This is a genomic window from Marinomonas sp. TI.3.20 (genome assembly GCF_038155025.1).
In the GTDB taxonomy this organism is placed as follows: Bacteria; Pseudomonadota; Gammaproteobacteria; order Pseudomonadales; family Marinomonadaceae; genus Marinomonas; species Marinomonas flavescens.
In genome coordinates this window covers 57672-288357 of the sequence record NZ_JBAKAS010000002.1, presented here as the reverse complement: position 1 = coordinate 288357, position 230686 = coordinate 57672, and the positions used below count along the sequence as shown (strand labels likewise).

Below are 230686 nucleotides of genomic sequence, written 5' to 3'. Positions count from 1 at the left end.
GAGCAGTATGAAATTCGCAAGTCACCTAATGATAAAGCGTTATCAACGTTAGAAGCGTGCTGCTATGCGGTGGAACAATTAACAACAGATACAATGCAACCAATTAGAGATTTTATGGTCGCATCAATTGAGTGGCAATGGCGTTGTCAGCCAAAGAGCCATAAACATTCGTCAATAATCGATCGCTAACACTAAGGTAAGTTCATGGATAAACAAACTGAAATTGAAGCTGCCGTATTTCGCCGTTTCCTTAAACATTTAGATGACAACAAATCGGTGCAAAATATTGATCTTATGAATTTGGCTGATTTTTGCCGTAATTGTCTAAGTAAATGGTACATGGCAGAGGCTCAAGAAAAGGGCGTTGAGATTGATTACGATGGCGCTCGTGAGTATGTTTATGGTGAACCTTACAGTGACTGGAAGAAAAAGTATCAACCGGAGGCAACTGTTGAGCAGCTTGCTGCTTTTGCCGCAAAAGTGACTAAGTAAGGCTTAACGTGCCAAACGGCCTTATTGCTTTTATACGATCATTAACGAGAAGCGTTTCAATTCGTAAGCGGGTTGTTTGTTTGTCTTTAATATTGTGTATTATCCCTCAGCTTTGGCTTTATGCTGATATATCGGATAAGTATTTTGCGATTGCTCAAAAAGTGGGTAGACAGTACGGACCGAATGCTGAGAAACGGGTGTTAGCATGGCGAAGGTTGGTCGCTGATTCTCAGAATCTTTCCATTGTTAATAAGCTGGCAACGGTGAATAATTTTTTTAATTCATTGGACTTTGTGGATGATCTTGACCATTGGGGGAAAGAAGATTACTGGGCAACGCCGATTGAATTTTTGGCGACTAGAGGTGGTGATTGTGAAGACTTTACGATAGCCAAATATTTCACTTTGCGAGAATTGGGTGTGCCTGATGAGAAGCTTCGCCTAGTATATGTTAAAGCACTCACTCTCAATCAGCATCACATGGTATTGGCTTATTATAACAAACCAACGTCTATTCCCGTCATTTTAGATAATTTAGACAAAGAGTTGAAGCCTGCCTCACAGCGCCATGATTTATTACCCATTTATTCTTTTAATGCAAAAAACCTGTGGCTTTCAAAAGAAAAAGGGCGTGGTCAATTAGTGGGAGGTTCATCGAGATTGAGTCTCTGGACCGATTTAAATAACCGACTTGCCACGTACAATAACTAGGAGAATCCAAGTGACGCTATTTCGCCAGTTGATGATGACGATTATAGTCATTTTTTCAGTAATACTCGTTGTTGTAATGGGGATTAATTTCAATACAACCAAAGGCTATTTGATCAATCAGCTAGAGTCGACAACACAAGATTCAGCCACGTCACTTAGTATGACAGTGTCTGATTTTATGGCTGCGCAAGATTATGCGTCAGTAGACAGTGCCATTAACGCTGTTTTTGACAGTGGCTATTTTTCTGAAATTAGAATGCACGTTTACGCCACAGACAAAGATATTGTTCGTAAAAATGAAACAAAAATTGATGGTGTTCCTCAGTGGTTTATTAAACTCATTAGTTTTGATGTCCCTCAAGCTAATGCGGTTATCTCTAATGGCTGGAATGAATTAGGGCAAGTCTACATTACTGGTAGCGCTGGTTATGGTTATAACCAGTTATGGTTAGCAAGCAGAAACTTGTTGGTGTCCTTTTTTATTATAGGCGTGGTTACAATCTTGTTCGGTAGTATCGCGCTTCGTTTCCTCTTTAGGCCATTAGGAGAAGTGGTAAAGCAAGCAGAAGCGATACAACATCGCCAATTTATTAAAATGAAAAACTTGCCAAAAACACGTGAGTTAAAACTGGTTGTGCAAGCAATGAATCGACTCACAGAAAAGCTTGAAAAAGACTTTGATGCAGAGGCTGAAACGGTTCAATGGCTCCAGGCGAAAGCCTTTAAAGATCCAGTAAGTGGGTTAGGTAACCGTAATTTTTTTGAAAGTCAGGCTAAGGCTTATTTTTCCAGTAGTGATCGCACCATGGATGGCCTAGTGCTTGTTAGTTTATCTGATTTAGGAAAGCTCAATAATGAGCGTGGTTATGAAGCGGCTGATCTGTTTATTCAGGCTTCAGCTAATATCATGACGGATAAAATGAAAACAGTGGCTTCCTCTTCTTCAGTCGCTCGCTTGTCTGGTGCAGATTTTATTATTTTAATACCTAATATCGACCAAGATAGATTGAAGCATGTTGTTGAGGATATTTTGGAAGGTTTAATGGTGCTTATTCCTAATCAAATAGCCTACGCAGACGCGGTTGCAAATATTGGTGCAGTTTCATTAAATGGTAGAGTAAGTCGTTCTAATGCCATGGCTCAAGCAGATGCTGCGTTGAGAGAGGCTAAAACCGCTGGCTCAAATACTCTTCGTGTTTTTGATGCGATTACTGGTCAAGATATGGCCATTGGACGGCTTGTTTGGAAAGATATGTTGGAGTATGCGATTAAAAATCGAGCGTTTCTTTTAAGGAAGCAGAAAATTATATGTTTTGAAGAAGCGGGCACCGTCATGCATGAAGAAGTGTTTGCGAGTCTTGATTATGAAGGCAAGCAGTATCATGCGGGTTACTTCATTGGTTTGGCTGAGCAGTTTGATCTAGGAGATCAATTAGATAAAGTCATTATTCTTCGTGTGATTGAATTTATTACGCAGCGACACGGTGATCAACGACAGACTCCTTTAGCCATTAACCTTTCTGCCTCTGCGTATTCAAAGCCTACATTTACTGATTGGTTGGATAAAACCTTGCAAGGCTTAGATCTTGCGATCCGTAAGCAACTTGTTTTTGAGGTATCAGAGCAAAGTGTGTTGGCTGTCGAAGATCAGGCGATAGTATTGTCAGAGGTATTAAAAAGACACGATGTGGTGTTTGGGATTGATAATGTAGGTAAGCAATTTACTACCTTTCATTATTTACAGCAGTTGCTTCCGGACTATGTGAAGGTAGATCCCTCCTATACGAAGCTGGCGACAGGCAAAGAGTCGGAAGCCTTTTTCATGCATATACTGTGTAAAATGTTTAATAGCTTAAATATTCAAATAATTGCAACAGGTATTGAAAGTCAGCAGCAATTGAGTCGTCTAGAGAAATTCGATATCACTGCAGGTCAAGGTTATGCTATAGATCAAGCTCAAGAGATGTAGCCCAATTTAAATGACAATGACGTGCTAAATTAAAGCGTCATTGTCATCAGAAGAGAGAGTATCATCAATGATAAGGCCATCATCACTGCCATTGTGTACGCCACGAACCCATTTTCGACTGAGCAATTTTTTCTGTGCTGCCATCGGAAGTTCAGTGAACTGAATGATGCGCTTTGCACTCAATAGATCGATCAAATCTTCTATTACACGCATCATGTCAACGTCAGAATTATCAAGAATTTCTTGGGTGTCTGTTTCAATGTTTTTGAATTTAGATTCTAACAACTCTGCAACAGTAGGGTCATTAGGGGCAACTAGCAGCTTGTATTCGCTTGATTGAGAGGTGGCAACATCAATGATTTCACCTTCTTCGTTCACTTTTGCGTAGAGCACAGCGCTTCTCCATGTTATTTAATCTAGTATAGATTCATTGGTAGTCTTTCTATCTTACTCAATAAGCACTATTCTAGACTAGAGTTATTTGAAGTAGGTTATTAAACCTATGTTTTTCGTACAAATTAAGGAGCTAAATGAAGTATGTCTGACTCCGCTCGTCCAGGGCAAGCCCCGACTTCAGTATCTGACGAATCACCAATCGATGATAAGGTGAAAAACGAGGAAAATGCTGGCACAGCTAATAACCCTGAGCAGCCAGATTCCACTTCAGATAACAAAACTTCCAGTGATGAAGCTGCTTCTAGTCAGTGGAATATTTTGGGCGCAGACCTAGAGTATCCAAACCCACTTCTCGATTGTTTAGTCTTATTAAGTAAATATTTCCACAACCCTTATTCAGCAGATTCCATTGCTGCCGGTTTACCTTTAACCGACAATGATATGACGCCAGCACTTTTCAAACGTGCGGCGAAGCGCATTGGCATCAGCTCTCGGTTTATCAAGCGACCATTGTTAAAAATTCCAGATATGGTTTTGCCTACGGTTTTGTTGCTTAAAGATCAACACGCTTGTGTTTTATTAGAAGTTAACCAGCAGGAAGGCTTTGCGAAAGTGATGCGTCCTGAAGCTGGAGAAGGGGAAATTACACTTCCTCTTGATGAGCTATTAGAGTCATACAGTGGCTATTGTTTTTTTGTTAAGCCGATTTATCAATTTGATAAACGTTCAGAAAAAGAGAGTGAAAAAGCCAGTAAAAAACACTGGTTTTGGGGGACGATTACGCAATCTTGGCGCATTTATCGAGATGTGTTTATTGCCTCTTTATTGATTAATGTTTTTGCTGTTGCCAGTCCGCTTTTTGTGATGAATGTCTATGATAGGGTGGTTCCTAATAATGCATTTGACACCTTATGGGTGTTGGCTATTGGTGCTGCTGTAGTGTATTTGTTTGATTTTTTATTACGCACGTTGCGCTCTTACTTTATCGATATTGCAGGGAAAAAATCAGACATTCTGATTTCTGCCGCCATCTTTTCTAAAGTAAATAACATCACTATGGCATCTCGCCCTCAATCGGTGGGAGCGTTTGCAAAAAATCTTCAGGAATTTGAGAGTATTCGAGACTTTATTACGTCTGCCTCAATTACTACCTTGGTTGATATCCCTTTTATGTTTTTGATTGTGGGGGTTATTTGGCTCATCGGTGGACCTGTTGGCTATATTCCTATTGTTACCATATTTCTAATTTTAGCTTACAGCATCATTATTCAAATACCGCTTCGACGTTCGATTGAGGAAAGCCAAAAAACAGCCTCTCAGAAAAATGCGGTATTAATTGAAAGCCTGTATAACGCCGAGAGTGTTAAATTAAATAATGCGGAAGGCGTTCTCCAAAAGCAGTGGGAAAATGCGGTCGGTAACATTGCAGATTGGGGGATTAAAACACGTCAATTGTCTCAGTCTTGTTCTTCTTTCGCTATGGTTGTTCAACAGCTCACAACGGTTGTTATTGTTATTGTTGGTGTTTATCAGATTTCTGAAGGCAACATGAGTATGGGCGCGTTGGTCGCATCTGTTATGTTAACGGGTCGAGCACTTGGGCCAATGGCTCAAATAGCAGGGCTTGCAACCCGTTACAACCAAGCCAAGTCTGCTTTTAGTTCGCTCAATGCAATTATGAGTTCACCGGTAGAAAATCCTGATGATGTGAAATTTGTCCATCGTGCTAAATTTGAAGGTGACTTCCAGTTTGATGAAGTAAGTTTTGCTTATCCAGAGCAAGAACAAGCGGCGATTAGCTCAATTAATATCAAGATTAAGCCTGGTGAAAAAGTAGGTATCATCGGTCGTATTGGTTCTGGAAAATCCACATTGGGTAAATTAATGACGGGGCTTTATACACCTATTGACGGTGCGGTTCGTGTAGATGGTGTCGATGTACGTCAAATCAATCCGACAGACCTGCGTCGTAATATTGGCTCCGTTTCCCAAGACGTAACGCTCTTTTACGGCTCTATTCGGGACAATATTGTGATGGGTGTTCCATATATGGAGGATGAGGCGATTATTCGCGCAGCGGAATTATCAGGTGTGTCTGAATTTGCCAATCGTAAACCTAGTGGTTTAGATAGTATTGTGGGTGAGCGAGGAATGCTCTTATCGGGTGGTCAGCGTCAAAGTATTGCAATAGCACGAGCTTTGCTCTTCAACCCACCGATTCTTATTCTAGATGAGCCTACCGCATCGATGGACAACACAACCGAGACAAGAATGAAGCGCCGTCTTATTAATGTTGTTAAAGATAAAACATTGATATTAATCACACATAAAGCGTCGATGTTAGATATGGTAGATAGAATCATTGTGATGGATAACGGTCGACTAATTGCAGATGGACCAAAAGCGCAAGTACATGAAGCGCTAAGACAAGGCAAGCTTAAGGTTAGTTAACATGGCTAAAAAATTGAATAAAATATCACAAAGTGATTTGAGTTTTCTGAATGATAAAAACTCAGCTTTAATGCTAAAAACACCCCGTGGTGGACGTATTATTTTATGGGTGATTTTTGTCTTTGTTATTTTGGGTTTGGTTTGGGCTGATAATACAAGCTTCGATGAAATTACTGTGGGTGTGGGGAAAGTTATCCCATCAAGCCAAGTGCAGCAGATACAGAATTTGGAAGGCGGTATTTTAAAAGAAATTAACACTCGAGTGGGTCAAACCGTTGAGCGTGGTCAGATATTGATGACTATCGAAAACACAGAGGCGCTTTCTTCTCTTAGAGAGCAGGAAGTCGAATCGGTTAACTTGCGAGCTCGTGCGACTCGATTGAAAGCAGAGGCGTTAGGTAAGGAACCAGCATTTGCTTCAGATATGAGGGCGTTGCATCCCAATGTTGTTAGCCGCGAGATGGAATTGTATAAAAACAGATTGGCTTCACTACGAAGTAATCAGCGTGTTTTTGATCAGCAGGTTGCTCAAAAGCAACAAGAAATTGTTGAGCAAGAAGCGAAATTAGGCAACCTTAGAAGAAGCTTTGAGTTATCAACGGAAGAGCTTAACTTGACACGACCTGCGTTTGAGCAAGGTGCCGTTTCACGGGTTGAGTTGTTGCAGCTTGAGCGACAAGTGAATCAGCTCAAGGGAGACTTGGATGCGACTCAATTGGCCATTCCTAGGGCTGAGTCAGCGTTGAAAGAAGCCGAGAGCAAGCTGAAAGAAAGTTCGGCTAAGTTTAGGGCTGATGCACAAGAGGATTTAACCAAGGTTCAAAGTAAACTGGATCAATTGAAAGAGACGAATGTTTCTCTGCAAGATAAAGTGTCTCGAACTCAGGTAAGGTCTCCTGTTAAAGGAATTGTTAAGCAGTTACAAATAAATACAGTTGGAGGTGTTATTACTCCGGGTATGAATCTATTAGAAATTGTTCCTATCGAAGACTCTTTGCTGATAGAGGCGAAAGTAAGTCCTAAAGATATCGGTTTTATCAAGCCAGGACTTCATGCTGTTGTTAAATTAACCGCCTATGATTTTGCGATTTATGGTGGCTTAAAGGCGACTGTTGAGAATATTAGTGCGGATACTATTTTAGATGAAGAGGGAAAGAGCTTTTATCTAGTAAGGGTAAGGACTGACCGTAATTATTTGGAACATAATTCACAGCGTTTGCCCATTATTCCGGGTATGCAAGCGACAGTGGATGTGATTACTGGTAAGAAGACATTATTAAAATATTTGTTGAAACCAATTATTAAGGCAAAGCAAAATGCCTTGCACGAGCGATGATCATAAAGGCGAATCTTTGTGACTATGATTAAGTAACAAATAAACACAGTCTGGTGTTTGGTCGTGAGTATAATTGATTTCAATAAAAGTAGTAGATGAGGGATGCTTTGAAAATTTTGTGCTGGAACACGGATGATTCTGTTTGGGATCATTGGAATAAAATTGTTGATCAGGAAGTGACCTTGATCAGAGCCCTTGATGGCGATAGTGCAAAGCTTCAGCTAGAGTCTGATGCGGCATTTGATTATTTTTTTGTATTTCTAGAAGATAAAGAATTTTCTAAGAGAGTAGAAGATGTGGTCTATTTATGTGGCGCTTTTCCAAATACAAAGGTGATAGTATTTCCAAATCAACCAAGCCAAGCTGCTGCTTTGAGATTACTTTCAAGTGGTGTTCGAGGTCAATGTTCACCTTATATTGGTAAGGAGCAATTAGCATTGGCTTTATCAGTGGTTGGGTCTGGTGAGATTTGGGGTGGGAAGTCATTTATTCTAAATCTGATAGCTCAATCTGCACCTAAGCAAAAAACCACTACGGATCAAGTTTTATTGAGCTCTTTATCTGAGCGAGAAGTTAGTGTTGCTAATTATATTTCTCATGGTTTGTCGAACAAGCAGATTGCTATTGAGATGGATATTACTGAGAGAACGGTGAAATCGCACCTTACATCAATATTTAAGAAAACCAATACTAAGGATCGTTTGTCTTTAGCTCTTCTTGTGCAAGGAGCATTTTCAGCGCCATAATATACGAGATGCTATTCGCTATTTTCAAAGTACGGCTAACCTGTTTTATGTCGTATAAACAGCAGATGTTTGATTGCCTATAATCTCTGCTGCCTTTATCTCGTCGTTCCATTCTTTTATATTTCTATTGATGCTTCGTTTACCTTTTTATAAGATGCCGCGTTATTAATGAGATTATGCCTTGTCAGAGGCTATAGATAACTTATTATTAAATAATCTCATGGATTTTAATAACGTATCATTCAGGCGGGCTCTCGCAGCGAGAGCTCGTGTCTCTTATAATTAGAATTAATCCCTATTAGAGCACAGCAACACTATTGGAAGGTGTTTTATTTGTCGTAGGCGAAAGTTGGCCATCGTTTAGGTGAGGTTGTTGTGTACACACTTTCAGGTGTTGTGATTGCGGGCGGTAAAGCTCAGCGAATGTCAGGTGTAGAAAAAGGTCTGGTGCTTTATAAGGGGCAGTCTATGGCTTTTTGGGTTGCTCAAGCTATGGAAGGGTTAGTAAAGCATGTTTGTTTAAATGTGAATCGGCGCTTCTCAGACTATCAGTTATTAGGCTATAAGCTCATACAGGATGAGGAGGCTTACGCAGAGCGAGGGCCGCTCTCTGGTTTGTGGAGTGCCTTAAACCAAGCGTCGACAACTCATATTTTGGTGGCGCCCTGCGATACGCCAAATATCTCTAGTGCCGCTTTTGCTGCATTAAAGGTTGCGAGTCAGGCGCAATCAGAGAGAATACATTGTTTAGAAAGTGGTAGTGGTTTACATCCTCTGCATGCCATTATTCCAGTTCAATCAGGCCTGCAATCTTTAGCGACGTTTTTAGACGGGGGAGATAGAAATAGTGTGATGGCTTATTATCGAGAACATGGCTACGACTCTGTACTCTGGGGTGTAGAAGGCGAGCTTTTGAATGTGAATTATCAAGAGCAAATAGATTCTAGTGTTTAGCTAGCACTTTTAAGGATTCTATGTCCAAAGTGTAAGAATCGCCGCCTTTTTCTTTGTGTGTGAGTTTAACCAGTAGGTAATCGTATTTAGGAGCAAACCAAAAAGAGGTTTGTTTATTAGAGTCTTTGTTGTCGGTCCGAATCATTTTAATGGCTGATATTTCACCAAATTTAGTTTCAATATTTTCTGTCTTTAATCGTTTGAAACGCCAGTTTTTAGTGTAGCCACCGTCTGCGATAAGATAATCAAAGTTATCCTTTCCTTGTTTTAAGTCTTCTCTAATTTGTAATTGCACGCTGAGTTTATCAACCGTGTTTGGTTTGATAGACATGTTCCAAGGTTTGTTTTTTATATCATTTCGTACGCGATTTTTTGTCCAATCAAAAAACAACTCGGCCTTGCGTTTTTTACCTAATGCGCTGCTTTGATATAAATAGTGTGTTGGAATTATTTGATGGTTTTTAACGGTGAAAGTGCTTTTTTCGCTGAGAGAGGCAAAAAAATTGTCAGCCGTAAATGAAAACTGCCAAGTGCCATTAGCCTGTTTGGACAGGGTTTGTGTGCCTTTAACTTTCATTGTGATGCCTTTCTTCCAGATGGTGCTATAAACCGCGGAATAGGGCGTTAAAAAAGAATCTTGGGAAGAGGTTGCGCTGTAGGCAGGTGATATGGGTAAAGTCAGTAAGCTTACAGCGATAAATGCAAAAATCTTATGAATACCCATATTCTATATCCTTATCTCATTTAGGTGTTTCTTTGTAGTTGGCGCCACTTGCAGGAAGTGGTTGACCATCAAAAAACGCCTTTCCTTTATTAACCGTTAGTCTGCCTTCGCTAAACCACTTTACTGCCAATGGATAGATCACATGTTCAAGTTTGTGAATCTTCATAGCTAATGATTCGGCGGTGTCTACTGGCTCTATTTGAGTACTAGCTTGCACGATAACCGATCCAGCATCAAGTTCAGCGCTGACAAAGTGCACTGATACTCCATGTTCTTTATCGTTCGCATCGATAGCGCGCTGATGCGTGTCTAAACCTTTATACTTCGGCAACAGAGAAGGGTGAATGTTAAGCATTCTTCCTTCGTAGTGACGGGTAAAGGTATCGGTCAAAATTCTCATGAAGCCCGCTAGAACAACAAGTTTCGGCTGATATTGATCAATCGTTTCTTGTAGCGATTGATCAAACGCCTCACGATCAGCAAAGCTTTTATGATCCAAAACATGAGTAGGTATGCCCGCATTGCGGGCTCGTTCCAACCCATAAGCATCGGCTTTGTTACTGATCACTGCGCTGATGGTGATGTCGAGCTTACCTTGCAAGCTTTGATCAATCAAAGCTTGCAAGTTGCTACCGCTGCCAGAGATTAAGACAACGATGGGAAAACTCATGCATTGGCCTCAAGATCGGAAATCAGTACTTCTTTGCCGCCGTTACGGTCGCAAATATCACCGATGACCCAAGCGTTTTCGCCTTCTGCTTTTAATATCGCTAAGGCGGTATCCGCTTTGTCCGCATCAATCGCAAGTACCATACCAACGCCACAGTTCAGGACGCGATACATTTCTTCTTGCTCAACGTTGCCTTGCTCTTGTAGCCAATCAAACACAGCAGGACGTTTCCAGCTAGTTGCATCGATACGAGCCGCTGCACTTTCTGGTAATACACGAGGAATGTTTTCTAGCAAACCGCCACCAGTAATGTGAGACAGCGCATTAACAGAAATAGATTCCATTAATTTCAGGATGGATTTCACATAAATGCGAGTAGGTTCCATCAAGGCATCTTTTAGTGCCACGCCATCGATTTCTTGATTTAGGTCGGCTTTGCTGACTTCAAGGATTTTACGAATCAATGAGTAGCCATTAGAGTGCGGGCCAGAAGAGCCAAGTGCGATTAGTGTGTCACCAGCTTTTACATTGCTGCCGTCAATAATCGCTTCTTCTTCAACAACGCCAACACAAAAACCTGCTAGGTCATAGTCGCCGTCGTGGTACATGCCAGGCATTTCAGCGGTTTCGCCGCCAACCAAGGCACAGCCCGATAAAAGACAGCCTTCGCCAATGCCAGTGACTACATTTGCGGCCACGTCGATGTCTAGTTTACCTGTTGCATAGTAATCTAGGAAAAGAAGAGGTTCTGCTCCAGCGACGATAAGATCGTTAACACACATTGCCACTAGGTCGATACCGATAGTGTCGTGCTTGTTAAGGTCCATGGCCAAACGCAGCTTGGTCCCTACACCATCTGTGCCGGAGACAAGGATAGGGTTTTTATATTTAGTTGGAAGGCGAGTCAATGCGCCAAACCCACCTAATCCACCCATTACTTCAGGGCGACGAGTTTTTTTGCTGACGCCTTTGATGCGTTCAACAAGTTGATTGCCGGCATTAATATCTACGCCTGCGTCTTTATAACTAATCGATGGTTTGTCCGATTTGGTCATTGCCTATGCCTTATCATGGTACGAGGAAAAAAATGCATTTTAGCATAGTGACACATTAGGGCTATGGTTCTTTGTTATTAAGACAGTAGAATAAGCAAATAAACGAAGGAAGGGTTATGAATTTTCGCATATTGATAGTTTTATTCAGTGTTTTTTTTGTGTCACTAGCAAATGCCGTCCCTGTGAGCAATCTTTATCGGGCTGATATTAAGCTGCCAGTGGTCGGTTCGGATGATCAATTGCTCGATGAGGCGTTTTCTCAAGCGGTTGAGCAAGTGTTGGTTAGAGTGTCTGGCGATAAGAAAGCGATTAGTGGTGATTTGTTAAAGCAGGCTCAATCAGATGCTCCGACATGGGTTGCGCAACATTCGGTTGTTTCTTTGCCGCAGTTGCTGCCTGTAAATGGAGAGCTGGTAGCGGGTAAAAAAGTGAGTGTTATTTTCTATCGTGAATCGATAGATCGTTTTTTGTCCAAAAACAATTTGCCGGTATGGGGGAATAATCGACCTTCAGTTTTGGTTTGGGCGGTCAGTGAAGATAATGGGGTGAGAAGTATTTCTGGCGCCAATGCTCCTTCGGAATTATTGAATGATTTGGCAACATCTGCAGCTATGGTTGGCGTTCCAATTTACGCGCCTCTGGTGGATTCTGTTGATAAGAGTGCTATTTCTCCATCTGATATATGGGGGTTCTTTGAAAGTAGTATTAAGCAAGCAAGTAAGCGATATCAGACGGATGCTGTTGCTGCAATGCGTGTGACTGATTATGCCGGAACGGTAAGTGGAACCTTGCTGGTTTTATTGGATGATGGTACCAGTCAGCGGTTTTCTCTGAATGGCGATAGTTTGCAGGCCTTGGCTGATCAGGCTAGTTCTGATATGGCGTTAGTCTTGTCTACACGCTATGCAGCCGTTAGAAACGTTGCTGTGGAAAGTCGTTTAATGATTCAGGTGTCAGGCATAAATAGTTACCTTGCTTTGAATAAAGTTCAGTCTTATTTAGAGCAGGTTGGTGTTGTTAGGGATGTTTTTGTTGTGGGTGCGAAGGGGGATCTAGTGACTTTTTCGGTAGCGATTAACGGCAGTAAACAAAAATTAATAAACAGCATTTCTTTGAGTAGCCTGTTGCAGATTGATAATACTAAGCCCATTGCTACAAAGAGTAACGGCGTTGCTGGGGAGCCTATGGTGGGCGAAAGTGTCAATCAGGTTGATGTCCCAGCAGAACCAATTGAAACCTTTAAATATAGTGGAGTTCAGCAGTGACAGAATTAAATGAAGACTCTGTAGTGACGTTAGATTTTTTTGCTAGAGATGAAGAAGAGCAGCAGGATTTCTTGCGCCAAACTTGGTGTAATGAGTGTATGGAAATGGACTTAGGGATGAAAAATCCTATCGAATACTCAACTCCGGATCGAGTTTGGATTGAAGGTGAGTGTGTTAAATGCTCGTCAAAAGTCATTACGGAGATTGTTGAAGAAGAGGAATAATACTTCTCTACTTAATTACAATTTGAAGTAAAAAAAACCGCGCCTTGGCGCGGTTTTTTGTATCAACTATGTTTTACTTTTCAGGGTAATCGCGTTGTGCTTTACCAACGTAAAGCTGACGAGGGCGGCCAATTTTATAGGGGCCGCTGATCATTTCATTCCAATGAGATATCCAGCCGCTAGTACGAGACATGGCAAAAATCACCGTAAACATACTGCTTGGGATGCCAATGGCCTTCATGATAATACCGGAGTAGAAATCTACATTCGGATACAGTTTACGCTCAATAAAGTAAGGGTCTTCAAGCGCAATTTGCTCTAATCGTTTAGCAATTTTTAGCAAAGGATCATTTGATTGTCCTAATTCAGCTAAAACTTGGTCACAGGTCTCGCGCATTACCTTGGCACGTGGGTCAAAGTTTTTATAAACGCGATGTCCAAAGCCCATTAAGCGGAAAGGATCGTCTTTGTCTTTTGCTTTTGCTATGTATTCATCGATATTTGCAACGTCGCCAATTTCTTCAAGCATCGTTAATACTGCTTCGTTGGCACCGCCATGAGCGGGTCCCCAAAGGGTTGCAATACCAGCAGCAATACAAGCGAATGGATTGGCGCCAGAAGAGCCAGCTAAGCGTACAGTAGACGTTGAGGCGTTCTGCTCGTGGTCCGCATGAAGGATGAAAATTCGATCCATCGCTTTAGCAAATACTGGGTTTACAACGTACTCTTCACATGGTGTTGCAAACATCATGTACAAGAAGTTTTCAGCGTAAGATAAATCGTTACGTGGGTACATAACTGGCTGATCTTTAGAGTATTTATAGCAAATCGCAGCAAGTGTCGGCATTTTCGAAATTAAACGGAAAGCCGCAATTTCGCGATGCTCTGCATTGTTGATGTCCATGTGATCTTGGTAGAAAGCAGATAGCGCTCCAACTAATCCGCACATGATTGCCATCGGGTGTGCATCGTTACGGAAACCTTCGATAAATTTATGCATCGATTGGTTTACCATGGTGTGATTGCCAACGGTTTTTACGAACGCTTCTTTTTGATCCTTATCTGGCAACTCTCCATACAAAAGAAGGTAACAGGTTTCTAGATAGTCAGAATGTTCTGCTAGTTGCGCAATAGGATAGCCACGGTGTAAAAGAATACCTGCATCGCCATCGATGTAAGTAATTGCAGATTCACACGAGCCAGTTGACATAAATCCAGGGTCGTAGGTAAAGATACCTTTAGAGCCTAGAGTGCGAACATCAATAACATCTGAACCTAGTGTACCGGAAAGAACGGGTAATTCGATTGGATTATCGATCCCATCCACTGTAATTCGAGCTTTTTTATCAGCCATTTATGGTCTCCTTCGTATTCTGATCCGAGGCTAAAAAGTCAAAAATTGATCTGTCTAGCCAAGAAGGTGGGCAAAAAATACTGTCTACGCACTATAAAAGTCAATGTTATGCATTTGCAAACTACTTGCATAATTATCTTTGTGTTTGTAATTATCTGACAAAATTGACTTTTATGCTATGTTTAAAAAATATACCGTCTACACCTATCGTTATGAAATATAAGTGTTATTTCACTTTTTTCGCTGTGAAAAATTTCGTAATTTAGTACCATTATTGTTCTGGCTTATGGTTACATTCAGCTTGTGAATGATGATCATTGAAAACCCATACTCTTGTCTATTTGTCTTAGTAAATTTCGCTGGTCTATAATTGCGGTCACGATGATTCCATTGATTTGTTGATGTCTTGAAAATAAAGAGTAGTTCCTTTATCTCAACTCGTTCGCAAATCGATGGGATTTTCAAAGTAGGCCTATGATGCAGTCGTATTTTACGCGAGTTAATACGTTGGTGCATATAGATATTGGGTCGTGATTGACCACTCAATCGATAAAATGGTGTAAAGAGTCGTGAGTAAAAAAAGACCAGTCAACCTTGATATTTCAACAATATCTCAGCCCGTAACAGCAATAGTATCAATTCTTCATCGTGCAACAGGAATCATTCTCTTTATCGGTTTGGTTTTCTTGTTTTATGCATTTGATGTCTCTTTAGAGTCTCAAGAAGGTTTTGACCACGTTGTTGACATGCTTCAAAACAATTTCCTAGCGAAGTTTATTATTTGGGGTGTCGTTTCTGCCTTGATGTACCATCTTGTAGCAGGTGTAAAACACTTGTTTATGGATCTAGGGTATTTCGAGGAATTGGAAAGTGGGCGCCAAGCTGCTATTGCTAACTTAGTAATTGCTGCTGTCCTAATCGTTTTAGCAGGGGTGTGGATATGGTAACTCAAATTACAAATTTCGGCCGTTCCGGTCTTTACGATTGGATGATGCAGCGAGTTTCAGCGGTTGTGTTGGCTCTGTACACTGTGTTTATTATCGGTTACTTGTTAATGCACCCTGATCTTACTTTTGATCAATGGAGTGCTTTGTTCGAGACAACTTGGGTGCGTATCTTTAGTTTGATGATGTTGTTGTCCATTGGTATGCATTCTTGGATTGGTTTGTGGTCTGTTTCAACTGACTATATTAAACCAACCGGTATTCGTTTTGTTTTTCAAGCTTTATGCGGTCTACTGATGTTTGTTTACATCGTATGGGGCATTCAGGTTCTTTGGGGGCTATAAATAATGGCAAATATTCGTACGATTTCTTTTGATGCCATTGTAATTGGTGGTGGCGGTGCTGGTATGCGCGCCGCATTGCAATTGACAGAATCTGGTTTAAACACTGCGTGTGTAACGAAAGTATTTCCAACTCGTTCACACACAGTTTCTGCACAAGGTGGTATTACCTGTGCAATCGCAAGTGAAGATCCAAATGATGATTGGCGCTGGCACATGTATGACACCGTAAAAGGGTCAGACTATATTGGCGACCAAGAAGCGATCGAATACATGTGTTCTGTAGGCCCACAAGCCGTATTTGAACTTGAACACATGGGTCTACCTTTCTCTCGTAAAGAGAATGGTCGTATTTACCAACGTCCTTTTGGTGGTCAATCAAAAGATTTTGGTAAAGGCGGACAAGCGGCTCGTACTTGTGCTGCCGCTGACCGTACTGGTCATGCTTTGTTGCACACGCTTTACCAAGCAAACTTGAAAGGCGGCACTACCTTCTTAAATGAATGGTATGCCACTGACCTTGTTAAAAACAGCGAAGGCGCTGTTGTTGGTGTGATTGCTATTTGCATTGAAACAGGTGAAACACTTTACCTTAAAGCAAAAGCAACCGTACTAGCGACTGGCGGTGCAGGTCGTATCTTCCAGTCTACAACCAATGCACACATCAACACGGGTGATGGTGTTGGTATGGCGTTGCGTGCTGGTTTCCCTGTACAAGACATGGAAATGTGGCAGTTCCACCCAACGGGCATCTACGGTGCCGGTACACTAGTGACAGAAGGTTGTCGCGGTGAAGGTGGTTACTTGATCAACAAAGATGGCGAGCGTTTCATGGAGCGTTATGCGCCAAACGCGAAAGATCTTGCAGGTCGTGACGTAGTGGCACGTTCTATGATTCTTGAAATCCTAGAAGGTCGTGGTTGTGGTCCAGAAGGCGATCATGTATTGCTTAAGCTTGATCACCTAGGTGAAGAAACGTTGAATAAACGTCTTCCTGGTATCCTAGAGTTGTCTCGTACTTTTGCTCACGTAGATCCAGTAAAAGAACCAATCCCAGTTATTCCTACTTGTCATTACATGATGGGTGGTGTGCCGACTAACATCAGTGGTCAAGCGCTAATGCAAAACGAAGCCGGCGACGATGTGATCATCGATGGTTTGTATGCATGTGGTGAAATCGCTTGTGTGTCTGTACATGGTGCAAACCGTCTAGGTGGTAACTCGTTACTTGACTTAGTTGTATTTGGTCGTGCAGTTGGTCTACATGTTAAGAAAGTGCTAGACGCTGGTTTTGACTCTCTTGATGCAAGTGACACCGACATAGAAAAAGCCATGGCTCGTTTGACTCGCCTGAATAATTCAACAGGTGGTGAAGATGTTGCTGCGGTTCGTGCAGAGCTTCAAAAAGTAATGCAGTTGTACTTTGGTGTATTCCGCGAAGGCGCAATGATGCAGAAAGGCTTGAAAGCCCTTGAAGACATTCGTAAGCGTGTAGAAAACCTAAATCTTAGTGATAAGAGTCAGGCATTTAACACCGCACGTGTTGAAGCGCTTGAACTTGAGAACTTGTTAGAAGTGGCAGAAGCAACCGCTATTCCAGCAGAATTCCGCAAAGAAAGTCGTGGCGCACATGCGCGTAACGATTTCACCGAGCGTGATGATGAGAATTGGTTGAAACACTCATTGTTCCATCCTGCAAGCAAAGCAGTTACGAAACGTGACGTAAACTTTGGACCGAAAACGATGGAAGCTTTTCCACCAACAATTCGTTCATACTAAGGAGTAATTGAAATGTTAGTTAGTATTTATCGTTACAATCCTGAAGTGGACGATGCGCCATACATGAAGGACTACCAGATTGATTTGCCTGCGGGCAAAGATTTGATGGTTTTGGATGTATTGAACTTGTTGAAAGCTCAAGATCCTAGTATTTCTTACCGTCGTTCATGTCGTGAAGGTGTGTGTGGTTCCGATGGTATGAACATGTCAGGTAAAAATGGTCTAGCTTGTATTACACCAGTTTCAGAAGCAGCGAAGAAAGGTAAGCTTGTCTTACGTCCGTTGCCTGGCCTGCCTGTAGTGCGTGATCTAGTGGTTGATATGGGGCAATTTTATAAGCAATACGAAAAAATCCGCCCTTATCTTCTTAACGATACGCCAGTGCCTGCGATTGAACGTTTGCAAAGTCCTGAAGAGCGTGAAAAGCTTGATGGTCTATACGAATGTATTTTGTGTGCTTGTTGTTCAACAGCGTGCCCATCTTTTTGGTGGAATCCTGATAAGTTTGTTGGACCTTCTGGTTTACTACAAGCTTACCGCTTCTTGGCGGACAGTCGTGACACAGCAACACAAGAGCGTTTAGGTGAGCTAGATGATCCGTTCAGCGTATTCCGTTGTCATGGAATCATGAACTGTGTCAATGTTTGTCCGAAAGGATTAAACCCTACAAAAGCCATTGGTAATATTCGTACCATGCTTTTGCAAAGAGCGACTTAAGTCATAAATGATTCACTTTGTTGTTATAGAGTGAATAATGCTCAGGCGGCTTGAATTTGTTCTTCAATGCCGCCGTTTTTGCATCTTTTGGTGTAGAGAACTGAACAAAAAGAATTTAAAATTTGTCCTGTGCTTGCAAGGATGTACTTAGAGAAACTATTGGATTGATTGCTTAGGCAAAATGCTGTGAGACACAGCATAAATAATAGTTTGGTATAGAATGCAACAGGACATATACGGTGATAAATTGACAACAAATCGAGGCTTTAACAGCCTTACGGGCCTGATGGAATTATTGACTGATATGATAAGTTCATACCGGGACCCCGGTAGCTGGCTCGAACATAAGGGTGATCGAGAATGCACGAAAGTTTAATGGAGTTGCTATGGAGCACCTCTCAATTTTCAGGTGGTAACTTGGAATACGTTGAGGGGTTGTTTGAAAGCTACCTAGTCGATCCGAATTCAGTGTCGGAAGAGTGGCGTAAATGTTTTGATCAATTGCCTCGTGTAAGTGAGGCTCAATCAACAGATTTACCACATTCAGTAATCCAACAGCAGTTTTTAGAAATCGGAAAAAATAAATTCCGAGCAATGCCTGCTTCTACCGGTGTTGCTGCAAGCTCTGAACATGAAAATAAACAGATCAATGTGCTACAACTTATTGATGCTTACCGTGTACGCGGACATCAACATGCCTCTTTAGATCCATTGGGTCTTCAAAAACGTGAGAAAGTAGCAGACTTAGATATCGCTTATCACCAGTTAACTGGTGCTGATTTTGATACTCAATTTAAAACTGGCTCTTTATTCTTTAATAAAGATTCAATGAAGTTAAGCGACATCATCGCTGAACTTGAAAAAACCTATTGTCAGCATATAGGTTATGAATTCATGCACATTGTTAATACGCAAGAAAAAGCGTGGCTTCAACAACGTGTAGAATCAGTACGCTCTTGTCCTGAATATTCCCCTGAAACACGACAAAATCTGCTTGAACGTTTAACCGCAGCTGAAGGCCTAGAAAAGTACTTAGCAAGCCGTTATCCAGGAGCGAAGCGCTTTGGTCTTGAGGGCGGCGAAAGCTTGATACCAATGGTTAATGCATTGATTCAAGGTTCTGGCGCACTAGGCGCAAAAGAAGTCGTGATTGGTATGGCTCACCGTGGCCGACTAAATGTGTTAGTGAATACGTTAGGTAAAAATCCTAAAGACTTATTTAATGAGTTTGAAGGCAAGGGTAAAAAACTGGTTAGTACATCAGGTGATGTTAAATACCACCAAGGTTTCTCTTCTAATGTGATGACAGCGGGTGGCGAAGTACATATAGCGCTTGCTTTTAACCCATCTCATTTAGAGATTGGCTCTCCTGTTGTAGAAGGTTCCGTTCGTGCTCGTCAAGATCGCCGCAAAGATACAATAGGCAAAACAGTTGTTCCTATTTCTATCCATGGTGATGCTGCGTTTGCTGGTCAGGGTGTTGTGATGGAGACATTCCAGATGTCTCAAATTCGTGGCTTCCATACTGGTGGTACGGTTCATATCGTTATCAACAACCAAGTAGGCTTCACGACTAACCGTCAGGATGATTCACGCTCTACAGAGTACGCAACCGATGTTGCGAAAATGATTCAAGCGCCTATCTTCCACGTTAACGGTGATGATCCAGAAGCGGTATTGTTTGTTACTCAACTAGCTTTGGATTACCGTTACGAGTTTGGTCGAGATGTACTGATTGATATGGTTTGTTATCGCCGTCGTGGTCATAACGAAACCGATGAGCCTTCTGGTACACAGCCATTAATGTACAGTGTTATTAATAAGCTAAAAACAACACGAGCGTTATACGCAGAGCGCTTAGCGGCTGAAAATATTGTTACTGAAGCACAAGCTCAAGCTATGATCGCTGAGAATCGTCAAGATCTTGATGACGGGCGCCATGTTGCTAAGAGCCTAGTATTAGAACCGAAATCTGAATTATTCATCAACTGGAAACCGTACCTAGGTGCTGAGTGGACAGATGCTGGAGATACTCGCTACCCACTTGCTAAATTACAAGAAGTAGCTAAAAAGCTAACAATTATTCCTGATGGTATTGTTGTTCAGCGCCAGGTTCAGAAAATTTATCAAGACCGTGATAAAATGACCGCGGGTGCATTACCTCTTAACTGGGGCTACGCCGAAACGTTGGCCTTTGCGAGCTTGTTAGAGCAGGGTTATCCAATCCGCCTTACTGGTCAGGATTCAGGGCGTGGTACTTTCTCACACCGTCATGCCGTGATTCACAGTCAGAAAGATGGCAGCACTTATATTCCGCTTAAACATGTATCTGACAGTCAGCCGACGATGGATTTATACGATTCATACCTTTCAGAAGAAGCGGTATTGGCTTTTGAATATGGCTACTCGACAACTGCGCCAAAAGGCTTGGTTATCTGGGAAGCACAGTTCGGTGATTTTGCAAACGGTGCGCAAGTGGTTATTGACCAATTTATCACCAGTGGTGAGCACAAGTGGGGTCGTTTATGCGGTCTGACTATGTTGTTACCTCATGGTTATGAAGGTCAAGGTCCTGAGCATTCATCTGCAAGGCTAGAACGCTTTTTGCAGCTTTGTGCTGAATATAATATTCAAGTTTGTGTGCCAACAACACCATCGCAAATATTCCATATCCTCCGCCGTCAAGCGATTCGCCCAATGCGTCGTCCGCTTGTTATTATGTCTCCTAAGAGTTTGCTTCGTCATAAACAAGCAATCTCAACGTTAGAAGACTTGGCTGATGGTAGCTTTAAAACCGTCTTACCAGACACATCTGAAACCATCGCAGCGGATAAAGTAAAACGTATTATTCTATGTAGTGGTAAAGTTTATTTCGACTTGATTAATCGTCGTGCTGAACTTGAAAAAGACGATGTGGTGGTTATCCGTTTAGAGCAATTGTATCCGTTCCCTTACGATGATCTAGAGTCAGAGTTGGAGCAATACAAGAATATTGAGAGCCTAGTTTGGTGTCAAGAAGAGCCGAAAAACCAAGGTGCTTGGCATGCCAATCGTCACCGTATGAACCGAGTGTTGGAGAAATTGTTTCCAGAGATCAAAATTCGTTTTGCAGGCCGTATATCGTCTGCTGCACCAGCGGCTGGTTACATGTCTATCCATGTTCAAGAACAAGAAGCGCTTATCAACGACGCATTAGTTGATTAGCACCATAGCCTGTCAGAGAGATAAGGGTATCAAATGAGTATTGAAATTAAAGCACCAACTTTTCCAGAATCCGTAGCAGACGGCACCGTTGCTACTTGGTACAAACAACCAGGTGAAGCCTGTGCTCGTGACGAGCATATTGTTGACATCGAAACGGATAAAGTTGTTTTGGAAGTGGTTGCGCCAGCAGACGGCGTATTAAAAAACATACTAAAAGCAGAAGGCGATATTGTTCTTAGCAATGAAGTCTTGGCTGTATTTGAATCTGGTGCTGCTGCAGCACCAGCAGAGAAACAAGAAGCGGCACCGGCTGCTGCTGCACCTGTTGCTGCTGCACCTGTTGCAGCAACATCAGCGAAAGAAAGTGTGCAAATTAAAGCACCAACTTTCCCTGAATCTGTTGCCGAAGGTACGGTAGCAACTTGGTACAAACAACCAGGTGAAGCGTGTTCACGTGATGAGCATATTGTTGACATCGAAACAGACAAAGTTGTTTTAGAAGTCGTTGCCCCTGCTGACGGTGTTATTGGTGAGATTCTAAAAGCAGAAGGCGAAACGATTCTTAGTGATGAAATTATCGCAAGCTTCTTGGTCGGCGCTTCTAGCGCAGCCGCACCTGTTGCCACAGCGGCGCCAGCAGCCACTGTTGCTGCTGAATCCGATGAAGATGGCGTTGCAGGACCTGCAGCTCGTAAAGCATTAGCGGAAGCGGGTCTTACAACAGCACAAGTTAAAGGCACTGGTAAAGGCGGTCGTATCACCAAAGAAGACGTAGATGCAGCCGTTAAAGCGAAACCAGCTGCGGCTCCAGCACCTGCGGCGAAAGCAGCGGCGCCAGCTGCTATGGCACCATTGGGTGCTGATGGTCGTATCGAAAAACGTGTTCCTATGACACGTCTTCGTGCCACTATCGCTAAACGCCTTGTTGAAGCACAGCAAACAGCGGCACTATTGACTACGTATAACGAAGTTAATATGGGCCCGATCATGGAACTTCGTAAGAAGTACAAAGATCTGTTTATCAAGACTCATAACGGCACTAAGCTTGGCTTTATGTCTTTCTTCGTGAAAGCGGCAACAGAAGCTCTAAAACGCTTCCCAGCGGTCAACGCCTCTATCGATGGTAATGACATGGTTTACCATGGCTACCAAGACATCGGTGTTGCTGTATCAACATCTCGTGGCTTAATGGTTCCAGTACTTCGTAACACCGAAGCAATGGGCCTTGCTGATATCGAGTCTAATATCATGGACTTCGCTTTACGCGGTCGTGATGGCAAGCTTGGTATGGATGATATGCAAGGTGGTACTTTTACTATCACTAACGGTGGAACGTTTGGTTCATTGTTGTCAACGCCAATCATCAATCCACCACAAACTGCTATTTTGGGTATGCATAAAATCCAAGAACGTCCAATGGCAGTAGATGGTCAAGTTGTGATTCAACCAATGATGTATTTAGCCCTTTCTTATGACCACCGTATGATTGATGGTAAAGAAGCCGTACAATTCTTGGTAACAATTAAAGAGCTTTTAGAAGATCCAGCGCGTTTGTTGTTAGAAATCTAAGCGCAGAAATCTAAGCTTTAAATCTAAGGGTTCGTACTATTTTAAAAGTGCGAATTGATTTCGCGGCAGCCTCACAAGGGCTGCTGCAGTTCGATAGGATAAATGGAAACGCATATGTCTACTAAATTTGATGTTATTGTAATCGGTGGCGGCCCTGGTGGTTACGTTGCTGCAATCCGTGCGGCTCAATTAGGTCTGAAAACGGCTTGTATCGAAAAATGGTTAGATAAAGAAGATAAGCCTCGTCTAGGTGGTACTTGCTTAAACGTGGGTTGTATCCCTTCTAAAGCATTGCTTGATTCTTCACAAAAATACCATGATGCGAAAGCCTCTTACGGTGTTCACGGAATCAGTGTTGGCGATGTTGCCATGGATATTGACACCATGGTTGACCGTAAAGACAAAATCGTTAACCAATTGACCAGTGGTATCACAGGTCTTTTCAAAGCCAATGGCGTTACTAGCTTTGAAGGTTTCGGTAAGGTTCTAGCGAATAAAAAAGTAGAATTCACAGCCCATGACGGTTCAGTTCAAACACTTGAAACTGATAACGTTATTTTGGCGACAGGTTCTATTCCAGTAAATATTCCACCTGCACCACAAACTGGCGATATTATCGTTGATAACGTGGGTGCATTGGATTTCCGCGCTGTACCTAAACGTCTTGGCGTTATCGGTGCTGGCGTTATTGGTCTTGAGTTGGGTTCTGTATGGGCTCGTCTTGGTTCTGAAGTGGTTGTATTAGAAGCACAAGATTCTTTCCTAAGTATCTGTGATCAAGACATCGCGAAAGAAGCCGCTAAAATCTTCAAAAAACAAGATCTAGACATTCGTCTTGGCGCTCGTGTAACAGGCAGCCAAATCAACGGCGAAGAAGTGGAAGTGACTTACCTTGATGCTAAGGGTGAAGAGCAGAAGCAAACGTTCGACAAATTAATCGTAGCGGTTGGCCGTAAGCCATTCACTCAAGGTTGTTTCTCAGACGATTCTGGCGTTAAGCTAGACGAGCGTGGATTTGTTTTCGTTGATGACCAATGCCGTACGTCTGTACCAGGTGTATTTGCTATTGGTGATATCGTTCGTGGTCCAATGTTGGCGCACAAAGCATCTGAAGAAGGTGTAATGGTAGCGGACATTATCGCAGGCCATAAAGCGCAAATGAATTACGATTGCATTCCTTCTGTTATTTACACTCACCCAGAACTTGCTTGGGTTGGTAAAAACGAACAGGAATTGAAATCAGAAGGCGTTAAATACAAAGTAGGTAAATTCCCATTCGCGGCGTCTGGTCGTGCAATGGCAGCTAACGACACTGATGGTTTTGTTAAAATCATTGCTGATGAAGAAACAGACCGTATCTTGGGTTGCCATATTATTGGTGGTCATGCGGCTGACTTGATCGCACAAGCTGTTATTGCAATGGAATTTGGTTCTACAGCGGAAGATATCGCCTTGACTGTATTCGCTCACCCAACGGTAAGTGAAGCAGTACATGAAGCGGCGTTAGCAGTAGATGGCCATGCTATCCACATTGCAAACCGTAAAAAGCGTTAATAGAAATTTAGATTTGCCGGCCTTGTGCCGGTAATGTCTGCCTTAACAGGCAGAGCTTATGTCAATCATTCAGATGAGCGGAAGAATCAAATGAACTTACATGAATATCAGGCTAAACAGCTTTTTGCTGAATACGGTCTGCCAGTATCTACAGGGTACGCAGTAGACACGCCGGAAGCGGCAGTGGAAGCAGCGAAAAAAATTGGCGGTGACAAATGGGTGGTTAAAGCTCAGGTTCACGCTGGTGGTCGCGGTAAAGCAGGTGGTGTAAAACTTGTTGATTCTTATGAAGAAATTACAGCATTCACAAATAATTGGATAGGTAAAAATCTAGTTACTTACCAAACTGACGAAAAAGGCCAGCCAGTCGCTAAGATTCTTGTTGAATCTTGCACTGACATTGCCAACGAATTGTACCTTGGTGCCGTTGTTGACCGTTCTACTCGTCGTGTTGTTTTCATGGCGTCTACTGAAGGCGGTGTTGAGATTGAGAAAGTAGCTGAGGAAACTCCTGAGCTAATCCACAAAGCGATCATTGATCCTGTTGTTGGCGCTCAACCTTACCAAGCTCGTGAATTAGCATTTAAATTGGGCCTTAACCCAGTTCAAATCAAGCAGTTCACTAAGATCTTCCTTGGTTTGTCTCAAATGTTCCACGACTACGACTTTGCATTGCTAGAAATCAACCCTCTAGTTATCACTGACGAAGGTAATCTTCATTGCCTAGATGGCAAAATCGGTATCGACAGCAACGCTGTTTACCGTCAGAAGAAAATGCAAGAGTTCCACGATCCATCTCAAGAAGATGAGCGTGAAGCACATGCAGCACAATGGGAACTTAACTATGTTGCTCTAGACGGAAACGTTGGCTGCATGGTAAACGGTGCCGGCCTAGCAATGGGTACAATGGACATCGTTAATCTACACGGTGGCAAGCCAGCTAACTTCCTAGACGTTGGTGGCGGCGCGACAAAAGAACGTGTTGCTGAAGCATTTAAAATCATTCTTTCTGACAGCAATGTTAAGGCAGTATTGGTTAACATCTTTGGTGGTATCGTACGTTGTGACATGATCGCTGAAGGTATCATCGGAGCAGTAGAACAAGTAGGCGTAACTGTGCCTGTTGTTGTACGTCTTGAAGGTACTAACGCTGAAAAAGGTCGTGAAGTGCTAGCTAATTCTGGCCTAGACATCATCGCTGCAACAAGTCTTAAAGACGCAGCTATCCAAGTCGTTAAAGCTGCGGAGGGCAAATAATAATGTCTGTCTTAATTAACAAAGATACTAAAGTTATCTGTCAGGGTTTCACTGGCGGACAGGGTACTTTCCATTCTGAGCAAGCAATTGCTTACGGTACAAAAATGGTTGGTGGTGTAACTCCAGGTAAAGGTGGTCAAACTCACCTAGGCCTACCTGTTTTCAATACAGTAAAAGAAGCAGTAGAACAAACTGGCGCTGAAGCGTCTGTTATCTACGTTCCAGCGCCTTTCTGTAAAGATTCTATTCTTGAAGCGGCTAACTCTGGTATCAAACTTATCGTTTGTATCACTGAAGGTGTTCCGACTCTTGATATGCTTGACTGTAAAGTAGTTTGTGACTCTTTGGGCGTTCGCCTTATCGGTCCTAACTGCCCAGGTATTATCACACCTGGCGAATGTAAAATCGGCATCATGCCTGGCCATATTCATATGCCAGGTAAAGTAGGTATCGTATCTCGTTCAGGTACTTTGACTTATGAAGCCGTTAAGCAAACAACAGATGCTGGTTTCGGTCAGTCTACTTGTGTTGGTATCGGTGGTGATCCAATCCCAGGCACAAACTTCATCGACGTATTGGAAATGTTCCAAAACGATCCACAGACTGAAGCGATTGTTATGATCGGTGAAATCGGTGGTACTGCTGAAGAAGAAGCGGCTGCTTACATCAAAGCAAACGTAACTAAGCCTGTTGTATCTTACATTGCTGGTGTTACTGCACCTGCTGGTAAGCGTATGGGTCATGCTGGCGCGATCATCTCTGGTGGTAAAGGTACAGCGGATGAGAAATTTGCTGCACTAGAAGACGCTGGTGTTAAAACCGTTCGCTCTCTTGCAGACATCGGTGCTGGCCTTAAAGAACTTACTGGCTGGTAAGTTACTAGTGTCTAATGAGAGGCTCTTTAGTTAGATGCTTTTTAGTTAGAAACTAGAGACTTAGATAACTAGCCTTTAGGCTAATAGTGCTAAGTCTACAGCTATAGTAAAATCCCTGTTTCGGCAGGGATTTTTTTTGCCTTTTTACCAACTAAACAGGGCACTTGGTTTATGATGAATTGTCCTTTTTGCTCGGCTGCAAATTCATGCAACCCTGATGGTGCGTGTTGGTGTTTTGTGGAGGATGTTCCTGAAGCACTCCTGTCTCTTTTACCCGAGGCATTAGTGGGCCGTAACTGCATTTGCCTACGCTGTATTGAGCAATATAAGAGTGATCCAAAGGCGTTTGCCACCGCACACAAGACCGGTGTTTAAGCTTCCTTAAAACAATTAAAAGAGACAGTGGATGAATGATTCAGAAAGCGTCACATATGATATTACGGTAGTCGGAGGTGGCATCGTAGGTTTATCAACGGCTTGGCAGCTGCAGCAGCGTTATCCTACCTATCGGATTTTATTGTTAGAGAAGGAGCAGGAAGTCGCTCAGCACCAAACCGGGCACAATTCTGGTGTGATTCACGCTGGCGTGTATTATGCTCCAGGCAGTTTAAAAGCGTCTTTTTGCAAGCAAGGAGCCGCTGCGACTAAAGCTTTTTGTTTAAAGCATGGGATTGAATTCGAAGAGTGCGGTAAGTTGATTGTCGCCACCAATGCCGAAGAAGAAGAGCGAATGAATGCGCTCTATGCGCGTTGCCAAGAAAATGAACTGGAAGTGTTTCGTTTAGATCGCGACGCCTTATATCGCCGTGAGCCCAATGTAAAAGGCATTGCCGCTTTGTTTGTGCCTGCTACCGGTATCGTCAATTATCGCGAAGTTTGCCAAAAAATAGCCGAGCTTTTTGTGCACAAAGGCGGTGAAATTCGCTTTGGTTGCAAAGTATCCGCGTTGCAAGAAAGCCATGAGAAAGTCTCTATTCATGTTGGACATGATTTAATAAATACGCGCTATCTAGTGTGTTGTGCTGGCTTAATGGCGGACAGACTCACTCGTATGCTAAATATTCCTACCGATTTTCAAATCATCCCGTTTCGAGGGGAATATTACCAACTTCCACGCAAGCACAGCCAAATCGTCAATCACCTAATTTACCCTGTACCTGATCCTGAACTGCCTTTTTTAGGCGTGCATCTAACCCGAATGATAGACGGCTCAGTGACGGTAGGGCCGAATGCCGTACAAGGCTGGAAACGTGAAGGCTACGGCACGATTAATATTAGTCCGCGTGATATTTGGGACATGGTACGTTTTCCCGGTTTCTGGCGCTTGATCGGAAACAATTGGAAAGTAGGGCTAAAAGAGACCAAAAACTCTTGGTTTAAAATAGGCTACTTATCTCAAGTTAGAAAGTACTGTGATCAAATAGCACTAGAGGACCTGCAAAATTATCCGGCGGGTATTCGTGCTCAAGCGGTGATGCGTGACGGCAGTTTGGTACACGATTTTCTATTTGTTAAAAGTCCGCGATCCTTACACGTCTGCAATGCTCCATCGCCTGCAGCAACCAGCGCTTTCCCTATCGGCAATTACATTGTCGATAAATTAGATGACCTGATCACAACTATTTAAACCGAAAGGATTATGAAAACAACATGGTATGGTTTGATTGTGTTGACCATTTCAATATAGAGTTCGGTCAATCTAATTGGTTATTCTGAGGCGAAATCATGTTGGCGTTAAAAGGCAAAAAACAATCGAAATTATTCTTTCGAAGTGTCATTTCAATGCTATTAGTCACTCAACTGACGGCTTGTGGCACACTTCTTTATCCAGAAAGAAGAGGGCAGACAAAGGGCACGATAGATGTGGGTGTTGCCGTATTAGACGCGGTAGGGTTATTGTTTTTCTTTGTGCCCGGTGTCGTTGCTTTTGGTGTCGATTTTGTCACTGGTGCTATTTATCTACCAGGTGGCAAAGTCGCCACATTAACACCCGATGAAATGAACAGAGTAAAGCGCGGCTCTGATGAAATCGACATGAAAGCGTTTAAACAAGTTATTGCCGAACGAGGAGATTTAGCATTACCCGCCGCGGCCTCATCAGATAAATTGAAAACTCAGCCTATGCCTTCACAAGTCGCTATGATGAATGCTTTACACTTATCCAATGCAAATCAACAGTTAGCGGTGTCTAAGGTTTATCAATAGCGCAAAGCTCTAAGAGTAGTGTAAGTTTTTTATTGTTTATAAATTTAAACAGTCAGTTTTCATTTTAATGTTAGAAAAAGGTTTTAGAGAGCGCCTCCGAGGCGCTTTTTTGAGTCAAAAAACTAGTTCTCATTCAATTGTACTGGGTTAGTGCTAAATAGATAACCGTCAAAATTAGGGGCTTGATGTTCTGATAGTAGCATCAGAGTATCTTTGACATTTTCTAGATGTCTCCACATCGCCATGCGTGCAACATCAGGTTTTTTCTGCTGAATTGCTAGAAGAATATTTTCATGATCAACGAGCCATTTCCTTCTATAGGCTTGGTCTGTTATGTGAGAGTGTAGTTGTTTCCACATGGGGCTATTCTCTCGGCGTTCCCATAAGTTTTCGACTAAATCCACGAGAACGCTGTTTTGAGTTGCTTCTGCAATAGCCAAATGGAAAAGTTTGTCAGCAGCGTGATCATGATCAGGTACTTCAATGTATTGCTTTTCAAGCTCTAACGCATCTCGCATTTTTTTGATGTCTTTTTTTGTTGCCTGTGATGCGGCAAATTCAGCAACATGACTTTCAAGTAGTTGTCTTGCTTGCATCATTTCAAATGGCCCAACATCGTCACTATCGAGTGAGGCTTCAAATCTGTCAGTCTTGTTGTTTTCTTCAGGTTGCTTGATGAGATATATTCCGCTTCCTTTGCGAACTTCGACGAGTTCCATTAGTTCGAGCATGATTAAGGCTTCACGAACTACTGCTCGGCTCACACCTAAGCGTTCTGCAATGTCTCTTTCTGGGGGTAATCGATCACCAATATTAACTCGATTTTGCCTAAGCTCTTCATATAACTTAAGCCCTACCTCCTGATATAGACGTTTTGGTTTAACAAGTTTGTTAATCATGATTCTCTGCTTTTTTGCGAATATTATTTATAATAAAGTATATTGGATAAAGGGTGATTCTCTATCATACTCGATAACAGAATCACCCAGTCCTTATTATTCGTCTAACGCCTTGATTGCTTTAACATAAGATGCAATTGCTGGATTTTTTAGTGCGTCTTCATGCATCGGTTCTACAGCCTTAATAAAAGCGTCTTTATTAACAGTAAGAACCTCTACGCCCATTTTAGCTGCTATTTTTAATTGTTGAGCAGTGTACTCTCCCCAGATCTTTTTCATGTAAGCAGTTGCGTCCTTACCAGCTGCTAAAATGATAGCCTTCTTCTTATCAGAGAGTTTTTCCCAAGTTTTGCTACTAATTACCAAAACATCAGGAATCATGGCATGGCCATCTAGGCTATAGTATTTTGCGACTTCACCATGACGATATGTTGTTACCGCCCCGATATTATTTTCTGCGCCATCAACCACGCCCTGTTGTAATGCCGTGTACAGCTCACCAAATGGCAGAGGAGTGGGAGAAGCTCCCATTAGCTCCATCATTTTGATAGCGCTAGGGCTTGGTTGAACACGAATTTTCATACCTTTAAGGTCAGCAGGAGAGCGAACTGGCTTTGTTGTATAAAAATTACGTGACCCGGCATCAAAATAAGCCACACCTACAAATCCATATTTTTCAGAAGAGCTTAGAATTTTCTGACCAACATCTTTGCTTTCTAGCGCTCGATAGAAGTGTTCGCGGTCTCTAAAGATGTAAGGAATGTTGAATGCGGCATAAGCAGGATCGAATGACTCAAGTTCACTCGCATTAGACTTGGCCATATCTAAAGCGCCGCTTTGTAATAATTCTAAAGACTCGCGCTGTGTTCCTAATTGACCATTTGGATAAACGCGAACTTTTAATTCACCGTTTGATTTTTCTTTTACTTCATTTGCAAAAAATTTCAGCGCCTTATGGACAGGGGACTTAGTGTCACCATTATGGCTTAGCTTAAGTGTCTCAGCATAACTAACTGATGAAGCACCTATTAAGCTACCTAAAAGAAGCGCTGAGGCAAAATGTAGCTTGGCGTTTTTAATGTTTAACATTTTATGAATCTCCGTTTTTTATATTTTTTGAATTGGCGAAGTCTAACGTTATGAGTTGGCATAATTGCATGTACATTTATTTTGGTCAACCAATATAGTCTAATTAGTTGACCAAAATAAATATTTGGTTCAGTATGTTGCCAATTGTAGAAAGGTGTTGTGATTTTTGGTCTCTTCAGGAGGGAGTAAATGACAAAATTTATTTATATGGTTGACCGTATACTAGCGGCTGTTTGTATCGCTTTAATGATCGCTCTCGTGTCATGTGTAGTTTGGCAGGTTTTTTCGAGATATGTACTTGGAGCACCTAGTACATCAACGGATGAAATGGCTCGATTTCTATTTATCTGGGTTGGTTTGTTAGGTGCTGCCTTTACTTTAGGTAAGAAAAAACATCTAGCAATGGACTTTATGTTGATTGTGTTAGAGGGGCGAAAGAAAGCTTTGCTGCAAATAGTCATCACACTAATAGGCTTGTTTTTTTCTATAGTGATTATGGTTTTTGGCGGCGGATCCTTGGTGCTAAAAACACTCAGTGTCGGTCAGATTTCTCCTGTATTGGGTTTACAAATGGGGTGGGTTTACGCCGCTATTCCAATTAGTGGCAGCTTTATGATTCTTTACCTTTTACGAGATCTAATAGTACCAAGTCAAGAATAAAGCACTCTACATACTAGAGGCTTGATGTCTTACTGTTTTATTGAGTCATTATAAAATTCTAATAATAAGGATAATAAACGTGGAATGGTTAGTTGCGCTCGTTCTATTTGGTAGTTTTTTCACTATGTTGGTACTCGGAGTACCTATTTCCTTTTCTATTGCCGTTGCGGCATTGCTATCGATTATGGTGTCTTTGCCTTTTGATGCTTCGCTTTCTGTTGTTTCACAAAAACTTGCTTCAGGTATGGATAGTTTCACCTTGTTGGCGATACCGTTTTTTATTCTAGCCGGTAACATCATGAACCGAGGAGGGTTAGCGCTCAGGCTTATTGAATTCTCTAGACTTATTGTTGGGCGGTTGCCTGGCTCTTTAGGACATGTAAATGTAATTGCTAATATGCTTTTCGGATCGATCTCTGGATCGGCTGTGGCAGCGGCAGCTGCCGTTGGTGGCACAATGGCACCATTACAAAAAAAGAGCGGCTATGACCCTGTTTTCTCAACAGCAGTGAACATTACATCTAGTCCTTCAGGTTTGTTGATACCACCTAGTAACGCACTCATTGTTTATTCCTTAATTTCTGGTGGTACTTCTATTAGCGCTTTGTTTCTAGGTGGTTACTTACCTGGACTGTTGATGGGGGCTTGTGTGATGTTGGTTGTCGCTGTAGTCGCTAAGAAAAAAAACTACCCAGTGTCTGAACGAGTGTCTCTAAGCGAAGCCGGAAAGATAACATTTAGAGCGTTGCCTAGTCTGGGGCTCATTGTAATCATTATGGGCGGTATTATTGGCGGTATATTTACAGCGACGGAGGCTTCGGCTATTGCGGTGGTATATTCTTTTCTACTTGCGATGGTTTATCGTGAAGTAAGCATTAAAGATATGCCGAATATTATTCTTGGGGCTGTTATGACGGCGTCGATGATTATGTTGCTGATAGGCGCCTCTATGTCTATGGCTTGGGCCATGGCAAATGCTGATATTCCTTATGCTGTCAGTGATGCATTACTTGCCTTGTCTGATAATCCTATTGTGATTTTGCTGATCATTAATTTAATTTTGCTTGTTGTTGGTATCTTCATGGATATGACGCCAGCATTGTTAATATTTACGCCTATTTTTCTACCCATAGCGTTAGAGCTTGGTGTCGATCCTGTTCATTTTGGCATCATTATTACTTTTAACTTATGTATTGGTATTTGTACTCCGCCAGTAGGCAGTGCGCTGTTTGTTGGCTGCTCTGTTAGCGGTGTAAAAATCGATCAAGTGATCAAGCCTTTATTACCTATTTTTGCTTTGCTTTTAGTTGCGCTATTGGCGGTAACTTTCATTCCAGAAATTAGTTTGTTTTTACCTTCGCTTTTACTTGGTTACTAGTTTAGAAACGTGCAGATTTTAATGACTTTCGGAGATATATAATTATGAAGCCTATTAACAACTGGAAGCTTCTAGGTGCAACAAACAACCGCATTGACGTATCCATTTTAGATGATAAAAGTAACGAACGTCATGTTTTGCACCTGTTTGTTTTAGAGTCCAACGTGATTCGAGTATTACTAAAAAAGAACAATACGCTTCAATTAAAAAGTAGTTGGTGTGTCTCTCCTAACGACAGTGAAACAGGTTGGGAAGGGCGTGACCGCATGAGTACCGAAGGGTTTACTTGCCCTGTTTTTAATATAGAAGAGTTAGACGAACAGATAGTCATTGCCACAGAGTCACTTCGAGTTACTTTGTCAAAGCCACTAAAGCTTACGTGGGAATACGCGGATGACGCTGGTGATTGGCATTACCTAGCATCAGATCGTCATAGTGGCGCCTATATGTTGGGCGTTCAAAGTAATGACGTTCATCATTATATGGCGCGCGATTTGTCAGAAAAATATTACGGTCTAGGCGAAAAAGCAGGCAACCTTAATCGACATGGCTCTCGCTATCAGATGAAAAACATTGATGCGATGGGGTACGATGCCCAAAATACAGATCCGCTGTACAAACATATTCCGTTTTACATCACGAAAACACAGAATGCGAGTTTTGGTATTTTTTACGATAACTTATCAACTAGTTGGTTTGATCTAGGCAATGAGCTAGATAATTATCATGGTTATTATCGTAGTTATCATGCTGAAGAAGGCGATCTAGATTTCTACTTTATGTACGGTCAAAAAGTGATAGATGTTACCAAGACTTACGTCAATTTAACCGGCCGTACTATCTTTGGGCCTAAATGGAGTTTGGGGTACAGTGGTTCTACTATGCTTTATACTGACGCCGACAATGCGCAAGAGCAGTTGGGAGACTTTATTAAACATTGTGACAATCACAGTATGCCTTGCGACTCTTTCCAACTTTCTTCTGGTTATACGTCTATCGGCAACAAGCGCTATGTTTTCAACTGGAACACCAGTAAGGTACCAGCCCCATTGAAGCTCAGCGCTGATTTTCATCAAGCAGGCCTTAAATTAGCGGCCAACATTAAGCCCTGTTTACTGCAAGACCACCCACGATTTAACGAAGTTGCTTCACAAAATTTGTTTATTCAAGATTCTGAAGAAGAAGAGCCTGAATCTTCTCAGTTTTGGGATGACTCTGGTTCGCACCTGGACTTTACTAATCTGAATACGGTTCAGTGGTGGAAAAAAAATGTGACTGAGCAATTGCTTGAAAAGGGCATTGACTCAACTTGGAATGACAACAACGAATACGAAGTGTGGGACAGCAATGCTCGCTGTGCTGGCTTTGGTAACCCATTACCAATTAAGCTGATTCGCCCATTGCAGCCTTTGTTGATGATGCGAGCTTCTTATGAGGCACAAACCGAATTTTCTCCAAATTTACGTCCTTATTTGATTTCCCGTTCAGGTTGTCCAGGCATGCAGCGTTATGTGCAAACATGGAGCGGTGATAATCGTACCAACTGGCAAACTTTGCGTTACAACACTCGCATGGGTGTGGGTATGAGTCTTTCTGGTTTGTATAACCTTGGTCATGATGTTGGTGGATTTTCTGGGGATCGTCCAGATCCCGAACTGTTTGTCCGTTGGGTTCAAAATGGCGCGATGCATCCTCGCTTCACAATCCATTCTTGGAACGATGATAAAACGGTTAATGAACCCTGGATGTATCCTGAAGTAACGCCAATTATTCGCGACACTATGGCATTGCGGTATCGTTTAATGCCGTATTTATACGACTTATTATGGCAAGCGCACCAGCACCATGAGCCTATGATTCGTCCAACGTTCTTAGATCACGAAGCCGATGCTCGAACTTATGAAGAATGTGATGATTTCTTATTAGGTAAAGATTTATTGGTAGCGTCCGTAGTAGAGCAAGGACAAAGAACACGGCCTGTTTATTTGCCTGATAATGGCGAAGGTTGGTACGACTTCCATCGTAAAACATGGTACGCCGGAGGACAGGATATTTGCTTGTCTGCACCACTAGAAGAAATTCCTCTGTTGGCTCGGGCGGGTAGTGTGATTGCAACCAGTAGTCGTATTGCCCATGTCGATGCAGAGAAAGATACTCAGCGTCAATTTCTTGTATTTCCATTCAAAGCGGTAGGGCAGAGAGACGTATCCGTATTTGATGACGATGGGCTATCTACAGACTATTTAGAGGGCAAGTATTTATTATTGAATATGACCTTGATGTCAGACCTTCAAAGAATTGATCTCACAATATCGCGAGAAGGAAAATGGCAGCCGGCTTACAAAGAGATAAGTTTTGTATTGCCTACAAACGAATTACGTCCTTTCTACGTCAATGGTGAGCAAGTTAAGCATTCTCAAACTGTGCTTCTTAGCGACTTTATTTAAGGCAAAGGGGTATGAAATGAAAAACTTTATGACAGAAGACTTCTTGCTGACAACAGAAACGGCTAAGCGTTTATATTTCGACTACGCGTCTGAACAACCTATTTATGACTATCATTGTCACCTAAATCCGCAAGAAATAGCAGAAGATCGCCGATTTTCTGACCTTGGTGAAATTTGGCTTGAAGGTGATCATTATAAATGGCGAGCTATGCGTACGGCTGGTATTGAAGAACGCTTTATTACTGGAGACGCAAGCTTTAAAGAGAAATATCAAGCGTGGTCGAAAACTGTACCTCAGTGCATTGGCAACCCAATTTATCACTGGACGCATTTAGAGTTACGCCGACCTTTTGGTATTGAAAATGTATCGTTTTCGCCAACTACTGCTGAATCCATTTGGCAACAATGTAACGACATGTTACAGCAGCCTGAATTCTCCGCGCGTGGAATCATGCAGCAAATGAATGTAAAAATGGTAGGCACCACTGATGATCCTGCCGATGATCTTAAACATCATAATTTTATCGCCAACGACAGTAGCTTTAACATTGATGTTACACCAAGCTGGCGACCTGATCGTGCCTTTAAAATCGATCATACCGGTTTCAATGATTATTTGAATAAGCTTGGAAAAGCAGCAGATATAAGCATATCGCGATTTAGTGATTTGATCGATGCCTTGGCTCAACGTCTAGATGTATTTGATGCTCACGGTTGTCGCAGTGCCGACCACGGTATAGAAATCATGCGGTATGCCAGCGAGCCAAGCGAAATTGAACTCAATGCTATTTTATCCAAACGTATAGATGATGAGTTTGTATCTGAACTTGAAATTGCACAGTTTTCCAGTGCCGTTCAAGTTTGGTTGGGCAAACAATACGCTAAAAAAGGTTGGGTAATGCAGTTGCATATAGGCGCACGCCGTAATAATTCATCAAGAATGTTTAAGCTGATTGGCGGCGATTCTGGATTCGATTCAATGGATGATCGTTCTTTTGCTGAGCCTTTATCTGGCTTTCTAAATGCCTTAGATCAGAGTGATGAGCTTCCCAAAACCATCTTGTACTGTTTGAACCCAATGCATAATGAAATGCTGGCAACCATGGTAGGTAACTTTCAAGGCGGTGGTATCGCAGGCAAGGTGCAATTCGGTTCTGGCTGGTGGTTCAATGACCAATTAGATGGAATGCAAAGGCAGTTGACGAGTGTCGCGCAAATGGGATTACTCAGCCAATTTGTTGGCATGTTAACCGATTCTCGCAGCTTTCTTTCTTACACTCGTCATGAATATTTCCGTCGATTACTGTGTGAAATGATTGGTGGCTGGGTTGAGCGTGGTGAAGCTCCTTCAGATATGCCTTTATTGGGTGAGATGGTGAAAGGTATTTGTTCAGAGAATGCCAAAACGTACTTTGGGTTTCGAGATTAATTAATAAACCTCTTTTTGGCCCAAAGAGATAAGGAGTTATTGTGGTATCGATAAAGCGAATAAACAGTCTATATTCCCCAGAAAACATAGAAGTTGGAATCGTACATATTGGGTTAGGTGCATTTCACCGAGCACATCAAGCGGTTTATATAGAAAAAAACTTAAACCGAAATATGGGAGGGGCTTGGGGAATTTGTTCGGTAAACATCCGCTCAAACAAAACACTAGTAGACCAGTTGGAAACCAATAATTGTCGTTATCATATTGCCGAATACACAGACAGTCAGCATGTCGATTTAAGAGAAATTAACGCTATCAGAGAAGCGTTGTATGCAGGTGATGACAAAGAGGTTTTGTTTGAAAGATTGCTCTCTTCGAATACTAAAATCGTCAGCCTAACCGTGACAGAAAAAGGCTATTATTTAAAACCAGCGGATAAAAAGTTGCGTCTTGATGATCCGAGTATTCAGCATGACTTGAAGTACCCAACACAGCCTAAAACGGTCCCGGGTATTCTTGTTGAAGCCTTGTATCGAAGAAGAGAAATAGGCCTTGCGCCATTTACCATATTGTCTTGCGATAATATGCCGAATAATGGGGAGTTAACACGCCAAGCAGTGTGTGAATTAGCGTCATATCGTAGCGACGAGTTTGCTCAATGGATTCAAAGTAATGTGGCGTTTCCGAGCTCTATGGTCGATAGAATAGTGCCGGCTATGACAGATGAATCGAGAAAACGGCTACAAGAAGATGTCAATTGTGATGATCAAAATACCGTAATCTGTGAAGCGTTTAGCCAATGGGTTGTAGAAGATAACTTCTCGTTAGGGCGGCCCGATTGGGAAAATGATGGCGTACAAATGGTCAAAGACGTACACCCGTTTGAAACCATGAAATTGCGCTTACTTAATGGCAGTCATTCATTACTTGCCTATATTGGGTTAGCTGCAAACTATACCACGATTGCAAAAACCATCGAGGTGCCTGAATTCGCCAATTTGATTCGACATTACATGGTGGCTGAAGCAGCACCGACATTGAATATGCCAAAAGACATAGATGTATCAGCTTATATAGAAAGTTTGATTCAGCGCTTTTCTAATGACAGCTTACATCATCAATTATCACAAATTGCGATTGATGGTAGCCAAAAAATACCCCAACGCTGGCTTACTAGTACACAAGAAAGATTGTCGTTACAGCAAAATGTTTCTGTTGTTGCATTAGGTGTTGCTGCTTGGATTCTTTATGTACGTGGTCAAGATTTAGTCAGTAATCAACATGTTGTTGATGACCCAATGGCTGAACAGTTAAGTGAATGTTACTCACAAAGTGATAAGCCTGACATGGTTATAAATAACGTATTGGCATTAAAAGATATCTTTCCTAAGGGATTAATGGAAAACACCAGCTTCTATCAAGCTGTATTAACAGCGTATCAAGTGTTAATAGAACATGGCGTAATGGCTTGCCTGACCATTAAAAAAGATAGCCATTGATTATTCATTTTAATTAGAAACAACAGCAACATTACAGCACATAGCGGAGAAAAAAATGGAACATACTTGGCGTTGGTTTGGACCAAATGACGACACCACATTAACAGATATTCGTCAGACAGGCGCAACAGGCGTTGTTACCGCATTGCATGATATTGCCAATGGCGAAGTATGGCCGGTAGCCGCTATTCAGGCTCGCAAAGCCATGATAGAAGCCAGTGGTTTGCGTTGGTCCGTGGTAGAAAGTGTGCCTGTGCATGAAGACATAAAAAAGCGTACAGGTAATTATCTTGAATACATTCAAAATTATAAGCAAACGCTTTTGAATGTATCGCAATGTGGCATTGATACTGTTTGCTACAACTTTATGCCTGTGTTGGATTGGACACGTACCGACCTTTCCTACGAACTGGCAGATGGCTCAAGAGCTCTACGCTTTGACCAAACTGCGTTTGCGGCCTTTGAGTTGTATATTTTAGAGCGCAAAGGTGCTGCTGCTGAGTACAGTGATGCAGAAAAAGAAGCCGCAAAAACGTTTCTTGAAAATATAAAAGAAGAAGATAAAAATCGTCTAGTTGCCAACATTATTGCTGGCTTACCGGGCGCAGAAGAAAGCTACACATTAGAGCAGTTTCGCTCTAAATTGGCAGAATACGACCATATAGACAAAGACGTATTGCGTCATAATCTCAAACTCTTTTTAGAGGCTATTGTTCCAGCCGCAGAGCAGGGCGGTTTAAAGCTTGCCATTCACCCAGATGATCCACCACGACCTATTCTTGGTCTACCTCGCGTCGTTTCCGTAAAAGACGACATAGAATGGATTCTTAATGCGGTACCCAGTTCGGCGAATGGCATCACCTTATGCACGGGTTCATATGGGGTGCGAGCAGACAATGATCTTGTTGATATGATTGAACGCTTTGGTTCTAGCATCTACTTCACGCACTTAAGATCGACTAAACGAGAAGACGTAGATGGCAGCTTTCATGAAGCCTCTCATTTAACCGGCGATGTCGACATGGTGGGAGTTGTACGAGCATTGATAATGGAAGAAAAGAAACGCAAGGGCGACACAAATAATGCCCATCGATTGATTCCTATGAGGCCAGACCACGGCCATCAAATACTCAACGACCTAGATAAAAACGCTAAGCCAGGGTATTCCACACTTGGCCGAATGAAAGGGCTTGCCGAAGTCCGAGGCCTAGAAATGGGTTTGAAAGCGATGTTAGACGTTTCTTGATAGTCTCTCGTGATACCCACTTTTCCATTGCCCGTTAACTCGGGCTTTTTTTTAGGCGCCTCCTTGGTATTTTTTGGTCGCCTCTATGCAAGTTACGGCATCTTATTAGCCTATTCCCATGAAGGGCGATGTAATAAGATATCAGCCATAAAATTTCATTACTTGGCGTCAGAGAGTAAGTGCATAACGTAAATAGGAATAAAATCGAATCATGTCAGCATACAATCAGCTAACCTCGCATTACCAAACGATCCACCACTTTAACCATGCACAGGCCATGCTTGGCTGGGACGCCGCGGCCAATATGCCGGCTGGTGGCAATGACGCACGCTCCAGCGCCATGGCAGAACTTTCCGTCCACGTACACAGATTATCCACCCAGCCACAGCTAGAAGAATGGTTTGCCAAGGCGGCACAAGAGTCGCTAACTTTTGAGCAAGACGCCAGCCTACGTGAAATGAAACGCCAATGGCAGCAAGCCGCCTTACTGCCAGAAGCCTTAGTGCAAGCGCAATCCATGGCAGGTTCTAAATGTGAACACGCATGGCGTTCACAACGCCAAGAAAACGACTGGACAGGGTTTGAGAAAAACTGGCAAGAAGTGGTCGCACTATCGAGAGAAGAAGCACAGATCCGTGGCGACGTATTAGGGCTGACACCATACGACGCCATGCTCGATAAATTCGAACCCGGCACCAGCAGCGCCTCGTTAGATATTTTATTCTCTGATGTAAAACGATGGCTACCAGAACTGATTGAAAAGGCGTTAGACAAACAACGTTCTGCATCCATCATCATGCCTACAGGCCACTACTCAAGCGCTACGCAAAAAGCCCTTGGTCTAGAAGTCATGAAACTGCTGAAATTTGACTTTGCGCGCGGTCGTTTAGACGAAAGCGTGCATCCATTTTGTGGCGGCGTACCGTCAGATGTGCGCATTACCACCCGCTATGACGAAGCAGATTTCGTGCAAGCTTTAATGGGCATTGTTCACGAAACAGGCCACGCACGATACGAACAAGGTTTACCAAAAGCCCTAGCAGGATTACCCGTTGGCGAAGCTCGCTCCATGGGCATTCATGAATCCCAATCCTTGTTCTTTGAAATGCAAATAGGGCGCAGCAACGCCTTCGTTTCGCACTTGTCACGACTTTCAAAAGACGCCTTTAACGCGCATCAAGACCCCGTATTTGCCGAACAAAATCTACAGAAAATCTACACTCGTGTGGACAAAGGCTTCATTCGAGTGGACGCCGACGAACTCACCTATCCAGCTCACGTCATCCTACGTTACGAGATCGAACGAGACCTGATCAACGGTGTCATCGAACACACAGACGTGCCTGCATTGTGGGATGAAAAAATGAAAGCGTCTCTTGGTCTCTCCACCAAAGACAACGACAAAAATGGCTGCATGCAAGACATCCACTGGACAGATGGAAGTTTTGGGTACTTTCCTAGTTATACATTAGGAGCCATGTACGCAGCACAATTTAAAGCAACAATGGCACAAACCATAGACATTGACGCTGCTATTCGCAGCGGTGATCTAAGCCCAATTTTCCGCTGGCTCAGCGACAATATTTGGTCTCAGGCTTCGCTTCATACCACTGATGAACTTGTCAAACGCGCTACTGGCGAAACGCTAAATGCCGCACATTTCAGAAAACACCTAGAAGGACGCTACTTAAAATAAGCCTTTTAATTTGATGCTTGTTCACGCTCCGTTCTTGTTCATGAATCATGAACGATATATTATCGTGAACAATAACTTGAGATAGAGCGATATTAACCATGACTAAGCAATCATCATTAGCGGTCAACGCGCTGGCATTACTTCCTGCGCACATTGAAGCTCAGTTCATAGAAAATGATAAATTCATACAGAATGACAAGCTCAATGATGGTAGCTTCAGTGATGGTGAATTATGTTTGACTGTCAGTGGTGATAGTTATCACTTTTATGTTGCTGTAAAAAATATACATCGAAAAGAAAGCCTAGAGCCTTTATTGAGCGAAGTCGCTTCTAATACCTTATTAATCTGTAATCGTCTTACGCCTTATTTAGCTGAGATATGCACGCAAAAAGGGCTTAACTTCATTGATACTGCTGGCAATACGAAAGTAGATAATAATGGTTTACATCTTTGGATTGAGTCACAAAAAGACAGAACTAAAAAGACATTTAGCAATGAAGCCAAACCCAGTAAATTAGGTGAAGGTTCAGCGAAACTTTTGTTTGCTTTGCTGTCTAAGCCTGACATTCTTACTAGCTCTTATAGAGAAATCGCGGAATACGCGAACATCTCATTGGGAATGGTAAGTAAGGGGTTGGGCTTTTTTGAAGAGGACTCTTTAATTAGTCTTGGAAAAAACAGACGAATACTTGATGCGAAACGCATGTTAGCTATTTGGATAGATACTTATCGATTGTCTATTCGGCCTAAGTTAGGTGGTGTTCGCCTTGAATATAAAGGCAATTGGCAAGATCTACCAATAGAGGATGACGATTACTGGGGGGGAGAAGCCGCAGCAGATGTTCTTACCCACTACCTTCATCCTCACGACTTACAGCTATTTACCCGTTTACCGTTACAAAAAAAACTGGCTCAATTGAATTATCGAGCAAATCCAGAAGGTGCTTTATGGGTGGTTCCTGCGTTCTGGGGACCGAAGCTAGAATGGACTATTAAAAGCCAAGCCTTATTGGCTGTGGCCGAACTAGAAGCGAGCAAGGATAGCCGCAATATAGAAACCTCAAGGATGATTTATGAAAAATATCTATAGACTCAAACACTCAATCAATCCTGCATTCAAACCAGTGCTTGATATCATTATGAATGTGACATCGCTGCTTAACATACCTTATTTTATTACCGGAGCTACAGCGCGGGATTTATTGCTTTATCATGTCTTTGATAGAAAACCAGGTAGAAAAACCCATGATATAGATACAGCAATCTTGGTCTCTGATTGGGAAAGCTTTACTTCAGTTAAAATGGCATTGTTGGAGTCTGGGCTAAGCGATACAAAATTACCTCATCGTCTAATGCACGACGTAAGTGGGCTGCCTGTAGATATTATTCCGTTTGGTTCCATTGCTGATGATGAGAGTGAGATACAATGGCCACCAGAGCATGCCATCACAATGTCGGTTGCAGGTTTTCAAGAAGCTTTTGATAATTCGGTGTTAATCGACATAGGTAAAGATTTAAATCTGAAAGTGTCTTCGTTGGCTGGTTTTGTACTACTAAAATTAATTGCATGGCAAGAGCGACATTTAGAAACAAACAAAGATATAGCGGACTTTTTAACGATTCTCACTGAATATTCCAACGTCGAGTGGGACCGTTTATATGAAGATTTTATTCCAGCGGAAAAGCTCAATTATAATATTGAGCGACAAGGTGCGTTTTTATTAGGGCACGATCTCAATATGCTCTTGTCTCATCACAACACCAGCGCTAAAACATTAGGCCACTTGAGAGAACTCAAAACGTCTCAAATGGAATGGTTGATAACCAGTTTACTAAAAATCCAAAGCCCACATAATTCCGATGACATAGAACTGTGGCTTGCCGATTTTTGGGATGGAGTGAGCTTAGAGTCGTTGTGACTGACTGACTGACTGACTGACTGACTGACTGACTGACTGACTGACTGACTGACTGACTGACTGACTGAAATCTGGAATCTAAAAAAATTAGAGACTTACCTTGAACTCAAACGCAATTTTCCAATGGTTCAGCGACAACATCTGGACACAAGCCTAACTGCACACCACAGATGAACTCGTCAAACGCGCCACCCTAAACGCCGCGCATTTCAGAAAACACCTAGAAGGACGCTACTTAAAATAAGCCGAGAGTATCTTAAAGGGGAAGACGGAAGATGGGGTCATTTCTTTGTTTTTTGTTGGCTTTACTTCAATCGTTTTACTGACTAAAGGGTCGAACTCCTTTTGCCCAACGAGCCTCTCGTAACCAGAAATACTGCTTCAAAAAGGGCTTTGACCTGACTTTTACCTCACCACTCGGAGTAACGAAAATATCACCGCTCGACGTTACTTTTTTAGATAGCCGTTTGACCTTGATCTAAATACTCGCCTTGCTTCTCTGATCACAATCTCAACGCAGAAGCCGGAATCTAATAGCCTAAATTTACGCAGTCAATTCATGATAGGAAAAATCAATAAGTAGAAAGGTTATTTTTAAATCAGCCTATTACTTGCTCATTTAGACATTTTAAATGACTAAATTTTGCCCAATTACGCTGGCATAAAATAAAAAATCGCCTTAAGATCAATGATTAAGTATTCACAGTACTGAAATAAGAGGCTGGGGATAAAAGTGATAACGCGCACGCTCGTTTAGCCAGTTCTTAATTTTGTGGGTAGTTTTATAAAACACTGAAAAATCAGTTGGTTATAGGGGCTTTTTGAGGTTTTTTAAAAAGTGCAAATGAGCATGCGCACTATTAAAATGTTATACGATAGTTGGCATTCAAAATATAAAGGATTTCAAATGACAAGGGTTGTTCCAGTAGAGCAGAATATATTTGTTATAGTCCCAGATTCCTATTCAAATACACAAAAGGGGGCATTTTTCGAAAAACTATGCGCCGATATATTAAGAAAGCAGTCTTATCAAATTACGGGAATGGAAGTTCGCAAAACAGGGATGGAAATTGATATTACTGCTGAACATACTCCTTCTGGAAGTAGTGTTTATGTTGAATGTAAATTCTATAACTCGAAAAATATCGATTCTACTATAGTAGACCTTTGTTATGCTCAGTCGACCCGCGCTAAAATTAATAGAATTGCACTTTTTTCAACTGCTAGGCTAGGAAAAGATGCGCAAGGTGCTTATGACGACTATCGTGAAATGGATGGTTGTGATTATTCTTTTTATGGTCGGCAAGAAATATTAGATGCTTTAATAGTATCTGGAAAAGCTAAAGCTTACGAAGAAATTAACCTCAGTTCCAATATTACACACGCCAGTCTCATCGTTCATCCTGAACTTGATTTTACTTGGGTTTTTCAAGAAATGGATGATGGCGTTGCAAGTCGTTTACTTGCATATAATGTAAGTAGCGAGGCTGATTGTAGGAAGATAAGAAAAATTCTTGATTCGCAAAATCTCTTTGAAAACATCCCACTAATTCCATTCGACAACGCCAAGAACACACCTAGTCCTGTTAGTAAACCTTCAAAGGAAGTAGTTAGTAGTATATTGGTCGCTGACGACATCATGGATTATAAGCCATGTAAGCCTTCAGACTTTGTAGGTAGAGAAACAATACAAAAAGAAATATGGGATTACTTTGAGTCAGTTAGAGCGCACGAAACAGATACTCGTATCCTTTCTTTGGTAGGTTCTTCTGGTCATGGAAAGTCCTCTTTAGTCGCTTTCTTATCTGAACGTTTCCGCAACATTAAATGGAAGAATAAACTGTTCTTATATCCAGTTGATGTTCGTTCAGCACGAGGGGCAACTTTTGTAGCTGAAGCTATTGTAAAGGGTTTCAATAAAGCAATAGAAGATGGCTTCATTGCTTTTAATAGTGAATTTAAAATTGAGAATATAGAAGATATAACGTCAGGTAGCAGCTTTCGAGATTGTCTAAGGTATTTGGATGAAAACAATAAGGTAATTGTAATATTCTTTGACCAATTTGAAGAGGTCTTTATGAAAGAAGAGCTTTTTGGATTGTTCCGAGCATTTGAAAGATTTGCTAAAGATGTATCATCTGAAAACATGAACTTAGTTGTAGGATTTTCTTGGCGTAGCGGAATAACGCTAGGAGAGGAAAATCCTGCTTATTCTATGTGGTCGAAGCTTAAAGACTTTAGAGTAGACAAAAAACTTGATGATTTTGATGTTGGTGATTCATCAAAAATGATAACGACATTCGAAAAAAGTATTAGCATTAAATTGAATAAATCGCTTAGAGAGCGATTGATTCAACAATCTCAAGGGTATCCATGGCTTTTAAAAAAGCTATGTATACACATATTCAAAAAAATTAAATCTGGAGTGTCACAAGAAGAGCTACTGCTTACACAATTTCAAATAAGGTCACTTTTTCAAGAGGATTTAGAGCGACCTGACAAAGAAATAGCATGCTTAAGGTATGTTGCTGGTCATTCGCCGATAGATCATTATCAGGTTACAAAAGAATTCGGGCAACAAACAGTTTACAACCTCATCGTTGACAGACTGATAATCAAAACAGGTGAGAAAGTTTCTGTGTATTGGGATGTGTTTCGAGATTATTTAAACACAGGTGATACTCCAATTATCCCTTGGTCTTATATGCCAGCAGCAACAGTTACTATGGCTATAAATGTATTTGACAATATCAATGGAGAAAAGGAATTAACATTTGAAGAGTTAATGAGTTTATCTGGATTTAAAAAAGGAACTCTAACGAATGTGATAATGGATCTTCAATCCTTTTCATTGATAGAGAAAAATGGCCAAGGAAAATATAAAGCATCACAAAGTCAAGCTAACGCCGTAGAGGTTATTCGAGGACACCTAAAAGACCATTTGATATACACAAGTATTTCAGAATCAAATACAGGTAGCGCTCGCTTTTGCACTAATGAACAATACACAGATGTCATTAATAATGTGTATTCGAATAAAAGCGGAAAAGCACCTCAAGGCTATGCTACAAAGATACTAAACTGGCTACAATACGCAGGATTAGTCTCTAATAGCGGAAGTAAAATATCTATATATTCCCCTTCCGAATACTCTCCTGAGTATGGTGTGTTGGGTGCAAAAGGGTATTTATTTCTTGCTGCAACTACGCCAAGCAACTCTATTGAACTAATTAAAATTATAGTTGAGAAAGAGACTGTATCACTAGAAGAGCAAGAATCAAAAAAATTAAGAAATTCGGTTACTGATCTAGTTTCTTTAGGTGTTTGCAAGCGAAGTGAAGATTCAAGTATTGAATTTTCAAAGGGTGTTAATAACCTTGAAAGTCCACAGCAAATTTTAGCTCAAGCTCTAATTAAATCCGAAACTATAATCTTAATAAATGAAATTATAGAAGCTGGCACATCAGCAGATAATCGTGAAGAGCTTGCAATTAAATTCAAAGATGAGTTAGGAAAAACTTGGAAAGATAGCTCTAGCAAAAGGTATGTAAATGGCATGCTTAAATATGTTGAATTCTTAGAAACGTATAACAAGGCATTGCAGCGGACAAGCCGCTGAATGCGGCGTTAGCCGTCAACGTCAAAATGGAGAAAGCATGGAAGTCCAATTTTTAGAGAAAAACTCTGATTATGAGTCAGTCCTAGAGGTGTTGTTGCAACTTCGCCCAAATTACAACTTAGATACTTTGTCTGCTCAGATCGAGAAACAGCAATCAAATGGTTACCAAGTCGCCTATGTTAAATCGTCAGAAGGTGTCCTTGCGGCAGCAGGCTTTAGCGTAGGTGAAAAGCTGGCTTGGGGTAAACATATTTACATTGAGGACTTGGTAACTAATGCTCAATTTCGTTCGCGTAGAGTAGGTAAATTTATTATCGATTGGTTTAAAACATACGCCTTAGAAAGCGGTTGTGAACAAATACATCTGGATTCTGGTGTTCAGCGTTTTCTGGCACATAAGTTCTACTTACGCGAAGGCTTCAATATAGCTAGTCACCACTTTTCTATGGTTGGTGTCCCAGACGGCTAACAAAGCGTTTAAGAGTGATTCCAAACGCTTGCCGGTTTCGCTTCGCTCACAGTATGGCAAGCGCTTGTCACACCTTAACGCAGCGTTAAGTTTTAGGAGTATTTTTTGGCTAAAGAATTTTATCGACGACTTCACAACTACTTTATGGATGTAGGAAAAGTCCTCCGTGATGAAGCTGATGTTGCTAGTATTTTCCCGAATACAACAGACAAAGGGATGTCTCGAGAAAATATTTATGCAAAGGTGCTTCGAGATCACTTACCGCCAATTTGTAACGTAAAATTGGGGGGCTTCATTTTCGGTCTTGATGGATCTGAATCCAAACAAATTGACGTAATAATATCAAATGATAAATCCATCCAATTTAATCATCTATTGACCGCTGATGGAGGGAAATCATTTAGTTGCATCGAGGGGTGCATTGGTGTTGTCTCTATTAAGTCAACTCTTGATAAGAAAGAGCTAATTGACTCGTTAGATAATTTAGCATCGCTCCCAGAAAAGGCGCCCCTTGGAAATAAAAATCTTATTGGTAGGGAAATTCTCCATTATAACGATTGGCCCTATAAGATTGTATTCGCCTCAAACGGGCTAAAGCCTGAAACGTTGCTTGGCCATCTAAACGAGTATTACTCTCAAAACACCGAAATCCCATTGAGTAAACGGCCAAACGTAATTCATGTTGCTGGAAGCTGCAATATAATTAGGGTGATAAGTGCAAATACCACATTGAGAAATGGTGAGCGAATGAAACTTGGTTCATTCCATTTGCAAACTGTATCGCCTGACGTTTTTGGGCTAGGCCAAGTAATTGCTGATATGCAAGCTATGGCAATGGCGAGTAATTTTATTGCTTATGAATATTCGGAAGTTATTAATAACCTTCCAGAAACTTAACAAAGCATTGCAGCGGACAAGCCGCTGAATGCGGCGTTAAACGGCTAGGAGAAAGTCAACAATGCCATATGTAATTGAACAGTGGGCTGATATATCTGAAAGCTTTAATGGTTCGGTATTACTAGGAAATGGAGCTTCAATTGGTATTGATAGAAGCTTTTCATATCCTTCGTTACAGCAACACGCAATCGATAATGGCTTGCTAACTCATCATGTTCAGCGCCTTTTTTCTCACTTTGATACTAATGATTTCGAGTTGATTTTGCGTCTTGTTTGGCAAGCAAACAGGGTTAACCTAGCATTAGAGATTACTGACAACGAGACCCAAAATGCATATGAGCATGTTCGTGACTGTTTGATCCAAGCTGTACGTAGTATTCATCCGGAGTATTGCGAAGTTGAAGAGCAATTTACAGATATCGCCTTATTTTTAAGCTCTTTTAAAACAGTACTTTCACTTAACTATGACTTATCTCTGTATTGGGTGATTATGCATGCAAACCGTGACTTCAATGGTCATAGCTTCAAAGACTGTTTCCTTCATGGTGAGTTTGATGAAGATTGGCAGAGATTTCGTCAATCAATAAACCGATGGGACAGACGTAACACATTAATATTTTATCCGCATGGCAGTCTAGTACTCGCTCGAAATGTTGTTGAGCAAGAGGAGAAGTTAGAAGCAGGAGGTGGTGATTTATTGCGTGTAATATTGTGCCAATGGGAGTCTGGAGAATACATACCTTTGTTCGTTAGTGAAGGTACTTCAAGTCAAAAGGTAAAAGCAATTCATAATAGTCACTATTTGAATACAGTTTATCGTGAGGTGTTACCCAAAGTAGGTAATAACCTGACAATCTATGGATGGGGTTTTGGTGAGCACGATATTCATATATTACGTCGTTTGGCTGAGTCTGATGTTACTAGTGTAGCTATATCGGTTTTTGGTGCTGACCAAGGTTATTGCACTCGCGTCCATCAAATGATTCTAGATCACATAGGTAACGATGTTGAAGTAGTCTTTTTTGACTGTATGAGTCCGGGCGCTTGGAACAACGCCGCTTAACAAGTTTGTCAACTAGGACAAATTTTAGCTACGCATTTTGTGTTGCCGCTACGCGTCAGTATCACACAAACTGCTTCACAAAAATTAGCCAGTTACAAAGGCGTTAGCCATCACGGAGAAATCATGACACAGAGAGTCATCGGATATTTTGAGGCAGATGTTCTATCTCTATATAGCTCGAACCCTCATAAATACACCATAGACACTGACTACTTTGAAGGTGAGCTAAAAACCTCCGCAGAATATTTTGAGGAACTTGATACTTCTGGGAAGCGTGATGAGTACATCCGTATTAGATTCGGGTATCACGCAAAGTCTGATGGAGGGCTGTGCTTGGCTGTTTTTATCCCAGACTTGGCTAACGCTGCGCCCTTAGAGCAAAAGAAATGGTCGCCATTTATTGTTAAAGATGATGCTTTAGCAGATTCAGACGAGCGGTTCACCATGTGGTTTGATAGAAATATTCAAGGTAGCTGGGGAGTGAAAAATGGGGCAAGAAAGCGCCTTACATCAGTAATCGAGAAAATCAATGCTTGCTGTAAAGCTCTCACTGGGCACCCTCTATATTCCAAACCCCCCAATAGTTCTGTTACATACCCGAGTTCTCAGAATACTCACGCTTATGAGGATTCACATAAGAATTTATACGGTTTTCTCGTTGATGGTCTGTCTAAAAATTGTTTACTTGCTCTGGCTGAAAAGCGTCAAAAAAATATACTTGAAGCAGCAAATATGAAACCTCCGACTTTGTTACGTCATGTATTCACAGAGTTTGATAAAGAATCCCAGTTGCACAAAGTTTTAAGCCTAATAAGCACTGAGCGTGGCAATAGTAGTCACGGTGTAAGAAATTCTGCAAAATCATGTGATGCCTTCGACCTCTTTAATCGTGATTTAGAGCAGGCTGTCGAGTCATTTGAACTGCTGCTAAAACTTATCGAGCAAGAATTCACTGTTTCTGCGACACATGAACTAAGAAGGCAGGAAATTATGCAGTATTTACCAAAGATTGTTGATGGCGGCATCGAATCCAATTACTCGATTTGCCAAGCTACACAAATGGTCGGTAAAACAGTTGAAAAAGTGTGGTTTGGCTTGCGAGAGGATCACGTACAGATTCACCAAAGTGAAGCATTATTCATTCAATTTACAAATGGTGAAGTACTCGCAATTGATACAGGTTCCAATGTGGTGAATATAGCCGATCAAGCCAAAATAAAGCCAAACGAATTCCATGTTGATCTGAATTTAACTTGGATTCCAGCACCATCAAATGGCTAACAAGTCAAAGCACGTGGACTTGGCAAAGCTGTCATCTTTTTTGTTCCAAAAAAGCCGCCAACTTCACCAAGCCGGTGTTTGAGGCGTTAGCTTTTCAAGGAGTTTTGGTGGCATTTCTGAAAAAAAATCTAATTTGGTTCTTATTTGTTATAAGCCTATTTCTTCTGCTTATTTCCTCAAATGAAGCCTTGCCAAAGATATTTCACGATAACTTTATAGGTAGTCTGTTTTCTCAATTTTCTGTTGGTAACACGATAATTTTCAATCTTAGTATTGGCTATATTGTGAGTTTAATATTTTATGTTCTAGTGGTAGTAATTCCTGAAAAACGTAAAAATAAAGAATTAAAAGAAAAACTTGGACAACCAATATCATTTGTCTTAGAAGCGTTTTGTTATGACAAAAGCATATTGAATGGCATCTTCCATTGGAGTAAGCATGTAATTAATTGTCGTCCAATATCTGAACATCTAGGTGATCTCAATCAATTTAAAAATGATGCAAACTATAAAAAACTTCAAGATGCGAGATCTATAATAATATTGCAAGCAGCGGACGAAATTTTACCTACATTCGAACAGCTAGTTCCGGTTGCATTTCAAGTTTCTCATCATCATGCAATGGTATGGCTAAGTTTAACAAACTCAATTCGTCAACTTGCTCGTTTGTATAATACGGAACATGAATCTCGTGATTGGGGTGTTTTAGATTTAAACCTAAAAGAATTTGTTGAGTATACTGAGCTGTTTTATAGTAAAAAAAGCTAACAAGAAATTAAACAAGGACAAAAAACAGTTGGTTTTTGCTCCTTCGTCGCTTATTTTAACCAACTATTTTTTGCCTGTTAATTAGGCGTTATGTGCTTATGAGGAAAATTGACATGGAAGTGGTAGAGGCCAACCCTGATTTGGCTCCAATATTAGCGAGTTATGCGAAAGAATGCCTAGAATCGGGTATTCCAAAATATTCGGGCGTGGAGCAGGAACCGACAGCTTATTTGTCAGGTTTGGTCGAACGTTCTAAGGCAATTTCCGAGTTACCAAACGGATATTTACCCAGTACAACTTACTACTGTATATCGAACTCCGAAATTTTAGGTGCAATCCGAGTTCGCAAAGGTACTAATGCCAATGTAGAAAATGTCATTGGTCATGTTGGCTACGAAACTAGACCGTCAGCTCGTGGTAAGGGTGTAGCCTCATTTCTGCTTGCTTGGGTGCGAGACCATGTTGTCACTGATTCAGTTATTGTTACTTGCTCAATTGACAATCCAGCGTCTCAAAAGGTCATTGAAAACTGTGGTGGTGAATACCTCGGTAACTACACAGATGACAGTGAGGGTACGGTAAGGCGCTACCGTTTAGCACGCACTTAACAAAGCATTCAAGAGTGATTCGCAACGCTTGGCAGTTTCGCTTCGCTCAAGTATAGCCAAGAGCCCATCCAAGACAGGCATACTTTAAACCCAATAAAAACAACAACCAATCAAGACAGGATTAACAAGTGCAGTTTGTCGGACTGATTTTTCACTGCGCTACGAATCTTCCGAAAATGCGGGCGTTAAATACCAGGAATACATCTCATGATTGAAGCAAAGTGCCATTGTGGAAATATCACTCTTAGGTTTGAGAAACTACTTGAAACTATAACAAGCTGTAATTGTTCAAATTGTCATAGGATTGGTGCTTTGTGGGCATATTACACGGCCGATCAAGTAGAGATTACGCAGCAAGAATATTCAAAAGTCTACTTATGGGGCAATAAACGACGGTCATATCACGTTTGTCCAAATTGTGGCTGCACCACGCATTACACGCAAAAAAGAGATGATGGTACAAATAGAGTTGCTATAAACACTCGTATGGCAGACCCCGAATTATATAAATCAGTGCGAGTTAAGCACTTTGATGGCGCTGAAAGTTTTAAGTTTATTGATTAGCCTTCGCCTCCTAATCAAGACAGGCATACATAAAGCCTGTAAATACAAGCCTTTAGTACTACAGAGCCCACCATGCTAAGGATTTTTTATTGTTACTTGTAGACTGCCTGAAGTTCTCCCATTATTGTGAGCGTTATCTGTGAAACCAAAAATAGAGACTGAACAATGGCAATAAGTGAGTTTGAAATAAAGCGCTGCGAGAATGAGCTTGAGAAGTTTTTGAAGGAAAAGCGACCACCGGCGTATGTGCGGGCAGAAATTGATTTAGGTTACCGTATTGATAATCAAAGTGTCGAAATATTTGAGGTTCGGCCTCACTACCGTGACCCCAACAAGAAAATAGAGTCGTCAGTTGCTAAAGCGACGTATGTGAAGTCTAAAAAAATCTGGAAAGTGTACTGGATGCGCCAAGACTTAAAATGGCACAGTTATTCGGAGGTGCCAGAGGTGAAGCACATTGAGGACTTTCTTAGCCTAGTTGCAGAGGATGCGAATAGCTGCTTTTTTGGGTAAAGCCTCCTAACCAAGACAGGCATACTTAAAGCCCAATAAAAACAAAGAGCCTCCTAACCAAGACAGGCATACTTAAAGCCCAATAAAAACAAAGTGTTAGTTCGTTTCCTCTAATCTTATTTACGATTAATCTTTGTGTTCTCAAGCAGGAGCGGCACCCGAGTGTCTAAAGAGAGGCTTGCTATTCAATATGGCCTTGAAGAAAGTCTTAATCGCTTTAAAATCCTCGGTTTTGTGCTAGGTATTACCGGCGTGGCGATAGTGCTTTGGCCGTCGTTAGTAGGCGCTCACAGTAACTTATTGAGTGGTTTATTGATTTTTCTCGCTACGTTTAGTTATGCGATAAATGCCATTTTGGTAAGGAGATTGCCTTCCTATACTCCTGTCGTAACAGCGGCTGGCGTGATGATCATTTCCAGTATCGCTATCGTGCCATTGTGGCTGTGGCAAGATTTACCATGGCAACAAAGCTATTCTTTAGAAGCCACGTTATCCATGTTGTGGTTAGGTGTTGGCCCAACGGCGTTTGGTACCATTCTCTTGTTTGCCGTTATCGCCACGGCAGGCCCTACGTTTCTTTCTTACATTAATTACGTGATTCCTATTGTGGCGTATTTTACTGGCGTGCTTCTTTTGGGCGAAGTCATTGAATGGCACAGCCTAGCGGCGATGTTATTAATAATTTTGGGGATAGCGCTAACGCGCAAGCGAGTTGCAGGTTGAACAAAGCGCGGCAAGATAGGCATGTTTAATCTTTGTTTTCTTAAGAGGAGGGCTGTTTACAAGCAGAAAGCCCTGAGCAATGAACTGTTCAGTAGAACACAGGACAGGCACATCAAAACCCTTGTGATTACTGGGTATTAACAGTGCCTGTCCTACGTGGGGATTTTTTTAAGGGTTAGTAATCTAACGCCATTTGTGCCATTTTCATGGTATTTTCAAACGAGGCACAACCTGCGATAAACAAGCCGTTATGGCAGAACATGGCATCGTCTAAACCGGTGACGTCTTGCAGTTCTTTATCAGATAAACCTGCCCACGGCGCTGGGAGCTTTTTACGATCTTCAAACGAGCCGAGTTCGACGGGCACGGTTTGTATGCGCCATTGGCCTGTTTGCGACGGGTAGACCATAAACAAAGCGTCTTCTGATGTTTTCAGGACAGTCGTTTTCCATGGCGTGTATTGTTCTAATACGATGACTCTTGGATCAGCGGCTTTTTCTATAGCGTCGGCGACGATGGTTTTTGCGTTTACGCCACCACTTGCCGCCGCAATGAATCGAGTTAATAGGCGAGATGCAAAGGCAACGGCTTCTTCAAAACAGGCATCAAAGTCACCTTCTTCTTGCCAGGTAGGATTAAACATTGAGATGGTTTGACTCAGGCTAATGCCCGTTGCTACGCCTTCTACGTGTCCACAATCTATCGCGTCTATGGTTGATACTAGGTTTTTATCCAATGAGTTGGCGACTTCTTGATTGCCAGCGCATATTTCTAGACCGTACTTTTGCCAAATCAATCCAAATGATGAAAACGGGATGCCGTTTTCTCGTGCGCCTGCGCCGCCTTTTTGGTGATGATCAAAACGGCCTTTTTCAGCGTCGTATATTCCGCCTACGTCTAACACAATGTCAGCTTTGGCCATTACGTCTAAGTCACGTGTGCGTATTAATTCTACCGATGGAAAAATGTGTTTAAGTGCCGCTACCGCAAATACGTCGTCTGCGTGAAAGTTGCCATTGTGCGTTGCGATTACTTGAGTTTGTTTAGTCATTCTATGGTCTCTTTTATTGATGTCATTTCACTTAACAGCACACACGTACTAAAAATCGGGATTTTACGGGGTTTTAATGATAGGTGACACCGTTCATTTTAAGTGTGTCTCACAGTATCCAAGACAGGCATGTACAAAAGCCAGTAACCATAGGCCTTTCAGCCCTTTTCGGCTTATTCCCCAGTCTTCTTCTATACTTAATTTTTGTTTTCTCAAGGAAGAGGAGCTGGATTATGCCAATGCCCAGAAGTCAGCAAGTATGCGTGAACGATACCCCTTATTACCACTGCGTTGCCCGATGTGTATTCGTAAAGCGTGACTATCCAAGCTGGCATGCTAAACCTTTGTCATTGCAAGGTTTTATAGGTCGTTGAGGTTTTTAGGTAGAGGGATAGAGGCCCATTTCTTATCTGCTCTGTTATTCGAATTGATTCTTTATTATTTTCTTATTTATTCTTCAAAGGTAAAGAAAGTGCAATATATAACAATATATTGCATTCATGTGACCATAAATTTAGTCAATACTGTCGATGTGTTTACAGTGAAACACCCTATACCATTAAGGAAAGTAATAATGAATAAAATAATAAAAACTATGTTCACAGTTACGGTAGCTGGTTTATTGTCTTCCACCGCTATGGCAGAAAGTAAAATCGGGATGATGCAACATAACCAGAGCGATTCATTTCAGCAGGCCATGCTTAAAGGGGCTGAAGAAATGTCAGATAGGTTGGGCTATAAATTTATAGATGCATCATCTAATGACGATCCGGTTAAAGAGTTAGAAATCATTCGAAACTTTGCTAAACGAGGCGTCGATTTACTTGTATTGGGTTCGACAACGCAAGCAGCAGGTTCTGCTGGTGTTGAGCTGGCTCATTCATTAGGTATGAAAGTTATCACAATAGATTCGATTCAGGCTGACTCTAAAGCAGAAGGGCAAGTCGGAGGAGATGATGTTGCGGCAGGTTATTATGCGGCCAAGAATTTAGCTGAGAGTATCGGCGGTAAAGGTAAGGTAGCCATAAACAAATTCCCTGATCCTATTCCACCATCTGAAGATCGGGTTAAAGGGTTTTATAAAGCGTTTAGCGAATATCCAGGGATAAAAGTTATTGCTGAAGCAGGACCTGGCTACGACACAATAAAAGCGATGAACTGGACCTCTGCAATAATACAAGCTAATCCAGATGTTAAAGGTTTTATTTCTATAGAAGACACTAGTGGTCTAGGTATTGTTAGAGGTATTGAGAATGCTAAAATGGAAGGTAAAATTCATTCTGCAACCGTAGTTGAAAGTGCTAGCATTTATAAAGAGTTACAAAAAGGTGATGTTTTAACTGGCGTTTTTGCTATGCATTCCTATAACTATGGTGCCCTCGCTGTCACCCTATTAGATAGATTAAATCATAATCGTCCTGTTCCCTTCATTGTCAAAACCACAGGTGTGCTGGTTACAAAAAGCAATGTTAGTAAAAATTTAGAATATTTAAATTTCGACTAACTCTTCTTCAGCTGTGCAGCTATGGGCTGTACAGCTGGTTTTTGCTAAGAAGGAAATACGATGAACCAATCAGCATTGCGAATAAACAACATTGTTAAAAGCTTCGATGGAATTAAAGCATTAAAAGGACTTACTCTTAATTTTAATAAAGGGGAAATTATTGGTTTAGTCGGCTCAAATGGAGCAGGAAAATCAACTCTTTTAAATGTTATATGGGGGGCTTACGCTCCCGACTCTGGAGAGTTATATATTGATGGGGAACGTGTAGAAAAAATAACACCAACTAAAGCTCAAGAATTGGGAATTAGTATTATATTTCAACATCGAAGACTTATGCCTTATATGACTGTGGCAGAAAATATTTTTATTGATAATATGCCAAAAAAAAGAGGATTAATTGATTACAAAAAAATGCGGTCTGAAGCGAAAGAGCTATTGAATGTCCTTAATTTAGATATAGATTGCGATTGTAATGTAGAAAAGTTAACTGCAGAAGAAAAACAACTAGTAGAGATTGTAAAAGCATATTCTAAAAATCCAAAAGTTTTACTCATGGATGAACCAACGACAGCGTTGAGGCAAGGTGATGTAGAGCGACTTTTTGATCTTATGAATACACTAAAATCACAAGGAAGTAGCGTAGTATTTATTTCACATCGATTGAAAGAGGTAATGGAAATTTGCGACAGAGTATCAATCATTCGAGATGGAGTAAATGTTAGTGAAGGTGATAAATTAGATTATACCCCCGATAGAATTGTTGAAGAAATGAGCGGGATTACCGCGACTGATTTTGAGCATCAACGAGATGTAACAGATTCTTCTTTGAGTCAAGCGAGTCAGGAAATATTGCTTTCAGTCAGTTCGTTGTCAGTAGCGAATTGTAAAAACATAGAGTTTGAATTACATAAAGGTGAAATTCTCGGTTTTGCGGGATTAGGCGGTTCTGGTGTAGAAGATATTTTTGAAGCTCTTTATGGGTTAAAAAAACATGCAAAAGTGGATATGAAAATCGATAATGTTGGAGTGAAAATTAATTCTCCAATTGATGCAATATCTCATGGTTTAGGCTTTGTATCAGAAGATCGCCAACTTAATGGAGAATTTTTAGAGCTAAGTGTTAAAGATAATATTTGTATTCCATTCGGCCAGAAAAAACGATTATATTCTATTATTAACCGTAGGGAAGAAACGCTTGCCTCAAGAGGATTTATAGAAAAACTAAACATAAAGACGGAGTCAGAAGAGAAGTTAATAAAAAACCTAAGTGGAGGGAATCAACAAAAAGCTATCATTGCCAAATGGCTTCAATTGCAGTCGAAAATCATATTGATGTGTGAGCCAACTGCTGGAATTGATGTTGCTGCAAAGAGTGATGTGAATAAGCTCATTCAACAGATTGCACTAGAAGGTAAGGGAATACTCTATACCTCCTCTTATATTACCGAGCTAATGCATGTGTCAGATCGAATTGTTGTCATTTATCAAGGGCGAATCTTTAAGGTGTTCTCGAGAAAAGAATACGATCACAACAAAATCTATCTTGCTATGAATGGCATCGATGAACAACTAGGAGCTCAGAATGAAAACTAGTGGAAACCCTCTAACTCAAAAAAATAAAAATATAGAAAAAAACTTGGTTCAAAAAGGGCTCGAACTTATCTCTTCCAGCTATTTAGTTAAACTGTCGATTGCCTGTTTGGTACTTGTCGCATTATTGTCTTTTGCCAGTCCTTACTTTTTCACCTTAACAAATTTTAAGGATATTTTGTTGGGTACGGCTGTTATTGGGATTATTTCGTTTGGAATGACAATGGTCCTTATCAGTGATGGTATTGACTTATCAGTGGGTTCAGTAGTGGCCTACAGTAGCGTTATTCTCTGTGTTAGTCTCAATGCCGGCTTAGGATTACCTGTTGCATTGTTTCTAACTCTTGTGGGATCTATTGCAGTTGGGTTGTTCAATGGTTTTTTTGTATCAGTTCTGAATATCAATCCGTTTATTATTACGCTAGGTAGTATGAGTTTAGTCAGAGGGATTGCATATATTATTATCGGCGGACAGCCAAAACCTTTTGATTCAGATATTATTCGATTTGTTGGCTCTGGTTCTTTCTTGGGCATTCCAATTCCGATTTATGTTTTACTGTTGGTTCTTGTTGTACTTTCTTACATAATGAAATATACACAGTTCGGACGTAACGTATATGCGATAGGTAATAATCAAGAAACCGCAAGGCTGTCTGGTATTAATGTTGTTAAAACTCGCACCCTTGTTTACTGCATTATGGGGTTGTTGGCTGGTATAGGTGGAATTTTGCTTGCTGCGCAAACTTATGCAGGGATACCAGCAGCAGGTATTGGTTATGAGTTGGATGCTTTGACAGCGGTTATTTTAGGAGGAACATGCCTAAAAGGAGGGCAGGGAAGACTGGCTGGTACACTTTTAGGTACGCTGATTGTAGCATTAGTACTAAATGGGCAAAATATGCTTGGAGTGCCTTATTTTTATCAATTGGTTAGTAAAGGAATCATCATTATTTTTGCGATGACAGTGGCTATGAAACGAAATTAAGAGATAGCTTCATTTATCACGAATAGCTCATAAAAATCAATTTTCTAAAGAGGTTATAGTAAAATTCCAGTTATTTTTAACTGGAGTTTTACTAATAAAAATATGGCTAATAATTGGCTAAAAGATAATTCATTGCTATTAGATTAAGATAATTATTATTTTGTGTACTTAAGCTCTATAGCTGTTTTAAGTATAGGGTTAACTTATTTCATTGTTCTTACCATTCCTAAATTCGACAGGAGTTACACCTGTTGTTTGCTTAAAAACTCTACTAAAATATTGGACATTTTCATAGCCTACCAGATTTGCAATCTGGTACATTTTTTTATTTGTTGTTTTAATTAAATTTTGAGCCGCTTGGATTTTTTGTTCTCGCACATAATCCATAAAACACTGTTGCGTTTTTTTACGAAATAGACGGCTGAAATAGCTAGGAGATAAGTCTAAGTGCCCACTGACTGCCTTTAGTGTAATCACCTGAGAAATATGTTTTATGACATACCGTTTTGCTTTTAAAATTATATAGTTTTTTTCGTAACGGCTTTGAAATACATCGCTGAAAATGTTCTTAAGCTGAATGATCCAACCTATATAGTCATCAATAGTTTCAATTGGCTCCCCTTCAGACCAGGTGGCTTGTATATTTCTCCACTCAGGTGAATCCTCAATACAGCACTGTTTAACAAAGTCATATATTATGTAATGTAGAGTATGACTTCCTCCTTTTAGCGCTAAAGGAGATAGTGCTTGGTTACTTTTGAGGTAATTAATAAGTGCATCTAAATCTTTGATAATATTCTTGCTGTCATTTTCTTTTATATGCTCAGCTATATTTGATAGATAATTGTCTAATTGAGAGGTATAGGCATCTAAATCTAATGTTTGAAGTTCTTCAAATTTACGAAACTGCAATTTTTCAGCTAGTGTGACTGCTTGAGATGCTTCTAAGAAGGATTGCCTTAAAGAGTCAACTCCAACATGTTTTTTCGATATACCAGCAGAGATTTCTATATTGAAAGATTGTTTGGCTGTTAATATGATGGACTTGTAAAAACGAGCTAATTGCGATTCGATCGTAACTTCTGATAATTGATCATTGAATGAGCAGACACAAATAAAGTCGGGTTCATCACCTTCTATGATAGTCATCCCTGAAGTAGACTGTGTTTCATTTTCTAGATATTGTTTCCAAACTTTAACAGCCCTAGTAGATAGCTTAGAAAATTCGAATACACGAAATACGATAGTGATGAGACAGTGGGAATGAATGCAAAGGTCAAAGTCGTTAAATAACTCTGTTAACTGTTTTTGCATATATATTTTTCCATCTAAGACACCTTTAAGCATTACTTTTCCGAGTTCAAGCCTGTTTTTATGGAGTAATGCTAAACGATCTTCTTCTATTTTGTCCTCTATTAGTAATTTATCTACTTTAATCGATATATTATCTAAAATAGATAATAGTTCATCAGCTTCAATATCTAGTTTAAGTAAATAATCTTCTGCTCCAGCTTGAAGCGCTCCTTTCACAAGTGAGAAATCATCATATGAGCTAAGCATAATAAACTTACTTTTTAAATTCTCTTGCCTTGCTAATTTAATTAGTTCTATTCCATTTATTAACGGCATTTGGATATCGCTAATAATAATATCAGGCTGGTGTATTAAGGCCAGAGCCAGTGCTTCTTGTCCATTTTCAGCCTCACCTACGATCTCGTAACCATGAGCATTCCAGTCGACAATGGAGCGTAACCCTAGTCGAGCGAGAAATTCATCATCTACTAACAAGATTTTTTTCATTTCTCCTCCATTACCGGCAATTCTACTTTTACTAAAGTATATTGGTTTGGGATACTTTCTATAATGATGCCAGATACACCAGAGTTATAGGCTTTTAATCTTTCGTTAAGTGTATCTAGTCCGATACTATTGAAGTGGTTTTTTTCTCCTTTTAGCGATTTTTCGTTCGTATCGAAACCTACACCATTATCAAAGACACTCAACCAAACAGACTGATTAATTCTCTTGGCTTCTACAATTATTTCACCAAATTTATTACTGGGTAGAACTCCATGAAAGATGGCATTTTCAACCAATGGTTGCAGTATAAATTTTAAACACGGATACTTTTTTACATCATTATCAATATTATATACAACGTCGAACTTATTGTTATAAGCAATAAGTTCGATAGCAACGTAGTCTTTTAAAACTTCAACCTCTTCGGCTATGGTGATTATTGCGTTCATTTTATATGTGCTATTTCTTAGTAATCTCGCAAGTGCCTCAATTACCGCTTTAATATTATCTGCTTTTTGAATGATAGCCATCCAACGAATGGAATTAAGCGTATTGTATAGAAAGTGAGGGTTGATCTGAGCTTGTAGTGCTCTATATTCGGCATCTTTTTCTCTTTCTTTTTGAGCTACTTCTGATTTGATGAGATGATCAATTTTACGAACCATGAAGTTAAAATCTCGAGTTAGCTCAGCCAATTCATCTTTACCACTATAGGACGCTTGCGCTGTAAAATCTCCATTTCGGACTTTTCTTGTTGTCTTTTGCAGTTCTTTAATTGGATTTAAAAGTTTAGTTACTGCTGATAGCCAGAAAAAAGAAGTCATGACTATGAAACCAATGAAGCCCCAAGAAAAATAATTAAACAGCTTGTAGCTTTTATCATTTACTTTCTTTAAGTCGAGAACCCCAATAGTTGTTAAATTGTATTTCGGTAAGCTCTTTATATATATGTTTGTATTTTTGTCTTTAAGTTTTTCTGAAATATTTGTCGGTTCATGGTTTGTTATTGTTGTGATTTTTTCCAAAATTTCTTTTGGGATTTTTTCACCGGAAAGTGTATTTAAGCTTGAGTCTAATACATAGATATGTCCATTCTCTCTGTTTTTATAACTATTTAAAACGGTTTCAAATAATTTTAAATCTAAGTTTATATACAGCATTCCAATATCATGGTGATAACTCCTATCTTTTATTACTCTAAAGATTGAAATGGTGTTTGGGATGCTATCTTTACTAGAGCCTCTGTAAATATTAGACCATATAAATTTATTTGAATTTTTAATCGCTTCGTCATATAAATGGTTGTTTAAAACCCATTTATCATTTATTGAGTCACTAAATACATGGTCTCCGAATGACATTTTTAATCCATTAAAACCATATATTTTAATGGCATTCACATTGCTGAATTGAGATGATATTCTATAGTTTTTAAGTTTCAATTCTAATTTTTTTTGAGCGCTCGAGCTTTCTAATGGATTTCTTATATAGCTTGTGATTGCTTTTTTAAGATCAAGGTCTAAATAAACGTAGTATGCGTTCATTTTTGTTTCAAACAACTCGTGAGATAGTTGAGCTTGAAAATTGTCTAGATAATATTCATAGTCCTTTGATGCATTCTCTTGAACTATGTCTAGGATATGTTTTTTTGCTATTACCCCTGCTAAAAATGTAGGTATAAATACCAATAATAAAAATAAAATTATAGCTTTTCCTGTTAAGCTGTTTTTCAATTTCAATGTTTTTTTTATCAAAATAAACTCCAATCACATCATGCTTTATTTTTATTGTAATGGTGGATTTTGTTTTATCGATCTTATGCTTTTTTATATTACTAGAAGTAAAGTATGAGTCTGAAATTACGTTTATGGAAACAAGTAGATGCAAAATGGCTAAACTCTAAGTGTCAAATATGACTACTTTATGAGTGGAACTTGTCCGAGCAATACCTATAGCTTCTACATTAAAATCATACTTTTCATAACATCATATGTTATAGCATGTGTTTTCATTATGGTGCAATGTCTAACTTTGTATTCAACTCTAAGCTAGAAAGCAGGGGGCTTGCGATGATTTGTTTATTCAAAGCACCTTGAAAGCTGAGTGTTGAATAGTGATGCAGTAATATGACGTACTTAGTCGTATTTTGCTTGTTTATGATGTGCGACTCGGGTCGTCGTAGATTGTGAGGTTCTTAGGCATGTTGGTCTGTAAGTCGTTGATCCGGCAGTCATGAGATGGGTGGATATATAAGGGTTCTACTGCAGTGCTGCCGACCTTGTTACGCCAAAGTTGCATGCTGCTCTTGGGCCAAATCCTACTTTCGCCATGCATTCTAAACCGAGTAAACTCGCTTCGGATAGGAGTATCCAAGACAGGCATGTATAAAAGCCAGAAACCATAGGCCTTTCAGCCCTTTTCGGCTTATTCCCCAGTCTTCTTCTATACTTAATCTATGTTTTCTCAAGGAAGAGGAGCGGGATTATGCCTATGCCCAGAAGTCAGCAAGTATGCGTGAACGATACCCCTTATTACCACTGCGTTGCCCGATGTGTTCGTCGGGCCTTTTTATGTGGTGAAGACCCATTCACAGGAACAAGTTATGAGCATCGGCGACGTTGGGTAGAGAGTCGTTTGCTGTTTCTCGCCAGTGTCTTTTCAATCGATATTTGTGCCTACGCGGTGATGACCAACCACCTTCATGTGGTGCTGCATATCGATTCAGAAAAAGTGAAGCATTGGTCTGTGTTTGAAGTGTTAGAGCGTTGGCATAGGATTCATAAAGGCACAGCGTTTACTCAGCAATATCTGGCCGGTGGTTCGCTTCCAGCCTATGTGATTGCTTTAGCAGAAGCCGCCGCTGAAACTTACCGAGAACGCTTAACAGACTTAAGCTGGTTTATGAAAGAACTTAACGAGCCGATTGCACGGCGAGCTAATTTAGAGGATGAATGTACCGGTCATTTTTGGGAAGGGCGTTTTAAATCCCAGGCTTTGCTCGATGAAGCGGCGCTTATGGCTTGCATGGCCTACGTCGATTTAAATCCCGTAAGATCAGGCATCAGCGATACCCCAGAAAGCTCTGATTTCACCAGTATTAAGAAACGAGTAGCCGCCGCTATAGGAAAGTATCAAGCTAAAGCGCTTTATCCATTTGTCGGGAATCCACAAAAAGACATGCCAAATGGTTTGCCTTTTAAACTTGTGGATTACTTAGAACTCATCGATATGACAGGGCGAATAGTGAGAGCAAACAAGACAGGTGCAATTGATGCCTCGTTACTTCCTATTCTACAGAGACTGAATATCTCATCCGACAATTGGCTGTGTATTGCCACTGAATTTGAAGTCAGAACGGGGAGTGTAGTCGGGCAAGAGTTGTCTATTGATCAATACTGCGAATCACACCAGCGAAAGTGCAATAGAAAGAGTGTTCAGCTACTCGCCTGAATGAAAGCAAACGATTAAATCACGGCTTATCAGCTTGTTGTTGAGGCGCTCCCACGGGCAAAAATAACCTAATAACCACAGTATTCAACGATAATGAGCTATCTAGCTCAGTTTCTTCCTCCTATCGACTATATCTTGTTTTCTGCATTCATTGGCAACGACTAGGTTGGGAGCCAATTTTTAGGAATTAACAAGACAGGCATACTCAAATCCTTGCTATTGCTGGGTTTTAAAGGTGCCTGTCTTATTTAAATAACGAGAATGAGTTATCTAGCTCAGTTTCTTCCTCCTATCGACTATATCTTGTTTTCTGCATTCATTGGCAACGACTAGGTTGGTGCGAATTAACAAGACAGGCATACTCAAATCCTTGCTATTGCTGGGTTTTAAAGGTGCCTGTCTTATTTAAATAATAAATAAAGCAATTAAAGCATTACGCTGAACAATGTGTTTAGTAGCATTTTGCTTGTTTATGGCGTGCGACTAGGGTGTCGTAGACGGCGAGGTTTTTAGGCATGTTGGTCTGTAAGTCGTTGATCCGGGTGTCATGGGATGGGTGGGTAGATAAGAGTTCTGGTGTGGCGCTGCTGCCGGCGGCGGCCATGTTGCGCCAGAGTTGTACGCTTGCTCTTGGGTCAAATCCTGCTTTCGCCATGTATTCTAAACCGAGTAAATCTGCTTCGGATTCATGGGTTCGGCTAAAGGGTAAGATGATGCCTACTTGTACGCCTATGCCAAGCGCTTGGAAAATCGCGGTTTTCTCTACCGACTCTTTGCCACTTAATTGATAGCCTAATGCTAAGGCTTGGCTGGTGGCCATTTGCGTTGAGGCTCTTTCGTTACCGTGACGAGCAATTACATGGGCGATTTCGTGGCCGACAACGGCGGCGAGTTGAGATTGATTTTTCGCCACGCTCAGTAGGCCAGTGTAAACGCCGATTTTATAACCCGGTAGGGCAAAGGCGTTGACTTGTTTGTCGTCAAACAGCACTACTTCCCATTTTTGGTTGCGGTAATCATCTGGTAATACGGCGATTAGCGCGTTCGCGACACATTGTACTTGCTGGCGCAATTGCGTATCACTTGAGATAGGCGTTTCTTTCTTCATGGCGGTGAAGGATTCCGTGCCCATTTGATCCAGTTGGCTGTCTGGTAATGCCACAAATTGGGTGCGACCTGTAGGAGAGGCGCTGCAACCTGCCAAAAGGATCATTGCGGCGGCTAAGGCCACTTTTTGTGAATGCGCTATTAATTTCATGTCTGAACTGCCTTAAAAGTAACCTGTGTAGGGTCGAATATTTTTTCATTCTAGCAGCAAATAATTCGCGCTAGCAGTGGGATATTTGTTAACGCGGCTCTCAGTATGAATCGTCTAGCAGCATGCTTTGAGAACGTGCGAAAAGTGTCAGTAAAAGAATTTGCGCCAGATAACCTATTTTTATGTCCCATCTGGTGAAGGTAGCGCGTTTTTATCGTCGCGCGAGTCGAGTATACTTATTCCCCCTCCATCAACATGTTACGAAGCATTTTTATGACAGAATCCAGTTTTAGCTTAGATTTGGCCGCTGAATTAAAGGCCATTGTAGGAAGTCAATATACCTTAACGGATGAAGACAAGAAGCAGCCTTATTGTCAGGGCTTTCGCCTTGGTGGTGGTAAGGCGTATGCGGTGGTGCGACCGGGCAGTTTGGTGGAGATTTGGAAAGTATTAAAAGCCTGTGTGAAGGCGGATGTGATTGTCATCATGCAAGCCGCGAACACGGGTTTGACTGGCGGATCGACGCCGAATGGTGCTGAGTACGATCGCCCGATTGTGATCATCAGTACCATGCGTATTGATGATATTCAGCTTATCGACCAAGGTAAACAGATCGTGGGTTTGGCTGGCAGTACCTTGTTTGGTCTAGAAGAAAGGCTAAAACCGTACGGTCGTGAGCCACATTCTGTGATTGGTTCATCGTGTATTGGTGCGTCGATTGTCGGTGGTATTTGTAATAACTCAGGTGGTGCGTTAGTGCAGCGTGGCCCTGCGTACACAGAAATGTCCTTGTTTGCCCAAGTGACAAGCGATGGCGAGTTGGAGTTGGTGAATAACCTTGGCATTGATCTAGGCGATACACCAGAGCAGGTGCTAGCGAACCTTGGTAATCAAAGTTACCAAGAAAAAGACGTTCATTTTCCAGACAAACGCGGATCCGATAACGAATACCAGCAGCGTATTCGTGATGTCGACGCCGACACGCCATCCCGTTTTAATGCGGATGCTCGCCGTTTGTTTGAAGCATCAGGCTGCGCCGGTAAATTGGCGGTGTTCGCGGTGCGTATTGATACCTTCCCTATACCTGAAAAGCATCAGGTGTTTTATGTTGGTACTAACGATCCTGCGGTTATGGAGCAGATGCGCCGTGATATGTTGTCGACGTTTACCAATTTGCCGGTATCTGGTGAATACATGCACCGCAGTAGTTATGACATCAGTAAAAAATACGGTAAAGACAGCTTCTTGGTGATTGATAAATTAGGCACCAAATACATTCCTAAGATGTTTGCCATAAAACGTGCGGTCGATCGTTGGGCTGGCAAATTTAAGTTTATGCCGAACAAGTTTTCAGATCGTATGATGCAGTACATCAGCCAGTTGTTCCCGAATCATTTGCCAAAACGCATGGAAGAATACCGCGATAAATACGAGCACCATTGGATTGTCGAAACTAGCAACGATGGCGTGGCAGAAACCAAAGCCTACTTGGACAACTTCTTCAAAGACAATGAAGGGGATTTTCTAGAGTGTACGGATCGCGAAGCGGATCAAGCGATTTTACATCGTTATGTGACCGGCGGCGCATTGGGTCGTTACCATGTGATGAATGGCAAAGATTTGGGCTCGATCATGACCATTGACGTGGCATTCCCGCGTAATGAACAAGATTGGTTTGAAACCTTGCCAGCCGAGATCGACGAAAAAGTGGCGGTAAAAATGTACTACGGCCATTTCTTTTGCCATGTCATGCATCAAAACTACATCATGAAAAAAGGTGTGGATGCGAAGGCGGTCAAAAAGCAAATTCTATCCAGCTATGACGCTCGTGGCGCTGAGTACCCAGCGGAGCACAATGTTGGACACGAATACATTGCGAAGCCTGCGTTGCGTGAGTTTTATCAAAAAACAGATCCGACCAACAGCTTCAACTCCGGCATTGGCGGCACCAGTAAACTAAAAAACTGGCAATCACTAGATGATAAGCATCAGGGTTGTGGCTGCAAATAAGCACGGCCTTGAGTTAAAAGTGCTTTGATCTAAAAGTGCTTTGATCTAAAAGAACCTTGATTTAGCAGTGCAATGACAAGAAGTCGAGATGGAAACATCTCGGCTTCTTTTTTTTCAACAACCAATAGGGTGAAAAGTGATTAAGACTGGGAGTGTTAGTTGATTCTCAGTATGGCACTTTTGCAGTGAAACATTGTCTATCTCGTTTATGATACGTTTTCTTTATGAGTGCGTTTTCCTTTATGATAGTCCGCCTGTGTTTTTGTTTTTACCTTGGAACCCAAAAATTATGAACAGTACACCAACACACAAGCCACGTCCGATGGTTGATCTTATGGTGAGTGTTATCTTGCCTTCTTTTATTTTGATGAAAATGAGCGGTGAAGACAAACTCGGCGTCAGTGGTGGCTTGGTGGCTGCGCTTGCGTTTCCATTGGGTTGGGGGCTGTTTGAGCTGATTAAGTACAGGAAATTTAACTTTATTGCCTTACTAGGGTTGGTCAGTGTGTTGCTCACCGGCAGCATTGGTTTGTTTGAGCTAGACAACAAGTGGTTGGCGATCAAAGAAGCCGCGGTCCCTGCGTTAATTGGTATCAGCGTGTGGGTGTCTACTTTTACGCGCTATCCTCTGGTGCGAACTTTGTTTTTTAATGCCTCTGTTATGAACGTTGAGACCATTAAGCAAAAGCTGGAGGAAAACCACAGCACGGTTGAGTTTGAGAAAAGGCTGATGATAGCGACGTATTTGATTGTGGCGTCCTTCGCTTTTTCTGCCACGATGAATTACATCTTGGCAAAATGGATTGTTATTAGCCCATCGGGCACCGAAGCCTTCAATGAAGAGCTAGGGCAAATGACGCTCTACAGTTATCCGATGATTGCGATTCCGTCGATGATCATGATGATGGGCATTTTCTATTACCTATGGCGCAGCATTAATAAAGCGACGGGGTTAAAGCTCGAAGAGTTGTTGGTAAAAAAATAGCACTTTATTAGCATTACACAGCCTGCCAGACAATTAATGGTCATGTTTATCATCCTAGGTAAACATGGCCATTTTTTCTTTATTCATTCCCATAAAATCATTCTTACCGACCAGAACGTCCTTTCCTAATCATTTTCTCGCATTAATGAAGTCGTTCTTTTGCCGTGCTGTTTTGGCTAAGTCGCTTTTGGTGTTCCTCTAGTCGTTTCCAGCTACCTCTCTAATGAATCGAAAAATTACACTGAGTTCATTGATGATTTTCAACTTTTACAGCCTCATTTTGATCGGGAAGGAAAAACAATGAACGCAGCAGAGCTACATGATAAAGCCATTGTTATTGACGGTTTGATTTGCGCGAAGTGGAATCGCGAACTCTTTGAAGACATGGCCAAAGGCAAATTAACCGCCGCAAATTGCACAGTGTCTTTCTGGGAAAATTTTGAAGGCACGGTACGCAATGTGGTGGAAATGAATCAGCTGATTGAAACCAACAGTGATTTGCTGACTAAGGTCTATACCACCAAAGACATTCATCGAGCGAAAGTCGAGGGCAAAACCGGCGTCATGATGGGTTTTCAAAATGCCCATGCGTTTGAGGACCAAATCGGTTATGTACAGATCTTTAAAGACCTTGGTGTTGGCATTGTGCAGATGTGCTACAACACGCAAAATTTGGTAGGCACGGGTTGCTATGAGCGCGATGGTGGTTTGTCTGGTTTCGGTCGTGAGATTGTGGCCGAAATGAATCGCGTCGGCATGCTGTGTGATTTATCTCATGTGGGACCCAATACCGCCAAAGAAGTTATTCTCGAATCCAAACAACCCGTCGCTTATTCCCATTGCTTGCCGTCAGGGCTAAAAGAGCACCCTCGCAATCGCAGCGACGAAGAGCTTAAGTTTATCGCTGATCATGGCGGTTTTGTGGGTGTGACCATGTTCACTCCATTCTTGCGCGCCGGCGTCAATGCCACCATCGAAGATTACGTAGAAGCCATTCGCTACATCTACAACATAGTGGGTGAAGACGCCATTGGCATTGGTACCGACTTTACCCAAGGCCACGGTGAAGATTTCTTCGAATATCTGACTCATGACAAAGGCTATGCCCGCCGACTAACCCGCTTTGGGGAGATCATTAATCCGAAAGGCATTCGTACCGTGGGTGAGTTTCCTAATTTAACGGAAGCCTTGCTGAAAGGCGGGTTCAGCGAACGCCAAGTGTGCAAGATCATGGGTGAAAACTGGGTTTCATTACTGGAAAACGTGTGGGGCGAATAAGACGGTTTTGTTGTGTTATCGCAACATGCTGGCTCATTTAGCTTCAATCTCTAGAAAACAAAAGACGATAGACAATAACGATTTAAGGGAAAATTATGGGAACGCACGTACCAGAAATGCCAATCCAAGTAGACGATGAAACCGGTGTTTGGAATACCGATGCTTTGCCAATGTTGTATGTACCTCGCCACTTTTTCGTGAATAACCACATGGGCATTGAAAACGAAATTGGGGCAGAGCGATACGCCGAAATTCTTTATAAAGCAGGTTATAAATCCGCGTATTTTTGGTGTGAAAAAGAAGCTGAGTTGCATGGTTTTACTGGCGATGAGGTGTGGCACCATTATTTAAAACGTCTCTCTCAGCGCGGCTGGGGATTTTTCATTACCGAAGCGCTGGATGTCGCAAAAGGCACGGCTAAGGTTCGTCTGGAAAACTCGGCGTTTGTTTACCATTACCTGCAAGAGCACGGCAGTAAGGTTAATCGTAAAGTGGATTACATGTTTACCGGTTGGTTTGCCGGTGCCTTGGATCAGGTCGCCAAAAGCCAAGGCCTGTCTATTCGTACCAAAGCTGAGCAAACGCAAAGTGCTGCACAAGAAGGTTTTGATGTCGGTTATTTCTCTGTTTCACCGATTTAATTTTTTATTTGCTGTCCGTTATTTTAAAGAAGGCGGGGTTCTACTATGTCCCAATATGATGCGTTGTTCGAGCCATTAAATATCAACAAGTTAACAGTGCGTAACCGCATTGTCAGTACGGCTCACGCGGAGGTATATGCCACTGATGGGGGCATGACAACAGACCGTTATGTGAAGTATTACGAAGAAAAGGCCAAAGGTGGTTGTGGTCTGTGTATTTGTGGTGGCTCCAGTGTGGTGTCGATCGATAGCCCACAAAGCTGGTGGAGTTCTGTCAATCTATCGGTTGATCGTATTATCCCTCATTTCCAGAATCTAGCCGACGCCGTGCATAAGCATGGCGGAAAAATCATGATTCAAATTAGTCACATGGGGCGCCGCTCTCGTTGGGATGGTGAAAACTGGCCCAACCTTATGTCGCCTTCTGGTATTCGTGAGCCGGTCCATCGTGCGACCTGTAAAACCATTGAAGTAGAAGAAATCTGGCGTATTGTTGGTGATTTTGCGCAAGCAGCGCGGCGTGCGAAAGAAGGCGGTTTGGATGGCGTTGAGTTATCCGCCGTGCATCAGCATATGATCGATCAGTTCTGGTCGCCTCGGGTTAATAAACGCACCGATGAGTGGGGCGGTACCTTTGAAGGTCGGATGAAATTCGGCATGGAAGTGGTGAAAGCGGTACGCAAAGAAGTCGGTCCTGACTTTGTTGTGGGTATGCGTATTTCAGGGGATGAATTTCACCCTGATGGCTTGAACCATGAAGACATGAAGCAAATTGCTAAATACTTTAACGACACTGGCATGATCGATTTCTTTGGTGTGGTGGGGTCCGGTTGTGACACGCACAATACCTTGGCAAACGTGATTCCGAATATGACTTATCCGCCTGAGCCTTTCTTGCACCTTGCGGCTGGGATTAAGACTGTGGTGGATGTGCCTGTGATTCATGCGCAAAACATCAAGGATCCAAATCAAGCGAAACGTATTATTGAAGGGGGCTATGTGGATTTTGTCGGTATGACAAGAGCGCACATTGCTGACCCGCATTTTATCGCCAAGATCAAAATGGATCAGGTCGATCAAATTCGCCAGTGTGTCGGCGCGAACTATTGTATTGACCGCCAATACCAAGGCTTGGATGTATTGTGCATTCAAAATGCGGCAACTTCCCGTGAGTACATGGGCTTGCCTCATGTGATAGAAAAAACCAGTGGAGTGATTCGCAATGTGGTGGTGATTGGGGGTGGTCCTGGTGGTATGGAATCCGCTCGAGTGGCGGCAGAACGCGGTCACAAGGTTACCTTGATTGAAGCCGCCGCAGAGCTGGGTGGGCAAATTACCCTTGCTGCGAAAGCGCCACAACGGGATCAAATCGCCGGTATTAGTCGTTGGCTGATCATGGAGCTAGAACGCTTAGGCGTGGATATCCGACTCAACACCGCAGCGGATGAAGCCTTGGTGAACAGCTTGGCGCCCGATGTGTGTATTTTGGCCACGGGTGGTCGTCCTTTTCTTGAGCAAAACCCAGAGTGGGGCGCAGAAGAAGGTTTGGTTGTGTCCACTTGGGAGATTTTGAGTGGCAAGGTTGAACCGGGTAAAAACGTGCTGATCTACGACACTATTTGTGAGTTCTCTGGCATGTCAGCGGCGGATTTCTTAGCGGCAAAAGGCGCCTTGGTGGAGTTGGTTACGGATGATATCAAGCCAGGTGTTGGCATCGGCGGTACTACGTTCCCGACTTACTATCGTTCGCTGTATGAAAAAGAAGTCATCATGTCTTCGGATCTGATTCTCGAAAAAGTCTATCGTGAAGGCAGCAACTTGGTGGCGGTATTAGAAAACGAATACACCGGCCAACAAGAAGAACGCGTCGTGGACCAAGTGGTGGTTGAAAATGGCACCCGACCTAATGAAGATTTGTATTACGCGTTAAAAGCCGCGTCTTGCAATAAAGGTCAAATCGACGTTGAGGCTTTGTACGATATCAAGCCACAACCTGTGCTTGAGCAACAAGGCAAAGACACAGGCGATGGCATGATCTTATGGCGTTTGGGCGATTGTGTGTCACAGCGAAATACCCATGCGGCGCTGTACGATGCTTTGCGTTTGTGCAAAGACCTTTAACGATTAGCGCGTTTGGTTGATGAGGATTCATCATGGTTATTGACTGGTTACCTTCAGTGTTGATTGTGACGCTGCTTGTTTTGGCGGTGATTGGCGGGGTTCGGCGTGCGAATTTGTGGCGCGCCGGGCAGCCGGACAAAGTAAACATAGTGGCTGGCTTATTGGCAATGCCGAAGCGCTATCTGCACGACCTTCATCATGTGGTGGAACGCGACAAATACATGTCTCGAACCCATGTGGCGACCGCTGGCGGATTCGTTTTGTCCATGACTCTGGTGATCTTGGTGCATGTGTTTGGCGTTGGTCATCAGCTTCTTGCTGGGGCGCTTTTGGTTGCCTTGGTGCTGATGTTTGTTGGTGCACTCTTTATTGCTAAGCGTCGTTTTAATCCACCTAGTCGATTATCGAAAGGGCCTTGGATGCGTCTGCCGAAAAGCTTGCTGACGTTTGCCGTGACCTTTTTTGTACTGACGTTGCCGATGGCGGGTGTTTTGCCAGAAGGTACTGGCGGTTGGTTACTGACGATCGTCTTGTCGATTGGCATTGTGCTGAGTTTGTCAGAAATGCTTTTTGGCATGACGTGGGGCGGGCCGATGAAGCACGCTTTTGCAGGGGCGCTGCATCTTGCTTTTCACCGTCGTCCTGAGCGTTTTGGTGGTGGCCGCTCTACGGGTTTGAAGCCGGCTGAATTAGGCGGCAAGGTTCACGGTGTGGCCAAGCCTAGTGATTTTAAATGGAACCAATTACTCGGTTTTGATGCCTGTGTGCAGTGTGGTAAATGCGAGGCTATGTGCCCAGCGTTTGCGGCAGGACAGCCATTAAATCCGAAAAAACTGATTCAAGATATGGTGGTTGGTTTAGCGGGTGGGACAGATGCGAACTACGCAGGCAGCCCTTATCCTGCGGCTGACGGAAAAGGTAAAGCGCTTGGTGAGGCCCAAGGTGGCATCAATAATGTGATTACCGCCGGTTTGATCGATGCGGATACCTTATGGTCTTGTACCACTTGCCGGGCCTGTGTCGAAGAATGCCCAATGATGATTGAGCATGTGGATGCGATTGTCGATATGCGTCGTTTTCTCACCATGGAAAAAGGCAAAACGCCAAACAAAGGCGCCGAGATTTTAGAAAATATCATAGCGACAGACAATCCAAATGGCCATTCGCCAGCGAGCCGGACCCATTGGGCCGCGGATCAGAACTTGCCCTTGATGAAAGAGAAAAAAGTCGTTGATGTTTTGTTTTGGGTCTCCGATGGCGCTTTTGATATGCGCAGTCAGCGTATTCTTAGGGCGTTTGTCTCGCTAATGAAAGCCGCCAATGTCGATGTGGCGATTTTAGGGGATGAAGAGCGAGACAGCGGCGATGTGGCAAGACGCTTAGGCGATGACGCTACGTTTCAAAGTTTGGCGAAGCGTAATTTAGCGACCTTGTCGCAGTATGAATTTAACAAGATAGTGACGACAGACCCGCATGCTTATCACTGTTTGCGCAATGAATATGGGGATCTTGATGACGATGGTGTGCTTTCTAAAGGTGCATCAGGCCAAGCTGTTGAGATTCTTCATCATACGACGTTTTTGAATCAATTGGTGCAACAAGGTTTGCTCAAGCTAGACGCCTTCAAAGGTGGCAAAGTAACCTATCATGACCCTTGTTACTTAGGGCGTTATAACGGTGAGTACGATGCGCCACGTGAACTGCTGCGTTCATTAGGCATTGAGATTGCTGAAATGGAACGCTCCGGTTTCCGCTCTCGTTGTTGTGGTGGTGGCGGTGGCGCACCGATCACCGACATTCCAGGCGAACGTCGTATTGCGGACATGCGAATGGAAGATGTGATTGCGACAAGTGCTGAACTAGTGGCGGTCGGCTGTCAGCAATGTACGGCGATGTTGGAAGGGGTGGTGGAGCCTCGACCTGTGGTGAAAGACATTGCTGAAATTTTGGTGGGTCAGCTGGCTGAGGAGGTTCACTAATGAGTAACGTCTCTTCGTTAGGCATATCTTCGTTAGGCATATCTTCATTAGGCATATCTTCATTAGGCATAGTACGTCGTGATCCTCGTAAGGAATGGATTGCTCGCAATCGCTTACACCCTTTGTACCATGAGGTGATCAATGAAGGCCTTGGTAGTGCTATTGGGCCCAGTGGCTTGATCCGTAAAAACCCGCATCAAATTGGTTTCATTGGCCCCAATGGCATTAAACGAATTGATCGCTTAAAGGGCAATGGTGCAGACACGTCAAACAAACACCATGGTGCAGCACAAGAGGTTGTGTTGCCGTTGCATGTGGTGACGACGCCTGATTTTTATCTTGTCGTGGTACCCGATTTAGTGGGTGGTCGCTTGTCTGCCCATGACAAAGACATTCTGGGTCTTGCGCATGCGTTACAAGGGAGCATGGAAGGCAACGGCGCCGTGGTGGCAGTGTGCTTTGGTGATATCAAAGAAACCCAGTTTGATATAGCGGGTGTGGATCGCTTGATTCACCTAACCGGCACTGAATTTGAAGGATTCACGCCAGAAGCGAGAGTGGCGGCGCTGACCCAAATAGACACGCAATTGGCGCCTCAGCATTGGTTATTCCCAGACAGCATTCATGGTGGTACGGACTTAGGTTCTCGTCTTGCGGCGAGTTTGGGAGAGCGGCCAGCGACACAAGCTTGGCAAGTGATACCTGAGAAAGTCGTTTGTCGTGGTGCAGGTGGCAGCCTTGATATCGCCAGACAAACACCTCGTATTGTGATGGTGTTAGAAGAGTGCGGTAACGCCATTGATGAAACACGACATGAAGTTTTGCCGATCAGTGTGGACGCTCTGGATATTCAGTCGGCACACTTGATCGATCACGGTCAGGTGGCGGTAGACCCTAATGAAATTCCATTGGCCGAAGCGGAGTTTATTGTTTCGGCAGGCAATGGCATCCATAACTGGGCGCAATATCATCAAACGGCACAGGCACTGGGTGCCACTGAAGGAGCAAGCCGCGTTGCGGTAGACGATGGCTTTATGCCGCGTTTTCGTCAGGTGGGCGCTTCAGGCACTTGGGTCACGGCGCGGGTTTATCTTGCTGTCGGGATTTCAGGTGCGATTCAGCACATGCAGGGGATTGGTCAGTGCGAAAAGGTTATTGCCATTAATACGGACGCCGGTTGTGACATGGTGAAGCGAGCGCATTTAAGTGTGATTGATGACAGTGACGTTATTTTATCGGAGCTGATGCAGTTGGCTCAAGAATACGGGGTGAATGATAAGCCCAGCCAAGAGAATAGCCCAGAGGAGAGCCAGAATGTCGCTTAATATTGTTTCTTTGGTGTCGGTGGGGCGTCATCCTCAATCGGGTCGTGCACGACGTGCGGATCAAGATGGGCGGGCGGTAGAATTGGGTTTAAAATTGGTTGCTAAGGCGCTGTCTGTGGTGCATGTTGGTGATCCGGATGATCCGGTATTACGTCAATATGCGGGCATGGGCTTGCCATCAATGACGATCTTGAAACAAGACAAAAGCACCGATGCGGTGCTGGTATTGAGCCAGTTTTTACAGCAAGAAAAAGTGGACATTGTGCTCACCGGTGTGCGCGCTGAAAGTGGTGAATCCTCTGGCATGGTGCCTTATTTATTGGCCCATGCTTTAGGTTGGCCTGTGGTGGCGCGGGTGGCGGATATCGTTTCAGTGAAGGATGGCGAAGCGCAAGTGTTGTTGGCGCTACCACGAGGCCAGCGTCGTGCAGTAAGTGTTAAACTGCCGTTTATTGCCAGTGTTGATCATGCCGCTGAAACCGCCCGCCAAAGTGCGTTTGCGCTTGGTTTACGAGCGAGTATAGAAAGCGTCGAGAGTGTTGGTGAAGTGGATCAGATTCGTGTAGATTGGCAAGAGTCAGTCGCAAAATCTCGTCCGAAGCGATTAAAAACAGTGAAAGCGAAAACCGCTGCCGAACGCTTTAAAGCGGCCACGGCGAAACCCGAAGGGGGCACTGGCAAGGTGATGAAGAACGAAACGCCGAAAGAGAAAGCGCGTGCTATTTTTGATCTTTTACTAGAAGAGAAAGTGATTCGCTAGGTACTAAACTATGATGATTGTAGACTTGGTTGATGAAGTAGATTTTAAAGAAAAGCTGATCGCGCTTGGTGCGCCTATTAGCCAACAGCAAAGCTTAGATGAAGTCCGCGATGCGACCTTAGCTTGGTTAAAGGATTACCCAGAGCAAGTCTCTTTTGTGCAACAACTTTGCCAAGAGATGGAGCATAATGAAGTGACTGTGTTACCAGAAGTGAAAGTACTGTTGCAGCGTTTTGCCAGTTTTACGGGTGCAGCGTAATCAGGGCAAAGAGATGTGTTGTAAAACGGGCGCTGTTTAAACGCCCGTTTTTTTATGCCTATTTTTTGGTTCTATTTACGTTAATTATGTTATTTTTTTAATGAGGATACGATCAAATCAGTGTTATGACTCATCATTTTCAAATACGTTGAGGCAGGGCCTTGTGAGCTTGATAATGCCTCAGGGTACAGTTCGCCACCTGGTTTTGCACCAGTGGCATGAGCAATCTGCTTTATCAATCTGGCGCTATTAGAATTTTCTAAAAAGTACGTTGTGATGTGTTCTTTTTTAATTTGATCGATCAGTTTTGCAACTCTCGACGCGGTGGCTTCAGTTTCTGTTGATACACCAACCGGCGCCATAAATGATACCCCATATTCATTGGCGTAGTAGCCAAATGCATCGTGGCTGGTAAGCACTTTTCGGTTATTTGTTGGAATGCTATTAATATCGTGGTGAATTTTTTTATTTAACTTGTCCAGTTGTTTTAAGTATTGCGTTGCATTGATTTTATATGTCGCGGCGTCATTTGGGTCGACTTTTGCTAAAGCGCTTTCAATGTTTTTAACCCAGATCATGACATTGGGTATACTGTTCCAGACATGAGGGTCTCGTATTTTATGACCATCTTCATTAAACATATGTGTTTTTATCCCCTCTGAAACCATCACAGCAGGTTGGGTTGAACCTGATGCTTTAACAATTTTGGTAAACCATGTTTCGAGCCCTTCGCCACTTACAAATGTCGCCGCGGCGCGCTTAATGTCTTGTGCGTCTTTTGGTGTAGGTGAAAAATCATGAGGATCACCGTTTACGGGTACCAAACTTTTCACTTCGACAAGATCCCCTCCAACAGCTTTCACTACATCGGCTAAAACGGTAAAGCTGGCTACCACATGAATGGGATTTTCAACAGATGCATACGCTTGAGACCCGCCCATTAATGCGCTTGATAATATTGAGAGGGCGAACAGTGATTTTTTCATTTTGCTTTCTCCATAGGAGATGAGGGAAGTCTCCTCATCAGGTGTTTATAAAAAATGCCCGCAGGGGCGAAGATAAGTGAAAATAGGTAAACAGCGAAAACGGTTAGGACAACCGTTGGGCCAGAAGAAAAATTGAAGTGGTAAGAAATTAGCAGGCCAATGTAGCCACAAAGTGTTGCGACACTGGTCGCAATACAGATCATCTTGGGGAGTGTTTTTGCCCAAAGTTGTGCGATAACGGCTGGTAACATCATCATACCAACAGCCATAAGCGTACCGAGAGTTTGAAAGCCTGCTACCAAATTGAGTACAACCATGAGTAGGAATAAGGCGTGATAAAGACTGTTTTTTGCGCCTACTGAGCGTAGAAAACGAGGGTCAAAGCATTCCACGACCAATGGTCTATAAATAATTGCTAATAATATGAGAGAGAAGCTAGTGATACTGCCTATGAGATAAAGAGCTTGCGAATCAATGGATAGAATACTGCCAAAAAGCACATGTAATAGATCGATATTCGAACCTTTTACCGAAATGAGTAGAACGCCTAATGCTAAAGAAGGCAGGTAAAAACTAGCAAAAGAAGCATCTTCCTTTAATGCGGTATGACGGCTCACAATGCCGGCTAAAGTGGCTACGATTAAGCCTGCTATTAGAGCGCCAGCGCCCATCATTGGCAGGGATAGGCCACCGGCAATAATAAAACCAATGGCGGCGCCGGGCAGGACCGCATGGCTCATAGAATCACCTACTAAACTCATTCTTCGCAGCATGAGTAATACCCCGATAGGGCCAGCACAGAGGGCGAGGGCTATGATAGCGACCAGTGCTCGTCGCATAAAACCATATTCATAAAAAGGGGCAATAGCCAGTAGGTAAAAGGTCATGGTAAAGCCACCTCGTTGATTTCTTTATTTTGTGTAGAATTGTCCCAATAGTCCGTTAGGATGCGAGCTTGAGCGCGATGAGTGTTGGAAAAAGCACTTTTTGAATCTCCCCAAAACACTGATTCTCGAGCCAGATATAACGTGCTTGGGAAATATTGTTGTATCTGCTCTATATCATGCAATACGGCAATGACGGTTCGGCCTTCTTGGTGCCATTGTTTAATCAGATGAATTAAATCAAGAGTCGTTTTTTCATCAACAGCAGTAAATGGCTCATCTAAAATAATGACTTGCGCGTCTTGGAGTAACAGCCGAGCAAACAAAATACGTTGAAACTGACCAGCGGATAAAGATTGAATCTGGCGTTGTTCAACACCTGTGACTGCAACACGTTGTAATGCTTTGGCTATGTTTGCTTGAGATGAATCCGATAGACGGCCAAAAGCACCTGTTTCAGTCCACGTGCCAAGGCTAACAAGGTCATAAACACTAATGGGAAATTGGCGATTAATGTCGGCTGTTTGAGGTAAATAGGCAATGTCTTGGTTGCGCAATGATCCGCGTTTAATTCGGCCACGTGTTAATGGCAGTTCACCCATAATAGCTTTAACTAGGGTGGATTTACCGGCACCATTGGAGCCTGCAATGGCGGTTAAACTGCCCTTTTTAAATGCTCCAGAAAGATGACATACCGCGTGATGTTGTCCGTAGGAAATACATACGTCATCTAGAATTAAGTCGCTCATGGTAGTGACACTCCCCAAGCAATGAGCCCCCATAAAACAGCCAGACTGATAAGTGAAATGATCAGCCTTTGAAATACAGATTGAGTAAGTACGCTGCGACCAGACATGTGAATTTGACCTTGTGAAATATTGAATTATTAGGTTATGCTATATCATAACATTTTTATTTTGCAGTATTTTTTTCTTTGCTGGAAATATAATCTGGAAAGTGTTGTTAGGTTGACTATGTCGCTAAGTGACCTGATGGTTACAAAAGATGAGTGGTGAAGCTGTTTAAACAAGTTCAGAAAAGAGCAATAACCGAATCAGGGTATCACTCTGCTTGGGAGAGGGCTGTTGTTCTTGGTAGCTGTTTTCTTAACTGTTTTTATGCCTAGCACTAACTACTTAGTATTAAGTAGTTAGTGTGTAACCTTATGGTGTCACAAGGTTCTTTTTAATAGTACTGGCGTACCATTCTAAGAAGTTAATAACGCCAAATTCATAGGTTTCTGAATAAGGACCGGGTTGATAGCCAATGGAGTTAATGCCCAGTTGGTTACGTTCACCGAGGATTTTGTCTTGTTCATTAGTAGCGTCCCAAACATGACGTAATGTCTTAGGGTCATAATCGACGCCTTCTACTGCGTCTTTGTGAACAAACCATTTGGTCGTCACTATGCTTTCTTGAGCCGATACCGGCAGCACGCGGAAGACTACAAAATGATCAGATTGCATGTGGTTCCAAGAATTCGGCAAGTGCAAAATACGCATTGAGCCGAGCTCTGGATTTTTCACTCTACCAAGCAGTTTTTTACACGCTGCGTTGCCATCAATCGTCATCGCCTTGGTGCCTTTTTTCAGTGGCATACGCACCACGCGGTTACGCTGAGAAGCGCCAAAGCTTTTGTGTTCATGGGGAATACCCTCAGCGTCCCATTGTGCGGCTTGAGCATTGTAGTGATCGTGAAAGTCCTGAGGTGCGCGTGGGTCGTGAGTGTCATCCCACTCAAGTAAAGAGTTTAGTAGTTCTGGGTGGCTGGCTGAGCAGTGATAACATTCACGATTGTTCTCAAGCACCAACTTCCAGTTAGCGCGTTCGTACATGGTCGATTCCGCCGCCAATTTGGTGTTCTCGACGTCGTAGGGTTCCATGTATTTATCTAAGGTGGTTAGAAACTCATCAAACTGATCGTCGGGTGCCGTCTCTCCTAAACAGACAAAAATAAAGCCACCGGCATTTTTGCAATGGGCTGCTTTTAGGCCGTGTTGTGTTTTATCAAAATTTTGCTTCATCTCGGTGCCAGCAAACAGAAGATTGCCTTTTAGATCATAGGTCCATTGATGATAAGGGCAAACGAGGTTGGCTACCTTGCCTCGATGTTCGGTACAAATTACCGAACCCCGATGGCGACAGGTATTGTGAAAGGCGTTGATATTGCCATCCGCATCGCGCAGTACTAACACTGGGTTCTGGCCTACTTCGACGGTGAAATAGTTGCCCTTTTGGGGGATTTCACTGGTCATGCCAACGAACAGCCATTCTTTTTGGAAGACTTCTTCCATGTCTACTCGAAACAAATGAGGGTCGTTATAAAGCGGTGCCTCAAGAGAGTGATTTTCAAGACGGTTTTCCAACAAGCTGAGCATGCCAGAGCGTGCCTCATCAAGGGTAGCGTGGCGGACATTGAGTAGATCGTTCTGGTTCATCTTTCTGGACCCTTAATAACAAAAAGAATGGAGAATGAGCCTATTAATATAGGCGAGATGCTCATCTCGTATGATGAGATTTTTGAGCGATAACATTAGGCTTATCTTCTCCCAATGACGGCTTATTAAAATGTCTAATCACGACATCCTGTGACATTCAAATCGACCATCAATGGCTTGTATTACATGGTGTTGGCTGCAATGAGCAAGTTATTGTCGTTTAGAGTTAATTGGTCTATCCAAACTCCTAAGAGAATGTTCGAAATACCAGACAATAGCGTCACTAATTGGGAACTCTTTATGACTGATTCGACTCCTGCTGTAAATGCGGATTACTTAGCCCCAGTAAATACTCAAACTTGGGTGAATGGCCGTCACAATGTGCGCTGCGTAAAAGTCATTCATGAGACGTGGGACGTACGCACTTTTTGTTTTATGGCGCAGCAGCCGGTGATGTTCTTCTTTAAACCGGGTCAATTTGTGACCTTGGAACTAGAGATCAACGACAAACAAGTGATGCGCTCTTATACGATTTCGAGTTCACCATCGGTGCCTTACAGTTTTTCCATTACGGTTAAGCGTGTGCCGGGTGGGGAAGTATCGAACTGGCTTCATGACAATATGGCAATCGGCAGCGAGTTGGCGGTTCATGGGCCAGTAGGCCAGTTTAACTGTATTGATTTTAGTGCTGATAAAGTGCTTCTGCTGTCGGGCGGCGTGGGCATTACCCCGGTCATGTCGATGGCACGCTGGTGGTTTGATACAAACGCCGATGTGGACATTACCTTTATCCATAGCGCCCGTTCTCCTCGAGATGTGATTTATCCGCGCGAACTGGATCATATGGCGTCACGGTTAGATAACTTTGGCTTGTATTTGATTGTCGAACGCATGGAAAACGGCTTGCCGTGGCAAGGTTATCGAGGCTTTTTTGATGAAGATAAGCTAAAAATGATTTCGCCAGATTTTATGGAGCGAGAGATTTTTTGCTGTGGCCCAACGCCGTATATGAAAGCGGTAAAGCAGTTGCTACAAGAGCATGGCTTCGACATGTCCCATTATCATGAAGAATCTTTTGGTGCGACGCCAGAGAGCGCGGTTGAAGATGCCTTAGAGCAAGCGGAAGTGGCACAAGCGGAAGCCGATGCCATTAATCAAGAAGATTTACTGCGGGTGGAGTTTACTAACACCGGCAAAAGTATTCAGGTATCGGCTGGAGAAACCTTGCATACCGCGGCGGCCAAATTGGATTTAATGATCCCCAAAGCCTGCGGTATGGGTATTTGTGGTACCTGTAAGGTGTTGGTAAAAGAAGGGCAAACACAAATGGACCATAACGGTGGTATCACTGATGACGATGTGGCGGAAGGGTATGTTCTTTCTTGTTGTACCGTCCCTAAGTCTAATGTTGTTATTGAATTTTGAGCCAAAAATTTTGTAAGGGATAATTTTTTATTAAATGAGTGATCAATAAAAGGTCAAGGATAAGCTAAAGTAGTGCAGGCGCTTATCCGTCTCAGAAAAAATTAAATGCTAGTCAGGTAAGAAATAGCGTTCAATTTTGTTTGATTGTTGTAAGTAGCTTGATTACATTGTCATGTGATTAATGCCGCTATTTTACAGTAATGGTTCACTATTTTTTGAATGCAAAGCGTGACTAGCACTCTTTGAAATTTGATCGTTTAACCCTAAAAAATAAAAATAGTGTTTCTTTAATATTGGTCTGAATTTTGCCTAATTTAAAGAAACATAATAGGAGGGCACAGACATGGCTACAGCGACACCCCCAGCTTCTCATCGAGAAGCGAAAAAAGTCACGAGAGTGGGTTTTTTATTATTGGATCATTTCACTATGATCGCCTTGGCCTCTTCAATAGAGCCATTAAGAATGGCGAATCAATTATCTGCAGAAGAGTTGTATAGCTGGCAATTAATTTCTGAAGATGGACAACCATTATCCGCCAGTGACGGCTTAAGCCTGACACCAGATTTTTCCATAGCGAATGCGCCTGAACTGGATTTGATCATCGTTGTAGGTGGATTAGACATTACCCGTACTTTTACCGGTAAGCAGGTGTCTTGGTTGCAACAAAGAGCGCGCAAAGGCGTTCATTTAGGAAGTATTTGCACTGGCGCTTATGTGCTAGCGCATGCCGGTTTACTAGATGAATATAATTGCAGTGTTCATTGGGAGTGTTTAACCGCCTTGCAAGAGCGTTACCCTAAGGTAAACTGCAATAATTTATTGTTTTCCATCGACCGTAATCGACTAACATCTTCTGGTGGTAGTGCACCAATGGACATGTTTCTGACGATGATTGCTCGTCAGCATGGGGCCAAGCTTTCGAATGCCGTGTCAGATATGTTTATTTGTGAACGTATCCGTACGGAATCTGATCAACAGCGTATGCCATTGCGACAATTAAATAACGGTGGAGGTTGTAAGCCTAAGTTGGTTGATGTGATTCAGCTAATGGAAAATAACTTAGAAGAACCCATTGAGTTGGATGAAATGGCCATGTTCGTGGATGTGTCTCGTCGACAAATAGAGCGTATGTTTCACAAATACTTAGATTGTTCACCCTCACGTTATTATCTGCGCTTGCGCTTAGATCGAGCGCGTCAGTTATTAAAACAATCGAACATGTCCATTGTGGAAATATCCACCGCGTGCGGATTTATTTCGACTCCACATTTTAGCCGTTGCTACCGTAAACACATCGGAATTTCACCCCGCGATGAGCGTAAGATAGCTTGGGCCAACGTAGAGGCTGTGCCTCATCTTAGTGAGTTAAATGATGCAGGAAGTGTTGTTTATATGGCTCATGCTTCTTCGGCCTTGGACAATGCCCATGCTGAGCCAAGTTATGGCTCTGTGGCTATTTAACATGGTCTAGGCCTCTTTAAATAAGGGAGTAATAATTACTCCCTTATTTAAACTCTCTTATTTAGTATTTGGTACTTTAGTATTTGGCACTGTTTGCGGTGTTGGCTCGCAGAATAAAAGTTTTTTCTTTGCTATCTCAGCTCGTTCTGAACAAGTCCAATTTGGGTACACTGCACTTCTGTCTATTTTTTGCACTATAAAGAACGGTTTTTCTTGCTTAGGCAGCCAAGAATGGACATCACCAGATCGTTGTAATGCTTTCCCTGAAGAATAAAACTCGGACGAAAAAGGGCGGCTTCTTAGATAAAATAAATCATCCGCTTTGCTTTCGTCTTGTAGTTTCCATATGGTCATTATTTTTTTATCTGAACGTATTTCACCATAGTGAAAATGCAGTGCGCTAATAAATGCAATTAGCAAGATTGGTGTTACTAGTCCTAGACTATAAAGCCATTTCGGTAATGCTCTATAGCGGTGGTAATGAACCACTAAAATTGCAGCCGCTGGTAATGCTGGCATGACATAGGTCAATAGGATATTGCCTGCAAATGTAAAGAGCAGCAATGGTGCTAGCATCCAAGCAATCAGAAAGCTGCCAAATCCATTACTAGACTCTTGAGTGTCTTGACCAGTCCGAATTAATCGTATCCATTGGGCGATTAACAGTGGTGTCCAAGGCAACATCGCGACCACTGCATATACCCAAATAGTACCGCGAGTTCTTTCGTGGGCGGTGCCGTATAAATCGCCTTGCCAGCCACCAATGATAAAGCGTTTGATGTGCTCACCAACAATAAAGTAATCCAAGAATCCAGGCGTTCTATATTCAGCAATTGCGTACCAAGGAATCGATAGAATTAGAAAAAGAAGGCTACCGTAGCCCCATGGTAAAACTTCCCATAAACGTTTCCAGCGGTAATTAGGAATAAGCCATAGAGTAAGGCTAATACCAACTAAAACAACGGCAAGCGGTCCTTTAGATAACATGCCTAATGCAAGTCCAATGAAAAATAAATAGCCCCAAATGGGGTGCTTATTGTTCCAGGCTTGCCAAAAGCTGACCATACTAAGTGTAATCGAAAATGTCAGTGCCGTGTCTGCGGTGACAGCGCCTGAAATTAATAAAAATGAAAAAGTAGAGGCTAATACAGCACTCGAAAAAATGCCCATTTTTTTAGAGTCAAAATATTCTTTTGTCAGAAAATAGACCAGATAAAGAATGCCTATTCCTACTAATAAATGAGGGATGCGAGCGGCGAATTCAGTGATGCCAAATAAACTAAAACCGAGGCCACTGAGCCAGGCAAACATTGGAGGTTTCCCCCAAAAAGGCACATTGTAATCGAACATTGGGGTGATCCAATTGCCTGTCTCTACCATGATACGTGCCATCTCACCGTAGCGAGCTTCGGTAGTGTCCATTAATGGATAAAGGCCTAATGATAAAAGACGCAGTACCACACAGCCTAGTAATAAGAGTAACAGTAGTTTAGACGAGGGGAATGTATTTGACTTAAGGGGCATACTCTATTTCCTGACGTGCAAATGTGGGTTGGTTGAATGTCTCTTCCATAAGGATGTAGAGAGGGCGCTGTTTTGATTCAATAAATAAGCGGCCAATATACTCGCCAAGTACACCAATGGATAATAATTGTATACCTCCTAGAAAGAGTATTATTAACATTGTTGAAGGGTAGCCTGTGACAGGGTCTCCCCATATGAGTGTTTTGGTGAGAATGATGAGTGCCATAACAAATGCACTTAGAGAGGTAAGAATGCCCGCTATAGTAGCCCAACGCAAAGGCGTTGTACTAAAAGACGTAATACCTTCTAAAGCCAAATGAATCAGTTTTGGATAATTCCATTTGGTCGTGCCAGCTAAACGGGGGTCTCGATCAAATTGCAAAATAACACGTTTAAACCCCGGCCATGCTAATAAGCCTTTCATAAAACGTGTGCGTTCTGGCAGTGCATTAATTACGTCCACAACTTTTTGATCTAGTAAGCGAAAATCCCCAACATTTTCTGTAATCGGGTGGTCGCTCATTTTTGACATGAGTTTATAAAAAAGGTGTGCGCTCAAACGTTTCAGGGCATTTTCTCCATGACGTTTCTTGCGCTGCATTTCAACGACTTGAGCGCCGTCTTTCCATGCTTTCACCATGTCTTTAATATATTCAGGTGGGTCTTGCAAATCAGCATCTAGCAGGATTGCACAACGAGCGGTTGAGGCTTTTAGTCCAGCGCTGGTCGCCGCTTCTTTGCCAAAATTACGGCTCAATCTTAAACACTGGACTTGATGAAGAGGATGGTTGAAATTTTTGACAATGTGCCAACTATTGTCTGTGCTACCATCATCAACATAGATGATTTCACACTGTTGACCCAGTGCGTCCAATGCACGGCAGACTCTTCGATGACAGGCAATTAACACATCCTCTTCGTTTAAAAAGGGAATGATAACGCTCACTAATGCCTGCTGTCGCTGCGGTTTTTTTATTTGTGCTTTGTAGAGATAAGGTACTGCACTCATAACTCACCTTTGCGTACTTTGTTTTGGATAATGGCATACTAGCTATAGTGGTGTCGTAAAAAGATGATTCACTTTTTTTTCATGCTATTGTGTAACAATTCATCCTAGGTAATACAGTATCCACTAGGTATAAAAACAGAGAAACGTATGAAGTTACTATTGGTTGAAGATCATAAAGATATTGCTGGTGTTATTTTCGATTATTTTGAAATCAAAGGCGATATTTTAGATTACGCAAATAATGGTTTGCAAGGTCTTGAGTTGGCCAAAAAAGGCCACTACGATGCGATTGTTTTAGATGTTATGTTGCCTAAAATGGACGGTCTGACAGTGTGTCGCCTACTGCGAGAAAGCGGCATAGATACGCCTGTATTAATGCTTACAGCACGAGATACAAAAGAAGATATTCTTAATGGTTTTGCCCATGCGGCAGATGATTACCTGATTAAGCCCTTCGACTTAGAGATTCTAGACACTCGTCTTCAGGCGCTTATTCGCCGTCGAAATGGTGGTATTGCTAATCGAATATTAACCTTTGGTGCTCTGACATTGGATATGAAAACACGCGTGTTACAAAGGGAAGGCAGCCGCTATTCTCTAAACCCATCACAATACACAATTTTGAAAGCTTTAATGAATCACGCGCCGGAAGTAGTGAGTAAAGAAGAAATTTGTGATGCCCTATGGGGAGATGAAGAGCCAGATAGTAAGGTGCTGCGTAGCCATATTTATCAGTTACGCAGTTTAATAGATCGCCCCTTTGAACATGCTTATTTAAGAACCATTTCAAAAGTTGGTTATCGCTTGGTAGCAGAAGACGAAGAATGAAACAGATAAGAACCTCTAAACAGTTAACCGTTACGTATTTTTCAATTGTTGCTTTTGCCATTATTGCTTTTCATTTTTCGATGCTTGAATCCATGATCGAAGATATGGAATCTGTCTACGCTGAAACAAGAATGGATAAAGATATTGCTACTGCAACCGCGCTTTTTCAGGGAACAAACCTAACACATGTTGCCGTGCCACCGTTTTCTAATGCGTATTTAGGCAAGAAAAACTTACCTGCTTGGGTGGTATTAGAGTCAGATATATCTAATGATAAACCTTATCATCTAGCCCCTAGTTCAGAAACAAAAATCGAATACTTCTCTATGCTGTCTAAAGTGATGATCAACGGTAAGCTTAGAGATTTATACCTGATTCACCACGATGCAATTTATGAATCGAGTGAAGAAAAAATGTTTGATACACAAACTACGCAACTGTTTATGTCGTTATTGCTTTTGATCATCAGTTTGTGGGTAGTTATGCGTATTTCGAATCGATTGACTAAGCCATTGTCTAATTTATCCAAAAATTTAGAGTCACGCAGCCCTGAAAATTTTTCACCAATATCTCTACCTGATGGTGCCGCAACACGGGAAATACATCAGTTAGTCGACCGCTTAAATAGTTATCAAAATCAAATTAGAAGCTTGGTCGAGCGTGAGCGTGCATTTAACCGTAATGCAAGTCATGAACTTAGGACGCCATTAATGGTAATGCGAGGGGCACTTACCTTATTAAATAAATCAGATTCAAAAGAATTCATGGAACGTCAGCGTACGCGCATGGTTAAAGCTTGCCAAGAAATGGAAGATTATATCACTACTTTGTTGTCTCTGACGCGCGATGAAGACACGGACAGCATGTCTACGCGCGTGATTAATGAGGCCGAACTGGCATTGATTTGCGAAGCGCACAGAGAGTATCAGCCTAATGAATTTGTCGAGCTGAAAGTCTCTTCTCAAGGTAGTGTTAAAACAAAGCTTCCTGTACCCACTTTGCATATTTTGGTCGGTAACCTTGTTAAGAATGCTTTAGCTTGCACAGATAAAGGGCAGGTTTTGGTGGTCATGGAGGATAATCTTATCAAAATTATTGATTCTGGTTGCGGCCTTGAAGGGAAGCCTACAGGCGAAAGTTATGGGTTAGGGTTAATGATCGTTCGTGATATTTGTACGAAATATCATTGTGAGTTTACTTTGTTAAACAATGAAGAGGTTGGGTGTACCGCGACAGTACGGTTCCCACCAGAGAGGAAAGCATGAGTGTCAACATTATAAAACGGTTACCGTTAAAAATGTTTTGGCCAACGTTAGACCCATTTTTATTTTGTGCGTTTCATAACGATGATTATCCAAAAGCGAATCCAGATATGGGGCCAGACGCCTCGTTGCAAGGCCGTCCGATTGGTCAAGACTTTCAAGGTATTGACGGTTGGCGCATGTATCATGGTAGAAAAGTGCCAGGCTTTCCAGTACACCCACACAGAGGCTTTGAAACCATCACTATTGTAAATGAAGGTTTTGTAGATCACTCAGATTCACTTGGGTCGGCTGGGCGTTATGGGAAAGGTGATACGCAATGGATGACTGCGGGTAAGGGGGTTCAGCACTCTGAAATGTTTCCTTTGCTTAAAGAGTCGGACAAAAATCCTCTTGAACTCTTTCAAGTTTGGCTAAACCTACCTGCTAAAAATAAAATGGTGCCACCTCACTTTGCGATGTTATGGCGTGAAGACACGCCGATTGTTGAATTGCATGATGAGGCGGGTATTACTACTTCTGTTCGTATTATTGCTGGTGAGCTTAGTACGGTAGAGGCCTTGCCTTGTCCTCCTGATTCATGGGCCGCTGAGAAAAGTAATGATGTGGCTATTTGGGTGATTGATATTCCAAAAAATGGTTGCTGGACTTTGCCAAAAGCACTAGCTGGGTTGAGCCGTATGTTGTACTTTTTCGAAGGAGAGGAAGTCATTCTTGATGGCACCAGTGTGGATGTTAAAGAAGCCATTGAGCTGAAAAGTGATGCATCATTAGTGATTGAGAACGTAGGAAAACAAGCGCGATTTTTATTGTTACAAGGTCGCCCCATTGAGGAGCCAATTCAACAGCGGGGCCCATTTGTAATGAATACCAAATTAGAGCTTCAGCAAGCTGTCGCAGATTATCAGCGTACGCAATTTGGTGGTTGGCCATGGTCACGACACGATCAAGTACATGATAAGAAGAAAGGTCGTTTTGCTCATCATGTAAATGGTTTAGAAGAACAACCTGATCAATGAATTCGATAATTCAAGGTCTCTTTATAGAGGCCTTTTTTGTACCTTAGTTAAAGGCTCGTTGGAATTAGTTGCAAATACCCATCGCAGGGAAAAAACGTAATTTAAAAACAATCCTATAAGAATTCCAGGCGCCATTGCTAAATAAGGCCACAGTAACGAGAGTAAGTGTAACTGGGGATTTGGTGTAAAAAAATGCATTAAGAAGTAATAACAACCCCAATTAGGGATAAAAGATAAAGCAGAGCAAAAAATAAAATGAGCCCACTGATGGATTATTTCCTTTATAGCCATTTTCTTTTTGGTGTTAAATGTAAATTGTCTATTCCATAACCAATTTGAGCTAGCGGCAAACCAAAAAGCACCAGCTCTTGCCATCATTGGTGATAACCAAAAAGACAGAACAATCATACTTATTAGGTCTACTAAGAAGCCAAGACTGCCAACAATGGCGAAGCGTACAAAAGATTTTTGAAAGATAGTTTGAATCATTGAGTTAGTGTAAAAATAGGTTCGTCGAAAAAAAATGAATTGTCTTTAAAACAACATAGTTGAAGGAATATGAATATATGAAAGTACTAGCATTTGGTGCGAGTTCGAGTGAACAGTCAATCAATAAAGCGCTTGCTTCTTATACGGCAAGTTTAATTGAAGGTGCGTCGGTCACTGTGTTGGATCTTAATGATTTTGCTATGCCAATTTTCAGTGAAAATAGAGAGAAGGAGTTTGGTATCCCAGAGGAAGCTCAATCTTTTATCGATGAAATTGCGGATGCTGATCTAATCGTTGTGTCTTTTGCTGAGCATAATGGATCTTACTCAGCGGCCTACAAGAATACATTTGATTGGGCATCACGGTTGGTTAAAAAGGTGTATCAGAATAAATCCGTTATTGTTTTGTCGACATCGCCAGGTCCTGGAGGTGCTCAAAATGTACTGAACTTAGCACTGAATAATTTACCGTTTTTTGATGCTAATGTGCTGGGTAGTTTGAGTGTACCTTCTTTTTATGAGGTCATGAAAGAGGGTGAAATACTTGATGCCAGTGTTAAGCAGTCTTTGCTGGACCTTATTGCTAAAGCTTAAGTGTTATTGGTGTTACCCGAGATATAAAAAATCCAACGATCGTGTTGGATTTTTTATATCTGGTATTGTCATTAAAAAGCACCTTCAGCCGTACTCCTAAATAAGAGATATGAGTATCGGTAGACGTAAGAGTCACCAGATATGATGGTGACCATAATAAGCTTACTTAGTTAACACGTTACTAATGGGGGACTTTTTAAGAACCTTGGCTGCTTTTTTTTCTTTTGCTGTTAAAAGCGGTTTCTTCTTCGAATCTTTTTTGCTGTCTTGACCCTTGCTCATAATAATTTCTACTCGTTATAAACTGAATTAACCTAAAGTCAGTTTGAGCTAACCTGAGGGCTATTGCTGTAAAGAGTTGAATCAACTCATTTACAACAAAATTAGTATGTGCCTATTTTCAGAGAAGTGATATAGGTAAATAAAATGCTTTCATAATATATTTATATTGACTCACGATTGGCCTAAAAAAACGATTAAAATCAATATATAAGAGGTTTTTCCTATGGCTAGCTTACTCGTGGAGTATCAATTAAAAAACAATTAACAGAGGGGTGAAATATGGCTGTGTTTTCAAAACGACAACAAGCGCTAGGTCTGTTTTTTTGGCTTTGCATGTGCTTTCTTGTCGCATTACTTGGTGCGACTGCTTCCATCCAAGCGAAAAGTTTTTATGCACAATTAACGCAGCCAGAATGGGCGCTACCTGCTTGGTTATTTGGTCCGGTATGGACATTCCTTTATGTTCTAATAGCATTTTCAGCATGGCTTGTTTGGTGTCATGGAGGTCGTTCTGCACGAGTAGCGCTCTCGCTGTTTCTTATTCAACTTGCCTTGAATGGTCTATGGAGCTGGCTCTTTTTTGCGTGGCATCTTGGTGCCTATGCCTTCGTCAATATTCTCTTTTTGTGGGGCATGATTGTCGCTACGCTGATTGCATTTTTGCGTGTTAGTCCACTGGCAAGTTTTCTACTATTACCATATCTTCTTTGGGTAAGCTTCGCGGCAGCACTTAACTTTTCTATTTGGCAGCTCAATCTCTCTGTATTGAGTTAATGCTATTCAGTAATACACAGTGAATAATGATTAAAAACAGCTCAATAGAATCGTACTTAGCGCATTGAGTTTGATATAAAGAGAAGGGCTCAAATATAGACTATAAACGTGATAGCACTGAGTGCTGTCTATCAGACTACCGAGAATATGAGGTTATTATGGATAAGGAAGTAAAACTAGTGGTCTTGATTGATGTTCAAACGGGTAAAGCCAATGAACAAATCCGTCTTTTTAAAGCGCTTCAACCACTGGTATTAAAAGAAGAGGGTTGCTTTGAGTATGAGCTTCATAAAGTATCAGATAACGATGACCAGCTTGTACTTACTGAACGTTGGGCCAGTGAGGCTATGTGGCATGCGCATCATGAAACACCTCATATGAAAGAAGCCAGTAAGCTGACGCCTTCGTTTCGAGCAGGTCCAACTAAGGTATTACGCTTGGATTTGGTATAACCAATTCTGCCAGTAACAGTATCAAAGATGAATAAAATTTAAGGATGAGTAATGCCTTTAATATGGGTGGTGATAGGCACGTTTGTGCAGTTGGCGCTGGGTGGCTATATGGTCATCATGAGTATTTTTGCTGGTGGCGCCATTGCTCAACATCATGTCTTAACAGAGTTTGATGACAAGGTATTGAGTTCTTCTTTCTTTGTCTTGCCATTGTCCTTTGTGATTACGGCGATCATCGTACTGATTCACTATTGGAAAGGCAGCACAATTACCAGCTTTTGGTGGTACGCCGTTCCATGGGGTGTAGTGGCACTGTATATTTTCTATACCATGGTGTTTTTAAAGCCCGAAATATAATCGGGCTGATTCATGGGGTTTTTGTAGGAGCTTATGAGAATAAATAGGTGTCTAACGACAGAACGTCTCCTTCTACGTCGCTATGAAGACGTTGCACGCTGGTTAAGTCGGAACTCAAGTCGCTGCTGCCGAGCGCGGCGAACAGTGGCAAAAAATGCTCTTTAGTCGGGTGGTTAAAGTGAGCAAAAGGCGCTTCTTTCTCGTAGTTTAATAGTGCATCTATGTCTTTATTTATCAGCTTCTCATGCACCCAATCGGTAAAGCTTGTCACCATCGCTACGCGATTTTCCGTTGGTTTTCGGTTAAACAGTTCTTTCAGATTGTGGCTAATACCTCCTGATCCAATGATCATGATATTGTCATCTTTTAATGTGCTAACAAGTTGCCCATAGAGGTAATTTCTTTGCGGGCCTAGCTGGCTATTAATAGAGATTTGCACGATAGGAATGTCTGCCTTCGGATACATCAATTTAAGAGGGATCCAGACACCATGATCCCAGCCTTGTGCACTGTCTAATATCGGTTTTAATCCTGCCTTCTGGAAAAAAGACGCGATTTCTTGTGCTAATAAAGGGGCGCCTGGTGCCTTATATTGGATGTCATAAAAGGGTTTAGGGAAACCGTAAAAGTCATGGATGGTCTCAGGGTGCTGGCCGGATGTAATCACGATGTCGGCCGCTAGATCAAAGTGGGCTGAGAAAATGACGATGGCTTTGGGTCTGGCTAATTCCTTTCCTAATTGACTTAAAAAAATAGAAGTACTGCTGATTTCTGAGGCCATCATTGGTGAGCCGTGAGAAATAAAAAGGGTCGGCTGGTGGGTCATTCTACTGTCTCGATAAGTAATGAATAGGTTACTCAGCACGCCATCAAGCACAGGCGCAGTGAGGGCTAAGGTTAAGAAAACGTGGCTGATCACGGCTTGGTGATCTGATGGAAGTATAATATTCATTGTCAATTTGAAGATAAATAGATCTATTGTTGAATTATTAACAACAAATTGCTTCTAATTCACGAGTGTTTTTTTGTTGGTGGCGCGCCGTTCCATGAGGTGTAGTGGCATTGATTGCTTTTTAATCAGCTATAAAGCGTGTATTCTACTTATTTGACTCGATGGTCAAGCTTAGCCTGTTTCCTTGAATGTTAGTGATGGGGTGGGCTTTGAGTTCTGATGGTAGGTGCCATATGACATTCTATTTACAAGTGTGCTTTTACAGGATGTTTTTATGATTACAGTTGAACAGATGGCTATTGCATTTGAAGCATTGCCGGACCCTGCGTTTATATTGTCACGAAGCGGTAAGTATCTGGCGGTATTTGGTGGTCTTGATACTCGTTACTACCATGATAGTAGCAGTCTTGTGGGTTTACGTATTGCGGATACAGTTAATCGCGAGAAAGTGGATTGGTTTTTAGAGCAGATTGCCTTGGCATTAGATTCTAAAACATTGCTCATTAAAGAGTATGAACTAAGCATAAAAGAGATCAATAAAAACATTAAAAAGGGACCAGTCCACCCGATTTGGTTCGAAGGGCGCATTCAGCCACTTAATTTTCAGGTCGATGGTGAAGATGTGGTGCTTTGGGTGGCGAGCAATATAACAGAGCGTCACGAGATGGAACTTAAGTTACGTGAGCTTAGCGATACTGATCAGCTTACAGGCCTTTTTAATCGCAGAAAACTCGAGCGAGATCTTGTGCTCCATTTTGAAACCTTTAATCGTCACCTGATTCCAACCTCAATTCTAATGTTTGATATAGACAACCTTAAGACGATTAATGACACTCTTGGTCATTATTCAGGCGATGAGGTGATAATGGCGGTAGGGCATATTTGTCGAACAGAACTTAGAAGAACAGACCTTGCTTGTCGTTTTGGTGGTGATGAATTTATCATTGCATTACCCAATACTGACTTAGAAGGCGCTATACAGTTTTCTGATTTGTTGCATGCATGTTTTAGACGTTATTTTGATCAATTTTTTTCCCATAACATTGCCAGTACAATTGGTATCAGTATCGGAGTTTCATCCATGGTGACGACCGATCTGTCATATGAAACGGTATTGAAACGTGTAGATGATGCTCTGTATAAAGCCAAGCGAAGTGGTAAAAATCGAGTGGTTGCTGAGTAAGATTAAAATAATAATATGTCGCACTTCGGACTTGAATTTAGGCTTCAGTATTAGACGTCAAACGTTAGGTAGTCAGCATGAATATAGATAATTATTTTGAAGAGCAGGGAGCTGGATCACCAATTGTGTTTATTCATGGCTCTTATGCGACTACGTCGACATGGAAAAAAATGATTAAACTGTTAGCTGAAAATCATCGTTGTATCTCGATAAAGCTTCCTGGCCATTGTGGTATGCCAGACCCCGATGACTTTTCTACGCCTTCTATCCAAACAGAGTTAGCTATTTTAGAGCAGGCAGTTCAGTCGTTAACGGATGAAGCTATTCATTTGGTTGGTCACTCTTTTGGTGGTGTTGTTGCATTAGCTCAAGCACTTCAAGGTAATTTAAAGCTTAGTCAAGTTACGCTATTTGAACCGGTTGCGACATGGATGTTGGATCGTACTCAAGATACAGAAATGAGTAACTCTGTTGAGGATTTTTTGTTTAAATATCGTCGAGATGTGGCGAATAAAAAACATTATGCTTGTGGTCAAGTTATCAATTTTTGGGGTGAAGCGGGGGCTTTTGAACTATTTCCTGACTTTATAAAAGAGAGTATGGAGCCGTTAACGAGTAATAATATCCGCCATTGGGAACTTTGTTCTAGTATGGACTATGATCTGAGCCATCTAGAAAAATGTACTGTACCAACGCGTCTGGTTTACGGCGACCACTCTAACCCAGTGGCTCGCTCAATATGTGAACATTTGAAAGAATACATTCCGAATAGTAAAACCTATGAGATTAAGGGGGCAAGTCACTTTTTGGTGACAAGCCATGCAGAAGAGTGCAAACACGTTCTTAGTGACGACACTCTGCTTTAAGGTGATATTCTTCTCATAAGAATAGATGATAGGCTGGTATTGAAGCTAATATTCCGCTTAGGAATCTAACTAATAATATTAATTCCTTTTACAAATACCACTCTTAGCGTCATGCTTAGCGCTCTTGATTTTTTACTAGGAAAGCATTGATTTCATGTGGGTTTTTATTACTTTATTTGCGGCGGCATGTCAGTCTGTTCGTACGGCTCATCAAAATTCATTAGCGCATGAATCTGGCTTTTTGCATGCCACTATGTCCCGATCGCTTTATGGATTGCCACTGGTTACTTTATATCTGTTGATTTGTGCTTTTTTATTGGGATGGGTGTCGTTACCAGCAGGGTCGATTTTCTTTATTACGGCAAGTATTTGTGCGCTTGCTCAGATTTTTGCGACCTATTTAATGTTACGAGTGTTTCAATCTGGCAGCTTTGCTTTAGGTACATTGTTGGCGAAGACGGAAGCGGTGCTAGCGGCACTAATTGGTTTGCCGCTACTGAATTATGCATTGACCACCATGGCGTGGTGGGGAATCGCTTTTGGTGTTTTCGGAGCCTTGGTGATGAGTTTGAAATGGAAGAATTTAAAACAAGTTCATAAAGATTCATCATTAATGTTTGGTCTGGGTAGTGGTCTTTGTTTTGCAATTACATCAGTGATGGCGTCAATGGCAAGCCATTCATTGGAAGGTTCTATTATTACCAGTGCAGGCGTAACCTTATGGTATGTATTAGCGTTACAGTCTGTGATTTTGTGCGGCTTACAAGTGGTGAAAAGTCGTGATGTTCTGGCTCCATTTAGGAAAAATAGAGCGCTGAGTCTTAAAGTGGGTGTCTTGAGCTCTTTAGGGTCCATTGGTTGGTTTACTGGATTCGCGTTAGTAAATCCAGCTATGGTTAAAACGTTAGGTCAGCTGGAAATCTTAGGTACCTTGTATTATTCCAAATATCGATTTTCAGAAAACATAACGGCGCAGCAATGGTTTGGTGGTTCCATGATAGTGGTCAGCGTTTTATTAGTGACAGCGGCGACCATTTAATAATTTAATAAATAGCTGGCTTAATTTATATAAAAAAAAGGATTTGAAGGTAGTCTTCAAATCCTTTTTTTTGCTGTAAAACGAATGCTTTAAGCGCTGAATTCGTTACAAATATTAGTATCCCATTTCTCTTGGATGTCGTTGTAGCTGTTGCCTTGTGCTAACAAAAAATGCAGTTTGCAAAATGCGGCTTCAAGGGTCATGTCGTAACCACTTAGCACTTTTCGTTCAGACAATATGGAACCAGCGGCATAAGCGCCTTGTGATACACCGCCGTGCATGCATTGTGTCAGATTAATCACGATTTTATTGCGCAATGATGTTTGCATTAAAAAATCTAAGAAATCAGTATTTTTATCAGGTACGTTTCCTGCGCCATAGGTCATTAAAACAATGGCTTTGCAGTTATCATCATTCAGAATGCTTTGATAGATAGAAATGGGTTGGCTAGGGTGCAACATAAGTACCGCTACAGCCCCTTCTTGAAATGTAAGTGCTTTTTCAGACATAGAAAGAGTGTCTGCTGTGGGAGGTTTTTTTAGCATCCGATCGAAGTGAAGCTGCATATCGATGGCTATTTCGCCGAGTAACTCGTCATTTGGTGTCGTAAATGCTTTAAATCGACCGCTGCTGACTTTCTGTACGCGGTTGCCGCGCATTAGCTTGCCATCAAATACCAAGCTAACGTCTGTAATAGGGTGACTACACGCTAAAGACAATGCGGCTTGTAAATTGCTGGTTGCATCACTGCGATTCATCCCAAGAGGGATTTGCGACCCCGTCACTAAGACATTTTTATCACAAGCGCCCAGCATAAAAGATAATGCCGAGGTAGTGTATGCCATGGTATCAGTCCCATGTAGGATGATGAATCCTTCATAGTCTTGCCAGTGAGTTGCGAGGGTTGAGACTAACTCGGTCCAGTTGTTGGGGGTGATGTTGGCACTATCGATGAGTGGATTTAGCTCAATCACATCGAAGCTTGGCAGGTCTGCTAAGCTTGCTCCCATGGCTTGCTTGATGCGAGCTTCTAAACCGGAGGCGGGCGCCAAACCTTGCTCTGTTTGTACCATACCGATGGTGCCACCAGTATAAAGAATTAAGACTTGTGAACTCATAACTTAACCTTACTAGGCGATAACATGGATTTCGGGTCCAAAAGAATGTTCAGTTGCTCTTCCGACAAGAGATTTTCTTCGATGACTAACGATCTAACGGTGCTACCAGTATGCAGTGCTGTGTTAGCAATGCGAGAGGCATTAGCATAACCGATATGGGGAACAAGTGCGGTAATAATGCCGATACTGTTTTCTACGTGACCTGCACAAACGGCTTCGTTAGCCTCGATTCCTCGGATGCAGCGATGCTCCATCATATAGCATGCTTCTTTTAGCATTTTCAATGAATTGAGTAAATTGTAAATGATCATTGGCTCCATTGCATTTAACTGCAATTGACCCGCTTCGGCAGCGAGGGTGACGGCTAAATCAGAGGCAATGACTTGATAGGCAGTTTGGTTCATTGCTTCTGGAATAACTGGGTTCACCTTGCCAGGCATAATGGAGGAGCCAGGTTGCATTGCCGGTAGATTAATTTCACCAAGACCGGCGCGTGGTCCACTAGAAAGCAAGCGTAAGTCATTGCTCATCTTGCTGAGTTTAATCGCTAAGCGCTTTAAAATGCCTGAAAAGAACACAAATGCGCCCATATCAGACGTGGCTTCAACTAGGTTGCTGGCAGGAACTAACGGCTTTGCAGATATTATAGCGAGTTTTTCAACGACCAGCTTGGCATAGCCTTCTGTGGTATTGATGCCGGTACCAATAGCGGTACCGCCGAGGTTAACTTCACAAAGTAGGGCGCAAGCTTCGCTAATACGATCTATGTCTTCGCCTAATGTGACGGCAAAAGCATCAAATTCTTGTCCGAGTGTCATCGGCACGGCATCTTGTAATTGGGTGCGGCCCATCTTAACGATGTGTGCAAATTCTTTGGCTTTCTCTTCTAGTGCTTCTTTAAGCGAAGTTAGGCTTGGAATAAAGTTATCTGCAGCAAATTGAATGCCGAGACACGCGGCGGTTGGGTAGGCATCGTTTGTTGATTGTGAGCGATTTACGTCATCATTCGGGTGTAGGTTTTTGTAATCACCTTTTTCAAAGCCAAGTTTTCCTAAGGCCAAATTGGCGATGACTTCGTTAGCATTCATGTTGGTGGAAGTACCTGCGCCACCTTGAATAACATCAACGATAAATTGATCGTGATGATCGCCTTGTATTAAATCTTGGCAAGCAAAGACAATGGCATCGGCTTTTTCAGCAGACAGTAACTTCATTTCCTGATTGGTGCGAGCGGCGGCGGCTTTGACCATAGCAAGCGCTTTGATTAGTTCAGGGAAGTGTGAAATCGGGACGCCAGTAATTGAGAAGTTTTGTGCCGCACGCTGAGTTTGTATGCCATACAATGCATCAGCAGGAACATCCATATTGCCAAGTAAATCGTATTCTGAGCGAGTTGCCATTTTTATTATTCCTCATTACTAAATGTAAAAGCCACACCTTAATCATTAAGGTGTGGCGGTTGGATTATTTTTTAATTGCCTTAATTTCAGGCCATGCTGTTTTGTCGAGATCTAGCTCAGGAAAATTGGCTGAGTTGAACGTCGGATGTGCATGACCTGCTTTAACTTGACTGTCATAATCTTTGATAACGCTGAGTGCCTTTTTGAACAAAAGTGCTAATGCGAACAAGTTAACTAGGGCAAGTAGTCCCATGGTTAAATCGGCAAAAGAAAAGACTGTACTTAAGTCCAAAATAGCGCCCAAGCAGCATAAGCAAAGAATCAAAATACGAAAGCCATTCATTAGGTATGCGTTGCTGCTTTTTGTTAAGTAGCTCAGGCTGTTTTCACCTAGGTAGTAGTTATACAAAACAGTACTAAAACTAAATAGTAACAGAGCAATACTGACGAATATGCGTCCAGGTTCACCGATAAAAGTGGCTAAAGACGCTTGAGTTAGTGCAACGCCATCGGCGGCGCTAACGACACTTGGGTCGTATGTCGTACCCAGAAGAATAATAAGTGCGGTGCAGGTGCATAACACTATGGTGTCAATGAATACCGAGAAAGCTTGAACAACGCCTTGGTTTGCAGGGTGAGGTACATAGGCAACGGCAGCAACATTTGGAGCACTACCCAGACCCGCTTCATTAGAGAATAGACCGCGCTTGACGCCCATTAAAATGGCAGCGCCGACACCACCACCGATGGCTGGTTCTAAGCCAAATGCGCTTTTAACTATCATCATCAAGGTGTCGGGTATTGCACTAATGTTCATAGCCAGTACGACCAGTGCGATTAATAGGTAACCCACCGCCATTACTGGCACTAAAATCTCAGCCACTTTTGCAATACGCTTTACACCACCGAAGATGATTAAGCCAACAACGATCGCTAAACCGATACCGCTGTAAGAAAGTGGGATGCCAAAAGCATCTTTAAGGGAGTTGGCAACAGCGTAAGATTGTAGGGTGGTAAACGCGATACCGAAAGTGGCGAGTAATAAAACAGAATAAATGACGGCAAGCCATTTCCATTTTTTACCAAGGCCTTTTGAAATATAAAAAGCGGGTCCGCCACGGTAAGTGCCGTCTGGCTCTGCGACCTTGTATATTTGCGCCAGTGTACATTCAACAAAGCTTGTGGCCATGCCGATTAAACCCACCACCCACATCCAAAAGATAGCGCCAGGGCCACCTAGAGTGATAGCCACGGCGACACCAGCAATATTGCCACCACCAACGCGACCGGCAACAGACAAAATTAAGGCTTGAAAAGAGCTTAAATGCCCATCCGATTCGTGATGGCGCGCAGTAAGAATGGAGAACATTTTTTTAAAGTAACGGAACTGGATAAAGCCAGAAGCGAGGGTGAACCATAGACCAAGGCCGAGAAGTACAGCTATTAGGATTTTACTCCATAAGAGGTCGCTAAGAAGGGAAAGCATTAATGTGCTCCTTATAAAGGATGTATAAACTATTTTTATCTAAATACGGCGAGGGCTAATTGAACTAGAGAGGAAGCCTGATAGATAGTTTGTGACTTGTTACTATTTGGTGCAAGTTGATGCTAATAAGGAGGCAACTTACACTATTCCTAGGTTCGGCTTTGATTTGTTTTGCTTTAGAATGGCGCCTTAATTGATGGGGGTGTTGTGTTGCTAATGAACGATGATTTTAAAGATAACTTGCGCTTGTTATGCAGTTATTACAAATCGACGGCCGAAGTGTGTCGTCGCTTAGGCATTAATCGACCGCAATTTAACCGGTATTTGAGCGGTATAAACAGACCTTCTGCCAATACGATGCGTCGATTTTGTGAGTTTTTTGGGGTTGAGCACTATGAGATTGTGTTGCCCCATCACCAATTTTTACGATTAGTTCAGGTACGGCCAGCGTCGCAAATACAATCAAGAGGCGTATCCATTGAGACTGAGCATTTAACAAAGCTGAATGAGCTGGGTCAAAATGGATTAGATAAGTATCTGGGTTATTATTTTGAATATTATTTCTCGATGGCTCATCCCGGAAAAATATTACGCACTTTGATTTGTATTGAAGAGCAAGATGGAAAGACCTGTTACCAAAGAACCGAAAGGTTACAAGAAAAAGGCAGAAAAAAGCCGTTTCATAACTTATATAAAGGAATGGTGCAATTTCTTTCAGGTCGCATTTTTTTAATGGACTATGAATCATTGACGGGAGTTGAAATGACGCAAACGATTTTATTCCCTTCCTTTAAGAGTCGTGTAGATAGGTTGAATGGTTTGAGGTTGGGGGTGTCTGGTAGTGGTGAAAGGATGCCATGTTGCGCACGGGTGGTGTATGAATACCTTGGGCCACGCGTAGACCGACATAATGCACTTAAGCTTTGTGGCTTATATAGTAGAGACAGTGAGGAGATTGATTTAGGAATTCGTCAGGCTATTGATAACCAAATGGCGCCCGACGAATGGCATTTTCGAGCGCGTTTTTAGTCAATCTTTAGAAAGGCAGGAGGTGATTAGGCTTGGGTATCGTCAATCACTTCTGTTGTATCGTTGTTTTCTTCATTATTTTCAAGAGCGGCACTTTCGGCTTCCATCTTTGCTCTATCCGCTTTAGAAATATATTTAGCTTTGGCTTTCTTCGGATTGACCTTTAGATTGGCTTGTTTCATGCGCTTATCGTAAATGTCTTTAATTTTTTTGCGGCGATTCATAGTGCTAGTTCCTAATGCATGATTATTGAACATTCCATTAAGGAACGAAAAAAAAAGCCCTGATCAATGATCAGGGCTTTTAATGTTGGTACCAGTAGGCGGACTCGAACCGCCACACCCGAAGGCAACGGATTTTGAATCCGTCGTGTCTACCAATTCCACCACACTGGCCTTGAAAAAGGTGAGGCGTATTCTATAGGAATTTTCAGGGCTGTCAACAGTGTGTTGAAGTATTTTTTACTATGTTTCAGGTATTTTATTACAGTCGTACCTTTTCGTATGAAAATTCGATAAAATGCTGGGTCTTTTTTTTTAGGTCGTTTTCTTTATCATGCGAGTTTCTGATTACCATTTTGACTTACCAGAAAAACTAATTGCTACTTATCCGATGCCGGATAGGACGGCGAGCCGATTGTTGCACCTTGATGGACCAAGTGGTGAGTTGGGGCATTTGCAGTTTCCTGATATTTTAGATTTGGTTCGCCCTGGCGATCTGATGGTCTTTAATAATACGCGTGTTATTCCCGCGCGAGTATTTGGTCAGAAAGAATCCGGTGGCAAGATCGAAATCTTGATTGAGCGAATCGTTGATGAGAAAGAAGCCTTGGCTCATATTCGAGCAAGTAAGGCGCCGAAACCAGGTAATAAGTTAATTCTTGGGCAAGATAAAGGTGAGGCAATCGAAGCAACGATGGTAGACCGATCTGGTCCCTTGTTTCGAGTGTTGTTTAAAGAGCCGGTGTTGGATGTATTGGCGAGGATTGGTCATATGCCATTGCCGCCTTATATTGAACGTCCAGATGAAGACAGTGATCAAGAGCGTTACCAAACAGTCTATAACGAAAAGCCAGGTGCGGTTGCCGCGCCAACCGCAGGGTTGCATTTCGATGATGCATTGTTGGAAAAGCTTAAGGCGAAAGGTGTTGAGACAGCCTTTGTAACTTTGCATGTGGGTGCTGGGACGTTTCAACCGGTGAAAGTGGATGATGTAAAAGATCATATCATGCACGCTGAGTATGTTGAGGTAGAAGAAAGCGTTGTTGAGCAAGTGAAAGCAGCGAAAGCACGAGGCGGTCGGGTTATTGCAGTCGGTACGACAAGCGTACGCAGCTTGGAATCGGCCAGCCAAACGGGCGAGTTGAAAGCGATGAAAGATGATACTAGCATTTTCATCTACCCAGGTTATGAGTTCAAAACAGTGGATTGCATGGTGACGAATTTTCACCTTCCAGAATCAACACTGATTATGTTGATTAGTGCGTTTGCTGGTTACGATCATGTTATGGCGGCTTATCAGTCTGCTGTTGAAAATGAATATCGTTTTTTTAGTTATGGCGATGCCATGTTTATTACGCGAAATGAGCAGGCTTTAGGCCCGCAGAGTGAGGAATAAGACGTATGTCAGATAAGCGTCCAGAGTGTTTCATGGACTTTGACCTTCACACAACATCAGGAAAGGCGCGTCGAGCGACGCTGACTTTTCCTCGAGGTAAAGTGGAAACCCCTGCTTTTATGCCAGTGGGTACTTACGGTACTGTTAAGGGAATGTTGACTAAAGATATTGAAGAGATTGGTGCCGATATTATTTTGGGCAACACGTTTCATCTTTGGTTGCGTCCTGGTACGGATGTCGTTAAAGCTCACGGCGATTTGCATGACTTTACCCAATGGAAAAAACCCATTTTAACGGATTCCGGTGGATTTCAGGTTTTCTCTCTTGGGGAAATGCGCAAAATCACTGAAGAAGGGGTGAGCTTTCGTTCACCTATTAATGGTTCCAAAGTTTTCTTAAGTCCTGAGATTTCTATGCAGGTGCAAAAAGACTTGGGTTCTGACATTGTGATGATTTTTGACGAATGTACGCCATACCCAGCGACGCCAGAGCGTGCGGCTGATTCCATGCGCATGAGTTTGCGTTGGGCAAAACGTTCGAAAAAAGAGCATGGCGATAGTCCATCAGCGCTATTCGGCATCATTCAAGGTAGTATGTACGAGAATCTTCGCGATGAATCGTTAGAAGGCTTGGTAGATATTGGCTTTGACGGTTATGCTATTGGCGGTTTGTCAGTGGGTGAGCCAAAAGACGAAATGATGAAGGTGCTGGATTATGTTACTCCTAAAATGCCGCAGGATAAGCCGCGTTATTTGATGGGAGTGGGTAAGCCTGAAGATCTCGTTGAAGGAGTGCGTCGTGGTATCGATATGTTCGATTGCGTGATGCCTACTCGTAATGCTCGTAATGGTCATTTATTTACTTCTGATGGTGTTGTTCGTATTCGTAATGCATCAAATCGTCACGATACGGGCCCATTAGACAAAGAATGTGATTGTTACACTTGTAAAAACTTTTCTCGGTCTTATCTACATCATTTGGACAAGTGTCGAGAAATGGTTGGTGCTCAATTGAATACCATTCATAACTTAAGGTATTACCAAACTCTCATGGCGGGATTGCGTCAAGCTCTTGATGAAGGTAAATTTGACGCCTTTGTTGATGAGTTTTATGCGAAACGTGGCTTAGAAACGCCGCCTTTGAGTGAATAATAATCAATTTATAAGGTCGGCTCTTAATAAAGAGTTGATCACAGTTTCATAAACCATTGGAGAGTTTAACAACATGATCTCATTGATCTCATCCGCTTACGCGGCAGATGGCGCCCCAGCCAGTGCAGGTATTTTTAATCTAGTGTTGCTTGCAGGCTTCGTCGTTATTTTTTATTTTCTTATGTGGCGCCCTCAAGCAAAACGTACGAAAGCCCATAAAAACCTAATTTCTTCTTTGGCAAAAGGCACTGAAGTCATTACTGGTGGCGGTATCTTGGGCAAAGTGACTAAAGTTGATGACAATTATGTGTCGCTAGAAGTCTCTGAAGGAATTGAGATGAAATTCCAAAAGTCTTCTGTAGCCGCAGTGCTACCGAAGGGTACATTGAAATCCATCTAACCTTTCTAGAAAAGCGCCTTTATTAGGCGCTTTTCTTATTCTACTCAGTCTTAATTTTTAGGTGTAAGGGATTTCTCATGCTTAACAAGTACCCCTTGTGGAAGTATCTTCTAATTCTTCTTGTATTGGCGTTAGGGGTTATCTACGCCGTACCCAACTTATATCCGGATGATCCGGCGTTGCAAATATCCACTCAACGTGCAACGACAGTCGTTGATGAAGCCGCATTAGATAAGGCAAAAAAGGCGCTTTCTGACGCCCATATAAATTTGAAAAAAGCAGAGCTGACCTCTGCTGGCGGTACCTTGCGTTTCAATAACGGTGAGGACCAATTAGCGGCTAAACCAGTTGTTTCTGCTGCGTTAGGTGATGGTTATGTAACAGCATTGAACCTAGTTCCAACGACGCCACATTGGTTGGCTTCTATTGGAGCAGGTCCTGCTAAACTTGGCTTGGACTTGCGTGGTGGTGTTCATTTCTTACTTCAGGTTGATATGCCTGCAGCGCTGAAACAAAAATTAGAAATTGCTTCAAGTGAAATGAAAGCGGACCTACGCAAAGAGTTGATTCGCTATCGTAGTGTTTCCATTAATGATGGTGTCTTGTCTATTCGCTTCTTGCAAAAAGCCGATCAAACAGCGGCTCAAAGTTTGTTGAAAGATAAGTTTGATCAATATGTATACACTGAGCGTGAAGCGAACGGCAGTTACTATATCGATGCGGCCTATACTGAAGCTGCTCGTAAAGCGATAGAGTCTTATGCCATTCAACAAAACTTAACCACGTTACGTAACCGCGTAAATGAGTTAGGGGTGGCTGAGCCATTGGTTCAGCGTCAAGGCAGTAACCGTATCGTTGTGGAGCTTCCAGGGGTTCAAGATACTGCGGCAGCCAAACGTATTATTGGTGCAACTGCAAACTTAGAGTTTCACCTTGAAGCAGGCTTAGATGCGAAAGGGTCAGATGTTGAAACGTTAGCCTTCCGTAATGGCAGTGGTCGTACGGCTCGCTTGGATCGTGACATTATAGTAACGGGCGATAACGTTTCTGACGCCTCTTCGTCTTTCGATCAAAATGGTAATGCTCAAGTAAACATCAGTTTAGATTCTGCTGGTGGTAAGAAAATGGCGCGTGTGACACGTGCGGCTGTCGGTCGTAATATGGCAGTGGTTTTCATCGAGCATAAATCGCGTAATATTTTTGTCGAGAAAGATGGCAAGAAAGTCCCAGTGCGTAAGTCTTACAGCACTAAAAGCATTATTTCTTTAGCCACCATACAAACCACTTTAGGTAATTCATTTCGCATTACTGGTCTTGATAGTCCACGTGAATCGTCTGAATTGGCTTTATTGCTTCGTGCTGGTGCCTTGGCGGCGCCGATCTACTTTGTAGAAGAGCGTACAATCGGGCCGAGTTTAGGTGCGGAAAATATCCATCTTGGGATAGTCTCTGCAGAAATCGGTTTGCTTGTGGTCATGTTGTTTATGTTTGCCTATTACCGATTGTTTGGTTTGTTTGCGAACGTTTCCTTAGCCTTAAACGTGGTGCTGCTGCTTGCATGTATGTCTATCTTAGGGGCAACGTTAACGCTTCCTGGTATAGCGGGTATCGTGCTTACCATGGGGATGGCGGTGGATGCCAACGTGCTTATATTCTCAAGGATCAAGGAGGAGCTGGCCGCTGGGATGCCGAGTCATCAGGCAATCCATTCAGGTTTTAATCGAGCGTTTACGACGATTATTGATGCGAATATTACAACCTTGTTGGTTGCTGTTATTTTGTTTGCTGTTGGTACGGGCTCAGTGAAAGGTTTCGCTGTTACCTTGTCTCTCGGTATTCTTACGTCCATGTTTACGGCAATTGTAGTGACTCGCGCACAGATCAATTTAGTCTATGGCGGACGTGCTAATAAGAAACTTTATATTTAAGGAGAAAGCCATGAAAGTGACAAAAATTCCATTTATGGCGATGCGTAAAATCGTAGCTCTGTTCTCGATTACGCTGGTCCTTATTTCTATTGCTTCTTTAGCCACAAAAGGTATTAAGTTCGGCTTGGACTTTACGGGCGGTACGTTAATTGAAGTGTCCTATCAACAGGCACCTAAGTTAGACGAAGTTCGTGGCTTGCTTGATAAGGGTGGCTACAGCGATGTTGTAGTACAAAACTTTGGTTCGCCGACCGATATTGTTGTGCGCATGGCAAATACTTATACGCCTGAACTGGGTGGCGAAGTATTAACGACACTGGAAGATGGTGGTCGTGTTGCTGTCTCTTTGAAACGCTCTGAGTTTGTCGGGGCGCAAGTTGGACAGGAACTACGTGAGCAGGGCGGTTTAGGTATGCTGCTGGCTTTGCTTATTGTCATGGTATACGTCGCCATCAGATTCCAGTTTAAGTTTTCTGTCGCTTCAGTCATCGCCTTGGTTCACGATGTTACCATTACATTGGGCTTTTTCTCATTGTTTGGTTATGAGTTTGATTTAACGGTTTTGGCGGCAATTCTTGCGCTTATTGGTTACTCATTGAACGACACTATTGTGGTGTGTGACCGAATTCGAGAGAACTTTCGAATTTTGCGGGACATCAAGCCTTATGACCTGATTAACTTATCTATTAATCAGACGTTAGGGCGTACTATTATTACGTCATTAACTACCTTATTTTCTTTGGTGGTACTGTTCTTTTATGGTGGTGAATCGATCCATAATTTCTCAATGGCGCTGTTGTTCGGGATTATCATTGGTACTTATTCGTCCATCTTCGTAGCAGCCAACTTGCTATTGACGATGAATGTTACCCGTGAAGATCTGATACCTACTCCTAAAGAGAAGTTAGAAGACGAAATGCCATAACGGAAAGTCATTCGTTTGGTTTTAAATGAAAAAAGCCTGCTATTGAAGCAGGCTTTTTTTATGTTTGTTTAAAGGTCTTAGTATGATCCGTTAAGGGTTTACGGGTGGCTGATAGTGCCGAATGCCATTCCCATTTTTGTTGGGGTTTCTGCTTGTAGGGTTTCTTCCCAATTAATGGCATTTTTACCGAATAAAACGATGGCGGTTGAGCCCAGTTTGAATCGACCCATCTCTTCACCTTTCTTTATTTCTATGTTGTTAAGGGTGTTGTAATCCCAGGTGACTACATTTTTGTTGAAAGGTGTCACTTGGCCAGCCCAAACGGTTTCTATGCTGGCAACGATCATGGCACCTACTAGGATAACGGCCATTGGGCCAGCTTCTGTATCAAATAAACAGACAGTACGTTCGTTACGAGCAAAGACGCTGGGAATCTGCTCAGCAGTTACTTTGTTAACCGAAAATAATTTACCAGGAATGTGAATCATCTTGGTTAGCTTACCAGTCAGTGGCATGTGCACGCGATGGTAGTCTTTTGGTGATAAATAGACTGTAGCAAAAGAGCCGCCAAGAAATTGATCAGACAAGGACGCGTCGCCGCCCAGTAAGCTGGTTAAGCTGTAGTGGTGGCCTTTCGCTTGCAGAATGGTTCCGTGCTCAATCGCGCCAAGTTGGCTTATGGCGCCATCTGCTGGACAGACAATGTCGTTATCACTGATAGGGCGAAGTTCAGAGCGGATTGCGCGAGTGAAAAAGTCATTAAAATTGCGGTACGACAGCGGATCATTGTTGACTGCCTCAGACATATCGACCTGATATTTTTTAACAAATTGACTGATGAAGGTGTTTTTAATCCAAGTCGTTTCGCATTCAGCAATTTTCCCTATCGCTCTAGATAAGGTTTTTTGTGGTGTTATTTGTTGCGCGAACGCAAAAAGTTGATCTTTGGTCACAATTATTTCCTAGTATTAATGTTATTTTTTAAGAGAGTGGCTAATTAGCATCACAACCTTTTTTAGATCTGAATAATCTTTTTCAGTAAATTCTTTTGACGTGGTTAGCCAAAATATACAGGTTTCGGTCTCTGATACTTGTGTGGACGCGAGTATTAAATGGCCATTTTGATCAATCAGATTGTCTGCTCTAAAGGGGAGTTCATTAACTAATTCGGCTAGGGTTGCTCCTTGGCAATGAATGGCTGAGCGTTTTCGTATCATTTTTTTGAAAAGTGGTGATGATGAGTTCCACATTACACTCTTGATAACGCTCACATTCTGCCCGAATTGCATAATTGGCGTGATGTTATTGTCTTCGTGCTTTAATAACATTGCCTGTTGAGCATTGGGTATGCCCAGTTTAATGGTTTTAATGGCGAGATTCAGCTTTTCTTTTGTTTTGAGCGCGGGGTTTGTTAACTGTTTTTTAAGTTTATCAAAAACAGAGGTTGGTGCGTTAGTTGGTGTTTTTGATGCTTGTTCGGTTAGGTAAAGTGTTGGGGATAGCAGCTGACAGGCAAGTGGTACTTTTGCTGTATTGATATACAATGTTGCGGCTTCTGCGCTACCTAAGTGTGCGTTTTGTATGGCTTTTCCTAGGTAGTCATGGGTTACTGTCGCAATGATTCGATAGTAAAAGTGCAGCGTACTACCTTGCCAGCCATGCAATGCTGCCTCTTGGGTAAGTTTGTTCGCGCAATAAACAAAAATGAGTGGGCTATTAATGAGTATCGTCAGTCGCTTGTCTTCTGTGAATCCTGGAAGCTCATCGGGTGTGTGACTTAAGCGAGCCAGTGTTTTTAGTTCTTCTGTATTGGGAATGTGCTTATTTAAAAAAGACTCGATAATCGCTCTAGGTGCATTCCAGTGCTTGCACATGTGGACGGTTATTTCGTCAATGCGACAACCCAGTACGCTCACTTCAGCTTGTGCAGCACTTTCTCCGCAAAGGAGCTTTTTTTGCAGACGATCCATAGTAGGGTAAGCGAAAAACCACATTAGCCAGCGAGGAGTGTTTCTGAAAAAAGTTAGCCAGAACACTTCTTCATTAGCCATGTTTTTATCAGCAGACCAGCGATTCGCAATGCCAGCGGCTTCGTAGCTTGTTTGTATTTCGCGTAAGAAGGCATTGTGAGCAGGGTTGTCTTTAGCATGTTTGTAAGGTGTAAGCTTTGCAAGGCTGCTTGCAATTCCGCTCATGCCAAGCATAGAGCCTGCGTGGTAGGGGTTTTTTATTTCGCCACGCTTGTTTGGAGTGATTTCATTGGCTTGGTTTAATAGTGCAAAAGCAACAAGGGGTTCAGTTTTAATTTTAGTTTGTAAGTTTTCAATGGTAGCATCAGGGTGCGCTATATGTTTCTTTAAGTTCGCTAAGTGTCCTGCATTAACAGGAAACTTATGCTCTTTTAGAAAATGTAGCCATTTTTTTAGGCCGTATGGTGACTTATCTTTCATAGGTTGCTGCATTGCGCTCTAAAATACTTGATTTCATTAATCATACTGTATATTCATTACAGAGCATACTTTGTCATATTAAGGAAAAAATATGTTTGCGCTAGCGGGCATGCTGATTGTTATTATCAGCGTTGTAAGTGGGTACCTTGCGTCACACGGTAATATGGCTATTTTATGGCAGCCATTCGAGGTTCTCATTATCTGTGGTGCCGCTTTAGGTGCATTTATGATGGCAAACCCCTTTTCTTTGCAGAAAAAAGTGCTCTCTATGGCGCCTCAAGTTGTGATGGGGAGTCGTCATAATAAGGTTTTTTACCTTCAGCTTTTAGGGTTGGTTTATTCATTGTTTCAAAAAAGCCGTCAGGATGGTTTTTTGGCGATTGAAGATGATATTGAATCGCCTTTTACCAGTGAATTATTTGCGCGCTTTCCTGATGTGTTAAGGGATCATGAGGTTGTAAATTTTTTAACTGACAACTATCGTATTTTTACTCTGACTGGGCTGCCTGCTTACGAGCTTGAAGCCATTATGGATTCGGAGATTGAACAAATTGCAGAAGAGTTAATTGCGCCAAGTCATGCTGTGAATCGTGTGGCAGAGGCATTGCCAGGTTTTGGTATTGTGGCTGCGGTGCTAGGCATTGTAATTACCATGGGGTCTATTGGTGGCCCGATGACAGAAATAGGTAATCATGTTGCGGCAGCATTGGTTGGTACCTTTTTGGGTATTTTCTTTGCTTATGGTTTTATTGGCCCAGCTTCGGCGCATTTAGAAAACTTAGGAACCCATGAGTTAAAAGCGTATTTGTGCATTAAATCTTGTTTGATTTCCGTTGTTTCTGGGTACGCTCCACCGGTTGCGGCAGAAACAGGTCGTAAGTTGTTGCCGCCAGAAATGAGACCCAGCTTTATTGAGCTGTCTGATGAATTGAAGCAATACCGATGATCTTGTTGTTGATTGATATGGAATATTATTTATGGCAGTAGGTTCTGACAACATCATTATCCGTAGGGTTAAAAAAGTCAAAAAAGGTGGCCCTCATGGTGGTGCTTGGAAAATTGCTTTAGCTGATTTTGCGTTGGCTATGATGGCGTTTTTTTTGGTGTTGTGGGTTATTAATGTCTCTTCTCCTCAAGAGTTGGCCAGTATCCAAGGTTATTTTAATGATCCGCTTGGCCAATCCTCAGCAGGGTATAGTGCGAAACCAATAGATTTAGGTGGCAGTCCGGCGAAAAGTACAGAAAGAAAGTTGGATCTTGATCTTCCTGATCCTGGTAGTACGCCTGAAATCAATAATCAAAAAGAAAAAGCCAAGGATGACGGTCAAAAAGAATTGCAAGAAATGAATAAGACTCTGCAGTCCGATTTGAAAAAAATGAATCTGAGTAATTCATTGATGGATAGTATTCGCATTGAAATTACCCCTCAAGGTGTTCGAGTGACTTTGCTTGATAATCCTGATAAGCCCATGTTTGAGCGAGGTAGTGCGCAATTCGTACCAGATTTTGAGAATACCTTGCTTAGTATGGCGCCCATTTTTGCCAATGTAAGCAATCCAATTACTATTACAGGTCATACGGACTCAGTGAAGTTTGATGGTAAAGGCTTGGATAATTGGGATTTGTCTTCACGCCGTGCTAATGCGGCGAGAAAAATTCTCGAAGAAGGTGGTGTGAAAGATAGGCGAATTGCCCAGGTTATTGGCTTGTCTGATACGGTGCCCTACAATCGAGTGGACCCAAATAGTGCTGAGAATCGACGAATTAGCATTACCTTGTTAACGGATTCTGCTTATAAAAAGTTGTTAGAAAGAAATAATCTGAATTATGGTCCAGTCACAAAGCAATCAGATTTGAATCTCTCTCCTGAGTCTGTGTTCTAGTTGTTTGATTTTTATCAGGCCGCAGAAGTAATAACGCCATCTAAAAGATGGCGTTATTGTCTCGAATAGACTGTTTAATTCGGAGGTAGCTTTGGAAGCGATGTTGTTCTATTTCACCTTTCTCAAGAGCCTCTAAAATAGCGCAGCCAGGCTCTTTTTCGTGAGCGCAATCTCTAAATCGGCAGTAGCCAATGTGCGGGCGAAACTCAATAAAGCCATTTAATAGTTCATCCTCTGAAATGTGCCACAAGCCAAATTCTCGGATGCCGGGAGAGTCAATAAGATCGCCCCCCTTAGGCATATGGAATAAACGTGCGGCTGTCGTAGTATGAACTCCTTTTTTTCTTTTCTGTGATAATTCCCCAACGGTGATGTCTACGCCGGGAAGTAATGTGCTAATCAGTGATGATTTACCGACGCCAGATTGACCAACAAAAACACTGGTTTTGTTTTGCATGAACTCGTAAAGAGAATCCATGCCTGCTTGGTTGGATATGGATGTACGAATAATTTGGTAGCCGAGCTTTTCGTAGGTGCTCATTAAAGAATCGAGCCCAGGCTTATTGGTCTCGTTGATCAGATCGCTTTTGTTGAGCAAGATCACCGGAGGAATGCCCACTGTTTCAGCAGCCACTAAATAGCGATCAATCAGATTGGCGTGCGCTTCTGGCTCCACGGCGATAACGATAACGATATGGTCTATATTGGCGGCAACTGGTTTAAGTCGGCCGTGCATGTCGGGTCGTGAAAGTGAGGTGGTTCGAGGTGTTGTGGCAACAACAATGCCGCCCTCGTTTTGTTTTGGTCGCCAGATCACCTTATCACCGGTGACCAGTTGGCCAAGGTTAGCGCGCAGATTACAGCGGGTAGCAACGCCAATAAAAGGTTCTTGGGTCCCTTCCACTTCTACCTGAGTACCAAAATGTGACAGAATAATTCCGCTTGTTTCAGGGCCTAAGTCAGAAGACTGGAGCACTTCTTCAGCTCGATCGTCACGTTTTTGTGTTCGTTCAACGCGTTCTTTGTGAATTCTTTCAATTCGCCACGTTTGTTGTTTCGTTAGTTTTCGCTTCGACATTAGTTTAGGCTAGCCATATAGTAAGACGCATAGAGTATAATGCTTAGCATTGATAATAAAGGATTTGGGTGAAGATGAGCTTTAGTAATGAAAATTTAGTCTGGATTGATCTAGAAATGACCGGATTAGATCCTGAGAAAGAAACCATTATCGAGATTGCTACTGTCGTAACGGATAAGGATCTAAATATTTTGGCAAAAGGGCCTAATCTTGTTGTTCATCAAGATAAAGCCACTATGGATGCAATGGATGAATGGTGCACGCAGCATCATGGCGCATCTGGTTTAACGGCACGAGTGTTATCATCACAGATTAGTATGGAGCAAGCTGAAGCAGAAACCATTGCATTTTTAGAGCAATACTTGCCTGCTGGTGCTTCGCCTATTTGTGGTAATAGTGTGGGTCAAGATCGTCGTTTTTTGTACCAATACATGCCAAAGCTTGAGGCGTTTTTTCATTATCGTTATATCGATGTGAGTACTATCAAAGAGTTGGCTAGACGTTGGAAACCTGAAGCTTTAGAGGGGTTCTCTAAAACTGGAGCGCATTTAGCATTGGACGATATTATGGAGTCCATCGCGGAGCTGCAGCATTATCGAAAAACTATGTTTGACTTGGCATAGTTGACTTAGTGGTTTAAGTGGCCCGTTTTATTTTGATGTTAAAAAAGCACGCTTAACTGGCGTGCTTTTTTTATAGAACCACCAATAAGCCACTCCAGGTGAGTTTTAATCCTGTTAGAAATAAAAATGTGAACATGCATTTGAAAAATAGATCGGAAGATAGTTTGTAGTGCAGCCAAGCGCCAGTGTGTACGCCTAAATAAGCGAGTGGTGTAAAGCACAGGGACAATAAAATGGTTTCTGTATGAAAGTCTCCTAAGAGAGTGTACGGAATAAGTTTGACATAATTAATGGCGGCAAATATAACGGCGGCTGTTGCAACGTAGCGTGTTTTGTCTAACTTTGCCCTTAAAAGATAGACGCTCATTGGCGGCCCTCCAGCATGGGCCATAAAGCTAGTAAAACCACCCAGTGTGCACCAAAATTTTGACGCCAGTGCCCCTAATGGTGCTAGGTCTTTTTTTCGATTTTTTCTTGGCCAAGAATTGATAGAAAAGCCAATGGCAATAATGCCAACGAGTATTTTCAACCAGTCTTCAGAAAACCAAGTAGCTGTTAAGCCGCCTATGATAACGCCTATAATAGCTGGCGGGATGCATTGTATTAGTTGTGTGGTATCCCATTTTTTCCAGAATTTTTGTACGGTGAACAGGTCCATAATACATAGAATAGGCAGCATGATCGCGGCGGCTTGCATGGGTGATGTTTTTAGCGAAATGAGTGGCACGGCAATGATGCCAAAAGCGCCAGAAAATCCGCCTTTAGAAATGCCGGTAATAATAACGGCAATAGAAATGAGTAAGATAAGTAGCCAGTCCATAGATAACCTTAGTGATGTTGATAGGAGAAAAAGATGACTAAGCGCATTGAAAGTTTTTCTGTTCAGCCAGCATTTGACGTAGCAGGTATTAGGCAAATAGAGACCGCTCTGTTTGACGCAGAAGGTGACAGTTTTTCTGTTATGCAGCGTGCGGCAAATGCATTGTTTAAACATATTTCTACAAACAAACATATTGCCACAAAATCATCAAATTCCCAGCGTTTTATCGTTATTGTTGGAGGTGGTAATAATGGTGGGGACGGCCTCGTTTTGGCTCTATTGCTGACACAGGCGGGTATGAATGTGGTGGTGTTGGATTGCGCGCAAGGCGAACGAAAGGGTGATGCGCTTAAAGCCTATGAGGCTGCTCGTGCAGGTAATGTGCTGATTGAACCATTTGACGCAATGCGCGAGTTTACTCATGGCGTTGTTGTTGATGGTGTTCTCGGTATTGGAGCACGTTTACCCATTACTGGACCTGTTTTGTCTGTGGTTCGCTGGATTAACAGCGCGAAAGAAATGGGGGCGTATGTTGTCGCCATAGACATATCAACGGGCATTGATTCGGATACTGGTTATGCAGAAGAGTGTGTTTATGCGGACCTAACCGTCTCTATGGTGCAGAGAAAGCTGGGGCACTATTTGGGGGCGGGTGCAATCGCGTCTGGTCGCCTGATTAATGAGGCTTTAGGATCCAATTCTCTGTTATCCAAGTTGCCGCTTTCTGGGGCATTGTTTGGTCAGTCGTTGCATGGTCAGTCACAATCCAAAGTGCATTGGTTTGATAGTCATCAGTTGGCGCAAAATACACCATGCCCTCGTTATCCGGATGGGCACAAAGGTCGTTACGGGCATGTTGCGGTATTTGGTGGTGATCATGGTTATGGTGGAGCCGCTATTATGGCGAGTGAAGCGGCCTCTAAGTCTGGAGCGGGAACGGTTGCCTTGGTAACTCGCGGTGAGCACCTTGCTGCTGCGTTGGCTAGAAATCCCAATGTAATGACATTTGATTCGGCTAATGATAGGGCGATGGGGTTGGTTATTCGAAAAAACACCGTGGTTGTGCTGGGGCCGGGGTTGGGTCGTGATCTGTGGGGGCGCAAGGTTTTCCAAGAGGTAATCGATTTAGCCTTGCCGGTTGTGCTAGATGCGGATGGTCTTTTTTGGTTGTCTCAAGATTCGAGTGTTTGTTTGCCTGAGGGTTCTATTATTACGCCGCATATTGGTGAGGCGTCTCGCTTGTTAGGTTGGAGCGTTGATGAAATAAATCGATCGCTTATAAAAGCGAGTATTACTCTGGCTAAAAAGTACCATTGTGTTGCTATTTTAAAAGGGGTGACTTCCGTAGTGGCAAATTCTATGGGGACTGTTTATATTACTGGAAAATCAGAGCCGGTTTTGTCAAAAGGAGGTTCTGGTGATGTACTTAGTGGCTTGGTAGGTGCGGCATTGGCTTATTATAAAACACCCTTAGAAGCGGCTTTAATTGCAGCGGCTTGGCACAATTATGCGGCTGGTGAAATGGCTAAAGACCTTGGTGAGCGCCGAGGGCAGCCTTATGAGTTATTGGATTATTTAGAATGAATGCCCCCAAATTGATTGAGGAATAGAAGGTTAATGTTATTTGAAAAAAATGTTTACGGCGAAGAATCGATGGAGTCACTTGGTGCCAGTCTAGCTAATGCCTTGAAAGGCGGAGCAGTCGTCTATCTAGAAGGTGATCTGGGCATGGGGAAAACGACGATAGTACGAGGCATTTTACGTGGTTTAGGCTATGAGGGGCCAGTAAAGAGTCCAACGTATACGATAGTAGAGCCCTATGATTTTGTTGGTCTAGAAGTATTTCATTTTGACCTGTATCGCGTTACTAATGCTGAAGAGCTGGAATATATGGGCATTCGGGATTACTTTTCAGCGGCAGGTTTATGTCTGATTGAATGGGCAGAGATGGGGGTGGGGGTTTTACCTGAAGCGGATGTGGTGGTTTCTTTAGCGCTGCTTCCTCAAGGTCGTAAGGTATCCATAACCAGTAATACGGAAAGGGGAAATAGTGCGTTAGGTTTGATTGCAGCCAGTTAAGTTTTGCTGCTTTGTTATTCTCTTTGCTCTGACTAAGATTGAGATCCACTTAGTCTGCAGTTATAGTGTGTCTCATATACTAGCTAGCTGTCTGATATGCATAATAAATTTCGTTCTTGTTTGTTTGTTTTTGTTAATCTGTTTTTGTTGTTTGTTTGTTTCAATGCATCGGCAGCAGAGGTGCGTGATATTCGGGTTGCCCAACAAAATGGCGTAACTCGTTTGGTTTTTGAGTTATCTGCTACGTCAGATTATCGACTTTTTCCATTGTCTAATCCTGATCGTATTGTGCTTGATATTAGTAAAGCGCACCTGAGTGAAAGTGTTGTAAATGGATTGTCGGCCGTGTCTTCGGGTGTGTTGATGAGGGTTCGTTACGCGCGCCGCAATGATGGTGTGCGGTTCGTTCTTGATCTCTCTCAGTACGCTAAAGCGAAAAGTACTCTATTGCCGGCTAATGGCACCTATGGTCCGCGTATTTTAGTTGAGCTTGAATATGGTGCTCAACAAACGACTAAAGTTGTCAAAAGCCTAGCGAGTATTTCCAAAGAAAAGAGAGACATTGTTATCGTCATCGACCCAGGTCACGGCGGTAAAGACCCTGGAGCGTTAGGTAAATACCATGTTCGAGAGAAAGATGTGGTGCTTTCGATTGGTAAAGAGTTGGCGCGACGCATTAATAGTGTAGAAGGGTTTAAAGCGGTGCTGACTCGCTCAACTGATGTTTTTTTAAAGTTACGTGACCGTTCGAAAGTGGCGCGAGAGGCGAATGCTGATCTCATGGTGTCTATTCATGCAGATTCTTTTACTAGGGCCAGTGCCCGAGGCGCTTCTGTTTGGGCGCTTTCTTTAAGTGGTAAGAGCTCCGAAATGGGACGTTGGTTGGCGAAGCAAGAAAACTCAGCCGATTTGGTTGGTGGTATTTCCCTTGATGATAAAGATCAGTTGCTGGCAGAGGTCTTGTTGGACATGTCGATGAACTCTACCATTCAGATGAGTTTAAATGTTGGGAAAAGTGTTTTGGGTGATTTAGAAGGCGTGGCTAAGCTGCATAAAAGCACGGTTCAGCAAGCGGGTTTTGTTGTGTTAAAATCGCCAGATATACCTTCTATTCTTATCGAAACAGGTTTTGTATCTAATGGAACAGAAGCTAAAAATTTATCGAGCAGGACATATCGTTATAAACTAGCGGCGGCTGTTTCGCGTGGCATAGTAGATTATTTTACAAAAAACGCCCCGAAAGGCAGTTTAATTGCCTGGCAGCAGCAGCGTCATGCCGGTTATGAATATACGGTTACCAAAGGCGATACCTTATCTGAAATTGCTCGACGGAATAAAGTGTCTCTTGATGCATTAAGAGGTGCCAATTCGATTAAAAACGACGTAATTTGGGTTGGTCAAAAGCTCCTCATTCCTGCAAGTTAATTTTTCTATGGGTCTACCATTGTGTATGGCCCTTTTCTACATAAAAGGCAGTTCATGCAAAGAATTAATCTTTTATCTCCTCGTTTAGCTAACCAAATTGCCGCCGGTGAGGTGGTCGAACGTCCTGCCTCTGTGGTTAAGGAATTACTTGAAAATAGCTTAGATGCGGGAGCGACTCAACTAGACATTGATGTTGAGCAGGGCGGTGTGCGACGCATCAAAATTCGTGATAATGGTATGGGGATATTAAAAGAAGATCTCTCATTAGCATTAAGTCGGCATGCAACCAGTAAAATTGTGACATTAGACGATTTAGAAGCGGTGCGCACACTGGGGTTTCGTGGAGAGGCCTTAGCAAGTATTAGTTCTGTGTCTCGTTTGCACTTAACATCGCAGGCTGAAGGTGAAACAGAGGCGTGGCGAGTGGAAACCGAAGGGAAGGATATGAGCACCACCATGCGTCCAGCTTCCCATCCACAGGGCACCACCATTGATGTTTGCGATTTGTTTTTTAATACACCCGCTCGGCGTAAGTTTTTGCGCACGGAAAAAACTGAATTCAATCACCTTGAAGAGGTGGTGAAGCGTCTGGCGTTAAGTCGTTATGATACGGGTTTTCGACTAAGTCATAATGGTAAGCAAATATATGATCTGCGCCCAGTTACCGATCAATTGCATGCTGAGCATCGGCTTGCCAGTTTGTTGGGCAAAAAATTTATTGAAAATGCACTGACTATTGATGTGGAGGCGGCAGGTCTTCGTTTGTGGGGGTGGATTGGTTTACCTACATTTTCACGATCACAAGCGGATCTCCAGTATTTCTTTGTTAATGGGCGTGTGGTTAAGGATAAATTAGTTGTGCATGCGGTCAGGCAGGCTTATCGAGATGTGTTGTATAACGGCCGTCATCCAACCTTTGTTTTGTATTTAGAGTTAGATCCTGCAACGGTTGACGTAAATGTTCACCCAACAAAGCATGAAGTTCGCTTTCGTGATGGACGATTGGTTCACGATTTCTTGTTCAGTCGTATTCACAAAGCGATTGCAGATGTTCGTCCTGAGTCAGAAGGTGAAGGTGCGAGTGACGCGGGTTTGAATGCTTCGGCTGGAGTCGTGTCTCAAGAATCTACCATCACTGAGCAGTCTGCTTTGCCACTGGCAAATCGCAGTGCCACAAGTTATGACTGGATGGCATCATCGCAAAAACGAGTAGATTCAGGGCAGGTATCAGGTCAGCTTGAAGGTATGCGTCGTTTGTCCGGTTATGCTGACGACTACGCCTCAGCGGCTAGCAATGAAGTGGTTGACCCTGAAACTGGGGAGATTATTCAAAAGAAAGCGCTACAAAGGGAGGCGCCATCATCGAATGGATTGGCCTCCGCATCTGTTTTTTCTCAAGGTGTAAGAGACGAGTATCAAACGGTGCCGCCATTAGGTTTTGCAGTGGCTCAGTTACATGGTGTTTATATTCTATCTGAAAGTGAAAATGGTTTGATTCTGGTGGATATGCATGCCGCTCATGAGCGTATTGTTTATGAGCGAATGAAAACGTCGTTTTATGAGAAAAATATCGCTACTCAGCCATTATTGGTGCCAATTAATGTGTCTGTATCGCAAAGTGAAGCGGATTTAGTCGAAGAAAACGATGAGGCGTTTTCAGCCTTTGGTTTTAAGGTAGAGAGAACTGGACTTGAAAGTGTCATGGTTCGAGAAGTGCCTGTGATCCTGATTAAAGCAGACACTGAGAATCTTGTGCGAGACGTAATCAGTGACTTGTCTGCTAATGGCGTGTCGGATCTATTAGAGGCTAGAGCGAATGAGTTAATGGCGACCATGTCTTGTCATGGTGCCGTCAGGGCGAATCGCAAATTGACGATTGCTGAAATGAATAGTTTGTTGCGTGATATGGAAATTACCGAGCGCAGTGGTCAATGTAATCATGGACGGCCGACTTGGACTCAAATGACAATGTCTGATCTTGATAAATTATTTTTACGAGGGCGCTAAAGTGACAAAACCAAGTGTTGTTTGTCTTATGGGCCCAACGGCTTCTGGTAAAACTGGGTTGGCTGTTGAGTTGGTTCAAAATCACAATTACGAGATTATCAGTGTTGATTCGGCTTTAGTTTATAAAGGCATGGACATTGGTACGGCGAAACCCGATACAGAAACTTTGGCGGTAGCGCCGCATCGATTGATTGATATTATTGATCCTTTAGAGTCTTATTCCGCAGCTGATTTTGTAACGGATGCCGTTGCTCATTCGCAGGAGATTCTTGCGAAAGGCAAAATCCCGCTTTTAGTCGGTGGCACTATGATGTATTTCAATGCCCTGCAAAAAGGGTTGGCGCCGCTGCCGAGTGCTAATGAAGAGATTCGTCAGGCTCTCGAAATGGAGGCTCAAAAAAAAGGTTGGGTGGTTCTGCATGAAGAGCTGGCGCGAGTTGACCCTGAATCTGCGTTACGGATTCATCCCAATGATCCACAAAGGTTGCAGCGCGCGCTAGAGGTTTATCGAGTGTCTGGTCGGTCGATGACTCAGTGGTGGGCAGAGCAAGAGCCTGTTGCATTGCCATTTAATATGGTGAATATAGCGGTTATGCCACAAGAGCGAAGCGTACTGCATGCACGCATTGAACAGCGCTTTAATGACATGATGCAACAAGGTTTTTTGCAAGAAGTTGAGTCCTTATATCATCGTGGTGATTTATCAATTGACCTTCCTTCAATGAGATGTGTTGGTTATCGCCAGTTGTGGGGGTATTTAAATGGTGACGATTTGCTTGAAGATGCTATCTTTAAAGGTGTGGTTGCTACTCGCCAATTGGCAAAAAGGCAGCTAACTTGGTTACGAGGGTGGGAGGATTTGATGATTTTCGATAGTTTAGCAAAAGATCTTATTCCTCAGACCTTGAATTACATAGAAAGCAGGATTATATAGGGGAAGTGCAGAAAGTTTTCGTGTACTATCTACCGTATTGTTTTACTAAGATTAATTTTATTTTTTTTGCGCATGCTTAAGGAGATTCCAATGTCGAAAGGGCAATCATTACAAGACCCTTATCTAAATGTTTTACGTAAAGAGAGAGTGCCTGTATCTATCTTTCTTGTAAATGGTATTAAACTTCAAGGCCAAATCGAGTCATTTGATCAGTTTGTGATTCTGCTGAAAAACACGGTAAGTCAGATGGTGTACAAACACGCCATTTCTACTGTTGTGCCTTCTCGTACTATACGCGTCCCGTCTCCTGATCTGCCGGAAGATGCTACTGAATAGTTTGCTGTTAACAGGGCAAACTGAGGAATATAGATTTGTTTTTTGAACGCCCCGATAGTGGTGAAATGGCTGTATTGGTTCATATGGAGTTTCACGATCAGCGTGAATCCTATGGACCTGAAGAGTTTATAGAACTTGCCCTCTCTGCTGGAGCAGACCCTATTGCTGTAGTGACAGGGTCTCGCCAACGCCCAGATTCGAAGTACTTTGTCGGTAGTGGCAAATTAAGTGAAATTAAAAGCATAATAGATCGAGAAGGGGCAGAAGTTGTCCTTTTTGATCATGTGCTATCTCCTTCCCAAGAGCGAAATATTGAAAGTTTCTTAAATTGTCGTGTGCTTGATCGCACTGGCTTAATTTTGGACATTTTTGGTCAGCGCGCACGATCCCATGAAGGTAAGTTACAAGTTGAATTAGCTCAGCTTCAACATATGTCGACAAGACTCGTTAAAGGCTGGACTCACTTGGAACGCCAGAAAGGCGGTATCGGCATGCGTGGTGGTCCAGGTGAAACTCAGCTTGAAACAGACCGCCGATTATTACGTGAGCGCATCAAGGCGATTCAAAAACGTCTAGATAAAGTAGGTGCTCAGCGCGATCAAAGTCGTCGAGCGCGTACGCGCTCATCGGTAGCGACCGTGTCATTAGTCGGGTATACCAATGCCGGAAAGTCAACCTTGTTTAATCGAGCGACTGGTGCTGAGGTATATGCAGCCGATCAACTTTTTGCGACCTTGGATCCTACGTTAAGACGCTTAGATATTGAGCAAATAGGTACGGTCATATTAGCGGATACGGTAGGTTTTATTCGTCAGTTACCGCACCGTTTGGTGAAGGCGTTTCAGGCGACATTGAAAGAGTCTGCTGAAGCGGATTTGCTCTTACATATTGTTGATGCGGCAGATATCTCTCGGGATGCAAATATTGCTGAAGTAGATAGTGTGCTAAAAGAAATTGGAGCCGATGAGGTTCCGTTGCTGAAAATCTATAATAAAATCGATATGTTGCCAACCTGTGAGCCTCGTATAGATCGAGATATCGATGGTAAGCCTATCCGAGTGTGGGTATCTGCACGTGATGGCGTAGGAATTGATTTATTAGAGCAGGCAATTGCGGAACTTTTAGCTGAAGATGTACTCAATGAAACACTGGTGTTGCCAGGTGAGCATGGTCGTTTAAGAGCGATGCTGTTTGAACATGGAGCGGTTCGTTCTGAGCGCTACGATGAATTTGGTCAGTCCGTGTTAGAAATTAGATTGCCGAAAAAAGACTATTTACAAATATTGTCGCGTGCTGAAATGTCTGAAGATCAGATTGAAACAGCCTAAATCAATATTTGATTATCATTAAAATAAAGTGGAGACGTAGTATGGCCTGGAATGAACCGGGTAATAACGACAAGGACCCATGGAATCCAGATAAGAATCGTAACAGTGGCGATCGCCCTGATGACGGTCGTGATAAGGATACCAATAGTAATGATCCATGGGGTCGTCCATCAGGTGGTAAAGATCAAAGTCCACCAGATTTAGAAGAAGCGTTCAAAAAATTAATGGGAATGCTAGGCGTTAAGAAAAGTCGTAAAGGCGGTTCTGGCGGTGGTAGTGATTCAGGATTTCCTGGCAAATTGAGCGGTAGTTTAATTGCTATAGTGCTTGTCGCTATTATTGGTCTCTGGGGCGCATCAGGCGTTTATCAGGTTGATCAGCAGGAGCGTGGGGTTGTTTTGAGATTGGGTAAATATTACGAAACCGTAATGCCTGGTCTGCATTGGAATCCAGCCATGATTGATTCTGTGAGCAAGGTGAACGTAACGAAAGTACGTTCTCATGATCACAAAGCATTGATGTTGACCGTTGATGATAACATCGTAGATGTTAGTGTTTCTGTTCAGTATTCAGTAGAGAATCCAAAAGACTTCTTACTGAATGTTAAAGATCCTGAAGAGTCATTGGCTCAAGCGACAGAAAGCGCATTGCGTCATGTTGTTGGTAGTTCTGAAATGGACCAGATTTTAACTGAAGGCCGCGAATTGTTGGCATCTGAAGTGAAAACTCGTCTGCAGGATTATAATAATGCATACGGTACAGGTTTGTTGATTTCCAAGGTAAACGTTGAAAACACTCAGGCGCCAACTCAGGTGCAAGAGGCGTTTGATGACGTTATCAAAGCGAAAGAAGATGAATTGCGTGTCCGCAACGAAGCTGAATCGTACGCAAATGGTATTATTCCGGAAGCGCGTGGTAATGCTCAGCGTATTCGTGAAGAAGCTGAAGCCTATCGTTCTGAGATTGTTGCTCGTGCAAGTGGTCAGGCCGATCGTTTTGATCGCTTATACCGCGAGTATGTGAAAGCGCCAGATGTGACGCGTCAACGTCTATACATTGAAACGATGGAATCTGTTTATAAAGATACCAACAAAGTCGTTGTTGATACAAAAGGCGGCAATAATATGATGTACCTGCCAATTGATCAGTTGATGAAAAATCAGGCTTCGGCTGGAAAAATAGATGTTAAATCTCTTGATTCTGGAAGCGTTAGTTCTTTGACAGACCAAGTTATTAATGAATTGAGTAAACGCCAAGGTACAGCGGCAAGTAGACAGGGGAGAAACTAATGAAAGGACTTTCTTTTTCAATTCTGTTTGCTGCTCTAGTTGCTATCTTAGTTGCTTCACAAACTCTGTATGTTGTGAAAGAAACACAACGAGCAGTGGTTCTTAAGTTTGGTGAAATTGTAGATGCAGACGTTAAGCCTGGTCTCCACTTTAAAATCCCCATTGTTAATGAAGTGAAGACGTTTGATGCAAGGATTTTGACAATGGACTCTCGTCCTCAGCGTTATTTAACGTTGGAGAAAAAGGCCGTTATTGTTGATTCTTATGTTAAATGGAAGATTGAATCTGTTGCTAAATTTTATCAAGCAACATCAGGTGATGTAGTGGTTGCGAATCGAGTGCTTTCTTCTCGAGTCGATACAGGGCTACGAAATCAGTTTGGTGAGCGAACTATGAATGAAGTTGTGTCTGGTCAGCGAGATCAGCTGATGACCGAGCTTCGTGACAGTTTGGATAAAGTGGCTCAATCTGAGTTGGGTATTAAGATTGTTGACATTCGAGTGAAGCGAATTGAATTGCCGCCCGATGTTAGTGAGTCTGTTTACCAGCGTATGAGAACTGAGCGTGAGCGTGAGGCTCGCGAGCATAGATCGAAAGGTCTTGAGTTAGCAGAAGGTATTCGTGCCGATGCAGATCGTCAGCGTGTTGTGCTTGAAGCGGAAGCTCAGCGTGATGCAGAGATGATTCGTGGTGATGGCGATGCAAAAGCTGCGGCAATTTACTCTAAAGTGTATAAGCAAGATCCTGAGTTTTATGATTTCTATCGTAGTCTTCAGGCTTACCGAGATAGCTTTGAAGGTAAGAAAGATCTGTTTATCCTGAGCCCAGATAGTGAATTCTTTAAATATTTGAATAGTTCTACCGCTTCTAAAAAAGGGTGAAATATTCAAAAATAATGGATCGTGAAGCCTATTTGTTGAAATAGGAAACATGGTATCATTACACAAACCGGGTTATGCCCGGTTTTTTAATGGTCAAAATAAAGAGAGTCTATGCAGGAGCTGTTGCAGCCGCTATTTTTTGCTGTCAGCCTGTTATTGATCGCCGAAGGTTTTTTGCCGTTTTTGGCTCCCGATTGGAGGAGAAAAACATGGTGAAAGTGGTCGTGAATTCTAATGTGAATTTACGTATTCTGGGTTCGATTAGTATCTTCCTTGGATTAGTGCTCCTTTTGCTGACTCGAAGCTAAGAGGATATAGATTAATGACATTAGCAGATCGTTGGTTGCTTCCGGAAGGTGTCGATGAAGCGCTGCCTGAACAGGCCGCTAAAATTGAACATCTTCGAAGAACCCTGCTGAATCTCCATGAAAGCTGGGGCTATCATCTTGTAATCCCGCCTCTCTTAGAATACTTAGATTCCCTTCTTATCGGTGCTGGATCAGACCTTGAACTCGAAACTTTTAAGGTGATTGACCAGCTTTCAGGTCGTCTGATGGGGGTTCGTGCCGATTTTACATCGCAGGTTTCACGCATCGATGCTCATTGCCTTAAAGGTGAGGGTGTCCAGCGTTTAAGTTATTGCGGTAGTGTCTTGCGGACAATGCCTGCCGGTTTAGATGGCACTCGTAGCCCTATTCAGCTCGGCGCAGAATTGTATGGTCATGGTGGATTGGAAAGTGATATCGAAGTCTTGTCTTTGATGTTGGAAACGCTTTTCGCTGCAGGCCTATCTAATCTTGTGCTGGATCTTAGTCATGTAGATATTGTTAGAGGCGTGTTGGTTGCTTGTGACTTATCTGATGACCAAGAAGCTAAGCTGCTCGAACTTTATAATGCGAAAGACCTTCCTGAGCTAGATGCTTTTGTAAAAGGTTTGCAGGTTAGTTCGACTCAGTCCGGCTGGTTGGCTCTTTTGCCGCGGTTATGTGGTGGCGTTGAAGTGCTTGATGCTGCGGTCAAAGGATTAGGCGGTATTAGTGATTCTATTGATGATGCACTGGTTCTGTTGAAGAGTGTGAGTGATGTTGTTACTCGCCGTTACCCAAGCATAGGGTTGCACTTTGATTTAAGTGACTTGGTTTCTTATAGCTATCACACTGGTTTGCTTTTTGCGGCCTATCTTCCTGGGCATGGTAATGCTATCGCCCGAGGTGGTCGTTATAACAATATTGGGCATGTATTTGGGCGTTCCCGTCCAGCGACAGGTTTTAGTACTGATGTTAAGGCTTTGGTTGCACTGGCAAATATTGATATTGCTGCGCCAAAGACTGTGTTGTCTCCTATTTGTGTAAGTGATGAGCTGTGGGCAAAAGTAAACTCATTACGATCACAAGGGTATCGCGTTATTGAAGCGCTGGATGATGGTTGTGTTGACGCCATAGATTTCACGTTGGCTTTTATTGGCGATACTTGGCAGCTTGTGCCTGTCGAAAAATAGACTTTCTTTAAGAACTATCAAAATGAGACCTGAGATTATGGGTAAAAATGTTGTTATTTTAGGCACCCAATGGGGTGACGAAGGTAAGGGTAAGGTTGTTGATTTACTGACTGAAGACGTTGCTGCTGTAGTGCGTTTTCAAGGTGGCCACAATGCGGGTCATACATTGGTGATTGACGGCAAAAAAACAGTCCTTCATTTGATTCCTTCCGGTATTTTGCGTGAAGGTGTTGATTGCGTTATTGGTAATGGGGTTGTTCTTTCTCCTGCTGCGCTTAAAAAAGAAGTACTTGATCTTGAGGCGCAAGGCGTTCCTGCGGTTAACCGTCTTAAAATAAGTGCGGCTTGCCCTTTGATTCTTCCTTACCATATTGCCATGGACCAAGCTCGTGAGCTTGCAAAAGGCGAGATGAAAATTGGTACAACAGGTCGCGGTATCGGACCGGCTTACGAAGATAAAGTAGCTCGCCGTGCCATTCGTGTTGGTGACTTGCTTGATTCGAAACGCTTTGCTGCCAAATTAAAAGAAGTGCTAGAGTACTACAACTTTATCCTGACTAATTACCATAAAGTTGAGCCTATTTCCTACGAAGCGGTTTACGCTGAAGGCTTGGAAATGGCTGAATTCTTGCGCCCTATGGTTGCAGATACTATTACTCTTCTTCATGATTTGAGAAAATCCGGCGCGAACATTATGTTCGAAGGTGCTCAAGGCTCGTTGCTAGATGTTGATCACGGTACATACCCTTATGTAACGTCATCTAATACAACAGCCGGTGGTGCGCCAGCGGGTACTGGGTTTGGTCCTTTGTATTTGGATTATGTACTGGGTATTACTAAAGCGTATACAACTCGCGTTGGTTCTGGTCCTTTCCCAACTGAGTTGTTTGATGAAGATGGCGAGCGTTTAGGTACTCGTGGGCATGAGTTTGGAGCAACTACTGGGCGTTCACGTCGTTGTGGTTGGTTTGATGCTGTTGCTGTTCGTCATGCTGTTCAAATCAGTTCTGTTTCTGGTATGTGTTTGACCAAGCTTGATGTGCTAGATGGTTCTAGTGTTATCAAGGTTTGTGTTTCTTACGAGAGCGCGAATGGTGAGCCAGTAGTAGGTTCATTGGTTGATAGTGAAGGCTATGAACAGGCGCGTCCTGTTTATGTTGAATTGCCAGGCTGGAGTGAGTCAACGGTTGGTGCTGAAAACTTTGAAGCACTGCCTAAGAATGCTCAAGACTACATTCGCTTCTTAGAAGAGCATGTTGGTATCCCAGTTGATATCATTTCAACCGGTCCTGATCGTAACGAAACAATCGTTATGCGTGACCCTTTCAAAAGCTAATTGCTTGTGAAACTTATAAAAAAGCCGCATCAGCGGCTTTTTTTGTTTGATTTTAGCGATAAGAAGTCATTTATTAGTATGAATTGTAAATAGAGTGAAAATGGAGTGAGGTCTTTTTTTGTGGCTAAGGTAATATTTACAATTGATATTGCGAACGCATACGTGTCGTAAAAGAATAAACCTATTTGAAAAGAGATAAGGTAACTATGATGAAGTTGTTATTAGCGGATGATGATGCTCGTTTATCTGATTTAATCAAAGAATATTTTGATGGTGAAGGTTACGAAGTTGCTCACGCATGGAATGGGAGAGAAGCTTTAGAATTAATGGCAGCGGATATGCCGGATATTGTTATCCTTGATGTCATGATGCCTGAGCTCGATGGTTTTGAAACACTTAAGCAAATCCGAAACAAAAGCTCGGTGCCTGTCATTATGCTAACAGCAAAAGGTGACGACATAGACCGTATTCTTGGTTTGGAAATGGGGGCTGATGATTATTTGTCTAAACCTTTTAATCCACGAGAATTGCTAGCTCGCATTAAAGCGATTTTGCGTCGTGCTAGCCAGGAAAAGGAAGATGACCCAACCGCTGATATTGAGTTATCCGGTGTTCTTTTGCGTCGTAAAGATCGCAGCGTATTCCTAGAAGGTGAGTTGGTTGAATTGACGACGTCTGAATACACCTTGTTAGAGTGCATGTTGATGGCGCCAGGTCAGGTGTTAACTAAGCAGGAATTATCTGAAAAAGCATTGGGTCGCAAGTTGACCATGTATGATCGTAGTTTGGATATGCATATCAGTAATTTGCGCAAAAAGATCGGCAACTTAGAAAATGGCGATCCAAGAATTAAAACTGTTCGTGGTGTTGGTTATATTTTTGTGGCAAGCGAACAGGGTATCTAGTTTTTTATGAAAAGTACTTTTTTGCGAGTGTTTCTGGTTGTCTTGTTATCCAATACTGTTGTAGTAAGTATTGGTTTAACCATTGTTGAGTTTGTCCAGAAACACAACCAGGTGTCTGCTGATTTACTAGGTGATATTGGTGTTCAGCTGGTAGCAGGGTACGAAAAGTTTGGTTTAGCGGCATTAAAAGAAGAGGCGGAAAAGGCTGAAAAACGTTTGTCCGGTAGTATTTATCTCTATCAGGAAAACGGTAAGCCTTTGCTTAAGCCTCTGCCAAAGAATTTCCGAGAAACTGATGGTGCTGATTCAAGTACTGAACTAGGCAAGGCGGGTGCGCGCCCTCGGGCGGATGGTCGTCCTTCAGCGGATTTCCTTCATAGTCAGTTTATACAGGTGATTGGTGCGAATAATGTTCAGTATTTGCTGATCTTTCGCCCTAATCCTGAAATCGATTCTTTAGCGCCTGGTTTGGTGATAGCGCTGTCGCTATTAGGCTTGTTAGTGTCTAGTGGCGTGTTGGCTTATTGGCTTCTAGGGCCCTTGCTTAAGCTGCAGCGAGTGGCTAGGTTGTTTGGTCAGGGTGATATGTCGGCGCGTGTTGAGGATAAGCTGGCTAGGCGGAGTGATGCGGTTGGTAAGTTGGCTCAAGAGTTTAATGAGATGGCGGTGCGCATTGAGACTCTTTTATCCTCTAAAGAGCGTTTGATGCGAGATGTTTCTCATGAGTTAAGGACGCCGCTTGCTCGAATGGAAGTCGCACTCACTATCGCAGAAGATAAGCATGGGCTTGAAACTCAAAAAAGTTACCTTTGCCGAATTCGTACGGAGCTTCATGAATTAGATGAGTTGATTGGTCAGGTCTTGACCTTGAGTCGTCTTGAGGCTGCCGCGTTAAGCAAAGAGACTGTGCATTTACAAGAATGGCTAGATGAAATTGTTGCAGATGTGAGTTTTGAAAGTCAGCTTAAAGGTATTTCTGTGACTAAGTCAGGAGATTTACCGAAAACCTTGTTGGGTGATCCTTTGCAGTTGCGTCACGCTATTGAGAACGTTCTGCGCAATGCGTGTTTTTATGCAGGTGAAGGTGGTGTCATAGAAGTGGCAACCGAAGAAAAAGAAGGTAACGCGCTTATTTATGTGCGTGACAATGGGCCGGGCGTTCCAGAAGAAAAATTGGAAAAAATATTTCACGCTTTTTATCGATCTTCTGAAGCTAGGGAAGCAAATAGTGGTGGTTTTGGTGTTGGCTTAACGATATCAAAGCGCATTATTCATGCTCATAAAGGGTGTATAGAAGCGAAAAACCGTCCGCAAGGTGGTTTGGAAGTTTGCTTTAAAATTCCGCTGGTATAACCTGTTTGTTACTTTTTTCCTTAGCTGTTAGTTAGTAGGGAAGAAAGTTCTTGTTATTTTTTAGTGAGGTAAGTAATATCCACGCCGCAAGTTGGCTAGGCAGTCGCCGCCTCGTAAGAGGGGGAGGAAAGTCCGGGCTTCGCAGGGTAAAGTGCCAGGTAATTCCTGGGGGGCGTGAGCCTACGGAAAGTGCAGCAGAAAATAAACCGCCTAAGTAGTTTACTACCGGTAAGGTTGAAATGGTGCGGTAAGAGCGCACCGCGCGACTGGTAACAGTTCGTGGCAAGGTAAACCCCACTTGAAGCAAGACCAAATAGGAACTCTTTGGCGTGACCCGCGCTGAGTTCGGGTAGGTTGCTAGAGACGTGCAGTGATGTACGGATTAGATGAATGACTGTCCACGACAGAACCCGGCTTATCGGCCAACTTGCACACTAATTTTTGTTTACCAGCTTTTTGTTCATCAGTAAGTAACGACCTTTTTGACAGGGTTAAACTGATGGAGCAAAGCTGGTATAGCAGATTACCCTCCTGTATTTCTCAGAGGGTTATCATACTGCTCTCGCATTGTTATTCCTCAGAACGTTATGTTCTCCTTACTTCGTAAGATTAAGATTGGCCTCCGAACATACCCCTTGTCTTATTCTCTTGTCGCGATTGGCGATAAATATTCTCAAATTAAATTCCTTAGACATTGCTACACAGCGAAACAAGCGTTATCAATTTGCCATAAGCTCACCGATTTTGGTCTAGGTGTGGGCGCTAAGGATTACAGGTTGGTTGTTAGGCTGTCCACGACAGAGTTCGAATTAGCAGTTAGCGTGCTTTTTCTTCCCTTCTATAAAATATAATCCCTTTCTATCTCTTTAAGTCACCATTTAAAAAATGGTTCGCTTTTCTTTGCGCTTTTTCTGCTCAAAACCACCTGTTATTCCTCTTTACGGAAACATTGCATCTATTTTTGCTTATTTACAGTGTTTTTTTTTACTCTTTTTAATAAATAGTGTTAAATTGTGGGATAAAGTGTAGATAAGTGGGGTTTAGCTTTGTTTCGAGGAATTCATCAAGTCAGTATGGATGTAAAGGGGCGAATGTCGCTTCCGGCACGCCTACGTGATGAACTCGCTCAATACGAAGATGACGGCGTGGTTGTCACAATCGATCCCGCTTCTAAATGCTTATTGCTATACCCATTAATTGAGTGGGAGCAGATCCAAGAAAAATTAGACAAGCTACCCAGTTTTCAGCCTCAAGCTAGGCGCCTTCAGCGTCTTTTAGTAGGGCATGCTACCGATTTGGAAGTAGATAAAGCTGGCAGGATTTTATTGCCCGCTCCACTGCGCGAATTTGCCAGATTGGATCGCAAAGTTACCTTGCTAGGGCAGGGTAAGAAGTTAGAAATTTGGAGTCAGGATGAGTGGGAATCGCAACGCGATGACTATTTGTCTCAAGAATCACTCGATGAATTGCAACCAGAAACTATGATGGATATCTCTTTATGACAGACGCGACCTCAAAACATATCAGTGTCATGTTAAATGAGTCAGTGGATATGTTGGTTACTAATGCTGATGGGCTTTACGTTGATGGAACGTTTGGTCGCGGTGGTCATACCCGCTTAGTGCTAGACCGATTGAATAACGGAAAATTACTGGGTTTTGACAAAGACCCTGTGGCAATTGGTTTCGGTAAGGCGCTTGAGTCTGAAGATTCGCGCTTTTCCATTGTCCAAGACAGTTTTGCGACTATGGCGACCCATATTAATGACGTGTTCGGAGTCGATAAGGTCGACGGTATCATGATGGATCTTGGCGTGTCATCGCCACAGATAGATGATGCAGAACGAGGCTTCAGTTTTATGAATGATGGTCCGCTTGATATGCGTATGAATCCTGATAAAGGGATGAGTGCGGCCGAGTGGATTGCTGTTGCGTCTGAAAAAGAAATCGCAGATGTAATGTATCAATTTGGTGAAGAGCGCTTTTCTCGTCGAATTGCCAAGGCAATTTGTGAATATCGATCACATACAAAAATACTGACTACTCTTCAGCTTTCCAAAGTGGTTGCTGAGGCCAATCCTGCGTGGGAGAAAGGGAAAAATCCTGCTACCCGTGCATTCCAAGGTATTCGTATTTTTATTAATAACGAATTGGGAGATTTGGAAATTGGCTTAGAGGCGGCGGCAGAATCCTTAAAAGTGGGTGGTCGTCTGGTGGTTATTAGTTTCCATTCTCTAGAAGATCGCATGGTGAAACGCTTTATGAAGCTTAAGGCAAAAGGTCCTGAGTTGCCGCGACATTTGCCTATTCGAAATGCGCATCTAGATATCAAATTCAAAGCAATAGGCAAAGCGACAAAACCTTCAGAAGAAGAAGTGAGTGACAATGTTCGATCTCGAAGCGCGGTATTGCGCGTATTGGAACGTATCAGTGATTAAAATTAAGCAACGGTTTTCTCCATGGCCATTCTGCCTTGGTGTTGTTGCTCTGTCGATCGTATCTATTGCGGTTGTTATACAAGTTTATGATTTTAGGACAAATTTTTCTCATCTTCAGGCGTTAAAAAAAGATGAGGTGAATTACGAGGTTAAATGGGGGCAGCTGTTATTAGAACAAAGTGCTCTGACTCAACCGAGTCGTTTAGAGCAGGCTGCCGTTAAAAAATTGCACATGCATTCCCCCTCTCAGGATGAATTGATAATAGTTAAACCATGAATATTAAAAACGATACACATCATCGACCAGGAAAGTGGCGGTTTAGATTTGTCTACGCTATTGCACTAGTGTTGTTTCTAGTTGCTGGCGGTCGTCTTTTTTATCTTACCGTACTTGATAAAGAGTTTTTGCAGAATCAAGGTGAGATGAGGGCGGTCAGAAGTGAGTCAATTCCTGCGACGAGGGGCATGATTTTAGATCGCCGTGGTGAGCCTTTGGCGGTCAGTACGCCGACATGGACTTTGATTGCCAATCCTAAAGCGCTTTGGAATATGGATCAAGATCCACAGCAAGGGCGCACTCCAGGTCAGGAAATAAAACGTCTTGCGGTTGCTATGGGTGTTGGTGCTGCGTGGCTGGAAGATAAGTTTAAAAGTAATAAGTCTCGCTCTTATATGTACCTGAAGAGACAAGTTGCCCCTGATGATGCGGATAGAATTATGGCGGCTCATATTGTGGGCGTCAGCAAAACAAAAGAATATAAACGCTTTTATCCAGCTGGTGAAGTGGCGGCTCAAGTTGTTGGTTTTACCAATATCGATGATAAAGGGCAGGAAGGCATTGAACTGGCGTACGATAAAGCATTACACGGTACGCCAGGTAAGCGAACTTTCTTAAAGGATCTAAATGGCAATGTTCTTCGTTCTATAGGAGAAGATGAACAAGAGCGTCCTGGTCAGAATATTGAGCTTAGTATTGATTTACGCTTACAGTATTTAGCTTATAGAGAGCTTAAAGCAGCCGTAACTGAACACCATGCCACATCCGCATCCGCTGTGATTTTAGATGTAAAAACCGGTGAGATTCTAGCGATGGTTAATCAGCCATCTTACAATCCGAATGATCGATCTACGATGGAATACGATGAATTGCGAAATCGAGCCGTTATTGATCTCTTTGAGCCTGGTTCCACGATGAAGCCTTTCACTGTGTCTGCTGCGCTAATGTCAGGGCAGTATAATACGGAATCTATTATTAATACTGCGCCGGGCTATTTGCGTATTGGTCGTTTTACGATTCGTGATGAAGGCAATTATGGAAAAATCAATTTAGAAACCTTATTGGTAAAATCCAGTAACGTTGGGGCAACTAAAATTGCCTTTTCGCTTCCGCAGGATGCAATTTGGAATATAGATTATGAGTTGGGTTTTGGCTCTCCTGTAGGGATTGGTTTTCCAGGTGAAGCAACGGGGAATTTACCATCTCATCCAAAATGGCACCCTTCTGAAGTTGCTACACTGTCTTATGGTTATGGCTTGTCTGTTTCCGCACTGCAATTAGCGCAAGCTTACATGACGTTGGCGAACAATGGTTCTCGTGTTCCAGTGACTATTTTCAAGCAAGACTCGCGTCCTGTAGGCAAGCAAATTATTCCGCGTAGTGTTGCGAAAAATGTTACTAAAATGATGGAGGCGGTTGTTCAGCGTGGCTCAGGTAAGTTAGCTCAAGTGCCTGGTTATAGCGTGGCGGGTAAAACAGGAACGGTTCATAGGGTTGGGTCTAAAGGCTATGAATATGATCAGTATAACTCTATGTTTGCTGGTTTTGCTCCCGCTTCTAATCCAAGGTTAGCGATGGTTGTTATTGTTAATGATCCTAAAGGTCGGAAATATTATGGTGGCGAAGTGGCGGCGCCAGTATTTTCTCGAGTGATGGAAAGTGCTTTGACTACGTTGAATGTTCCACCAGATTTACCTGATGGTCTTCGTGAAGTTCGTCTTGAAAGTAAGAAGGCTCCATATCGAGTGGCGCTAGGGAATTAAAATGGCCAATCTAACGCATGCTCAGCTTCTTAATTTGGTCGGGCTTACGGCAGATGGGATTATTGCCGAAAGAGCGTACACACATTTAGAAACAGACAGTCGTAAAATGAACGCTGAAGGTGTTTTCTTTGCTTTGCCTGGTGTGACGAGTGATGGCTGGCTTTACCTTGATAAAGTGGCTGAGCTCGGTGGCTTGGTCGCTGTCGTGCCCAAAAGCTTAGGGCTAACACACACATCCTTGTTGCTGATTCATGTGGAGGATCCAGCGGCTTTCCTTGTTGCCTGTTTGTATTCTTTTTTTGGTCGTCCTCCATCTTCGTTGGTTGCTGTCACAGGGACCAATGGTAAATCTTCTATTTGTTATTACTTGGCTCAAATGGCTGAGGCGCTAGGTCACTCAAGCGGTCTAATTGGTACCTTTGGTGTGGGCCCTATTGGTGATCTGCGAGAAGCCAGTCAAACGACGCCAGATTTATTGTCATTGCATAAACTACTTCTAGAAATGGCGACGAAGTCGGTTGATTTTGTTGCGTTTGAAGCGTCTTCTCACGCCTTAGATCAAGGGCGGTTATTTGGTGTGCCGTTTGAAACTGCTGTGTTTTCCAATTTGTCTCGTGATCATTTGGATTACCATGGCACCATGGAAGTTTACGCAGAAGCTAAGCGGCGTTTATTCTCTTCACCCAGTGTGGTTTGTGGTGTTTTTTGTTTGGATGATGCTTATGCTGCCTTTATGGCGCAAGGTTTGTCGTCTGATTGTAAGCGATATTATTACAGTGAAAATAATCCACTTGCCGACTTTTATGTGACGTCTTTGCGATTATTACCTAGCGGATGCGAGTTTGTTTTGTGTCATCCAGAGGGTGAGAGCGCTGTTTTTCTGCCTTTGCTCGGTCGGTTTAATATTCAAAACGCGCTTGCCGCACTGGCCAGTCTTTGGTCAAACAGTGCCGATAAACCATTATTGATATCGACATTAGCATCATTAAAAGGTGCGCCAGGCCGGATGGAACGAGTTCTGTCTAATAAAGGGCCTTCTGTTGTGGTGGATTATGCTCATACACCAGACGCATTGAAAGTGGCTTTAGAGGCTTTGAGAGAGCATTCGAAAGGGCGATTAATTTGTATTTTTGGTTGTGGTGGCGATAGAGACAAAGGCAAACGTCCTCTTATGTTACAGGCGGCTTTAGAGTATGCGGATGATATTTGGTTGACGTCAGATAATCCTCGTACGGAATCACCTACGCAAATTATCAATGATGCCGTAGATGGTGTTTCTGGTGCTGAAAAATTTAATATTGAAGTTGATCGCGCCAAAGCGATAGCGGATGCAATTTCTACGGCGTCGCCAAGTGATATTATTTTGATCGCAGGCAAAGGGCATGAAACCTATCAGGATGTGAATGGTGTGAAACACCATTTTGATGATAAAGAAGAGGCGATGAAGGCGCTAAATAATTATGTTGATTAAGCTTTCTTTGTCTCAAATTGCCGCTCTATGCGATGGGGTTCTTATTGGTTGTGATCAGATCATTACCGATGTTGTGACCGATACTCGAAAAATACAAACGGGTTGTTTGTTTGTTGCTATCAAAGGTGAGCGCTTTGATGGGCATGATTATGCGTCATTGGCCTTAGAGCAAGGTGCTGTAGGTGTTTTGTCTGAGAGCGATTTAAATGTGTCCACTTATATTAAGGTGGCAGATACTGTTGAAGCGTATGGAAAAATTGGCCGTGCTGTTCGAGATGCTTTCACGGGCCCAGTTGTCGCTATTACGGGTAGTAACGGTAAAACAACCGTAAAAGACTGGTTAGCTCAATCCCTTGCGGAAAAAAATGTGTTAAAAACACGCGCTAATCTAAACAATCAAATTGGTGTTCCACAAACGTTACTTGAAATGACCGATGAGCAGGATGTGGCAGTCATTGAAGCTGGAACCAGTTATCCCGGGGAAATTAAAAAGTTAGCGAGAACACTTTATGCAGATGTTGTCATTTTAACCAATGCGAGTGGCAGTCATTTTGAAGGGTTTGGGAGTTTGGAAGGCATTGCGGTTGAAAAAGGTGAGCTGATATCTGCAGCTAAAGCGACCGCGACCATTATTCTAAATGCTGACGATGTCTATTTTGATTATTGGAAAACACTCTCTGGTGCTCGGAAGGTCTGTTCTTTTGGTTTTACTCAGTTGGCAGATTTGTATGCTCATGATTTAGTATTAGGAGCAGAATCGAGTCGAGCTGTTTTTACTTATCAAGGGCGGAGTGTGCCGGTTTATATCTCTGGCGCAGGGCGGCATTTAGTTTCAAATGGCATGGCTGTCGTGTTGGCTTTGCTGGCGTTAGGTGTGAGTCTGGAAGATGCGATTGTTAAATTGGCGCAGCCCGTTCAAGTGCCTGGCAGAATGGAGCGCTTAGAGACAAAAAATAAGGCTCTATTAATCAATGATTGTTACAATGCAAGTCCTACCTCTGTTGAAGCAGCAATTGATGTATTAGCCATGCAAAAAGTCGATAAAACGTGGCTTATTCTTGGTGCGCTGGGTGAGTTGGGTGAGCAGGAAAATGAGATACATAAAGCACTTGGAGAATACGCTCAACAAAAAGGGATTTCCTGTTTGATTAGCGTAGGTCCAGTGGCTGGGGTGGCAGCCCAAGCGTTTCGCGCCCATGGCGGAGAGGCGATTTTTTGCCAAACACACAATGAAGCGGCGTCTGTTGTTCAGGCGCTTGATGAAACACATGCCATTTTAGTGAAGGGATCACGCTCTTCTAAAATGGAGAATGTCGTCGATATTTTAAAAAATTAGGATGCTATTAATTCATGTTACTCCTGCTTACGACTTATTTGAGCGAGCACCACACTTTTTTTACGGTCTTTAATTACCTTTCATTGCGAGCTATTTTAGGCGTGCTTACTGCGCTTTCGATTTCTCTGCTTATCGGTAATCGAGTCATTTTACTGTTGCAGCGTTTGCAAATCGGGCAGGCAATTCGCAGCGATGGGCCTCAATCGCACTTGAGTAAAGCGGGCACCCCAACCATGGGTGGAGCGTTGATTATATTTTCGATTTCCATCAGTACGTTATTATGGGGAGATTTGAGTAATAAGTATGTTTGGCTCGTGCTGTTGGTGATGTGGGCTTTTGGTGTAATTGGTTGGGTTGATGATTATCGCAAGGTAGTGGCAAAGAACTCAAAAGGGTTACCTGCGAAGTGGAAATACTTATGGCAAAGTGTGTTTGGTTTGGCGGCGGCGTTCTTTTTGTATTTTACCGCGACCACACCTGCTGAAACCGCTTTGTTGATACCTTTGTTTAAAAACTTGGCCTTGCCGCTAGGTATCTTTTTTGTTGTGTTGACATATTTTGTCATCGTAGGTACCAGTAATGCAGTTAACCTAACCGATGGTCTCGATGGCTTGGCTATCGTGCCGACGGTTCTTGTCGGTGGTGCGCTGGGTGTTTTTGCTTACCTGACAGGCAATGTGCGTTTCGCGGATTATTTGTTGATTCCTTATGTTCATGGCTCTGGTGAGTTACTGGTGTTTTGCTCTGCGCTGATTGGTGCGGGCTTAGGTTTCTTATGGTTTAACACTTATCCTGCGCAAATATTCATGGGCGATGTTGGCTCTTTAGCAATGGGTGCGGCATTGGGTACGATTGCAGTGATTGTGCGCCAAGAGTTGGTGTTGTTTATCATGGGGGGGGTTTTTGTAATGGAAACCGTGTCCGTTATATTGCAGGTGGCTTCGTATAAATTAACCAAGCGGCGGATTTTTAGAATGGCACCGATTCACCATCACTTTGAATTAAAAGGCTGGGCTGAACCAAAGGTTATTGTGCGTTTTTGGATTATTACTGTTTGTCTTGTTTTGGTTGGTTTTGCCACTTTAAAAGTGCGTTAGGAGCGTTTTATGTCGTTGATCGGGTCAGATCGGATAAGAGCCGTCGTTGGCTTGGGGGCGACAGGTCTCTCTTGTGTGCGCTTTTTGGCAAGTCAGAATATTGATTTTTTTGTTGTGGATTCCCGCGACAATCCTCCAGGGTTAGAGCAAGCCAAGGCGCTTTGCCCTGCTGATCGTATTTTTACCGGTGATTTAACCGTGCTAGAGCGCTTAGGTGTCAATGAGCTTTATGTTAGTCCGGGTATTCCGCTAAAAACCCCAGTATTACAGGCGCTTGCTGAAAAAGGCGTGGCGATGCGTGGGGATATTGATCTTTTTTGTGATTATGTCAATGCGCCTTTTGTTGCGATTACTGGATCTAATGCCAAAAGCACTGTCACCACCTTGGTTGCTAAGCTTCTAGAGGCGTGTGGTAATCGTGCTGTTGCTGGCGGGAACCTTGGGTTACCCGCGTTGGATTTACTCAGTGCAGGAGTTGATTTTTATGTGCTTGAGTTATCTAGTTTTCAATTGGAAACGACGCATGCACTAAAGGCAGATTTGGCATGTTTACTAAATGTTTCTGAAGATCATATGGATCGCTATAACGATCTTTATGAGTACCAAAGGGTCAAGCAAAAAGTGTATCGAGGCTGTAAGGCGGCGGTGTGCAATAAACAAGACATATTAACCGCGCCTTTGCTTGCAGAAGGTGTTCCGGTGCGAACGTTCACCACAAAAAGTCCTGACCTAAAAGAGTATGGCATGCTGCCGGACGATGATGGTGCTTGGCTTTGTAGAGGTGTTGAGCGACTTTACCACACTTCAAATATTGCGCTGCAAGGCTCACATAATTATGCCAATGTCTTGGCGTCGTTGGCGATGCTTGAGCTGTTGGGGCAAGATGTTCGATCTGCTGGTGTGGCTCAAGTTTTAGGTGAGTTTGGGGGGTTACCTCATCGCTGCGAAACAGTGCGAACGCACAAGGGTGTTGTCTACATAAATGATTCAAAAGGCACGAATGTAGGGGCGACCTTAGCGGCATTAGAAGGTTTGGGTAATGCGTCTCAGAAAAATATACATTTGATTGCTGGCGGTGAAGGAAAAGGGGCAGATTTTGCGCCTTTGGCTAAACCTATTTCCGATTTAGTCAAACAAACTTACTTGTTCGGTAAAGATGCAAATTTGATTGCCAAGGCCTTGCCAGCTTCGGCTAACGTAGCATTTTTTACGACTTTAGATAACATCGTTGCTGCTTTATCAAGCAAGGTTCAATCTGGTGATATTGTGCTCTTTTCGCCGGCTTGTGCCAGCTTAGATATGTACAAGAACTATGAGCAGCGCGGGCAGCATTTTATCGATTTGGTTTCTGCTTTATGATTTGGTCGAATTTTTTTGATCGTGTGACATGGCGTGAATTTAGTCAGGTCGACTCCATTTTTATTGTTTCTGTTGTCTCTATTTTGGCATTGGGCATTGTGATGGTATCCAGTGCTTCTATTTCAATTTCTGTAAACCTTCATGGCCATCCCTATTTTTTTATGGGTAGGCAGATTCTATACCTGGTTATTGGATTGATTTTTGGTTGGGTGATGGTTTCCTTGCCAACGGAGAGGTTGCAAAAGTGGGGTATCCTACTGATGGGCTTATCATTTTTGCTACTTGTTATGGTGCTTGTTCCTGGTATTGGGAAAAGTGTTAATGGCAGTCGTCGATGGATCAATCTTGTAGTGTTTAACTTGCAGGCCTCTGAAGTGGCCAAAGTGTGCATGGTGGTCTATGTTTCTGGGTATTTAGTGCGACGTGCTGACCGCGTTCGAAAGGGCTGGGTTGGCTTTTTTCTGCCGCTTTGTCTTTGTAGTATTTTTCTTTTGTTTTTGTTATTTGAGCCAGATTTTGGGGCGTCAGTTGTTTTGCTTGGTACGGTAATGGCTTTGCTGTTCTTGGGTGGCGCTCCGCTGTATCAATTCTTGCTATTGCTGGTTGCCGCTATTTGTATGTTGGGCGTAGTGGCTGTTTCTGAAAGTTATCGTATGAAACGCTTGATGAACTTTATTGACCCTTGGGCGGATCCTTTCAATGAGGGGTATCAGCTGAGTCAGGCGCTCATTGCTTATGGGCGTGGCGAGTGGTTTGGTTTAGGGTTAGGGAATAGTATACAAAAGCTTTCTTATTTACCTGAGGCACATACTGACTTTGTTTTTTCTGTTTGGGTGGAAGAAACGGGATTGATTGGTGGTCTTTTCTTGATTGCGTTGTTTGGCATTATGGTGAGTCGTGCATTTAAGATTGGTCATAAAGCCATGGATTTATCACGGCCATTTTCAGGTTATATGTGCTTTGGTTTTTCTATTCTTATTTTGGCTCAGGTTATTATCAATATTGGTGTGAATACCGGCTTTCTTCCTACTAAAGGTTTAACGCTGCCTCTTATTAGTTATGGTGGTAGTAGTTTGATTATTACCTTGGGCAGTTTATTTGTTATTGCACGAGTGGATATTGAAAATAGACGTGCCGAAGCGAAAATGGCGGCGAGTCAAAAGGCGCCGATAACAACGACAGAGAAAGAAGATGGATGATATTGGACGCGTAGTGATCATGGCAGGCGGAACCGGAGGGCATATTTATCCTGCGTTGGCTTGTGCCCAGCAATTTAAAGAAAAAGGTATGAATGTTTTCTGGTTGGGTTCGAAAGGTGGAATGGAGGAGTTGCTTGTTCCACAGCATGATATTGCGATTCATACGTTATCTATTAAAGGTGTCAGGGGGAAAGGTCTTTTTGGGCTTTTGTCGGCTCCTTTTAGAATTTTGCACGCTATTGGTCAAGCTGTCGCTTTCTTGCAAAAAACAAAGCCGTCTGTTGTTTTAGGAATGGGTGGGTTTGTGGCTGGGCCAGGGGCGATTGCTGCAAAATTGCTTGGTATTCCCTTGGTTATCCATGAGCAAAACGCGATAGCAGGTACGACTAATCGAATATTGGCAAAAGTCGCTAATATTAGGTTGCAGGCTTTTGATGGCGCTTTAGCGAATGCCATTACGGTAGGAAATCCAATACGAAAAGATATTTTGTCGCAGGCGGTTCGGCCTGTGAGAAATGGTCAGAATAGGCCGTTAAAATTGTTAGTTGTTGGTGGGAGTTTAGGCGCTAAAGTTATCAATGAAGCGGTGCCATTGGTTTTGGATCAATGGAGTGAGTCGTCGCGTTTGGATGTTTGGCATCAAACGGGCAAACGAAATTTTGATGCAGTGACTGCTTTATATAAAGAAATTGGCGTTAAGGCTAGAGTGGAACCGTATTTAGAAAATATGGATCAGGCATATTATTGGGCAGATGTTGTTCTTTGCCGAGCCGGTGCCATGACAGTAAGTGAGTTAGCAATAGCAGGTTTACCTTCCATTTTGGTGCCTCTACCTCATGCAATTGATGATCATCAGACGGCTAATGCTCGACACCTTGAAAAGGTGGGTGCCGCTTATTTACTGCCGCAGACACAGCTAACAAGTCAAAAAATTATATCGATACTAACGGATTTTCTTAAGAGTGAATCTGTATTACAAACGATGGGTGAGCAGGCAAAGATAATTGCTCATCCTAATGCAACGCAAGATGTGGTTGCACATTGTTTAAGGTTAATAAAATGATAGTTAATAAATTTCAATATGATATTCCGACCATGCGTCGTATTCAAAATATTCATTTTATCGGTATTGGTGGTGTGGGTATGTGTGGCATTGCTGAAGTGCTGCACAACCAAGGCTACACAGTATCCGGTTCTGATTTAAAGTCCTCTGCAACAACGGATCGCTTATCCGAGCTAGGGATCAAAATTTATTTTGGCCATCAGTCAGAAAATGTTTTTGACGCACACGTTATTGTTGTTTCTACGGCAATTAATGATGAGAACCCGGAAATTATTTGGGGCAAAGAAAATCGTATTCCCATTGTGCGTCGTGCGGAAATGTTAGCAGAGTTGATGCGTTATCGTCATGGTATTGCCATTGCGGGAACGCATGGTAAAACGACGACGACAAGTCTGATGGCATCTGTCTTGGCGGCTACCGGTGAGGCGCCGACATTTGTTATCGGTGGGCGTTTAACGAGTGCTGGTACAAATGCTCAGTTAGGAAGCAGTTCGTATTTAGTTGCCGAAGCGGATGAAAGTGACGCCTCTTTTCTTCATTTACAACCGCAAACTGTGATCATCACAAATATTGATGAAGATCACATGGATACTTACCAAGGTGATTTTGAAAAGGTTAAGCGTGCATTCATAGAGTTTATTCATAACTTACCATTCTATGGTTTGGCTGTTTTGTGTGTGGATGATGCAAATGTTAGAGAGATATTGCCTTCGCTGAGTCGCCCTGTACTGACGTATGGCATTGATAATGAAGCTGATTTTTACGCGACTGATATTGTTCAAACGGGGCGTTTTTGTGAATTTCTTGCTCATCGCCCTGAAGGTGAGCCATTAAAAATTCGCTTGCCAATGCCTGGCCGACATAATGTCCTTAATGCGCTTTCAACGATTGCAGTGGCCACTGATTTGGGTGTTGACGCGGCCGCTATTCAAGCTGGTTTAATGGGTTTTGAAGGGGTTGGTAGACGCTTCCAAGAGCAAGCGCCGCTGGCTTTGCCTGATGGCTCCGAAGTGATGTTTGTTGATGATTATGGTCATCATCCGAGTGAAGTGTTGGCGACGATAAAGGCGATTCGAGCTGGTTGGCCTGAAAAGCGTTTGGTAATGATTTATCAGCCACATCGTTTTTCAAGAACTCGTGATTTGTATGAAGATTTTGTTCGAGTGTTGTCCCAAGTTGATGTGTTGCTTTTGTTGGATGTTTATTCTGCTGGAGAAACTCCCATTAATGGCGCTGATAGCCGTTCTTTGTGTGGCAGCATTCGTCAACGAGGTACTGTGGATCCAATACACGTTGGTAGTGTGGCGGACTTGCGTTCCATTTTGAGTAATATTTTAAAGAAAGATGATTTGCTGATTACTCAAGGTGCTGGCGACATAGGTGTCATTTCGAAAAATTTAGCAAACAGTGGAATATAACGCATGCCATCAAGTTTGAAAAAATCGGTTATTGCCGTGATTTACGGCGGACGATCTGCAGAGAGAGATGTCTCGCTACAAAGCGGGCCTTTGGTGGTCAAAGGATTAGAATCCAAAGGGTATCAAGTTGTTGCTGTTGATTTGTATGGTGAGTCAGGTGCTGATCCTGTAAGGCAATTGCAGGAAGTTGAATTTGATCTGGCTTTTATCGCGCTCCATGGTGGAGAAGGTGAAGATGGTCGTATTCAAGCATTGCTCGAAATGATGGATAAGCCCTATACAGGGAGTTCACCGCTTGCCTGTGGATTTGCCATGGATAAGGTGATGACAAAGCGTTTTTGGAAAGGTATTGGCATCGCGACTCCGGCGTATTTATCGTTTGAAGGTCAGCCTGATTCTTCAGTAATTGAAGAGTCAATGTCCTACCCGTTGATTATAAAGCCCTCACGAGAGGGGTCAACGATTGGGATTAATAAGGCCAATAATCGTGCTGAACTAGAGTTTGCGCTGTCCAAGGCGCTGGAATATGACTCTGATATTTTAGTTGAAGAGTTTGTCGATGGGCCTGAATACACCATTACGATTATTGATGATGTCGTATACCCTGTTATTGGCCTTAAAGCGTCTCCGACTCATGAATTATATGATTATGATGCAAAATATCTGGCGGAAGATACTCAGTATTTATTGCCTTGTGGGCTTGATGAAGATGATGAGAATGAACTTCAGTTTCTTGCTTTAGAGGCCTATCAGTCGCTAGGTTGTTCGGGCTGGGGGCGCGTTGATGTTATGCGAGATCAAGCTGGTGTCTTTTGGGTGTTAGAAGTAAATACCTCGCCTGGCATGACTTCTCACAGTTTGGTGCCTATGGCTGCCAATCATGTCGGTCTGGACTATGCTTCGCTAGTAGAAAAAGTAGCGTTAAATGCTTGGCATAATTTTGGGCGTGATTAGATTATGAGGATTGCTGCCCTTATTGGTGCATTAGTATTAATTCTTGTTGCTACTTTTCAGGGGAATAATTCACCTGAAAATTGGTTTTCTATTCGAAGCATAAATATTAAAGGTGATTTGAAATTTGCCTCTAGGGCTGAGCTTCAAAAGGATTACCAGTCTCTCATTGGTCAAAGCTTATTGACGACGTCATTAGTGTCAATAAAGTCTATTGCAGTGTCACCACAATGGGTGGAAAGTGTTGAGGTGCGTAAAGTTTGGCCAAATACGTTGCAGGTGCTTGTTCGTGAGTACAAGCCTCTAGCATACTGGAACGATAGGCAACTAATATCCACTGGAGCGGCCATTATTTCGCCGCAATCGGTGCCTATTTTGCCGCTACCTAAGCTTTATGGTCCTGAAGACACAAGTGATCAGGTGTTAGGGCAGTTTGGCCTTATTAGTCAGGTGTTGTCTTCAACCTCGCTGCGCATTGAAAAATTGCAGTTAGAGTTGCGTGGTGCTTGGATTGTCACTTTCAGTAATGGGGTGATGGTTAAATTGGGTAGAGAGGATATTTTAGAGAGGTTACAGCGCTTTATAGCGGTGTATAAAAGTGATTTATCGGGTAGAATAGATCAAATTAGCTCCATAGACGCGCGCTATCCTCACGGGGTTGCAGTGGCTTGGAAAAAAATTAAATAAACTTGGCCTGTTTGTTGCTTTTTTAAACAAGTATAGAGGGCAGTTATAACAGTATTTAAATGCCGGGAAGGTTAAATGATAGTCGGTCTAGATGTAGGCACATCAAAAGTTATTTGTTTGGTCGGAGAAGTTCTGGCAGACGGTAGTTTGGAAATTGTCGGTATTGGCTCTCACAGCTCCAAGGGAATGAAGCGCGGTGTTGTTATAAATATTGAATCAACCGTTCAGTCCATACAGCGTGCTGTTGAAGAAGCTGAGTTAATGGCTGGGTGTAATATTCACTCTGTTTATGTGAGTGTTGCCGGAAGTCATATTCGTAGTTTGAACTCTCATGGTATTGTCGCGGTCAAAAATGGGGAAGTGCAAAAAGAGGATATTGATCGAGTTATTGATGCAGCTCAAGCGGTGCCAATTTCTTCTGATCAACGTGTGTTACATATTCTTCCTCAAGAATATCATATAGATTCCCAAGAAGGGATCAAGGACCCGTTAGGTATGTCGGGGGTTCGTTTAGAAGCGAATGTTCATATGATTTCGGGTGCGGCAAACGCTGTGATGAATGTTGAAAAATGCATTAAGCGATGCGGTCTTGGTGTAGATGGTGTGATTTTATCTCAGCTTGCCTCGAGTGCGTCTTCGCTGAGTGAAGATGAAAAAGAATTAGGTGTTTGCTTAGTTGATATTGGAGCGGGCACGTCGGATATTGCTGTTTGGTTGGATGGTGCGTTGCATCATACTGCGGTAGTACCTGTCGCTGGCGATCAGGTGACAAACGATATTTCTATGGCATTGCGTACGCCGACACAGCATGCAGAAGAAATTAAAGTTAAATATGCCTGTGCTATGTCTTCGCTAGCGGTTGTTGATCAAGCGATTCAGGTACCTAGTGTGGGTGATCGTCAGCCTCGAACTATCTCTCGACATGCTCTTGCGGAAGTTGTTGAGGCTAGATATGAAGAAATTTACAGTTTAATTCAAGATGAATTAAGACGCAGTGGTTATGCTGAACGAATCCCTGCAGGTATTGTAATTACTGGTGGTACGTCTCTTATGGAGGGTGCTGCCGAGTTAGCAGAAAAGGTATTTGATATGCCAGTCCGCTTATCGGTACCAGATTGTGCTAAAGGAATGTCAGGCATTGTCGATAACCCGATATATTCAACAAGTGTTGGATTATTGGCTTATGGAAGCAAGGAGGCTGAAGTTGCAGAGCCTTCTAAGCAAGTTATGTCTAAGACGCAAAGTAAACGAGATATATCATTGTTGGCAACAAAAGAAACCGGGTCTTCCTTCAGTGCAACGAAGGTGTGGCACAATTTAAAACACTGGTTTCAGAGCTACATGTAGTCAGCATTGATAACGAATTAATTAAGGAGCTATATGCCCATGAACGTCTTTGATTTAGCCGATGAGAATTTATCTGATAATGCTGTTATTAAGGTTATCGGTGTTGGTGGCGGTGGCGGTAACGCTGTTCGTCATATGCTTGAGAGTCAGTTGGAAGGTGTTGAATTTATCTGTGCGAACACAGATTCAAAAGCATTGATAGGATTTGATACAGGTGTTTCTTTACAACTTGGCTCTACTATTACAAAAGGGCTAGGTGCCGGTGCTAACCCAGAGGTTGGCCGCGATTCTGCTCTTGAAGATCAAGAAAAAATTACACAATTGCTAACCGGTGCCGATATGGTATTTATCACTGCTGGTATGGGTGGTGGTACAGGTACAGGTGCGGCTCCAGTTATTGCTAAAGTTGCTCGCGAATTAGGTATTTTAACGGTTGCTGTAGTAACTAAACCGTTTCCTTTTGAAGGTCGTCGCCGAGCTAAAGTAGCTGAAGCGGGTGTTAAAGAATTGCGAGAAAATGTCGATTCATTAATTACTGTGCCAAATGAGCGATTGTTGCCCGTACTAGGAAAAAATATTACGTTGTTGAAAGCGTTTGGTGAAGCGAACAATGTTTTGTTTAATGCAGTGCAGGGTATTACCGATCTTATTATGCGCCCTGGCTTAATCAATGTTGACTTTGCAGACGTAAGAACAGTGATGTCTGAAATGGGCATGGCGATGATGGGAACAGGTTCTGCTTCTGGTGATGACCGCGCGCGAGTAGCGGCGGAAGCAGCAATACATAACCCATTATTGGAAGATATTAACCTTAGAGGAGCTCGTGGAGTTCTAGTGAATATTACAGCCAACGAAGAAGTTGGATTGTCTGAGTTCACAGAGGTTGGTGGTATTATTGAAGAATACGCATCGGAAGATGCAACGGTTGTCATTGGTTGTGCTATCGATCCAAGTGTTGGAGATGAGATGCGAGTTACAGTGGTGGCAACTGGGTTAGAAGGACGATCTTCTGCAGAGATGCAGACGGCAGTAGGTGAGTCCGTTGTTTCTCAGCCAGCTCAAGCTAACGTTGAGAAGGTTGTTGAAGAAGAGCGCGTTGTGCCGGCTCAGCAGAAAACTGCTTCAAGGCCAATGTTAACTCCGTCTTCAGCTAAGAGAGATGAAGTCGTTGAGAAAAGTTCTGAATCTGATGCTGGAGACTTAAATGAATCTTCTTCATCAGTAAATGGCGATAAATTGTCATACTTGGACATTCCCGCTTTCTTGCGTCGGCAAGCTGATTAGTTTGCGTAAAAAAGATGCAACTATAAAGCGTTGAATTGTATAAAAATTGTGTTATTGATATTATTCTTAATTGAAAATATATCTTGTCATGAAAGTGTAGGAATCTAATGGTACGTCAACACACATTAAAAAACATTATTCGAGCTACCGGTGTAGGTCTACACTCTGGTGAGAAGGTGTATTTGACATTAAAACCGGCCCCTGTAAATACAGGGATTGTTTTTGTTCGCACAGATTTGGATCCAGTTGTAGAGATTCATGGTGATGCGCGCTCGGTTGGTTCAACGAACTCAGCTACGACTTTATGTCAAGGAGATGTGAAGGTTAGTACCGTAGAGCATTTGCTTTCTGCTATGGCAGGGTTAGGCGTTGATAACGCTTATGTTGAAGTGAGCGCTAGTGAAGTTCCGTTGATGGATGGTAGTGCTAGCCCATTTGTTTTTCTTCTGCAATCTGCAGGATTGGAAGAGCAAAGTGCGCCTAAAAAATTCATCCGTATTAAGAAAGCGATTCGAGTAGAAGATGGCGATAAGTATGCAACTTTAGAGCCCCATTCTGGCTTTCGCTTATCTTTTACGATTGATTTTGAGCATCCTGCGATTGGTGAAGATGTTCAACATACATCGTTTGATTTTTCGACTACTACGTTTGTTAAAGAAATTAGCCGTGCTAGAACGTTTGGTTTTATGAAGGATCTTGAGTACTTCAAAAACAACAATTTGGCCCGTGGCGCGAACATGGATAATACGATAGCGCTTGACGACTTTCGCGTGTTAAATGAGGAAGGGTTACGCTATAGAGATGAACTTGTTCGTCATAAAGTGCTAGATGCAATTGGTGACTTGTATCTTCTTGGTCATAGTTTGATTGGGGAATATAAGGCCTTTAAATCTGGACATGGTTTAAATAATAAGCTTTTGTTGACATTGCTTGCGCAACAAGACGCATGGGAATATGTTGTCTTTGAAGACGCGGCCCAAGAAACCCCAATTTCGTATATTGAGCCAGCTTTTGTAGGCGCTTAATAATTGTACGAAATACTGAAAACTTAAAAAAGCCAGGCAAATTAGTCTGGCTTTTTTGCGTTTTGCTCCTTGATATTCCATGTTTTGTCCCACATTACCATGGTAGACTCTAATTCATTACTAATTTGGCGGCGTTGTATTCAAGATGTTAGGAACTGTATTAAAAAAAGTACTCGGCACAAAGAATGACCGAGAAGTAAAACGATTCAAAAAAGTCGTTATTCAAATTAATAAACTTGAAGAATCTTTCAGCAAGCTTACCGATGGCGAGTTAGCGGGGAAGACAAACGAGTTTCGTGAGCGTGTCAGCAAAGGTGAGTCATTAGATTCTTTGTTGCCCGAAGCTTTTGCTACTGTCCGTGAAGGAAGTCGCCGAGTAATGGGGATGCGCCATTTTGATGTGCAGCTGATTGGGGGTATTGTCCTTCATGAAGGTAAAATCGCTGAGATGCGCACCGGTGAAGGTAAAACACTCGTTGCTACCTTGGCTGTATATCTGAATGCCATTTCCTCAAAAGGCGTACATGTTGTTACTGTGAATGATTACCTCGCTAAGCGTGATGCTAACTGGATGCGTCCACTCTATGAATTTTTAGATATGAGTGTAGGGGTTGTTTTTTCTGGACAAGAGCGAGAGGAAAAACGAGCGGCGTATTTGTGTGATATCACCTACGGTACAAATAATGAGTTTGGTTTTGATTATCTGCGCGACAACATGGTGTTTCGTTTTGAAGATCGTGTACAGCGAGAATTAAACTTTACCGTTGTTGATGAGGTTGACTCAATTTTAATTGATGAAGCCCGCACACCTTTGATTATTTCTGGTGCGGTTGAAGACAGCTCTGAACAATATCGTAAAATCAACTTCTTACCTCCGTTGCTTAAGCGACAAGAAGAGGGTGCTGAGGGTGAAGATGCGGGACACTATGTGTTCGATGAATCTCAGAAAAGTATTGAGCTGACTGAAGATGGTCACCAGTTTGTTGAAAGTTGGTTGGTAGAACAGGGTATGTTGCAAGAAGGGGACAGCTTGTATGCAGCAGGCAATTTATCTCTGCTTCATCATGTTCATGCTTGTTTAAAAGCTCATGTAATCTTTCACAAAAATATCGATTATGTTGTTCAAAATGATGAGGTTATTATCGTCGATGAGCATACTGGTCGTACTATGCAAGGTAGACGATGGTCTGAAGGTATTCATCAGGCTGTTGAAGCGAAAGAAGGTGTGACTATTCAAGCTGAAAGTCAAACTTTGGCATCAACTACTTTCCAGAACTATTTCCGCTTATATGACAACCTATCTGGTATGACGGGTACGGCAGATACTGAAGCGTTTGAGTTTCAGCAAATCTACGGCTTATCAGTTGTTGTGATACCGACTAATAATCCGGTACAACGAAAAGATTCTAATGACCTTATTTATATGTCTACAGAAGACAAGTTTGAGGCCATTGTCGTTGATATTGAGAACATCTCTGCTCAAGGTCGCCCTATTCTAGTGGGTACGGCGTCGATAGAATATTCTGAGTTGTTATCTGATTATCTAAATAAGAAAAACATCAAACACAATGTCTTGAATGCGAAGCAGCATGAGCGTGAAGCGCAAATTGTAGCCGAAGCTGGGCGTCCATCAGCAGTGACGATTGCCACTAATATGGCAGGTCGCGGTACTGATATTGTGTTGGGTGGTAATTTGCAGGTAGAGCTTGATCAGCTTGGCGAATCAGCGACGCAGGAAGAAATTGATGCGTTAAAAGCGGATTGGCAAGATCGAAATGCAGCTGTATTAGCTGCTGGCGGTTTGCATATTATTGGTACAGAGCGTCATGAGTCGCGCCGCATTGATAATCAGTTGCGTGGTCGTGCTGGTCGTCAAGGTGATGCGGGTTCTTCGCGTTTTTACTTGTCTCTTGAAGATAGCTTGATGCGAATTTTCATGTCTGACCGCATTAAAAAAATGATGCTGGCTTTGGGGATGGAGAAAGGCGAGGCTATTGAGCATAAGATGGTTTCTAATGCCATTGAGAAAGCTCAGCGTAAAGTAGAAGGTCGTAACTTTGACATCCGTAAGCAGCTTCTCGAATATGATGATGTAGCAAACGATCAACGCCAGGTTATTTATCGTCAGCGTTTCGATATGATGGTTTCTGAAGACTTATCCGAAGCGATTAACGCGATGCGTGAAGAAGTGGTTGCCAATCTTGTTAATGAGTTTATTCCTCCTCAAAGTGTTTACGATCAATGGGATTTGAAAGGACTGGAAGAAAAAGCTCGTAATGAGTTTGGTCTAGAGTTGCCTGTTGTTCAGTGGGTCGAGGAAGATTCTAAATTATATGAAGAGCCACTACGACAAAAGATACATGATGCCTTTGTTGATGACTATAAGGCTAAAGAGTTAGTCGCTGGCGCTGAGTCGCTTCGAGTTTTTGAAAAGCAGGTTTTACTGCAAGTGCTCGATACTTTGTGGAAAGAGCATCTTCAAACTATGGATATGCTGCGTCAAGGTATTCATTTACGCGGCTATGCTCAAAAAAATCCTAAGCAAGAGTATAAGCGTGAAGCTTTTGAGTTGTTCCAAGATTTGCTTGAGCAAGTTAAGTTTGAAGTTATTCAGATTGTGACTCGCGTTAAAGTTCAGTCTCCTGAAGAATCTGAGAAAATAGAAGAGGCGCGCCGTATTCAAGAAGAAAAAACGACATTGAGTATGCAGCATGAGTCTTCATCTGTGCTGTCTGAGGGGGCTTCGGATAATGCAGAGTATCCTAAGGTTGGTCGTAATGAGCCTTGTCCTTGTGGTTCCGGTAAAAAATACAAGCATTGTCACGGCAGTCTTGTTTAGTTGAGGGTGTTCGAATGGCAGTAGGATTGTGTGATTTCCCTAATATTCCTGAAATCAAAGGAGTGAAGATAGGGGTTGCTGAGGCGGGTATTAAAAAACCAAACAAAAAAGATCTTGTTATCTTTGAGTTGTGTGAAGGGGCTGCTGTTGCTGGAGTCTTCACGCAAAATGCTTTTTGTGCAGCGCCAGTACGTTTATGTCAGAAACATTTGGCCAGCTCAAGCCCTAGGTATTTGCTGATTAATACCGGTAATGCTAATGCGGGTACGGGTAAGTTGGGTGTTGAAAATGCTTTGCTTACTTGCCAGGTGTTGGCTGAGCAAGCTGGTGTTGATGTCGATGCTATTTTGCCATTTTCTACAGGGGTTATCGGTGAACCATTGCCGACGGATAAAATAGTAGCGGCAATCCCAGCTGCGTTTCTGTCTCTCTCTGGGGATAGTTGGCGCGCTGCAGGCACTGGCATTATGACCACAGATACACTGCCTAAAGGTTCTGTTCGCTCATTTGAGTATGAGGGGCGCGCTTATACTGTTGCTGGTATTTCTAAAGGGGCGGGAATGATTCGTCCTAATATGGCTACCATGCTAGGTTATGTGTTTAGTGATATTGCAATGGATGCGTCGCTTCTTCAGAAAATGTTGAAAGAAGTGGTTGGGAAGAGTTTCAATCGTATTACGATCGATGGCGATACCTCGACAAATGATTCCTGTATTGCGGTTGCAACAGGGAAAGCGGGTAATGAGGTGGTAACTGATGTTGCCTCACCATTGGCTCAAGCTTTTTTAACTGCCTTTACTGAGGTGATGCAAGAGTTAGCTCACGCGATTGTGCGTGATGGCGAGGGTGCGACTAAATTTGTTACTGTTGAAGTTCAAGGGGCGAATTTAGTATCTGACGCGACTAAGGTTGCGTTTGAGGTGGCTCATTCTCCTCTGGTGAAAACAGCTTTATTTGCCTCTGATCCTAATTGGGGTCGAATTTTGGCGGTGGTAGGTCGTGCTGGCGTTGAAGGTCTTGATGTGGATAAAGTTCAGCTCCATATAAATGGTTTTGAAATTGTTCGTGATGGCTGTCGATCACCAGACTATCTTGAGAAACATGGTCAAGAGGCGATGGCGCCTGAAGAAATTCATATCGTGATTAACCTTGGGGCGGGTGATGTCTCAGACACGGTATGGACGACGGATCTTTCGCGTGATTATGTGACTATTAATGCAGATTATCGTACCTGATGTTGGTGCGTGTTGCGGCAGGTATTATACTGCGAGATCAATCTGTTTTTATTGCTCTTCGTAAGGCAAGTCAGCATCAAGGTGATCTGTGGGAGTTTCCGGGTGGAAAATGTGAGCCTGATGAATCTCCTGCTGATGCGTTAGCGAGAGAGTTGTATGAAGAGTGTGGAATAGTTGTTAGGCAAGCGAATTTTTTTCAGACGATTTCGCATGATTATGGTGATAAGCAAGTTGAGTTGATTTTCTTTGTTGTCACTCAATTTGACGGAGAGGCAAGAGGGAAAGAAGGACAGGAAGTGCGTTGGGTCTCTATTGCTGACTTAGCAGATTACTCTTTTCCTGAGGCCAATAAAGTGATTGTAAGAGCATTATTGGATCAATAGTCTGTTATTTTTGTCGCCTGTTTATTGAAAAGCACTCTAAGTGATTAGAGTGCTTTTTTTTTGTCTTGAGGCTTTTGTAATGTGTTTTTTGAATATTCAGGCAAAAAAAAACGACCCTAAAGTGGGTCGTTTTAAATTGGTATGGGTTGGTTAGCCTTTAAGTAGCTTGGCTAGAATTGGATTTACCATGCCAGGGTTTGCTTTACCTTGAGAAGCTTTCATAACTTGGCCGACAAAAAAGCCAATCATTTTCTTCTGCTTGTCAGGTTCCGCGGCGCGGTACTGTTCCACTTGAGTCGCGTTCGCGTCTAAAATAGCTTGTATCATGCTTTCGATCGCGCCAGTGTCGGTGACTTGTTTAAGGCCTTTCGCGTCAATGATGGCGTCGGCTGAGCCTTCGCCGTTCCACATAGCTTGCAGCACATCTTTGGCTGTTTTGCCGTTGATAGTGTTGTCTTGGATGCGGGCAAGAAGTTCGCCAAAAGCACTTGCTGAAACAGGAGATTGGTTGATTTCTAGCTGAGCCTGATTTAGTAATTTACTTAGCTCCCCCATTACCCAGTTGGCGGTTAATTTAGGGTCTTTTGTGGCAGAGTTTGCTGCTTCAAAGAAGTCGGCCATTTCACGAGAAGAAGACAAAACGTGAGCGTCGTATTCGCTAAGGTTGTACTCACTCTGAAAGCGTTTAGCTTTATGGTTAGGTAGTTCAGGTAGGCTTGCTTTAATGTCGTCAACGTACTCTTGGGTTAATTCTATAGGGAGTAGGTCGGGGCATGGAAAGTAGCGATAGTCATTCGCGTCTTCTTTAGAACGCATGCTTCGAGTTTCATTCTTTTCGGCATCGTATAAGCGAGTTTCTTGAGTGATTTTGCCGCCGTCTTCAAGAATGTCAGCTTGGCGTTCAATTTCGGTGTAGATGGCTTTTTCGATAAAGCGAAATGAATTCACGTTTTTAATTTCAGTTCGAGTGCCAAACTCTTTTTGACCTTTTGGGCGTAGTGAAATATTAACATCGCAGCGCATTGAGCCTTCTGCCATGTTGCCATCACAAATACCTAAATAGGTGACGATAGAGTGAATCATTTTAACGTACGCTACGGCTTCTTTTGCTGAGCGGATGTCTGGTTCAGAAACAATTTCTAGCAAGGGTGTGCTGGCGCGATTTAAGTCGATGCCAGTCATTCCTTGAAAGTCTTCATGTAATGATTTGCCAGCATCTTCTTCAAGGTGGGCGCGAGTTATGCCGACGCGTGAAGTGGTGCCGTCGTCAAGAAGAACGTCTAAATGGCCTTTGCCCACAATAGGGTGGTCCATTTGGCTGGTCTGGTAGCCTTTTGGAAGGTCGGGGTAAAAGTAATTTTTGCGAGCAAAGACAGAATGCATGCCAATTTCAGCGTTGATAGCATGACCAAACATAACAGCCATGCGCAATGCTTCTTTGTTGAAAACGGGCAAGGCACCAGGCATGCCTAGGTCGACAAGGGTTGTTTGGGTGTTTGGTTCAGCGCCAAAGCCAACGGCTGCGCCAGAAAATAATTTTGATTTCGTAGAGAGCTGAGTATGAATCTCTAGGCCAATAACAACTTCCCAGTCCATATTATGCTCCTTTTGCCAATGTTGGTGTTTGTAAGTGCCAGTCGGTATTCTGCTGGAACTGGTGTGCGATGTTTAATAGCTTGGCTTCGGCAAAGTAATTGCCCATGATTTGTAAACCAACAGGCATGTCGTCTGCAAAGCCGGCAGGAACAGACATGGCTGGAATGCCAGCAAGGTTCACAGATAGGGTGTAAATATCTTCTAAGTACATAGCGACTGGGTCGTCTGTTTTGCTGCCAATGTCAAACGCAGTGGTTGGTGCGACGGGTCCCATGATGACATCGACTTCACTGAGCGCCTTAACGAAATCTTCTTTGATTAGGCGGCGAATTTTTTGTGCTTTTAGGTAGTAAGCGTCGTAATAGCCTTCAGACAGGGCATAGGTACCTACCATGATGCGTTTTTGTACTTCTGTGCCAAAGCCTTCAGCGCGCGAGCGGGTGTACATGTCTAGCAAGTCTTTTGGATCGTCACAGCGATGTCCAAATCGAACGCCGTCAAAGCGAGATAAATTAGAAGACGCTTCTGAAGGTGCGATAACGTAATAGGCTGGAATGCTTAGTTGTAGGTTCGGTAGTGATATTTCTTTCACTGTCGCGCCGAGTTTTTCAAACTCTTTCACTGCCGACATAATTGTATCAGCTACTTTAGGGTCTAAGCCTTCGCCAAAATACTCTTTCGGCAAGCCAATTTTAAGGCCAGTTAATGGCGCATTTAAGTTAGCTAAGTAGTCTTCTTTAGGTGTTTCAGAAGAAGTCGAGTCTTTTTCGTCAAAGCCTGCCATGGCTTGCATTAAGTGGGCGCAATCTTCGGCGCTTTTCGCCATTGGGCCACCTTGGTCTAAGCTTGATGCATAGGCGATCATGCCAAAGCGGGAGACGCGTCCATAAGTCGGTTTTAGGCCTGTTATGCCGCAAAACGATGCGGGCTGGCGAATAGAGCCGCCTGTGTCTGTGCCGGTAGCGGCAACAGCAAGTCCAGCGGCAACGGCAGCAGCAGAGCCACCAGAAGACCCGCCAGGTACTTTGTTTAGGTTCCAAGGGTTTTTAACGGCCCCGAAAAAACTGTTTTCGTTAGAAGAGCCCATCGCGAACTCATCCATATTTGTTTTGCCTAGCATTACTGCGCCCGCTTGTTGTATGCGGCTTGTTACTGTTGACTCATAAGGCGGAACAAAATTATTGAGCATTTTAGAGCCGCAAGTTGTCAGTACGCCTTGGGTGCAAAATAAATCTTTGTGGGCGATAGGTATGCCGGTTAGGCTGGTACCCTTGTTGCTTGCTAGCAAGGTGTCGGCTGCTTTTGCTTGTTGTAATGCAAGCTCGTCACTGATGGTGATGAAACTATTGAGCTGAGGATCAAGTTTGCTAATTCGATCTAAAAAAAGGCGTGTTAACTCAACGCTAGAAATATCTTTATTGCGCAATTTTGTCGCTAAGGTAGAGATGCTTTGTTCAAACATATTGTGTTCTCGTTAATCAATCACTTGCGGTACTAAGAAAAGGCCAGCTTCAGTTTGTGGCGCGTTGGCTAGGAACTCGTCTCGACGGTTGCCTTCTGTGACGACGTCTTCTCTGAGTCTCTGGGTCATTTCAAGTGGGTTGCCAAGCGGTTCGATACCATCGGTATTAACCGATTGCATTTGCTCAACGAGTGCTAATACGCTGGATAGTGATTGCTGGTATTGAGCTGCGTCTTCCTCAGTGAGGGCGAGGCGAGCCAGGTGTGCTATTTTTTGCACGTCTTGTTTGTTTATGGACATGTTCCACCTGATGTTAGATTGTCGAAAATGGTGTGTATTGTATCTCTTCAGACAGGAGCTAGAAAGACCATGAAGGGAAAAAGCAATTTCTTTTCGATCAAATTAAAAAAATTCGTATAAACAATGAAATACCTTAAGACTTTTTGCTTATTTACGACGAATCGGCTTGCTGAATGTGTGGGCGATTGTTACATTTTCACACTGTTCGTATTGTATTCATTAGGGTGTGGAATTACATGTTTAAAAAAATTAGGGGAATGTTCTCTAGCGATTTGTCAATTGACTTAGGGACGGCTAATACCCTTATCTACGTTCGTGACCGTGGCATAGTGCTTGATGAGCCATCTGTTGTCGCCATTCGTCATAATGGGAATCAAAAAACAGTCGCGTCAGTTGGTAAAGATGCGAAGCGCATGTTGGGTAGAACGCCTGGAAATATTACGGCGATTCGACCAATGAAAGATGGGGTCATTGCCGATTTTCATGTCACTGAAAAAATGCTTCAGTATTTTATTTCTAAAGTGCATGAGAATAGCTTTTTAAAACCAAGCCCGAGGGTGTTGGTTTGTGTTCCTTGTAAATCAACACAAGTTGAACGACGTGCTATCAAAGAATCAGCATTGGGTGCCGGTGCTCGCGAAGTCTATATTATTGAAGAGCCAATGGCGGCAGCTATTGGGGCGGGTCTGCCAGTTGCAGAAGCATCTGGCTCAATGGTTATTGATATTGGTGGCGGTACCACAGAAATCGCAATTATTTCCTTAAACGGTATTGTTACTTCTGAGTCTATTCGTGTTGGTGGTGATCGTTTTGATGAAGCGATTACAACGTATGTACGTCGTCAATACGGTAGTTTGATTGGTGATGCTACGGCTGAGCGCATTAAAACCGAAATAGGCATGGCTTATCATACTGGTGAAGAGTTGCAGATTGATGTTCGCGGTCGTAACTTAGCTGAAGGTATTCCACGCTCCTTTACTTTGAGCAGTACCGAAATACTAGATGCCTTGCAAGAACCGCTCGCGCAAATTGTTCAAGCGATCAAAGGTGTTCTAGAGCAATCTCCACCAGAATTAGCGGCTGATATCGGTGAAACGGGTTTGGTTTTGACTGGTGGTGGTGCTTTGCTGCGTGAAATCGATCGTTTAATTAGCGAAGAAACAGGTCTTCCTGTGATTATCGCTGATGATCCACTTACTTGTGTTGCTCGAGGTGGTGGTATGGCGCTTGAAATGATGGATAAACATGCCTCAGAGCTTTTTACTGCTGAAAATGAGTAATTGCTAGGAGCCATACCATTAATAATTCGCTTTATTTTAATGGCAAGATATCCAGCGCGCGTTTTGTTGTGCTGGTCATCTTATCTATCATGATGATCGTTGCTGATACTAGATATTCTTTGTTTGCCCCGGTTCGCCCTTATCTCACTTGGCTTGTTGCGCCTATTCAGGTCGTGGTAAACACGCCACAAAAAATTCTTTACTGGACCGGTGATCATTTAGAAAGTCGCGAAGGACTGGTTAAAGAAAATCAGTCTTTAAACCAAGAAGTGCTTGTGCTTCAAAGTCGACTGCAGAAATTAAACTCCCTCCAGGCTGAAAACGTTCGTCTGCGAGAATTGTTAGATGCTTCGCAACGAGTTGATGAAAAAGTCGTTATGGCAGAAGTGATTGGGTTCGACCAAAATGCTTATAGTCATAAAATACTTATCGATAAAGGTTTTTCTTCTGGTGCGTATGTCGGTCAACCTGTTTTGGATGCAACAGGAGTGCTGGGTCAGGTTGTAGAAACGTCTGCCTATACTAGCCGTGTTTTATTAATTGCTGATGCGAGTCATTTTTTACCTGTTCAGTTATCCCGCACAGGATTTAGAAGTGTGTTGCGTGGTGTTGGCGACTTAAAAGATTTGAAGCTGATGAGTGTTCCGCAATCTGCTGACATTAAAAAAGGTGATATTTTGACAACGTCGGGTCTAGGTAAGCGTTTTCCAGCTGGGTATCCGGTCGGTGTTGTGCGTTCTGTAAAGCATATATCTGGACAACCTTATACTGATGTCGATGTCGTTCCTTTGGCTCAGTTAGGTCGAAGCCGTCATGTGATGTTAATTGAAAAATCTAAGACGGAGCATCAATGAAATCCTTTAGTGTTTTTGTTGTCACACTGATAGCTGCGCTTATGCTTGAGGCGATGCCTTTACCCGAGTCGTTGGTTTGGTATCGACCTGAGTGGGCATTGTTGGTTATTTTATACTGGGTTATTGCTTTGCCGTTTCGTGTTGGAGTGGGAGTCGCGTGGTTTCTTGGGTTGATGGTGGATTTGCTACAAGGTGGTATTATCGGCCAGCACTCTCTGACTTATGTCATTATCGCTTTTTCATGTGCAATTTTTTATAAGCGATTACGTATGTATCATCGTTGGCAGCAAGGTATTTTTGTCTGCCTCCTAGTGAGCATAAATCAATTGGTAGGTTTCTGGATTGATCATTATCTTGGTAATGCGCAACCAACCTTGATGATTTTTATGCCGGCGATTGTTACTGGCTTGCTTTGGCCGTGGTCGTTTGTTGTATTACGCAGTATTCGTCGCATTTACTCGATTCGCTAAATTGTTTTTCAAGTTGGTTTTTAGGTCTTTAAGGTCGTTTATTAGGAAAGGTTTATGCTTGTATTAGCTTCAGCGTCGCCAAGAAGAAAAGAGCTTCTGGCGCAATTAGTTAAGCGCTTTGAGGTCTGTCCTGCTGATATAGATGAAGCGCCTTATGAAAATGAGGGTGCTGTCGATTATGTGCTTCGGATGGCGCGCGAGAAAGCGCAAGCCGCTGCTGAGAAGCTTAAAGCAAAACGAAACGAAATAGAAAATGTTGTTATTTTAGCGTCCGATACAAGTGTTGTTGTTGATGGGGTTATTCTTGGAAAGCCTTCTTGTTTTGAAGACTCAAAAAGAATGCTTAGATTATTGTCAGGTCGTGATCATCAGGTAATGACCTCGATTTGCCTCTATGATTTACATCGTGAGCATGTTCAACTAACTAATGTTACTAGTAATGTTTCTTTTAGAGCGTTGTCTGATGTTGAAATAGCGCAGTATTGGAAAAGCGGAGATCCTCAAGATAAAGCGGGCTCTTACGCGATTCAAGGGTTAGGGGCGGTGTTTGTTCGCTCAGTATCTGGCTCTTATTCTGCTGTGGTGGGTTTGCCTCTTTATGAAGCATCTCAGTTACTTGCTTTGTTTGGTATTCATGCATTAGAGGAGATGTCCGGTGAGTGAAGATGTATTAATAAATGTCACCCCGATGGAAATTCGAGTGTCTCTTGTTGAAAATGGGATGCTGCAAGAAGTTTATATAGAGCGAGCCAGTCGTAAAGGCATCGTAGGCAATATTTATCAAGGTAAAGTGGTTCGTGTTTTACCTGGAATGCAGGCTGCATTTGTGGATATTGGTTTAGAGCGAGCGGCTTTTATTCATGTTTCTGAAGTGGCTGATCGTGATGCGATCAATCCAAGTGATCAAATCGGTGATTACCTTCGAGAAGGTCAATCCCTTGTTGTTCAAGTGACAAAAGACCCCATCAGTACAAAAGGGGCGCGTTTAACTACCCATCTTTCTATACCCTCTCGTTACCTTGTTTATATGCCTGATCAGTCTCATGTTGGTGTTAGTCAACGTATTGAGAATGAAGAGGAGCGTGAGCGTTTAAAATCTCTTATTTCTGAGGCGTTAAAAGACGCGGATGAAACGAATGGTTATATTTTACGAACTGCAGCAGAGCGAGCTGGCGAAGAAGAAATCCTAGCCGATATAAAATTCCTTACGCGTTTGTGGCAAGCAGTGAAACGACGAATTAAAGTTGCCAAAGCTCCCTCCATTATTTATGAAGATCTGCCGCTTCATTTGAGAACAATGCGTGATTTAGTGAGTTTAAAAACGGAAAAAATCCGTATAGATTCTCGTGAAAATTATGCCAAGCTTCGCTCTTTTGCTGAAGATTTTATGCCTGAGTTGACAGAACGCATTGAATATTATCCAGGCGAGCGTCCTATTTTCGATTTATACAGCGTTGAAGATGAAATACAAAAAGCCTTGGATCGTAAGGTACAGCTTAAGTCGGGCGGTTACTTGCTGGTTGAGCAAACTGAGTCTATGACAACCATTGACGTCAACACTGGGGCTTTTGTTGGCAGTCGAAATTTAGAAGAAACCATCTACAAGACAAATTTAGAAGCCGCGACTTCTATCGGTCGTCAGCTGCGATTGCGAAATTTGGGTGGCATCATCATTATTGATTTTATCGATATGGAAGATGAAGAGCATAAGCGGCAAGTGCTTAGAATGTTAGAAAAAACACTAGACTCCGATCATGCTAAGACAAAAATTACCGGTGTCTCTGAGCTTGGTTTGGTCGAAATGACGAGAAAACGTACACGGGAAAGTTTGGGGCAGACGCTCTGCGAACCATGTCGTTCTTGTCGGGGTAGTGGGTTAGTAAAAACACCTGAAACAGTTTGCTATGAGGTCTTTCGTGAAATACTTCGAGCTGATCGTGCTTATGATTCACAGACCTATACAATATTGGCCGCGAGCTCAGTGGTTGATCGCTTTTTAGATGAAGAAAGCGTTGCTGTTGCTGAATTGGAGGCCTTTATAGGTAAAACAATTCGTTTTCAGGTTGATCTAGTTTATACGCAGGATCAATATGATGTTGTTCTTCGATAATAGGTTCTAAGATGAGGCAGTCTCTGCAAAGAGCGATCGGCGTTGTGTGGTGGGCGCTAGTGTGTGTATCCGCTCTGCTTGCTATGACGGTTGTTGCGGTTAAGTTGTTGCTGCCTTGTCTTGATGACTATCGATTGCAAATAGAGAGTAATCTCAGTCAGTTAACGGGCTATCAAGTGACGCTTAGTAAGATCGGTGGGCATTTGGAAGGGGTTGATCCGACTGTCTCTGTTAGTAATTTAGTGCTAACAGTTAATGGTGAGTCCGCTGTCAGTATTCCAGAAATAAGAGTTCGAATTGATCTTATTAAGTCTCTTCTGTCTTTAACGCCTCAATTTACCTATGTTCGTTTTGTTAAGCCCTCTTTATCCTTTCAGGAGAGTGGTGGTCAATGGCGACTAAAAGGTGCTGTGTCTTCATCCAATGTCAAAAGCGATGTGGGGGTGGAGAGGATTTTAGGCTATTTAACGGCGCAACAACGTTTTTCTATTCTAAATGCCAAAATAGATATCAATAGTGAGCAATATGGTAAACACGCTATTGCTATCCCAGCGGCCTATGTTTTTCAGTATTCTCAATCCTCGTGGATTAAGTCAAAAGTATATGTCGATGGTAATGCGACTCCTTTTGATCTCAACGCTAAAATCTATCAATCACTGGGTGCCTTTGGTGATTATCAAGTTGACGCGAGTGTTAATGTCCCTAATATTTTAATTCCTTTCAATGGTAAGTCTGAAACTTGGTCGGCTGATTTAACGAGTGTTGATTTTGCGGGCAAGCTTTGGCTTAATTATCGTGTTGGCGAAGGGTTTATGCTTCAGGCTAAAGCATCAAAACTTAGTGTTGCTTTTAAAAATGGTGAAGCTTATGAATCTGCGCCTTCTGTACGAGTTGGGTACAGTCAAAAAAAGGCGAGTTTGTCTGTCGATGTTCATCATATGCAACTTAAAGATGAGCATGAAAAAACATATGAGCCAATGAACTTATCCTATGAATGGTCGACTGCTACCAACCAATCTTATTTGCTTTTCAATCAGTTTGATTTGGCGTTGGCTCATCGGATAGCAAATCATTTTTTACAACCTGATTGGCATATAACAAAACTAATTTCTGGACTATCGCCTAAAGGTGTTATTTCGAATGCTTCATTACGTATTGGTAAAAAAGACAATGCGGTGTCTTATCACTTTTTAAGTAATTTACAAAATGTCTCTAGCTCAGGCTATCTAGGTATTCCCAAAGCTGATCATATTGATGCGGTATTAAGTATCGCTGATACTGGAGGTTATATTCAGTTCAAGCAGCACAAGGGGATGCTTGCCTTTCCTGATCTCTATGCTAGCGAATGGCAAGTCAGTTCGTTATCTGGCACGGTTAATTGGCAGCTTGTGCAAAATACACTGGTTGTTAGAGGGCAAGACTTAAAGTTGAAGCGTAATGGTTCTGACATTAAGGGCGGCTTTCGTTTTGAAGCCCGGCAGAACGCTCCTGATTGGCTGTCTTTGAATATTGCGGCGCAACATGTGTCTGTGGCGGATAGGCTTACTTACCTTCCTGACAAGGCGCTTGATGCTGGGTTGCGAAGCTGGATAAAAGACTCTTTTGCCAATAAAGGCGAAGTGAATAATGTTGATTTACTTATTCAAAGTGATTTGGCTGATGGCGCAGTGCCAGATGTTCGGCTAAAAATGGATGTAAGCGATGCGGATATTACTTTTGATAAGAATTGGCCCACGGCAAAATCGGTTAATGGTCAATTTACGTTGAATGAATCTGGTGTGCATGTTCTGGTTAAATCCGCGTCCTTATCAGATGTTGCTGTCTCGAATATTTCAGTGGATGTACCCGTTAAAAACGGTAAGGCAGATTGGTTAAGTGTAAAGGGAAGTGTTGCGCAAGAATCGTCTGAAATGCTCCGTTTATTGCAGTCGACGCCGTTGGCGAATAATGTATTGGCGCCTTTTAAAACATGGCGTGTGTCAGGCGTTATGGCCGGTGATTTTGATGTTTCCATTCCGCTTAATGAAAAGCATAAAGAGCCAAGAGTAAGTCTTGGGTTACGCTTTAAGAATAATCCGGTTTATATTGGCGATATCGATTTGAATAATGTCGTTGATAAAGGCCAATTCAACTTTTCCAGCGAAAAAGGAATTTATGACTCCGATTTCGATATTCAATCTTTTTCTGGTCATACACATATGGTGCTTACATCATCTTTTGAAAAAGATGGTCGAATTAGTATATTAGGTCAACTATCAGGCTCGGCAAATCTTTATCAAATTGCACAGTGGCGAAAACTACCGGACTATCTAGCGAATAAGATCACTGGAGATGTTAAATATAACGGCACTTTGTCGATAAATAAGTCCCAGGAGGGACAGGTTGACTTACTGATTAATAGCGATCTTAAGGGAGGAGCGATTGCGCTTCCGCAACCGTTCTCTAAAGTATCTGCTCAGGCCATGCCTTTTACCTTTAAAATGATGTCTCACCAACAAGATATCGTGATTCAAAGTGACTTTTCTTCCTTAGTAAAGACGAATTTATTAATAAAATCGGGCCAGTTTATTGGTGGCGAACTGTATTTTAATAGTGATAAGGCGCTTCCGAGTAATATGAAAAAAGGTTTGGCAGTAGAAGGGCAGTTTTCGTCTTTTGATGTATCAGACTGGAGTAATGTATTTGAGAAGTTAGGTGGGGAGGAGGGTTCTGTCCCTTCATTAAATGACAGTAATATTAAGTTGCCTGACTGGCTACGTTACGTGAATTTATTGATTGATAAGATTGTAGTGAACCCGCAAAACAGCCTGCATAATGTTAAAGTGAATTATGATGCCAACAATACGAATGGAAAGTTCCAGGTTAGTTCAGATGAGCTGAATTTCAAATTTGATCATGATGGGCTTAAGCCGAGATTGCATTTTGGTTATTTAAGTTGGAATAGCGATAAAGGCGCGGGAGACGGTAGCCCTGATAAACCGCCTTTTCATGCCAGTCAAGTCCCTAATATGACCCTAATAGTGGATCAGCTGTACATTAATCAAAAGCCTTATGGGGATTGGAATTTAAATGTGGTGCGAAATGGTAATGAGCTACGTATAGATCCATTTTCTTCTGTTTTGAAAAAAGGCAAATTTGATGGTCATCTTATTTGGAAGGATAATGCAGCTCAGCCAACCGTTACGTTAACTATCTCGGTAAATGGCAAGGATTTGGCTGAGTTGATAGATAAGTTTTCAGATAAGGCCTTTGTCACCTCTAAGAAATATAAAATTAATGTGGTTTTAAATTGGCAAGGTCACCCTTTCTACTTTAACCGCAAGACGGTCTCGGGAAGAATTTCTTTTGACGCTGAAGATGGCAACTTTTCACAGGTTGATGAATTGCCTGCTTTTATGAAAATATTTGGTATTTTTAATGTCGAATCATTAAAACGACGATTGAGTCTGGATTTTTCTGATGTCTATAAGCCTGGATTAACGTATGACAGTTTCAAAGGTACTTTTGATATTAATAAAGGCATTCTTAAGACCACAAAACCTTTGAGTATCAGTTCTCCAACGGCAGAGGTGTCATTGGAAGGCACGGCAGATATAGTGAATGAGGCGTTAGATGAAACGTTAACGGCAACCTTACCTATTACGCGCTCTTTGCCGTTGGCAGGTTTGTTGTGGGGGTCGCCTCAATTGGCGGGAATTTTGTTTCTTACAGATAAATTGATCGGCGATAGTTTATCAAAAGTCACCAGTGTCCAGTACCATATAAAGGGATCATTTGATAGTCCTGAAATTACACCGGTAAAGCACAAGCAAGTAAAAAAGGTGAGTAATTAAATGAAATCACTTCGCATCGCAGCTATTCAGTTAACGAGTACCGCTGATTGGGCTCAAAATTTAGAAATGACGAAAAAATGGGTTGGTTTGGCGGCAAAAGATGGCGCGAGGTTGATTGTTTTACCAGAAAATGTGTTTTTATTTGATGGCAAAGCAATGCGTTATTTGGCAGATTCTCCTGCACAAGATGAAATTCTGAAAGAAGTAGTCCAGTTAGCTATCAAGCACTCTATTTATCTTGTTGTAGGCTCTCACCCATCAGCTAATCGTGTCACAGGCGAGGAAGTTGGCGGTGGGCGAGTGCGTCAGTCTTGTTTGGTTTTTTCTCCTGATGGAGAGCTGATAAAACGCTATGACAAAATTCACCTTTTTGATGTGGCGGTTAACGACAAAGCAGGAGCTTACAAAGAATCGGCATCGATTGAGCCTGGGGATATTGAGACCCAGATCATTGATGTGGATGGTTTTAAAGTGGGTCTAAGTATTTGCTACGATGTGCGCTTCCCTGAGCTTTATAGGGCCTTATCAAAGGCGGGAGCGGAAGTCTTGCTTGTGCCGGCGGCATTTACCTATGTTACAGGTAAGGCGCATTGGAACACTTTATTAGCAGCCCGAGCCATAGAGAACCAGTGTTTTGTACTAGGTGTTAATCAATGCGGTTGGCACAACGATACTCGACAAACTTATGGTCATAGTGTGTTGTATTCACCAAATGGTGAGTTTCTTGATGGGTTGGAAGAGGAGCCTGGGTATTTTGTTTGCGACATTACCGATGAAGTGTTGCTGGAGTGTCGTAACAATATGCCTTGTTTATCGCATCGTCGTCTGTAAAAAAAGCGCCTTAGGTATTTCACTTAAGGCGCTTTAATCAAATAACGATTGTTAATCTTGTGCTTGCATAGCGAATTGTTCTATTCGGATAAGCCTAATTTCTTTTCTTCAGCTTCTCTTAGAAAGCGAAACAGTTTTTTTCTGTTTGTTGTATTACTCTGTAGAGAGGCTTCTTTTTGTGATGAGCGAATAAGTTGTCTCAGTTGTTGAATATCTTCGACCTCAGGGTGATCTGTTAGATACTCAGCAAGCACTTCTTTGCTATGTTCTCCAATGAGAGCATCACGTTTAAGCTCTAGTTGGTGGAATAGCTTGTTATAGGCAGCAGACGTACTATCAAATATGGCTATGCTGTGAGCAATAGATTCATGATCCTCAGTGCGCATCACTCTGCCAATATATTGTAGATGTCTTCTTGAAGCTTCGTGCTGTTTTATGCGAGTGGCTTCAGTAAGAGCGGCTCTCAATGTTTCAGACATCTGGATTTTCTTTTGCTGATTTTTACTCAGGCTTAATAATTTCTTACCTAGCTCTTGTAGGCCTTCCATTTCACGCTTGATCTGCGTTTTACTTTTAATAATTTCTTCATCGTCATCAATTTGATCAAAGTCTGTCATGGGAACCTATACTAAAAAAATGGTAGCAAGACCGAGGAAGGCTAAAAAGCCAACGACATCAGTCACAGTTGTTAAAATCACACTGGCGGCTAAAGCTGGGTCGATACCAAGTTTTTTTAAGAAAATTGGTAATAGCGTGCCTGTGAGTGCGGCAAAAAACAGATTTATGATTGTCGCGCTTGCAATGATATAGGCAATCTTTATGTTGTCAAACCAAAGTGCTGTTAAAGCGGCAATAACGGTCGCCCAAAGTATACCATTTAATACGCCAACAATGAGTTCTCTGTTTAAAAGCCATCGAGTATTGGTCGCACCTATCTGGTTTAAGGCAATGCCTCGAATGACAAGAGTCAGTACTTGAGACCCCGCAATGCCGCCCATGCTGGCAACAATTGGCATCAGAATAGCAAGCGCGACAATTTGATCTAGGGTGTGCTGAAATAAGCCAATTACATACGATGCGATGAATGCGGTAATTAAGTTGATGCCGAGCCAAACTGCGCGTCGTCTCGTTGTTTTTAGTATGGGGGCAAAAGTGTCTTCGTCATCGTCTAGGCCGGCCATACTCAGCATAGAGTGCTCTGCTTCGTCGCGAATTACATCAACTACGTCATCGATAGTGATTCGACCTAATAATTTTTTGGTGATGCTATCAATGACGGGAGCCGATACTAGGTCCATCTTTTCAAAGAGTTGTGCTACTTCGCTAGCGGGTGTGTTGGCATCAATAACGGTATTGTCTGTTTCCATAATGTCGCGCACGGTGCAATTCACGTCTGCAACCAGTAGTTTTGTTAGAGGTAGCGTTCCTAGTAGGCGATCAGAGCGACTCACAACCAGTAGGCTATCGGTCATGTCAGGGAGAGTCTTATGTCGGCGTAAGTAGCGAAAAACGATATCAAGGGTGATGTTTGGACGGATAGTGATTGTATCCGTATTCATCAAGCCGCCAGCAGAGTCCTCTGAGTAGCTTAATAGTGCTTCCACTCGCATTCTGTCTTGGCTGGACATGGAAGCCAGAACTTCTTTTACAACGGTCTCTGGGAGGTGTTGTAAAAGATCGGCAAGGTCATCACTTTCGAAATGCTCAGAAACAGCGACTAGGCGTTCTGTGTTCATGTTTAACATGAATTGTACGCCAATCTCTTCACTTAAGTATTGGAGTACTTCGCCTTCGTTTTTAGAGTCGATTAAATCCCAAAGAAGTTTACGTTCTTTTGGTGGGGATGACTCAAGTAAGCGGGCAACGTCTTGTGCAGGTAGGGCGCCGTTAAGTAAATAACGGATTTGCATGGTGGCACCGGATTCTAGAGATTCGGTGACCGTTTGAAGATGAGCGAGAGTGGTTTGTTCTGACATGGCCGTCCTTACTCGTCTTCGCCAAAGCGATCATGGATCAAGGCGATGATCGCTTTGATTGCTTCCTCTTCGTCTTCTCCATTGGTTTTGATCTTGATGTCAGTGCCTTTACTGGCTGCTAGCATCATCATCGCCATAATGCTTTTCCCATCCACATTACGACCATCTTTTTCAATGGTGATGTCAGAAGAGAAGCGTGAGGTTGTTTCGACCAGTTTTCCCGCTGCACGAGCGTGAAGGCCAAGTTTGTTTATGATTGTGACAGACTCTTCCAACATGTTTTTTCCTTATAGTAGAGAATCTAGTGCTGCAAATAGAGCGTCGTTTGTTTCTGCTGCTCTAAGCTTGTTTAAGGCGTCATCCGACTGTGCCAACTCTGCTATTTCGGCAAGTGTAGATAGGTGTTCGTCGCATTCCTGTGGCGGTACGATAAGTGCAAAGACTAAATCAATGGGTTTCTTGTCTATAGCATCGAAATCGATAGCAGATTGTAACGAAATTGCGATAACAGCAGTGTGATTGGCAGTTTCTAGGCGACAATGTGGGATAGCAATACCATTGCCTATGCCTGTGCTGCCGAGTTTTTCTCGACTTAACAGTGCTTCATAAATGGCTTCTTTGTCACAATGAAGTCGGTTTGCAGCAACTTCAGCAATGCTTTCAAGAATGCGTTTTTTACTGACGATGTCTTGTTTTGCTAGTACAAGGTCTGTTTTTAATAATGATTTCAATGGCATAGGGAAATATTATCCGTATTAGATCAATCGTTTTCGTTCATTTGAAGGAGGAATATTCATTGCCTCGCGGTATTTTGCCACAGTACGTCGTGCTACCTGTATGCCTTGGTCGGCTAAAACGGTGGCCAGTTTATTGTCACTTAGCGGTTTTTTAGCCGGTTCTTCCAGTACTAATTTTTTAATCATGGCTCTTATTGCAGTAGAAGAGCATTCGCCACCTGAGGCGGTGTTTACATGGCTAGAGAAGAAATATTTTAGTTCAAATATGCCTTTAGGTGTGTGCATGTATTTATGCGTAGTAACTCGCGAAATAGTAGATTCGTGCATGCCTACTTCTTCAGCTACATCATGCAACACCATGGGTTTCATGGCTTCTTCGCCTAATTCGAAAAAATCAATTTGACGTTTAACGATACAGCTAGTCACTTTTAATAGTGTTTCGTTGCGGCTTTGCAGACTTTTCATGAACCATTTGGCTTCTTGCAATGAATTCTTTATGTATGTTGCGTCTTCTGAGGTGGACGCAGTGCTTGCCATTGCAGAGTAGGTTTCATTAATTTTGACAGGTGGAAGGGCGTCATTGTTTAGTTCGACTTGCCAAGTGTTATTTATTTTTTTAACAGATACGTCAGGTATTACATAATCTGTGTCATCGGAATCAATAATAGAACCTGGACGTGGATTAAGTTGTTGAATTAACTCAACCACTTCTTTTAATGATTCTTCTTTGAGTTTTGTTTTTCGACTTAATTGTACAAAATCACGATTACCCAGCAGAGGTAAATAATTATCGACTAAATTGTAAGTGCTTTTGTACAGTGGGTGGTCGCGAAAGGCTTCTAGTTGGACTAATAAGCAATCGCGTAAGTCGGTTGAGCAAACGCCAACAGGATCAAAGCGTTGGAGTCTATGCTGCACCGCCATTACTTCGTCAAGTTCTAAGTCTTCTAGTTCGCTGGAGAGCGATTCCCATATATCTTCCGCTGTAATGCTCAAATAGCCATCAGATTGGACGCACTCGATAATTGCGTAAGCGATTTCAATGTCTCGGTCTGACATGTGCGTTAAATTGAGTTGCCAAATTAGATGGTCTTGAATGCTTTCTGAGGGAGCATTACGGCTCTCATAGTCGCTTTCGCCTTCATAGTTTGTGCTAGAAGTAACCGCGGCCGCTGAGTTTTGAAAGGTGTCGTCCCAGTTGCTGTCGATAGATAGCTCTTCAGGGATGCTGTCGGTCCACTCCGATTCGACACGAGCTTCTTCGCTTGAGCTCGCTTCAACTTTCTTATCGTTTGCTTCTTGTTGTTCTCTTGTCGGTGCTTCTGAACTGGCATAGTCATCATCGTCTATTTCTAATAGAGGATTTGACTCTAGAAATTCATGAATTTCTTGTTTCAGATCTAACGTAGAAAGCTGCAGCAACCGAATGGCTTGTTGCAGCTGAGGCGTCATGGTCAGTTGTTGACCGATTTTTAGTTGCAAGGACTGCTTCATAAAGAAACACTTCTAATAAGAGAAAATTGGAACGAGTTATGCATACTACTCCCTTTCGGCTGCAAAGATAAGGGGCTATAGGCGGAAGTCGTCGCCTAAATAAACCTTTTTTACTTGTTCATTGTTTATGACTGTTTGGGCATCACCTGAAGCAATGATTTTTCCATTACCAACGATATAAGCCTTGTCGCAAATATCCAGCGTTTCTCGTACATTGTGGTCTGTAATCAAAACACCTATGCCGCTTTCTTGTAAGTGTTTTATGATTAATTTGATGTCGCCGACAGAGATGGGATCAACACCAGCAAAAGGTTCATCCAAAAGAATGAACTTAGGGTTCATTGCCAACGCGCGAGCTATTTCAACGCGACGTCTTTCGCCGCCTGATAGTGCCATGCCTAGGTTGCTACGAATATGGGTGACATGAAATTCATTTAATAATGTTTCTAATCTTTCGTGCTTTTGCTCTTTGGATAATTCTTTGCGTGTTTCTAAAATGGCATAAATATTGTCTTCAACGGACATTTTTCTAAAAATTGAAGCTTCTTGCGGTAGGTAGCCGATACCTTTTTGGGCGCGAGTATGCATAGCGTTTTTGGTGATGTCATGACCGTCAATAAAAATGCCGCCAGCGTCGTTAGACACCATGCCCACTATCATATAAAAGCACGTTGTTTTGCCTGCACCATTTGGCCCAAGTAGTCCAACAGCTTGTCCTGATTCAACAGAAATGGAGACATCTTTAACGACTTGTCTTTTTTTGTAGCTTTTAGCAAGGTTTCTAGCTTCTAACAGGGCCATCTATTTCTCTTTTTTGTCATCTGCTGGTTGTAGTGTCATGGATACTCGGCCAGAACCTTGTTTCTTAGCGTTAAAGGTGCCAGTGTCTATGTGGTATAGAATATGATCTGCTGTGATTTTATCATCCATTCTATTGAGGTAAGCATTGCCTGATATGTCTAATGTTGAGCTGGTAACTTCATAGTTAATTTGCTCACCTCGACTGATCATCATGTTGCCATTCCAATCAATTTGTTGGCTAAATTTTGCAGGCTTGCCTGTGGCTACCAATTTGCTGAATTTGCGTGTTTTAGGATCCGTTGTTACTTTCAGGAATTGAGCTTGTATCTCAATGGATCCTTGTTTAACAAAAACATCACCTTTATAAGTCGCTATGCCAGTTTTTTGGTCTAAAAATGCTTCGTTAGACTGTATCGTCAGCGGTTTGCTTAAGTCATCAGGCAGTGCAAGTGCGTGCTGGCTAATTATGAGTCCGGCCAGTAGCGCGCTAATGTTAATGAGTTGTTTCATACTGTCCTCGTACAGATCCTGTCATCACGACTTCTTCTGAATTAATGTAGGTAGTAATTGTTTTTGCGGTAGTTTTGCCTTGCGTTGAATAAAGGGTGGCGTTACCGCTGCTTGTTAATGATTGCTTGTCATCCAAATAATGAATGCTGTCTGCGTTAAGGGTGATATCAGGAGAATCTGAAAATTGTTTAACAGCGACAGCGTCATCTGTTAATAGGATATCATGACTACCGTCCTCTATTACTCCTTTTTTCCCTTTTGCATTCCAAGCCCCAGCTGAGTCATGTCGCTGAATTGTCGGATTGTCTAGCAAGGTGCGAGATTCTTGATTGTAGTGCAGAGCTTGTGTTGCCGTTAGCGTCTCTTGTAATGCGCCATTTTGATCATATTCTTTTGCTTTGATATTGGTGATGAAATAATCTGGCGTGCTGCTGAGCTTTTGAGTCGCCACCAGATTTTTAGTTAAAGGGGTGTCAGCAAAAAAAACGCCAGAGGCCAGAGCGATCACAATGACGCCAAGTACGGTGTATTTTGCGTTGAGTTGAATCATTAGACAGTACTTCCAAAGCTAATGAGAAGTAAGTAGGCAATATAGGATCCAATTAAAGGGATGCCAATCCATCTTGGGATGGTTGCCTTTTTGGATTTTCCAAAGACAAAAATAAGTATGGAAAGCGCTAGAGTAAGCCCAAGAACCCAGTAGTAATCTCGTCCGGATGCATTTGGATCTATAGCGCCTGGTGATATTAAGCCAGGAATTGGCAATACGGTGGCTAGGTTGAAGATATTTGAGCCAATGATATTGCCTATTGCAATAGAATGTAACCCTTTGCGAACGCTACTGATAGAGGCGGCGAGCTCTGGAAGACTTGTTCCTACAGCGACTATGGTAAGGCCGATAACTAGCTCACTAACGCCAAGTCCTTTGGCGATGCCAACAGCCCCCCAAATAAGTAGTTTAGAACTGCCGATTAATACGACTAAGCCAATTAAGGATATGATCAAAGATTTTGCGACCGAGTCACCGTCATTTTCTGGTAGTTCCTCTTTCAATTGGCTTTCTAAGTTCTTGCTGCCGCGTAATAAAGTAAACAATATGAAAGCGAATGCGATAAGAAGAATAACACCATCGTAAAAACTGAGGTAACTATCATGCAGCAACCACCCCGTTAATAATGTTATGCCAATAACCAGTGGCACTTCTTTCGTGATTAAGCCTTTCGAGATCGGAATCGCAGAAAACAATAAGGTTACGCCAAATACGAGTGCAACATTCGCGATGTTCGACCCTAGTACATTGCCGATGGCAATTTCCGGAGCGTTATCGAGGGCCGCCATGGTGGATACCACCATTTCAGGGGCTGACGTGCCAAATGCGACCAGTGTAACGCCAATGACCATAGGGTTTACATTGAGCTTTTCTGCAACAAGAGCAGCGTGTTCAATGAATTTATCAGAACTAATGATTAGCAGGATTAGACCTGCAATAAGAGCAGCGGAAAACAGCAGCATAACCTTGAATTTACTCGTAAATAAAATGATGCCCCATTTAATGAGGTTTACGGGTGAAATTCAAGACTTGATCTTTGAAACAAATTCGATTCTGTATGAAGCGTGATTCTCTTTGCGACAGGTGGGTGGTACTATTCTTCAATACTTTAATCAGGACTGGAAAGGTGAATAAGTGCTAGATGTGTATATAAAAGTGCAGAATCTTCGCTTCTCTAGAGGGGATAGGGTGATTTTTGATGATGTAACTCTAGTTATTCCTAGGGGAAAAATCACTGCAGTAATGGGGCCAAGCGGTACCGGTAAGACAACCTTGTTGCGGCTCATTGGTGCTCAATTATCTCCCGACAGTGGAACAATTACTGTGGACGGACAGAATGTGGATGAATTATCTCGATCGGCATTATATAAGGTTCGAGAAAAAATCGGCATGTTATTTCAAAGTGGTGCTCTATTCAGTGATATGAGTGTGTTTGAAAATGTCGCTTTTCCATTAGAGGAACACACTAAGTTTTCTGCTGCGAAAATTAAAGAGATTGTTTTAGAAAAACTTCATAGTGTGGGTTTGCGTGGAGCGGCTTATTTAAAGCCGTCTGAGCTGTCTGGTGGGATGGCAAGGCGTGTTGCGCTGGCGCGAGCCATTGCTCTTGATCCTGAGTTGGTAATGTTCGATGAGCCATTTGCTGGACAAGATCCTATTTCGAAAGGTGTATTGGTTGAGTTGATACGTAAGTTAAACGCTTCAGCAGGAATTACTTCTGTTTTAGTTTCTCACGACGTAGAAGAATCTTTATCTATCGCCGATCATGTGTGCATTATGGCGGGTGGTCGCGTGATTGCAGAAGGAACGCCTGAAGAAATTCGTGCGTCACAAAATGCGCAGGTGAAGCAGTTTTTACATGGTGAACCAGATGGTCCAGTGCCATTTAATTATCCTGAAGATACAATGTCGGACCATGGAGGAAAGCGGTAATGAAAAGTTTGATTGCCTTAGGGGCATGGTTTTTCGACTGGCTTGAAGCGATTGGTCGAGCTGGTATTTTTATTGCTCAAAGTATTTTTAGAGTTCCTGTTCGTTTTGGTGAATCTGTTAACCTTTTGGTGCGTCAACTTTATTCTGTTGGTGTCTTGTCATTCGTGATTATTGTTGTCTCAGGAACGTTTATTGGGATGGTGTTATCGCTTCAAGGTTACAGTGTTTTGGCTAAATTTGGCTCTGAGGACTCGGTTGGCCAACTGTTGGCTTTGTCTTTGTTGAGAGAGTTGGGACCTGTTGTCACTGCATTGTTATTTGCTGGTCGTGCTGGGTCTTCATTAACGGCAGAAATCGGTTTGATGAAGGCCACTGAGCAGTTGTCTAGTTATGAGATGATGGGTGTTGACCCGTTACGCCGAGTTATTGCCCCACGATTTATTGCCGGGGTAATCTGTCTTCCTTTGCTTAGTATGGTGTTTTCAGCCGCAGGTATTATTGGCGGCTTGTTAGTTTCTGTTGGTTGGCTTGGTGTTAGTGATGGCTCTTTTTGGTCCTTGATGCAGCAGTCGGTTAATTTTGATACAGACATACTTAATGGTTTAATAAAGGCCCTAGTGTTTGCCGTTGCTATCACTTGGATTGCGGTTTATCAGGGTTATGAATGCGTTCCTACATCGGAAGGAATTGGTAAGGCGACTACTAGAACGGTCGTGTTGGGCTCATTGGCCGTTTTGGCATTGGATTTTGTGTTAACCGCTGCGATGTTTGGAGATTTTTAGGATGAGAAGTAAGCGCGCTGAGTTATTAGTGGGAAGTTTTATTGTATTGGGCTTGTTGGCATTTGTTTACTTAGCAGTGCAAGTGAGTGGGCTTGGGTTTAATAGTAAAAAGGATTCGTACCATGTTGTTGCACGATTTGATGATATTGGTGGTTTAAGCGATCGTGCCAAGGTCACCATTGCGGGTGTGACCGTCGGTAGTGTTGATTCAATCTCTTATGACAAAAAACTTTATATGGCTAAAGTGACCATGAGTATTGATTCAGATGTGAATAATATTCCTGAGGACAGCTCGATAGCTATTTTGACCAGCGGTTTGTTGGGTGAAAAATATTTAGGTATTTCCATTGGTGCAGAAGATAAAATGCTGAAAAATGGTGATGAAATTCGTGATACACAATCTGCTCTTGTATTAGAGAACTTGATTAGCCAGTTCTTATTTAATAAGACCAGTGGCTCAGATAAATAGAGGAAATGAATGTGCCAAAAGTAATAAAGGTAATGCTGATGATGGGGGCGCTAATTTCATCTTCGGTGTGGGCAGGTCAAGAGGCGGCTCGTGAGACGGTTATTCGTGTGGTTGATTCCTTTCGTACCGAAATTATTGCGGATAAAGCTCAGTTGGCAAAGAATCCTGAATTATTGTCTCAACGAATCGATAAAATATTAACACCTGTTATTAATTTTGATGACTTTTCAAAAAAAGTGATGGGTAAGTATTATCGAAGAGCAACACCAGATCAGCGATCACGTTTTGTTACCGTGACTCGAGATACCTTGCTTAAGACTTACAGCGGATCTTTGCTGGATTTGGATCCTGATAAAATCAATGTGTTGCCATTAGGTCCGCAACGAAGTGGTGATGAAGTTAAAGTGGATGTGGATTTTAAAACGGGGGATGGCGCGCCTCTTAACTTAAATTTTTACATGGAAGACTATGGTAATGATGATTGGAAGTTGAGCAATGTTGTCATTAACAATATCAACTTCGGGCTTACCTTTAGAAAACAATTTGCCGTCATGATGCAGCAGAATCGTAATAATATCGATTCTGCGATTGATGCCTGGGAGCAATCGCTTAAGAAGAAATCTTAGCGGGCTTTTATAGGCAATGATTAGATATCCGAAGTAGGTCAGCCTGCTTCGGATTTTTTTTGTCGCAATAATCCTTAAGACTCAGAGATAATGACAAAACAGATGATTTTTTTACGATGAGTTGTGTGAATGGGTGTTAAGAAGTTGCTTCGACTAAGGTAGAATAATGGGATCTATGAATATTTAATATTGGAGCGATTGTGAACGCAAGCGAAGTTAAAGCACTTTTAGAATCTACTATCAATGATTGCAAAGTAACGGCTGAAGGTGAAGGGTGTAACTTTCGAATTATTGTTGTCTCCTCTGAATTTGAAGGTATGTCTACCGTTAAAAGACAGCAGCTGGTTTATTCACATCTAAATGACGCAATATCCAGTGGGGCTATTCATGCCGTAACAATGAAAACTCTTACGCCAGAACAAAACAGCGCGCTATAAAATACTTAAAGAGATTAAACATATGGATAAGCTACTGATTACCGGTGGTACAAGATTGAATGGTGTCGTTCGTGCTTCTGGAGCGAAGAATGCGGCGTTACCTATTTTAGCGGCAACATTGCTGACGAAAGAATTAATTACTATTAAAAACCTACCTCATCTTCATGATATTACTACCATGCTAGAACTGCTTGGTTCTATGGGGTGTGGTGTTGTTGTTGATGAAAAAATGAGTGTTCAGTTAGATGTTTCGACGTTAAACAACTGCGAAGCGCCTTATGATTTAGTAAAAACGATGCGCGCCTCTATTTTAGTGCTTGGGCCATTAGTGAGCCATTTTGGTAAAGCCGTCGTCTCTCTGCCTGGTGGTTGCGCCATTGGTAGTCGTCCTGTCGACCTTCATCTTCGTGGTTTAGAAGCGATGGGTGCCACTATTTCAGTTGAGAGTGGCGATATCGTAGCAAGTGTCGATGGTCGTCTTAAGGGCGCACGTATTTTCTTCGATAAAGTAACCGTCACCGGAACAGAAAATCTATTGATGGCAGCAACGCTAGCGGAAGGTCAAACGATCTTAGAGAATTCAGCGAAAGAACCCGAAGTGGTTGATTTGGCAGAATGCCTTATTGCTATGGGCGCTAAAATCACAGGTCACGGAACAGATACGATTGTCATTGATGGCGTAGAAGCATTGCACGGTGCGACTTATCCTGTCATGCCGGATCGCATTGAAACAGGCACCTTTCTAGTTGCTGCAGCGATTACTGGTGGCAAAGTTAAAGTGATTGATACTAATGTGAAGTCTCTCGAAGCCGTACTTGCTAAATTAGAAGAAGCCGGTGCAAAAGTAACCTGCGGTGAGGATTGGATTGAAGTGGATATGGAAGGACGTCGTCCTACCGCAGTTAACATTAGTACTGCGCCATACCCAGCGTTTCCAACCGATATGCAGGCTCAATTTGTTGCGCTGAACTCGGTTGCTACAGGGGTAGGTCGAGTGATTGAAAACATCTTTGAAAACCGTTTTATGCACGTTGATGAAATGTTGCGCATGGGTGCGGATATTGAAGTCAATGGTAATACGGCAATTGTACGTGGCTGTGAATCTTTGAAAGGTGCGCCAGTTATGGCGACGGACCTTCGTGCGTCTGCAAGCTTGGTGCTTTCTGCGTTAGTCGCGGAGGGGGATACAAAGATTGATCGTATTTACCACATTGATCGTGGTTATGAATGTATTGAAGAAAAATTCGGATCATTGGGTGCAAAAATTTCACGGGTTTTAAATTAAAATGAGCAAAACATTAACGATAGCATTATCGAAAGGGCGAATTCTCGGTGAAACTTTACCCTTGTTAAAAAAAGCGAATATTGTTCCAGCCGAAGACATTAGTAAAAGCCGAAAGTTAATTTTTGACACTAACCATGAGCATATTAAGTTGGTTATTCTACGCGCAACCGATGTGCCTACTTATGTTGAACATGGTGTAGCGGATTTTGGTGTGGCCGGTAAAGACGTTTTGATGGAAGCGACGACTAAGAATCTATATGAATTATTAGATTTAAAGATTGCTAAGTGCCGATTGATGACAGCAGGGGTTGTTGGTGAAGGTATGCCAAAGCGCCGTTTGAAAGTGGCCTCTAAATTTACTAAAACTGCGAAGGCGTATTTTGCTGAGCAAGGTATACAGGCTGACGTTATCAAGCTGTATGGTGCAATGGAATTGGCACCAATTATGGGCTTGGCTGATCTGATTGTGGATATTGTAGATACTGGTAATACGCTTAAAGCAAATGGATTAGAGCCAAGAGAATTTATTGCAGACATTAGTACGCGCCTAGTGGTTAATAAAGCGGCTTATAAAACGAAGTTCGCTCAAATTGAACCTATAATCGAAATGTTGCGTGGTGCTGTCGAAGATAGCGAGGGCAAGTAGTGAATTTAAATATTAGAGAGTTTTCAACGGAGTCGGAAGGTTTCTTAGTTGAGCTAGAGGCCTTACTTGCTTGGGATTCTGTGTCAGATATCTCTGTGCAAGAAAGCGTTGCTAATATCGTTACTCAAGTGCGTAAAAATGGCGATAAATCGGTTGTTGAGTTTACAAATCGTTTTGATCGTCGGCAGATTGTTTCGGCCTCTGAGCTTGAGATTTCACGTGAGGAAATGGCACTTGCAAAGGCAAGAGTAAGTGATGAGCTTATTGTTAGTCTTGAAGCAGCCGCTCAGCGAGTTCACGATTACCATGAACGTCAAAAACAACCTTCATGGCAGTATCAAGAGTCTAATGGCACTGTGCTTGGTCAAAAAGTAACGCCATTAGATCGTGTTGGTGTCTATGTTCCTGGTGGCAAGGCAGCGTACCCATCTTCTGTGCTAATGAATGTCATGCCTGCTAAAGTTGCGGGTGTGGGCGAAATTGTTATGGTGGTTCCTACGCCAGATAATGTTGTCAACGACATAGTGTTGGCGGCAGCCTACATTGCAGGGGTTGATCGAGTTTTTACTATTGGGGGTGCCCAAGCTGTTGCGGCTCTCGCTTATGGTACTGAAACTGTGCCTAAAGTAGATAAAATTGTAGGCCCTGGTAATATTTTTGTGGCGACAGCAAAGCGCATGGTATTTGGTGCGGTTGGCATCGATATGATAGCTGGCCCGTCAGAGATACTGGTTGTTTGCGATGGTAAGACGAATCCAGATTGGATTGCCATGGATTTGTTCTCACAGGCTGAGCACGATGAAGACGCTCAATCAATTTTGATCTCTCCCGATAAGGCTTTTATTAAAGAGGTGAAAGCCTCTATGGAGCGCTTGATCGAGACGCAAAGTCGCCAAGCGATTATTAAAGCTTCTTTAGAAGGTCGAGGTGCTTTTATCCATGTAAAAGATATGGATGAAGCGATGGATATTGCGAACATAGTTGCTGCTGAACATCTTGAATTATCAATTGATGAGCCTGAGAAATGGTCTGAAAAAATTCGACATGCTGGCGCTATCTTTATGGGTCGTCATACACCTGAGGCATTGGGTGATTACTGTGCCGGGCCAAATCATGTTTTGCCAACCTCTGGTACTGCGCGTTTTTCATCACCGCTTGGTGTTTATGATTTTCAGAAGCGCAGCTCGATAATTAATTGTTCTCCACAGGGTGCAAGTGACTTGGCTAAAATTGCAGCACCACTTGCAAGAGGAGAGTCTCTTGAAGCGCATGCAATGTCAGCTGAGTACCGTATTTTGTCTGAAGTGAATGGTACTGAGGAAAAAGAGTTGGAGGCGACAGGTGAGTAAGAAAGGTTCTTCTCACCCTAAGGCGTTATATCAGCTAAGAAAGATAACCAGAATATCTGCTCTGGTTATCTTGGCGGCGGTTGTGATTGGTTTCTTTCTGCCTACTGACTATCGTGTAGAACGCAGTATTATAATTAATAAGCCCCATGATGCTGTCGTGAAGGCTTTGCTAGGTGGTGACTCGTTATCTGATTGGATGTTTGTCAGTGGTGGTAAGGTGGATTTGCGCCAAGGGGATTACCAGCAAGGTGACAAGGCGACAATCTCATACGATGACTCGAAGGCGCAGGGGGAATTGTTTTTTACGGCAGTAACCACTAATTCAATCGCTTTTGATGTTAAGCCAAAGCCAGATGTTGACGTTGTTCATAACACAATTTATATCAGCGGCGATAATAAAAGTACCAATGTGGATTGGGAGATTAGCGGCAAGCTTAGAACAGGTTTTTTAAGTCCTTATCTCGCTTTTTTTGCAAATAAAATTGCTGGTCGCAATTTTGAAACAAGTCTTCAGCGTTTAAAAGAAAAGGTAGAATTGACTCAATAGGCAATGCTTTGCATTGCGGGTTGTGTCTCTAGTGTAATGCTGGTCTGGTATGATTGTTTTCCTCTAAAACCAAGTAGGGATATGGTGGTGCCAGGCTTCATTGAGGCAATTCGGCTTCTTGTTTTAAGCGGGTTGTCGCTGGTGGTGTTATTGATTTTTACTATGATATCCCCTATTTGAATGCCGGCTTTATCAGCAGGGCTTTCTTTTGTTACTTCGCTCACAAGTAGTCCATGATCCACAGGCAGTGCTAGGCTTTTTGCTAGTGCTGATGTGACTTTTTTTGCGTCCATACCTAAATAAGCTCTAACGACTCTTCCGTTCTTCACTAAATCCGACATGACTTGTACTGCGTCATCAATTGGAATGGCAAAGCCAATGCCTTGTGAGCCTCCGCTACTGGAATATATAGCAGAGCTTATGCCAATTAATTCACCTTTTAGATTGATGAGCGCGCCACCAGAATTTCCGGGGTTGATCGCGGCGTCGGTTTGTAAGAAATTTTCATAGGTGTTTAAACCAATACTGTTGCGCCCTTTGGCGCTGATGATGCCAAACGTAACAGTCTGACCTATACCAAAAGGGTTTCCTATGGCGAGGGTTTTATCACCAACAGAGACTGAATCGCTATTGCCTAGTTGTATTGGTGTTAGGTTTTGGATGTTTATTTTTAATACCGCAAGGTCGGTCGAAGGGTCTGAGCCAATTAATTTTGCTTCAACTTGTCGATCATCGTTTAGGCCTACGATTATTCGCTGTGCGTTCTGGATGACGTGATGATTGGTTAGAATTAAACCATCTTTGGAAACGATAACGCCTGATCCTAGGTTGAGATCCTGGGAGGCTGGGGTTTCTTTTAAAATGCCATCATTAATGAGATCGTTTTTTTGTAATACTTGGGTGTAAATGCTAACGACGGATGGCGCTGCTTTTTCCACAGGGGCAGCATAGCTGTTGCTCACTACCTTGGTTTTTTCCTGGATAAGTAGTGTGGTGAGGCCTATACAAGTACCAAGTAGTATGGCGATAATAGGTGATGTCCACTGATTTTTCTGATTCATAGATAGAGGTTGTTTTGCTGAGAAGTGAATTTAAACAGTTGTTAGATCTTACATTGAGCCCGCACAGATTCAAGGATTATGCGCCCAACGGCCTTCAGGTGGAAGGGAAAAATAATATTACGCGAGTGGTGACCGGTGTAACGGCCTGTCAAGCGCTAATCGATGCGGCTATTGAGTATGGTGCAGATGCTATTGTCGTCCATCATGGTTATTTCTGGAAAAATGAGGCGCCTGAAATAACGGGAATAAAATATCGCCGAGTGTCTGCTTTAATTAAGAATGACATTAGCTTATTTGGCTACCATCTACCCTTAGACGCTCATCCTGTGTATGGCAACAACGCAGGTTTGGCCAATGCGTTGGGCTTGTCTGCTAAGCGTCGACCGCTACAGGCCAACCTTCCGTTGGAAGAAGCTATCGGTGTTGTGGGAGAGCTTGATCAAGCGTTAACAGTGGAGGCGTTTAAGCGTTTGGTAGAAAAGTCAGTTGGTAGAAGTGTTTTGCTTGAAGCGGTGTCTGATAAGCATATTAAAACGGTAGCGCTCTGTACTGGCGGTGCGCAAGGTTATATCGAGCAAGCTCATCAGGCTGGTGCGGATGTTTTTATTACGGGAGAAGTGTCAGAGCAAACGATTCATCTTGCTCGTGAGCTTGGGATTCATTTTATTGCCGCGGGTCATCATGCGACAGAGCGTTTTGGTGCGCAAGCCATCGCGGCTTTTTTAAGAGATGAACATGGTATGGATGCTGTGTTTATAGACATAGATAATCCAGCTTAATCTATGGGAAAAGTATTGGCAAAAAAAAGAGGCTTATCATTAAGCCTCTTTTTTATTAAATCACTCTATTTGGTTCGAGTGGTTCTGATTTGTTTTTTAGTCCGAAATCTTCGCTTAACATTCCCTGTTCAGATTTCCCTTTTAGGGCATAATCTCTAGGGGGTTCTGTGATTTCATCATCATGCGCAATGGCATTTTGCGATACTGTTGTAGCCGGTATATCTATGTGGCTTAGTTGGCTTGCGCTAGCGGATAGGTTTTTTCTTAATTCAGCTAGGCGCTTTTCAGCGGTTAGTAGATATTCGCTGCTGTCTGAGAAAAAGTTATCAATGATAACCTGCTTTTTATCTAGCTCTTGTTGAAGAGACTTAATAGTAATTGAGCTAGAGGAAGAATCTTTCTCTGTGCTTTTTGATGTAATACTTTTCAATATGAGGGTGGCAGCAATGCCGACAATAGCCCCAGTAACAAAAACGATAATATTGAATTCTTCCAAGTTCATAATGTTCTCCCAAAAATCAGACGTTATTATAGCCGAAATCCTTCCCACGATAACACCTTGCTAGGTGTTGTTTTAACATCTATTTGTTAGAATGTATTTTATAAATTAATTGCAACGAAAGAGCAACGATGACACCTATTACTCGATATAGACAAGATTTAGAAAGAGATGACTTTCATTATGATCCGGCGCAGGAAGAGGCAGTAAAGGCACTGCAGGACTTGTTTGATCGATTAGTAGCGAAACAAGATCAGCCTTCTTCTGCTGGCTTGTTTGGTTTATTTCGTAAAAAGAAAGAGATTGAAGTAGAGCAAGGGCTATATTTCTGGGGTGGAGTAGGGCGTGGCAAAACCTATTTAATGGATGCTTTTTTTGATTGTCTGCCAACTGAAAAGAAAATGCGCCTACATTTTCATCGTTTTATGCAAATGGTGCATCAAGAGATGCGAAAGCTGGATCATGTAAAAAACCCATTAGAAATTGTCGGCAAACAAATTGCTGATAAGGCGCAGGTGCTTTGTTTTGATGAGTTTTTTGTCACAGATATAACCGATGCAATGATTTTAGCTGGTTTGTTAGAAGTGTTATTTAAAAATGGCACGACACTGGTCGCAACGTCGAATATTGAGCCAGATGGGCTATACACTAATGGCCTACAGCGTGCGCGCTTTCTACCTGCGATTGATTTGGTTAATAAGCATACCAAGGTGATGAATATAGATGGTGGTGTTGACTATCGTCTAAGGACGCTGAAACAGGCCAAGCTTTATTATCATCCATTAACACCGGCAGCGAATGAGGCCTTGGCTGAGCGCTTTATGAGTTTGATTTCAGATGTTTCTCATGTTGAAGAGAATGGCAGTGTTGCAATAGAGGGTCGTCAAATTCCTTTTATTAAAAGCTGTGATTTAATGGCTTGGTTTGATATCAATGCCTTGTGTGACGGGCCTCGTAGTCAAGTTGACTATATTGAAATTGCTAAGTTGTATTCAACGGTATTAATTTCTAACTTGCCGAAAATGGATTCTAGTAGAGATGATTTGGCGCGTCGATTTATCAACTTGATTGATGAGTTCTACGATCGTCATGTAAAAGTTATCATCACCGCCGAGGTCGCGATTCCAGACATCTACACAGGCACGAGATTAGCGTTCGAGTATGACCGTACTGTGAGTCGGTTGTTAGAAATGCAATCTGAAGACTATTTGTCTCTTGAGCATCGCCCATAGCGGTGTTTTGGCTTTCTTCTTAACGAGCGTTGTTATATACTTCGCTCGCCTTTTTAAAGGTAAGTGTACGTTATTGAGCTGCGTAGCGGTTTAATAACCAATAATAATAGGTATAGCGTGTCTTGAACACGTGTATTGAAAGGGTTTTTTGATGAAAACTTTTACAGCTAAACCTGCTGAAGTTCGCCGCGACTGGTTCGTGGTTGATGCTGAAGGCAAAACTCTAGGCCGTTTGGCTACTGAAATTGCACGCCGTTTACGCGGTAAGCATAAAGCGGAATATACTCCACACGTTGACACTGGCGATTACATCGTCGTTATCAATGCTGAGAAAGTTCACGTTTCTGGTAACAAAGCAGCTGCGAAACAATACTACCGCCATACTGGTTACCCAGGCGGCTTGCGTTCTATGAATTTCGAGAAGTTGATTGATCACGCTCCTGAGCGCGTTCTTGAAATCGCCGTAAAAGGTATGTTGCCAAAAGGTCCTTTGGGCCGCGCAATGCACAAGAAAATGAAAGTGTACGCTGGTACTGAGCATCCACATGCTGCTCAACAGCCTCTAGCCCTTAACATTTAATACGGAAGATCATTATGTCAGCTACTCAATACTACGGTACAGGTCGTCGTAAAACGTCTACCGCTCGTGTGTTCCTTAAAGCCGGTACTGGTAACCTAGTTATCAACAACCGTTCGCTTTCTCAGTACTTCGGTCGTGAAACGGCTCAGATGGTTGTTCGTCAGCCTCTTGAACTTGTTAACGCTACTGAAAAATTTGACGTTTTCATCACTGTTAAAGGTGGTGGTATTTCTGGTCAAGCTGGTGCGATTCGCCACGGTATCACTCGTGCATTGATGCAATACGATGAAACTCTACGCCGCACTCTACGTTCTGCCGGTTTCGTTACTCGCGACTCTCGTGAAGTTGAGCGTAAAAAAGTGGGTCTACGCAAAGCACGTCGTCGTCCTCAGTTCTCAAAACGTTAATTTTCGTTTTCAGACTTATCAAAACGCTTGGTGTTTATTCACCAGGCGTTTTTTTTATTTTAAATTTAGAAAATTTAGAAAATTTAGAAAATTTAGAAGCCATAGAGTTCAGCGTATTTATTAAGTGGAATGTGTTTAACTGTGTGTAGTCTTTGCAAAATAGTTATGGTTTTTCGATCGGTGATTCAATATAACGATATATTAGTGTGAAGTGGTTTTGGAAGAGGGTGTGTATTCAATGGCAGCAGAAGTGAATAAAGGGCGTCGTCAATTTCTTATCGGTTCAACTTGCGCCTTGAGTGCGGTTGGAGCGGCAGGTATAGCTACGCCATTTATCACCTCTTGGCAGCCAAGTCGTAAGAGTCGGGCCGCTGGAGCCCCAGTTCAGGTTGATATTAGTAAGTTAGAGTTTGGTCAGCAAATGACGGTTGAGTGGCAAGGGCAGCCTATTTGGATTGTAAGGAGGACAGCTAAAAATTTAGCGGATTTAGCGTCGTTAGATAAGCAGCTTATCGATCCATTATCAAATAAAGATCAGCAGCCTGATTATGCACAGAATGAATACCGTTCGATAAAGCCTGAAATATCTGTTTTGGTGGGTATTTGCACTCATCTCGGTTGCTCTCCAACCTATCGACCAGATGTTGGTGCGGATGATTCGGATAACAAATGGCGGGGTGGTTTTATTTGCCCGTGCCATGGTTCAAGGTTTGACCTGGCTGGAAGAGCTTATAAAAATTACCCCGCTCAATCTAATCTCCTTGTTCCTCCTTATTTTTTTAAAGATGATACGATAATCGAAATCGGAATCAGTCAAAAGGCGGCTGTTTAATGGCTTTTTTTGAGCAATTGTCCGATTGGATTGATGAGCGTTTTCCGATTAAATCACTGTATAAAAAGCACTTTTCTGAATACTACGTACCTAAAAATTTAAATTTTATGTATGTTTTTGGTGTGCTAGCTGTTTTCCTGTTAGTGAATCAGTTGCTGACAGGGATTTGGTTGGCCATGAGTTATGACCCTTCGCCTGACAAAGCGTTTGCTTCAATTCAGTATATTATGCGAGATGTGCATTTTGGCTGGTTGATTCGCTATCTTCATACGACTGGCGCATCGGCATTGTTCATTGTGTTGTATGTTCATGTGCTGCGTAGTCTGCTGTATGGTTCCTACCAAAAGCCAAGAGAGTTGGTTTGGCTGTTTGGGATGACGCTTTATTTTATTATTATGATTGAAGCTTTTCTTGGCTACTTACTTCCATGGGGGCAGATGTCGTATTGGGGTGCTCAAGTGATTACCTCGATATTTGGAAGTATTCCTGTTGTCGGTGTAGGCCTGCAAGAGTGGGTAAGGGGCGATTATTTTGTTTCTGGTGTGACGTTAAATCGTTTCTATGCTTTGCATGTCATTGCTTTTCCTATATTGCTTTTGTTGCTTGTTTTTTTACATCTTTCTACCTTGCGTCATGTCGGTTCAAACAACCCTAAGGGGGTTGATGTTAAAAAATACCGTGATGAAAATGGCATTCCATTAGATGCGATTCCATTTCATCCTTATTTTATAAGCAAAGATATTTTTGCAATTGGTGTTTTTCTATTTTTATTTTGTACGGTCGTTTTCTTTTTTCCCACAGTGGGGGGCTATTTTCTGGAGAAGGCAAACCTAGAGCCTGCAAACCGATTGTATACGCCAGAGCATATTTCGCCTCTTTGGTATTTTACGCCCTTTTATGCGATTTTAAGGGCGGTGACATTTTCTCTTTTTGGATTGGATGCTAAATTTATTGGTGCCTTGGCTATGTTTTCATCCGTTATTATTCCGTTTGCTTTGCCATGGCTGGATAAAAGCCCTGTAAAATCAATACGTTATAAGGGGTGTTTGAGTAAGATTTTCTTAGCCTTGTTTTGCTTGAGTTTTCTTGTTTTGGGTGTCGTTGGGATGCTGCCCGTCAGTGCTTCTTCTACTTTGATCGCACAAGTTTTTGCTCTATTGTACTTTGCCTATTTTCTTCTGATGCCTTGGTACACTCGATATGAAACGACCAAACCTGTACCGGAAAGGGTTTAGTGTATGAGCTATCTTTTGTCGCGAGTGATTGTCTTCTTTTTACTGATATTGAGTGCTTCTGCAGCATTGTCTACGGATGTGGTGCACAAGAAAATGACGCCCAATTATGACGATAAGGCTTCGCTACAAAGAGGCTTGGCTATTTATTCAAATTACTGTTCGGGCTGTCATCAAATTAAATATGTGCGTTATAGTCGTATTGCTGATGATTTAAGTATTCCTAAGTCATTATTTGAAGAAAATTTATTACCAAAATATGCTAGAATGGGCGACCAAATTACATCGACAATGACAAAAGCAGATGCTAAAGCTTGGTTTGGCGTTATTCCGCCGGATTTATCGCTTGAAGCGGGTCGACGGAGCCCCGATTGGGTGTACCGTTATCTGCAAGGTTTTTATCAGGATAGTTCGCGTCCTTATGATGTGAATAACGCGCTTTCTCCAGATTCAATGATGCCTAATGTATTAGAGCATTTACAAGGAGAGAGGGTGCTGAGTTGCCAAGGTATAACAAAACCTTCAGGCAATAAGTATTCTGCATTGACTAATTCGAGTTATTCAAAGTGTGATATTGTTGATGGGGTGAAAAAAGGTCAACTGACAGATCAAGAATTTAAACAAGTGGCTTATGATGTCGCGAATTTCCTGGCTTATGCTTCAGATCCTTCGCGATCGGACAGGGAGTCTCTTGGGTTGAAGGTACTGCTTTTTCTTAGTGTATTTGTATTCGTTACTTATCTGCTAAAAAAAGAGTTTTGGCGAGATATTGCGTAAAATTAGCGTCTAATTAATGAGTCTTAAAATAGATGAGTTAATTGGCCATTTTATTAGTTTGCCCTTTTGGGCTTTTGTTGTTTTTAAGATAGGGGTTTTACATGGGTGTTATTGCTAAGCGCTCCTCAATGACGTTTTTCTCTGATGGGGAAGATCACTATAGCCATCGAGTGCGTATTGTGCTGGCTGAAAAAGCCGTTACTGTTGACATCATTGATGTGGACTCATTCAATAAGCCTGCAGAATTGGCTGATGTGAATCCATACAATGAATTACCAGCATTAGTGGATCGTGATTTGGTTCTTTATGAGCCAAACGTAATGATGGAATATTTAGATGAGCGTTTCCCTCATCCGCCTTTACTGCCTGTTTATCCAGTTGCTCGCGCGGAAAGTCGTCTGTATATGTATCGTATTCAGCGCGATTGGGCGAAATTGGTAGATTTAATTCTTTCCAGTAAAGACAAAGAAGCGGTTGCGCAAGCACAAAAAGAATTGCGTGAAGGCTTAATCAGCGTATCGCCAATTTTTGAAGAAAAGCCTTACTTCATGAGTGATGATTTCACGATTGTTGATTGTTGTTTAGCGCCTATCTTGTGGCGTTTACCATCACTTGGTGTTGATATTCCAAAAGACCAAGCTGCTGCTCTTCATAAGTATATGGAATTAGTATTCTCTCGTGAGTCATTTAAAGAGAGCTTATCTGAAGCCGAAGAAGAAATGCGTCTAGACTAATTTGTCTATGATTTGATATAAAAAAGGAGCTTCTATGGCTCCTTTTTTGTTCGTTTATTTTGGTATTTATTTGAGATGGTGGTCTATTAGGGCTGCGTTTATATTGATTATAAAAGCTCAAAAAACGAAGTGTAAAATATCGGTTTAGCTGTAATGCGTTGAGGCTAAAACAATAGGAGTTATGATGTTACCGAAAAGATCTTACTTACTGGATGCTGCTTACAAATGGGTGTCTGATAATGATATGACACCCTACCTTTTGGTTGATGCTAACCATGAAGGTGCGGTTCTCCCAACAGAGTTTGTGCAAGACGGGCAGATTGTTTTGAACATTGGTATGTCTGCTGTGCGTCATTTAATTATGGACAAAGAAGCGGTGTCTTTTGAAGCGCGTTTTAGTGGTAAGCCTATGCAGGTATATGTGCCAATAAAAGCAGCATTAGCGCTTTACGCTAAAGAAAATGGAGATGGTTTTGTGTTTCCTGAGGAGGACTTTCCTGAGGGACCTTCTACGCCTACGCCCTTTAAATCAGAGAAAAAAGGCTTTACTTTGAAAGTCGTAAAATAAGTAACGTTAACTCAGGTTGTCGTTGTTCAGGAAAAGAGCCTTATTTTGATATGAGGCTCTTTTTTTTGGTCGTATGTCAGGCTTTTTTTATTCGTCGTAACCAAATAACTGGCGTTCAAGTAGGTCGATTAAGGTGTGAATGACGGTTATTTGGCACTCATGGACACGGGCTGTGCCTAATAGATTTATCTTTATCTCCGTGTCGTCACGTGATGTGAGTGACGACACGTTTTTAGCTTCTGGGCTCGTCAGGGCGACAATGCTCATTTTCCTCTCATGAGCCGCTTGAATGGCCTGAATAATGGGAGATGTATTGCCTCTATTCGCGATGACAAATAAAACATCACCAGGATTACCAATGGCGGTGATTTGCTTTGAAAAAACATCGTGATAGCTGTCGCTATGGGTAATGGCTAATAGGGCGGCGCCGTCACCGCTTAGGTTTATCGCAGGCAAGCCTGGGCGTTCTCTGTCCATTCTATCCAGCATTAGCGTACTAAAGTATTGAGCCAGATGTGAACCAGTACTGTTGCCTACGCAAATGACCTTGCCACCAGAAGCAATGCTTGAGAAGAGGACTCGAGCAGCATGTTCTATGTAAGGTGGTAAGCTTTCCAACGCTTGTTGTTGAGCTTCAAAGCTTTGAGCAAATTGTGTGTAAATCGCTTCTTGAAAATCCATAATGGTTAAAATACTGCTTTAAGCCAGGTTAAATGTTGGGTGTCGATTTCTTGATCAAACAATATGGCGTCAAAACGACAGGCACTTGTTGATTTGTTATTTTTTTGTAGCCAATACTCAGCTGTGAGCCTGATTTTTCTCAGTTTCGAGGGGTTTAGGCTCTCAGCTGCACTCCCATGAAATGCGTTCGCACGAAAACGTACTTCAACAAAAACATAGGTTTTATTATCTAGGAATATGAGATCAATTTCTCCCATACGACTATGATAATTTCTATCAATGAGTCGTAACCCTTGTTGTTGCAAGTAGAGCTCAGCTGCTTCTTCAGCCTTCTCTCCATTATTTTTGGGCGTCGCTCGTTTCTGCTTTGTGAAAAAATTGGGTACTGATGGCATTAACCAAATGTCCTCTTTGGTAAGTCATAATCTCAGGTCGTTTATGAAATATACCATTTTTATCCATAGTAATAATGCCTGTGTTTGCAGAAAGTCGTGTGCTCTTTAACTGAACAAACAAAGGAAAGCGATTAGCGAGTAAATACGCGTCGGCACCTAGCGCGTGTAAGCGGCGCAAAATATTCGAGTCGCGATCAGTAGACACTTCATTTAGGGTGTTATTTTTTTGTGCGATAGCGGGAATTTCTGTAAAGATAATGCGCTCTATATCACTAAAATTAATATTTTGTTCGGGCGGTGTGTCGTTTAATGTACTGCTAGACAGCATTGGAATGCTTTGAGCAAAGTAATAATCCAGCAAAGGGCGAACTTGTTTTGCTTCGCTTAGTTTGCCAACAAAATAGATATAGTCTAAATCTTGTCTTGGTCTTACGACACTGTCTGCTTTCTCACCTGTCCAATTTTCAATTTGAGCGATGCGTTGCTTGCTTTCATTTATTAGTAAGAGCTTTTGAACGGCGCGTTGGCGATCGCTTGATGTGTTCTTATATGAAAGGTTAGCCGTTACACTAATATTGTCTTTTTGTGCGGTCTGAAGAAATTCATCACTCTGCCGTAATGCCCAGGTGTCTTGGGTGCTTAAAATAGCGGCTTTTTTTGCCCCGGCTTGTTTTGCAAAACTAATTAGCTCATGTATGTCGTCTTCCGAGCTGAGTGAGAAATAAAATAGGTTCTGTACCTTGGCATTACTTTCAAGCTGATTTAACGCAATGACTGGATGCTCTAAGCTCATTTGGCTAATGCGTGCAACGTTGTTCTTTTTAAGAGGGCCAATAATCACGTCGGGATTCAGTTGATTGGCTGCCGCTATGGCGTCGCTTATTTCTTTATAATCATTGGTGTTAACAATGGCGATGTCAGCACGTTTGTTTGTTTGGTGATAATAAGCGGAGAAAAACCCTTTAATAATCGCTTGAGAAGCGCGTTCCAGTTTGCCACTCATCGGCAACATTAATACGATTTTAGTTGGCGGTGTTTCACCTAATTTTGCAATAACTTGGAAGTCCAATGGCGGGTTAATTGCAGCTGGGTGTTCTGGGTGTTGGCCTTGCCATTGTTGAAACTGTACAAGTTGTTGCTCTATGGAAAGCGTTTGGTTGCGTAAAATATTACTGATAGTGAGCCAGCCGTTGAGGTTGGGTAGGTTGGCTTGCTTCAGTTCTAGTACTTGCGTATCTGTCAGATTTTGGATCGATGTCCATAGCTGAGCTTGATTAAGCTTTTTGTTATCCCCAGTTAAAGTGTCGTCCAGAGAAAGGCGTAGCTTTATGGCTTCTGACCAATTGCCAGTGTGTTCAAAAATAGTGGCTTTTGTTTCACTTATTTGTATTTGGTTTTCAGTTTCATTAGCGGATGGTAGTGCTTCAGCTTGGGCTAATAAATCCATTGCACTCATTGGATCATCGCGCTTCGCTGCAATAAGTGATGCTAGTAACAATGCTTTAAATTGTATGCGTGAAGGCGTAGTTAATATTTTATCACCTAGTGCGTCTCGGGCTTTTAGGTAATCGCCATCTTTATAACTTTGTAGGGCATTGTCATAAGCGTCTGTTAATTCTTTTGGCGCTTTATAGGGATGATAAATACTGTCAGGCACTCCACTTTCTTGGCTTCCAGGTGGTGCGTACTGAGGTAAATTGTCCTGAGATCTATTTAAATTCGTCGAGCTACAAGCACTTAGCAGCAATGCACAGACGGTTAATGATATGATGCGGAGATTAATTAGGCTCATAAGCTCATAAAATGACAGATAAAAGAGGCAGTATGGTAGCACATAGTTCAGATGATGTGAGGGGCACGCTATACATAGTTGCAACTCCGATTGGTAATCTTGATGATTTTAGTAGAAGAGCTGAAAAGATTTTACGGGAAGTAGACTATATTGCCGCAGAAGACACGCGTCATACGCGCCGTCTATTGAATCACTTTGGTATCGAGGCGAAGCTTTTTTCGATCCACGATCATAATGAAAAAGACAAATCCGAGTACGTCGCCAGTTTGCTCGAAGAGGGCAAAAGCGTGGCCTTAGTGTCGGATGCTGGAACGCCGCTTATTTCTGACCCAGGTTATCACATTGTCAGCTTCTTGCGGGCTCGTGGGTTAACTGTTGCGCCTGTACCAGGTGCTTGTGCTTTGATTTCTGCTTTGTGTGCCTCAGGTTTGCCGACGGACCAATTCTTTTTTGCAGGCTTTGTACCAGCGAAGTCCAAAGCACGTTGTGATTTGTTTGACTCATGGAAAACGCAAGCGGGAACCGTAGTATTTTACGAATCAACCCATCGTATTTATGATTCAATTAAGGATGTTTTGAGTGTCTACGGTGACGATGCTAGATTGGTACTTGCTCGAGAAGTTACTAAGACGTTTGAAACTTTTTTATCGGGTACGGCGGCGGAAATACTCGCCATGTTTGATGTCGATGCGAACCAAATGCGCGGCGAGTTCGTGGTAATGCTGAGTTTTACGCAAGAAAGTGGTGATGAAAAAGAACTCGAAGCCAAGCGTATTTTGGGGATCTTGTTAGAGGATTTACCGGTTAAGCAAGCCGCGGCAATGGCGGCTAAATTAACGGGTGAGAAGAAGAATTATCTTTATAAAATGGCACTAGAAATGCAGGGTTAATAACACCTACTTGGCTTGATTTCTGAATATCTGGTCGACTCTAATGTGGGCGCTGAGTGTTTACATTAGAGAAAGACTGGGTATACTCGTTGGCACTTGTCGGAGTGCCATTTGGCTGAGATCGCATCATTAAGTGCGGGATCCGCAGAACCTGATCGGGTTAACACCCGCGTAGGAAACAAGAAAGTCTCTATTTTTCTTATCTGCATCAAATGAACTCCTGTGAAGGTTGTTAATTTGATGTCACGTTATTTTCATCATCTTTTAATACCTCCACAGGGCTCATCTTTTTTGCGAACTAAATCCCGTTAATAATGGGTATTTTTTGTCGTAATCGAGCACCCAGACAAGCAATTCTCTATTTTTTCATAGTAGGAACTGCTTATGTCAACCTCACAAAAAATCACTAAAAAAACCCGAGATCAAGCGCGTCTTGATGCCAAAACTTTTATCGAATCCCTACAAGCAAGGCCTTTTCCTGCGTCTGAGCGTATTTATCTGACGGGGTCAGAAGAGTCGATTCGCGTGCCAATGCGCAAAATCAATCTGACGGATACGCCAATCGGTTCAGATCCAGATAATTTGACCTTCGAACCTAATGAAGCGATTTACGTGTACGACTGCTCAGGTCCTTATGCAGACCCAGAAGCCAATATAGATGTGCACCAAGGCTTGGCGGCTATGCGTGCGCCTTGGATTGAACGCCGTCAAGACACCATAACATTACCCCATGTGTCGTCAGAATTTGCTCAAGCGCGATTAACGGATATTGCCCTTGAATCCCTGCGTTTTCAAAACTTACTGACAGTACGAAAAGCCCGCGAAGGCCAATGTGTGACGCAAATGCATTACGCTAGAAAAGGCATAGTTACCCCTGAAATGGAATACATTGCGCTGCGTGAAAATCAAAATTTAGACGCCATAAAAAGTGAGTTATTACGCAAGCAGCATCCTGGGCAAAGCTTTGGCGCCAATATCCAAACGCGCATTACGCCAGAATTTGTCCGCGATGAAGTGGCCGCTGGCCGCGCTATTATTCCTGCCAATATTAATCACCCAGAAAGCGAACCTATGATCATTGGGCGTAACTTTTTGGTAAAAGTGAACGCCAACATTGGTAATTCAGCGGTGACATCTTCCATTGAAGAAGAGGTCGAAAAGTTGGTTTGGTCAACCCGTTGGGGTGCTGATACCGTGATGGATTTGTCCACCGGTAAAAACATCCATGAAACCCGCGAATGGATCTTGCGTAATTCTCCAGTGCCCATTGGTACTGTGCCGATTTACCAAGCGTTAGAAAAAGTGAACGGCGTGGCTGAAGCGCTTAATTGGGAAGTCTTTAAAGACACCTTAATCGAGCAGGCTGAACAAGGCGTGGATTATTTCACCATTCATGCCGGTGTGTTACTGCGTTTTGTACCTATGACGGCAAAGCGCTTAACCGGCATAGTGTCTCGTGGTGGTTCCATCATGGCGAAATGGTGCTTGGCTCACCATCAAGAGAGCTTCTTGTATGAGCGTTTTCGCGATATTTGTGAAATCTGCGCCGCCTACGATGTGTCACTTTCGTTGGGCGATGGCTTACGCCCCGGTTCGATTATGGACGCTAACGACGAAGCACAAATGTCAGAACTGCGCACTCTAGGTGAGTTGACGAAAGTGGCATGGGAATACGATGTGCAAGTGATGATCGAAGGCCCTGGTCATGTGCCAATGCAGTTGATCAAAGAGAACATGACTGAGCAATTGGAGCATTGTCATGAAGCGCCATTTTATACCTTAGGGCCGCTCACTCAAGATATTGCACCGGGTTACGATCACATTACCTCTGGCATAGGCGCCGCGCAAATTGGTTGGTATGGCTGTGCCATGCTGTGCTACGTGACGCCCAAAGAGCATTTGGGTTTACCGAATAAAGAAGACGTTAAAGAAGGTTTGATTACCTACAAAATCGCCGCCCATGCCGCGGATTTAGCTAAAGGTCACCCCGGCGCTCAAGTACGTGACAATGCGTTATCGAAGGCGCGTTTTGAGTTCCGCTGGGAAGACCAATTTAATCTTGCGTTTGACCCAGACACAGCGCGCGCTTATCACGATGAAACCTTGCCTCAGGCGTCTGGTAAAGTCGCGCATTTTTGCTCTATGTGTGGTCCGAAATTCTGCTCTATGAAAATCACTCAAGAAGTACGTGAGTATGCCAAAGGCTTAGAAGATCAAGCGGCAGCGGCACAGCAAGATGCCGAAGAGGGTATGCAGAAAATGTCTGAGCAGTTTCGTGAGTTGGGCAGTGATGTCTATTTGACCACAGACAAGTTAACAACAGACAAGTTGACCACAGACAAGCTGGCTTAGGTTGAGAGATAACATGAATAAACTTCCCGTTATTTGGCAGGTTGGCGCACGTCAATCTCGCACTGGCTCGTTTGCCTTATCTGTGTCGATTGCCGAGCACTTACCGTGTGTTGTGAAGTATATCGACAGTTATCAGCAAGCAGGCGCGTCCACTTGCCCCTGCTCATTTGTCGAGTTCGATGACCAATGGCAAACGCTGCTTGATCAATCTATGGCCGATGTCATTTATCTGCATGCACTGCCATCCAACGAATTGATGGTGTGCTGCGCTAAATGGCTTCAGCATATCAAGGCGTTATTGCCGTCAGTGATTGTGGTGCTCAATGCTGACCTTGATAGCAATGTGAACGGTCAGCGCTTTTTGAGCGAGTTACTCACCAGTACGGATGTCGTTCTAGCGCCGAAGCGTCAGCTTGATTGCTTAATAGATTGTCACGATACGACGTCTGTAGCAGATGTTCATGCCGCGTTGGCGCCTTGGTTTGCAGTCTCTGACGCTGTGTGGCTGTTGACCGATGAGCAGGATTCATCGGTGTGGTATGTGACGAAGCAGAAAATGTACGATTTTTCGTTTGCCTGCGATTCTGTTGCTTTAACACAGGCGCAATCCTACCGCCGAGCGTTTTCAATGGCTTGTTTTTTAGGTCATGGTTACGACGAGCTGGATGCCACTACCATGGCACAAACCTATTTGGCCAGTGATCTTGATGGTCATACTGGCTGGCCTAATCAAACTCAGTACTTACCGACCGTGACTGAGTTAAGCGACGGCCAAGCAGGCGTCGTCGAATCTAAAACCACCGCGAGTAGGCTAACGTTTGCCACGATCGATAAACAGAAATTTGGCTTATACCCGGTGGTCGATTCTTTAGCGTGGTTGGAATTGGTACTAGAAAATGGCGCCACCACGGCTCAACTGCGTATTAAAGACCCTAGTACGTCGACATTAGACAGCCAAATTAAAAATGCGGTGGCTCTTGGTCAGCGTTATCAGGCTCAGGTGTTTATTAATGACTACTGGCAAAAGGCCATTGAACACGGTGCTTTTGGTATTCATCTTGGGCAAGAAGACTTAGAGGTTGCTGACTTGGCGGCCATTAGCCAAGCGGGACTGGCGCTGGGTATCAGCACCCACGGCTATTTTGAAATTGCCAACGCGATGAAGATCAACCCCAGTTACATCGCGCTGGGTCATATTTTTCCTACGCAAACCAAAGACATGCCATCACAGCCACAAGGGCTGACACGGTTAGCACTCTATGCTGCCTTGCTCAAAGGTGTTTATCCGACGGTTGCTATTGGCGGTATCAGTGCCGAGCGTGTGGCTCCTGTACTGAAAACAGGGGTCGACAGTGTCGCTTTGGTGACCGCGATTACGAAAGCTCTGAACCCAGAGCAAGCCACGCGCGATCTATTGTCTGTGTATCAAACCGAAAAGGCGCTTCTTGATGAGTAACGAAATCACGCTTTATGTGAATGACAGCCCAATGTCTTGTGTTGGCAAGACGCTAGCGGATTTATTGCAACAACTTGAGAAACCGTCTCAAGGCATTGCGGTGGCGATCAATCACGCCGTGGTGCCTAAAAGCGTATGGGCCACGACCCTGCTTGAAGACAATATGAATGTGTTTATTTTTGAATCTATTGCAGGAGGTTAACGTGTCATCTTTAATGATTGCAGGTCATGAATTTCAATCACGATTATTTACCGGTACCGGTAAATACGCCAGCGCCGAGGCGATGATGGCATCGATCAATGCCAGTGGCAGTGAGCTGGTTACCTTGTCGTTACGTCGTATGGATTTAAAACACCAAAGTGACAATATTCTTCAGCCATTGCAGCAGCATGGCATTAAGTTACTGCCCAATACCTCAGGTGCTCGCACTGCAAAAGAGGCGGTGTTTGCCGCCCAATTGGCGCGTGAAGCATTGGAGACTAACTGGGTTAAGTTAGAGATTCATCCTGATCCTAGGTATTTAATGCCTGATGCGATTGAAACCTTGGCCGCCGCAGAAGAACTCGTCAAGCAGGGCTTTATAGTGATGCCCTATGTGCATGCCGATCCAGTGTTATGTAAACGTTTGGAAGAAGTCGGTTGCCAATGTGTGATGCCACTCGGGTCGCCTATTGGTTCTAATATGGGCTTGGCGAGCAAACCCTTTTTGGAAATTATTATTGAGCAGAGTCAGGTGCCCGTGATTGTGGATGCGGGTATCGGAGCACCATCGGATGCGGCCTTAGCGTTAGAAATGGGCGCCGATGCGGTGCTGGTGAATACCGCAATGGCCGTGGCGCAAGATCCTGCGCAAATGAGTTTGGCCTTTAAAATGGCGGTAGAAGCAGGGCGCTTGGCGTATGAATCTGGCTTGGGTGAAAAGCGTCAGCAGGCGCAAGCGTCTAGCCCTTTCACAGATTTTGTTGGTAGCTTGTCATGAGTACCGCTAAAACACTTCATATTTGCCCGCAGAGTCCTGAGGTCGAAGGGCAATTTAGTGCTGTGTTGGCCGCGCAGTCTTGGCAGCAGACCAGCCGTTTGCATGAGTCAATAAACGATCAGGACGTTAAACTTGCATTGGCTAAGAAACGCTTGGACATTAATGACTTCGCGGCGCTTATTTCGCCTGCAGCAGAGCCTTATTTAATGCAAATGCTGGCAAAATCGGAGCAACTGACGAAACAGCGTTTTGGTAACACAGTGAGCTTATTTGCCCCTTTATACCTGTCGAATACCTGCGCGAATGAATGCACCTATTGTGGTTTTTCCATGAGCAATGCGATTAAGCGACTGACCTTAAACGAAGGGCATATCGCCAAAGAAATGACGGCGATCAAAGGCAAAGGTTTTGACAGTATTTTGTTGGTCACGGGAGAAACGAATAAGGTATCGATGCCGTATTTCGAGCGCATGATTCCCTTGATTAAGCCGCACTTTAGTCAGCTCTCTATGGAAGTGCAGCCGCTAGAATCTGAAGAATATAAAACCCTGCAAGGTATTGGCTTAGATGCGGTGTTGGTCTATCAAGAAACATACCGGCGACAAACCTATTTAGAGCATCATTTACGCGGCAATAAGTCCGATTTTAATTATCGTCTCGATGCCCCAGATCGCATCGGTCAGGCTGGTATTCATAAAATTGGCTTAGGTGTTTTATTAGGATTAGAAGACTGGCGTACCGACTCGATCATGATGGCCAAGCATTTACGTCACTTGCAAAAGCGTTATTGGCGCAGTCGTTTTAGCGTAGCGTTTCCTCGTATTCGCCCTTGTGCTGGTGGCATAGTGCCTAAATCAGTGATTTCTGATCGTCAGCTGGTGCAATTGATTGCGGCGTGGCGTTTATTTGATGCGGATCTTGAAATGAGTCTATCCACGCGAGAGTCGGCTGAGTTTCGAGATCATGCGGTGCGGATGGGCTTTACGACCATGAGTGCTGAATCCAAAACCCAACCAGGGGGGTATGCAGAAGACGCTCCACAAGCGTTGGAGCAATTTGAGATCAGTGATGAGCGATCGGTGGACGACATCGCAGAGATGATCCGCCGCCAAGGGCGTGAAGTCATCTGGAAAGATTGGGACCCAGCATTGAGTCATTAAGTTATTGAGCCATTAAATCGTTGAGTCTGGATGATTAAATAAAGCGTATTTTTATTCATGCTTCTGGATAGTATAGGATAGCCCCATGTGCAGTCACGAATCAGCGGCTGAGCATGGGTTTTTTTGTCTTAAATCATCATCAGCAAGGTGTACTATGTGGTATCAAAAAGAGCTTACACTGCCAAGAAAGCCAAGAGGTTTTCACCTCATTACAGACGATATTATCCGCGCTTTACCTGAGCTACGGACGATAAAAATCGGCTTGTGCCATGTCTTTATTCAACACACATCTGCCTCACTGACGATAAACGAAAACGCGGATGTTACCGTGCGCGAGGATTTCGAAAGCTATTTCAACCGGACAGTGCGAGAAGGTGAGCCCTATTACCGTCATAATTACGAAGGTGATGACGATTTACCCGCCCATATAAAAAGCAGTTTGCTTGGTACAAGCGTGCAGATACCGATTAGTAATGGCCAGCTCAACATGGGGCTTTGGCAAGGCATTTATTTAGGAGAGCATCGAGACCAAGGGAGCGAACGCTCGCTTATTATTACCCTTAACGGAGAGAGGTTATGAGTAAATTAACGCTAGATGAGGCGGATAAGGTCAAGATGACTGACCAATTAAAATCTTATTTAGAACAAGAGTTTGACCTGAGTGTTGGGGCCTTTGATGCCGAATTTCTATTGGATTTCATCACTGATAATTTTTCTGCCACTTATTATAACAAAGGCCTGAGGGACGCTCAGCAAGTGATGCAAGAAAAGATGGAAACTGTTCATGATGCTCTTTATGAACTAGAACTTCCGACGTAATAGCCGGCTAAGTGTCTGTTATAAATAGGGTTGTTGGGTGATAAGCCACGAATAAAGAATGATTCCTGACAGCAGTCTGACAAGATTTACTAAGCAGTTTCAGCGCACTGACATACATTGACAAAAAAACTCTTATACTGAATCCATGTTGTAGGGGTTGTTCTTTGTTCCCTTTGGGCAGCCTAGGCGATGTGGAAGTAAGTGTGAAAATCTGAAGATGATGCAGGTTTTCATACCAGTAAGGATATTAGAGCTCCAATTTTTCATTGATAGTTGTTGAGTGTTGCCCCAGTTGTCAAAGGCTGGGGCTTTTTTATATAAAGTACAATCAAATGATTTTAAATTCTTCTAAATTAAGATAATAAATCACATCACTTTTTTTAAATCTAGATGAGAGTGAATTCCAATGCAATTTAAAATTGAAAAAATCAATTTAAATTGATCAATATTATTTAATACTTTTTTATGCTTTAAATTTTTCATGCACTATTTTGTTATGTGTAAATAAATTATGCTCTAGTTTGGATCATAAATAATGAAGTTTATTAATATAGTCATCATGTTTTACACTGTTTTTATATAGTAAAGGTGTGGTGCTAACCAGCTTCTTGAACTCTTTTTGAAAGTGAGACTGGTCGCTAAAACCTAGATCAAAGGCTAAATTTGAAAGCTCAAGGTGGTCGCTGTGATTGATATTATAAACCGCAGACTGGCAGCGTACGATGCGACTAAAAAGCTTCGGTGATACGCCAATGTCATCAATGAATAAGCGTTGGATAGTACGTCTTGTGTAGCCGGTTAGTGTTTCCATATCTTGTATTTTTATATTGCCGTTATGCTGATAAATACTTTTCATTACTTGGTACGTAGTTGCTGAGCATTTTCGTGCTTCTTGGTGCCCGTAGAATTGTTCAAAATAGGCGACTTGTTCAGTGAAGCATTCTGTGTTTATTACTTGTTCAAATAATTGATTTATATTGGGATTTATTTCATTTAGGGTGTGTTCGTTGCAGACCAGTTCTTGTGCCGACGTGGCTAGAAAATCCGGCATTATGCCGGCAGAAAAACGCACCCCAAAATAACGATGACCGCGATTGAATGGTATGCTGGTGGCTTCCAGTGGCGTGCCATATACCTTGGCGCTTGGCCGGCTGCTGTCGCAATCAAAAAGAATATCTACACAGCCGTCAGGAATCGCAAAAATAGCCTCATCATCGTCTTTCACCTCAAAGCTGTAAAAATGTGAGATAGATGCATTGCGAGCATTCGAAAGGGAAAACTTTTGTGCAGCACTGAGTACCATCCAAGGTTGTTTAGAACGAATGCTTTTTAAATTGGATAACAATTCATGAGTAGACATACGTATAACCTGATATTTATGTAATCTATTACATAAAGCAAATTAAGTGCCAATATTATTTTGGTAATATTTATAGTCTTATTGTCCCAAAAATACAATACGAAATAAATCGGTATTACTAATATCGAAATTCCTGCTAAACATTCATTTTTATTTTATAGAGCTTGTTAAGTTTCTAAAAAGTAATTTTCGAATTAGCAGAATTTTATTCAATTTTATATTTTGGGTGATGCTATGTCTGACAATACAAAAATCGATTTTATCTATCTTTCTGAACAAGACATGATCAAGGCGGGCGTAACCGATATGCCGACTTGCGTCGACACCATGGAAGAGATGTTTGCTCTGCTTTATAAGGGTGACTATCGGATGGCTGGAGCCAACAATGATTCCCATGGCGCTATGGTGACATTCCCTGAGACATCTGACATTCCTAACATGCCTCATCATACGCCAGATCGTCGCTTAATGGCGATGCCGGCGTATCTAGGGGGCGATTACCAAACATGTGGCGTGAAGTGGTATGGCTCAAACATAGCAAATCGTGAAAGGGGTTTACCACGCTCCATTTTGATGATGACACTAAACGATGTCGATACTGGCGCACCCTTGGCCCATATGTCTGCCAATTTATTATCGGCCTATCGCACAGGAGCCGTTCCAGGTGTGGGAGCGCGTCATTTAGCACGTAAAAACTCAAAGGTTATTGGTCTATTAGGGCCTGGCGTTATGGGAAAAACGTCGGTTGCTGCGTTTATGGCGGTATGTCCGAATATTGATACCTTAAAAGTAAAAGGGCGTGGCCAGAAGAGTTTGGATGACTTTTTAACCTGGGTAAATGTCACTTTTCCACAAATCACCAATGTACAAGTGGTGGATACCCTTGAAGAGGTGGTGCGTGATTCAGACATAGTCACTTACTGTAACTCAGGTGAAACAGGGGATGTGTCGACTTACCCGATAGTGAAGCGAGAGTGGGTGAAATCAGGGGCGTATATTTCTATGCCTGCTTATTGCCGATTAGACGAAGATCTTGAAAAAGACGATGTACGTAAAATTCTCGACAACCCAGGTCTATACGACGCTTGGTATGAAGAAGCGCCAAAGCCATCTCATATGTACATTCCTATCATCGGCTGTCGCTTTCTAGATATGGTCGAAGAGGGATTAATGAGTAAAGACAGCCTTGAAGACCTAGGAGCCATAGCGGCTGGTGCTGCGCCGGGGCGTTTAAATGACGAAGAAATTATCATCTTGTCTGTCGGTGGGTTGCCAACGGAAGACGTGGCATGGGCCACTAAAATTTATCGTAATGCGTTAGAGAAGAATATTGGTGTGAAATTGAATCTCTGGGATACCCCAGAACTTCGTTAATTTCATCGTGCAATGGAAGAGTGCATTAAGTGTGTTTTGTGCTCTTCAGATCATTCTTATTTAACTTATTAGGTAACCCCATGGCGAAAATTATAAAACTAAAAACGGGCTCTAAATTCGAAGAGTCCGCGAGCTATTCCCGACTTGTAGCCGTTGATAATTGGATTTATGTCTCCAATACAGCGGGCCGCAATCCTGTCAGCAAAGAAATTCCAGACGATTTACTGCAACAAACTCAACAAGTGTTCGACAACATTGAAGCGGCGTTAGCGTCGGTAGAGGCCTGTTTAGGCGACGTTGTGATGTCTCGAGTCTTTATTCAGAATCCTGCGGACACCATGGCAGTGATGGACTTTATCGGCACTAAGTTTAAAGGCATTGACCCTGCTACGACGGTAACATCGCCACCATTAGGTTCCAGCGAATATAAGGTTGAATTGGAGGTGACTGCGTATCGTGGTGCCGCCACAGCAGAGCTTGAAACGAGACAGCTGTCTTAAGCGGCATTCCGTCATGATTGGGCCGAATGGCTCTGGGCATTAAGTAATGGATAGGGCAAGGGTATGACAAAAACACTCGATAGATTCAATACGACAGATGAACTCCCTGCAGCGACGACGGTGGTGATTATTGGCGGCGGTATTGTGGGGGTGTCCGCGGCACTGACGTTAGCCGAGCGCAATATTCCAGTTGTATTGATTGAAAAAGGCCATGTGGCGGGTGAGCAGTCTTCGCGAAATTTAGGTTGGGTGCGTAAAACCAGCCGGCATGCGGCAGATATTCCATTGGCGATGGCCGCAGATCGCTTGTGGTCCGAAATGCCAGAGCGTGTGGGTCATTCATTAGGTTACCAACAAGCAGGGATTATGTTTCTTGCCAAAGACGATGAGCAAATGGCAACTCATGAAGCGTGGCTAAACTCGGTGAAGTCGTTTGACCTTGATTCTACTTTATTAAGCTCCGCACAAGTTGATCAACGCGTTCCAGGTGGAAAAGGGGATTGGGTGGGGGGTATTTATACCGGCTCTGATGGTCGAGCCGAGCCTTCTGATGCTGTTCCTATGATGGCCAAAGCGGCGATTGAAAAGGGTGCCATTATCATCCAGCACTGCGCCGTTCGCATGTTGTCGACTTCTGGAGGAAAGGTGAGTGGTGTGGTCACAGAAAAAGGGGAAATCCGCTGTGAACAAGTGTTGCTAGCGAGTGGTGCGTGGTCGCGACGCTTTTTAGGGAATCATGGTATCTCGTTACCGACTCTGCCAGTAATTTGCTCTGTTATGCGTACCAAGCCGATGGAAGGTCCAACGGATATTGCCGTGGGTGCACCGGATTTCTCTTTTAGAAAACATCAAGATGGTGGCTTTATCGTCACTCAGCGTGGGGCATTAGATGCGCCTATTACGCTAGACCATTTCACTGTGGGATGGCGTTACTTAGCGCAGTTGCGTGCTCAACGACGTTTTTTACGTGTATCAATGGGGCGTTATTTCTTTAAAGATTTGGCGCTGAAACGCCGCTGGAAAGCGGACAGTGTTAGCCCATTTGAGCGTATTCGTACCATGAACCCTGCAGTAAACCCCGCGCTCAACCATGAAGCGATGACGAACCTTCGTGATGCTTGGCCCATTTTTAATAATGCGGAGTTGGCGGAAGCCTGGGCAGGTCTGATTGACATCACTCCTGACTCAAATCCTGTTATCGATCATGTAAAAGCAATGCCAGGACTGACGCTCGCAACGGGTTTTTCAGGACATGGTTTCGGTACTGGACCTGCTGCCGGACAATTGGCCGCGGACCTTGTATCCAATGCTGCTCCTCTTATTGACCCAAGCCCTTATCGATTTGATCGGTTCTGAAATAGCTAATTTCTATTCATTGAAAAGGAACATTATTATGAGTGACCTTACCGTGACACAAAACGCAAAAATGGCGAGCAGTAATGCCTTACTAAACTCAAGCTCGAAAAAGATTGGGTTATTGACCATGATGTCGATCTGTATCGGCTTGGTTATTGTACAGGGAGCGATGATCTCTGGTTTACAAGGAGTAGGGATGGGTGGAACCACCTTTCTATTCGCCATGATGGCAGCACTGTTGATTTCTCAGTGTAATGCCATGAGTTTTGCGGAATTGTCGTTGATGTTTCCTCAAGAAGGGACATTGGCCACTTATACCCAAAAGGCAATTGGTCATTTTCCAGCGATTGTTGCTGTGTTTGCCGGTTATGTTGTTGTGGCTTGCTTAGCAATACCGGTAGAAATGTTTTTGGTCGATGCCATGGTAGGTGAGCTATTGCCCGGCGTGTTCCCAGAAAAAGTCATCCCTTTAGCAATTCTTGTTGTGCTGACTATTACAAATTTGGTCGGAGCGGATGTATTTGCCAAGGTACAGAATGTGCTGGCATTCATTCTTGTAAGTGCGCTAATTATTCTCGGGCTAGTGGCCATTACCGGGATAGATCAGCCTCATGCTGTTGTTTCAGGCACCCATGTTAGCTGGGGATTTGATGGCGTTGTCGATGGTAGTTTTATCGGGCTTATTGCTCTGGCAATGTGGTTATTTGTTGGCGCTGAATATATTTGCCCAATGATTAATGAGGTAAAAGACCCAGTGAAAAATATCCCCAAAGCCATGCAGTTGTCGTTATTTGCCATCTTTGGAATATTTGCCTTGTTCGTATATGGTGCGAGTTTATATCTCAATACGGAAACTTTATTGGGATCACCCATTCCGTATTTAGATTACTCGAACGCGGTGTTTGGCAAAGCGGGTTTGTTCATTGCGACTATTATGGGACTGGCGGCAACATGCAGTACCATCAATACTATTTTAGCGGCTTTACCGCGTATGTTGCATGGCATGGCTAAAGATAAACAAGCCTTTCCAGTGTTAAAAGCAACGAACCGTTTCAACACGCCTTGGGTTGGAATTGTGATGATGGCCGTGTTGTCATCTATTCCTTTTGTAGCGCTTGGTATTGATTCACTGATCGTCTTGGTCATTGCCGCGACGACTAGCTACTTATTGGCTTATATCATTGCTCATGTGGATGTCATTGTATTACGTATGCGCATGCCAAAGCATCAACGCCCATACAAGACACCGTTTTATCCGCTGCCTCAGATTCTCGGTATTGCAGCCATGGTGTATGTAGCGCTGAACAACTCACCCTCTCCTGAAATGACGCAAACGGTCTACAGTATTGCTGGTGGCATGCTGAGTGTGATTTGTTTGATTGCTGCTGTGTGGGTGAAATTTTATATGAAACGAGATTTGTTTGAAGCAGACATGGATTAAAGAGTCGAATTTTGAGAGTCGCCGCCAGCTTAAATGATGAGTCGCTGGCGGCTAGCTTTTGTATGCGCTCTGGCGAGTATTCAACACTAAGGATGATTATGCTGTTTGGAACGAAACGAATTAAGTTGCTAGAAAATGAATTAATGGCCGTTAAAAAAGAAAAACGCTTGCTAGAAGAAGAGGTGTTTTCGCTAAGAGAAAAAAGTGTAGTGCAGGCGCTTGAACAACAAAATTTACCACCAACCAATAGTTATTCAGAACAATTTCTTGATGCGAAGCAAGCTGTTTTAGGCCCTGTATTAGACACCATTAATGAAATTTCAGAACGTTTGTTTGATCCGATGAGCGCGTCTGAAGGGACGAATGGCGATATTGAGAAAAACAAACAAGGGATTGTTACATTAACAAAAGATATGTCTGACATCGCCTTACAAACACGTCTTAGTTTGCAAGATATGAACGAGCTTAAAGGCATTGCCGCTGACATAAAAGGTTTTATTGATACGATACAAAGTATTTCTGCACAAACTAATTTACTTGCGTTGAACGCCGCTATTGAAGCAGCACGAGCAGGGGAACATGGACGTGGTTTTGCGGTCGTCGCTGATGAGGTTAGGTCGTTGGCAAATAAGACTAGGGAATCTAGTGAAAATATTTCAGCTTTAGTCCAGCGTATTGACGAAAGAACAACCTTAGTCTGTGGGCAAATTGAATTGCTTCATTGTTCATCTCAAAAGGTCAGTGATTCTAGCTCAGCGTTGGCGGCCTCTTTTCAAAACACCGCGAGTAATATCGCTATGCTTATGGAATCCGGTTATCAATCGATGGGTTTTGCTCATATGTCCTCTGCTGTTCTTGAGTTGAATAAATGGCAAACAGAAGTGGTTTTGGCTGTTTCAAAAGGGGATTTATCTGCGCAAAATTTGGATGTTAAAACAACGAAGTTTGCAGATTGGTACTACCATGGCACTGACAATGAATTTAACTTTCGCTCTCAACCTAGCTATCTGAGTATTGCAAATGAGATGGACTTGTTGAATCAACTGGCTCAAGAGCTTTGCCGGATACCGAAATCTGACATTGCTCAATTAGTTCAAATTGATCGTGAAATGATGAACCATGTACTGGCCATCCATGACTTTATGCATACGCTTTTGCAGTATTTATTCAAAAACATTTGATCAAAAAAACGCCCCCCTTCACTACGTGGATAGATATGTATTTTTGTATGACACTCTTGAGCGTTGCTTCGGACTTTACTAAATTACATTGTAATGACGACTTTTCTTTTACGTTTTGATGACAAGTTTGGCATCTTATTCCTCTCTCTTTGGTATTGTTTGGCGAATTTATCGCCATAATGAAATCTAATAAATCAGTTGAGAAGGGGCTTAAAGAATTATTATGCTGAATCGCAAAAAAGCAGGAATACTAAGTGTTGTTGGGTTAAGTGCCGTTATTCTGTCGGGAGTGGCCACCAATGCACTTGCAGACACCCAATCATCATTGCCAAAAGCTCATACCACCGCAGCAACGAGTCAACAAATTGCGGATAGCATGGCCGCCGATATGGCCAAAAAATTAGATTTGAATGCGGTGACTGAAAAGAAGGTCTCTTCATTGTTTAAAGTAGATGGCGAAAAAATCCGCACTATGCAAATGCAGCTAGGTGAAAATCGTCATGCGTTGAATGCGCTATCCCCAAAAGATAAAACGTACATGAAGCAAGTGGATAAATTAGCCGAGAAAAGCGCCGATCTTACTAAGCAATTAACCATTCAATACGCGAAAAGCCGTGCTGAGTTGTATGCATTATTGACTCCAGATCAAATTAAGAAGTTAGAGAATTACGGAAAACAAGCACCTAAGCCACCCAAAGAAAGTTGATTTTATAGCTTTAAGCTATGTTTCTTAAAATAGCTTAATTGAGTCAGATTTAAATACATTATTCGATTGTTGTTGAGAGTATTGCCTCAGTTTGAAAAAAAACTGGGGCTTTTTTAATGCCAAAGCAGAGACGATCCATGTCATACAATTCGCATTATGTTTCCTGTAAGGACGATCTAGATCAATCTTGTGTGAATATTAGACAGCGCAAGCCGAGCAAAAGAGTATGCTAATAGTAGTAATTTATTTATATCTTCCTTAAAGCCGTAACAGGGGTTCTTTTTATGAAAGAGAGACATTATGGAGTTTAAAGACTATTACAAAATTTTGGGTGTGCCTGAGCAAGCTGATGTCTCGACGATAAAATCGAGCTATCGAAAACTCGCTCGAAAATATCATCCCGATGTCAGCAAAGAAAAAGATGCTGAACAGCATTTTAAAGAAGTTGGTGAAGCTTATACCGTATTAAAAGACGCCGAAAAACGAGCTGAATACGATATGTTGCGTCAGCAAGGGACACGTCAGGCAGATGGTGGATTTAGACCACCGCCAAATTGGCAGAATGCTCACGCTGATAATGGCGGGTTTGGTCCAGGAGGGAGTGGCGACTTTAGTGATTTCTTCGATTCAATTTTTGGCGCTCAAGGTGGTGGTTTTCATCAGGCCGGTGGTTCAACTCATCGTTCTCAAAGTCACCATTCGGCCAATCATCGCGGGCGCGATATACACCATAAAATCGCCCTGTTTTTAGAAGAAGCCTACGAAGGTTGCCAGCGACAATTATCTTTGCGGGTTTCTGAACCAGATGAAAATGGTTTTATAAGACAGCGTGATAAAGTACTCAATGTTAAAATTCCTGCAGGCGTGATGCAGGGTCAGCATATTCGTTTGGCTGGACAGGGCGAAGCGGGTGTTGGTGAAGGTAAAGCAGGTGATTTACTGCTTGAGATTGAATTTGCTCCGCACCCTTATTTTGCTGTAGATGGAAAAAATATTTTACTTACTTTGCCTATTAGTTGTTGGGAAGCCGCGCTGGGTACGTCAGTAGAAGCACCTACTATCAGTGGTAAGGTGAAATTGAAAGTGCCTAAAGGCGCCAACAGTGGTAACAAGCTGCGCATTAAAGGCAAAGGCTTGGTTGGCAAAACAGGTGAAAAAGCAGGCGATCAAATTGTTACACTACAAGTTAGCTTGCCAACTTCACACAGTAGTGAGGCAGAAGCGCTTTATCAGAAGTTATCTGAATGTGAAGCTGATTTTAACCCACGCCATGTTTTCGAGGGGTAGATTATGTCTAAGTCAGAGATAGTGGTTATCGAGTCTACTCTAAGCGAGCATAGGCTATTCACTTTAGAGGAAGTCTGTGAGCGATGTGGTTCACATACTGACATCATTATTGAAATGATTGAATACGGTATTGTGGAGCCCATCGAGCGTCCATCTCCTGCTATTTGGCATTTTAATACGCAAGCAGTGGTCAGATTACAGCGTGCGCAAAGATTGATGGATGAGTTAGAGCTAAACTTATCGGGTGTTGCTCTTAGCCTTGAATTGCTGGATAAAATTGACGATTTGCAAAATCACATAGCGGTATTGAAAAGTCAGCTGCCTTAAGTTAAATCAAGCCAATAGATTGATGTTGAACTGAGCCTCGGTTGTATAAAACTGGGGCTTTTTTATTGATAATATCAGACCGTAAAAAAGGGCAGTGGCATTATCTACAGTGCCAAAGGAGTAAGGGATGTTACCTACATGAATAAGACACCGCCTCATCTTACAAGATGGGAGGCGGTGTCTTCTATTTCAAATGACGTTTTAGCTAGTAACCGTGTTGAATAACTCAAAGTAGGTCGGGAAGGTTTTTGAGGTACAACCCGGATCATTGATGGTGACTGGGGTGTCTGAAAAAGCAACCAGTGAGAAACACATGGCAATGCGGTGATCATTGTAGGTGTCGATCGCAGCATGGTTTAGCTTGGCTACTGGGGTAACGGTAATAAAATCTTCCCCTTCAATAACGTCAGCGCCCAGCTTTTTAAGCTCGGTTGCCATGGCGTATAAGCGATCTGTTTCTTTGACGCGCCAGTTATAAATATTGCGGATCGTAGTAGGGCCTTTAGCAAATAGTGCGGTTGTCGCAATGGTCATGGCCGCATCTGGGATGTGATTCATATCCAAGTCTACGCCATTTAATTCACAGTGCTCAGCTTCTATCCAAGTTGGGCCGTAAGTGATTTTAGCGCCCATTTGAGCTAACACATCGGCAAATTTCACATCCCCTTGTACGCTGTCTGTACCGACACCGTGTACCTTAATTTTACCCCCAGCAATGGCTGCGGCCGCTAAGAAGTAAGATGCTGAAGACGCATCGCCTTCCACCATGATTTCACCAGGGCTTTGGTATGTTTGCTGGCCTTTGACAACAAAGGCTTGGTAATTTTGATTTTCTACCTCCACTCCGAATTGCTTCATCGCGTGCAGTGTAATATCGATATAAGGCTTAGAGACTAATTCACCGTCTACTTTGATGGTTAAGTCGCCTTGAGCCAGAGGGGCGCTCATCAGAATGGCGGTTAGGAATTGGCTAGAAATATTCCCTTTGATAGAGACTTCGCCACCGGATAAACCATTGGCTTTAATGCAAAGTGGTGGGTAGTTGGTATCGCCTTCGTAGCTAATGTCTACACCAAGTGCTTGCAACGCATCGACTAGATCGCCGATTGGGCGCTCGTGCATGCGCGGCTCACCGTGAAGGTGGAATTCACCTTGTCCTAAGCAAAGTGCTGCAGTCAATGGTCGCATGGCGGTACCTGCATTGCCTAAGAATAAGTCGCCAAAGTCAGCTTGGATTGGACCTGCAAGGCCTTCCAATATACAGGTGGTGCCTTGGTCTTCTAGAGAGTAGTTAACCCCTAACTTTGTTAAACTAGCGAGCATGTGTTTGATGTCGTCACTGTCTAGCAAATTTGTAATTTTAGTGGTGCCCTTAGCTAGCGTGGACAGTAGTAAAATACGGTTTGAAAGGCTTTTAGATCCAGGTATTTGGATTTCGCCATTGGCGTGGGAAAGAGGGCCAAGTGTTATTGAGTTCATCATAAAGTCCGTTAGGTTTCTTATATATATTCGTATTATGACGGTGAGTGATTCACCGTTTGCTTATTCGTTTTCGCTAAAATTATCGATTAAGGCGCCATTGTTTAGCGCCGCCATATCTAACTCGTTGAGTGTTTGATAGGTGGCTTCGATGGTTTGGATGCGCTCATTTGCGCTGTCATAGCTTTCTTGATAAACACTGCTGGCGATCATGCTGATTAGGTTCATCACGCTGGCATAGGAGTCAAAGGCAGAAACGCCACGGACGACACAAGGGAAATGTAAGTCGCTAATTTCGTGAGGATTAACATCTGCATGGTCAGTAATGTAAACCAGCCTAATGCCTTTTTGGCGTAAGCTTATCATGAGGTTTTTTAGCCAAGAAGGACGACGTCGCACTCCCATAATAATCACGATGTCTTCTTTGGTGAAACCGGCCACTTCTTCGCCCAGTGTTTGGCCTGGTAGTGGCAATAGTTGCACTCCAGTTCGACATTGAGTGAGCTGTTGGCGCAGGTGTAGACCAAGGGCGTGATTATTTCGATAGCCAATAATGTAGACTTTTTCTGCAAGGCTAATCCAGCGAATAGCCGTTTGATAATCTTTTGTATTGATCGACTCTAAGGTGCGACGAATATTGCTCTGATCACAGGTAACGTAATCTTGAAAGAGTGTCGACAGCGGACGATTATCCGGTTGTTTCTCGGCAATAGGGGCTCCCCAGCGACGAGCAGCGCGTACCTGTTTTTTGACTTCGGTAAAATCCTTGTACCCTAAGCGTTGTAATAAGCGCGTTACGGCGGATTTAGAAACATCAGCAAGCTTAGCAAGCTCAGTAGCAGAGTAGGTCGCAATGTCCCCCTGATGGTTTAGGATACAGGCAGCCAGCTTTTGCTGAGTAGGCGAAAGTTGGTCGTAAATAAGCTTAATTCGTTGTTCTATCGATTGATCTTGCATCATTAGTGTCATATTAATTCGCGAGTTGACAAATAATGAAGGAAAACGCGGCGACAGGGAAGGGGGCGTGCAAAGTTAGTTCTCGATTGGTTACTTAAATAAAAGATTCAAAAGTTTTATCTTTTCTTATTTTGAAACAAATGTATTATCTATGTATTCATTAAATCACAATTATGCTTGGAATGTTTCTCTGTTCTGTGCCGCTATATAAGGAGTATTCATGTCTCAATCTACCACCGTTTGGTATGGTGTAAATCTAGCCTCAGAGCGTTTAGGTGCAAAAGCACTGTTTGCCAACGACGATTTTTTTGCGCCAAAAGAAAGAATGCTACAAGACAGCGATCCTGTCTTTATCCCTGGAAAATACGACGATAATGGTAAATGGATGGACGGCTGGGAAACCAGACGTAAACGTGAACAAGGCTATGATTACTGTATTGTTCAATTAGCTGTATCTGGGCGCATTAATAAAGTGGAAATTGATACGCGCCACTTTACGGGTAATTTTGCACCGGCGGCAATGTTAGAAGCGTGTTTTAGTGATGGCGCGCCAACGGAAACGACTGTATGGACACCGCTTACAGAAACAGTTGCACTTGAAGGCAATACCCAAAAGCTTGTCGATATAGAAAGTAACGAGGTATATACCCATATTCGGTTAAATATTTACCCTGACGGCGGCGTCGCTCGCTTGCGTGTTTATGGTCAGCCTGAAGTAGAGTGGGACGGGTTAGCATCACAATCGTTGGATTTGTTAGCGATGGAAGTGGGTGGTCGTGCGATCAGTGCTAATGATGAGCATTTCGGCACTAAGCACAACTTAAACTTACCAGGTAAAGGTCTTAATATGGGCGATGGCTGGGAAACTCGTCGCCGTCGTGAACCAGGTAATGATTGGGTTATTTTAGCATTGGGTCATCGTGGTGACATTGAAGAAATAATCATTGATACCGCTTTCTTTAAAGGCAACTTCGCTGATGCGTGTTCTATCCAGGTCGCGGATGTTCAAAATTTACCAGAAAGTACATTGGCGGCTCAAAGCTTATATTGGCAAGAGCTGTTACCAAAATCTAAATTAGGTGCCGATCAAGAACATTCATTTAAAGAAGCGTTGGAGAGTGTAGGTCCGATTACACATCTACGGGTAAATATCTTCCCTGATGGTGGTATCAGTCGTATTCGAGCAATCGGTAAACCCGTTCTTTAAGGCGTTGTTATGATACTTATTCCAGAAACATTAACGGTAGAGGCTTTTGCGCCTTTTGGAGATGTGATCGAGGCGAATGAGGCGGCTCATTCGTTTTTGATCAATGGCGGGACGACTCAGCGTTTTCATAATCTAGCTGAGGTGGCTTTTGAAGGAGGTGACAGTGCTCAATCAACGGATAACGCTCGTGCTGGTATAAGCGTCTTCCGAGGGCAAGCTAGGCGCTTCCCAATGCCTATTAATATGCTGGAAAGGCACCCGAAAGGGTCGCAAGCTTTTGTTCCACTGCAAGATCTGCCGTATTTGGTTGTTGTTGCTCCTAATGGTGACAATGATCAACCGGATCTTGCGAAACTTCGCTTGTTTTATGTTCATTCCAAACAAGGTGTTAATTACCGACAAGGTACTTGGCATCATCCATTATTAGCGTTACAGGAAACGTCTGATTTTTTGGTGGTGGATCGAATCGGTGGTGGTGCTAACTGCGACGAGTTTTTCTTTCCAGAAGAAGGGATATTCACCATTGAAAAATGGAAATAAACGCTGAGAGTTTGCGATGAAAGTGAGATGGCTTAGAATGCATATTTGTATTTAAAACACAAAAGGACGTTCCGTTATGCGCCATCAATATCACCCTTTGGGGTTTGAAGGATCTCGAATCGCACAAGGCTTTTGGCGTTGTGCTGAATGGAATATGTCACCGGCCGAGCGATTGGCTTTTATTGAAGCAAGTTTGGCGTTAGGCGTGACCACGTTTGATCACGCCGATATTTATGGCGATTATCTGTGTGAAGGGTTATTTGGTGAGGCTTTAGCGCTAAAGCCTGCATTACGCGATAACATGGAGATCATCACTAAATGCGGTATTCTTCTGCCTTCTGGTAATCGACCTGATGTTGGTTTTCATCGCTACGATTACCGTAGCCAACATATTATTGACAGCGTGGATGCTTCGTTAGCGGCTTTGCAATGTGAATACATAGATACCTTGTTGTTGCATCGCCCCAGCCCTTTGATGGATGCTGATGAGGTGGCGCAAACGCTTGATCACTTATTTACACTGGGTAAAGTAAAGCATTTCGGTGTTTCTAACTTCACCGCTTCTCAGTTTGATCTTTTACAGTCTCGCTTGGATGCGCCTTTAGTGGTTAATCAACTAGAGCTGTCGCCTATTGCACTACAGCATTTTGAAGACGGCACCTTAGACCACGCTCAGCAACATGCAGTGACGCCAATGGCGTGGTCGCCGTTGGCAGGAGGGGCTTTGTTCTCAGCTTCTGATCACCAAGGGGTAGAGGGAAATGAAAAAATACTAAGAGTGCGGTGTGTGTTGCAAGAGATTGCAACGAGACGCGAAGTTTCTATAGATAAGGTTGTTATTGCTTGGTTGTTGCGCCACCCATCAGGGATTTGTCCAGTGATGGGGTCGGGAAAAATTGAGCGACTTGAGCGTGTTGTTAGCGCGACTAAATTAGTATTGAGCGATGATGATTGGTTCAGAATTTGGACTGCTTCTCAAGGGCATTCAGTGCCTTAGGCGGTAAGTTTTATTAATCTAAGGCATTTTCTAAGGCCGTTTAAGTATTCACTTAAACGGCCTTTTTAATGAGTAAATTCGGGCCGTTTTTTACTGATTAAAAGTGTATTTGGTTATTTTTGAATATTTCTTGGAACTTATGAGAATTGCTAGGGTCAGTTAAACTGTAAAAGAACAGTAATGATAACAAATCTCATTCAAATTTTATTTGAGTCTTATCATTACCCATTTTTGTTCTGATCTTTTTTGAATGTAACTAGGTAGCTTTTATGAAAAAAACAATACTTACGGTTCTTATTGGAGCGAGCGCACTGTCGGCTCATGCACAGACTTATGAGTTTCCAGTTTCTTTGCCAGATTATAAAGGCGATGCGACTTCATCGGTTTCTTATGGCGGTCAAATCGCTCGTCATGCTTTGCACAACTCTCTTAAAAAAGCATCCAAAAGCGGTGATTTGGCGTTGATGGAATCGTACTTTTCCAGCAAAGCAGAAGGCCTAAGCATTTTAGACCCGGTCAGTAAAAAAGGTTTCCCGATCAAACAGTCTAGTATTGACGAGCTGTCAAAAGGCAAAGACTTAATGTCGAGTGCTTACCCTGGCACCATTACCGGTTGGCCTGGCAATTTGACTGGCCCAGAAGTGTTGCAGCAAATGGTCACCAACGCCGCCAACACAAAGGGCGGTTATGACCCTGTTAATGGTTATGATTACACACAGTTGATTTCTAAATTCACCATGGGTGCGGTGTTTTATAACAAGGCAGTGAACGGCTACCTTGATGAAAAACTCGAAGCGGATGTTAAGCCAAACGATAAGCCTTACAGCAAGGGCGCGGCTTATACTGGTAAAGAGCATGTTTGGGATGAAGCGTTTGGTTACTTTGGTGCGCCAATAAATGGTTTGGAATTGACGCCAAAAGAAGTGGTTCAAATCGTAAAGTTGAACCCTGATTACTTCGCAAAAGCGGATTTGAATAGAGACGGTGTGGTTGATCTGAAAACGGAAATGGCCTTTGCGCACGCATATTACGCTGCGAGCATTGACGCCAGTGGTAAGACAAATTATTTCCATACGATTTTGCAAGCCTTCTACGATGGTCGTAGCTTGATTCAAGACGCCAAAGGCAAAGTGCTTAGCGCCGCACAACGTGAAGAGCTAAAAGGTTACGCGAACGTGATTGGTGTGGCTTGGCAACAAGTGATTGCCGAAGCGGCATTCAAATACGCGGGTAGCGTGTACGCAGATTTGGAAAAAATCGCCATTATTGAAGAGTCTAACGGTGATGTGAAAAAAGCTTACCGAAATTATGTAAAACATTGGGGTGAACTGAAAGGTTTCGCTTTGTCTCTTGGAGCGGCAGGTCGTGATCTAGGTCGTGCCCAGTCACAACTGGATCGTTTGATTGGTTTTAGTCCAGTGTTGTTTGGCAATGCTCAAGTTGTTGCAGCCAACAGCAAAGGGGACTTTACTCAAGCGGAATCAATCAGCATGCAAGAATACAAATTGAATATGTTGAAAGTACAAAATCTATTAGGCAGTCATTTTGCCTTAACGGCGAAATTAAATGACCGTACAGGCGGCATGGACGATGTGTTAGAGCAACTAAAATCCGGCCCTAGTGCAGAAAACGATTAATCCGTTTTATGGCTAGCGACGTTTTATCATCATGATAATGGCCGATTATGGGGTTTGGTTAATCAACGAGCTGTCTCTGGCAGCGAGTGATTTGCTAAACCCTAGTAAAAGAGTGTCGATCTGCTATTTAGCATCGGCGCTCTTTTTTGCGTTTGCTCTCTTTCTGTTTCGCTATGGAAAAAAGGGCATCGGACGCTTGAAAATGCTGTTTTCTTGGCGTCTCTGGTGGCACCCATCCGCGCGGGTCGATTATGGTCTTTGGTTGTGTAACCGGCTGATATTGTCGTTGGTGTTTCCCAAGGTGATTACCACTCTTGGGGTAGTAACGTGGTTGATGTATCAATTGCGTGAGCTAGGCTTATCGCCGTTGCCTGTCGCTCTGCCAGATTGGAGCGTCGTGGCGATCTTTTCCTTGTGTTATTTTTTACTGGATGACTTTTCACGGTTTGGTTTGCACTGGTTAATGCATCGTTGGTCATGGTTGTGGGCTTTTCATCGTGTGCATCATAGTGCCGAGGTGTTAACCCCCTTTACCGTATTAAGAACGCATCCTGTTGAAGGCTTGCTGTTTTATGGCCGTTCTTTACTGGTTCAGGGTGCGTTAGTTGCACTGTTCGTTAGCGTATTTCCAGGCCAAGTCTCATTGTTGATGATAGGCGGCGTGTTTGTCGTCACTTATGTCTTTAATGTGTGCGGTGCGAATTTGAGGCACTCTCCAGTACCGATAAGTTATGGCAAAACCATAGAGCGTTGGCTAATTTCACCGGCTCAGCATCAATTGCATCATTCGGTTGCCGTAGAACATTATGACTGTAATTTTGGGGTGGTGTTGTCCATCTGGGATCGATGGTTTCGGTGTTTTCAATTCGGCAGTGACCAGCAAACATTGCGCTATGGTACCTTGTCTGCTCTCGACCAAGCTGGCGTGATAGGGCAATACGTATCGCCTTTTCAGCGTATAAAGATACGAGCGAAGAAAAAAACAGCGACGACAACAGAATCAAGACAAGATAGCCCTCTCGCCTAAGGGGTATCTTGTCTTGATTGTGAATTACTGGTGATTGGTTTTCGATTCAATATTAATGGATGATGCCAATTATATTTTATTATTGCGAACAAATAAGAGAGTCAATTATGACGTTTCAATGGTCTGCACTTTCATCTTTCTCATCGCCAGCGCGCGCCTCTCATGTGGTGTTGGCCGCGTCAATTTTAGGCGCTTCAATGACCGCTTCTGCCACAGAAGAAGTCAATGTCTACTCGGCTCGCAAAGAAGCCTTGATCAAACCTATGTTGGATCGTTTTACCACAGGCACAGGCATTAACGTGAATTTGGTGACTGGCTCTGCAGATGCGCTACTACGTCGTTTGCAAGTCGAAGGCTCAGCAAGTCCAGCAGATGTCTTTATTACGGTAGACGCCGGTCGTTTGTACCGAGCTAAGAAAGCGGGTGTCTTACAGCCGATTCAAGACGCTGAATTGGAAAGTACTATTCCTGCTAACTTGAAAGACAGCGACGACTACTGGTTTGGTCTGTCGCAGCGCGCGCGAGTGATTTTTTACAATCCGAAAAAAGTCGATGCCAGTGAGTTTTCAACCTATGAAGGGTTGGCCGATGCAAAGTGGAAGGGTCGTATTTGTGTACGTTCATCAAGTAATATTTATAATCAGTCGCTGGTAGCGTCGATGATTGATGCCGATGGTAAAGAAGCGACGTCAAAATGGCTAAAAGGTTTTGTTGCGAACTTCGCTCGACCACCGTTTGGTGGCGACACCGACTTACTTAAAGCCGTTGCGGCGGGTGTGTGTGACGTTACCTTAGCCAATACCTATTATTTTGGGCGTATGGGCAATAGCGACAAAGCGAAGGATCAAGCGGTGTTTAATTCGTTGGCCATTTTCTGGCCTAACCAAGCGAAAGGGCAGCGTGGCGCCCATGTTAATGTAAGTGGTGCTGGGGTGACGGCGTCCGCTGAACATAAAGAAAACGCAGTGAAGTTGATTCGTTTTTTAACGAGTCATGAAACGCAAGAATGGTACGCAGAAGTGAACAATGAATACCCTGTGGTGAAAGGCATTGAGCCACCTAAAGTATTGCAAACTTTTGGCACTTTCAAAGCCGATTCATTGTCATTGAGTGTCTTGGGTGATAACAATCGCCTTGCGGTTGAATTGATGGATGAAGCAGGTTGGAAGTAGGATTCTTGTCTAAAACCTTGTCTTTTTGGGCTTTGTTTTGTTGGCACTCGATGTGGACGAATGAAAATGTCTAAGCAAAAAATAGCGCAGACACAGGCTCCTTTTGCTTGGTTAAAGTGGCTGACCATGGCGATTGCTGTGGCTCTTGCTTTGCCTGTGTTGGTGGTCGTGGCCAATGTGTTTGCGGGCAGTGACGGCGTATGGGCCCATTTATGGCGCACTGTGCTAGCGGATTATGTAAGCAATTCGTTGCTCTTAATGGTCGGCGTTGCTGTTGGTGTGCTGTTGATCGGGGTGCCTGTTGCGTGGCTAACCAGTGTCTGTCGTTTTCCTGGCTCGTCTTTTTTGAGCTGGGCGCTGCTGTTGCCGTTGGCAATGCCCGCTTACATCATTGCGTACACCTATACCGGTTTACTGGATTTTGCTGGCCCTGTTCAAGAGACCATTCGGGCCTTGAGTGGGCTGGGTTACGGTGAGTACTGGTTTTTTGAAATTCGCTCCTTAGGTGGAGCGGTGATCATGCTCAGTCTGGTGCTTTATCCTTACGTGTATTTGATGAGCCGAGCGGCCTTTCTAGAGCAGTCGGCGAATACATTAGAAGTGAGTCGAACGCTGGGCTATTCAAATCTCTCGGCGTTTTTTTGCTTGGCTTTGCCATTGGCACGTCCAGCGATTATCGCGGGCTTAACACTGGCGATGATGGAAGTGCTTGCCGATTACGGTACGGTGCAATATTTCGGTGTGGCTACTTTTACGACGGGCATCATGCGCACCTTTTACGGTTTTGGTGATCTTGCGGGGGCGTCACAATTAGCGGGCGTCTTGCTATTGTTTGTCTGTGTGCTGATTTTCACCGAACGATATTCTCGACGTAAATTACGCTATCACGCGTCGGGATTACGCAAAGCGAGTCAGAGGGAGTTGGTGTTGTCGGGTTGGCGTGGCGTGGTTGCGTGTGTGTTTTGCTTCTTGCCAGTGCTATTTGGCTTCTTATTGCCTGCGGGAGTCTTATTGTATTGGTCCCTATTTGAGGCTGAGCCTTTGACGTGGGATTTTCTTCTGCTGGCGTGGCACTCTTTTTACTTGGCCTTTTTGGCCGCCTTAATTGTTGTGGCATTGGCTTTGGTGTTGTCTTACGCATTGCGTTTGCATCCTAGTCGAAGTGTTTCCAGTGCGGTTGCCAGTGCTGGCGTCGGCTATGCATTGCCCGGCACTATTATCGCAATTGGTGTGATTGTGCCGTTGGCTTGGCTGGATCATAGGCTGATTGAGATGGTAAAAGAGGTCACCGGTGATAACATTGGCTTGCTGTTCTCTGGCACCATAGTTGCGTTATTGTTTGCCTATGCGGTGCGCTTTATGGCGGTGTCTTTAGGGGCGGTACAAAGTGGCCTCGGTAAGATTAAACCCAGCATGGACATGGCGGCGAGATCTTTAGGATTGACGCCTCTGCAGGTGTTAAAGCGCGTGCATTTTCCATTACTTAAAGGGTCTGTACTGACGGCCTTGCTGATTGTTTTCGTCGATGTGTTAAAAGAGCTGCCAGCGACGTTAATTCTGCGGCCATTTAATTTTAATACCTTGGCGGTACGTGCGTTTGAATTGGCCTCGGATGAGCGTTTAGTGGACGCGGCTCCGGCATCGATAATGATCGTTTTAGTGGGTTTGATTCCAGTCGTGTTGCTCAATCGTTCAATATCAAAACATCATTAGGCCGCGTTGAGTGGCGTTATTTTTATAAAGCCCGGTTAGCCACAGGGTCGATTCAGGAAGCGTCATGAGTTCTTTTTCATCAAGTAAGGTACTGCAAGAGTTAACAGTTAGCGGATTGTCTGTCGGGTATCACGGGCAAGCTGTAGTACATAATGTGTCGTTTGATTTAAGCGCCGGCCAAATTGGCTGTCTATTGGGCCCCAGTGGCTGTGGTAAATCGACCTTGTTGCGTGCTATTGCGGGTTTTGAAGCCGTCTTATCTGGGGCTATTTCATTGAATGGCGAGGTGATTTCCAGCGTTGACTATTTGCTGCCTCCAGAGCAACGTCAGATTGGCATGGTGTTTCAAGACATTGCGCTTTTTCCGCACCTTACCATAGTGGAGAATATTGCATTCGGCCTTAAGGGCATGACTAAAAGTGCGACCAAAGCTCGGGTCGATGAGCTGCTGGAATTGATTGGTTTGGTCGGCTATGAAATGCGCTATCCGCATTCATTATCTGGTGGCCAGCAGCAAAGGGTGGCGTTGGCAAGAGCCATGGCACCTAAGCCTAAATTGTTATTAATGGATGAGCCGTTTTCTGGCTTGGATGCTAAGTTGCGCGAAGAGTTGGTACCAGACATTCGCCAGATTCTAAAGCATGAAGGTATGAGTGCTATCTTGGTTACCCATGATCAGATGGAAGCGTTTGCCATGGCGGACGTCATCGCGGTGATGGAAGCGGGGGAAATTCATCAATATGGAACGCCATATCAGATCTACCATCGACCTGAAAGTCGGTTTACGGCAAGATTCGTTGGCCAAGGGGATTTTCTGTCTGCGGTGGTGTGCGATTACCATTGCTTAGAGTCGGATCTGGGGCGCATTCGTGGAGTATTGAGCGATGAACTCGCCATTGGTACTGAAGTGGACTTGTTAGTACGTCCAGACGATGTGATCCACGACGATGCCAGTGAGTTTAAAGGCTTGGTGATGAGTAAGTGGTTTCGTGGCTCGCACTTCTTGTATCGGGTGAAATTGTCATCAGGTCTGGTGGTGTATTGCTTTGCCTCTTCTCATCATAATCACGCGATTGGCCAAGAAATTGGCATCAATATTGAGCTCGATCATCTGGTGGTGTTCACCAAATAGCATTTTTCAAGTCAACTTTTGATCTTGCCAGAAAAATAGCGGGCAAACTCTCATAGGGTTTGCCCGTTTTTCGAATCATTCTTATCTGATGCTTATCCGCAGCACTTTTTAAACTTTTTGCCTGAGCCGCAAGAGCAAGGGTCATTACGTCCGACTTTATGGCTTTCTGCAGGGGCGGTTTTTTGTGGGCTTGAGCTCACTTCATGGCGGCCGGATACATACAACCATTGGCCATTTATTTTGTTAAAGAGTGACTTTTCGCTCAACTCACCTTGGTGTTTGCCTTCTGTAAAGCGGGCGCGAAAGGTGACACTGCCAGTGTTGTCCTCTGCTTGGCCTTGTTCGGTTTCCAAAATGTCTAATTGCGTCCATAACGTTGTGCTGTTTTCTTCTTTTATCGCTTGTGTGTCATCTTCAGTGTCATCGCTGTCGAGCTGCTGAGTGCGTTGAATATAGTCTATGTCGTTGCGTGCAAACGCGCTAAAACGTGAGCGCATTAAGGCCTCAGCCGTTGGTGCTGATCCAGGATTTTGGTGATAGACAGCGCAGCAGTCTTGGTAGTTTTTTTCAGTGCCACATGGGCAGGGTATTTGGTTTGCCATTGTTCGGCTCCTCGCATCGCCAAATCGTCATTAAGATGCGTATAATACGGGTTTCTTTCATGGCTAACAGGAATTATTTGTGACCTCATCGGGACCCACTTCATTTTTATGGTTTGATTTTGAAACCACTGGAACAGACCCCGCACGAGATAGGCCAATGCAGTTTGCGGGTATTCGTACCGATCTTGAATTTAATGTGATCGGCGAACCTATGATGTTTTATTGCCGCCTTCCAGACGATGTTTTACCGCAGCCAGAGGCGTGCTTGCTAACGGGTATTAGTCCGCAAGAAGCCAATCGAGAAGGGCTTTGCGAAGCGGAGTTTATGGCGGCGATTGAAACTGAGTTGTCATTACCCGGCACCTGTTCGTTGGGCTACAACAGCATTCGTTTTGATGATGAAGTAGTACGCCACGGTTTTTATCGTAACTTTATCGATCCGTATGCCCGTGAATGGCAAAATAATTGCTCGCGCTGGGACATTATTGATTTAGTGCGCATGACCTACGCCATGCGTCCAGAGGGCATTGAGTGGCCAACGGGTGACGACGGCCAGGTCTCGATGAAACTCGAAGCGCTGACCAAGGCCAATCATATTGCCCATGAGCAAGCGCACGATGCCCTATCTGATGTCTACGGCACCATTGAAGTGGCTAAGCTAATCAAAACAACACACCCTAAATTGTTTGATTATTACTTGAAGATGCGTCAGAAACACGAGTTGCAACAGTTTATTGATCCGGTTCGGATGAAACCGTTTTTGCATGTTTCTGGCATGTTTGGTCAGGTGAAAAAATACAGCGCATTTGTGGCTCCGATCGCACCGCATCCGACCAATAAAAATGGCGTGATCGTGTTTGATCTAATGAGTGATGCGCAACCTTTGATTGATCTTAGTGTCGAGGAAATTCGACATCGGGTTTTTACTCGTCAAGATGAATTGGGCGACCTTCCACGCTTACCATTAAAAGTAATTCACTACAATAAGGCGCCAGCGGTGGCACCAGCGACCTTTTTAAAAGACGAAAAAGTCGTGGCGCGTCTTGAATTGGATGGCGATGCCTGCCGTAAGAATCTTGCCTTGTTAAAGTCTTTCCCAGGCTTGGCTGAAAAAATCAGCAAGGTGTTTGTGCAAGAAGAGCGCGGTATTCCTAAAGACCCAGATTTGATGTTGTATTCAGGCGGATTCTTCTCTCGCGAAGACAAAGCTCGAATGGACACGATTCGAAGTACGCCGCCAGAAGCGTTAAGCGAACTCGAAATGTCATTTGACGATCGTCGTTTGCCGGAAATGTTGACGCGGTATATTGCGCGTAATTACCCTGAACAGTTAACTGAGCCGCAGCGTGAAGAGTGGGAAGAATACCGCACCTTTAAATTGCTGGACAAAGAAGGCGGAGGTTCGATTGAAATGCAGAGTTACTTTGAGCGTTTAAACGCTATTGCACAAACACCAGACTTGCCTCAGTCAAAACAAATCATGCTGCAAGATTTGTCAGACTACGCCCAAAGTATCTATCCAATAGAATAAATTAGGAGTTGAAATGAGCGAACAGCGTAGAGGAATACACTGGTTAGTTGGTCTGGCCGCTTTTGTGATCATCATCGCTGGATTGAAGGCGGCAACACAGATTGTGGTGCCTTTTATGTTAGCGGTGTTTATCGCCATTGTCTGTGCCCCTTTAATGGCCAGCTTACGTCGTAGAAAAATACCAACATGGCTCTCTATTTTACTTGTGGTAGCGGTTGTTTTAGTTGGTGTTGCTGTTGTGGCAGTATTGGTTGGCTCGTCTTTGGACAATTTATCGAATCAGTTACCAACTTATAAAACGCGTTTTGGTGAAGAAATGTCGAATCTTTTTGCCCATTTAAATGATGTTGGTATTCATATTTCTTATGACAAAATAAAGGGGTATATAGATCCTTCATCGCTAATGCAATTGGTGGCCAAGGCGTTAAGTGGTTTGGGCAGTGCGCTGACTAATTTTGTGTTGGTTATCATGACCGTTGTGTTCATTTTGTTTGAGGCGGTTGAATTGCCTAAAAAACTGTCTCTTGCTTTGACTGATGCCACTCAGTCTTTAGAGCATTTTCGATCTTTTATTAATTCGGTGAATCGTTATCTGGTTATTAAAACTTCTGTGAGTTTGCTAACGGGTGTGGTGATCACGCTCTGGTTATGGATTCTGGGCGTAGACTTTCCGATTTTATGGGGTGTGTGTGCGTTTCTACTGAATTTCGTACCCAACATTGGTTCTATTATTGCGGCAGTACCGGCGGTCTTGTTGGCATTTGTACAGCTAGGGCCGCTTTCTGCCGGACTAACCGCGTTGGGTTTTGTGGTAGTCAATTTGTTTGTCGGCAATGTGATCGAGCCTCGCTATATGGGTAAAGGGCTGGGGCTTTCTACCTTAGTTGTTTTCCTCTCTTTGTTATTGTGGGGTTGGGTTTTTGGGCCGGTAGGCATGCTGCTTTCTATTCCACTTACTATTATTGTAAAGCTGGCGTTAGAAGCGAATCCTCGTATGAAATGGCTGGCCGTTATGATTGACTCCAGCAGCAATCAAAAGTCAGATGACTAATCTCTTAATACAAGCGAGCGCAATGTGCTAATTGGTAGAATATGCTAATTATTAGAGTGTGCTCTTAAGCAAAAGAAAGGGGTTATATTCTGGCTAAATAAGCAAAAAAGGCGACATTGTCAAAAGTTTTTCTCACAACGTTGATTTTGAATTGCTTGGCTGGATACACTCAGGCCACAGAATTCACACCGCCGCCCATCGCGGCGGTATTTTAAGGTTAGGAGACATAGTAATGAGCGACAATTTTCAATCTCTTTTTATCGACAATGTGAACCGTAAGCATTACCAAGTGGACTCATCTGTCGCTGATAGTAAGCCTATCCATGTGGTCATTTGGCCAACTTTTTCGGGGTTGTCAGAGTTTGAAAAATCCATAGCTGACAAAGTTGCCTCGTTTGGTTATTCAGCTACCGCCGTCGATTTGTATGGTTCAGATCGTATATTGGAGAGTGTGGAAGAGAAGTTATCCCTAATGGGTGTATTACTTGAAAATGCAGAATCGCTTCATGGTTTGCAGCGTTCTTTAACCGAGCAATCAACGGCCAATATCAGTGATAAAACGGTCGTGCATATCGGCTTTTGTTTAGGTGGGCGTTTGGCATTAGAGGCCGGCCTACATTTTAAAAATACTGTGGGTGCGGTGAGTTTTCATGGTTTGATGAGTTTTAATCGAGCGGCAGAAAATCAAGTTAATCGTGATTTAAAAATCATGGTGTTAAATGGCTATGATGACCGTTCTGTCACTGATGAGAATGCCTTGGCTGCAAAGCAGTACTGGGCAGGATTAGGGATAGATTTTCAGTTCATTGATTTTGGCAATACAATGCATTCTTTTATGTTGCCTAGTGCCAATAATCCAGAACATGGCAGCATGTATAACCCAATTGTTGCGGAACGTGGCTACCGTTATTTACAAGGCTTTCTGAACGAACTCTGATCAAACTTTGTTGCTGTGTAGTGTATCTAATAAGGCGATTTAAACAAAAATGCCCTTAATTAATTAAGGGCATTTTTGTTTCACTATTACAAAATTGTAATGTCTTATTCGCGGACAGGAACAGGGCGGTTAACTAATGCTTCCCCTTTGCTGTTAAATAAGTAGCAGTCTTTTTTGGTGACGCCAACCGTTACGAGTTCACCATTTTTAGTTAGATTTTGACCACTCGCTTCAATGGTGAGTTTGTGTCCTTTGTAATGGCCGTATAAGAAGGTAGTGCCCCCTAGATGCTCGGCTACGTCTACTTTTACATCAAGAGAGAAATCGACATCTTCTGTTGTTTCTTTTACGTGCTCTGGGCGAAGACCAAGAGTAACGCTTGCATTAACGCTTACTTTTGATGTGTCGACTGTCAATTGTATTGTTTGTCCTGCTACATCAATCGTGGCAAGACTTTTCTCGTCAATTTCAAGAACCTTGGCGTCTAAAAAGTTCATTCTAGGAGAGCCGATAAAACCAGCAACAAACTCATTCGCAGGATTATGGTAAAGCTCCAACGGTGATCCAACTTGCTCAACGTTACCGGCACGAAGCACGACGATTTTGTCTGCTAGTGTCATCGCTTCAACTTGGTCGTGAGTTACATACACCATTGAGGATTTCAAACGATTATGAAGCTGAGCGATCTGAATACGCATATCCACACGAAGTTCTGCATCTAGATTCGATAATGGTTCATCAAATAGGAAGACTTCCGGTTGGCGGACAATAGCACGACCAATGGCCACACGTTGGCGCTGTCCACCTGAGAGTTGTTTTGGTTTGCGATCTAACAAGCTCTCTAGTTGAAGGATGCTGGCTGCATTAGCAACTTGTTTTTTGATTTTTTCTGGATCAACGCCCGTCATTCGTAAGCCAAAACTCATATTCTCTTCAACTGTCATGTGCGGGTAAAGAGCATACGACTGGAATACCATGGCAACGCCGCGATCCGCAGGCGCCACATCATTCATGTTCTGGCCATTAATTTCTAGGGTGCCGTCTGTAATGTCTTCTAAACCTGCAATCAAGCGTAGCAATGTTGATTTACCGCAGCCAGATGGGCCAACGAAAACAACAAATTCGCCGTCCTCCAAATCTAGGTTAACACCATGTATTGTTTCAACCTCATTGAAGCGCTTGATGACGTTTTTTAATTTTATTGTTGCCATGAACTTATTCCTAATGCTTATCGGAGGCGATGGCCCCCATTCGTGTGGAGACTTCCAAACAAGCTTCTTTAACTAAGCTTTGAAAGTGTTGAAAACGCGCCTCATCAACTCGAAACTTCGGAGCTGTTATGCTGAGTGCTGCGATGGGTTCATTTAAGTGATTAAAAATAACAGAAGCAGCGCACTGGATGCCTTCTTCGTGTTCTTCTAAATCTACAGAGATTTTAGTTTCTCTAATTTTTAATAGTTCTGCTTTTAATGCTTCTGCGTTTGTAATGGTGGTTGGAGTGTGACGGATGAATGATTGCTCATTGATGGCTTCTTCAAGCTGCTCTTCTGTTAAAAAGGCCATTATCGCTTTTCCGATGCCAGTACAATAACCAGGACCTTTACTTCCAACCGCTGAGAACAAGCGTAAGCTTTTCTGGCTTTCAAGTTTATCAATATAGATCACATCGCCATGATCTAGAACGGCAAGGTGAACGGTTTCTCCCGTATTATTCCATAGATATCTTATCTGATCAGCCGCTACATCTCTGACATCCATACGAGACCAAGCATTATGAGCAAGCTCTAATAAACCATATCCAGAGTTATATGATTGGGTGCTGTTATCAAAACGTAGTAAGCCTTTTGAAACCAGAGATAATAAAATGCGGTGAACGGTTGCTTTTGGAAGCTGTGCCTTTTCAACAATTTCTGCAAAGCGTAACGGTGTGCTTGCTTTGCATACTTCTTGGAGCAAGCTTAAGGCTTTATCCAATGAGGAACCTCCGCTTTTTTGCTCCAACTTTGTCATTTTTTTCTCCAAAAATAATTTTGTATTATGGTTATATGTGTTTTTGGCACTAAGTTCCACATTTTTTTCAATATCTGTTGCAAAAACTAAAACTCTATTCCATTATTTTATCAGGTGAGTTGTCTGTCAAGTATGACAACCCGTATTTTAATAAGAATAAGAGGTGGGTTAGCCATGCAGAAAATGCATAGCAAACAGCAACAATGGATGCCGTTTTTGTTTCTTGCCCCGGCAGTCATTTTGTTTTCGGTCTACGTTATCTTCCCTATTGCTCAAAGTATCTGGTTAAGTTTCTTTGAGTGGGACGGACTTGGCGCAAAAACCTTTGTAGGTTTTGGTAATTACATTGAATTGTTCAGTGATAGCCAATTTTGGACAGCATTAGTTAATAACATTTATTGGTTAATATTTTTTATGCTAGCGCCGCCTATTGGCTTGATGCTGGCGTTATTTTTGAATCAGAAGGTGATGGGGATTCGTTTTGTTAAAGCGATGTTCTTTTTCCCTTTTGTAATATCTCAAGTCGTTGTTGGTCTTGTATTTTCTTGGTTTTACGATCCAAGTTTTGGTTTGTTTAACAAAGCAATTGAGCTATTTGGTTTTCAACCAATCGCTGTCTTATCTGATGAGAACTGGGTCACGTTCGGTATTATCGTTGCTGGCTTATGGCCACAAATCGCCTACTGTATGATTTTGTATCTCACAGGCTTAAATAACCTTAGTCCTGACCAAATTGAAGCCGCTCGATTAGACGGAGCGCATGGCTGGAAAATGCTACGTCATGTGATTCTTCCTCAGTTAAAACCAGCTACTTTTATTGCCATCGTAGTTACCGTGATAGGGGCGCTTCGAAGTTTCGATTTGGTTGCCACAATGACAGCTGGTGGGCCATTTGGTAGCTCTAGTGTGCTGGCTTACTTCATGTATGAACAATCTATCTTCAATTATCGTGCGGGTTACGGTGCAGCTATTGCCACTATCCTGTTCCTGATTATGGATATTTATATTGCCTATTTCCTATGGCGTATGCTGAAGAGTGAGAAAGCCTAATGTTTCCTACACCTATAGAAAAAAAGTCTTTACCTTTTAATATCAGTTATCGAGTGGCCATCTGGATTGCTTTGATTTTGTGGTTGTTGCCTTTGATTGCCGTGTTGTTGACCTCTGCTCGATCTACGGCGGATTTGAATGCGGGTAATTACTGGGGCATACCTACTCAGTGGATGTTCATACAGAACTATACGGAAGTGTTTACTAAAACACCGATGTTACGTTACTTGTTAAACTCGTTAATTATTACCGTGCCTGCGGTTATCGGTGCGGTTGCGCTATCGACACTTGCTGGATACGCACTAGCGAAATTTAAATTTAAGGGCCGTATGGGTTTGTTTGCGGCATTTATTGCCGGCAACTTTGTACCTTTTCAGATTTTAATGATTCCAGTGCGAAACCTCACTATCGATATGGGGTTGTACGATACCGCTAGTGGTTTGATTCTCTTTCATATTGCCTTCCAAACAGGGTTTTGTACTTTGTTTATGCGTAATTTCATTATTGGCTTACCAGATGAGTTGATAGAAGCGGCGCGTGTTGAAGGTGTAAGTGAATGGCAAATATTCCGTCACATCGTATTACCTTTGGTTAGACCTGCTTTAGCCGCCTTATCAGTATTGATTTTCACCTTTATCTGGAATGATTATTTTTGGGCATTAGTCTTGGTACAAAGTGATGAAGTGCGACCTATCACGGCTGGTATCAGTGCACTGAAAGGTCAGTGGATGGCATCTTGGCAATTAATTTCAGCGGGTTCTATCATCGCTGCGCTGCCTCCTGTTGTTTTATTCTTCGCAATGCAACGTCACTTTATTGCTGGTTTAACGTTAGGTGCTACAAAGGGATAAAAAATGGACGACATTTTAAATGCGGAACTATATCGACAGGATCAAGATGGCAAAACGTTAGTAATTGCTTGCCCTTTTGAAGGCGCGCCTGAGTTGGTATATTTTGGTCAAGCTTTACCTGATGACACGCATTTAAAAAGTTTATACCTGTCACAGCAACAAGCCATACCACAAGCTTATATGGACAAGCCCGTTCGTATGAGTTTGATCCCCGAAGCGGGGCGTGGTTGGTTGCAGTCACCCGGTGTTGAAGCTAGCGCGGTAGACCGACCAGCTTGGGCAATGTGTTGGTCATTGAAGGCCGTTCATCAACTTGAATTTGGCTTTGATATTGAGCTAGAAGACACAGTAGCGCAGTTGTCAGTGTGCTTATCAATTGGTTTGACAGGTTCTGGTCTATTGCGTCAGCAGTTGGCATTAACCAATGATGGCCAATTGGATATCACACTTCATCGCCTTGCTTGCACTTTGCCAATGCCTTGTCATTTCACTCAAATGATGAGTTTCTATGGACGCTGGTGCCAAGAATTCCAGCAACAATCCAGTGATTGGCAATCAACATGGTTACAAGAAAATCGTCACGGGCGAAATTCTCATGCCAATTTCCCTAGCGTCATTCTTGGGGAAAAGGGATTTACTGAGCAACAAGGTGAATTGATCGGAGCGCATTTGGCATGGAGTGGTAATCATCGCTTAAAAGCTGATTATACCCTTGAAGGCCATCGTTACCTGCAAGCCGAAGCGTTATATTTACCTGATGAAATCATACTTAATTCAGCTCAATCCACCGCGACACCAGAGCTATTTGCTAGTCACAGTTGCTCTGGCCTGAATCTCATGAGCCAGTCGTTCCATAAAGAAGCACGTCAATACTTAGCACTCACTAAGCCACGTCCTGTACATATCAATACTTGGGAAGCCTTTTATTTTGATCATGATGTTGATCGTTTAAAAGCACTGGCAGATGCCGCCTCAGAAGTAGGTGTAGAGCGATATATTCTAGATGATGGTTGGTTCCGCAATCGTAATAATGACAAGGCGGCACTGGGGGATTGGTTTGTTGAGCAGGCAAAATACCCCGAGGGGTTACTGCCACTTATTCATCATGTTAAGACATTAGGGATGGAGTTTGGTTTATGGTTTGAACCAGAAATGGTTAACCCCGATTCAGACCTTTTTCGAGCGCATCCAGAATGGGCGTTACAGTTACCGCAATACGATGCGGCCTTAGCTCGTCATCAACTGGTTTTGAATTTGGCTGAACCAGATGCCTATGCTTATATTCGTGAACGCCTGTTTAGTCTGTTAACAGAGTATCCTATTGACTATATTAAATGGGATATGAATCGAGATTATACTCAATCCAGTGGTGCGATTGCACCGCAGGCTTATGAACAAGTAATGGCTTTGTACCGCTTGCTTGGTGAATTAAATGCCGCATTTCCCGCATTAGAAATCGAAAGCTGCTCTTCTGGGGGCGCGCGCGTTGACTTTGGTATTTTAAAATTCACAAAACGTTTTTGGGCGTCTGATTGCAACGATGCATTAGAGCGTCAAAGTATTCAGCGTGGTTTTAGTTATTTCTTTCCGCCGGAAGTGATGGGATCGCATATCGGTCCAGATCAAAGTCATACTACGAGCCGAATCCATAATGTCGCATTTCGTGCCGGTACCGCTTTATTGGGGCATTTGGGCATTGAGTGGAACTTGCTGGATGCGAATGCCCAGCAGAAAGAGACCATTGCTCGTTGGATTTTACACTACAAAAATCATCGTTCAATTTTGCATACTGGTCGCAACTGGCGATTACCTAGTGCTGATGGTCGCGCACAGACTCAATGGGCGCTAAGTCAGGATGGCATGGCAGGCATATTGGTTTACAGTCAGCTTGCGATGCCGAAACAAGCACAAACATTGCCAATTCGTTTGCCCGGACTTATCCCGCAGCAGCGCTATCGAATTACCGTATTAGAGCACAGTCCACTGCCAGGGCATTTGATGAAATCCCTCCCTGAATGGTGGAAAAACAACCTTATTTTAAACGGTGCGACCTTAGGTCAACTGGGTTTGCAATTGCCTATTTTGGACCCGGAATCCTTACTATTGCTTTCGATTCGTGCCGTATCGAATTGGGAGCCAACCTAAAAAATTCAGTCATCGGTATCGAATAGCATTGTCTTTTCACAATGTCCGTACTCAATCATTAGAAGCGAGTGAGGCAAGTATTCGAGGTCTAAAGCGCTTGGCTAGTCAGTATTTACCAAGCTGCATACAAAAAAATAATAGAGAGGAATGGCAGAATGAAATCTTTCAACGAATTAATGACCGAG

214 protein-coding genes, 1 tRNA gene, 1 other RNA gene and 1 riboswitch (2 of these 217 only partly in view) are annotated in these 230686 nt (G+C 42.9%); of the genes, 165 read left to right on the top strand and 51 right to left on the bottom strand.

What is annotated here, in order from left to right; all coding sequences use genetic code 11:
- From V6259_RS03845 to V6259_RS03830, 4 genes are all read left to right on the top strand, one after another.
- On the top strand, positions 1-189 hold the end of the coding sequence (locus tag V6259_RS03845) for a tRNA-uridine aminocarboxypropyltransferase (protein WP_341583388.1). Its footprint begins 423 nt before the window's first position; 189 of the gene's 612 nt are visible here — the last part of the coding sequence; the start codon falls outside the window, past its left edge; its stop codon occupies positions 187-189.
- A 15-nt stretch (positions 190-204) separates the two neighbouring features.
- The gene (locus V6259_RS03840; RefSeq protein ID WP_341583387.1) at positions 205-492 is read left to right on the top strand and encodes a DUF1244 domain-containing protein; all 288 of its coding nucleotides are present in this window, start codon (positions 205-207) and stop codon (positions 490-492) included.
- Positions 493-572: 80 nt separating this feature from the next.
- Positions 573-1202, top strand: coding sequence for a transglutaminase-like cysteine peptidase (locus V6259_RS03835; RefSeq protein ID WP_133011013.1), 630 nt, complete (start codon positions 573-575; stop codon positions 1200-1202).
- A 10-nt stretch (positions 1203-1212) separates the two neighbouring features.
- Complete coding sequence (locus V6259_RS03830) at positions 1213-3171, top strand: bifunctional diguanylate cyclase/phosphodiesterase (RefSeq protein ID WP_341583386.1); 1959 nt, start codon at positions 1213-1215, stop codon at positions 3169-3171.
- A gap of 24 nt (positions 3172-3195) precedes the next feature.
- Here the strand turns inward: V6259_RS03830 and V6259_RS03825 are convergent, their stop codons facing one another.
- A complete protein-coding gene (locus V6259_RS03825) occupies positions 3196-3564 on the bottom strand; it encodes a hypothetical protein (protein ID WP_133011015.1) in 369 nt (122 codons plus the stop codon).
- A gap of 144 nt (positions 3565-3708) precedes the next feature.
- Between V6259_RS03825 and V6259_RS03820 the strand changes: the two genes are divergently transcribed.
- From V6259_RS03820 to mobA, 4 genes are all read left to right on the top strand, one after another.
- Positions 3709-6018 (top strand): type I secretion system permease/ATPase, encoded by a 2310-nt coding sequence (locus tag V6259_RS03820; protein ID WP_341583385.1) that lies wholly within the window; start codon positions 3709-3711, stop codon positions 6016-6018.
- A gap of 1 nt (position 6019) precedes the next feature.
- Positions 6020-7354 carry an HlyD family type I secretion periplasmic adaptor subunit gene (locus V6259_RS03815; protein ID WP_341583384.1) on the top strand — a complete coding sequence of 445 codons (1335 nt, stop codon included), beginning with the start codon at positions 6020-6022 and terminating at the stop codon, positions 7352-7354.
- 107 nt (positions 7355-7461) lie between these two features.
- Complete coding sequence (locus V6259_RS03810; protein WP_341583383.1) at positions 7462-8100, top strand: helix-turn-helix transcriptional regulator; 639 nt, start codon at positions 7462-7464, stop codon at positions 8098-8100.
- Positions 8101-8475: 375 nt separating this feature from the next.
- Positions 8476-9054, top strand: coding sequence for a molybdenum cofactor guanylyltransferase (mobA, locus tag V6259_RS03805; RefSeq protein WP_341583382.1), 579 nt, complete (start codon positions 8476-8478; stop codon positions 9052-9054).
- Here mobA and V6259_RS03800 read toward each other — a convergent pair.
- Genes V6259_RS03800 through purM form a run of 3 tightly spaced genes read right to left on the bottom strand, consistent with a single transcriptional unit; the run spans position 9044 to position 11503 of the window.
- A complete protein-coding gene (locus V6259_RS03800) occupies positions 9044-9778 on the bottom strand; it encodes a DUF3108 domain-containing protein (protein ID WP_341583381.1) in 735 nt (244 codons plus the stop codon). The two genes, mobA and V6259_RS03800, sit on opposite strands and share 11 nt — an antisense overlap.
- 16 nt (positions 9779-9794) lie before the next feature.
- Positions 9795-10448: a phosphoribosylglycinamide formyltransferase gene (purN, locus tag V6259_RS03795; protein WP_341583380.1), complete on the bottom strand. Its 654-nt coding sequence runs from the start codon at positions 10446-10448 to the stop codon at positions 9795-9797.
- Positions 10445-11503: a phosphoribosylformylglycinamidine cyclo-ligase gene (purM, locus tag V6259_RS03790; protein WP_341583379.1), complete on the bottom strand. Its 1059-nt coding sequence runs from the start codon at positions 11501-11503 to the stop codon at positions 10445-10447. Before purM ends, purN begins: the two co-directional genes overlap by 4 nt.
- Positions 11504-11619: 116 nt before the next feature.
- On the opposite strand from purM, the gene V6259_RS03785 reads away from it, so the two are divergent.
- Entirely contained in the window at positions 11620-12768 is a 1149-nt protein-coding gene (locus V6259_RS03785; RefSeq protein WP_133011023.1) for a DUF2066 domain-containing protein, read from the top strand.
- Complete coding sequence (locus V6259_RS03780; protein ID WP_133011024.1) at positions 12765-12992, top strand: hypothetical protein; 228 nt, start codon at positions 12765-12767, stop codon at positions 12990-12992. Before V6259_RS03785 ends, V6259_RS03780 begins: the two co-directional genes overlap by 4 nt.
- Positions 12993-13065: 73 nt before the next feature.
- Here V6259_RS03780 and gltA read toward each other — a convergent pair whose 3' ends face one another.
- The gene (gene gltA, locus V6259_RS03775) at positions 13066-14346 is read right to left on the bottom strand and encodes a citrate synthase (RefSeq protein ID WP_341583378.1); all 1281 of its coding nucleotides are present in this window, start codon (positions 14344-14346) and stop codon (positions 13066-13068) included.
- Positions 14347-14915: 569 nt separating this feature from the next.
- On the opposite strand from gltA, the gene sdhC reads away from it, so the two are divergent.
- The 12 genes from sdhC to V6259_RS03715 all read left to right on the top strand — a co-directional run bounded on the left by sdhC (position 14916) and on the right by V6259_RS03715 (position 28791).
- Positions 14916-15293, top strand: coding sequence for a succinate dehydrogenase, cytochrome b556 subunit (gene sdhC / locus V6259_RS03770; RefSeq protein WP_341583377.1), 378 nt, complete (start codon positions 14916-14918; stop codon positions 15291-15293).
- On the top strand, positions 15287-15634 hold the full coding sequence (gene sdhD, locus V6259_RS03765) for a succinate dehydrogenase, hydrophobic membrane anchor protein (protein WP_341583376.1): 348 nt from the start codon (positions 15287-15289) through the stop codon (positions 15632-15634). The genes sdhC and sdhD overlap by 7 nt, the downstream gene beginning before the upstream one ends.
- Before the next feature lie 3 nt (positions 15635-15637).
- Positions 15638-17410 carry a succinate dehydrogenase flavoprotein subunit gene (gene sdhA, locus V6259_RS03760; RefSeq protein WP_341583375.1) on the top strand — a complete coding sequence of 591 codons (1773 nt, stop codon included), beginning with the start codon at positions 15638-15640 and terminating at the stop codon, positions 17408-17410.
- Between the two features lie 12 nt (positions 17411-17422).
- Complete coding sequence (locus V6259_RS03755; RefSeq protein ID WP_133011029.1) at positions 17423-18127, top strand: succinate dehydrogenase iron-sulfur subunit; 705 nt, start codon at positions 17423-17425, stop codon at positions 18125-18127.
- A 360-nt stretch (positions 18128-18487) separates the two neighbouring features.
- Complete coding sequence (locus V6259_RS03750; protein ID WP_341583374.1) at positions 18488-21331, top strand: 2-oxoglutarate dehydrogenase E1 component; 2844 nt, start codon at positions 18488-18490, stop codon at positions 21329-21331.
- Positions 21332-21364: 33 nt separating this feature from the next.
- Positions 21365-22900 carry a 2-oxoglutarate dehydrogenase complex dihydrolipoyllysine-residue succinyltransferase gene (gene odhB / locus V6259_RS03745; RefSeq protein WP_341583373.1) on the top strand — a complete coding sequence of 512 codons (1536 nt, stop codon included), beginning with the start codon at positions 21365-21367 and terminating at the stop codon, positions 22898-22900.
- Positions 22901-23014: 114 nt separating this feature from the next.
- Positions 23015-24454, top strand: coding sequence for a dihydrolipoyl dehydrogenase (lpdA, locus tag V6259_RS03740; RefSeq protein ID WP_341583372.1), 1440 nt, complete (start codon positions 23015-23017; stop codon positions 24452-24454).
- 90 nt (positions 24455-24544) lie between these two features.
- Positions 24545-25711, top strand: coding sequence for an ADP-forming succinate--CoA ligase subunit beta (gene sucC, locus V6259_RS03735; protein ID WP_133011033.1), 1167 nt, complete (start codon positions 24545-24547; stop codon positions 25709-25711).
- Between the two features lie 2 nt (positions 25712-25713).
- Positions 25714-26586: a succinate--CoA ligase subunit alpha gene (sucD, locus tag V6259_RS03730; protein ID WP_133011034.1), complete on the top strand. Its 873-nt coding sequence runs from the start codon at positions 25714-25716 to the stop codon at positions 26584-26586.
- A gap of 171 nt (positions 26587-26757) precedes the next feature.
- On the top strand, positions 26758-26961 hold the full coding sequence (locus V6259_RS03725; RefSeq protein ID WP_341583370.1) for a cysteine-rich CWC family protein: 204 nt from the start codon (positions 26758-26760) through the stop codon (positions 26959-26961).
- A gap of 31 nt (positions 26962-26992) precedes the next feature.
- Entirely contained in the window at positions 26993-28213 is a 1221-nt protein-coding gene (gene lhgO / locus V6259_RS03720; RefSeq protein WP_341583369.1) for an L-2-hydroxyglutarate oxidase, read from the top strand.
- Positions 28214-28311: 98 nt separating this feature from the next.
- Entirely contained in the window at positions 28312-28791 is a 480-nt protein-coding gene (locus V6259_RS03715) for a hypothetical protein (RefSeq protein WP_341583368.1), read from the top strand.
- Between the two features lie 122 nt (positions 28792-28913).
- Here V6259_RS03715 and V6259_RS03710 read toward each other — a convergent pair whose 3' ends face one another.
- Together V6259_RS03710 and V6259_RS03705 are read right to left on the bottom strand one after the other, a co-directional pair.
- A complete protein-coding gene (locus V6259_RS03710) occupies positions 28914-29690 on the bottom strand; it encodes an FCD domain-containing protein (RefSeq protein WP_341583367.1) in 777 nt (258 codons plus the stop codon).
- A gap of 96 nt (positions 29691-29786) precedes the next feature.
- Positions 29787-30779 carry a TRAP transporter substrate-binding protein gene (locus V6259_RS03705; RefSeq protein WP_341583366.1) on the bottom strand — a complete coding sequence of 331 codons (993 nt, stop codon included), beginning with the start codon at positions 30777-30779 and terminating at the stop codon, positions 29787-29789.
- 189 nt (positions 30780-30968) lie between these two features.
- On the opposite strand from V6259_RS03705, the gene V6259_RS03700 reads away from it, so the two are divergent.
- The 19 genes from V6259_RS03700 to V6259_RS03615 all read left to right on the top strand — a co-directional run bounded on the left by V6259_RS03700 (position 30969) and on the right by V6259_RS03615 (position 53558).
- Entirely contained in the window at positions 30969-31439 is a 471-nt protein-coding gene (locus tag V6259_RS03700) for a TRAP transporter small permease (RefSeq protein ID WP_341583365.1), read from the top strand.
- Positions 31440-31518: 79 nt separating this feature from the next.
- Positions 31519-32817, top strand: coding sequence for a TRAP transporter large permease (locus tag V6259_RS03695; protein ID WP_341583364.1), 1299 nt, complete (start codon positions 31519-31521; stop codon positions 32815-32817).
- 44 nt (positions 32818-32861) lie between these two features.
- Positions 32862-35264, top strand: a complete 2403-nt coding sequence (locus V6259_RS03690) for a glycoside hydrolase family 31 protein (protein WP_341583362.1) — start codon at positions 32862-32864, stop codon at positions 35262-35264.
- A 16-nt stretch (positions 35265-35280) separates the two neighbouring features.
- Positions 35281-36693 (top strand): glucuronate isomerase, encoded by a 1413-nt coding sequence (uxaC, locus tag V6259_RS03685; protein WP_341583361.1) that lies wholly within the window; start codon positions 35281-35283, stop codon positions 36691-36693.
- Between the two features lie 41 nt (positions 36694-36734).
- Positions 36735-38192, top strand: a complete 1458-nt coding sequence (locus V6259_RS03680) for a mannitol dehydrogenase family protein (protein WP_341583360.1) — start codon at positions 36735-36737, stop codon at positions 38190-38192.
- Positions 38193-38247: 55 nt separating this feature from the next.
- Positions 38248-39438, top strand: coding sequence for a mannonate dehydratase (gene uxuA, locus V6259_RS03675; RefSeq protein ID WP_341583359.1), 1191 nt, complete (start codon positions 38248-38250; stop codon positions 39436-39438).
- Between the two features lie 211 nt (positions 39439-39649).
- Positions 39650-41134, top strand: a complete 1485-nt coding sequence (locus V6259_RS03670; protein ID WP_341583358.1) for a carboxypeptidase M32 — start codon at positions 39650-39652, stop codon at positions 41132-41134.
- Between the two features lie 98 nt (positions 41135-41232).
- Positions 41233-42225 (top strand): type IV toxin-antitoxin system AbiEi family antitoxin, encoded by a 993-nt coding sequence (locus V6259_RS03665; RefSeq protein ID WP_341583357.1) that lies wholly within the window; start codon positions 41233-41235, stop codon positions 42223-42225.
- Positions 42209-43054: a hypothetical protein gene (locus V6259_RS03660; RefSeq protein WP_341583356.1), complete on the top strand. Its 846-nt coding sequence runs from the start codon at positions 42209-42211 to the stop codon at positions 43052-43054. The genes V6259_RS03665 and V6259_RS03660 overlap by 17 nt, the downstream gene beginning before the upstream one ends.
- 850 nt (positions 43055-43904) lie before the next feature.
- On the top strand, positions 43905-46673 hold the full coding sequence (locus V6259_RS03655; protein WP_341583354.1) for a restriction endonuclease: 2769 nt from the start codon (positions 43905-43907) through the stop codon (positions 46671-46673).
- A 37-nt stretch (positions 46674-46710) separates the two neighbouring features.
- A complete protein-coding gene (locus V6259_RS03650) occupies positions 46711-47142 on the top strand; it encodes a GNAT family N-acetyltransferase (protein ID WP_341583352.1) in 432 nt (143 codons plus the stop codon).
- A gap of 105 nt (positions 47143-47247) precedes the next feature.
- On the top strand, positions 47248-48039 hold the full coding sequence (locus V6259_RS03645; protein WP_341583351.1) for a DUF6602 domain-containing protein: 792 nt from the start codon (positions 47248-47250) through the stop codon (positions 48037-48039).
- A gap of 61 nt (positions 48040-48100) precedes the next feature.
- Complete coding sequence (locus V6259_RS03640) at positions 48101-49102, top strand: DUF4917 family protein (RefSeq protein ID WP_341583350.1); 1002 nt, start codon at positions 48101-48103, stop codon at positions 49100-49102.
- Between the two features lie 123 nt (positions 49103-49225).
- Entirely contained in the window at positions 49226-50383 is a 1158-nt protein-coding gene (locus V6259_RS03635) for a hypothetical protein (protein WP_341583349.1), read from the top strand.
- A 107-nt stretch (positions 50384-50490) separates the two neighbouring features.
- Entirely contained in the window at positions 50491-51150 is a 660-nt protein-coding gene (locus V6259_RS03630; protein ID WP_341583348.1) for a hypothetical protein, read from the top strand.
- A 113-nt stretch (positions 51151-51263) separates the two neighbouring features.
- A complete protein-coding gene (locus tag V6259_RS03625) occupies positions 51264-51758 on the top strand; it encodes a GNAT family N-acetyltransferase (RefSeq protein WP_341583347.1) in 495 nt (164 codons plus the stop codon).
- 207 nt (positions 51759-51965) lie between these two features.
- Positions 51966-52322 carry a GFA family protein gene (locus tag V6259_RS20030; protein WP_445928497.1) on the top strand — a complete coding sequence of 119 codons (357 nt, stop codon included), beginning with the start codon at positions 51966-51968 and terminating at the stop codon, positions 52320-52322.
- Positions 52323-52487: 165 nt separating this feature from the next.
- Positions 52488-52835 carry a DUF3024 domain-containing protein gene (locus tag V6259_RS03620; protein ID WP_341583346.1) on the top strand — a complete coding sequence of 116 codons (348 nt, stop codon included), beginning with the start codon at positions 52488-52490 and terminating at the stop codon, positions 52833-52835.
- A gap of 162 nt (positions 52836-52997) precedes the next feature.
- Positions 52998-53558, top strand: a complete 561-nt coding sequence (locus tag V6259_RS03615; RefSeq protein ID WP_341583345.1) for a DMT family transporter — start codon at positions 52998-53000, stop codon at positions 53556-53558.
- Between the two features lie 175 nt (positions 53559-53733).
- Here V6259_RS03615 and V6259_RS03610 read toward each other — a convergent pair whose 3' ends face one another.
- Positions 53734-54609, bottom strand: coding sequence for an MYG1 family protein (locus V6259_RS03610; protein WP_341583344.1), 876 nt, complete (start codon positions 54607-54609; stop codon positions 53734-53736).
- A 233-nt stretch (positions 54610-54842) separates the two neighbouring features.
- Between V6259_RS03610 and V6259_RS03605 the strand changes: the two genes are divergently transcribed.
- From V6259_RS03605 to V6259_RS03590, 4 genes are all read left to right on the top strand, one after another.
- The gene (locus tag V6259_RS03605) at positions 54843-54983 is read left to right on the top strand and encodes a hypothetical protein (protein WP_341583343.1); all 141 of its coding nucleotides are present in this window, start codon (positions 54843-54845) and stop codon (positions 54981-54983) included.
- Between the two features lie 200 nt (positions 54984-55183).
- Positions 55184-56113, top strand: coding sequence for a sugar ABC transporter substrate-binding protein (locus tag V6259_RS03600; protein ID WP_341583342.1), 930 nt, complete (start codon positions 55184-55186; stop codon positions 56111-56113).
- A 60-nt stretch (positions 56114-56173) separates the two neighbouring features.
- The gene (locus tag V6259_RS03595) at positions 56174-57706 is read left to right on the top strand and encodes a sugar ABC transporter ATP-binding protein (protein WP_341583341.1); all 1533 of its coding nucleotides are present in this window, start codon (positions 56174-56176) and stop codon (positions 57704-57706) included.
- Entirely contained in the window at positions 57696-58688 is a 993-nt protein-coding gene (locus V6259_RS03590; RefSeq protein WP_341583340.1) for an ABC transporter permease, read from the top strand. Before V6259_RS03595 ends, V6259_RS03590 begins: the two co-directional genes overlap by 11 nt.
- A gap of 198 nt (positions 58689-58886) precedes the next feature.
- On the opposite strand, the gene V6259_RS03585 is transcribed toward V6259_RS03590, so the two are convergent.
- Entirely contained in the window at positions 58887-60488 is a 1602-nt protein-coding gene (locus V6259_RS03585) for a response regulator (RefSeq protein ID WP_341583339.1), read from the bottom strand.
- The gene (locus tag V6259_RS03580) at positions 60485-62242 is read right to left on the bottom strand and encodes a sensor histidine kinase (RefSeq protein WP_341583338.1); all 1758 of its coding nucleotides are present in this window, start codon (positions 62240-62242) and stop codon (positions 60485-60487) included. The genes V6259_RS03585 and V6259_RS03580 overlap by 4 nt, the downstream gene beginning before the upstream one ends.
- 730 nt (positions 62243-62972) lie before the next feature.
- Here V6259_RS03580 and V6259_RS03575 point away from each other — a divergent pair.
- On the top strand, positions 62973-63938 hold the full coding sequence (locus tag V6259_RS03575; RefSeq protein ID WP_341583336.1) for a transposase: 966 nt from the start codon (positions 62973-62975) through the stop codon (positions 63936-63938).
- A gap of 451 nt (positions 63939-64389) precedes the next feature.
- Here the strand turns inward: V6259_RS03575 and V6259_RS03570 are convergent, their stop codons facing one another.
- On the bottom strand, positions 64390-65196 hold the full coding sequence (locus V6259_RS03570; RefSeq protein ID WP_341583335.1) for a M48 family metallopeptidase: 807 nt from the start codon (positions 65194-65196) through the stop codon (positions 64390-64392).
- 273 nt (positions 65197-65469) lie between these two features.
- Between V6259_RS03570 and dld the strand changes: the two genes are divergently transcribed.
- The 9 genes from dld to V6259_RS03525 all read left to right on the top strand — a co-directional run bounded on the left by dld (position 65470) and on the right by V6259_RS03525 (position 76554).
- Positions 65470-67206, top strand: coding sequence for a D-lactate dehydrogenase (gene dld, locus V6259_RS03565; RefSeq protein ID WP_341583334.1), 1737 nt, complete (start codon positions 65470-65472; stop codon positions 67204-67206).
- 289 nt (positions 67207-67495) lie between these two features.
- Complete coding sequence (locus tag V6259_RS03560) at positions 67496-68191, top strand: VC0807 family protein (protein WP_133011055.1); 696 nt, start codon at positions 67496-67498, stop codon at positions 68189-68191.
- 300 nt (positions 68192-68491) lie between these two features.
- Positions 68492-69469, top strand: coding sequence for a dipeptidase (locus V6259_RS03555; protein WP_341583333.1), 978 nt, complete (start codon positions 68492-68494; stop codon positions 69467-69469).
- A gap of 95 nt (positions 69470-69564) precedes the next feature.
- Entirely contained in the window at positions 69565-70110 is a 546-nt protein-coding gene (locus tag V6259_RS03550) for a DUF5943 domain-containing protein (protein ID WP_133011057.1), read from the top strand.
- A 45-nt stretch (positions 70111-70155) separates the two neighbouring features.
- A complete protein-coding gene (dgcA, locus tag V6259_RS03545) occupies positions 70156-72231 on the top strand; it encodes a dimethylglycine demethylation protein DgcA (RefSeq protein WP_341583332.1) in 2076 nt (691 codons plus the stop codon).
- 32 nt (positions 72232-72263) lie between these two features.
- Positions 72264-74210: a (Fe-S)-binding protein gene (locus V6259_RS03540; RefSeq protein WP_341583330.1), complete on the top strand. Its 1947-nt coding sequence runs from the start codon at positions 72264-72266 to the stop codon at positions 74208-74210.
- Positions 74210-75535: an electron transfer flavoprotein subunit alpha gene (etfA, locus tag V6259_RS03535; RefSeq protein WP_341583329.1), complete on the top strand. Its 1326-nt coding sequence runs from the start codon at positions 74210-74212 to the stop codon at positions 75533-75535. Before V6259_RS03540 ends, etfA begins: the two co-directional genes overlap by 1 nt.
- Complete coding sequence (gene etfB / locus V6259_RS03530; RefSeq protein ID WP_341583328.1) at positions 75525-76295, top strand: electron transfer flavoprotein subunit beta; 771 nt, start codon at positions 75525-75527, stop codon at positions 76293-76295. The genes etfA and etfB overlap by 11 nt, the downstream gene beginning before the upstream one ends.
- Positions 76296-76305: 10 nt before the next feature.
- A complete protein-coding gene (locus V6259_RS03525; RefSeq protein ID WP_341583327.1) occupies positions 76306-76554 on the top strand; it encodes a hypothetical protein in 249 nt (82 codons plus the stop codon).
- An 89-nt stretch (positions 76555-76643) separates the two neighbouring features.
- Here the strand turns inward: V6259_RS03525 and V6259_RS03520 are convergent, their stop codons facing one another.
- From V6259_RS03520 to V6259_RS03505, 4 genes are all read right to left on the bottom strand, one after another.
- On the bottom strand, positions 76644-77540 hold the full coding sequence (locus tag V6259_RS03520) for a metal ABC transporter solute-binding protein, Zn/Mn family (protein WP_341583326.1): 897 nt from the start codon (positions 77538-77540) through the stop codon (positions 76644-76646).
- Positions 77537-78427 (bottom strand): metal ABC transporter permease, encoded by an 891-nt coding sequence (locus tag V6259_RS03515; protein ID WP_341583325.1) that lies wholly within the window; start codon positions 78425-78427, stop codon positions 77537-77539. The genes V6259_RS03520 and V6259_RS03515 overlap by 4 nt, the downstream gene beginning before the upstream one ends.
- Complete coding sequence (locus V6259_RS03510; protein ID WP_341583324.1) at positions 78424-79173, bottom strand: metal ABC transporter ATP-binding protein; 750 nt, start codon at positions 79171-79173, stop codon at positions 78424-78426. The genes V6259_RS03515 and V6259_RS03510 overlap by 4 nt, the downstream gene beginning before the upstream one ends.
- A gap of 414 nt (positions 79174-79587) precedes the next feature.
- Positions 79588-80862 (bottom strand): aromatic ring-hydroxylating oxygenase subunit alpha, encoded by a 1275-nt coding sequence (locus V6259_RS03505; protein WP_341583322.1) that lies wholly within the window; start codon positions 80860-80862, stop codon positions 79588-79590.
- A gap of 300 nt (positions 80863-81162) precedes the next feature.
- Between V6259_RS03505 and V6259_RS03500 the strand changes: the two genes are divergently transcribed.
- Together V6259_RS03500 and V6259_RS03495 are read left to right on the top strand one after the other, a co-directional pair.
- Complete coding sequence (locus V6259_RS03500; RefSeq protein ID WP_133011064.1) at positions 81163-82287, top strand: hybrid-cluster NAD(P)-dependent oxidoreductase; 1125 nt, start codon at positions 81163-81165, stop codon at positions 82285-82287.
- Between the two features lie 343 nt (positions 82288-82630).
- Positions 82631-83749, top strand: a complete 1119-nt coding sequence (locus V6259_RS03495; RefSeq protein WP_133011065.1) for a choline metabolism transcriptional regulator GbdR — start codon at positions 82631-82633, stop codon at positions 83747-83749.
- A 57-nt stretch (positions 83750-83806) separates the two neighbouring features.
- On the opposite strand, the gene V6259_RS03490 is transcribed toward V6259_RS03495, so the two are convergent.
- Positions 83807-85273, bottom strand: coding sequence for an ArnT family glycosyltransferase (locus tag V6259_RS03490; RefSeq protein WP_341583321.1), 1467 nt, complete (start codon positions 85271-85273; stop codon positions 83807-83809).
- Complete coding sequence (locus V6259_RS03485; protein ID WP_341583320.1) at positions 85263-86282, bottom strand: glycosyltransferase family 2 protein; 1020 nt, start codon at positions 86280-86282, stop codon at positions 85263-85265. Before V6259_RS03485 ends, V6259_RS03490 begins: the two co-directional genes overlap by 11 nt.
- A gap of 147 nt (positions 86283-86429) precedes the next feature.
- On the opposite strand from V6259_RS03485, the gene V6259_RS03480 reads away from it, so the two are divergent.
- Genes V6259_RS03480 through V6259_RS03470 form a run of 3 tightly spaced genes read left to right on the top strand, consistent with a single transcriptional unit; the run spans position 86430 to position 89391 of the window.
- The gene (locus V6259_RS03480) at positions 86430-87110 is read left to right on the top strand and encodes a response regulator transcription factor (protein ID WP_133011068.1); all 681 of its coding nucleotides are present in this window, start codon (positions 86430-86432) and stop codon (positions 87108-87110) included.
- Positions 87107-88375: a sensor histidine kinase gene (locus V6259_RS03475; protein ID WP_341583319.1), complete on the top strand. Its 1269-nt coding sequence runs from the start codon at positions 87107-87109 to the stop codon at positions 88373-88375. The genes V6259_RS03480 and V6259_RS03475 overlap by 4 nt, the downstream gene beginning before the upstream one ends.
- The gene (locus V6259_RS03470; protein WP_133011070.1) at positions 88372-89391 is read left to right on the top strand and encodes a pirin family protein; all 1020 of its coding nucleotides are present in this window, start codon (positions 88372-88374) and stop codon (positions 89389-89391) included. The genes V6259_RS03475 and V6259_RS03470 overlap by 4 nt, the downstream gene beginning before the upstream one ends.
- A gap of 21 nt (positions 89392-89412) precedes the next feature.
- Here V6259_RS03470 and V6259_RS03465 read toward each other — a convergent pair whose 3' ends face one another.
- The gene (locus V6259_RS03465) at positions 89413-89880 is read right to left on the bottom strand and encodes a GtrA family protein (protein ID WP_341583318.1); all 468 of its coding nucleotides are present in this window, start codon (positions 89878-89880) and stop codon (positions 89413-89415) included.
- A 77-nt stretch (positions 89881-89957) separates the two neighbouring features.
- Between V6259_RS03465 and V6259_RS03460 the strand changes: the two genes are divergently transcribed.
- From V6259_RS03460 to V6259_RS03445, 4 genes are all read left to right on the top strand, one after another.
- Complete coding sequence (locus V6259_RS03460) at positions 89958-90473, top strand: NADPH-dependent FMN reductase (RefSeq protein WP_133011071.1); 516 nt, start codon at positions 89958-89960, stop codon at positions 90471-90473.
- Between the two features lie 561 nt (positions 90474-91034).
- Positions 91035-91529: a TspO/MBR family protein gene (locus tag V6259_RS03455; RefSeq protein ID WP_341583317.1), complete on the top strand. Its 495-nt coding sequence runs from the start codon at positions 91035-91037 to the stop codon at positions 91527-91529.
- Between the two features lie 158 nt (positions 91530-91687).
- Positions 91688-91981, top strand: coding sequence for a putative quinol monooxygenase (locus V6259_RS03450; RefSeq protein ID WP_341583316.1), 294 nt, complete (start codon positions 91688-91690; stop codon positions 91979-91981).
- A gap of 51 nt (positions 91982-92032) precedes the next feature.
- Positions 92033-92338: a hypothetical protein gene (locus V6259_RS03445; protein ID WP_341583315.1), complete on the top strand. Its 306-nt coding sequence runs from the start codon at positions 92033-92035 to the stop codon at positions 92336-92338.
- Between the two features lie 31 nt (positions 92339-92369).
- Here the strand turns inward: V6259_RS03445 and V6259_RS03440 are convergent, their stop codons facing one another.
- Entirely contained in the window at positions 92370-93290 is a 921-nt protein-coding gene (locus V6259_RS03440; protein ID WP_341583314.1) for a DODA-type extradiol aromatic ring-opening family dioxygenase, read from the bottom strand.
- Between the two features lie 274 nt (positions 93291-93564).
- Between V6259_RS03440 and V6259_RS03435 the strand changes: the two genes are divergently transcribed.
- The 3 genes from V6259_RS03435 to V6259_RS03425 all read left to right on the top strand — a co-directional run bounded on the left by V6259_RS03435 (position 93565) and on the right by V6259_RS03425 (position 96378).
- Positions 93565-94473: a sensor domain-containing diguanylate cyclase gene (locus tag V6259_RS03435; RefSeq protein ID WP_341583313.1), complete on the top strand. Its 909-nt coding sequence runs from the start codon at positions 93565-93567 to the stop codon at positions 94471-94473.
- Positions 94474-94550: 77 nt separating this feature from the next.
- A complete protein-coding gene (locus tag V6259_RS03430) occupies positions 94551-95339 on the top strand; it encodes an alpha/beta fold hydrolase (RefSeq protein WP_341583312.1) in 789 nt (262 codons plus the stop codon).
- Between the two features lie 154 nt (positions 95340-95493).
- The gene (locus V6259_RS03425) at positions 95494-96378 is read left to right on the top strand and encodes a DMT family transporter (protein WP_341583311.1); all 885 of its coding nucleotides are present in this window, start codon (positions 95494-95496) and stop codon (positions 96376-96378) included.
- Positions 96379-96467: 89 nt separating this feature from the next.
- Here the strand turns inward: V6259_RS03425 and V6259_RS03420 are convergent, their stop codons facing one another.
- The 3 genes from V6259_RS03420 to V6259_RS03410 form a co-directional block, all read right to left on the bottom strand.
- Complete coding sequence (locus V6259_RS03420) at positions 96468-97496, bottom strand: asparaginase (RefSeq protein WP_341583310.1); 1029 nt, start codon at positions 97494-97496, stop codon at positions 96468-96470.
- The gene (locus tag V6259_RS03415; RefSeq protein ID WP_133011085.1) at positions 97493-98896 is read right to left on the bottom strand and encodes an aspartate ammonia-lyase; all 1404 of its coding nucleotides are present in this window, start codon (positions 98894-98896) and stop codon (positions 97493-97495) included. The genes V6259_RS03420 and V6259_RS03415 overlap by 4 nt, the downstream gene beginning before the upstream one ends.
- A 64-nt stretch (positions 98897-98960) precedes the next feature.
- The gene (locus tag V6259_RS03410) at positions 98961-100382 is read right to left on the bottom strand and encodes an alanine/glycine:cation symporter family protein (RefSeq protein ID WP_341583309.1); all 1422 of its coding nucleotides are present in this window, start codon (positions 100380-100382) and stop codon (positions 98961-98963) included.
- Between the two features lie 216 nt (positions 100383-100598).
- On the opposite strand from V6259_RS03410, the gene V6259_RS03405 reads away from it, so the two are divergent.
- A complete protein-coding gene (locus V6259_RS03405; protein WP_133011087.1) occupies positions 100599-101411 on the top strand; it encodes a helix-turn-helix domain-containing protein in 813 nt (270 codons plus the stop codon).
- Between the two features lie 26 nt (positions 101412-101437).
- On the opposite strand, the gene V6259_RS03400 is transcribed toward V6259_RS03405, so the two are convergent.
- Both V6259_RS03400 and V6259_RS03395 read right to left on the bottom strand, forming a co-directional pair.
- A complete protein-coding gene (locus V6259_RS03400; protein ID WP_341583308.1) occupies positions 101438-101635 on the bottom strand; it encodes a DUF2986 domain-containing protein in 198 nt (65 codons plus the stop codon).
- An 86-nt stretch (positions 101636-101721) separates the two neighbouring features.
- Positions 101722-101806 (bottom strand) — tRNA-Leu (locus V6259_RS03395).
- Positions 101807-101966: 160 nt separating this feature from the next.
- Between V6259_RS03395 and queA the strand changes: the two genes are divergently transcribed.
- The 5 genes from queA (at position 101967) to secF (ending at position 107432) form a co-directional block, all read left to right on the top strand.
- Positions 101967-103028: a tRNA preQ1(34) S-adenosylmethionine ribosyltransferase-isomerase QueA gene (queA, locus tag V6259_RS03390; RefSeq protein WP_133011089.1), complete on the top strand. Its 1062-nt coding sequence runs from the start codon at positions 101967-101969 to the stop codon at positions 103026-103028.
- Positions 103029-103060: 32 nt separating this feature from the next.
- A complete protein-coding gene (gene tgt / locus V6259_RS03385) occupies positions 103061-104179 on the top strand; it encodes a tRNA guanosine(34) transglycosylase Tgt (RefSeq protein ID WP_207923203.1) in 1119 nt (372 codons plus the stop codon).
- A 73-nt stretch (positions 104180-104252) separates the two neighbouring features.
- Entirely contained in the window at positions 104253-104579 is a 327-nt protein-coding gene (gene yajC, locus V6259_RS03380) for a preprotein translocase subunit YajC (RefSeq protein WP_133011091.1), read from the top strand.
- 77 nt (positions 104580-104656) lie between these two features.
- Positions 104657-106507 carry a protein translocase subunit SecD gene (secD, locus tag V6259_RS03375; protein WP_341583307.1) on the top strand — a complete coding sequence of 617 codons (1851 nt, stop codon included), beginning with the start codon at positions 104657-104659 and terminating at the stop codon, positions 106505-106507.
- A 10-nt stretch (positions 106508-106517) separates the two neighbouring features.
- Entirely contained in the window at positions 106518-107432 is a 915-nt protein-coding gene (gene secF, locus V6259_RS03370; protein ID WP_341583306.1) for a protein translocase subunit SecF, read from the top strand.
- Between the two features lie 98 nt (positions 107433-107530).
- On the opposite strand, the gene asd is transcribed toward secF, so the two are convergent.
- Both asd and V6259_RS03360 read right to left on the bottom strand, forming a co-directional pair.
- Positions 107531-108385: an archaetidylserine decarboxylase gene (gene asd, locus V6259_RS03365; protein ID WP_341583305.1), complete on the bottom strand. Its 855-nt coding sequence runs from the start codon at positions 108383-108385 to the stop codon at positions 107531-107533.
- A 21-nt stretch (positions 108386-108406) separates the two neighbouring features.
- Positions 108407-109882, bottom strand: coding sequence for an HDOD domain-containing protein (locus tag V6259_RS03360; RefSeq protein ID WP_341583304.1), 1476 nt, complete (start codon positions 109880-109882; stop codon positions 108407-108409).
- Positions 109883-109973: 91 nt separating this feature from the next.
- Between V6259_RS03360 and motA the strand changes: the two genes are divergently transcribed.
- Positions 109974-110828, top strand: a complete 855-nt coding sequence (gene motA, locus V6259_RS03355; protein WP_133011096.1) for a flagellar motor stator protein MotA — start codon at positions 109974-109976, stop codon at positions 110826-110828.
- Between the two features lie 31 nt (positions 110829-110859).
- A complete protein-coding gene (locus V6259_RS03350) occupies positions 110860-111765 on the top strand; it encodes a flagellar motor protein MotB (protein ID WP_341583303.1) in 906 nt (301 codons plus the stop codon).
- Positions 111766-111805: 40 nt separating this feature from the next.
- Here the strand turns inward: V6259_RS03350 and rsgA are convergent, their stop codons facing one another.
- The gene (gene rsgA / locus V6259_RS03345) at positions 111806-112843 is read right to left on the bottom strand and encodes a small ribosomal subunit biogenesis GTPase RsgA (RefSeq protein ID WP_133011098.1); all 1038 of its coding nucleotides are present in this window, start codon (positions 112841-112843) and stop codon (positions 111806-111808) included.
- A 74-nt stretch (positions 112844-112917) separates the two neighbouring features.
- Between rsgA and orn the strand changes: the two genes are divergently transcribed.
- Complete coding sequence (orn, locus tag V6259_RS03340; RefSeq protein ID WP_133011099.1) at positions 112918-113466, top strand: oligoribonuclease; 549 nt, start codon at positions 112918-112920, stop codon at positions 113464-113466.
- 70 nt (positions 113467-113536) lie between these two features.
- On the opposite strand, the gene V6259_RS03335 is transcribed toward orn, so the two are convergent.
- On the bottom strand, positions 113537-114286 hold the full coding sequence (locus V6259_RS03335) for a sulfite exporter TauE/SafE family protein (protein ID WP_341583302.1): 750 nt from the start codon (positions 114284-114286) through the stop codon (positions 113537-113539).
- Positions 114287-114319: 33 nt separating this feature from the next.
- Here V6259_RS03335 and V6259_RS03330 point away from each other — a divergent pair, with 33 nt between their 5' ends.
- The 33 genes from V6259_RS03330 (at position 114320) to mutT (ending at position 152828) form a co-directional block, all read left to right on the top strand.
- A complete protein-coding gene (locus V6259_RS03330; protein WP_341583301.1) occupies positions 114320-115870 on the top strand; it encodes an NAD(P)H-hydrate dehydratase in 1551 nt (516 codons plus the stop codon).
- A 33-nt stretch (positions 115871-115903) separates the two neighbouring features.
- Entirely contained in the window at positions 115904-116365 is a 462-nt protein-coding gene (tsaE, locus tag V6259_RS03325) for a tRNA (adenosine(37)-N6)-threonylcarbamoyltransferase complex ATPase subunit type 1 TsaE (RefSeq protein WP_341583300.1), read from the top strand.
- A gap of 96 nt (positions 116366-116461) precedes the next feature.
- A complete protein-coding gene (locus V6259_RS03320) occupies positions 116462-117790 on the top strand; it encodes an N-acetylmuramoyl-L-alanine amidase (protein ID WP_133011103.1) in 1329 nt (442 codons plus the stop codon).
- A gap of 54 nt (positions 117791-117844) precedes the next feature.
- Entirely contained in the window at positions 117845-119797 is a 1953-nt protein-coding gene (mutL, locus tag V6259_RS03315; protein WP_341583299.1) for a DNA mismatch repair endonuclease MutL, read from the top strand.
- Between the two features lies 1 nt (position 119798).
- Positions 119799-120731 (top strand): tRNA (adenosine(37)-N6)-dimethylallyltransferase MiaA, encoded by a 933-nt coding sequence (gene miaA / locus V6259_RS03310; protein WP_341583298.1) that lies wholly within the window; start codon positions 119799-119801, stop codon positions 120729-120731.
- 90 nt (positions 120732-120821) lie between these two features.
- Entirely contained in the window at positions 120822-121067 is a 246-nt protein-coding gene (gene hfq, locus V6259_RS03305; protein WP_133011106.1) for an RNA chaperone Hfq, read from the top strand.
- A gap of 35 nt (positions 121068-121102) precedes the next feature.
- Positions 121103-122395 (top strand): ribosome rescue GTPase HflX, encoded by a 1293-nt coding sequence (hflX, locus tag V6259_RS03300; protein ID WP_133011107.1) that lies wholly within the window; start codon positions 121103-121105, stop codon positions 122393-122395.
- Between the two features lie 41 nt (positions 122396-122436).
- A complete protein-coding gene (gene hflK / locus V6259_RS03295) occupies positions 122437-123684 on the top strand; it encodes an FtsH protease activity modulator HflK (RefSeq protein WP_341583297.1) in 1248 nt (415 codons plus the stop codon).
- Complete coding sequence (gene hflC / locus V6259_RS03290) at positions 123684-124565, top strand: protease modulator HflC (protein WP_133011109.1); 882 nt, start codon at positions 123684-123686, stop codon at positions 124563-124565. Before hflK ends, hflC begins: the two co-directional genes overlap by 1 nt.
- Positions 124566-124887: 322 nt before the next feature.
- Positions 124888-126063 carry an ATP phosphoribosyltransferase regulatory subunit gene (locus V6259_RS03285; protein WP_341583296.1) on the top strand — a complete coding sequence of 392 codons (1176 nt, stop codon included), beginning with the start codon at positions 124888-124890 and terminating at the stop codon, positions 126061-126063.
- 37 nt (positions 126064-126100) lie between these two features.
- Complete coding sequence (locus V6259_RS03280) at positions 126101-127399, top strand: adenylosuccinate synthase (protein WP_341583432.1); 1299 nt, start codon at positions 126101-126103, stop codon at positions 127397-127399.
- A 206-nt stretch (positions 127400-127605) separates the two neighbouring features.
- The gene (locus tag V6259_RS03275) at positions 127606-128304 is read left to right on the top strand and encodes a response regulator transcription factor (RefSeq protein WP_133011111.1); all 699 of its coding nucleotides are present in this window, start codon (positions 127606-127608) and stop codon (positions 128302-128304) included.
- A gap of 6 nt (positions 128305-128310) precedes the next feature.
- Entirely contained in the window at positions 128311-129657 is a 1347-nt protein-coding gene (locus V6259_RS03270; protein ID WP_341583295.1) for a HAMP domain-containing sensor histidine kinase, read from the top strand.
- Between the two features lie 87 nt (positions 129658-129744).
- Positions 129745-130091: RNase P RNA component class A (gene rnpB / locus V6259_RS03265), an RNA gene on the top strand.
- Between the two features lie 612 nt (positions 130092-130703).
- Complete coding sequence (gene mraZ, locus V6259_RS03260; protein ID WP_133011113.1) at positions 130704-131159, top strand: division/cell wall cluster transcriptional repressor MraZ; 456 nt, start codon at positions 130704-130706, stop codon at positions 131157-131159.
- The gene (gene rsmH / locus V6259_RS03255) at positions 131156-132094 is read left to right on the top strand and encodes a 16S rRNA (cytosine(1402)-N(4))-methyltransferase RsmH (protein ID WP_341583294.1); all 939 of its coding nucleotides are present in this window, start codon (positions 131156-131158) and stop codon (positions 132092-132094) included. Before mraZ ends, rsmH begins: the two co-directional genes overlap by 4 nt.
- Positions 132087-132371: a cell division protein FtsL gene (gene ftsL / locus V6259_RS03250; protein WP_240536985.1), complete on the top strand. Its 285-nt coding sequence runs from the start codon at positions 132087-132089 to the stop codon at positions 132369-132371. The genes rsmH and ftsL overlap by 8 nt, the downstream gene beginning before the upstream one ends.
- Complete coding sequence (locus V6259_RS03245) at positions 132368-134134, top strand: peptidoglycan D,D-transpeptidase FtsI family protein (protein WP_341583293.1); 1767 nt, start codon at positions 132368-132370, stop codon at positions 134132-134134. Before ftsL ends, V6259_RS03245 begins: the two co-directional genes overlap by 4 nt.
- A 1-nt stretch (position 134135) precedes the next feature.
- Positions 134136-135605 carry a UDP-N-acetylmuramoyl-L-alanyl-D-glutamate--2,6-diaminopimelate ligase gene (locus V6259_RS03240; protein ID WP_341583292.1) on the top strand — a complete coding sequence of 490 codons (1470 nt, stop codon included), beginning with the start codon at positions 134136-134138 and terminating at the stop codon, positions 135603-135605.
- Positions 135595-136941, top strand: a complete 1347-nt coding sequence (locus tag V6259_RS03235) for a UDP-N-acetylmuramoyl-tripeptide--D-alanyl-D-alanine ligase (RefSeq protein ID WP_341583291.1) — start codon at positions 135595-135597, stop codon at positions 136939-136941. The genes V6259_RS03240 and V6259_RS03235 overlap by 11 nt, the downstream gene beginning before the upstream one ends.
- Before the next feature lie 14 nt (positions 136942-136955).
- Positions 136956-138038, top strand: a complete 1083-nt coding sequence (mraY, locus tag V6259_RS03230; RefSeq protein WP_133011119.1) for a phospho-N-acetylmuramoyl-pentapeptide-transferase — start codon at positions 136956-136958, stop codon at positions 138036-138038.
- A 9-nt stretch (positions 138039-138047) separates the two neighbouring features.
- On the top strand, positions 138048-139397 hold the full coding sequence (gene murD, locus V6259_RS03225; protein ID WP_341583290.1) for a UDP-N-acetylmuramoyl-L-alanine--D-glutamate ligase: 1350 nt from the start codon (positions 138048-138050) through the stop codon (positions 139395-139397).
- The gene (gene ftsW / locus V6259_RS03220; protein ID WP_341583289.1) at positions 139394-140596 is read left to right on the top strand and encodes a putative lipid II flippase FtsW; all 1203 of its coding nucleotides are present in this window, start codon (positions 139394-139396) and stop codon (positions 140594-140596) included. The genes murD and ftsW overlap by 4 nt, the downstream gene beginning before the upstream one ends.
- On the top strand, positions 140589-141659 hold the full coding sequence (murG, locus tag V6259_RS03215; RefSeq protein WP_341583288.1) for an undecaprenyldiphospho-muramoylpentapeptide beta-N-acetylglucosaminyltransferase: 1071 nt from the start codon (positions 140589-140591) through the stop codon (positions 141657-141659). Before ftsW ends, murG begins: the two co-directional genes overlap by 8 nt.
- Positions 141656-143077 carry a UDP-N-acetylmuramate--L-alanine ligase gene (gene murC, locus V6259_RS03210; protein WP_341583287.1) on the top strand — a complete coding sequence of 474 codons (1422 nt, stop codon included), beginning with the start codon at positions 141656-141658 and terminating at the stop codon, positions 143075-143077. Before murG ends, murC begins: the two co-directional genes overlap by 4 nt.
- Before the next feature lie 3 nt (positions 143078-143080).
- Complete coding sequence (locus V6259_RS03205; protein ID WP_341583286.1) at positions 143081-144031, top strand: D-alanine--D-alanine ligase; 951 nt, start codon at positions 143081-143083, stop codon at positions 144029-144031.
- Between the two features lie 3 nt (positions 144032-144034).
- The gene (locus V6259_RS03200) at positions 144035-144715 is read left to right on the top strand and encodes a cell division protein FtsQ/DivIB (RefSeq protein WP_341583285.1); all 681 of its coding nucleotides are present in this window, start codon (positions 144035-144037) and stop codon (positions 144713-144715) included.
- Between the two features lie 75 nt (positions 144716-144790).
- Positions 144791-146062 carry a cell division protein FtsA gene (gene ftsA, locus V6259_RS03195; RefSeq protein WP_133011126.1) on the top strand — a complete coding sequence of 424 codons (1272 nt, stop codon included), beginning with the start codon at positions 144791-144793 and terminating at the stop codon, positions 146060-146062.
- A 39-nt stretch (positions 146063-146101) separates the two neighbouring features.
- The gene (gene ftsZ, locus V6259_RS03190) at positions 146102-147346 is read left to right on the top strand and encodes a cell division protein FtsZ (RefSeq protein WP_341583284.1); all 1245 of its coding nucleotides are present in this window, start codon (positions 146102-146104) and stop codon (positions 147344-147346) included.
- A 107-nt stretch (positions 147347-147453) separates the two neighbouring features.
- Positions 147454-148371 (top strand): UDP-3-O-acyl-N-acetylglucosamine deacetylase, encoded by a 918-nt coding sequence (lpxC, locus tag V6259_RS03185; RefSeq protein WP_133011128.1) that lies wholly within the window; start codon positions 147454-147456, stop codon positions 148369-148371.
- A 145-nt stretch (positions 148372-148516) separates the two neighbouring features.
- Entirely contained in the window at positions 148517-151210 is a 2694-nt protein-coding gene (gene secA, locus V6259_RS03180; protein ID WP_341583283.1) for a preprotein translocase subunit SecA, read from the top strand.
- Positions 151211-151224: 14 nt separating this feature from the next.
- The gene (gene argJ, locus V6259_RS03175; RefSeq protein WP_341583282.1) at positions 151225-152445 is read left to right on the top strand and encodes a bifunctional glutamate N-acetyltransferase/amino-acid acetyltransferase ArgJ; all 1221 of its coding nucleotides are present in this window, start codon (positions 151225-151227) and stop codon (positions 152443-152445) included.
- Entirely contained in the window at positions 152445-152828 is a 384-nt protein-coding gene (gene mutT / locus V6259_RS03170) for an 8-oxo-dGTP diphosphatase MutT (RefSeq protein WP_341583281.1), read from the top strand. Before argJ ends, mutT begins: the two co-directional genes overlap by 1 nt.
- A 150-nt stretch (positions 152829-152978) precedes the next feature.
- Here mutT and gatB read toward each other — a convergent pair whose 3' ends face one another.
- The 3 genes from gatB to gatC are packed head-to-tail and all read right to left on the bottom strand — an operon-like array spanning position 152979 to position 156186.
- Entirely contained in the window at positions 152979-154424 is a 1446-nt protein-coding gene (gatB, locus tag V6259_RS03165) for an Asp-tRNA(Asn)/Glu-tRNA(Gln) amidotransferase subunit GatB (protein ID WP_341583280.1), read from the bottom strand.
- Position 154425: 1 nt separating this feature from the next.
- The gene (gene gatA / locus V6259_RS03160) at positions 154426-155886 is read right to left on the bottom strand and encodes an Asp-tRNA(Asn)/Glu-tRNA(Gln) amidotransferase subunit GatA (protein WP_133011133.1); all 1461 of its coding nucleotides are present in this window, start codon (positions 155884-155886) and stop codon (positions 154426-154428) included.
- A 12-nt stretch (positions 155887-155898) separates the two neighbouring features.
- Positions 155899-156186, bottom strand: a complete 288-nt coding sequence (gene gatC, locus V6259_RS03155; RefSeq protein ID WP_133011134.1) for an Asp-tRNA(Asn)/Glu-tRNA(Gln) amidotransferase subunit GatC — start codon at positions 156184-156186, stop codon at positions 155899-155901.
- Positions 156187-156422: 236 nt separating this feature from the next.
- Between gatC and V6259_RS03150 the strand changes: the two genes are divergently transcribed.
- From V6259_RS03150 to V6259_RS03120, 7 genes are all read left to right on the top strand, one after another.
- Positions 156423-157466, top strand: coding sequence for a rod shape-determining protein (locus V6259_RS03150; protein WP_341583279.1), 1044 nt, complete (start codon positions 156423-156425; stop codon positions 157464-157466).
- 68 nt (positions 157467-157534) lie between these two features.
- Positions 157535-158320: a rod shape-determining protein MreC gene (gene mreC, locus V6259_RS03145; protein ID WP_341583278.1), complete on the top strand. Its 786-nt coding sequence runs from the start codon at positions 157535-157537 to the stop codon at positions 158318-158320.
- A complete protein-coding gene (gene mreD, locus V6259_RS03140) occupies positions 158317-158790 on the top strand; it encodes a rod shape-determining protein MreD (protein WP_341583277.1) in 474 nt (157 codons plus the stop codon). The genes mreC and mreD overlap by 4 nt, the downstream gene beginning before the upstream one ends.
- Positions 158791-158844: 54 nt before the next feature.
- On the top strand, positions 158845-159453 hold the full coding sequence (locus tag V6259_RS03135; RefSeq protein ID WP_341583276.1) for a Maf family protein: 609 nt from the start codon (positions 158845-158847) through the stop codon (positions 159451-159453).
- Positions 159446-160900, top strand: a complete 1455-nt coding sequence (rng, locus tag V6259_RS03130; RefSeq protein ID WP_133011139.1) for a ribonuclease G — start codon at positions 159446-159448, stop codon at positions 160898-160900. Before V6259_RS03135 ends, rng begins: the two co-directional genes overlap by 8 nt.
- An 11-nt stretch (positions 160901-160911) precedes the next feature.
- The gene (locus V6259_RS03125; RefSeq protein ID WP_341583275.1) at positions 160912-164733 is read left to right on the top strand and encodes a YhdP family protein; all 3822 of its coding nucleotides are present in this window, start codon (positions 160912-160914) and stop codon (positions 164731-164733) included.
- On the top strand, positions 164734-165564 hold the full coding sequence (locus tag V6259_RS03120; protein WP_341583274.1) for a carbon-nitrogen hydrolase family protein: 831 nt from the start codon (positions 164734-164736) through the stop codon (positions 165562-165564).
- 80 nt (positions 165565-165644) lie between these two features.
- Here V6259_RS03120 and yjgA read toward each other — a convergent pair whose 3' ends face one another.
- The 9 genes from yjgA to V6259_RS03075 all read right to left on the bottom strand — a co-directional run bounded on the left by yjgA (position 165645) and on the right by V6259_RS03075 (position 172594).
- Positions 165645-166181 (bottom strand): ribosome biogenesis factor YjgA, encoded by a 537-nt coding sequence (gene yjgA, locus V6259_RS03115; protein WP_133011142.1) that lies wholly within the window; start codon positions 166179-166181, stop codon positions 165645-165647.
- A 6-nt stretch (positions 166182-166187) separates the two neighbouring features.
- Positions 166188-167540: a magnesium transporter gene (gene mgtE / locus V6259_RS03110; protein ID WP_341583273.1), complete on the bottom strand. Its 1353-nt coding sequence runs from the start codon at positions 167538-167540 to the stop codon at positions 166188-166190.
- 8 nt (positions 167541-167548) lie between these two features.
- Entirely contained in the window at positions 167549-167818 is a 270-nt protein-coding gene (locus tag V6259_RS03105) for an HPr family phosphocarrier protein (protein ID WP_133011144.1), read from the bottom strand.
- A 9-nt stretch (positions 167819-167827) separates the two neighbouring features.
- Positions 167828-168277: a PTS sugar transporter subunit IIA gene (locus V6259_RS03100; protein ID WP_341583272.1), complete on the bottom strand. Its 450-nt coding sequence runs from the start codon at positions 168275-168277 to the stop codon at positions 167828-167830.
- Between the two features lie 18 nt (positions 168278-168295).
- Positions 168296-169771, bottom strand: a complete 1476-nt coding sequence (locus V6259_RS03095) for an RNA polymerase factor sigma-54 (protein WP_341583271.1) — start codon at positions 169769-169771, stop codon at positions 168296-168298.
- A gap of 75 nt (positions 169772-169846) precedes the next feature.
- Positions 169847-170572, bottom strand: a complete 726-nt coding sequence (lptB, locus tag V6259_RS03090) for an LPS export ABC transporter ATP-binding protein (RefSeq protein WP_133011147.1) — start codon at positions 170570-170572, stop codon at positions 169847-169849.
- Positions 170573-171082 carry a lipopolysaccharide transport periplasmic protein LptA gene (lptA, locus tag V6259_RS03085; RefSeq protein WP_341583270.1) on the bottom strand — a complete coding sequence of 170 codons (510 nt, stop codon included), beginning with the start codon at positions 171080-171082 and terminating at the stop codon, positions 170573-170575.
- Entirely contained in the window at positions 171066-171632 is a 567-nt protein-coding gene (gene lptC / locus V6259_RS03080) for an LPS export ABC transporter periplasmic protein LptC (RefSeq protein ID WP_133011149.1), read from the bottom strand. The genes lptA and lptC overlap by 17 nt, the downstream gene beginning before the upstream one ends.
- Positions 171632-172594: a calcium/sodium antiporter gene (locus V6259_RS03075; protein WP_341583269.1), complete on the bottom strand. Its 963-nt coding sequence runs from the start codon at positions 172592-172594 to the stop codon at positions 171632-171634. The genes lptC and V6259_RS03075 overlap by 1 nt, the downstream gene beginning before the upstream one ends.
- Positions 172595-172766: 172 nt before the next feature.
- Between V6259_RS03075 and V6259_RS03070 the strand changes: the two genes are divergently transcribed.
- From V6259_RS03070 to V6259_RS03030, 9 genes are all read left to right on the top strand, one after another.
- Complete coding sequence (locus V6259_RS03070) at positions 172767-173564, top strand: ABC transporter ATP-binding protein (protein ID WP_341583268.1); 798 nt, start codon at positions 172767-172769, stop codon at positions 173562-173564.
- Complete coding sequence (mlaE, locus tag V6259_RS03065; protein ID WP_133011152.1) at positions 173564-174346, top strand: lipid asymmetry maintenance ABC transporter permease subunit MlaE; 783 nt, start codon at positions 173564-173566, stop codon at positions 174344-174346. Before V6259_RS03070 ends, mlaE begins: the two co-directional genes overlap by 1 nt.
- Position 174347: 1 nt before the next feature.
- Positions 174348-174815, top strand: coding sequence for an outer membrane lipid asymmetry maintenance protein MlaD (mlaD, locus tag V6259_RS03060; RefSeq protein WP_133011153.1), 468 nt, complete (start codon positions 174348-174350; stop codon positions 174813-174815).
- 11 nt (positions 174816-174826) lie between these two features.
- Positions 174827-175441: an MlaC/ttg2D family ABC transporter substrate-binding protein gene (locus tag V6259_RS03055; protein ID WP_341583267.1), complete on the top strand. Its 615-nt coding sequence runs from the start codon at positions 174827-174829 to the stop codon at positions 175439-175441.
- A 200-nt stretch (positions 175442-175641) separates the two neighbouring features.
- The gene (locus tag V6259_RS03050) at positions 175642-175878 is read left to right on the top strand and encodes a BolA family protein (protein ID WP_133011155.1); all 237 of its coding nucleotides are present in this window, start codon (positions 175642-175644) and stop codon (positions 175876-175878) included.
- A gap of 22 nt (positions 175879-175900) precedes the next feature.
- Positions 175901-177163 (top strand): UDP-N-acetylglucosamine 1-carboxyvinyltransferase, encoded by a 1263-nt coding sequence (gene murA, locus V6259_RS03045; RefSeq protein WP_133011156.1) that lies wholly within the window; start codon positions 175901-175903, stop codon positions 177161-177163.
- A 1-nt stretch (position 177164) separates the two neighbouring features.
- Complete coding sequence (gene hisG, locus V6259_RS03040; RefSeq protein WP_133011157.1) at positions 177165-177809, top strand: ATP phosphoribosyltransferase; 645 nt, start codon at positions 177165-177167, stop codon at positions 177807-177809.
- A complete protein-coding gene (gene hisD, locus V6259_RS03035) occupies positions 177809-179158 on the top strand; it encodes a histidinol dehydrogenase (protein ID WP_341583266.1) in 1350 nt (449 codons plus the stop codon). Before hisG ends, hisD begins: the two co-directional genes overlap by 1 nt.
- On the top strand, positions 179151-179705 hold the full coding sequence (locus V6259_RS03030; protein ID WP_341583265.1) for a polyketide cyclase: 555 nt from the start codon (positions 179151-179153) through the stop codon (positions 179703-179705). The genes hisD and V6259_RS03030 overlap by 8 nt, the downstream gene beginning before the upstream one ends.
- Here V6259_RS03030 and V6259_RS03025 read toward each other — a convergent pair.
- Positions 179699-180766, bottom strand: a complete 1068-nt coding sequence (locus tag V6259_RS03025) for a S1C family serine protease (protein ID WP_133011160.1) — start codon at positions 180764-180766, stop codon at positions 179699-179701. The genes V6259_RS03030 and V6259_RS03025 overlap by 7 nt on opposite strands.
- Positions 180767-180780: 14 nt before the next feature.
- Here V6259_RS03025 and V6259_RS03020 point away from each other — a divergent pair, with 14 nt between their 5' ends.
- A complete protein-coding gene (locus V6259_RS03020) occupies positions 180781-181545 on the top strand; it encodes a Nif3-like dinuclear metal center hexameric protein (protein WP_341583264.1) in 765 nt (254 codons plus the stop codon).
- Between the two features lie 55 nt (positions 181546-181600).
- On the opposite strand, the gene V6259_RS03015 is transcribed toward V6259_RS03020, so the two are convergent.
- Entirely contained in the window at positions 181601-182047 is a 447-nt protein-coding gene (locus V6259_RS03015; protein ID WP_133011162.1) for a ZapG family protein, read from the bottom strand.
- Positions 182048-182175: 128 nt separating this feature from the next.
- Between V6259_RS03015 and zapE the strand changes: the two genes are divergently transcribed.
- From zapE to V6259_RS02975, 8 genes are all read left to right on the top strand, one after another.
- Entirely contained in the window at positions 182176-183276 is a 1101-nt protein-coding gene (zapE, locus tag V6259_RS03010) for a cell division protein ZapE (protein WP_341583263.1), read from the top strand.
- 151 nt (positions 183277-183427) lie between these two features.
- Positions 183428-183856, top strand: coding sequence for a 50S ribosomal protein L13 (gene rplM / locus V6259_RS03005; RefSeq protein ID WP_133011164.1), 429 nt, complete (start codon positions 183428-183430; stop codon positions 183854-183856).
- 14 nt (positions 183857-183870) lie between these two features.
- Entirely contained in the window at positions 183871-184263 is a 393-nt protein-coding gene (gene rpsI, locus V6259_RS03000) for a 30S ribosomal protein S9 (protein WP_133011165.1), read from the top strand.
- Positions 184264-184501: 238 nt separating this feature from the next.
- Complete coding sequence (petA, locus tag V6259_RS02995) at positions 184502-185095, top strand: ubiquinol-cytochrome c reductase iron-sulfur subunit (protein WP_133011166.1); 594 nt, start codon at positions 184502-184504, stop codon at positions 185093-185095.
- Positions 185095-186330, top strand: coding sequence for a cytochrome b (locus V6259_RS02990; RefSeq protein WP_341583262.1), 1236 nt, complete (start codon positions 185095-185097; stop codon positions 186328-186330). The genes petA and V6259_RS02990 overlap by 1 nt, the downstream gene beginning before the upstream one ends.
- Before the next feature lie 3 nt (positions 186331-186333).
- Entirely contained in the window at positions 186334-187104 is a 771-nt protein-coding gene (locus V6259_RS02985; RefSeq protein ID WP_341583261.1) for a cytochrome c1, read from the top strand.
- A 101-nt stretch (positions 187105-187205) separates the two neighbouring features.
- Positions 187206-187838 (top strand): glutathione S-transferase N-terminal domain-containing protein, encoded by a 633-nt coding sequence (locus tag V6259_RS02980; RefSeq protein WP_133011169.1) that lies wholly within the window; start codon positions 187206-187208, stop codon positions 187836-187838.
- A 184-nt stretch (positions 187839-188022) separates the two neighbouring features.
- The gene (locus V6259_RS02975; RefSeq protein WP_341583260.1) at positions 188023-188406 is read left to right on the top strand and encodes a ClpXP protease specificity-enhancing factor; all 384 of its coding nucleotides are present in this window, start codon (positions 188023-188025) and stop codon (positions 188404-188406) included.
- An 87-nt stretch (positions 188407-188493) separates the two neighbouring features.
- Here V6259_RS02975 and V6259_RS02970 read toward each other — a convergent pair whose 3' ends face one another.
- The 3 genes from V6259_RS02970 to V6259_RS02960 are packed head-to-tail and all read right to left on the bottom strand — an operon-like array spanning position 188494 to position 191274.
- The gene (locus V6259_RS02970; protein WP_133011171.1) at positions 188494-189087 is read right to left on the bottom strand and encodes an SIS domain-containing protein; all 594 of its coding nucleotides are present in this window, start codon (positions 189085-189087) and stop codon (positions 188494-188496) included.
- Between the two features lie 5 nt (positions 189088-189092).
- Entirely contained in the window at positions 189093-189482 is a 390-nt protein-coding gene (locus V6259_RS02965; RefSeq protein ID WP_133011172.1) for a YraN family protein, read from the bottom strand.
- A complete protein-coding gene (locus V6259_RS02960; RefSeq protein WP_341583259.1) occupies positions 189427-191274 on the bottom strand; it encodes a penicillin-binding protein activator in 1848 nt (615 codons plus the stop codon). Before V6259_RS02960 ends, V6259_RS02965 begins: the two co-directional genes overlap by 56 nt.
- Before the next feature lie 11 nt (positions 191275-191285).
- Here V6259_RS02960 and rsmI point away from each other — a divergent pair, with 11 nt between their 5' ends.
- The 8 genes from rsmI (at position 191286) to V6259_RS02920 (ending at position 198931) form a co-directional block, all read left to right on the top strand.
- Positions 191286-192164, top strand: a complete 879-nt coding sequence (gene rsmI / locus V6259_RS02955) for a 16S rRNA (cytidine(1402)-2'-O)-methyltransferase (protein WP_341583258.1) — start codon at positions 191286-191288, stop codon at positions 192162-192164.
- Positions 192165-192254: 90 nt separating this feature from the next.
- Positions 192255-192359: riboswitch (TPP riboswitch) on the top strand.
- 189 nt (positions 192360-192548) lie between these two features.
- Entirely contained in the window at positions 192549-194516 is a 1968-nt protein-coding gene (gene thiC, locus V6259_RS02950) for a phosphomethylpyrimidine synthase ThiC (RefSeq protein ID WP_341583257.1), read from the top strand.
- Between the two features lie 13 nt (positions 194517-194529).
- Positions 194530-195972, top strand: coding sequence for a thiamine phosphate synthase (gene thiE / locus V6259_RS02945; RefSeq protein WP_341583256.1), 1443 nt, complete (start codon positions 194530-194532; stop codon positions 195970-195972).
- Positions 195965-196174: a sulfur carrier protein ThiS gene (gene thiS, locus V6259_RS02940; RefSeq protein WP_341583255.1), complete on the top strand. Its 210-nt coding sequence runs from the start codon at positions 195965-195967 to the stop codon at positions 196172-196174. The genes thiE and thiS overlap by 8 nt, the downstream gene beginning before the upstream one ends.
- A 1-nt stretch (position 196175) precedes the next feature.
- Positions 196176-196952, top strand: a complete 777-nt coding sequence (locus V6259_RS02935) for a thiazole synthase (RefSeq protein WP_276312841.1) — start codon at positions 196176-196178, stop codon at positions 196950-196952.
- The gene (thiH, locus tag V6259_RS02930) at positions 196949-198112 is read left to right on the top strand and encodes a 2-iminoacetate synthase ThiH (protein ID WP_341583254.1); all 1164 of its coding nucleotides are present in this window, start codon (positions 196949-196951) and stop codon (positions 198110-198112) included. Before V6259_RS02935 ends, thiH begins: the two co-directional genes overlap by 4 nt.
- Positions 198113-198266: 154 nt before the next feature.
- On the top strand, positions 198267-198692 hold the full coding sequence (locus V6259_RS02925; protein WP_341583253.1) for a secondary thiamine-phosphate synthase enzyme YjbQ: 426 nt from the start codon (positions 198267-198269) through the stop codon (positions 198690-198692).
- Positions 198689-198931: a DUF2164 domain-containing protein gene (locus V6259_RS02920; RefSeq protein WP_341583252.1), complete on the top strand. Its 243-nt coding sequence runs from the start codon at positions 198689-198691 to the stop codon at positions 198929-198931. The genes V6259_RS02925 and V6259_RS02920 overlap by 4 nt, the downstream gene beginning before the upstream one ends.
- Before the next feature lie 526 nt (positions 198932-199457).
- Here the strand turns inward: V6259_RS02920 and V6259_RS02915 are convergent.
- Positions 199458-200291 carry a helix-turn-helix domain-containing protein gene (locus V6259_RS02915; protein ID WP_341583251.1) on the bottom strand — a complete coding sequence of 278 codons (834 nt, stop codon included), beginning with the start codon at positions 200289-200291 and terminating at the stop codon, positions 199458-199460.
- A gap of 234 nt (positions 200292-200525) precedes the next feature.
- Here V6259_RS02915 and V6259_RS02910 point away from each other — a divergent pair, with 234 nt between their 5' ends.
- The 8 genes from V6259_RS02910 to V6259_RS02875 all read left to right on the top strand — a co-directional run bounded on the left by V6259_RS02910 (position 200526) and on the right by V6259_RS02875 (position 208463).
- Positions 200526-201665: a tyramine oxidase subunit B gene (locus tag V6259_RS02910; protein ID WP_133011180.1), complete on the top strand. Its 1140-nt coding sequence runs from the start codon at positions 200526-200528 to the stop codon at positions 201663-201665.
- Between the two features lie 80 nt (positions 201666-201745).
- Positions 201746-202165: a Rid family hydrolase gene (locus tag V6259_RS02905; protein WP_341583250.1), complete on the top strand. Its 420-nt coding sequence runs from the start codon at positions 201746-201748 to the stop codon at positions 202163-202165.
- Between the two features lie 63 nt (positions 202166-202228).
- Positions 202229-203521 (top strand): NAD(P)/FAD-dependent oxidoreductase, encoded by a 1293-nt coding sequence (locus V6259_RS02900; protein ID WP_341583249.1) that lies wholly within the window; start codon positions 202229-202231, stop codon positions 203519-203521.
- Positions 203522-203558: 37 nt separating this feature from the next.
- Positions 203559-204962, top strand: a complete 1404-nt coding sequence (locus V6259_RS02895; RefSeq protein WP_341583248.1) for an APC family permease — start codon at positions 203559-203561, stop codon at positions 204960-204962.
- 11 nt (positions 204963-204973) lie between these two features.
- A complete protein-coding gene (locus tag V6259_RS02890; RefSeq protein WP_341583247.1) occupies positions 204974-206143 on the top strand; it encodes a methyl-accepting chemotaxis protein in 1170 nt (389 codons plus the stop codon).
- Between the two features lie 223 nt (positions 206144-206366).
- Entirely contained in the window at positions 206367-206849 is a 483-nt protein-coding gene (locus V6259_RS02885; protein WP_133011185.1) for a Spy/CpxP family protein refolding chaperone, read from the top strand.
- Positions 206850-207149: 300 nt separating this feature from the next.
- Positions 207150-208136, top strand: coding sequence for a DnaJ C-terminal domain-containing protein (locus V6259_RS02880; RefSeq protein ID WP_341583246.1), 987 nt, complete (start codon positions 207150-207152; stop codon positions 208134-208136).
- Between the two features lie 3 nt (positions 208137-208139).
- Positions 208140-208463 (top strand): chaperone modulator CbpM, encoded by a 324-nt coding sequence (locus tag V6259_RS02875; protein ID WP_341583245.1) that lies wholly within the window; start codon positions 208140-208142, stop codon positions 208461-208463.
- Between the two features lie 201 nt (positions 208464-208664).
- Here V6259_RS02875 and aroA read toward each other — a convergent pair whose 3' ends face one another.
- Both aroA and V6259_RS02865 read right to left on the bottom strand, forming a co-directional pair.
- Positions 208665-209942, bottom strand: coding sequence for a 3-phosphoshikimate 1-carboxyvinyltransferase (gene aroA, locus V6259_RS02870; RefSeq protein ID WP_133011235.1), 1278 nt, complete (start codon positions 209940-209942; stop codon positions 208665-208667).
- 63 nt (positions 209943-210005) lie between these two features.
- Positions 210006-210902, bottom strand: coding sequence for a MurR/RpiR family transcriptional regulator (locus tag V6259_RS02865; RefSeq protein WP_341583244.1), 897 nt, complete (start codon positions 210900-210902; stop codon positions 210006-210008).
- A gap of 217 nt (positions 210903-211119) precedes the next feature.
- Between V6259_RS02865 and alc the strand changes: the two genes are divergently transcribed.
- The 8 genes from alc (at position 211120) to V6259_RS02825 (ending at position 220324) form a co-directional block, all read left to right on the top strand.
- Positions 211120-212106: an allantoicase gene (gene alc / locus V6259_RS02860; protein WP_341583243.1), complete on the top strand. Its 987-nt coding sequence runs from the start codon at positions 211120-211122 to the stop codon at positions 212104-212106.
- A 9-nt stretch (positions 212107-212115) separates the two neighbouring features.
- The gene (locus tag V6259_RS02855; protein ID WP_133011190.1) at positions 212116-212646 is read left to right on the top strand and encodes an ureidoglycolate lyase; all 531 of its coding nucleotides are present in this window, start codon (positions 212116-212118) and stop codon (positions 212644-212646) included.
- Between the two features lie 76 nt (positions 212647-212722).
- Positions 212723-213643, top strand: a complete 921-nt coding sequence (locus V6259_RS02850) for an aldo/keto reductase (protein ID WP_341583242.1) — start codon at positions 212723-212725, stop codon at positions 213641-213643.
- Positions 213644-213912: 269 nt separating this feature from the next.
- Positions 213913-215280 (top strand): DUF4856 domain-containing protein, encoded by a 1368-nt coding sequence (locus V6259_RS02845; protein WP_341583241.1) that lies wholly within the window; start codon positions 213913-213915, stop codon positions 215278-215280.
- 31 nt (positions 215281-215311) lie between these two features.
- Positions 215312-216307 carry a sterol desaturase family protein gene (locus V6259_RS02840; protein WP_341583240.1) on the top strand — a complete coding sequence of 332 codons (996 nt, stop codon included), beginning with the start codon at positions 215312-215314 and terminating at the stop codon, positions 216305-216307.
- Between the two features lie 107 nt (positions 216308-216414).
- Positions 216415-217479, top strand: a complete 1065-nt coding sequence (locus V6259_RS02835; protein WP_341583239.1) for a Fe(3+) ABC transporter substrate-binding protein — start codon at positions 216415-216417, stop codon at positions 217477-217479.
- A gap of 66 nt (positions 217480-217545) precedes the next feature.
- Complete coding sequence (locus tag V6259_RS02830) at positions 217546-219192, top strand: ABC transporter permease (RefSeq protein ID WP_341583238.1); 1647 nt, start codon at positions 217546-217548, stop codon at positions 219190-219192.
- A gap of 64 nt (positions 219193-219256) precedes the next feature.
- A complete protein-coding gene (locus V6259_RS02825) occupies positions 219257-220324 on the top strand; it encodes an ABC transporter ATP-binding protein (protein ID WP_341583237.1) in 1068 nt (355 codons plus the stop codon).
- Between the two features lie 92 nt (positions 220325-220416).
- Here V6259_RS02825 and V6259_RS02820 read toward each other — a convergent pair whose 3' ends face one another.
- Positions 220417-220926 (bottom strand): YchJ family protein, encoded by a 510-nt coding sequence (locus V6259_RS02820; RefSeq protein ID WP_341583236.1) that lies wholly within the window; start codon positions 220924-220926, stop codon positions 220417-220419.
- A gap of 79 nt (positions 220927-221005) precedes the next feature.
- On the opposite strand from V6259_RS02820, the gene sbcB reads away from it, so the two are divergent.
- From sbcB to V6259_RS02805, 3 genes are all read left to right on the top strand, one after another.
- Complete coding sequence (gene sbcB, locus V6259_RS02815; RefSeq protein ID WP_341583235.1) at positions 221006-222457, top strand: exodeoxyribonuclease I; 1452 nt, start codon at positions 221006-221008, stop codon at positions 222455-222457.
- Between the two features lie 13 nt (positions 222458-222470).
- On the top strand, positions 222471-223508 hold the full coding sequence (locus tag V6259_RS02810; protein WP_341583234.1) for an AI-2E family transporter: 1038 nt from the start codon (positions 222471-222473) through the stop codon (positions 223506-223508).
- Positions 223509-223740: 232 nt separating this feature from the next.
- The gene (locus V6259_RS02805) at positions 223741-224445 is read left to right on the top strand and encodes a dienelactone hydrolase family protein (RefSeq protein ID WP_133011200.1); all 705 of its coding nucleotides are present in this window, start codon (positions 223741-223743) and stop codon (positions 224443-224445) included.
- Positions 224446-224549: 104 nt separating this feature from the next.
- Here V6259_RS02805 and V6259_RS02800 read toward each other — a convergent pair whose 3' ends face one another.
- Both V6259_RS02800 and V6259_RS02795 read right to left on the bottom strand, forming a co-directional pair.
- The gene (locus V6259_RS02800; protein ID WP_341583233.1) at positions 224550-225656 is read right to left on the bottom strand and encodes an ABC transporter ATP-binding protein; all 1107 of its coding nucleotides are present in this window, start codon (positions 225654-225656) and stop codon (positions 224550-224552) included.
- A 10-nt stretch (positions 225657-225666) separates the two neighbouring features.
- On the bottom strand, positions 225667-226455 hold the full coding sequence (locus V6259_RS02795) for an IclR family transcriptional regulator (protein ID WP_341583232.1): 789 nt from the start codon (positions 226453-226455) through the stop codon (positions 225667-225669).
- Positions 226456-226629: 174 nt separating this feature from the next.
- Here V6259_RS02795 and V6259_RS02790 point away from each other — a divergent pair, with 174 nt between their 5' ends.
- The 4 genes from V6259_RS02790 to V6259_RS02775 all read left to right on the top strand — a co-directional run.
- Complete coding sequence (locus tag V6259_RS02790) at positions 226630-227505, top strand: carbohydrate ABC transporter permease (RefSeq protein WP_341583231.1); 876 nt, start codon at positions 226630-226632, stop codon at positions 227503-227505.
- Entirely contained in the window at positions 227505-228356 is an 852-nt protein-coding gene (locus V6259_RS02785) for a carbohydrate ABC transporter permease (RefSeq protein WP_341583230.1), read from the top strand. Before V6259_RS02790 ends, V6259_RS02785 begins: the two co-directional genes overlap by 1 nt.
- A gap of 3 nt (positions 228357-228359) precedes the next feature.
- The gene (locus V6259_RS02780) at positions 228360-230501 is read left to right on the top strand and encodes an alpha-galactosidase (protein ID WP_341583229.1); all 2142 of its coding nucleotides are present in this window, start codon (positions 228360-228362) and stop codon (positions 230499-230501) included.
- 155 nt (positions 230502-230656) lie between these two features.
- Positions 230657-230686, top strand: partial view of a 2-dehydro-3-deoxy-6-phosphogalactonate aldolase gene (locus V6259_RS02775; RefSeq protein ID WP_133011206.1) — the start only. 603 nt of this gene lie beyond the right edge of the window; only the first 30 of its 633 coding nucleotides appear in the window; the start codon lies at positions 230657-230659; its stop codon lies beyond the right edge, outside the window.

What these genes read in the sequence shown, in the direction of transcription:
- V6259_RS03840 (WP_341583387.1), top strand. Translation starts at nt 205, where the DNA reads ATGGATAAACAAACTGAAATTGAAGCTGCCGTATTTCGCCGTTTCCTT.
- V6259_RS03820 (WP_341583385.1), top strand. Translation starts at nt 3,709, where the DNA reads ATGTCTGACTCCGCTCGTCCAGGGCAAGCCCCGACTTCAGTATCTGAC.
- V6259_RS03815 (WP_341583384.1), top strand. Translation starts at nt 6,020, where the DNA reads ATGGCTAAAAAATTGAATAAAATATCACAAAGTGATTTGAGTTTTCTG.
- V6259_RS03800 (WP_341583381.1), bottom strand. Translation starts at nt 9,778, where the DNA reads ATGGGTATTCATAAGATTTTTGCATTTATCGCTGTAAGCTTACTGACT.
- purN (WP_341583380.1), bottom strand. Translation starts at nt 10,448, where the DNA reads ATGAGTTTTCCCATCGTTGTCTTAATCTCTGGCAGCGGTAGCAACTTG.
- purM (WP_341583379.1), bottom strand. Translation starts at nt 11,503, where the DNA reads ATGACCAAATCGGACAAACCATCGATTAGTTATAAAGACGCAGGCGTA.
- V6259_RS03785 (WP_133011023.1), top strand. Translation starts at nt 11,620, where the DNA reads ATGAATTTTCGCATATTGATAGTTTTATTCAGTGTTTTTTTTGTGTCA.
- gltA (WP_341583378.1), bottom strand. Translation starts at nt 14,346, where the DNA reads ATGGCTGATAAAAAAGCTCGAATTACAGTGGATGGGATCGATAATCCA.
- sdhD (WP_341583376.1), top strand. Translation starts at nt 15,287, where the DNA reads ATGGTAACTCAAATTACAAATTTCGGCCGTTCCGGTCTTTACGATTGG.
- sdhA (WP_341583375.1), top strand. Translation starts at nt 15,638, where the DNA reads ATGGCAAATATTCGTACGATTTCTTTTGATGCCATTGTAATTGGTGGT.
- V6259_RS03755 (WP_133011029.1), top strand. Translation starts at nt 17,423, where the DNA reads ATGTTAGTTAGTATTTATCGTTACAATCCTGAAGTGGACGATGCGCCA.
- V6259_RS03750 (WP_341583374.1), top strand. Translation starts at nt 18,488, where the DNA reads ATGCACGAAAGTTTAATGGAGTTGCTATGGAGCACCTCTCAATTTTCA.
- odhB (WP_341583373.1), top strand. Translation starts at nt 21,365, where the DNA reads ATGAGTATTGAAATTAAAGCACCAACTTTTCCAGAATCCGTAGCAGAC.
- lpdA (WP_341583372.1), top strand. Translation starts at nt 23,015, where the DNA reads ATGTCTACTAAATTTGATGTTATTGTAATCGGTGGCGGCCCTGGTGGT.
- sucC (WP_133011033.1), top strand. Translation starts at nt 24,545, where the DNA reads ATGAACTTACATGAATATCAGGCTAAACAGCTTTTTGCTGAATACGGT.
- sucD (WP_133011034.1), top strand. Translation starts at nt 25,714, where the DNA reads ATGTCTGTCTTAATTAACAAAGATACTAAAGTTATCTGTCAGGGTTTC.
- V6259_RS03725 (WP_341583370.1), top strand. Translation starts at nt 26,758, where the DNA reads ATGATGAATTGTCCTTTTTGCTCGGCTGCAAATTCATGCAACCCTGAT.
- lhgO (WP_341583369.1), top strand. Translation starts at nt 26,993, where the DNA reads ATGAATGATTCAGAAAGCGTCACATATGATATTACGGTAGTCGGAGGT.
- V6259_RS03715 (WP_341583368.1), top strand. Translation starts at nt 28,312, where the DNA reads ATGTTGGCGTTAAAAGGCAAAAAACAATCGAAATTATTCTTTCGAAGT.
- V6259_RS03710 (WP_341583367.1), bottom strand. Translation starts at nt 29,690, where the DNA reads ATGATTAACAAACTTGTTAAACCAAAACGTCTATATCAGGAGGTAGGG.
- V6259_RS03705 (WP_341583366.1), bottom strand. Translation starts at nt 30,779, where the DNA reads ATGTTAAACATTAAAAACGCCAAGCTACATTTTGCCTCAGCGCTTCTT.
- V6259_RS03700 (WP_341583365.1), top strand. Translation starts at nt 30,969, where the DNA reads ATGACAAAATTTATTTATATGGTTGACCGTATACTAGCGGCTGTTTGT.
- V6259_RS03690 (WP_341583362.1), top strand. Translation starts at nt 32,862, where the DNA reads ATGAAGCCTATTAACAACTGGAAGCTTCTAGGTGCAACAAACAACCGC.
- uxaC (WP_341583361.1), top strand. Translation starts at nt 35,281, where the DNA reads ATGAAAAACTTTATGACAGAAGACTTCTTGCTGACAACAGAAACGGCT.
- uxuA (WP_341583359.1), top strand. Translation starts at nt 38,248, where the DNA reads ATGGAACATACTTGGCGTTGGTTTGGACCAAATGACGACACCACATTA.
- V6259_RS03670 (WP_341583358.1), top strand. Translation starts at nt 39,650, where the DNA reads ATGTCAGCATACAATCAGCTAACCTCGCATTACCAAACGATCCACCAC.
- V6259_RS03665 (WP_341583357.1), top strand. Translation starts at nt 41,233, where the DNA reads ATGACTAAGCAATCATCATTAGCGGTCAACGCGCTGGCATTACTTCCT.
- V6259_RS03660 (WP_341583356.1), top strand. Translation starts at nt 42,209, where the DNA reads ATGAAAAATATCTATAGACTCAAACACTCAATCAATCCTGCATTCAAA.
- V6259_RS03655 (WP_341583354.1), top strand. Translation starts at nt 43,905, where the DNA reads ATGCGCACTATTAAAATGTTATACGATAGTTGGCATTCAAAATATAAA.
- V6259_RS03650 (WP_341583352.1), top strand. Translation starts at nt 46,711, where the DNA reads ATGGAAGTCCAATTTTTAGAGAAAAACTCTGATTATGAGTCAGTCCTA.
- V6259_RS03640 (WP_341583350.1), top strand. Translation starts at nt 48,101, where the DNA reads ATGCCATATGTAATTGAACAGTGGGCTGATATATCTGAAAGCTTTAAT.
- V6259_RS03635 (WP_341583349.1), top strand. Translation starts at nt 49,226, where the DNA reads ATGACACAGAGAGTCATCGGATATTTTGAGGCAGATGTTCTATCTCTA.
- V6259_RS03625 (WP_341583347.1), top strand. Translation starts at nt 51,264, where the DNA reads ATGGAAGTGGTAGAGGCCAACCCTGATTTGGCTCCAATATTAGCGAGT.
- V6259_RS20030 (WP_445928497.1), top strand. Translation starts at nt 51,966, where the DNA reads ATGATTGAAGCAAAGTGCCATTGTGGAAATATCACTCTTAGGTTTGAG.
- V6259_RS03620 (WP_341583346.1), top strand. Translation starts at nt 52,488, where the DNA reads ATGGCAATAAGTGAGTTTGAAATAAAGCGCTGCGAGAATGAGCTTGAG.
- V6259_RS03610 (WP_341583344.1), bottom strand. Translation starts at nt 54,609, where the DNA reads ATGACTAAACAAACTCAAGTAATCGCAACGCACAATGGCAACTTTCAC.
- V6259_RS03605 (WP_341583343.1), top strand. Translation starts at nt 54,843, where the DNA reads ATGCCAATGCCCAGAAGTCAGCAAGTATGCGTGAACGATACCCCTTAT.
- V6259_RS03600 (WP_341583342.1), top strand. Translation starts at nt 55,184, where the DNA reads ATGAATAAAATAATAAAAACTATGTTCACAGTTACGGTAGCTGGTTTA.
- V6259_RS03595 (WP_341583341.1), top strand. Translation starts at nt 56,174, where the DNA reads ATGAACCAATCAGCATTGCGAATAAACAACATTGTTAAAAGCTTCGAT.
- V6259_RS03590 (WP_341583340.1), top strand. Translation starts at nt 57,696, where the DNA reads ATGAAAACTAGTGGAAACCCTCTAACTCAAAAAAATAAAAATATAGAA.
- V6259_RS03585 (WP_341583339.1), bottom strand. Translation starts at nt 60,488, where the DNA reads ATGAAAAAAATCTTGTTAGTAGATGATGAATTTCTCGCTCGACTAGGG.
- V6259_RS03575 (WP_341583336.1), top strand. Translation starts at nt 62,973, where the DNA reads ATGCCTATGCCCAGAAGTCAGCAAGTATGCGTGAACGATACCCCTTAT.
- V6259_RS03570 (WP_341583335.1), bottom strand. Translation starts at nt 65,196, where the DNA reads ATGAAATTAATAGCGCATTCACAAAAAGTGGCCTTAGCCGCCGCAATG.
- dld (WP_341583334.1), top strand. Translation starts at nt 65,470, where the DNA reads ATGACAGAATCCAGTTTTAGCTTAGATTTGGCCGCTGAATTAAAGGCC.
- V6259_RS03560 (WP_133011055.1), top strand. Translation starts at nt 67,496, where the DNA reads ATGAACAGTACACCAACACACAAGCCACGTCCGATGGTTGATCTTATG.
- V6259_RS03555 (WP_341583333.1), top strand. Translation starts at nt 68,492, where the DNA reads ATGAACGCAGCAGAGCTACATGATAAAGCCATTGTTATTGACGGTTTG.
- V6259_RS03550 (WP_133011057.1), top strand. Translation starts at nt 69,565, where the DNA reads ATGGGAACGCACGTACCAGAAATGCCAATCCAAGTAGACGATGAAACC.
- dgcA (WP_341583332.1), top strand. Translation starts at nt 70,156, where the DNA reads ATGTCCCAATATGATGCGTTGTTCGAGCCATTAAATATCAACAAGTTA.
- V6259_RS03540 (WP_341583330.1), top strand. Translation starts at nt 72,264, where the DNA reads ATGGTTATTGACTGGTTACCTTCAGTGTTGATTGTGACGCTGCTTGTT.
- etfA (WP_341583329.1), top strand. Translation starts at nt 74,210, where the DNA reads ATGAGTAACGTCTCTTCGTTAGGCATATCTTCGTTAGGCATATCTTCA.
- etfB (WP_341583328.1), top strand. Translation starts at nt 75,525, where the DNA reads ATGTCGCTTAATATTGTTTCTTTGGTGTCGGTGGGGCGTCATCCTCAA.
- V6259_RS03525 (WP_341583327.1), top strand. Translation starts at nt 76,306, where the DNA reads ATGATGATTGTAGACTTGGTTGATGAAGTAGATTTTAAAGAAAAGCTG.
- V6259_RS03520 (WP_341583326.1), bottom strand. Translation starts at nt 77,540, where the DNA reads ATGAAAAAATCACTGTTCGCCCTCTCAATATTATCAAGCGCATTAATG.
- V6259_RS03515 (WP_341583325.1), bottom strand. Translation starts at nt 78,427, where the DNA reads ATGACCTTTTACCTACTGGCTATTGCCCCTTTTTATGAATATGGTTTT.
- V6259_RS03510 (WP_341583324.1), bottom strand. Translation starts at nt 79,173, where the DNA reads ATGAGCGACTTAATTCTAGATGACGTATGTATTTCCTACGGACAACAT.
- V6259_RS03505 (WP_341583322.1), bottom strand. Translation starts at nt 80,862, where the DNA reads ATGAACCAGAACGATCTACTCAATGTCCGCCACGCTACCCTTGATGAG.
- V6259_RS03500 (WP_133011064.1), top strand. Translation starts at nt 81,163, where the DNA reads ATGACTGATTCGACTCCTGCTGTAAATGCGGATTACTTAGCCCCAGTA.
- V6259_RS03495 (WP_133011065.1), top strand. Translation starts at nt 82,631, where the DNA reads ATGGCTACAGCGACACCCCCAGCTTCTCATCGAGAAGCGAAAAAAGTC.
- V6259_RS03490 (WP_341583321.1), bottom strand. Translation starts at nt 85,273, where the DNA reads ATGCCCCTTAAGTCAAATACATTCCCCTCGTCTAAACTACTGTTACTC.
- V6259_RS03485 (WP_341583320.1), bottom strand. Translation starts at nt 86,282, where the DNA reads ATGAGTGCAGTACCTTATCTCTACAAAGCACAAATAAAAAAACCGCAG.
- V6259_RS03480 (WP_133011068.1), top strand. Translation starts at nt 86,430, where the DNA reads ATGAAGTTACTATTGGTTGAAGATCATAAAGATATTGCTGGTGTTATT.
- V6259_RS03475 (WP_341583319.1), top strand. Translation starts at nt 87,107, where the DNA reads ATGAAACAGATAAGAACCTCTAAACAGTTAACCGTTACGTATTTTTCA.
- V6259_RS03470 (WP_133011070.1), top strand. Translation starts at nt 88,372, where the DNA reads ATGAGTGTCAACATTATAAAACGGTTACCGTTAAAAATGTTTTGGCCA.
- V6259_RS03465 (WP_341583318.1), bottom strand. Translation starts at nt 89,880, where the DNA reads ATGATTCAAACTATCTTTCAAAAATCTTTTGTACGCTTCGCCATTGTT.
- V6259_RS03460 (WP_133011071.1), top strand. Translation starts at nt 89,958, where the DNA reads ATGAAAGTACTAGCATTTGGTGCGAGTTCGAGTGAACAGTCAATCAAT.
- V6259_RS03455 (WP_341583317.1), top strand. Translation starts at nt 91,035, where the DNA reads ATGGCTGTGTTTTCAAAACGACAACAAGCGCTAGGTCTGTTTTTTTGG.
- V6259_RS03450 (WP_341583316.1), top strand. Translation starts at nt 91,688, where the DNA reads ATGGATAAGGAAGTAAAACTAGTGGTCTTGATTGATGTTCAAACGGGT.
- V6259_RS03445 (WP_341583315.1), top strand. Translation starts at nt 92,033, where the DNA reads ATGCCTTTAATATGGGTGGTGATAGGCACGTTTGTGCAGTTGGCGCTG.
- V6259_RS03440 (WP_341583314.1), bottom strand. Translation starts at nt 93,290, where the DNA reads ATGAATATTATACTTCCATCAGATCACCAAGCCGTGATCAGCCACGTT.
- V6259_RS03435 (WP_341583313.1), top strand. Translation starts at nt 93,565, where the DNA reads ATGATTACAGTTGAACAGATGGCTATTGCATTTGAAGCATTGCCGGAC.
- V6259_RS03430 (WP_341583312.1), top strand. Translation starts at nt 94,551, where the DNA reads ATGAATATAGATAATTATTTTGAAGAGCAGGGAGCTGGATCACCAATT.
- V6259_RS03425 (WP_341583311.1), top strand. Translation starts at nt 95,494, where the DNA reads ATGTGGGTTTTTATTACTTTATTTGCGGCGGCATGTCAGTCTGTTCGT.
- V6259_RS03420 (WP_341583310.1), bottom strand. Translation starts at nt 97,496, where the DNA reads ATGAGTTCACAAGTCTTAATTCTTTATACTGGTGGCACCATCGGTATG.
- V6259_RS03415 (WP_133011085.1), bottom strand. Translation starts at nt 98,896, where the DNA reads ATGGCAACTCGCTCAGAATACGATTTACTTGGCAATATGGATGTTCCT.
- V6259_RS03410 (WP_341583309.1), bottom strand. Translation starts at nt 100,382, where the DNA reads ATGCTTTCCCTTCTTAGCGACCTCTTATGGAGTAAAATCCTAATAGCT.
- V6259_RS03405 (WP_133011087.1), top strand. Translation starts at nt 100,599, where the DNA reads ATGAACGATGATTTTAAAGATAACTTGCGCTTGTTATGCAGTTATTAC.
- V6259_RS03400 (WP_341583308.1), bottom strand. Translation starts at nt 101,635, where the DNA reads ATGAATCGCCGCAAAAAAATTAAAGACATTTACGATAAGCGCATGAAA.
- queA (WP_133011089.1), top strand. Translation starts at nt 101,967, where the DNA reads ATGCGAGTTTCTGATTACCATTTTGACTTACCAGAAAAACTAATTGCT.
- tgt (WP_207923203.1), top strand. Translation starts at nt 103,061, where the DNA reads ATGGACTTTGACCTTCACACAACATCAGGAAAGGCGCGTCGAGCGACG.
- yajC (WP_133011091.1), top strand. Translation starts at nt 104,253, where the DNA reads ATGATCTCATTGATCTCATCCGCTTACGCGGCAGATGGCGCCCCAGCC.
- secD (WP_341583307.1), top strand. Translation starts at nt 104,657, where the DNA reads ATGCTTAACAAGTACCCCTTGTGGAAGTATCTTCTAATTCTTCTTGTA.
- secF (WP_341583306.1), top strand. Translation starts at nt 106,518, where the DNA reads ATGAAAGTGACAAAAATTCCATTTATGGCGATGCGTAAAATCGTAGCT.
- V6259_RS03360 (WP_341583304.1), bottom strand. Translation starts at nt 109,882, where the DNA reads ATGAAAGATAAGTCACCATACGGCCTAAAAAAATGGCTACATTTTCTA.
- motA (WP_133011096.1), top strand. Translation starts at nt 109,974, where the DNA reads ATGTTTGCGCTAGCGGGCATGCTGATTGTTATTATCAGCGTTGTAAGT.
- V6259_RS03350 (WP_341583303.1), top strand. Translation starts at nt 110,860, where the DNA reads ATGGCAGTAGGTTCTGACAACATCATTATCCGTAGGGTTAAAAAAGTC.
- rsgA (WP_133011098.1), bottom strand. Translation starts at nt 112,843, where the DNA reads ATGTCGAAGCGAAAACTAACGAAACAACAAACGTGGCGAATTGAAAGA.
- orn (WP_133011099.1), top strand. Translation starts at nt 112,918, where the DNA reads ATGAGCTTTAGTAATGAAAATTTAGTCTGGATTGATCTAGAAATGACC.
- V6259_RS03335 (WP_341583302.1), bottom strand. Translation starts at nt 114,286, where the DNA reads ATGGACTGGCTACTTATCTTACTCATTTCTATTGCCGTTATTATTACC.
- V6259_RS03330 (WP_341583301.1), top strand. Translation starts at nt 114,320, where the DNA reads ATGACTAAGCGCATTGAAAGTTTTTCTGTTCAGCCAGCATTTGACGTA.
- tsaE (WP_341583300.1), top strand. Translation starts at nt 115,904, where the DNA reads ATGTTATTTGAAAAAAATGTTTACGGCGAAGAATCGATGGAGTCACTT.
- V6259_RS03320 (WP_133011103.1), top strand. Translation starts at nt 116,462, where the DNA reads ATGCATAATAAATTTCGTTCTTGTTTGTTTGTTTTTGTTAATCTGTTT.
- mutL (WP_341583299.1), top strand. Translation starts at nt 117,845, where the DNA reads ATGCAAAGAATTAATCTTTTATCTCCTCGTTTAGCTAACCAAATTGCC.
- hfq (WP_133011106.1), top strand. Translation starts at nt 120,822, where the DNA reads ATGTCGAAAGGGCAATCATTACAAGACCCTTATCTAAATGTTTTACGT.
- hflK (WP_341583297.1), top strand. Translation starts at nt 122,437, where the DNA reads ATGGCCTGGAATGAACCGGGTAATAACGACAAGGACCCATGGAATCCA.
- hflC (WP_133011109.1), top strand. Translation starts at nt 123,684, where the DNA reads ATGAAAGGACTTTCTTTTTCAATTCTGTTTGCTGCTCTAGTTGCTATC.
- V6259_RS03285 (WP_341583296.1), top strand. Translation starts at nt 124,888, where the DNA reads ATGACATTAGCAGATCGTTGGTTGCTTCCGGAAGGTGTCGATGAAGCG.
- V6259_RS03280 (WP_341583432.1), top strand. Translation starts at nt 126,101, where the DNA reads ATGGGTAAAAATGTTGTTATTTTAGGCACCCAATGGGGTGACGAAGGT.
- V6259_RS03275 (WP_133011111.1), top strand. Translation starts at nt 127,606, where the DNA reads ATGATGAAGTTGTTATTAGCGGATGATGATGCTCGTTTATCTGATTTA.
- V6259_RS03270 (WP_341583295.1), top strand. Translation starts at nt 128,311, where the DNA reads ATGAAAAGTACTTTTTTGCGAGTGTTTCTGGTTGTCTTGTTATCCAAT.
- rsmH (WP_341583294.1), top strand. Translation starts at nt 131,156, where the DNA reads ATGACAGACGCGACCTCAAAACATATCAGTGTCATGTTAAATGAGTCA.
- V6259_RS03245 (WP_341583293.1), top strand. Translation starts at nt 132,368, where the DNA reads ATGAATATTAAAAACGATACACATCATCGACCAGGAAAGTGGCGGTTT.
- V6259_RS03240 (WP_341583292.1), top strand. Translation starts at nt 134,136, where the DNA reads ATGGCCAATCTAACGCATGCTCAGCTTCTTAATTTGGTCGGGCTTACG.
- V6259_RS03235 (WP_341583291.1), top strand. Translation starts at nt 135,595, where the DNA reads ATGTTGATTAAGCTTTCTTTGTCTCAAATTGCCGCTCTATGCGATGGG.
- mraY (WP_133011119.1), top strand. Translation starts at nt 136,956, where the DNA reads ATGTTACTCCTGCTTACGACTTATTTGAGCGAGCACCACACTTTTTTT.
- murD (WP_341583290.1), top strand. Translation starts at nt 138,048, where the DNA reads ATGTCGTTGATCGGGTCAGATCGGATAAGAGCCGTCGTTGGCTTGGGG.
- ftsW (WP_341583289.1), top strand. Translation starts at nt 139,394, where the DNA reads ATGATTTGGTCGAATTTTTTTGATCGTGTGACATGGCGTGAATTTAGT.
- murG (WP_341583288.1), top strand. Translation starts at nt 140,589, where the DNA reads ATGGATGATATTGGACGCGTAGTGATCATGGCAGGCGGAACCGGAGGG.
- murC (WP_341583287.1), top strand. Translation starts at nt 141,656, where the DNA reads ATGATAGTTAATAAATTTCAATATGATATTCCGACCATGCGTCGTATT.
- V6259_RS03205 (WP_341583286.1), top strand. Translation starts at nt 143,081, where the DNA reads ATGCCATCAAGTTTGAAAAAATCGGTTATTGCCGTGATTTACGGCGGA.
- V6259_RS03200 (WP_341583285.1), top strand. Translation starts at nt 144,035, where the DNA reads ATGAGGATTGCTGCCCTTATTGGTGCATTAGTATTAATTCTTGTTGCT.
- ftsA (WP_133011126.1), top strand. Translation starts at nt 144,791, where the DNA reads ATGATAGTCGGTCTAGATGTAGGCACATCAAAAGTTATTTGTTTGGTC.
- ftsZ (WP_341583284.1), top strand. Translation starts at nt 146,102, where the DNA reads ATGAACGTCTTTGATTTAGCCGATGAGAATTTATCTGATAATGCTGTT.
- lpxC (WP_133011128.1), top strand. Translation starts at nt 147,454, where the DNA reads ATGGTACGTCAACACACATTAAAAAACATTATTCGAGCTACCGGTGTA.
- secA (WP_341583283.1), top strand. Translation starts at nt 148,517, where the DNA reads ATGTTAGGAACTGTATTAAAAAAAGTACTCGGCACAAAGAATGACCGA.
- argJ (WP_341583282.1), top strand. Translation starts at nt 151,225, where the DNA reads ATGGCAGTAGGATTGTGTGATTTCCCTAATATTCCTGAAATCAAAGGA.
- mutT (WP_341583281.1), top strand. Translation starts at nt 152,445, where the DNA reads ATGTTGGTGCGTGTTGCGGCAGGTATTATACTGCGAGATCAATCTGTT.
- gatB (WP_341583280.1), bottom strand. Translation starts at nt 154,424, where the DNA reads ATGGACTGGGAAGTTGTTATTGGCCTAGAGATTCATACTCAGCTCTCT.
- gatA (WP_133011133.1), bottom strand. Translation starts at nt 155,886, where the DNA reads ATGTTTGAACAAAGCATCTCTACCTTAGCGACAAAATTGCGCAATAAA.
- gatC (WP_133011134.1), bottom strand. Translation starts at nt 156,186, where the DNA reads ATGTCCATAAACAAACAAGACGTGCAAAAAATAGCACACCTGGCTCGC.
- V6259_RS03150 (WP_341583279.1), top strand. Translation starts at nt 156,423, where the DNA reads ATGTTTAAAAAAATTAGGGGAATGTTCTCTAGCGATTTGTCAATTGAC.
- mreD (WP_341583277.1), top strand. Translation starts at nt 158,317, where the DNA reads ATGAAATCCTTTAGTGTTTTTGTTGTCACACTGATAGCTGCGCTTATG.
- V6259_RS03135 (WP_341583276.1), top strand. Translation starts at nt 158,845, where the DNA reads ATGCTTGTATTAGCTTCAGCGTCGCCAAGAAGAAAAGAGCTTCTGGCG.
- V6259_RS03125 (WP_341583275.1), top strand. Translation starts at nt 160,912, where the DNA reads ATGAGGCAGTCTCTGCAAAGAGCGATCGGCGTTGTGTGGTGGGCGCTA.
- V6259_RS03120 (WP_341583274.1), top strand. Translation starts at nt 164,734, where the DNA reads ATGAAATCACTTCGCATCGCAGCTATTCAGTTAACGAGTACCGCTGAT.
- yjgA (WP_133011142.1), bottom strand. Translation starts at nt 166,181, where the DNA reads ATGACAGACTTTGATCAAATTGATGACGATGAAGAAATTATTAAAAGT.
- mgtE (WP_341583273.1), bottom strand. Translation starts at nt 167,540, where the DNA reads ATGTCAGAACAAACCACTCTCGCTCATCTTCAAACGGTCACCGAATCT.
- V6259_RS03105 (WP_133011144.1), bottom strand. Translation starts at nt 167,818, where the DNA reads ATGTTGGAAGAGTCTGTCACAATCATAAACAAACTTGGCCTTCACGCT.
- V6259_RS03100 (WP_341583272.1), bottom strand. Translation starts at nt 168,277, where the DNA reads ATGCCATTGAAATCATTATTAAAAACAGACCTTGTACTAGCAAAACAA.
- V6259_RS03095 (WP_341583271.1), bottom strand. Translation starts at nt 169,771, where the DNA reads ATGAAGCAGTCCTTGCAACTAAAAATCGGTCAACAACTGACCATGACG.
- lptB (WP_133011147.1), bottom strand. Translation starts at nt 170,572, where the DNA reads ATGGCCCTGTTAGAAGCTAGAAACCTTGCTAAAAGCTACAAAAAAAGA.
- lptA (WP_341583270.1), bottom strand. Translation starts at nt 171,082, where the DNA reads ATGAAACAACTCATTAACATTAGCGCGCTACTGGCCGGACTCATAATT.
- lptC (WP_133011149.1), bottom strand. Translation starts at nt 171,632, where the DNA reads ATGATTCAACTCAACGCAAAATACACCGTACTTGGCGTCATTGTGATC.
- V6259_RS03075 (WP_341583269.1), bottom strand. Translation starts at nt 172,594, where the DNA reads ATGCTGCTGTTTTCCGCTGCTCTTATTGCAGGTCTAATCCTGCTAATC.
- mlaE (WP_133011152.1), top strand. Translation starts at nt 173,564, where the DNA reads ATGAAAAGTTTGATTGCCTTAGGGGCATGGTTTTTCGACTGGCTTGAA.
- mlaD (WP_133011153.1), top strand. Translation starts at nt 174,348, where the DNA reads ATGAGAAGTAAGCGCGCTGAGTTATTAGTGGGAAGTTTTATTGTATTG.
- murA (WP_133011156.1), top strand. Translation starts at nt 175,901, where the DNA reads ATGGATAAGCTACTGATTACCGGTGGTACAAGATTGAATGGTGTCGTT.
- hisG (WP_133011157.1), top strand. Translation starts at nt 177,165, where the DNA reads ATGAGCAAAACATTAACGATAGCATTATCGAAAGGGCGAATTCTCGGT.
- V6259_RS03025 (WP_133011160.1), bottom strand. Translation starts at nt 180,766, where the DNA reads ATGAATCAGAAAAATCAGTGGACATCACCTATTATCGCCATACTACTT.
- V6259_RS03015 (WP_133011162.1), bottom strand. Translation starts at nt 182,047, where the DNA reads ATGAACTTGGAAGAATTCAATATTATCGTTTTTGTTACTGGGGCTATT.
- zapE (WP_341583263.1), top strand. Translation starts at nt 182,176, where the DNA reads ATGACACCTATTACTCGATATAGACAAGATTTAGAAAGAGATGACTTT.
- rplM (WP_133011164.1), top strand. Translation starts at nt 183,428, where the DNA reads ATGAAAACTTTTACAGCTAAACCTGCTGAAGTTCGCCGCGACTGGTTC.
- rpsI (WP_133011165.1), top strand. Translation starts at nt 183,871, where the DNA reads ATGTCAGCTACTCAATACTACGGTACAGGTCGTCGTAAAACGTCTACC.
- petA (WP_133011166.1), top strand. Translation starts at nt 184,502, where the DNA reads ATGGCAGCAGAAGTGAATAAAGGGCGTCGTCAATTTCTTATCGGTTCA.
- V6259_RS02990 (WP_341583262.1), top strand. Translation starts at nt 185,095, where the DNA reads ATGGCTTTTTTTGAGCAATTGTCCGATTGGATTGATGAGCGTTTTCCG.
- V6259_RS02985 (WP_341583261.1), top strand. Translation starts at nt 186,334, where the DNA reads ATGAGCTATCTTTTGTCGCGAGTGATTGTCTTCTTTTTACTGATATTG.
- V6259_RS02980 (WP_133011169.1), top strand. Translation starts at nt 187,206, where the DNA reads ATGGGTGTTATTGCTAAGCGCTCCTCAATGACGTTTTTCTCTGATGGG.
- V6259_RS02975 (WP_341583260.1), top strand. Translation starts at nt 188,023, where the DNA reads ATGTTACCGAAAAGATCTTACTTACTGGATGCTGCTTACAAATGGGTG.
- V6259_RS02970 (WP_133011171.1), bottom strand. Translation starts at nt 189,087, where the DNA reads ATGGATTTTCAAGAAGCGATTTACACACAATTTGCTCAAAGCTTTGAA.
- V6259_RS02965 (WP_133011172.1), bottom strand. Translation starts at nt 189,482, where the DNA reads ATGCCATCAGTACCCAATTTTTTCACAAAGCAGAAACGAGCGACGCCC.
- V6259_RS02960 (WP_341583259.1), bottom strand. Translation starts at nt 191,274, where the DNA reads ATGAGCCTAATTAATCTCCGCATCATATCATTAACCGTCTGTGCATTG.
- rsmI (WP_341583258.1), top strand. Translation starts at nt 191,286, where the DNA reads ATGACAGATAAAAGAGGCAGTATGGTAGCACATAGTTCAGATGATGTG.
- thiC (WP_341583257.1), top strand. Translation starts at nt 192,549, where the DNA reads ATGTCAACCTCACAAAAAATCACTAAAAAAACCCGAGATCAAGCGCGT.
- thiE (WP_341583256.1), top strand. Translation starts at nt 194,530, where the DNA reads ATGAATAAACTTCCCGTTATTTGGCAGGTTGGCGCACGTCAATCTCGC.
- thiS (WP_341583255.1), top strand. Translation starts at nt 195,965, where the DNA reads ATGAGTAACGAAATCACGCTTTATGTGAATGACAGCCCAATGTCTTGT.
- thiH (WP_341583254.1), top strand. Translation starts at nt 196,949, where the DNA reads ATGAGTACCGCTAAAACACTTCATATTTGCCCGCAGAGTCCTGAGGTC.
- V6259_RS02925 (WP_341583253.1), top strand. Translation starts at nt 198,267, where the DNA reads ATGTGGTATCAAAAAGAGCTTACACTGCCAAGAAAGCCAAGAGGTTTT.
- V6259_RS02920 (WP_341583252.1), top strand. Translation starts at nt 198,689, where the DNA reads ATGAGTAAATTAACGCTAGATGAGGCGGATAAGGTCAAGATGACTGAC.
- V6259_RS02915 (WP_341583251.1), bottom strand. Translation starts at nt 200,291, where the DNA reads ATGTCTACTCATGAATTGTTATCCAATTTAAAAAGCATTCGTTCTAAA.
- V6259_RS02910 (WP_133011180.1), top strand. Translation starts at nt 200,526, where the DNA reads ATGTCTGACAATACAAAAATCGATTTTATCTATCTTTCTGAACAAGAC.
- V6259_RS02905 (WP_341583250.1), top strand. Translation starts at nt 201,746, where the DNA reads ATGGCGAAAATTATAAAACTAAAAACGGGCTCTAAATTCGAAGAGTCC.
- V6259_RS02900 (WP_341583249.1), top strand. Translation starts at nt 202,229, where the DNA reads ATGACAAAAACACTCGATAGATTCAATACGACAGATGAACTCCCTGCA.
- V6259_RS02895 (WP_341583248.1), top strand. Translation starts at nt 203,559, where the DNA reads ATGAGTGACCTTACCGTGACACAAAACGCAAAAATGGCGAGCAGTAAT.
- V6259_RS02885 (WP_133011185.1), top strand. Translation starts at nt 206,367, where the DNA reads ATGCTGAATCGCAAAAAAGCAGGAATACTAAGTGTTGTTGGGTTAAGT.
- V6259_RS02880 (WP_341583246.1), top strand. Translation starts at nt 207,150, where the DNA reads ATGGAGTTTAAAGACTATTACAAAATTTTGGGTGTGCCTGAGCAAGCT.
- V6259_RS02875 (WP_341583245.1), top strand. Translation starts at nt 208,140, where the DNA reads ATGTCTAAGTCAGAGATAGTGGTTATCGAGTCTACTCTAAGCGAGCAT.
- aroA (WP_133011235.1), bottom strand. Translation starts at nt 209,942, where the DNA reads ATGAACTCAATAACACTTGGCCCTCTTTCCCACGCCAATGGCGAAATC.
- V6259_RS02865 (WP_341583244.1), bottom strand. Translation starts at nt 210,902, where the DNA reads ATGATGCAAGATCAATCGATAGAACAACGAATTAAGCTTATTTACGAC.
- alc (WP_341583243.1), top strand. Translation starts at nt 211,120, where the DNA reads ATGTCTCAATCTACCACCGTTTGGTATGGTGTAAATCTAGCCTCAGAG.
- V6259_RS02855 (WP_133011190.1), top strand. Translation starts at nt 212,116, where the DNA reads ATGATACTTATTCCAGAAACATTAACGGTAGAGGCTTTTGCGCCTTTT.
- V6259_RS02850 (WP_341583242.1), top strand. Translation starts at nt 212,723, where the DNA reads ATGCGCCATCAATATCACCCTTTGGGGTTTGAAGGATCTCGAATCGCA.
- V6259_RS02845 (WP_341583241.1), top strand. Translation starts at nt 213,913, where the DNA reads ATGAAAAAAACAATACTTACGGTTCTTATTGGAGCGAGCGCACTGTCG.
- V6259_RS02840 (WP_341583240.1), top strand. Translation starts at nt 215,312, where the DNA reads ATGATAATGGCCGATTATGGGGTTTGGTTAATCAACGAGCTGTCTCTG.
- V6259_RS02835 (WP_341583239.1), top strand. Translation starts at nt 216,415, where the DNA reads ATGACGTTTCAATGGTCTGCACTTTCATCTTTCTCATCGCCAGCGCGC.
- V6259_RS02830 (WP_341583238.1), top strand. Translation starts at nt 217,546, where the DNA reads ATGTCTAAGCAAAAAATAGCGCAGACACAGGCTCCTTTTGCTTGGTTA.
- V6259_RS02825 (WP_341583237.1), top strand. Translation starts at nt 219,257, where the DNA reads ATGAGTTCTTTTTCATCAAGTAAGGTACTGCAAGAGTTAACAGTTAGC.
- V6259_RS02820 (WP_341583236.1), bottom strand. Translation starts at nt 220,926, where the DNA reads ATGGCAAACCAAATACCCTGCCCATGTGGCACTGAAAAAAACTACCAA.
- V6259_RS02810 (WP_341583234.1), top strand. Translation starts at nt 222,471, where the DNA reads ATGAGCGAACAGCGTAGAGGAATACACTGGTTAGTTGGTCTGGCCGCT.
- V6259_RS02805 (WP_133011200.1), top strand. Translation starts at nt 223,741, where the DNA reads ATGAGCGACAATTTTCAATCTCTTTTTATCGACAATGTGAACCGTAAG.
- V6259_RS02800 (WP_341583233.1), bottom strand. Translation starts at nt 225,656, where the DNA reads ATGGCAACAATAAAATTAAAAAACGTCATCAAGCGCTTCAATGAGGTT.
- V6259_RS02795 (WP_341583232.1), bottom strand. Translation starts at nt 226,455, where the DNA reads ATGACAAAGTTGGAGCAAAAAAGCGGAGGTTCCTCATTGGATAAAGCC.
- V6259_RS02790 (WP_341583231.1), top strand. Translation starts at nt 226,630, where the DNA reads ATGCAGAAAATGCATAGCAAACAGCAACAATGGATGCCGTTTTTGTTT.
- V6259_RS02785 (WP_341583230.1), top strand. Translation starts at nt 227,505, where the DNA reads ATGTTTCCTACACCTATAGAAAAAAAGTCTTTACCTTTTAATATCAGT.
- V6259_RS02780 (WP_341583229.1), top strand. Translation starts at nt 228,360, where the DNA reads ATGGACGACATTTTAAATGCGGAACTATATCGACAGGATCAAGATGGC.